The 190280-nt window shown below is 60.0% G+C and carries 189 protein-coding genes, 9 tRNA genes, 2 rRNA genes, 1 other RNA gene, 1 pseudogene and 2 riboswitches (2 of these 204 running past the window's edge); of the genes and pseudogenes, 83 read left to right on the forward strand and 119 right to left on the reverse strand.

Annotation, left to right across the window (positions count from 1 at the left end):
• Positions 1-1560, reverse strand: partial view of a GGDEF domain-containing protein gene (locus C2U40_RS19425; protein WP_103827076.1) — the 5' portion only. The gene continues 81 nt to the left of window position 1, outside the view; the window shows 1560 of its 1641 coding nt (coding positions 1-1560); it begins with the start codon at positions 1558-1560; its stop codon lies off the left edge, out of view.
• A 94-nt stretch (positions 1561-1654) separates the two neighbouring features.
• On the reverse strand, positions 1655-2527 hold the full coding sequence (gene dapA / locus C2U40_RS19430) for a 4-hydroxy-tetrahydrodipicolinate synthase (protein ID WP_011707511.1): 873 nt from the start codon (positions 2525-2527) through the stop codon (positions 1655-1657).
• A 280-nt stretch (positions 2528-2807) separates the two neighbouring features.
• On the opposite strand from dapA, the gene rsmC reads away from it, so the two are divergent.
• From rsmC to C2U40_RS19475, 9 genes are all read left to right on the forward strand, one after another.
• Entirely contained in the window at positions 2808-3836 is a 1029-nt protein-coding gene (gene rsmC, locus C2U40_RS19435; protein WP_103827077.1) for a 16S rRNA (guanine(1207)-N(2))-methyltransferase RsmC, read from the forward strand.
• A gap of 149 nt (positions 3837-3985) precedes the next feature.
• The gene (gene glgC, locus C2U40_RS19440; protein WP_011707513.1) at positions 3986-5203 is read left to right on the forward strand and encodes a glucose-1-phosphate adenylyltransferase; all 1218 of its coding nucleotides are present in this window, start codon (positions 3986-3988) and stop codon (positions 5201-5203) included.
• Positions 5193-6653: a glycogen synthase GlgA gene (gene glgA, locus C2U40_RS19445; protein WP_039214006.1), complete on the forward strand. Its 1461-nt coding sequence runs from the start codon at positions 5193-5195 to the stop codon at positions 6651-6653. The genes glgC and glgA overlap by 11 nt, the downstream gene beginning before the upstream one ends.
• Before the next feature lie 116 nt (positions 6654-6769).
• Positions 6770-6855, forward strand: a tRNA-Leu gene (locus tag C2U40_RS19450).
• 55 nt (positions 6856-6910) lie between these two features.
• A tRNA-Leu gene (locus C2U40_RS19455) sits at positions 6911-6996 on the forward strand.
• Between the two features lie 44 nt (positions 6997-7040).
• Positions 7041-7126, forward strand: a tRNA-Leu gene (locus C2U40_RS19460).
• Positions 7127-7171: 45 nt separating this feature from the next.
• Positions 7172-7257, forward strand: a tRNA-Leu gene (locus C2U40_RS19465).
• 71 nt (positions 7258-7328) lie between these two features.
• Positions 7329-7414, forward strand: a tRNA-Leu gene (locus C2U40_RS19470).
• Between the two features lie 109 nt (positions 7415-7523).
• Positions 7524-7796: a late competence development ComFB family protein gene (locus tag C2U40_RS19475; protein ID WP_181014716.1), complete on the forward strand. Its 273-nt coding sequence runs from the start codon at positions 7524-7526 to the stop codon at positions 7794-7796.
• On the opposite strand, the gene C2U40_RS19480 is transcribed toward C2U40_RS19475, so the two are convergent.
• Entirely contained in the window at positions 7791-8000 is a 210-nt protein-coding gene (locus tag C2U40_RS19480) for a hypothetical protein (protein ID WP_011707516.1), read from the reverse strand. The genes C2U40_RS19475 and C2U40_RS19480 overlap by 6 nt on opposite strands.
• Positions 8001-8299: 299 nt before the next feature.
• On the opposite strand from C2U40_RS19480, the gene nhaC reads away from it, so the two are divergent.
• The 19 genes and pseudogenes from nhaC (at position 8300) to C2U40_RS26260 (ending at position 24852) form a co-directional block, all read left to right on the forward strand.
• Positions 8300-9709 (forward strand): Na+/H+ antiporter NhaC, encoded by a 1410-nt coding sequence (gene nhaC / locus C2U40_RS19485; protein ID WP_103827079.1) that lies wholly within the window; start codon positions 8300-8302, stop codon positions 9707-9709.
• Positions 9710-9815: 106 nt separating this feature from the next.
• A complete protein-coding gene (locus tag C2U40_RS19490) occupies positions 9816-10739 on the forward strand; it encodes a LysR family transcriptional regulator (protein ID WP_029302108.1) in 924 nt (307 codons plus the stop codon).
• 199 nt (positions 10740-10938) lie between these two features.
• A complete protein-coding gene (locus C2U40_RS19495) occupies positions 10939-12084 on the forward strand; it encodes an ABC transporter substrate-binding protein (RefSeq protein WP_060390633.1) in 1146 nt (381 codons plus the stop codon).
• Between the two features lie 72 nt (positions 12085-12156).
• Complete coding sequence (locus C2U40_RS19500) at positions 12157-13170, forward strand: ABC transporter ATP-binding protein (RefSeq protein WP_103827080.1); 1014 nt, start codon at positions 12157-12159, stop codon at positions 13168-13170.
• A complete protein-coding gene (locus tag C2U40_RS19505; RefSeq protein ID WP_024944801.1) occupies positions 13167-14135 on the forward strand; it encodes an ABC transporter permease in 969 nt (322 codons plus the stop codon). The genes C2U40_RS19500 and C2U40_RS19505 overlap by 4 nt, the downstream gene beginning before the upstream one ends.
• A gap of 7 nt (positions 14136-14142) precedes the next feature.
• Positions 14143-14958, forward strand: a complete 816-nt coding sequence (locus C2U40_RS19510) for an ABC transporter permease (RefSeq protein WP_011707522.1) — start codon at positions 14143-14145, stop codon at positions 14956-14958.
• Positions 14959-14987: 29 nt separating this feature from the next.
• Complete coding sequence (locus C2U40_RS19515) at positions 14988-16418, forward strand: gamma-aminobutyraldehyde dehydrogenase (protein ID WP_103827081.1); 1431 nt, start codon at positions 14988-14990, stop codon at positions 16416-16418.
• A gap of 1062 nt (positions 16419-17480) precedes the next feature.
• Positions 17481-18278 carry an enhanced serine sensitivity protein SseB gene (gene sseB, locus C2U40_RS19520; protein WP_103827082.1) on the forward strand — a complete coding sequence of 266 codons (798 nt, stop codon included), beginning with the start codon at positions 17481-17483 and terminating at the stop codon, positions 18276-18278.
• A 646-nt stretch (positions 18279-18924) separates the two neighbouring features.
• The gene (locus tag C2U40_RS19530) at positions 18925-19170 is read left to right on the forward strand and encodes a hypothetical protein (protein ID WP_103827083.1); all 246 of its coding nucleotides are present in this window, start codon (positions 18925-18927) and stop codon (positions 19168-19170) included.
• 448 nt (positions 19171-19618) lie between these two features.
• Positions 19619-19681 carry a hypothetical protein gene (locus tag C2U40_RS27050; RefSeq protein ID WP_442778423.1) on the forward strand — a complete coding sequence of 21 codons (63 nt, stop codon included), beginning with the start codon at positions 19619-19621 and terminating at the stop codon, positions 19679-19681.
• A 98-nt stretch (positions 19682-19779) separates the two neighbouring features.
• Complete coding sequence (locus tag C2U40_RS26590; RefSeq protein ID WP_199773222.1) at positions 19780-20001, forward strand: DUF7822 domain-containing protein; 222 nt, start codon at positions 19780-19782, stop codon at positions 19999-20001.
• 48 nt (positions 20002-20049) lie between these two features.
• On the forward strand, positions 20050-20445 hold the full coding sequence (locus C2U40_RS26595) for a hypothetical protein (protein WP_199773223.1): 396 nt from the start codon (positions 20050-20052) through the stop codon (positions 20443-20445).
• Between the two features lie 126 nt (positions 20446-20571).
• Complete coding sequence (locus C2U40_RS19545) at positions 20572-20826, forward strand: hypothetical protein (protein ID WP_103827084.1); 255 nt, start codon at positions 20572-20574, stop codon at positions 20824-20826.
• Positions 20827-21089: 263 nt separating this feature from the next.
• Positions 21090-22241 (forward strand): annotated as a pseudogene (locus C2U40_RS19550) (IS3 family transposase).
• 40 nt (positions 22242-22281) lie between these two features.
• A complete protein-coding gene (locus C2U40_RS19555) occupies positions 22282-22548 on the forward strand; it encodes a hypothetical protein (RefSeq protein WP_146054342.1) in 267 nt (88 codons plus the stop codon).
• A 76-nt stretch (positions 22549-22624) separates the two neighbouring features.
• Complete coding sequence (locus C2U40_RS19560; RefSeq protein WP_103827086.1) at positions 22625-23017, forward strand: DUF7674 family protein; 393 nt, start codon at positions 22625-22627, stop codon at positions 23015-23017.
• A 369-nt stretch (positions 23018-23386) separates the two neighbouring features.
• Positions 23387-23497 carry a DUF3916 domain-containing protein gene (locus C2U40_RS27055; RefSeq protein ID WP_146054343.1) on the forward strand — a complete coding sequence of 37 codons (111 nt, stop codon included), beginning with the start codon at positions 23387-23389 and terminating at the stop codon, positions 23495-23497.
• A gap of 285 nt (positions 23498-23782) precedes the next feature.
• Complete coding sequence (locus C2U40_RS27060; protein ID WP_442778424.1) at positions 23783-23950, forward strand: barstar family protein; 168 nt, start codon at positions 23783-23785, stop codon at positions 23948-23950.
• A gap of 500 nt (positions 23951-24450) precedes the next feature.
• The gene (locus tag C2U40_RS26260) at positions 24451-24852 is read left to right on the forward strand and encodes a hypothetical protein (RefSeq protein ID WP_146054344.1); all 402 of its coding nucleotides are present in this window, start codon (positions 24451-24453) and stop codon (positions 24850-24852) included.
• 687 nt (positions 24853-25539) lie between these two features.
• On the opposite strand, the gene C2U40_RS19575 is transcribed toward C2U40_RS26260, so the two are convergent.
• Complete coding sequence (locus C2U40_RS19575) at positions 25540-25872, reverse strand: hypothetical protein (RefSeq protein ID WP_016352131.1); 333 nt, start codon at positions 25870-25872, stop codon at positions 25540-25542.
• 335 nt (positions 25873-26207) lie between these two features.
• On the reverse strand, positions 26208-27074 hold the full coding sequence (locus tag C2U40_RS19580) for an EamA family transporter (protein WP_181014718.1): 867 nt from the start codon (positions 27072-27074) through the stop codon (positions 26208-26210).
• Positions 27075-27177: 103 nt separating this feature from the next.
• Between C2U40_RS19580 and C2U40_RS19585 the strand changes: the two genes are divergently transcribed.
• Complete coding sequence (locus tag C2U40_RS19585; protein ID WP_016352133.1) at positions 27178-27636, forward strand: Lrp/AsnC family transcriptional regulator; 459 nt, start codon at positions 27178-27180, stop codon at positions 27634-27636.
• Between the two features lie 118 nt (positions 27637-27754).
• Here C2U40_RS19585 and C2U40_RS19590 read toward each other — a convergent pair whose 3' ends face one another.
• The 4 genes from C2U40_RS19590 to treR all read right to left on the reverse strand — a co-directional run bounded on the left by C2U40_RS19590 (position 27755) and on the right by treR (position 32663).
• Positions 27755-28360, reverse strand: a complete 606-nt coding sequence (locus C2U40_RS19590; protein ID WP_103827088.1) for a sugar O-acetyltransferase — start codon at positions 28358-28360, stop codon at positions 27755-27757.
• A gap of 3 nt (positions 28361-28363) precedes the next feature.
• Positions 28364-30025 carry an alpha,alpha-phosphotrehalase gene (gene treC / locus C2U40_RS19595; protein WP_103827089.1) on the reverse strand — a complete coding sequence of 554 codons (1662 nt, stop codon included), beginning with the start codon at positions 30023-30025 and terminating at the stop codon, positions 28364-28366.
• Positions 30026-30093: 68 nt separating this feature from the next.
• Positions 30094-31524: a PTS trehalose transporter subunit IIBC gene (treB, locus tag C2U40_RS19600; protein ID WP_181014719.1), complete on the reverse strand. Its 1431-nt coding sequence runs from the start codon at positions 31522-31524 to the stop codon at positions 30094-30096.
• Positions 31525-31715: 191 nt separating this feature from the next.
• Positions 31716-32663 carry a trehalose operon repressor TreR gene (gene treR / locus C2U40_RS19605; RefSeq protein WP_011707530.1) on the reverse strand — a complete coding sequence of 316 codons (948 nt, stop codon included), beginning with the start codon at positions 32661-32663 and terminating at the stop codon, positions 31716-31718.
• Positions 32664-32801: 138 nt separating this feature from the next.
• Between treR and C2U40_RS19610 the strand changes: the two genes are divergently transcribed.
• The 3 genes from C2U40_RS19610 (at position 32802) to ansB (ending at position 35357) form a co-directional block, all read left to right on the forward strand.
• A complete protein-coding gene (locus C2U40_RS19610; RefSeq protein WP_077095217.1) occupies positions 32802-33752 on the forward strand; it encodes an AEC family transporter in 951 nt (316 codons plus the stop codon).
• Between the two features lie 219 nt (positions 33753-33971).
• Positions 33972-34166 (forward strand): heavy-metal-associated domain-containing protein, encoded by a 195-nt coding sequence (locus C2U40_RS19615; RefSeq protein ID WP_024944793.1) that lies wholly within the window; start codon positions 33972-33974, stop codon positions 34164-34166.
• Positions 34167-34298: 132 nt separating this feature from the next.
• Entirely contained in the window at positions 34299-35357 is a 1059-nt protein-coding gene (gene ansB, locus C2U40_RS19620; protein ID WP_011707533.1) for an L-asparaginase 2, read from the forward strand.
• A 90-nt stretch (positions 35358-35447) separates the two neighbouring features.
• Here the strand turns inward: ansB and C2U40_RS19625 are convergent, their stop codons facing one another.
• Complete coding sequence (locus C2U40_RS19625; RefSeq protein WP_258040484.1) at positions 35448-36434, reverse strand: sodium:calcium antiporter; 987 nt, start codon at positions 36432-36434, stop codon at positions 35448-35450.
• An 88-nt stretch (positions 36435-36522) separates the two neighbouring features.
• Positions 36523-36630: riboswitch (yybP-ykoY riboswitch) on the reverse strand.
• Between the two features lie 193 nt (positions 36631-36823).
• On the opposite strand from C2U40_RS19625, the gene C2U40_RS19630 reads away from it, so the two are divergent.
• Positions 36824-37411, forward strand: a complete 588-nt coding sequence (locus C2U40_RS19630) for a superinfection exclusion B family protein (protein ID WP_010635988.1) — start codon at positions 36824-36826, stop codon at positions 37409-37411.
• A 60-nt stretch (positions 37412-37471) separates the two neighbouring features.
• Here C2U40_RS19630 and C2U40_RS19635 read toward each other — a convergent pair whose 3' ends face one another.
• From C2U40_RS19635 to C2U40_RS19650, 4 genes are all read right to left on the reverse strand, one after another.
• A complete protein-coding gene (locus tag C2U40_RS19635) occupies positions 37472-37930 on the reverse strand; it encodes a methylglyoxal synthase (RefSeq protein WP_010635987.1) in 459 nt (152 codons plus the stop codon).
• 88 nt (positions 37931-38018) lie between these two features.
• Positions 38019-40124: a DUF885 domain-containing protein gene (locus C2U40_RS19640; protein ID WP_103827092.1), complete on the reverse strand. Its 2106-nt coding sequence runs from the start codon at positions 40122-40124 to the stop codon at positions 38019-38021.
• Between the two features lie 202 nt (positions 40125-40326).
• A complete protein-coding gene (gene bfr, locus C2U40_RS19645) occupies positions 40327-40806 on the reverse strand; it encodes a bacterioferritin (protein ID WP_011707537.1) in 480 nt (159 codons plus the stop codon).
• 142 nt (positions 40807-40948) lie between these two features.
• The gene (locus tag C2U40_RS19650) at positions 40949-41155 is read right to left on the reverse strand and encodes a bacterioferritin-associated ferredoxin (RefSeq protein ID WP_016352142.1); all 207 of its coding nucleotides are present in this window, start codon (positions 41153-41155) and stop codon (positions 40949-40951) included.
• 137 nt (positions 41156-41292) lie between these two features.
• On the opposite strand from C2U40_RS19650, the gene C2U40_RS19655 reads away from it, so the two are divergent.
• Positions 41293-41604 (forward strand): HlyU family transcriptional regulator, encoded by a 312-nt coding sequence (locus C2U40_RS19655; RefSeq protein ID WP_103827093.1) that lies wholly within the window; start codon positions 41293-41295, stop codon positions 41602-41604.
• The gene (locus C2U40_RS19660) at positions 41601-43667 is read left to right on the forward strand and encodes a tRNA(Met) cytidine acetyltransferase TmcA (protein ID WP_103827094.1); all 2067 of its coding nucleotides are present in this window, start codon (positions 41601-41603) and stop codon (positions 43665-43667) included. The genes C2U40_RS19655 and C2U40_RS19660 overlap by 4 nt, the downstream gene beginning before the upstream one ends.
• On the opposite strand, the gene C2U40_RS19665 is transcribed toward C2U40_RS19660, so the two are convergent.
• The gene (locus C2U40_RS19665) at positions 43654-44373 is read right to left on the reverse strand and encodes an SDR family NAD(P)-dependent oxidoreductase (protein WP_103827095.1); all 720 of its coding nucleotides are present in this window, start codon (positions 44371-44373) and stop codon (positions 43654-43656) included. The genes C2U40_RS19660 and C2U40_RS19665 overlap by 14 nt on opposite strands.
• 206 nt (positions 44374-44579) lie before the next feature.
• Here C2U40_RS19665 and C2U40_RS19670 point away from each other — a divergent pair, with 206 nt between their 5' ends.
• Positions 44580-45593, forward strand: a complete 1014-nt coding sequence (locus C2U40_RS19670; protein WP_103827096.1) for a chemotaxis protein — start codon at positions 44580-44582, stop codon at positions 45591-45593.
• Between the two features lie 60 nt (positions 45594-45653).
• Here C2U40_RS19670 and C2U40_RS19675 read toward each other — a convergent pair whose 3' ends face one another.
• Together C2U40_RS19675 and C2U40_RS19680 are read right to left on the reverse strand one after the other, a co-directional pair.
• A complete protein-coding gene (locus tag C2U40_RS19675) occupies positions 45654-46826 on the reverse strand; it encodes a CD0519/CD1768 family membrane protein (protein WP_029302089.1) in 1173 nt (390 codons plus the stop codon).
• Positions 46827-47169: 343 nt separating this feature from the next.
• Positions 47170-47685, reverse strand: coding sequence for a ClbS/DfsB family four-helix bundle protein (locus C2U40_RS19680; RefSeq protein WP_101149997.1), 516 nt, complete (start codon positions 47683-47685; stop codon positions 47170-47172).
• A 112-nt stretch (positions 47686-47797) separates the two neighbouring features.
• Between C2U40_RS19680 and C2U40_RS19685 the strand changes: the two genes are divergently transcribed.
• Positions 47798-48130, forward strand: coding sequence for a hypothetical protein (locus C2U40_RS19685; protein WP_065475406.1), 333 nt, complete (start codon positions 47798-47800; stop codon positions 48128-48130).
• 27 nt (positions 48131-48157) lie between these two features.
• Here the strand turns inward: C2U40_RS19685 and C2U40_RS19690 are convergent, their stop codons facing one another.
• The 6 genes from C2U40_RS19690 to plsY all read right to left on the reverse strand — a co-directional run bounded on the left by C2U40_RS19690 (position 48158) and on the right by plsY (position 50874).
• The gene (locus C2U40_RS19690) at positions 48158-49501 is read right to left on the reverse strand and encodes a potassium channel family protein (protein ID WP_103827098.1); all 1344 of its coding nucleotides are present in this window, start codon (positions 49499-49501) and stop codon (positions 48158-48160) included.
• Between the two features lie 259 nt (positions 49502-49760).
• A tRNA-Asn gene (locus tag C2U40_RS19695) sits at positions 49761-49836 on the reverse strand.
• Between the two features lie 45 nt (positions 49837-49881).
• Positions 49882-49957, reverse strand: a tRNA-Phe gene (locus C2U40_RS19700).
• Positions 49958-49960: 3 nt separating this feature from the next.
• Positions 49961-50036: transfer RNA gene (locus C2U40_RS19705), tRNA-Thr, on the reverse strand.
• A gap of 52 nt (positions 50037-50088) precedes the next feature.
• Positions 50089-50164 (reverse strand) — tRNA-Phe (locus C2U40_RS19710).
• 47 nt (positions 50165-50211) lie between these two features.
• Complete coding sequence (plsY, locus tag C2U40_RS19715; protein WP_016352149.1) at positions 50212-50874, reverse strand: glycerol-3-phosphate 1-O-acyltransferase PlsY; 663 nt, start codon at positions 50872-50874, stop codon at positions 50212-50214.
• Between the two features lie 176 nt (positions 50875-51050).
• On the opposite strand from plsY, the gene folB reads away from it, so the two are divergent.
• From folB to C2U40_RS19730, 3 genes are all read left to right on the forward strand, one after another.
• The gene (folB, locus tag C2U40_RS19720; RefSeq protein WP_103827099.1) at positions 51051-51422 is read left to right on the forward strand and encodes a dihydroneopterin aldolase; all 372 of its coding nucleotides are present in this window, start codon (positions 51051-51053) and stop codon (positions 51420-51422) included.
• Positions 51422-51931 (forward strand): 2-amino-4-hydroxy-6-hydroxymethyldihydropteridine diphosphokinase, encoded by a 510-nt coding sequence (gene folK, locus C2U40_RS19725; protein WP_017409458.1) that lies wholly within the window; start codon positions 51422-51424, stop codon positions 51929-51931. Before folB ends, folK begins: the two co-directional genes overlap by 1 nt.
• A gap of 121 nt (positions 51932-52052) precedes the next feature.
• Positions 52053-52535: a YbaK/EbsC family protein gene (locus C2U40_RS19730; RefSeq protein WP_103827100.1), complete on the forward strand. Its 483-nt coding sequence runs from the start codon at positions 52053-52055 to the stop codon at positions 52533-52535.
• 9 nt (positions 52536-52544) lie between these two features.
• Here the strand turns inward: C2U40_RS19730 and mdtD are convergent, their stop codons facing one another.
• The 4 genes from mdtD to C2U40_RS19750 form a co-directional block, all read right to left on the reverse strand.
• On the reverse strand, positions 52545-53933 hold the full coding sequence (mdtD, locus tag C2U40_RS19735; RefSeq protein WP_029302083.1) for a multidrug transporter subunit MdtD: 1389 nt from the start codon (positions 53931-53933) through the stop codon (positions 52545-52547).
• Positions 53934-53994: 61 nt separating this feature from the next.
• Positions 53995-55122, reverse strand: a complete 1128-nt coding sequence (locus tag C2U40_RS19740) for a CobW family GTP-binding protein (RefSeq protein ID WP_181014720.1) — start codon at positions 55120-55122, stop codon at positions 53995-53997.
• A 71-nt stretch (positions 55123-55193) separates the two neighbouring features.
• Positions 55194-56588: a D-arabinono-1,4-lactone oxidase gene (locus tag C2U40_RS19745; protein ID WP_103827101.1), complete on the reverse strand. Its 1395-nt coding sequence runs from the start codon at positions 56586-56588 to the stop codon at positions 55194-55196.
• Positions 56589-56711: 123 nt separating this feature from the next.
• Positions 56712-57329 (reverse strand): LysE family translocator, encoded by a 618-nt coding sequence (locus C2U40_RS19750; RefSeq protein ID WP_103827102.1) that lies wholly within the window; start codon positions 57327-57329, stop codon positions 56712-56714.
• A 76-nt stretch (positions 57330-57405) separates the two neighbouring features.
• Between C2U40_RS19750 and C2U40_RS19755 the strand changes: the two genes are divergently transcribed.
• Positions 57406-58314: a LysR family transcriptional regulator gene (locus C2U40_RS19755; RefSeq protein WP_103827103.1), complete on the forward strand. Its 909-nt coding sequence runs from the start codon at positions 57406-57408 to the stop codon at positions 58312-58314.
• A gap of 4 nt (positions 58315-58318) precedes the next feature.
• Here C2U40_RS19755 and C2U40_RS19760 read toward each other — a convergent pair whose 3' ends face one another.
• From C2U40_RS19760 to C2U40_RS19770, 3 genes are all read right to left on the reverse strand, one after another.
• Entirely contained in the window at positions 58319-59893 is a 1575-nt protein-coding gene (locus C2U40_RS19760) for an EAL domain-containing protein (RefSeq protein ID WP_103827104.1), read from the reverse strand.
• 163 nt (positions 59894-60056) lie between these two features.
• The gene (gene acnB, locus C2U40_RS19765) at positions 60057-62654 is read right to left on the reverse strand and encodes a bifunctional aconitate hydratase 2/2-methylisocitrate dehydratase (protein ID WP_029302077.1); all 2598 of its coding nucleotides are present in this window, start codon (positions 62652-62654) and stop codon (positions 60057-60059) included.
• A gap of 228 nt (positions 62655-62882) precedes the next feature.
• A complete protein-coding gene (locus tag C2U40_RS19770) occupies positions 62883-65141 on the reverse strand; it encodes a patatin-like phospholipase family protein (RefSeq protein WP_041216959.1) in 2259 nt (752 codons plus the stop codon).
• A gap of 237 nt (positions 65142-65378) precedes the next feature.
• On the opposite strand from C2U40_RS19770, the gene C2U40_RS19775 reads away from it, so the two are divergent.
• The 3 genes from C2U40_RS19775 to C2U40_RS19785 all read left to right on the forward strand — a co-directional run bounded on the left by C2U40_RS19775 (position 65379) and on the right by C2U40_RS19785 (position 69396).
• Positions 65379-67286, forward strand: a complete 1908-nt coding sequence (locus C2U40_RS19775; RefSeq protein ID WP_016352158.1) for a methyl-accepting chemotaxis protein — start codon at positions 65379-65381, stop codon at positions 67284-67286.
• Positions 67287-67420: 134 nt separating this feature from the next.
• A complete protein-coding gene (locus C2U40_RS19780; RefSeq protein ID WP_065475387.1) occupies positions 67421-69067 on the forward strand; it encodes a methyl-accepting chemotaxis protein in 1647 nt (548 codons plus the stop codon).
• 146 nt (positions 69068-69213) lie between these two features.
• The gene (locus C2U40_RS19785; protein ID WP_011707560.1) at positions 69214-69396 is read left to right on the forward strand and encodes a hypothetical protein; all 183 of its coding nucleotides are present in this window, start codon (positions 69214-69216) and stop codon (positions 69394-69396) included.
• A gap of 74 nt (positions 69397-69470) precedes the next feature.
• Here C2U40_RS19785 and lpdA read toward each other — a convergent pair whose 3' ends face one another.
• The 5 genes from lpdA to ampD all read right to left on the reverse strand — a co-directional run bounded on the left by lpdA (position 69471) and on the right by ampD (position 77429).
• The gene (lpdA, locus tag C2U40_RS19790; protein WP_017409445.1) at positions 69471-70898 is read right to left on the reverse strand and encodes a dihydrolipoyl dehydrogenase; all 1428 of its coding nucleotides are present in this window, start codon (positions 70896-70898) and stop codon (positions 69471-69473) included.
• 149 nt (positions 70899-71047) lie between these two features.
• On the reverse strand, positions 71048-72964 hold the full coding sequence (aceF, locus tag C2U40_RS19795) for a pyruvate dehydrogenase complex dihydrolipoyllysine-residue acetyltransferase (RefSeq protein ID WP_103827106.1): 1917 nt from the start codon (positions 72962-72964) through the stop codon (positions 71048-71050).
• 113 nt (positions 72965-73077) lie between these two features.
• Positions 73078-75738 carry a pyruvate dehydrogenase (acetyl-transferring), homodimeric type gene (gene aceE, locus C2U40_RS19800; RefSeq protein ID WP_011707563.1) on the reverse strand — a complete coding sequence of 887 codons (2661 nt, stop codon included), beginning with the start codon at positions 75736-75738 and terminating at the stop codon, positions 73078-73080.
• 79 nt (positions 75739-75817) lie between these two features.
• Positions 75818-76582, reverse strand: a complete 765-nt coding sequence (gene pdhR / locus C2U40_RS19805) for a pyruvate dehydrogenase complex transcriptional repressor PdhR (RefSeq protein ID WP_011707564.1) — start codon at positions 76580-76582, stop codon at positions 75818-75820.
• A gap of 274 nt (positions 76583-76856) precedes the next feature.
• A complete protein-coding gene (gene ampD, locus C2U40_RS19810) occupies positions 76857-77429 on the reverse strand; it encodes a 1,6-anhydro-N-acetylmuramyl-L-alanine amidase AmpD (protein WP_103827107.1) in 573 nt (190 codons plus the stop codon).
• Positions 77430-77575: 146 nt separating this feature from the next.
• On the opposite strand from ampD, the gene C2U40_RS19815 reads away from it, so the two are divergent.
• The 9 genes from C2U40_RS19815 (at position 77576) to yacG (ending at position 85225) form a co-directional block, all read left to right on the forward strand.
• Positions 77576-78046 carry a retropepsin-like aspartic protease family protein gene (locus C2U40_RS19815; protein WP_024944772.1) on the forward strand — a complete coding sequence of 157 codons (471 nt, stop codon included), beginning with the start codon at positions 77576-77578 and terminating at the stop codon, positions 78044-78046.
• Positions 78047-78051: 5 nt separating this feature from the next.
• Complete coding sequence (gene nadC / locus C2U40_RS19820; protein WP_103827108.1) at positions 78052-78909, forward strand: carboxylating nicotinate-nucleotide diphosphorylase; 858 nt, start codon at positions 78052-78054, stop codon at positions 78907-78909.
• 322 nt (positions 78910-79231) lie between these two features.
• Positions 79232-79663, forward strand: a complete 432-nt coding sequence (locus C2U40_RS19830) for a pilin (RefSeq protein WP_041216993.1) — start codon at positions 79232-79234, stop codon at positions 79661-79663.
• A 6-nt stretch (positions 79664-79669) separates the two neighbouring features.
• Entirely contained in the window at positions 79670-81376 is a 1707-nt protein-coding gene (gene tapB, locus C2U40_RS19835) for a PilB family type IVa pilus assembly ATPase TapB (RefSeq protein ID WP_103827109.1), read from the forward strand.
• Between the two features lie 115 nt (positions 81377-81491).
• Positions 81492-82733, forward strand: a complete 1242-nt coding sequence (locus tag C2U40_RS19840; protein WP_017409439.1) for a type II secretion system F family protein — start codon at positions 81492-81494, stop codon at positions 82731-82733.
• A 22-nt stretch (positions 82734-82755) separates the two neighbouring features.
• Positions 82756-83628 carry a prepilin peptidase gene (locus C2U40_RS19845; RefSeq protein ID WP_103827110.1) on the forward strand — a complete coding sequence of 291 codons (873 nt, stop codon included), beginning with the start codon at positions 82756-82758 and terminating at the stop codon, positions 83626-83628.
• 18 nt (positions 83629-83646) lie between these two features.
• On the forward strand, positions 83647-84261 hold the full coding sequence (gene coaE / locus C2U40_RS19850; protein WP_103827111.1) for a dephospho-CoA kinase: 615 nt from the start codon (positions 83647-83649) through the stop codon (positions 84259-84261).
• Between the two features lie 37 nt (positions 84262-84298).
• A complete protein-coding gene (gene zapD / locus C2U40_RS19855; RefSeq protein WP_024945431.1) occupies positions 84299-85021 on the forward strand; it encodes a cell division protein ZapD in 723 nt (240 codons plus the stop codon).
• A gap of 9 nt (positions 85022-85030) precedes the next feature.
• Positions 85031-85225 (forward strand): DNA gyrase inhibitor YacG, encoded by a 195-nt coding sequence (gene yacG / locus C2U40_RS19860; protein ID WP_005305661.1) that lies wholly within the window; start codon positions 85031-85033, stop codon positions 85223-85225.
• Between the two features lie 60 nt (positions 85226-85285).
• On the opposite strand, the gene mutT is transcribed toward yacG, so the two are convergent.
• The 20 genes from mutT to C2U40_RS19960 all read right to left on the reverse strand — a co-directional run bounded on the left by mutT (position 85286) and on the right by C2U40_RS19960 (position 107997).
• On the reverse strand, positions 85286-85699 hold the full coding sequence (gene mutT, locus C2U40_RS19865) for an 8-oxo-dGTP diphosphatase MutT (RefSeq protein ID WP_016352173.1): 414 nt from the start codon (positions 85697-85699) through the stop codon (positions 85286-85288).
• Positions 85700-85707: 8 nt separating this feature from the next.
• Positions 85708-86892: a tetratricopeptide repeat protein gene (locus C2U40_RS19870; RefSeq protein WP_103827112.1), complete on the reverse strand. Its 1185-nt coding sequence runs from the start codon at positions 86890-86892 to the stop codon at positions 85708-85710.
• Positions 86893-86966: 74 nt separating this feature from the next.
• Positions 86967-89687 (reverse strand): preprotein translocase subunit SecA, encoded by a 2721-nt coding sequence (secA, locus tag C2U40_RS19875; RefSeq protein ID WP_011707576.1) that lies wholly within the window; start codon positions 89685-89687, stop codon positions 86967-86969.
• Positions 89688-89746: 59 nt separating this feature from the next.
• A complete protein-coding gene (locus tag C2U40_RS19880; protein WP_103827113.1) occupies positions 89747-90652 on the reverse strand; it encodes a M23 family metallopeptidase in 906 nt (301 codons plus the stop codon).
• Between the two features lie 140 nt (positions 90653-90792).
• Positions 90793-91716 (reverse strand): UDP-3-O-acyl-N-acetylglucosamine deacetylase, encoded by a 924-nt coding sequence (gene lpxC, locus C2U40_RS19885; protein ID WP_011707578.1) that lies wholly within the window; start codon positions 91714-91716, stop codon positions 90793-90795.
• A gap of 101 nt (positions 91717-91817) precedes the next feature.
• Complete coding sequence (ftsZ, locus tag C2U40_RS19890) at positions 91818-92969, reverse strand: cell division protein FtsZ (RefSeq protein ID WP_005305686.1); 1152 nt, start codon at positions 92967-92969, stop codon at positions 91818-91820.
• Between the two features lie 40 nt (positions 92970-93009).
• Positions 93010-94269, reverse strand: coding sequence for a cell division protein FtsA (gene ftsA / locus C2U40_RS19895; RefSeq protein WP_103827114.1), 1260 nt, complete (start codon positions 94267-94269; stop codon positions 93010-93012).
• Positions 94250-95002: a cell division protein FtsQ/DivIB gene (locus tag C2U40_RS19900; protein WP_017409434.1), complete on the reverse strand. Its 753-nt coding sequence runs from the start codon at positions 95000-95002 to the stop codon at positions 94250-94252. Before C2U40_RS19900 ends, ftsA begins: the two co-directional genes overlap by 20 nt.
• 97 nt (positions 95003-95099) lie before the next feature.
• A complete protein-coding gene (gene murC, locus C2U40_RS19905; RefSeq protein ID WP_016352177.1) occupies positions 95100-96554 on the reverse strand; it encodes a UDP-N-acetylmuramate--L-alanine ligase in 1455 nt (484 codons plus the stop codon).
• A complete protein-coding gene (gene murG / locus C2U40_RS19910; protein ID WP_045788901.1) occupies positions 96551-97636 on the reverse strand; it encodes an undecaprenyldiphospho-muramoylpentapeptide beta-N-acetylglucosaminyltransferase in 1086 nt (361 codons plus the stop codon). The genes murC and murG overlap by 4 nt, the downstream gene beginning before the upstream one ends.
• Positions 97636-98817 (reverse strand): cell division protein FtsW, encoded by a 1182-nt coding sequence (gene ftsW, locus C2U40_RS19915; RefSeq protein ID WP_181014721.1) that lies wholly within the window; start codon positions 98815-98817, stop codon positions 97636-97638. The genes murG and ftsW overlap by 1 nt, the downstream gene beginning before the upstream one ends.
• Complete coding sequence (gene murD, locus C2U40_RS19920) at positions 98814-100097, reverse strand: UDP-N-acetylmuramoyl-L-alanine--D-glutamate ligase (protein ID WP_029302059.1); 1284 nt, start codon at positions 100095-100097, stop codon at positions 98814-98816. The genes ftsW and murD overlap by 4 nt, the downstream gene beginning before the upstream one ends.
• Before the next feature lie 3 nt (positions 100098-100100).
• Positions 100101-101183: a phospho-N-acetylmuramoyl-pentapeptide-transferase gene (gene mraY, locus C2U40_RS19925; protein ID WP_011707583.1), complete on the reverse strand. Its 1083-nt coding sequence runs from the start codon at positions 101181-101183 to the stop codon at positions 100101-100103.
• A complete protein-coding gene (murF, locus tag C2U40_RS19930; RefSeq protein ID WP_024945437.1) occupies positions 101177-102532 on the reverse strand; it encodes a UDP-N-acetylmuramoyl-tripeptide--D-alanyl-D-alanine ligase in 1356 nt (451 codons plus the stop codon). Before murF ends, mraY begins: the two co-directional genes overlap by 7 nt.
• Entirely contained in the window at positions 102529-104013 is a 1485-nt protein-coding gene (gene murE, locus C2U40_RS19935) for a UDP-N-acetylmuramoyl-L-alanyl-D-glutamate--2,6-diaminopimelate ligase (protein ID WP_103827115.1), read from the reverse strand. Before murE ends, murF begins: the two co-directional genes overlap by 4 nt.
• A complete protein-coding gene (locus C2U40_RS19940; RefSeq protein ID WP_011707586.1) occupies positions 103994-105748 on the reverse strand; it encodes a peptidoglycan glycosyltransferase FtsI in 1755 nt (584 codons plus the stop codon). The genes murE and C2U40_RS19940 overlap by 20 nt, the downstream gene beginning before the upstream one ends.
• A complete protein-coding gene (gene ftsL / locus C2U40_RS19945) occupies positions 105745-106059 on the reverse strand; it encodes a cell division protein FtsL (protein ID WP_005305726.1) in 315 nt (104 codons plus the stop codon). The genes C2U40_RS19940 and ftsL overlap by 4 nt, the downstream gene beginning before the upstream one ends.
• A gap of 3 nt (positions 106060-106062) precedes the next feature.
• A complete protein-coding gene (gene rsmH / locus C2U40_RS19950; RefSeq protein WP_011707587.1) occupies positions 106063-107001 on the reverse strand; it encodes a 16S rRNA (cytosine(1402)-N(4))-methyltransferase RsmH in 939 nt (312 codons plus the stop codon).
• Complete coding sequence (mraZ, locus tag C2U40_RS19955; RefSeq protein WP_103827116.1) at positions 107002-107460, reverse strand: division/cell wall cluster transcriptional repressor MraZ; 459 nt, start codon at positions 107458-107460, stop codon at positions 107002-107004.
• A gap of 240 nt (positions 107461-107700) precedes the next feature.
• Positions 107701-107997 carry a hypothetical protein gene (locus tag C2U40_RS19960; RefSeq protein WP_017409426.1) on the reverse strand — a complete coding sequence of 99 codons (297 nt, stop codon included), beginning with the start codon at positions 107995-107997 and terminating at the stop codon, positions 107701-107703.
• A gap of 257 nt (positions 107998-108254) precedes the next feature.
• On the opposite strand from C2U40_RS19960, the gene C2U40_RS19965 reads away from it, so the two are divergent.
• The gene (locus C2U40_RS19965) at positions 108255-109109 is read left to right on the forward strand and encodes a lytic transglycosylase domain-containing protein (protein WP_103827117.1); all 855 of its coding nucleotides are present in this window, start codon (positions 108255-108257) and stop codon (positions 109107-109109) included.
• Here the strand turns inward: C2U40_RS19965 and C2U40_RS19970 are convergent.
• The 24 genes from C2U40_RS19970 to lfgB all read right to left on the reverse strand — a co-directional run bounded on the left by C2U40_RS19970 (position 109045) and on the right by lfgB (position 128370).
• Positions 109045-109503: a hypothetical protein gene (locus C2U40_RS19970; protein WP_103827118.1), complete on the reverse strand. Its 459-nt coding sequence runs from the start codon at positions 109501-109503 to the stop codon at positions 109045-109047. The genes C2U40_RS19965 and C2U40_RS19970 overlap by 65 nt on opposite strands.
• Positions 109490-110437, reverse strand: a complete 948-nt coding sequence (gene lafU, locus C2U40_RS19975; RefSeq protein ID WP_017409424.1) for a lateral flagellar motor protein LafU — start codon at positions 110435-110437, stop codon at positions 109490-109492. The genes C2U40_RS19970 and lafU overlap by 14 nt, the downstream gene beginning before the upstream one ends.
• Complete coding sequence (lafT, locus tag C2U40_RS19980; protein WP_103827119.1) at positions 110437-111294, reverse strand: lateral flagellar motor stator protein LafT; 858 nt, start codon at positions 111292-111294, stop codon at positions 110437-110439. Before lafT ends, lafU begins: the two co-directional genes overlap by 1 nt.
• 47 nt (positions 111295-111341) lie before the next feature.
• The gene (lafS, locus tag C2U40_RS19985; RefSeq protein WP_103827120.1) at positions 111342-112055 is read right to left on the reverse strand and encodes a lateral flagellar system RNA polymerase sigma factor LafS; all 714 of its coding nucleotides are present in this window, start codon (positions 112053-112055) and stop codon (positions 111342-111344) included.
• Between the two features lie 7 nt (positions 112056-112062).
• Positions 112063-112521 carry a lateral flagellar basal body-associated protein LafF gene (gene lafF, locus C2U40_RS19990; protein ID WP_039213955.1) on the reverse strand — a complete coding sequence of 153 codons (459 nt, stop codon included), beginning with the start codon at positions 112519-112521 and terminating at the stop codon, positions 112063-112065.
• A gap of 38 nt (positions 112522-112559) precedes the next feature.
• A complete protein-coding gene (gene lafE / locus C2U40_RS19995; RefSeq protein ID WP_181014722.1) occupies positions 112560-113648 on the reverse strand; it encodes a lateral flagellar hook-length control protein LafE in 1089 nt (362 codons plus the stop codon).
• Entirely contained in the window at positions 113639-113791 is a 153-nt protein-coding gene (locus tag C2U40_RS26770; protein WP_227290564.1) for a hypothetical protein, read from the reverse strand. Before C2U40_RS26770 ends, lafE begins: the two co-directional genes overlap by 10 nt.
• Positions 113792-114100: 309 nt before the next feature.
• On the reverse strand, positions 114101-114493 hold the full coding sequence (gene lafC / locus C2U40_RS20005) for a lateral flagellar export chaperone LafC (RefSeq protein WP_044801248.1): 393 nt from the start codon (positions 114491-114493) through the stop codon (positions 114101-114103).
• Positions 114494-114546: 53 nt separating this feature from the next.
• Complete coding sequence (gene lafB, locus C2U40_RS20010) at positions 114547-115830, reverse strand: lateral flagellar capping protein LafB (RefSeq protein ID WP_103827122.1); 1284 nt, start codon at positions 115828-115830, stop codon at positions 114547-114549.
• Between the two features lie 119 nt (positions 115831-115949).
• On the reverse strand, positions 115950-116789 hold the full coding sequence (lafA, locus tag C2U40_RS20015) for a lateral flagellin LafA (RefSeq protein WP_039213951.1): 840 nt from the start codon (positions 116787-116789) through the stop codon (positions 115950-115952).
• A 188-nt stretch (positions 116790-116977) separates the two neighbouring features.
• Positions 116978-117253: a hypothetical protein gene (locus tag C2U40_RS20020; RefSeq protein WP_103827123.1), complete on the reverse strand. Its 276-nt coding sequence runs from the start codon at positions 117251-117253 to the stop codon at positions 116978-116980.
• Positions 117250-118536, reverse strand: a complete 1287-nt coding sequence (locus tag C2U40_RS26600) for a motility associated factor glycosyltransferase family protein (protein ID WP_181014723.1) — start codon at positions 118534-118536, stop codon at positions 117250-117252. The genes C2U40_RS20020 and C2U40_RS26600 overlap by 4 nt, the downstream gene beginning before the upstream one ends.
• 49 nt (positions 118537-118585) lie before the next feature.
• A complete protein-coding gene (locus C2U40_RS26605) occupies positions 118586-119587 on the reverse strand; it encodes a hypothetical protein (protein WP_181014724.1) in 1002 nt (333 codons plus the stop codon).
• Between the two features lie 21 nt (positions 119588-119608).
• Entirely contained in the window at positions 119609-120508 is a 900-nt protein-coding gene (gene lfgL / locus C2U40_RS20030; protein ID WP_103827124.1) for a lateral flagellar hook-associated protein LfgL, read from the reverse strand.
• A 10-nt stretch (positions 120509-120518) separates the two neighbouring features.
• The gene (lfgK, locus tag C2U40_RS20035) at positions 120519-121838 is read right to left on the reverse strand and encodes a lateral flagellar hook-associated protein LfgK (protein ID WP_017409410.1); all 1320 of its coding nucleotides are present in this window, start codon (positions 121836-121838) and stop codon (positions 120519-120521) included.
• A complete protein-coding gene (locus tag C2U40_RS20040) occupies positions 121838-122236 on the reverse strand; it encodes a rod-binding protein (RefSeq protein WP_017409409.1) in 399 nt (132 codons plus the stop codon). Before C2U40_RS20040 ends, lfgK begins: the two co-directional genes overlap by 1 nt.
• Before the next feature lie 8 nt (positions 122237-122244).
• Positions 122245-123348, reverse strand: a complete 1104-nt coding sequence (gene fgIL / locus C2U40_RS20045; RefSeq protein WP_017409408.1) for a lateral flagellar basal body P-ring FlgIL — start codon at positions 123346-123348, stop codon at positions 122245-122247.
• Between the two features lie 8 nt (positions 123349-123356).
• The gene (gene flgH, locus C2U40_RS20050; RefSeq protein WP_039213944.1) at positions 123357-124028 is read right to left on the reverse strand and encodes a flagellar basal body L-ring protein FlgH; all 672 of its coding nucleotides are present in this window, start codon (positions 124026-124028) and stop codon (positions 123357-123359) included.
• Positions 124028-124813, reverse strand: a complete 786-nt coding sequence (gene lfgG / locus C2U40_RS20055) for a lateral flagellar basal-body rod protein LfgG (RefSeq protein ID WP_017409406.1) — start codon at positions 124811-124813, stop codon at positions 124028-124030. Before lfgG ends, flgH begins: the two co-directional genes overlap by 1 nt.
• Positions 124814-124896: 83 nt before the next feature.
• A complete protein-coding gene (gene lfgF, locus C2U40_RS20060) occupies positions 124897-125631 on the reverse strand; it encodes a lateral flagellar basal-body rod protein LfgF (protein ID WP_017409405.1) in 735 nt (244 codons plus the stop codon).
• Positions 125632-125641: 10 nt separating this feature from the next.
• Positions 125642-126835, reverse strand: coding sequence for a lateral flagellar hook protein FlgEL (gene flgEL, locus C2U40_RS20065; protein WP_103827125.1), 1194 nt, complete (start codon positions 126833-126835; stop codon positions 125642-125644).
• 18 nt (positions 126836-126853) lie between these two features.
• Positions 126854-127549: a flagellar hook assembly protein FlgD gene (locus tag C2U40_RS20070; protein WP_029302040.1), complete on the reverse strand. Its 696-nt coding sequence runs from the start codon at positions 127547-127549 to the stop codon at positions 126854-126856.
• A gap of 3 nt (positions 127550-127552) precedes the next feature.
• Entirely contained in the window at positions 127553-127978 is a 426-nt protein-coding gene (gene flgCL, locus C2U40_RS20075) for a lateral flagellar basal body rod protein FlgCL (protein WP_017409402.1), read from the reverse strand.
• A gap of 2 nt (positions 127979-127980) precedes the next feature.
• Entirely contained in the window at positions 127981-128370 is a 390-nt protein-coding gene (gene lfgB, locus C2U40_RS20080; protein ID WP_005305804.1) for a lateral flagellar basal body rod protein LfgB, read from the reverse strand.
• Between the two features lie 51 nt (positions 128371-128421).
• Between lfgB and lfgA the strand changes: the two genes are divergently transcribed.
• The 3 genes from lfgA (at position 128422) to lfgN (ending at position 130014) form a co-directional block, all read left to right on the forward strand.
• Positions 128422-129222: a lateral flagellar basal body P-ring formation protein LfgA gene (lfgA, locus tag C2U40_RS20085; protein ID WP_181014725.1), complete on the forward strand. Its 801-nt coding sequence runs from the start codon at positions 128422-128424 to the stop codon at positions 129220-129222.
• A 76-nt stretch (positions 129223-129298) separates the two neighbouring features.
• Positions 129299-129574, forward strand: a complete 276-nt coding sequence (gene flgM, locus C2U40_RS20090; RefSeq protein ID WP_017782423.1) for a flagellar biosynthesis anti-sigma factor FlgM — start codon at positions 129299-129301, stop codon at positions 129572-129574.
• Positions 129571-130014 carry a lateral flagellar protein LfgN gene (gene lfgN, locus C2U40_RS20095; protein WP_103827127.1) on the forward strand — a complete coding sequence of 148 codons (444 nt, stop codon included), beginning with the start codon at positions 129571-129573 and terminating at the stop codon, positions 130012-130014. Before flgM ends, lfgN begins: the two co-directional genes overlap by 4 nt.
• Positions 130015-130017: 3 nt before the next feature.
• Here lfgN and lfiJ read toward each other — a convergent pair whose 3' ends face one another.
• The 16 genes from lfiJ to rsmI form a co-directional block, all read right to left on the reverse strand.
• Positions 130018-130434, reverse strand: a complete 417-nt coding sequence (gene lfiJ / locus C2U40_RS20100; RefSeq protein ID WP_103827128.1) for a lateral flagellar protein LfiJ — start codon at positions 130432-130434, stop codon at positions 130018-130020.
• Between the two features lie 12 nt (positions 130435-130446).
• Positions 130447-131775: a lateral flagellar FliI-like assembly ATPase LfiI gene (gene lfiI / locus C2U40_RS20105; RefSeq protein WP_103827129.1), complete on the reverse strand. Its 1329-nt coding sequence runs from the start codon at positions 131773-131775 to the stop codon at positions 130447-130449.
• On the reverse strand, positions 131768-132460 hold the full coding sequence (lfiH, locus tag C2U40_RS20110) for a lateral flagellar assembly protein FliH (RefSeq protein ID WP_043163919.1): 693 nt from the start codon (positions 132458-132460) through the stop codon (positions 131768-131770). The genes lfiI and lfiH overlap by 8 nt, the downstream gene beginning before the upstream one ends.
• 12 nt (positions 132461-132472) lie before the next feature.
• Positions 132473-133501 (reverse strand): lateral flagellar motor switch protein FliGL, encoded by a 1029-nt coding sequence (gene fliGL, locus C2U40_RS20115; protein WP_017409395.1) that lies wholly within the window; start codon positions 133499-133501, stop codon positions 132473-132475.
• A complete protein-coding gene (gene fliFL / locus C2U40_RS20120) occupies positions 133488-135230 on the reverse strand; it encodes a lateral flagellar M-ring protein FliFL (protein WP_080708613.1) in 1743 nt (580 codons plus the stop codon). The genes fliGL and fliFL overlap by 14 nt, the downstream gene beginning before the upstream one ends.
• Before the next feature lie 17 nt (positions 135231-135247).
• Positions 135248-135574 (reverse strand): lateral flagellar hook-basal body complex protein LfiE, encoded by a 327-nt coding sequence (gene lfiE, locus C2U40_RS20125; protein ID WP_017409393.1) that lies wholly within the window; start codon positions 135572-135574, stop codon positions 135248-135250.
• Positions 135575-135586: 12 nt separating this feature from the next.
• The gene (gene lafK, locus C2U40_RS20130) at positions 135587-136963 is read right to left on the reverse strand and encodes a lateral flagellar response regulator transcription factor LafK (RefSeq protein ID WP_043163923.1); all 1377 of its coding nucleotides are present in this window, start codon (positions 136961-136963) and stop codon (positions 135587-135589) included.
• A 138-nt stretch (positions 136964-137101) separates the two neighbouring features.
• Positions 137102-137189, reverse strand: a riboswitch (cyclic di-GMP riboswitch).
• A gap of 196 nt (positions 137190-137385) precedes the next feature.
• Positions 137386-139461 (reverse strand): lateral flagellar biosynthesis protein LfhA, encoded by a 2076-nt coding sequence (gene lfhA / locus C2U40_RS20135; protein WP_103827130.1) that lies wholly within the window; start codon positions 139459-139461, stop codon positions 137386-137388.
• 3 nt (positions 139462-139464) lie between these two features.
• Positions 139465-140601 carry a flagellar biosynthesis protein FlhB gene (flhB, locus tag C2U40_RS20140; protein WP_039213938.1) on the reverse strand — a complete coding sequence of 379 codons (1137 nt, stop codon included), beginning with the start codon at positions 140599-140601 and terminating at the stop codon, positions 139465-139467.
• Entirely contained in the window at positions 140598-141380 is a 783-nt protein-coding gene (gene lfiR / locus C2U40_RS20145; protein ID WP_017409389.1) for a lateral flagellar biosynthetic protein LfiR, read from the reverse strand. Before lfiR ends, flhB begins: the two co-directional genes overlap by 4 nt.
• Positions 141377-141646 carry a lateral flagellar biosynthetic protein LfiQ gene (gene lfiQ, locus C2U40_RS20150; RefSeq protein WP_017409388.1) on the reverse strand — a complete coding sequence of 90 codons (270 nt, stop codon included), beginning with the start codon at positions 141644-141646 and terminating at the stop codon, positions 141377-141379. Before lfiQ ends, lfiR begins: the two co-directional genes overlap by 4 nt.
• 1 nt (position 141647) lies before the next feature.
• Positions 141648-142382: a flagellar type III secretion system pore protein FliP gene (gene fliP, locus C2U40_RS20155; protein ID WP_017409387.1), complete on the reverse strand. Its 735-nt coding sequence runs from the start codon at positions 142380-142382 to the stop codon at positions 141648-141650.
• Complete coding sequence (lfiN, locus tag C2U40_RS20160; protein ID WP_103827131.1) at positions 142382-142759, reverse strand: lateral flagellar motor switch protein LfiN; 378 nt, start codon at positions 142757-142759, stop codon at positions 142382-142384. Before lfiN ends, fliP begins: the two co-directional genes overlap by 1 nt.
• A gap of 7 nt (positions 142760-142766) precedes the next feature.
• On the reverse strand, positions 142767-143642 hold the full coding sequence (lfiM, locus tag C2U40_RS20165) for a lateral flagellar motor switch protein LfiM (RefSeq protein WP_181014726.1): 876 nt from the start codon (positions 143640-143642) through the stop codon (positions 142767-142769).
• A gap of 227 nt (positions 143643-143869) precedes the next feature.
• Positions 143870-144256: RNase P RNA component class A (rnpB, locus tag C2U40_RS20170), an RNA gene on the reverse strand.
• A 115-nt stretch (positions 144257-144371) separates the two neighbouring features.
• A complete protein-coding gene (rsmI, locus tag C2U40_RS20175; RefSeq protein WP_016352184.1) occupies positions 144372-145205 on the reverse strand; it encodes a 16S rRNA (cytidine(1402)-2'-O)-methyltransferase in 834 nt (277 codons plus the stop codon).
• 199 nt (positions 145206-145404) lie between these two features.
• Between rsmI and C2U40_RS20180 the strand changes: the two genes are divergently transcribed.
• The 5 genes from C2U40_RS20180 to C2U40_RS20200 all read left to right on the forward strand — a co-directional run bounded on the left by C2U40_RS20180 (position 145405) and on the right by C2U40_RS20200 (position 150016).
• Entirely contained in the window at positions 145405-147192 is a 1788-nt protein-coding gene (locus tag C2U40_RS20180) for a penicillin-binding protein activator (protein ID WP_233768792.1), read from the forward strand.
• Positions 147113-147505 (forward strand): YraN family protein, encoded by a 393-nt coding sequence (locus C2U40_RS20185; RefSeq protein WP_080768849.1) that lies wholly within the window; start codon positions 147113-147115, stop codon positions 147503-147505. The genes C2U40_RS20180 and C2U40_RS20185 overlap by 80 nt, the downstream gene beginning before the upstream one ends.
• A 9-nt stretch (positions 147506-147514) precedes the next feature.
• Positions 147515-148105, forward strand: a complete 591-nt coding sequence (locus tag C2U40_RS20190; protein WP_103827133.1) for a D-sedoheptulose-7-phosphate isomerase — start codon at positions 147515-147517, stop codon at positions 148103-148105.
• Positions 148106-148109: 4 nt separating this feature from the next.
• The gene (gene dolP, locus C2U40_RS20195; protein ID WP_024945441.1) at positions 148110-148688 is read left to right on the forward strand and encodes a division/outer membrane stress-associated lipid-binding lipoprotein; all 579 of its coding nucleotides are present in this window, start codon (positions 148110-148112) and stop codon (positions 148686-148688) included.
• Positions 148689-148816: 128 nt separating this feature from the next.
• A complete protein-coding gene (locus C2U40_RS20200; RefSeq protein WP_158656423.1) occupies positions 148817-150016 on the forward strand; it encodes an ISL3 family transposase in 1200 nt (399 codons plus the stop codon).
• A 33-nt stretch (positions 150017-150049) separates the two neighbouring features.
• Here C2U40_RS20200 and C2U40_RS20205 read toward each other — a convergent pair whose 3' ends face one another.
• The 8 genes from C2U40_RS20205 to zapE form a co-directional block, all read right to left on the reverse strand.
• The gene (locus C2U40_RS20205; RefSeq protein WP_017409380.1) at positions 150050-150475 is read right to left on the reverse strand and encodes a ClpXP protease specificity-enhancing factor; all 426 of its coding nucleotides are present in this window, start codon (positions 150473-150475) and stop codon (positions 150050-150052) included.
• Complete coding sequence (gene sspA / locus C2U40_RS20210; protein ID WP_011707594.1) at positions 150472-151101, reverse strand: stringent starvation protein SspA; 630 nt, start codon at positions 151099-151101, stop codon at positions 150472-150474. Before sspA ends, C2U40_RS20205 begins: the two co-directional genes overlap by 4 nt.
• Before the next feature lie 87 nt (positions 151102-151188).
• Positions 151189-151923, reverse strand: coding sequence for a cytochrome c1 (locus C2U40_RS20215; protein ID WP_085734751.1), 735 nt, complete (start codon positions 151921-151923; stop codon positions 151189-151191).
• Positions 151920-153137, reverse strand: coding sequence for a cytochrome b (locus C2U40_RS20220; RefSeq protein ID WP_011707596.1), 1218 nt, complete (start codon positions 153135-153137; stop codon positions 151920-151922). Before C2U40_RS20220 ends, C2U40_RS20215 begins: the two co-directional genes overlap by 4 nt.
• A gap of 2 nt (positions 153138-153139) precedes the next feature.
• Positions 153140-153730 (reverse strand): ubiquinol-cytochrome c reductase iron-sulfur subunit, encoded by a 591-nt coding sequence (gene petA / locus C2U40_RS20225; RefSeq protein ID WP_011707597.1) that lies wholly within the window; start codon positions 153728-153730, stop codon positions 153140-153142.
• 295 nt (positions 153731-154025) lie between these two features.
• Positions 154026-154418 (reverse strand): 30S ribosomal protein S9, encoded by a 393-nt coding sequence (gene rpsI, locus C2U40_RS20230; RefSeq protein WP_005336286.1) that lies wholly within the window; start codon positions 154416-154418, stop codon positions 154026-154028.
• A 15-nt stretch (positions 154419-154433) separates the two neighbouring features.
• The gene (rplM, locus tag C2U40_RS20235; RefSeq protein WP_005336289.1) at positions 154434-154862 is read right to left on the reverse strand and encodes a 50S ribosomal protein L13; all 429 of its coding nucleotides are present in this window, start codon (positions 154860-154862) and stop codon (positions 154434-154436) included.
• A gap of 266 nt (positions 154863-155128) precedes the next feature.
• Positions 155129-156223: a cell division protein ZapE gene (gene zapE / locus C2U40_RS20240; RefSeq protein WP_103828905.1), complete on the reverse strand. Its 1095-nt coding sequence runs from the start codon at positions 156221-156223 to the stop codon at positions 155129-155131.
• Positions 156224-156363: 140 nt separating this feature from the next.
• Between zapE and C2U40_RS20245 the strand changes: the two genes are divergently transcribed.
• The 12 genes from C2U40_RS20245 (at position 156364) to C2U40_RS20300 (ending at position 167241) form a co-directional block, all read left to right on the forward strand.
• Positions 156364-156744 (forward strand): YhcB family protein, encoded by a 381-nt coding sequence (locus tag C2U40_RS20245; protein ID WP_011707599.1) that lies wholly within the window; start codon positions 156364-156366, stop codon positions 156742-156744.
• Positions 156745-156825: 81 nt separating this feature from the next.
• Positions 156826-158187, forward strand: coding sequence for a Do family serine endopeptidase (locus tag C2U40_RS20250; RefSeq protein WP_011707600.1), 1362 nt, complete (start codon positions 156826-156828; stop codon positions 158185-158187).
• A gap of 89 nt (positions 158188-158276) precedes the next feature.
• Positions 158277-159398, forward strand: coding sequence for an outer membrane-stress sensor serine endopeptidase DegS (gene degS / locus C2U40_RS20255; RefSeq protein WP_011707601.1), 1122 nt, complete (start codon positions 158277-158279; stop codon positions 159396-159398).
• A gap of 308 nt (positions 159399-159706) precedes the next feature.
• Entirely contained in the window at positions 159707-160069 is a 363-nt protein-coding gene (locus C2U40_RS20260) for a transcriptional regulator (RefSeq protein WP_103828904.1), read from the forward strand.
• Entirely contained in the window at positions 160070-160435 is a 366-nt protein-coding gene (locus tag C2U40_RS20265) for a glycine-rich SFCGS family protein (RefSeq protein WP_011707603.1), read from the forward strand.
• A complete protein-coding gene (locus C2U40_RS20270) occupies positions 160435-160731 on the forward strand; it encodes a DUF4312 family protein (RefSeq protein WP_029302025.1) in 297 nt (98 codons plus the stop codon). The genes C2U40_RS20265 and C2U40_RS20270 overlap by 1 nt, the downstream gene beginning before the upstream one ends.
• Before the next feature lie 40 nt (positions 160732-160771).
• Positions 160772-161548 (forward strand): DUF4311 domain-containing protein, encoded by a 777-nt coding sequence (locus C2U40_RS20275; protein ID WP_016352193.1) that lies wholly within the window; start codon positions 160772-160774, stop codon positions 161546-161548.
• 11 nt (positions 161549-161559) lie between these two features.
• Positions 161560-162210 (forward strand): DUF4310 family protein, encoded by a 651-nt coding sequence (locus C2U40_RS20280; protein WP_011707606.1) that lies wholly within the window; start codon positions 161560-161562, stop codon positions 162208-162210.
• Between the two features lie 43 nt (positions 162211-162253).
• The gene (locus tag C2U40_RS20285; protein WP_103828903.1) at positions 162254-163393 is read left to right on the forward strand and encodes an amidohydrolase/deacetylase family metallohydrolase; all 1140 of its coding nucleotides are present in this window, start codon (positions 162254-162256) and stop codon (positions 163391-163393) included.
• Complete coding sequence (locus tag C2U40_RS20290) at positions 163377-164492, forward strand: DgaE family pyridoxal phosphate-dependent ammonia lyase (RefSeq protein WP_103828902.1); 1116 nt, start codon at positions 163377-163379, stop codon at positions 164490-164492. The genes C2U40_RS20285 and C2U40_RS20290 overlap by 17 nt, the downstream gene beginning before the upstream one ends.
• Positions 164492-165232: a 2-dehydro-3-deoxy-phosphogluconate aldolase gene (gene dagF / locus C2U40_RS20295; RefSeq protein ID WP_103828901.1), complete on the forward strand. Its 741-nt coding sequence runs from the start codon at positions 164492-164494 to the stop codon at positions 165230-165232. Before C2U40_RS20290 ends, dagF begins: the two co-directional genes overlap by 1 nt.
• Positions 165233-165336: 104 nt before the next feature.
• Positions 165337-167241, forward strand: coding sequence for a BglG family transcription antiterminator (locus C2U40_RS20300; RefSeq protein WP_103828900.1), 1905 nt, complete (start codon positions 165337-165339; stop codon positions 167239-167241).
• 15 nt (positions 167242-167256) lie between these two features.
• On the opposite strand, the gene npr is transcribed toward C2U40_RS20300, so the two are convergent.
• The 10 genes from npr to C2U40_RS20350 all read right to left on the reverse strand — a co-directional run bounded on the left by npr (position 167257) and on the right by C2U40_RS20350 (position 174071).
• Positions 167257-167529, reverse strand: coding sequence for a PTS phosphocarrier protein NPr (npr, locus tag C2U40_RS20305; RefSeq protein ID WP_005305943.1), 273 nt, complete (start codon positions 167527-167529; stop codon positions 167257-167259).
• Between the two features lie 20 nt (positions 167530-167549).
• Positions 167550-168416: an RNase adapter RapZ gene (gene rapZ, locus C2U40_RS20310; RefSeq protein WP_103828899.1), complete on the reverse strand. Its 867-nt coding sequence runs from the start codon at positions 168414-168416 to the stop codon at positions 167550-167552.
• Positions 168417-168458: 42 nt separating this feature from the next.
• A complete protein-coding gene (gene ptsN, locus C2U40_RS20315; RefSeq protein ID WP_005305951.1) occupies positions 168459-168905 on the reverse strand; it encodes a PTS IIA-like nitrogen regulatory protein PtsN in 447 nt (148 codons plus the stop codon).
• Between the two features lie 2 nt (positions 168906-168907).
• Positions 168908-169195 carry a ribosome hibernation promoting factor gene (gene hpf, locus C2U40_RS20320; RefSeq protein ID WP_005305957.1) on the reverse strand — a complete coding sequence of 96 codons (288 nt, stop codon included), beginning with the start codon at positions 169193-169195 and terminating at the stop codon, positions 168908-168910.
• A gap of 21 nt (positions 169196-169216) precedes the next feature.
• Positions 169217-170656, reverse strand: a complete 1440-nt coding sequence (locus tag C2U40_RS20325) for an RNA polymerase factor sigma-54 (RefSeq protein ID WP_011707612.1) — start codon at positions 170654-170656, stop codon at positions 169217-169219.
• A 65-nt stretch (positions 170657-170721) separates the two neighbouring features.
• On the reverse strand, positions 170722-171447 hold the full coding sequence (gene lptB / locus C2U40_RS20330; RefSeq protein WP_011707613.1) for an LPS export ABC transporter ATP-binding protein: 726 nt from the start codon (positions 171445-171447) through the stop codon (positions 170722-170724).
• Positions 171448-171450: 3 nt separating this feature from the next.
• The gene (lptA, locus tag C2U40_RS20335; protein ID WP_016352198.1) at positions 171451-171978 is read right to left on the reverse strand and encodes a lipopolysaccharide transport periplasmic protein LptA; all 528 of its coding nucleotides are present in this window, start codon (positions 171976-171978) and stop codon (positions 171451-171453) included.
• The gene (gene lptC / locus C2U40_RS20340) at positions 171965-172525 is read right to left on the reverse strand and encodes an LPS export ABC transporter periplasmic protein LptC (protein ID WP_011707615.1); all 561 of its coding nucleotides are present in this window, start codon (positions 172523-172525) and stop codon (positions 171965-171967) included. The genes lptA and lptC overlap by 14 nt, the downstream gene beginning before the upstream one ends.
• The gene (gene kdsC, locus C2U40_RS20345) at positions 172522-173076 is read right to left on the reverse strand and encodes a 3-deoxy-manno-octulosonate-8-phosphatase KdsC (RefSeq protein WP_103828898.1); all 555 of its coding nucleotides are present in this window, start codon (positions 173074-173076) and stop codon (positions 172522-172524) included. The genes lptC and kdsC overlap by 4 nt, the downstream gene beginning before the upstream one ends.
• The gene (locus C2U40_RS20350) at positions 173076-174071 is read right to left on the reverse strand and encodes a KpsF/GutQ family sugar-phosphate isomerase (protein ID WP_017409369.1); all 996 of its coding nucleotides are present in this window, start codon (positions 174069-174071) and stop codon (positions 173076-173078) included. The genes kdsC and C2U40_RS20350 overlap by 1 nt, the downstream gene beginning before the upstream one ends.
• A 207-nt stretch (positions 174072-174278) precedes the next feature.
• Here C2U40_RS20350 and mlaF point away from each other — a divergent pair, with 207 nt between their 5' ends.
• The 7 genes from mlaF to murA are packed head-to-tail and all read left to right on the forward strand — an operon-like array spanning position 174279 to position 178799.
• On the forward strand, positions 174279-175079 hold the full coding sequence (mlaF, locus tag C2U40_RS20355) for a phospholipid ABC transporter ATP-binding protein MlaF (protein WP_011707618.1): 801 nt from the start codon (positions 174279-174281) through the stop codon (positions 175077-175079).
• A complete protein-coding gene (gene mlaE / locus C2U40_RS20360) occupies positions 175079-175858 on the forward strand; it encodes a lipid asymmetry maintenance ABC transporter permease subunit MlaE (RefSeq protein ID WP_011707619.1) in 780 nt (259 codons plus the stop codon). The genes mlaF and mlaE overlap by 1 nt, the downstream gene beginning before the upstream one ends.
• Positions 175859-175865: 7 nt before the next feature.
• Positions 175866-176357 carry an outer membrane lipid asymmetry maintenance protein MlaD gene (gene mlaD / locus C2U40_RS20365; RefSeq protein ID WP_011707620.1) on the forward strand — a complete coding sequence of 164 codons (492 nt, stop codon included), beginning with the start codon at positions 175866-175868 and terminating at the stop codon, positions 176355-176357.
• Between the two features lie 9 nt (positions 176358-176366).
• Positions 176367-176999: a phospholipid-binding protein MlaC gene (gene mlaC, locus C2U40_RS20370; RefSeq protein ID WP_011707621.1), complete on the forward strand. Its 633-nt coding sequence runs from the start codon at positions 176367-176369 to the stop codon at positions 176997-176999.
• Positions 176996-177268, forward strand: a complete 273-nt coding sequence (locus tag C2U40_RS20375; RefSeq protein WP_017409366.1) for an STAS domain-containing protein — start codon at positions 176996-176998, stop codon at positions 177266-177268. The genes mlaC and C2U40_RS20375 overlap by 4 nt, the downstream gene beginning before the upstream one ends.
• Positions 177268-177525 (forward strand): BolA family iron metabolism protein IbaG, encoded by a 258-nt coding sequence (ibaG, locus tag C2U40_RS20380; protein WP_005306001.1) that lies wholly within the window; start codon positions 177268-177270, stop codon positions 177523-177525. Before C2U40_RS20375 ends, ibaG begins: the two co-directional genes overlap by 1 nt.
• 17 nt (positions 177526-177542) lie before the next feature.
• A complete protein-coding gene (murA, locus tag C2U40_RS20385; protein ID WP_011707623.1) occupies positions 177543-178799 on the forward strand; it encodes a UDP-N-acetylglucosamine 1-carboxyvinyltransferase in 1257 nt (418 codons plus the stop codon).
• An 85-nt stretch (positions 178800-178884) separates the two neighbouring features.
• Here the strand turns inward: murA and pmbA are convergent, their stop codons facing one another.
• On the reverse strand, positions 178885-180228 hold the full coding sequence (gene pmbA / locus C2U40_RS20390) for a metalloprotease PmbA (RefSeq protein ID WP_011707624.1): 1344 nt from the start codon (positions 180226-180228) through the stop codon (positions 178885-178887).
• Between the two features lie 113 nt (positions 180229-180341).
• Between pmbA and yjgA the strand changes: the two genes are divergently transcribed.
• Complete coding sequence (gene yjgA, locus C2U40_RS20395) at positions 180342-180866, forward strand: ribosome biogenesis factor YjgA (protein ID WP_010635921.1); 525 nt, start codon at positions 180342-180344, stop codon at positions 180864-180866.
• A gap of 86 nt (positions 180867-180952) precedes the next feature.
• Here the strand turns inward: yjgA and C2U40_RS20400 are convergent, their stop codons facing one another.
• Positions 180953-184036: a transglycosylase domain-containing protein gene (locus C2U40_RS20400; protein ID WP_103828897.1), complete on the reverse strand. Its 3084-nt coding sequence runs from the start codon at positions 184034-184036 to the stop codon at positions 180953-180955.
• A 215-nt stretch (positions 184037-184251) separates the two neighbouring features.
• On the opposite strand from C2U40_RS20400, the gene C2U40_RS20405 reads away from it, so the two are divergent.
• Positions 184252-185454: an ISL3-like element ISAeme19 family transposase gene (locus C2U40_RS20405; protein ID WP_081000878.1), complete on the forward strand. Its 1203-nt coding sequence runs from the start codon at positions 184252-184254 to the stop codon at positions 185452-185454.
• Positions 185455-185564: 110 nt separating this feature from the next.
• Here the strand turns inward: C2U40_RS20405 and tmaR are convergent, their stop codons facing one another.
• The 4 genes from tmaR to C2U40_RS20425 all read right to left on the reverse strand — a co-directional run.
• A complete protein-coding gene (tmaR, locus tag C2U40_RS20410) occupies positions 185565-185882 on the reverse strand; it encodes a PTS system regulator TmaR (protein WP_016352207.1) in 318 nt (105 codons plus the stop codon).
• Between the two features lie 262 nt (positions 185883-186144).
• A complete protein-coding gene (locus tag C2U40_RS20415; protein ID WP_158656423.1) occupies positions 186145-187344 on the reverse strand; it encodes an ISL3 family transposase in 1200 nt (399 codons plus the stop codon).
• 140 nt (positions 187345-187484) lie between these two features.
• Positions 187485-187599, reverse strand: a 5S ribosomal RNA gene (gene rrf, locus C2U40_RS20420).
• Positions 187600-187677: 78 nt separating this feature from the next.
• Positions 187678-190280 (reverse strand): 23S ribosomal RNA (locus C2U40_RS20425); it runs 286 nt beyond the window's last position.

The following is a 190280-nucleotide window of genomic DNA, read 5'->3' on the forward strand; positions in this document are numbered from 1 at the left end:
CCATGTTCCATCCAGCGAGGGAACCAGATAGCTAAAGCCTATGCTAACCGTAATGAAATCAGCAACTCGGGAGGCCGGATGCGGGATCTTTAATTCGCTGAGCCCCTGGTGAATCTGTTCCGCCAATCGCTCCGCTTCGCCGGGTTGCGGACCGCACAACAGGATGACGAACTCCTCACCGCCATAGCGTGCCACCAGGTTGGTGCGCCGCCGCTCCGCCTCCTGCAGCAGACGGGCGACCTGCTGCAGACATTGGTCCCCCTTGGCATGACCGAAGTGGTCGTTGTAGGACTTGAACTCATCCACATCGATCATCAGCACCGCCAGCAGGTTCTGATGGCGGCGCGCCCACTCCCACTCCCGCTGCATGGTGAGATCCCAGTGGCGGCGGTTGGCGATGCCGGTCAGCGGATCCTCCAGCGACAGCAGCGACAGGCGCTTGTTGGCCTCCTCCAGCGCCCGGTTGGTCTCCGCCAGCTGCATGGTGCGCTCGCTGACCCGCTGCTCCAGTTCACGATTGAAACGCTCAAGCGCCTCCTGGGTGCGCTGGCGGATCAGCAACTGGGAGAGCATGGCCGCATACTGCTTGAAGATCTCGCTCTGATAGGCCTTGAGCGGCCGACGCCACAGCAGGTTGTCGGCCGCAATCCAGCCGATCGGGGTGGCGCCGTCCCACAGTGACACCATGGCGTTCCAGCCGCGACCCACCTCCTGCTTTTCGTAGTAGAGCGGCGCATCCTCCAGCACCAGTACATAGTCCTTGCGGCGCAGCGCCTCCTGCACCGTGGGGTGATCGGGAATGGGACTGATGAAGTGATGTTCGTCGATCAGCTCGCCCGCCTCGTTGGTACCCCAGGTGCCGTGCATGGTCTTGAACTCGGCGTCGACCAGGAAGATGGCGATGCGATCGAACTGCAGTTCCTGGCGGGCCAGCACCACGGCCTCGCGCAGCAGTTGATGCTCGCCGTCACAACGGGAGAGCTGAACCCCCACCTGATGCAGCGCCTGCAACATGCTGAGGAAGGAGCCTTGCAGCGCCTGGCTGCGGATGAGGTCGGCCTGGGTATGCAGTCGTTGATCCCGCTCCAGATCGATCTGGCTGGCGAGCAACCGGCTCTCCAGCTCGGCGGCAAGATAGTGCATCAGCAGCTGAATGCTCTGTTGCTGGCGACGGGAGAGACGATCGAGACGACGACGGGTCTCCAGATAGACCACTGCCTCCAGCCCCTTGTGGCGCTTGAGCGGGAAACAGGCGCGCAGGCGTGTCGTCTGCGGCTCAACCGTCTCCCAGATGTCGTGAAGGTGGGCTAGCTGCTCCACCACCAGCTGTCCCTTGTCGAGGGCATGTTCGATGAAAACGATTGGCAGCTGGAGCGTAGCAAGGGCGTCGGCGGTGAGGCAGACCAGCCCCTGTTCGAGCTGAAAGCTGTATAGCTGGGACTCGGGCGCCCGCAGCCACAAGTAGATCTGTTCGGCTTCGGTTTTTTCCCTGACTGCCGCCAGCGTCACTTCACAGAGATGTTCAAAACTGGTGAAGTGCTCTGGATCCCATTCCTGCATGCCTGTCATCCTTGGTTGTATCCAAGCGAGTATATCGACAAACATTGCATTTTAATTGACTAGCCAGTCAAAAGCGCGATCCAGAGCCCACTTTTTATAACAGATTCAACGCCTGCATCGCGTCACGAATGCGGGTGCGCGTCGCCTCGGACAGCGGCATCACCGGCAGGCGGCACTCCTCGCTGCAAAAGCCCAGCAGGGAGACCGCATACTTGGCGCCGGCGGGGCTCGGCTCGGCAAACATCGCCTGATGGAGCGGAATCAGCTTGTCTTGCAGCTCACGCGCGGCTTGCCACTGGCCAGCCAACGTGAGGTTCTGCACTTCGGCCACCAGCTTGGGCGCCACGTTGGCGGTCACCGAGATGCAGCCCTGACCGCCACCGATGTTGTAGGCCACGGCGGTGGCATCTTCACCGGACAGCCAGGCAAACGGCTTCTTGATCAGCTGGCGTTCGGTCCAGGGGCGGGCCAGATCGCCGGTGGCGTCTTTCACCCCGGCAATGCGCGGCAGCTCGGCCAGTCGGGCCAGGGTAGCCGGTTGCACATCGACAATGGCGCGCGGCGGGATGTTGTAGACGATGATCGGCTTGCTGGTGGCGTCGTGCACCGCCTTGAAGTGGTGGTAGAGCCCCTCCTGGTTGGGGCGGTTGTAATAACCGGCCACGTGCAGGGTGGCATCGGCCCCCGCCTGCTCGGCATGACGGGTGTACTCGATCGCCTCGACCGGGTTGTTGGAGCCGGCCCCGGCGATCACCGGAATGCGGCCCGCCACCAGCTTGACCACCAGCTCTACCACCCGGCAGTGTTCGTCATGGGTCAGGGTCGGGCTCTCGCCCGTGGTGCCCACCGGCACTATGCCGTGGGTACCCTGTTCGATATGCCACTCCACCAGACGCGCCAGCGCCTCTTCATCCAGCTTGCCCTGTCGAAAGGGGGTGATCAGGGCGACGATTGAACCTTTGAACATGGAATTTCCTTCTCCGTTGACTCATGAATGTGGCAATAAAAAACCCCGGTACGATGTGCGCAACCGGGGTTTGAATCTGCTCAGGGATGAGAGGTTACGCGCGAACGTCGGCAGGCCCGAATGTCAGGCTTTTTTTATGCTTTCGTTTCAACCCGTTGAACCGCATTGCGTCATCTCTGCTCAAAAAATGGTGTCTGGGCATATTTCGGGAACACGGCATAAATGTCAAGGCGAAAGCGGCTATGTATAATGGCCGCCCAAAATTGCGTGGAGAGACCCGATGAGCAGCCCGATCAGTGCCGTCAGCCAGATGCTGGAACGAAACCAAGCCCTCTTTGTCGGCAAGCGGCTGCTGGTGTGCGGCGCGCTGGAGGATGACTATCCCCGCCAGCTGGCGACCCTGACCCACTCCCTCACCGTTTTTACCACGGATTACTGCTACTACCGCAGCCAGCAGGCCGTGCTGGGGGATGCCATCCTGTTCGACCATCAGCTCGGCGGCACCCCCCGTTTCGATGCCCTGCTGCTGCTGATGCCCAAGGCCAAGGCCGAGGCCCAGTATCTGCTGGCCATGATGACCCCGCTGCTGGAAGCCGGTGCCGAGCTGTTCCTCGCCGGTGAAAACCGCGGTGGCATCAATGGGGCCGACAAGCTGCTGGCCCCCTATGGCGACAAGCCGGTCAAACGCGACTCGGCCCGCCGCTGCTCCCTCTATCACGGCGAGCTGAGCAAACCGGTTGAACCGTTCAAGCTGGATAGCTGGTTCGGCCGCTACCAGTGCCAGGTCGGCGACACCGAACTGACCGTGCTGGCCCTGCCCGGCGTGTTCAGTGCATCCGAACTGGATCTGGGCAGCCAGATGCTGCTGGCCAGCCTGCCGGCCATGCAGGGCTCGCTGCTCGATTTCGGTTGCGGTGCCGGGGTGATTGGCTCAGTGCTGGCCAAGCGCAATCCCGAACTCAAGGTCACCATGGTGGATATCAACGCGCTGGCGCTGGAGTCCAGCCGCCGCACTCTGGCCATCAACGGCCTGCAGGGCGAGGTGCGGGCATCCGACGTCTATTCCGACATTCAGGGGAAATTTGACCGGATCGTCTCCAACCCGCCGTTCCACGCCGGTCTCAAGACCTTCTACGCGGCCACCGAGACCTTCCTGGCCAAGGCGCCGGCTCATCTGCAGTCCCAGGGCTCGCTGACGATAGTTGCCAACGCCTTCCTGCGATATCAGCCTATACTGGAGACGCACTTCAAACGGACTGAAGTGATCAGCAGCGATGCCAAATTCAAGGTCTATCTGAGCAAAGTGTAAATAAGTGTAACCAGTCACCGGAAACAGGTAGAGAGCCCCATACGGGATCTGATAAGGTAATTGTCACACCTCAAACCACCCCTTTAGGGGTGTTTTTTTGCATCAAGCTGAAAACCTTTTCATAGTATGAATTCAGGGAGAGAAATACGATGGCAGGCATACTCACCATGATCCTGGCCGGCGGCGAAGGTACTCGCCTCCAGCCACTCACCACCACCCGCAGCAAGCCCTCGGTTCCCTTCGGTGGCAGCTACCGACTGATCGACTTCGTCCTCAACAACTTCGTCAACGCCGACTTCCTGCGCATCTACGTATTGACCCAATTCAAGTCCCAGTCCCTCTATCTGCACATGAAGAAGGGGTGGAACATCGTCGGCATCACGGATCGCTTCATCGACCCGATTCCGGCCCAGATGCGGATGGGCAAACGCTGGTATGACGGCACCGCCGACGCCATCTACCAGAACCTGCGCTTCATCGAGATCTCCGACCCCGAGCACGTCTGCATCTTCGGCTCCGACCACATCTACAAGATGGACGTGAGCCAGATGGTGACCTTCCACAAGCAGAAGGCCGCCGCCCTGACCGTCGCCGCCCTGCGCATGCCCATCGAGGAGGCGAGCGCCTTCGGGGTGATCGAGGTGGATCAGGAGGGCCGGATGATCGGTTTCGAAGAGAAGCCCAAGCGGCCCAAGCACATCCCCGGCGATCCCACTCAGGCGCTGGTCTCCATGGGCAACTACATCTTCGAGACCGAGGCGCTCTATCGCGAACTCAAGCGCGATGCCGCCGAGGAGAACTCCAGCCACGATTTCGGCAAGGACATCATCCCCAGCCTGTTCCCGCGCGCCCCCGTCTATGTCTATGACTACAGCACCAACGTCATTCCGGGCGAGAAACCCAACGTCTACTGGCGCGATGTGGGGACGCTGGACTCCTACTGGCAGGCGCACATGGACCTGGTGGCCGACGATGCCCCCTTCTCTCTCTACAACCGCAAGTGGCCGCTGCATACCCACTATCCGCCGCTGCCGCCCGCCACCTTCGTCGATACCGACGACTGCAAGGTGAAGATCGCCAACTCGCTGATCTCCGGCGGCTGCTTCATCCAGGGCAGCCAGATCCAGCGCTCCATCCTGGGTTTTCGCTGCAACGTGGGGCCTTGCAGCCACATCAGCGAGTCGGTTCTGCTCGGGGATGTGAAGATCGGCGAGGGCTGCTCCATTCGTCGCGCCATCATCGACAAGAACGTTGAAATTGCGCCCGGCACCGTGATCGGTGAAAATCTGGACCATGACAGAGAACGATTTACCGTGTCCGAAGGCGGTATCGTCGTGGTACCTAAGGGAGCAAGAGTTGGCTATTAACCCACTGAAAATCCTGTTCGTTGCCTCGGAAGTTGAGGGGCTTGTGAAGACCGGGGGCCTGGCGGACGTGGCCAGAGCCCTGCCGCTGTACCTGGCCCAGAAGGGGCATGATGTCAGGATCATGCTGCCCTTCTACAAGACGATAAAGCGACGGGATGAGGCCAAACTGCTGGTCTCGCGCTGGCTGCCAACCCACCCGGGCCTGCCGGATATCGGCTATCGCATCTATCAGATGGATCTGGAGGGAGTCTGCGTCTATCTGCTCGACTGCCCGCAGTACTTCGATCGCCCCCAGCTCTACGCCGAGAACAACCAGGCCTATCCGGACAACGGCGAGCGCTTCGCCTTTCTGGCTGCGGCCGCACTGCACGCCAGCGAGCAGCTCGCCTTTGCCCCCGACATAGTGCACTGCAACGACTGGCACACCGGCCTGCTGCCACTGCTGCTGAAAACCCGTCACGCCCACAACCCCTTCTTCCAGCACACCCGCAGCGTGATCAGCATTCACAACGCGGCCTTTCAGGGGGTATTCGAGCGCCAGCAGTTCTGGGCCGTGCCCGAGATTGCCGACTACGAACAGCGCATCAGCTACGACTACGGCCACGTCAACCTGCTCAAATGCGGCGTGCTCTATGCCGACAAGATCAACGCCGTCAGCCCCAACTATGCCAGCGAATTGCTGACCCACCTGGGCGCCCACGGCATGGCCAGCATCTTCCAGCAGCGGGCGGCGGATCTGCGCGGCATCCTCAACGGCTGTGACTATCAGGACTGGGATCCGGCGTTTGACGACTTCCTGCCGGCTACCTATGACGTCGACAACCTGGCCGGCAAGCGCATCTGCAAGCAGAGCCTGCAACAGGAGACCGGCCTGCCGGTAGCGGATCTGCCCATCTATGGCATGGTGTGCCGGCTGACCGAACAGAAAGGCGTTCACCTGCTGCTGCCGGTGCTGGACAAGTTTCTGCATCACAAGGTGCAGGTGGTGATCGTCGGCTCGGGAGATCCCTCCCTCGCAGCCCAGCTGCAGACCCTGGCGCAACAATTCCCGGACCGGCTCGCCTTCATCAATACCTATGACGACCGGCTCGCTCATCTGGTGGAAGCGGGTGCCGACTTCTTCCTGATGCCCTCCCTGTTCGAACCGTGTGGGCTCAACCAGATGTACAGCCTGGCCTATGGCACCCTGCCGCTGGTGCGGGCCGTCGGCGGCCTGAAAGATACAGTGGTGGACTGGGATGCCGACCCGGAGCACGCCACCGGCTTCTGCTTCAACGATCCGACCGCCAACATCTTGCTCGATGCCATGCGCCGCAGCCTGCTCTACTACCTGCAGGACCCCGAACAGTTTGCCCGGGTGCAGCGCAATGCCATGAACACCCGCTTCAACTGGCCGGATTCGGTCACTCAGTACGAGCAGATGTATCAGGACGCACTGGCCCGCCACTGAGGCAGATTGCTGAAGTTTTGTCCCCTTGATGCTGCTTTGAACGTCAACAGCGAAAAAAGTCCCCTTTGGCTGTTGACGCTCCTTCAAAACTCTATAGAATCCCCCACCGCAGTGATGCGAAGGTGGCGGAATTGGTAGACGCGCTAGCTTCAGGTGTTAGTGTCCCACGGATGTGAGGGTTCGAGTCCCTCTCTTCGCACCATACTGCAACATGCTTTATCAGACAGCATGTCAATCCAGACTGATAACCCGAATGTGCGAAGGTGGCGGAATTGGTAGACGCGCTAGCTTCAGGTGTTAGTGCCCCCCGGGTGTGAGGGTTCGAGTCCCTCTCTTCGCACCATGCTTCTCCAGACAGCATGTAAATCAAAACTGGTAACACAATGTGCGAAGGTGGCGGAATTGGTAGACGCGCTAGCTTCAGGTGTTAGTGTCCCACGGATGTGAGGGTTCGAGTCCCTCTCTTCGCACCATGCTTTATCCAGACAGCATGTAAAACCAGACTGGAAACCCGATGTGCGAAGGTGGCGGAATTGGTAGACGCGCTAGCTTCAGGTGTTAGTGCCCCCCGGGTGTGAGGGTTCGAGTCCCTCTCTTCGCACCATGCTTCTGGCATGTAAAACGCAGAAAATGCGCTCCAACCGCATTTAAAAACCAGCTGGAGAAAATCAGTGTGCGAAGGTGGCGGAATTGGTAGACGCGCTAGCTTCAGGTGTTAGTGTCCCACGGATGTGAGGGTTCGAGTCCCTCTCTTCGCACCATTCATTATGCAAAAGGCCCATCACGAAAGTGATGGGCCTTTTGTTTTTAGCCCTTGTTATGACTATGCTTTTGACGACTCACCGCCCATCGTCATGCCAAGGAACGCATATGATACTGGATACCGACATTCACAACTTCTACGAGCATCTGGTGCTCAAGGAGATTGAGAAACAGGGGCTCAACCAGAAGCTGAGCGCCAACCAGATGGCCGATCTCTGCTGTCTGACCCTGAACCAGCTGCCCTCCCACTACATTCGTCACGACGTCGACATGATCTACTTCCTGACCGATGCCAAGCGTACCGAGATGGAGAAAAACGTCATCGAGTCGCTCAAGCTGGCACAAGAGAAGGTGCAAAGCGCCCCGGCCACCTCGTCATAACCAGGGCTGTTGCCAGATCAGGGCCGCGACTCCCGTCATACCGGCCACCGGCAGCAGGATCAGCGCAGGCCTCAGCCTGGGTTCGAGCATGACCCAGGCGGCCAGCAAGAAGCCCAGGCTCCACATACCGTACGCCTTGTCCTGACCCCAGATCAGGATCGCCAGCAGCCCGATCAGCAGCATGGCTCTCACTATCCATCTCATGACACACTCCCCTCCAACAATTGATAACAATTATCATTTGTATTTTAGGAGTATGCAATCGGACTTTTCTATCGGAGTCGAATGTCCCATCGGGGCAAACAGAGCACTCAAAAACGGGTTATGAGATCAACTAATTTGTAAGTTTTTCAATCAAAACTGCATTTTTGCTAAATCAGTTGGGATTTGCCCCCCTAGGTTTGTGGTAGATTGCGGCCTCTTTTTGGGTGGGCCCCTCGGGATACGTGTATCCACAGGACGAGAGGGACTGACCTTGGCGAGCAAGAGTTTAGGAAGTATCTATGCAAAACCAACAAAACCACATCCGATTGCCGGGCATGTCGCAGGTGTTTGCCTGCCTGGCCATTTTCCTGGCCCTGGCCTTCTCCTTCACCAGCGTGCTCGACCTGCCAATCCAGTTGGCACTGTTCATCGCCTGGTTCGTCATCATGGGGCTCGGCATCAAGCTCGGCCATGCTTACAAATCCCTGGAGCAGGCCGCCGTCGACGGCGTCGCCAAGGGGATGGGGGCCATCTTGATACTGGTTTCCGTGGGAGCCTTGGTCGGCACCTGGATCGCCGGTGGCATCGTCCCCAGCATCATCTACTTCGGCCTCAAGGTGATACACCCGTCCATCTTCCTGCTGGCGACCCTGATTATCTGTTCGCTGACCTCGCTGGCCACCGGCACCTCCTGGGGCTCGGCTGCCACTGCCGGCATCGCCATGATGGGGATCGGCCACAGCCTCGGCGTGCCCGCGCCGCTGGTGGCGGGGGCCGTGCTCTCCGGCGTCTACTTCGGTGACAAGCTCTCCCCTCTCTCAGACTCCGTGGTGCTGGCCTCGACCATGTCCAACGTCGACGTGATGGAACACATCAAGGGGATGCTGCCCATCAGCCTGTTCTCCTATGTCATCACCGCCGCCCTGTTCACCGTGGTCGGCATGCAGTACTCCGGCAACGTCAGCCTGGAGCAAGTCAACCTGGTGATGGAGGCGCTCGACAAGCAGTTCAACATCACCCCGCTGGCCATAGTCCCGGTGGTGCTGGTGCTGGGCCTGTTGGCCAACCGCAAGCCCGCCTTCCCGGTGATCAGCTTCGGTGCCCTGCTGGGCCTGGTCTGGGCCATCCTGTTCCAGGACATGGATCCGGTCAAGGCAATGCACTCCGCCTACAGCCCGTTTGCCATCACCTCCGGCGTCGACTTCATCGACAACATTCTGGGCCGCGGTGGCATGGAGTCCATGCTGGGCTCGGTGGCCGTCATCATCTTCGGCTTGGGGTTTGGCGGTCTGCTGGAGAAGGTCGGCATCCTGGAAGTCATCGCCAGTGCCTTCGAGAAGCGCATCAACGGTGCCGGCAGCCTGACCACCCACACCATAGGCACCGCCTTCCTGGCCAACGTGTTCGGCTCGGCCATGTATGTGTCGCTGATCCTGACCCCCAAGATCATGGCCAAGAACTACGACCGGCTGGGACTGGCACGCAAGAACCTCTCCCGCAACGCCGAGTTCGGCGGCACCCTCACCTGCGGCATGGTGCCCTGGAGCGACAACGGCATCTTCATGGCCGGGGTACTGGGGGTGGCGACCCTCGACTACCTGCCCTACATGTGGCTCAGCTTCACCTGTATCATTGTGACCATCACCCTCGCCTATCTCGGCAAGGCGGTGAACCGGATCCCGGTGATCGAGGCGGCCAGCTCCCGCTAACCACCGGAAAAACCATGACAAAAGGCGCCAGCACGGCGCCTTTTGTCTGGCCGCGATTCGAGGGTAAGCTGGCAGTCACCTTGATCACACGCGGCAGGACGCCCAGATGAACTTCACCTTTCGCCAGATCCGCTATTTCGTGGCGGTGGCCGACAGCTTCTCGGTCAGCCGCGCCGCCGCCGAGCTGCACATCTCCCAGTCGGCGGTCACCAGCGCCATCCGCGAGCTGGAGACCGAGCTCGGCGCCGCCCTGTTCGAGCGCAATCCACGCGGTGTCAGCCTCACCACCCAGGGTCACCAGTTTCTGCTGCACGCCCGTCGCATCCTCGGCGCCATGACCGAAGCCGGCCAGTCCCTCAAGGCGGTGGCCCAGCAGGATCAGGGGCAGCTCACCATAGGCGTGACCACGCTGGTGGCCGGCTACTACCTGTCGGAGGCGCTCGGCCGCTTTCGCCGCGCCTTCCCGGCGGTGCAGATCGAGGTGAAGGAGGATGAGCAGCCCTATCTCGAGCACCAGATCGTCAACGGCGAGGTGGACGTGGGGATCCTGATGACCAACCGCACCATCCGCCAGGAGGCGTTCGATACCGAGCTGCTGACCCGCTCGCCGCTGCGGGTCTGGCTCGCCGCCAACCACCCGCTCTGCGCCGAGTCGACCCTCTCCCTCAAGGCGCTCGGCGAGGAGCCCATGATCTCGCTGACCGCCGATCAACTGGACCAGATCATCGGCGGTGGCCTGCGCCGCTACGGCATAGCGCCGCGCATCGTGCTGCGGACCGCCTCGGTGGAAGCGGTGCGCAGCCTGGTAGCGAGCCAGCTCGGGCTCGCCCTGCTGCCGGATTTTGCCTACCGCCCCTGGTCGCTGGAGCAGGAGCGGGTCGAGGCCCGCGCCATCAAGGAACCCATCCCCGCCATCGACATCGGCCTGGTGTGGCGGCGCGGCTCGCGGCTGGAGTGGACCGCCCGCGAGTTCATCGACATAGTGCGGGATCAGAGCCGGCTGCGGGCCCGTCAGCAGGTTTCTCGCTAACCGTTTCCGGAGACCTGACGACCGTATTGCCATAGAAATTCAGATTCATCTGCACTCGATATCGATTTAGCAGATACCTCTGGCGTTAAAAATTGAAATTCTCATTGCTCACGGCTTCTCCTACGCTCATGACTGGTTAACAGGATGTTAATTGTCAGCGTGGCATCACAACTGTGCCCGCCTCAGCAAGGAGAGCAAGATGAAACTGACCCCCCTCACCCTGGCCCTGGTCCCCGCCCTGCTGGCAGGACAGACCCAGGCTGCCCCCACCACCCTCGGCAAGGGTGAAGGCCAGCTCAACATCGTGGCCTGGGCCGGCTACGTGGAGCGCGGCGAGACCGACAAGAACTACGACTGGGTCACCGGCTTCGAGCAAGAGACCGGCTGCAAGGTCAACGTCAAGACGGCCGCCACCTCGGACGAGATGGTGGCGCTGATGAACGAGGGAGGCTTCGATCTGGTGACCGCCTCCGGCGACGCCAGCCTGCGCCTCATCGCCGGCGGCAAGGTACAGGCGCTCAACCTGGCGCTCATCCCGAGCTACGGCAAGATAGACCCCCGCCTGCAGAATGCCCCTTGGCACACGGTGGACGGCAAGCACTATGGCGTGCCCTACCAGTGGGGCGGCAACATCTTGATGTACAACACCAAGGTGTTCCCCAAGGCGCCCGACTCCTGGAGCGTGGTGTTCGAAGAGCAGACCCTGCCGGACGGCAAATCCAACAAGGGGCGGGTGCAGGCGTTCGACGGCCCCATCCACATCGCCGATGCCGCCCTCTATCTGATGAGCCACCAGCCAGCGCTCGGCATCAAGGACCCTTACGAGCTGAACGAGGATCAGTACAAGGCCGCCCTCGACCTCTTGCGCCAGCAGCGTCAGCTGGTGGGACGCTACTGGCACGACGCCTTCGTCCAGATCGACGACTTCAAGAACGAGGGGGTAGTGGCCTCCGGTTCCTGGCCGTTCCAGGCCAATACCCTGATCGCCGACAAGCAGCCCATCGCCACGACGGTGCCCAAGGAGGGCGTCACCGGCTGGGCCGACACCAGCATGGTGCACAGCGAGGCGAAGAACCTGACCTGTGCCTATAAGTGGCTGGAGCACTCCCTCAACAACAAGCTGCAGGGGGATCTCGCCTCCTGGTTCGGCTCCGTGCCTGTGGTGCCGGCCGCCTGCGAGGGCAATGCCCTGCTCGGGAAAGAGGGGTGCAAGACCAACGGCATCGACAACTTCGATCGGGTGCGCTTCTGGCGTACCCCTGTCACCCAGTGCAAGAGCCAGGGAACCTGCGTGCCTTACTACCGCTGGGTCTCGGACTATATCGCCATCCTGGGTGGTCGCTGAGGTGCCTCAGTAAATGCCGATATGGGGCCGGACAGGAGTCCGGCCCGCTTCCCACACAGACAAGGACGTCCCATGAATGCCGTACAATTTGACCGGGTCAGCCGCCACTATGGCGAGGTGAAGGCGGTTGACGACATCTCCTTCCAGATCCCGGCCGGCGAGTTTTTCACCCTGCTGGGGCCGAGCGGTTCCGGCAAGACCACCTGCCTGCGGATGATCGCGGGCTTCGAATACCCGAGCGAGGGGGAGATCCGGCTGTTCGGCGAGCCCTGTTCCACCGTGCCCCCCTACGATCGCAACCTCAATACCGTGTTTCAGGACTACGCCCTGTTTCCCAACATGGATGTGCGCGACAACATCGGCTACGGCCTGATGCTCAAAGGCGTCCCCAAGGCGGAGCGTTACCGCAAGGTGGACGAAATGCTGGAGCTGGTGCGCCTGCCCGGCGTCGGCAACCGCAAGCCGGGCCAGCTCTCCGGCGGCCAGCGCCAGCGCATCGCCATCGCCCGGGCACTGATCAACCAGCCGCGCATCCTGCTGCTGGACGAACCGCTCGGGGCGCTCGACCTCAAGCTGCGCGAGCAAATGCAGCTCGAACTGAAAGCCTTGCAGCGCCAGCTCGGCATCACCTTCATCTTCGTCACCCACGATCAGCAGGAGGCGCTCTCCATGAGCGACCGCATCTGCATCTTCAATCAGGGCAAGATCGAGCAGATAGCCGCGCCGGATACCATCTACGACGCCCCCGCCACCCCCTTCGTCGCCCGCTTCGTCGGCACCGTCAACCTGTTCGAGGGGGAGCAGGCCCACCGTCTGTGCGGCGATGCTCGCCAGATGATGGTGCGCCCGGAGCGGATCCGGCTCGCCGAGGCCGGCACACCGGGCTGGTCAGGGGAGGTGCGTGAGGTGGAGTACCTCGGCCCCTTCGTGCGCTACCGGGTCGATCTCGGCGAGCAGCTCGAGCTTATCGTCAACCACCCCAACGAGGGCCAGGCCCGCCTGCCCCGTGGCGCCCGGGTCAGCCTCAGCTGGCCGGAGCAGGCGATCCATCGCCTGCACACCGCCCCCCAGGGAGCTCAACCATGAGCGCCCCCCACAGTGCGAGCCTTGCCATGAGCCAACCCACTGCCCCCCTCTCCTACCGGCCGCTGCGACGCCTCTCCACCCTGCTCTACGGGCGGCCGGGTCTGCTGCTGGCCATCCTGCTGGGGCCGCCCCTGCTGTGGCTCGGCATCATCTATGTCGGCTCCCTGCTGATGCTGCTCTCCAACGCCTTCTTCGGGCTGGACGAGTTCAGCGGCCAGATCCGCCACGAGCTGGGGCTGCAGAACTTCGTCGCCCTGCTGCGAGCGGAGAATCTGGACGTGATCCTGCGCACCGTCGGCATGTCGCTGCTGGTGACCCTGGCCTGCGCCCTGCTCGGCTTTCCGGTGGCCTACTACATGGCGCGCTACACCAGCGGCAAGACCCGGGCCCTGTTCTACGTCGGCATCATGCTGCCGCTCTGGTCCAGCTATCTGGTGCGGGTCTACGCCTGGAAGCTGATCCTGGCCAAGGAGGGGGTCATCAGCTGGCTGGCTGATACTCTGGGACTGGACTGGCTACTGGACGCCATCCTCTCGCTGCCGGTGATCGGGGGACCGTCGCTGTCGTTCTCGCGCATCGGCACCTTCATCGTGTTCGTCTACGTCTGGCTGCCCTTCATGATCCTGCCCATCCAGGCGGCGGTGGAGCGGATCCCGCGCTCCTTGCTTGAGGCGAGCGGCGATCTCGGTGCCACTCCGGCCCAGACCTTTCGCACCCTGATCCTGCCGCTGGCCCTGCCCGGCGTGGTGGCAGGCTCCATCTTCACCTTCTCCCTGACGCTGGGGGACTACATCATCCCCGGCATCATAGGCAACTCCACCATGTACATAGGTCAGGTGGTCTACATGCAGCAGGGCACGGCGGGCAACCTGCCCTTCGCCGCCGCCTTCTCTCTGGTGCCGATCCTCATCATCGCCATCTACCTCACCATCGCGAAACGCTTGGGGGCCTTCGATGCGCTCTAATCAGCCCATGAAACGGGACCATGGCAACCAGCCTTCCGGCCTGCTCAAGTACGCGGCCATCGGCGGCCTCTTGTTCCTGCACTTTCCGATCCTGTTCATCTTCCTCTACGCCTTCACCAGCGAGAGCAAGAGCTATCAGTTCCCGCCGCCCGGGCTCACCCTCAAGTGGTTCGAGGTGACCCTCAACCGCCCCGACGTGTGGCGCGCCATCCAGCTGTCGCTGGAGGTAGCGGGGCTGGCGACGCTGGCCGCCATGGTGCTTGGCACTCTGGCGGCGGGGGCCATCGCCCGCAGCCGCTTCTTCGGCCAGGAGGTGGTGTCGCTGTTGCTGGTGCTGCCCATCGCCCTGCCCGGCATCGTCACCGGCATCGCGCTGCGATCCGCCTACGGGGTGATGGAGATCCCCTTCAGCTTCTGGACCATCGTTATTGGTCACGCCACCTTCTGCGTGGTGGTGGTCTACAACAATGCCCTGGCGCGCTTTCGCCGCACCAACCAGAGCCTCATCGAGGCGTCGATGGATCTCGGGGCCGACGGCTTCCAGACCCTGCGCTACGTGATCCTGCCCAACCTCGCCACCGCCCTGCTGGCGGGAGGCATGCTGGCGTTCGCCCTCAGCTTTGACGAGGTGATCGTCACCACCTTCACCGCTGGCCAGCAGACCACGCTGCCGATCTGGATGTATCAGGAGCTGATCCGGCCACGGGACAGGCCGGTCACCAACGTGGTGGCGCTCATCATAGTGGCCTTCACCACCATTCCCATTCTGCTTGCCTACTACCTCACCCGCGACGGCCAGGACGTCGCCGGCAGTGGCAAATAACGACTCAACGCGTGCGCAAGGATGCAACCATGAAACTCTCTACCCAACTCTTGATCGACGGCCAGTTCGTCACCGGTGACGGCCAGGCCGAGCCCATCCTCAACCCCGCCACCGGGGAGCTTCTCGCCTCGGTGCCAGAAGCCTCGTTCGAGCAGGTGAACCGGGCGGTGAACGGCGCCCAGCGCGCCTTCGCCCAGTGGAGCCGCACCACCCCGGCGAGCCGCAGTACCCTGCTGCTGCGCCTGGCCGATGCCATCGAGCGCCACGCCGAGGAGTTTGCGGCGCTCGAATCCCTCAACTGCGGCAAACCCTATCTGGCGGTGCTCAATGACGAGCTGCCGGCGGTGGTGGACTGCTTCCGCTTCTTCGCCGGCGCGGCCCGCTGCCTGCAGGGGCCGCTGGCGGGGGAGTACATCGAGGGGCACACCAGCATGATCCGCCGCGATCCCATCGGGGTGGTGGGCAGTATCGCCCCCTGGAACTATCCGTTGATGATGGCGGCCTGGAAGATGGCCCCCGTGCTCGCCGCCGGCAATACGGTAGTGCTCAAACCCTCCGAGCAGACCCCCCTCACCGCCCTGCGCCTGGCGGAGCTCGCCAGCGAGCTCTTCCCCCGCGGCGTCATCAACATCGTCTGCGGCCGGGGCGAGAGCGTGGGGGCGCCGCTGGTGGAGCACCCGCTGGTGCGCATGGTGTCGCTCACCGGTGACATCGCCACCGGCCAGAAGATCCTGCAGAGCGCCGCCCGCACCATGAAGCGCACCCACCTTGAGCTGGGCGGCAAGGCGCCGGTCATCATCTTCGACGATGCGGATCTGGAGGCCGTGGTGGCGGGCATTCGCACCTTCGGCTTCTACAACGCCGGCCAGGATTGCACCGCAGCCTGCCGCATCTATGCCCAGGGCAAGATCTACGACAAGTTTGTCGCCGCCATGACCGAGGCGGTGGCCTCCATCAAGGTGGGCGGTCAGCGCGAGGAGGGGGTGGAGATGGGGCCGCTCATCTCGGACCGGCAGCGCAACCGGGTGGCCAGCTTCGTGGAGCGCGCCCAGAGCAGCGGCCACGTGGAGGTGACGGCGGGGGGCAAGATCCGCCCCGGCAACGGCTTCTTCTTCGAGCCGACCCTGATCGCCCACGCCCGTCAGGAGGATGAAATCGTGCGCCGCGAGGTGTTCGGCCCGGTGGTGTCGGTGACCCGCTTCAGCGACGCCGAGCAGGTGGTGCAGTGGGCCAACGACTCGGACTACGGCCTCGCCAGCTCGGTCTGGACCCGGGATCTCGGCCTTGCCAGCAAGGTGGCCAGCCACCTGCAGTACGGCTGCACCTGGATCAACACCCACTTCATGCTCACCTCCGAGATGCCCCACGGCGGCATGAAGATGTCCGGCTACGGCAAGGATCTCTCCCTCTACGCCCTCGAAGACTACACAGTGCCGCGGCATATTATGGTGAAGTTGTAGGGGACACCGAGAGGTGCTCGACCAAGCTCCTGGCCTGTGGCAAGCACGAGCCCTCCCGAGCCGGGAGGCTCATTCGTCTTAGGAATAGGGTGCAATCAACGCAGTTCATTGCACCGGGCACGGGGAGCCGCAAAAGGCACGAGGGGTTCCTCCTCGAAGGGGTTCGCCCGCCCTGCGGGCCGGGGTGAGTGACTTTGGAAAGGTCCATAATCACCAAAGGTCTCCTCCCCCGTCAGCCCGACCGCTGTGCGGTTTCCCTCAGGCCGGTCACAATGCCAAACGGACCGCCGCAGATGGAGCATCCATGCCCCGCTAAGGCTGAGCCATCATCCCTGATGGCGCTCCTAACCTTGCCCCTCCCCTCGGCGGCTTGCAGGGGGTCAATAATACCGTACCCCTCTGTTGCTCTTGCTGATACTTGCCACATTCGTAGGTTCGAATAGTGCAGTGTGTATTCGAATATTCGAGAGCACGTCTCTACAGACCCGGAAGGATTAAAAGAAGAATCAATACCCTACCCGCTGATGCTTTATCAATGTTGTGATAGCCCACACTATGCGTTGGTCATTAATTTATTGATCTTGCGCTGGAAACCATCGCGCCCCTCTTCCCTCTACAGCACAACTCGCTAACATAGCCGTTTGGCAAAACGTCTCGTCGGAGTCACCCATGGGCCAAGCCAGCGCAACCTCGCAGGTAAAAAGCAGCAGACTGGAGGCTGTAATTCAGAGGCGGTAGCCATGCCTGATGGCATTGATAAGCGAGAGTTGCCCACAACGACCAACTCAAAATGGTGACGGTTTCATTTCTGAGCTGTCCACTCTGGCGGGGTTTGACGGCGCTTCCCATGAGTAGCCCATTCACTTTTTTTACACAGCGGCAATCGTGGCGCAAAAAGAGGGGGCAAGTGAATACCCTCACCCAATGTGAACTGGCAATGTTATTATTGAATGATAATTTTTACTTGGCGGACATGAAGGTGTTACAGAGTAATATGAAACTATCTGCTAACAGATTAGTACCGCCTTTAGTCTAATCATTGTTATGCCTAGAGGAAGACTCGTGGAAATAACCGAAGAAAATAAACTAGAAGAGATTTTAAGATTGGCTGCTGATGAGCCAGCCCATCGACCACAATTCTGTGAAGTTCTACTAAGCTCGCAAGTATTTTTGCTTGGTACCACTGGAGTGAAAAGCTCGGATGGAGAAGTGAATCTAACAGCTGGTAGTAAAATTAAAATACAGCATTGGGAGAGGACAGATGGCTCATCTGTAATTCCGTTCTTTTCCTCGCTAGAAGTATTGAAAAAATCAATTAATAACCAAGAATCATACCTTATCCTACCAGTACGCTCTTTATTTGAAATGACGCATGGGGCTACGTTATTTCTTAATCCCAAGTCAGACTATGGTAAACAGTTTTCTCCAGAAGAAGTTGCACAGTTGTTATCTATAGGTATCAGTCAGGCACCATCCCAGAGAGTGGTAGAGAAAGAAACTAAGGTGCTGCTGGGGCAGCCTTCTAATTACCCATCAAAAATGGTTGACTCACTTACCCAACTATTGACAAAGCATGGCAATGTTAAAAGAGCTTATCTGGCACTCATGCATGATACATCTGTTGATGAGAAACCACATCTCATAGTTGGCATAGAGGCAGATGGTGATATTGAAAAAGTCATAAGGGAGGCTGGCAATGTAGCTGGCGATACCGCGCCCGAAGGTGAGCCTGTTGATCTCTACATGGTAAATAAAAATGATCCTGGTCTTAGCCAGTATTTTATAAATCAAACTAAACCATTCTACGAGAAAAAATGGGGTTCAAAGCTAAAATCGTGGTTTGGTGTAGGCAAGGCATAACAAAGTGCAGCTAGGGAAAAACCTACGCTGCACTTCGGTCTGTCCTAGAGTACGACGTTACGTGGCATCGCAGAGAAATAAGCATGGATGAATATTTCAATATCGAAAAGTATATTGTAGCGAGTGATATTGGCTCTGGCCGGGATGGGATGGGATGGGATGGGATGGGATGGGATGGGATGGGATGGGATCAGCATAGAGGTTTATTCTGGCAACGACAGGATTCTGGAAGTCTTTCGAGATCACACTAAAAGACCAGAGAGGTAACTTTTTACAAAAATGACCTAGATCTTGAGCTTGTAGAGCAAGCAATTAAAATATTCAAACAGGAAATCCCGTGGGAATTTCATGAATGACATTGGCTTGCAAGTTACTACATAACAAAACCCGGCAGTTTGCAGCCTTCGGCTGCCGGTCTCGCTACGCTCAGCGCTATGGACTGCGTTAGACCCACCAACTGAGTAACCAAGCAATTCCGTGGCTCACTGCTTCTTTAAGAGGCGCACTCTCAACACGAGTTCTTATGGAAAAAATCAAAAAATATCCCTCTGGCTCTCCATTCTTGCGCTCATTACCTCGTTCATCACTGGGTACCTCCAGTACCAGTTAGGACGCTGTCGAAGAATGGTTAACAAACAAACTGAAAATGACCCTTCAAAAATCCCCACTAAATCTAACCGATCTAAGAATGATTAGCGGTGTAGAGGAAAAATCCTCAGGGGAGCAAGCTCTGTTCATTATCCCGGGCATCATAAAGATCGACCGCCAGCTTACAGGCAACATTCTCTTGGGAGAAAATAAAAATGCAAGAATATTTTTCACATCCACCAAGGGAAATCTGTTTGAAGCGCTGGCAATTATTGAGGTGGAAAAACAACCAAATAAATCCTGAATGTGCTGAGCTTGGGCATAACTGGTCGGTCAAGCGGACGCCGACACTAACCATGGGTGTTAACTTTAATAAAAAGGGAAGATCGAGATGAAATTGCAAGTAGATGTAGAACGCCTTAGCTGTAAAAGAAACATGAAAGTTAAAGCCTAAGATATGCATTTAGGCAGAAAAAATTTTCCCAAACTGTAGGGCAGAAATCAGCGTTATAGGTGATGATGGCAATAAAGCCAAAAAGGTTATAAACTACTTCTAGAGATAGTTCAAAAAACTCAATCAGATAAACCATTAACAAAGTCCGCCAGAGGCGGCATACTATTTTTTCGCCCCCTGCTGACAGCGTTATGCATCGGAGTAATCACTGTGACCAACCGTAGCTATCTCTATTCAACCAACGTTATTCCTAGCAAACGGTCGGAAACTGATCGGAGTTTCGGAGTGGAACTACGATATACCAATCATTTTTAATCTTCTTCTCTCTGGCAACCCCAAAACCTGTCCATCTTCGCTTTGAAATAACACGGAAGGAATAACGCTGATAGGTGACTACGCTTCAGGCGTAAAAACCTTGAGGGGTTCTTTTCGCAAGTAGTGCTTCCTGTAGCACAGGACTTGATTGCCGAAGCCATCGAGTTCTTGAGCAAACCAGAGAACCAAAACCAATACTTCGTTTTGGAGTGCGGTGAAATTTTCGACAAGGGGGAAACACCGCTTCTTGAGCAGAACCTAGCGCTCCTAGAGCAAGTAAACAATCTCCAGCGTGAAGTGGAACAGGCGTTGCAGTCTTTAGTTCCGTCCCCTGTTGTTCCACCTAAACCGGTTGGGTTCTTCTAAAAACTGTTTGGCAGTGCTCCCGAACCAACGAGTCCTGCGCACGATTTGATGAAGCCTATCTATGGCCTCGAGCTTGGAAACTGGTCAAACATTTTGTATTTCGACTTCACCAATACACAACAAGTCCGTCAACCGGACTGTCAAAAAGCTGCGCTTTCTTCCGTCCGGTTACATCCAACGTTAGGGTTCTATAGAGCTATGTCTACCAACGATCAAGATCTCTGTCTTATTTTCATTCCTGCCTTGGTGACACTCTTGTATAAAGCGGAGAAGGACAAGGGCTCCCCGCTCACGGAAAATGAAGTCATCAAAATTCGAGATGGCGCTACATGTATGGCTGTTCAGTTCTCCGTAGCCCTTGAGATGGAAGAAAAAAGAGGCTACCCCGATATAGTTGCAGAAGAGTCGTGGTCTGAGTGGCAAGCCGCACGAAAGACGCTTTGATCTGATCCAGGGGTAGATATTAGCCCCCCCCCACCACTTTGAGCGCTCTAGTGTTAAGATCATTATTTTATGCATACGCACCTTTTGTTCCCTTAAATCCTAAATTACTAAATTGGCACTTTAATCATGAAGAAACTGAGACATCAAATTCCTCTATGGGTAGCCCGAGGAAAAACAATAAAGCAACTTATCAAAGAACTAGAAAGCTTTGAGAATCAAGATTTAGAGGTCAGATTATCCCTCGATTATGGGGATACTCATAGCTGCATCAGCCTGGTTGCCAAAGGCTTTGACGATGAAGGAAATCAATACTGTGTTCTTTCCAATTCAGAGACCTACTATGAGAACGAATGGCAAGACTTTATGGATAAGCCTGATTAAAACGCATAACAAGTCAATTATCTGCACGCCTTCGGTGCCGGACACGCTAACTCTCGCCGGTTATTGAGGGATATATTGGAACACCCACCCTTCTGAGTGCCCTCGCCTCAGCCATCAGGCCGACGGCGCGCGCCAACGGTCCATCCTTGGACCGCAGCCCCTCGCTCAACATCCCGGTATTGCGAACTGGCCGATTGTAGTGGTCTAATCATCCCGGACACCGTTTTAGGTGGTACAGTCGCCACCCAGACCTGAGGTGTTCAATGACAAGATTACGTCGCTCATTCACTGCCGAGTTCAAGCTGGAAGCCGCATCCCTGGTGCTCGACCAAGGCTATTCAGTCCCCGAAGCCAGCCGTTCACTGGATGTCGGCGAAACCGTGCTGCGTCGATTGGCTCAGCAACTTCAATCAGAACGAAGTGGCGCTACACCTGCTAACCGGGCGCTGACCCCTGAGCAGCAGAAAATTCAGGAGTTGGAAGCCCGCATCAACCGGCTTGAACGCGAAAAGGCCATTCTAAAAAAGGCCACTGCTCTCTTGATGGCGGACGAACTCGTGATAGACCGATTAAGGGAGCAAGCCCCCACCACCCTGGTCTGTTGCGCTTTCGGTATACCAACCGCCTGTTTTTACGACTATCTGGCTCGCAAGCGCACAATTAACCGTGAACGGGTGCAGCAGAGAAGTGAGTTACGGTGTCTGTTCAAAGAGAGCAGAGACTCAGCTGGCAGCCGGGCCTTGATGTCAATGATGCGGACACTGGGGCATCAGATTGGCCGGTTCAAAGTGCATCGTCTGATGAAGGAGGCCGGGCTGGTCTCCAAGCAACCCGGAGCTCATCTTTATCAGGTCGCGCGGTCTGAATGACCGGATATTCCCAATCTTCTGGCGCGTGAATTTGATGTCCAGCAACCCAATTAGGTGTGTTACGGCGACATCACTTACGTATGGGCAGGTGGCCGCTGGCATTACCTGGCCGCGGTGCTCGACCTCCACACCCGACGGGTCGTGGGCTGGGCGATGTCCGGCAGACCTGATGCTGAATTGGCCGTGAAAGCGCTCGACATAGCGTATCAGCAACGGGGCTGCCCGTCTGGCGTGCTGTTTCACTCCGACCAGGGCAGCCAATACGGCAGCCGGGTATTTCGGCAACGGCTGTGGCGTTATCGCATGACCCAGAGCATGAGTCGGCGTGGCAACTGCTGGGACAATGCGCCGATGGAGCGGTTGTTCAGGAGTTTGAAGACGGAGTGGCTTCCGGCGACGGGTTACATGAGTCTGCGGGAAGCGAAACGGGATATCAGCTACTACCTGATGGATTACTACAACTGGCGGTGACCACATCAACACAATGATGGGATACCGCCAGCAGAGGCCGAGAATCGGCTTAACTGTGTGTCCGGATTTAGTTGACCACTACAACCTTCCATCTAATCACGGTGGGGTATTAGGAATGAAGAGCTTGTCTGTCGCGGACGTTGAAGGACCATGGGTCGACCCAAACTTCGAGTCCAGTCTCATTGAACGATGCCGAGAGAACTGGTCGGTGCCTGTGTCCAAGGTTTCGAACTACGTGCTTGCTACCTTCATTCGGCAGCGCATTGCACTTTGTTTGGTCGTGCCCGAGGCCAAGCAGCGAATCGCCGCAGGCTACATCGACGATACAGAGCTCAACGATGAAGAGCTCATTGTAGCGATTAATGAGGCACCAGATGCCTAACCAGTCGCTCGAGCGACTCGCATCGGCAGGTCGCCGCTAGCGGCTCAGCTTCAACGTTATAGAGCCTAAGTGCATCATGATAGAAAAAGATGAAATGTTAGAACTAGCAGTTAAAGCTTGCCCTAGCTTTAAGCCAGCATGGGCAGAATTCCTGGACGATTGGCAAGATGAAAAGGATTTGCCCATATATTTAGCACTTGGAGACCTTTCCAGGCATATTTCTTCACTTTTAGAAACTGCGCAAGATTCTGAAATTAAGGAATTGTTTGAGGTTGTAGAGCGTTGGCATATTGAGGGAAGCTCCTATGTGAAAAAGGCTGCCACAATTGGTTTGCTTGAGGGACTTCAAGGTCAGAGTAACGTGACATCAATAGAGCCCTATCTACTGCCTGAGAGCAAAAAGTGGTGGGACAAAGTAAACCAATTCTGGGGAAATGGTACATTAATTGACGAACAATCTGCCCTGTAACAAGTTGCATAACTCCCTTCCGGCCATAAACAACGTGGCTACACTACGTTTTGGCTGCCCATTAGCAAAGTGCTATACGGAAAAGGAAAAGTAGTCACAATACGAAGATTAAGTTTCAGTAGGCCCAATGGAAAAATTCGAAACCCTGAAAGGCACCTTAGAGCGTTGAATAGATGGGCAAAGGGATTCCAAGGGTTTTATCCTAAAAGTGATGAAGTCGATATCAGAACTTCAAAAACATGGACTTTAGAGCGGTTGATTCAAGGCCATAAGTCGAATTCCGAGTGGAAAGAGGGAGCGATTTTACAGCTCTTATAAGCAGCACAAAATATAAAAAACTCCCGACATTAAGATTAAGAAGGTGATTCATTGGTAGCTGTTTTACTTTGCTACCCTAACCTTTGGCCTAGCGAGGTTACTGTGTTCTTTGATAAAGAATACCTGAATAGATTTATTCCTTCTGAGCAGGGTGATCAATAAATCTTGAATAAGTATGGTATTTTTTGTCCACAAGAGTTCATCGAAGCTAGTTACATAGTTAAGTGGAGTAACGAAAATGGGGAACTAATCGAGCACAGTGAAGAGCGCTATACGATTTATGAAAAAACCTATAACAAGTCAATTAACTACGTGCCTTTCAGGCGCCGGGCGCGGTAAAGCTGCGCCGATTATTGAGGCGTTAGGCAAAAACTGATGTTTCGTGCACAGCTCATAGATATCGACCTCCTTGCTATCGCAAGCCCAGAAGAGCAGCACTCTTTGCTGATGAGATCGTTAAATTTTCTGGGGTGGTATGGAGCGAACTGGGATACTTTCTGGGACGCAATAACCGGCCTAGTTGAAATGCCATTCGTTATTAAATTTTTAGGCTGGCATGAGTTCTCTCAGCGCTTACCTAGAGAAGCGGACCTAATGAAAGTAGTGTCTTTCTGAAATGCAAGATGAGTACCCACAGCAAGCAAGACTGGTGATTTATGCTTAACAATACGCTTAATGCTGTTCACTTCGTTCGCTGGACGCCAAAAAATTACTCTTTTCTCCGCCCGTTAGCTTAATCGTTAGGCAACTAGGAAAAGCCCAATGCAGCTACATATTATTTATACCGAAAGCAACGTGCTGATCTAAAAGTACCCATACGCATCTTGTAATGAAATTCAGGCTTCGCATAAGACGCATATAGCTTCCCTCGGTCCTTGGGAGCATGAAGAGGCCATAGAGTACTTGGCGGACGAATACCCTGATCTTTCACCGCCTCTGCAAGAGCGGGTCGTAGCCTTTCTAACAGAGGCCTGCATTGTCAAAGTACTTACATTTCGCACGCAGTGGCCAGCAGCCTAACAATGCGCTCAAATGCCGCTCACTTCGTTCGCTGGACATGCAAAAGCTACGCTTTTGCATGTCCGTTAGTTTAATCGTTAGTATTCAAGGAAAGTATGTTCCATTTAATAAGAAATTCTTCGCTTGAAGTAACTCTTGATATTTCTGGCGTAGATGATCATCTTCCATCAGTAGCTTTTAATATAGGTATCACATGGTGCATGCCCTTTCAAAAGGCGAACATTGAAATATTAGAGTGTTGGTTTAAATATTCAGCTATAGATGTCTTTCATTCGGAGCTTAAGGCTTTGGTTAGTCTAGAAAACGGCGCAGCCACTCTGTCAGACTTGAGTAATAACCCTGTCTTTATCTTTACCAAGTATGGAAATGGGGTCGTTACGCAAATATTTACAAAAGACACGTCTGATCTTGGCCAAATATCACTAAAAGTAATAGGCTACTCTACAGAGTTACCTGAAATAGCAGAGAGGTTAGGTGCTTTCGAGAAATGGTGGTAAAAAGGACTAACAAGTCAAAGCTCACGGACTTGGCAAAGCTGCCACTTTTTTGCTCCAAAAAATCGCCAACTTCACTAAGCCGGTGTGTTTAGTTGCTAATGTACAAAATATGCAGGGCGAAATTGGGACACCCACAGTTCTGAGTACCACGTCGCAGCGGCCAACAGAGCCGCAACCTACCCCTTCGCAGTCAGCCACGGTATTGTCTACCTCCTCCAATCCGCCGAGGGGAAGAAACCAGGTCAGGAGCGCCATCAGGGATGATAGCGTAGCCGCAGCGGGACATAGATGCCCCATCTGCGGTGGTCCGTCCGAGCTTGTGACTGACCCAAGGGAGACCGCACAGTGGTCGGATGGGCGGGGGAAGGTCTTCCTGGTCCAGCAAGAAGTCACTCGCCACAGCCTAAAGGGCAGCAGCATGCTACTGCCAACGGATGGATGTCCCGCGCAATGCGTTGAACTGGCAGAGGTGTACAAGGCGCACGGCACCGACGGTATGATCGGACAGGGAAATGAAAGTTGGTGGCGGTATATCGGAAGAGAAGAGCTGTCGTACGGAGGATCAATCCGCAGGCTTGCACCTTTGAGTTCGTTGGCCAGAGCCGGAGCGGGCGTTTGTCAACGACGACAGGGAGGCCTTGGCCTCCCTGTCTTGTCTCACATTGGTGTCCGGTTGCCCTGGCTCCCTTAACGCTGCTTGCCGCTGCCGATACCGAACGGGATGCGGTAGTCGCTGCTCTGATCACCCAGGCTCACGGTCAGGTTGCCCTGGGTGCGGCTCGGGATCTGCACTTGCTGGGTGCCCATCAGGTTGGCATGGACGGAGGCAACCACGTCGCCAGACTCGTCACGCACTTCCAGCATGGGGTTGGCCTTGCCTTCGACGGCGGCGGTCGCGTGCCAGTTCACAAACAGCACACCCGGGGCGGCGTTGAAGTCAGCCGGAACGGAAGCCTGGGCGAAACCTGCGGTCATCAGGCCTGCAACGGCCAGCATCTTGATTACGTTTTTCATGTTCATTCACTCTCTTGGTTTTTATGTCATTGCCTGGGCCGACGGGCCCGAATCAATGCATCCTTGCAAGAGGTTATTCAAATAGTGTGTTGTTCTTTCACCGACATCCGGCACCCTGTTTGAGAGTGCCACAGCCTTGAACGACCAGTTATTTGGCCGCTTGGCGTTCCTGCCTAAGCGTTGAGTGAATATTAAACATCCAGGCCCGCCATTGTTAGCGAGATAAACTGGCCTACATGTTCAAAAAATCTGAAGTGGCTGTACATCCCGGGTTCAGCGAAGAGCAGACCCCCACCGGCGAGGTCATGAGGGTAGTTCGGCTGCCGTACGGGCCCGGCAGATCACGCCGGCTCGGTGCGCCGGCGCCCGCCTTGCCAGGTGGTGCCCATGGAGGCGACGATGATCGCCGCGATCCCCAGCCACTGGGTCGGGGGCAACTGTTCCCCCAGCAACAGCAACCCCATCAGGGCCCCCATGGCGGGTTCACCGCTGGTCAGAATGCCGTAGCTCTTGAGCGGCAGTCGGCGCAGGGCAAACATCTCGAGGGAGTAGGGAATCGCGCTGGAGAGCAGACCTACCCCCGCGATGGTCAGCACCACGGGCAGGGTGAAGGTAGCCTCGCTCGCACCACCGAGGCCGAAGGGCAGTACCAGCAAGGCCCCCACCCACATGCCCAGCGCCGGCGCCTGCGCCCCCAGCAGGGCACCGGCCCGCTTGCCGGTCAGCATATAGAGCCCCCAGAACACCCCGGCCCCGAGCGCCAACGCCGCCCCCAGCGGATCGAGGGTCTGTTCGGCCGCCCGCAGCGGCAGCAACAACAGCAGGCCGACGATGGCCAGCGCCAGCCAGAGGAAGTCTGCCCGATGGCGCGAGCCGAGCAGCGCCACCGTCAAGGGGCCGATGAACTCGATGGCCAGCGCCACGCCGAGGGGGATCCGCTCGATCGCCAGATAGAAGAGCAGATTCATTGCCCCGAGCGACAGCCCATAGGGGATGGCCCCCAGCAGGGTGCGTCGATCGAGGGGCATTCGCCAGATCCGAAACACCAGCGAGAGGAGCAAGGCGGCGCATCCCAGCCGGAACAAGGTGGTACCGGCGGCCCCGATCAGGGGAAACAGGGACTTGGCCAGCGAGGCGCCGAGGGTAATCGACAGCATGGCGAGGATGACCGCCAGCAGGGAGGAGAAAGCAGTGGTGTGCGGTGGCATCTTGTTCAAACCTGAGCAGACAATGAGAAGTAAAATATATCTGGCGACGGCCGTAATTTCGGTCTAAAACTGGCCCTATTCGATAATTTTTATCTCTCTCCCCATGACCGACAAATTCGATCTGCTCATCCTCGCCGAATTGCAGCAGGATGCCCGCCTGCCGATCCCCGAACTGGCCCACCGGGTCGGCCTCTCGGCACCGGCCTGTTACCGCCGCGTGCGGGCGCTGCGGGAGGCGGAACTCATCGAACGGGAAGTGGCACTGGTGGCACCCGCCACCATGGGCTGGCCCATCACCATGCTGGTACTCGTGACGCTGGAGCGGGATCACGGCCGCATCGTCGATGAGATGATCGCCAGCCTGCAAGGGGAGCCGGAGGTCATGGACCTCTGGTACGTCACGGGGGAACAGGACTTCGTGCTGCAGGTCGCCGCGCGGGACATGCAGAGCTACGACCTGTTTACCCGGCGGGTGCTGCATGCCAGGGAGCAGGTGCGCAGCTTCAAGACCCTGGTGGTCATGAAACAGCACAAACGCTGCGGAGCCTTGCTGCCTGCCTGAGGTGAGAACGCACTGCCCGGTCGGGCTGGCACGTCCTTGGGAAGAAATCAGACGAAGGATGGCGCCTTGAACGCGGCGCCAGATCTCAACCGGGGCGGGATTGCCCGCCCCGGCTGGGTCAGACCGCCGCCAGCTCCTCCGCCGTCATCGGCCGCAACACCTTGCAGGGGTTACCGGCCGCCACCACGCCCGCTGGCACATCCTTGGTCACCACCGAGCCCGCGCCGATAACGCTGTTGTCCCCTATGGTGACGCCGGGGCAGATGACTGTACTCCCGCCAATCCAGACGTTGTGGCCGATCCGTACCGGCTTGCCGAACTCCACCCCCTTGATGCGCGGCGCCACCGCCACCGGATGAGCGGCGGTGTAGATCTGCACCCCGGGCGCCAGCAGCACGTTGTCGCCGATGTGCACCTCGCACACGTCGAGGATGGTGCAGCCCACGTTGGCGTAGAAGTTCTCGCCGACGAAGATGTTGGCGCCATAGTCGCAAAAGAACGGCGGGTTGATGGCGCACGCTTGGCCACGGCCGCCCAGCAGTTCATGTAGCAGGGCATCCCGCGCCGGTTTCTCCTGCCAGCTGGTGTTGAAGGTGTGATAGAGCCGGCGGCAGCGCTCGCGCGCCGCCTTGAGCTCAGGGTCGCCTGCATCATAAGGCGCCCCCGCTACCATCTTCTGCCACTCGGCGCCACGCACCGCCGTCTTCGTCATCACCTCGTTCATCGCCTACTCCACCAGCCAGATCAGGGATTCATAAGGGCGCAGCATACAGGACTGCGGCCGGGCCGGGCTATCCGGGTAGTTGCCAAGCAGCAGGCGCCCCTTGCCGGTGGCCAGCTCGTCCGGCAGGGCGAAGGTGGCCGGCTCGCCGTAGAAGTTGCTCACCACCAGCAGGGTCTGGCCGTTGGCGCGGCGGGCATAGGCCCAGATCTGTGGGTGCCCTGCCTGCAGCTCCTGATAATCCCCCTGGGTGAAGATGGGATGAGTCTTGCGCAGGCGGATCAGATCCCGGTAGTGCCAGAACACCGAGTTCTGGTCGGCCAGCGCCGCCTCGGCGTTGATCTCGGGGTAATTGGCGGCGGGCTTGAGCCATGGCGTTCCGCTGGTGAAGCCGGCGTTGGGGGCGGCGCTCCACTGCATCGGGGTGCGCGAGTTGTCGCGGGACTTGGCGCCGAGAATGGCCAGGATCTCGGCCTCGCTCATCCCTTCAGCCTGCTTGATGGCGAAGATGTTGCGGCTCTCCACATCCTGATAGTCATCGATGCGCTGATAACCGGGGTTGGTCATGCCGATCTCCTCCCCCTGATAGATGTAGGGGGTGCCTTGCAAGCCGTGCAATGTGCTGGCCAGCATCTTGGCGGCCACCACCCTATGCTCGCCCTCGTCACCGAAGCGGGAGACGATGCGCGGCTGATCGTGATTGCACCAGAACAGCGCCGACCACCCCTTGCCGTGCATGCCGCTCTGCCAGTGGTTGAAGATGCGCTTGAGTTCGAGGAAATCGAACGGTGCTTTCGTCCACTTGTCGCCGTTAGGGTAATCCACCTTCAGATGGTGGAAGTTGAACACCATGGAGAGCTCGGAGCCATCCAGTGCGCCGTAACGCTGGCAGTGCTCCAGCGAAGTAGAGGACATCTCCCCCACCGTCATGGCGCCGACCGGGGCAAACACCTCGCGGCTCACATCCTGCAAGAACTCGTGGATGCGCGGCCCGTCGGTGTAGAAGCGGCGGCCATCGCCAATCTCGTCATTCGGGAACGCCTGATCCTTGGAGATGAGGTTGATGACATCGAGCCGGAACCCATCCACCCCCTTCTTGGCCCAGAAGTGGATGATGTTTTTCACCTCGGCACGTACCGCCGGGTTCTCCCAATTGAGATCCGCCTGCTCGCGGGCAAACAGGTGCAGGTAGTACTGACCGGTGAGGTCATCTAGCTCCCAGGCACTGCCGCCAAACTTGGATTGCCAGTTGTTGGGCACACCGCCATCCACCGGATCGCGCCAGATGTAGTAGTCGCGGTAGGGACTGTTTTTATCCCCCAGCGCCGACTTGAACCAGGCGTGCTCGGTGGAGGTGTGGTTCACTACGATATCCATCACGATGCGGATGTCGCGCGCGTGGGCGGCAGCCAGCAGCGCCTCGAAGTCCGCCATGGTGCCGTAAGCGGGGTCGATGGCAAGGTAGTCGGCGATGTCGTAGCCGTTGTCCACCTGCGGGGAGACGTACACCGGGGTCAGCCAGAGGGCATCGACACCGAGGGTCTTGAGATAGTCGAGGCGGGCCATGATCCCCTTGAGATCGCCGGTGCCACGGGCAGCGGAATCCTGAAAGCTCTTGGGATAGATCTGGTAAATCACGGCGCTCTGCCACCAGGGTGTTTGGCTCATGGGTCTTGCTCTTGTCTCGAATGAAAAAGGGAGAGGGCGACCCCTGCGGGTCGCCCTGATGCGTGGGATCAGGCGCTGGCCTGGGCCAGCTTGCCGGCCGCCTGCTGGCGCTTGTAGACCAGCAGGGTCAGCACCACCGGCACCACGATGGCGACCAGCATGGCGAGGGAGTAAACGGCCCAGTATTGCGGCTGGATGGAGAGGATGCCCGGCAGGCCGCCTACCCCGATGCCGTTGGCCATCACCCCGGCGAAACCGCAGATGAGGGCGGCAAGGCTGGAGCCCACCATGGCGCACAGCATGGGGAACTTGTACTTGAGGTTGATGCCGTACATGGCCGGCTCGGTCACCCCCAGGTAAGCGGAGATGGCGGCAGGCACCGAGATCTCCCGTTCGTTCTCCTTGCGGCTGATCAGAATGATGCCGACGACTGCAGAAGCCTGAGCGATGTTGGAGAGGGCGATCAGCGGCCAGATCGGGGTGCCACCCATGCTCTGCATCAGCTGCAGATCCACCGCGTTGGTGGTGTGGTGGATGCCGGTGATGACCAGCGGCGCGTAGAGGAAACCGAACAGGGCGGCACCGATGGGAGCGAAGGAGCCTGTCATGGCGGCCTTGGCAGCGAAGCCGACACCGTCACCCAACCAGCGACCGAACGGGCCGATAAAGGCGTGGGCCACGATCACCGCCAGCAGCAGCGAAACGAACGGCACGATCACCAGATAGAGATAGGCCGGAATGATGCGCTTGAGGTTGGTCTCCACCCAGGCCAGGAATACCCCCGCCAGCAGGGCCGGAATGACCTGGGCCTGATAACCCACCTTCTGGATCACGAACAGGCCGAAGTCCCACACCTCGGGGGTCTGCTGACCGATGCCGTAGGCGTTCATCAGTTGCGGGGAGACCAGGGTGATACCGAGCACGATGCCCAGGATCTCGGAGCCGCCCATCTTCTTGACCGCAGACCAGCAGACGCCCACCGGCAGGAAGTGGAAGATCGCCTCGCCCAGCAGCCAGAGGAAGGCATGCACCTGAGCCCAGAACTGGCTGATCTCGGTAAGGGTGTGAGTGCCATCGTCGAACATCTTGATGTCGCCGATGACGTTGCGAAAGCCCAGGATCAGACCGCCGGTGATGATGGCGGGCAGCAGCGGCACGAAGATCTCCGCCAGATGGGAGATGCCCCGCTCCAGCGGATTCATGTTCTGGCGCGCCGCCTGCTTGGCGGCCTCCTTGCTGCCACCGCTAACGCCGATCTCTTCGGTCAGCGCCTTGTACCACTGCTCTACCTCGTTGCCGATGACCACCTGAAACTGGCCACCCTGGGTGAAGCTGCCCTTCACCGCCGGGATGGTTTCGATGGCCTTGCTGTCGGCTTTGGCCGGATCGTTCAGGACGAAGCGCAGCCGGGTCAGGCAGTGGCTGACGGTGGCGATGTTCTCCTTGCCACCGATCTTGTCGATGAGCGTGGCCAGGTGTTGTGCGTTGATCTTGGACATGAGTCTTCCCTCTGTGACTCCATTGATATTGGTCTGCGTCGCCCTTTTGGGCCAGTCAGTGGGCCCGAGCGTTTTTGGTATCGTTCCCATTTAGCATGCCGACAATCTGGCCAGATCAAAATGGGAACGTTCCCATTTCGTGGCCGAGCTCACAAAAAGCACATTTTTTGTGCAGGACTAGGTGATGGCAATCACAGAGGGTGGCTGGGGGCTATGGTCGCCAGCGGAGGCAGATCCTGCTCGATCTGGCCGAGCAGCTGACGGGCCGCCTGCTCGCCCGCCCCCTTGTAGCCCAGATCCAGGCTGAGGGCGTTGGGGAAGAGAAAGCTGAGCATGGGGTTGTTGCCAAGACCGGTCACCAGCACCTCGCTGCGCCCCTGCTCCTGCAGGTATTTCGCCGCGCCGATGGCGAGGGTGTCGCTGGCGCAGACCAGGGCGCCGGTAGTCGGGGTGAGCAGCTCTCCCGCCAGCCTATAGCCGCTCTGCAGGCTGAGATCACCGAGGGCACTGCGCGCCGCCAGCCCCTGCTCGGCGCAGTAACCGAGGTAGGCGTCGAGCCGGCGCTGACCGGTGGTGAGGTCGCTGGTATCCACCCCCAGATAGGCGATGTCGCGAATACCGCGGGCGGCGAGCTGGTCCAGCATGGTGTGCACCGCACCGGCATCGTCAAAACAGACCGAGGAGAAGCCGGGGTGATCGCGGGCGACCAGCACCAGCTTATCCCTTAGCGGCGCCATGGCGGCATAGTCCAGGTCGTTGAAGGCGAACAAAATAATGCCATCCACCCCGCGCCGCTCCAGCACCGCCAGATGCTCCTGCACCTTGGCGGGGGAGAACTTGCTCTCCATCAGCACTGCGTCGTAACCGCGCTGATAGAGGGTCTCCAGCATGCCGCGCACCGCCTGGTTTTCCGAGCTGGAGTCGAGCCGCGAGACGATGATCCCCACCACCTGCTGGCTCTGGCTGCGCATGGCCCGCGCCGACTTGCTCGGCACGAAGCCGTGTTCGGCGATGATCTGCTCCACCCTGTCGCGGGTCGCCTGCTTCACCTTGGGATCCTGATTGAGCACCCGGGAGACGGTCGACTTGCCGACACCACTGAGTCGGGCGATATCGAGGATGGTCAGTTTTTTGTCCATGAAGTGGCTCACAGGGGCTCGGCGGTGGAATTGCCCACATTGTTGTGATTAACCCCTGTGAATACAAGCCCATGGCGTTAGAATGCCCCTTTGGCCCAGCGAACGCCGTGCCATTCGCCATCGCACAGGACGCGTATTATGGATCTGTTGGCAAGTCTGCACTTCTCCCTCTCCATCACGGGCCCCATCTGCGTGGTGCTGCTGCTCGGCATCTGGCTCAAGCAGCTGGGACTGTTGCCCGACAGCTTCGTCGAGTCCGCCTCCCGCCTGGTGTTCCAAGTCACTCTGCCCGCCCTGCTGTTCCTCAGCATGGTGCGCACCGACTTTTCCACCATGCCGAGCCCATGGCTCATCCTCTACGGCCTGCTCGGCACCCTCACCGGCTTTCTGGTGCTGGAGCTGCTGGCAGCCCGCTTCATTCCCGAGCGGCGCCAGCGAGGCATCTTCGTGCAGGGCAGCTTTCGCGGCAACATGGGGATCATGGGGCTGGCCTATGTACAGAACGCCTATGGCGCCGAGGGGATCGGCGCCGCCGCCCTGCTGGTGGGTTCGGTCACCGTGCTCTACAACGTGCTCGCGGTGATCACCCTGACCCGCAGCCTGGGGGGCAGCAAGGGGATCAAGCCGATCCTCAAGGGGATCGCCAAAAATCCGCTGATCATCGCCATTCTGTCCGCCCTGCCCTTCGGCCTGCTCGGCATCGAGCTGCCCCAGCTGGTGATCACCACCGGCAACTACTTCGCCAACATGACCCTGCCGCTGGCCCTGCTCTGCACCGGCGCTAGCCTCAACCTCAAGGCCCTGCGCGGGGGTGCCCTGCTGACCGGCTGGGCCACCGCCAACCGGCTGTTCTGCATCCCGGTGCTGCTGGTGATGGGGGCCTGGGCACTGGGCTTCAGCCCGCAGGCGCTCGGCATCCTGTTTCTCATCAGCTCCACCCCCACCGCCGCCGCCAGCTATGTGATGACCCGCGCCATGGGGGGCGACAGCGTGCTGGCAGCCAACATCATCGCCACCACCACGCTGGGTTCTCTGGTCAGCACCAGCCTGGGCGCCGCCCTGATGAACTACCTGGGGCTGATGGGCTAGCCAGCAGCAAACGTGCTGGCCCTCCATGCAATCATCATCATCGCCACCACCACGCTGGGTTCTCTGGTCAGCACCAGCCTGGGCGCCGCCCTGATGAACTACCTGGGTCTGATGGGCTAGCCAGCAGCAAACGGGCTACCCCTCACTCCCTCATCACCCCTTGACCTTGCCGCGGGCGGCAGCTTTACGCTGACTGCCTATCAACAGAGGAGATATCCCATGACCATCGAACTCACCGTCTCCGGCATGTCCTGCGGTGGCTGCGCCGCCAGCCTGCAAAAAGCCCTGCTGGCCCAGCCTGCCGTCAGCAGCGCCAGCGTCGACTTTGCCAGCAGCAAGGCCGTCATCGAGAGCGAACTGAGCAAGGCCGAGCTGATCGCCCTGATCGAAGCCAAGGGCTTCTCAGCGAGTTAAATTATCTCTATATAGGTATAAAACAGGTTAAAATTCTGTACCCAGCTGTTTTTTGGTGAGAGTCATCACAAACCCCGGCAACAAAAAGCGCAAACTTGCTGCAATTTTTCTCACCTCAGAAGGATTTGCTGCATGACTCTCCCGATCCGCAAGACCCTGCTCGCCGCCGTCCTCGGCCTGACCCTCTCCCCGATGGCCATGGCCCTGCCCAACGTCCATATCCTGGCCACCGGCGGTACCATTGCCGGGGCGGGACAGTCTGCCACCCAGTCCAACTACGAGGCCGGCAAGGTGGCCATCGAGACGCTGATCGCCGCCGTGCCCGAGATGAAGAACGTGGCCGACGTGCAGGGTGAGCAGGTGGTCAAGATCGGCTCCCAGGACATGAACGACGAGGTGTGGCTCAAGCTGGCCAAGCGGGTCAACGAGCTGCTGGCCAAGGATGACGTGGATGGCATCGTCATCACCCACGGCACCGACACCATGGAAGAGACCGCCTACTTCCTCAACCTGACCGTCAAGAGCGACAAGCCGGTGGTGCTGGTCGGCGCCATGCGCCCCTCCACTGCCATGAGCGCCGACGGCCCGATGAACCTCTACAACGCCGTGGTGACCGCCTCTGACCCCGCCTCCAAGGGGCGTGGCGTCATGGTAGCGATGAACGACACCGTGCTCGATGCCCGCGACGTCACCAAGACCAACACCACCGGGGTGCAGACCTTTGCCTCCCCCAACTTCGGCCCGCTCGGCTACATCCACAACGGCAAGATCGACTATCAGCGCAGCCCAGCCCGTCTGCACACCAGCAAGACCCCGTTTGACGTGAGCAAGCTCGACAAGCTGCCGCAGGTCGGCATCGTCTACAGCTACGCCAATGCCACCGATCTGCCGGCCAAGGCGATGGTGGATGCCAAGTTCGACGGCATCGTCAGCGCCGGGGTGGGCAACGGCAACCTCTACCACACCCTGTTCGACACCCTGGCCAAGGCGAGCAAGGACGGCATCCGGGTCGTGCGCTCCGCCCGCGTGCCGACCGGTTCCACCACTCTGGATGCCGAGATCGATGACGCCAAGTACGGCTTCGTCGCCGCCGAGACCCTCAACCCGCAGAAAGCACGGATCCTGTTGATGCTCTCGCTCACCCAGAGCAAGGATCCGGCCCAGATCCAGCGCTGGTTCCAGCAGTTCTGACCGCCCTGCCGGCATCGGCCGGCATGGGGTGATGACAACAACAAGGGCGGGACAAGATCCCGCCCTTTTGCATCTGGTATGGCTGGTGCCTCAGTTCGCCATCAGCCAGCCGCAGAAGCCAAGATAGATCAGCCCCACCCAGGCGAGCCTGCCCGCCGTCATCCGCTCCCGACTGAACCCCCACCACAACAGCACGACCGCCAGCAGGGTCACCAGCGAGGAGACCATCATGGTGCTGTCCAGCAGCCAGGGGGTGAACAACAGGCAGAACGCCTTGGGAATGGTGCCCTGGATCATCATGGCCCCCGAGATATTGGCCAGCGCCAGCCGGTGCTTGCCCTGCCGCACCCAGATCAGCACGTTCATCAGCTCGGGCATCTCGGTCGCCACCGGGCTCAGCAACAGGGCCGCCAGCACCGGCGAGAGGCCGAACAGCTCGCCCATGCTCTCCAGCTGGTGAACGAACAGCTGGGCCGCCAACGCCACCACCACCAGCGCCACCAGGGTTTGCAGCAGCACCTTGCCGAGCGCCGGGATCTCGGCGCCCGGATCCAGCTTGAGGGGCTCTGGCAACTCGACCTCGTGGCTGTCGGTCTGTTTCAGCTCACGCCGCACATAGACCAGATACACCAGTACGAACAGCGGGGCCAGCCAGGTTTTACCGGTGAAGGCCACCATGCCGAGGGCCACCGCCACCAGGAAGATACCAACGAACCAGGTCTGATCGAGGCCTATCTCGCGCTGCACCTCACCATCGATGGCCCTGTGCTCGCGGCTCATGCACAGCAGCAGGGTCACGCCGACGGCGGCATAACCAATGGTGGAGAGTACCAGCGGACCGCCGAGGGCGGCGCCTATCCCGATCTGCTGCTGAGCGGGGGCATCCCCCATCAGCAATGCGGTCAGGGTGACGATGCACTCGGGCAGGGCGGTGCCAAGGGCCGCCAGCAGGGAGCCGGTGGCACTCTGGGAGAACTTGAAGTGGTGGCCGGTCCATTCGATACCGTTGACGAAATATTCGCAGGCCAGATAGATGGTGACGGCAGAGAGCAGAAATAACAGCAGGGTGATCAGCATGATGAGTAACCGCCAGGCGAGCAGAACAACCAATGGACCCGATACGGCTCGCCCGGCTGGCTTGCATATCGAGGCCAAAGGTCTTGCAGAGCGATGGATACCATCGCCGCCCATGCCATGGATCTGAGGATCCAAGAATGTTGACATGAGCCCTGCCCGGATCACGGGCGGGTTGCTACTCCCCTATGACAGTGCGGGCTTTTTACCAAGTTGAGCGCCACCTCACAAGGCAAACTAATGATCATTCGCTCAACAAGTTGTAAGGGAATGTAACCGTCCCCCACCGGCTTTGCCGTCCGGATCCACTCCCCTGCCGGCGAACGCTTCGCCTTGGCACACCGTTTGCTATGAGATGACTACTGTCCACACTGATTTGGGAAGGGTGAACGATGAAACGGTGGATCCAACATTTCTATCAACTGAACCGCCTCAACTGGCTGATGGTCTGGCTGCTGCTCTGCTGCAGCATCATCCTGCTGTTTCCGGCCGGTTTGATGAAGGGGGCCGTCAGCCAGTGGGCCGCCACACACGCCGCCTGGCTAGGCGTCGGCATGCTGATCGCCATCTCCTACTTCTGCAGTCAGGGCTTCCTGATCGCCTGGGAGTGGGCCTGCGACGAGTGGCAGTCCCGCCGCCAGCAGGATCAGCTGGCCCAGATGATCTCCTTTCTCGACTTCAACGAGAAGGCAGTGCTGCGCGAGTTCGTGCTGCAACGTAAAAGCGTCATAAACTTGCCGATCACCGAGCCTGCCGTCAAAAACCTGATGGATGCCGGCGTACTGACCTATGCCTATGGCAAACCGGTGCGCGAGAAAGAGGACGAGAACCAGATCCGCGCCCTGATGATTGCCCTGCCAGCCCGGCCGCTGCTCACCTACAAGGTGCTGGGGTTGTCGCGCGGCAAGATGAGCGACGAGCAGGTAGAACAGATCATGAATGCCAGACCCAAGTTCGCGCAGAAAAGCTTTCAGCGCTGATCTTCGTTCCCGCCAATAAAAAGAGCCGGCCCCTTGGCCGGCTCTGTCGTTTCTGCCCCGTTACTGGGTTCTCGCCTTGAGATAACCGGCGTAGTCCGGGATCTGCACGCTGAACGCCTGGCGCATATGGGGGCTGTCCATGATGAAATCGGCGGTCGCCTCGTTGGTGGCGACCGGGATGTTCCAGACTGCCGCGAGGCGCAACAAGGCCTTCACGTCCGGATCATGGGGCACCGCATTGAGGGGATCCCAGAAGAAGATCAGCACGTCGATCTTGCCCTCGGCGATCAGGGCGCCGAGCTGCTGGTCGCCCCCCATGGGGCCGGAGAAGAGACAGGTGATGGGCAGTTGTGCCTGCTTGCCGAGCATGGTGCCGGTGGTACCGGTGGCGTAGAGATGGTGGAGCTTGAGCTCCTCCTTGCGCCGCATCACCCAGTTCAGCAGGGGGGTCTTCATGTTGTCGTGAGCCACCAGCGCCACTCGCTTGTGGGCCGCCATCTCACGGGCGATCTGTTCCATGGACATCATCCGTAGCAGTGTTGTTTGAATAGAGCCGTATCCTAATCGAAAGCGGCGCCCGTTGCCTTGCCGGGCGCCGTAACTGTGATCACTTCGACTGTTCAATCCACTGCTTGTTCTTCTGCTCCAGCACCGAGATGGGCAGCATGCCGTATTCCAGCACATGGTGGTGGAACGCCTTGAGGTCAAAGCCTGTGCCCAGCGCCTGCTCGGCCGACTCCCGCATCCGGATCAGCGCCAGCTGGCCCGCCTTGTAGGAGGTCGCCTGGCCGGTGTAGGCCATGTAACGCGGTACTTCGGAGCTGATGTCCCCCGCCCCCAGCGCCGAGTTCTCCTTCATGTAGTTGACGGCTTGGTCGTGGCTCCAGCCATACCAGTGGATGCCGGTATCCACCACCAGCCGCATGGCCCTCAGCATCTCCTCGTTGAGGCGGCCGAAGTACTGCAGCTGGTTGTTGAAGGCGGACGATCCCTCGACCTTCACGTCCCCCACCGCCGGATCATAGAGACCGCGCCCCTGATAGAGCCCCATGTCGTGATCCGCCAGGTATTCGGTGTAGAGCGCCCAGCCCTCCGCATAGGCGGTGTAGGAGGCGTTCGCCACGTACTGCGGGAAGTCGGGATCCTTGGCGGCCAGCTCCTGGGCTATGGTGATCTGGAAGTGGTGACCCGGCGCCGCCTCGTGGGCCAGCAGGGTGCTGATGTTCCAGCTCTGCAGACCATAGGGGTAGTAGGTGTTGAGGAAGAACTGCCCCTTGCGGCCCGTCTGCGGGTTGCCGTCCTGATACCAGGCCACCCCGCCGTATGGCGCATCTTCATAGGAGACGGGCACCACCTCGTAATCCAGCTTGGGAATGGTACGCTCGGCATCGAAGAAGTCCAGCAGCACCAGCGCCGCCTTGCTCTTGAAGGCGTTGTACTCCTGCAGTGCACGCTCGTGTTCGGCCAGCGCCTGTTGCTGCGGCCCGCTCAGGGTCGCCCCGGCTGCATTGTCCGGGTTGAGGCCGGCGGACCAGACCGCCAGCGGGTTCTGATAGAAGAAGGCCGGCTCGTTCAGATAGCGGAAGAAGGCGTAGATCTGGCCGCTCTGCTTGCTCTGGGCCACATCGTCGCTGTCACACTTGCCGACGGTATGGCACACCTTGACCATGGCGCCGAAGATCCGCTCCACCTCGCTCAGCCCCAGCGCATGCACCTGCTCCGGCGTCATGTCGGTGGTGGTGTGCTTCTTCAGCAGCCAGCGATACCAGTCGCGCCCGTTGGTCATGCCGCAGAAACCGTCGTCGCACTCGCCGCTGCCAAGGCGCACCGCATAGGCGCCGCCATGCTGGTAATCCAGGTAGTCGCGCAGCGCCAGATAGCGGCCGTTGATGCTGTCCAGCACCCCCTTGTACTCGCTGCGCAGCGCCTCGTCCGCCTCTCCCGGCAGTTGCTGCCAGCCGAGATAGGCGCCGGCGATCGCCTCCCCATCCAGCTTGCTGTTGAGCTGGGCCAGCAGCCGGTCCACCAGCTCGTCCGGCAGAGTGTTGCCCTGGGCGCTGCCCAGTTCGAACTGGTGCTTCACCTCGGCAAGGTAGCCGTCATAGGCCTTGAGCCAGGTGAGGTGCTCCTGATACCAGGCCAGTGGTGCGATCGCGGCCCTCGCCTTGCTCGCCGGAACCGGTGCCGCGGCCGGGCGATCGATATCGCGCCGCCAGGCGGCATCTCCCGGTGCGACCCGCTCGGCCGAACTCTGCTCGAAGTAGTCGAAGCCACCCTCGACGGTGCGGGCGGCCCTGCCACTGGCGGGGGCAGCCCCCACCTCATCGGCCAGATCCACCACCCGGTTGCGGAAGTGATGGATCGGGATCTGGGACTGGGGCAGATCGTAACCCGCCAGGTTGATCTGCAGATCCCAGCGGATCATGTCGTAGAACAACCGGTCCCGTTCGCTCAACACGCTCGAGTCCAGGGCATCCAGCCGTTTGAGCAGGGAACTGTCGAGGGCCTTGCGCTTGGCGATGCTGGCGGCATCGATGGCAAAACCGTAGGGGTCGAGCGCCTGGCCTTCGCGCAGGGCCTCGTCCATGGTCTGCATCAGAGAGGCCTTGGTGGCGGCGGGATCCGCCGGGGCGTTGGAGCTGTTGTCGTTGCAGGCAGCGAGCGAGAGTGCGATGGCGCAAGCCAGCGCCAGCTTGTTGGGCAAGAAGTGCATGGTGTAGTCCTTTAACCGTTGTTATTGTTTGTCCCCAATAAGGGGTTCCAATAGTGCATCTCTCCCGCGGACTTTTTTGCGACCTGATTAACAAAAATAAGCTTATTTTTCATGGTGATAAGCATCATGAAAAGCTATGCAGCCAGACATTAAAAAACCCGCCGCAGCGGGTTTTTTAATCGTTTTTTCATGCCATAACTATTCAGGAGCCGCCGTGATGCAGCTGGGACTGCTGATAGTTCTCCAGTCCGATGCGATCGATGAGATCGAGCTGGGTCTCCAGCCAGTCCACGTGCTCCTCCTCGTCTTCCAGGATCTCCTGGAACAGGTCGCGGCTGATGTAATCCTGCACCGACTCGGCGTAGGCGATGGCGACCTTCAGGTCCGGGATGGCATCCATCTCCAGCGACAAGTCGCAGCGCAGCATCTCCTCCACCGTCTCGCCGATGCGCAGCTTGCCCAGATCCTGCAAGTTGGGCAGTCCTTCCAGAAACAGCACCCGCTTGACCAGCTCGTCGGCGTGTTTCATCTCATCGATGGACTCGTGATACTCCTTGTGACCGAGCGCCTTGAGGCCCCAGTCATCGTAGATGCGGGCGTGCAGGAAGTATTGGTTGATGGCTATCAGCTCATTGGCCAGCACCTTGTTGAGGTGGGCAATGATCTTGGGATCTCCTTTCATCGACAGTGCTCCTTGGTTCGTGCCTGAGGCCGAGATCCTTAGAGCTTAGTCCAGAAAAGTGACAACAAGAGGTCCGGCGAGCCAGCTCGCCTGCGGGAAGGGATTGAAAAGACGGGCCGGTTTTGCCGGCGACAAGCCCTGCTCAGGCCACCTCGTAGTAGAGCGGCGCCTGTTCCAGCTCGGCCTTGTCGAGTTCGGCGGCGATGATCTCCATGGTCATGCGCACGCATTTGCCACACTGGGCACCCACTTCGAGCGACTGCTTGAGCTGGCGAAACTCGGTCTTGCCTGCCTGTACCGCCTTGCGGATCTGGGAATCTGTGATGCCGCGGCACAAACAGACGTACATAGTGTTTACCTCATGCTGGATTGCCATGAAATCTAAATGAGAATGGTTCGTAGTGCAAATAACGATTGGTAATAAGATCCCCCGCTTGCCAGCCATCACCCCCTTGGTGACAATGCCCTGTCACTGAGGGAAACATCATGCTCAAGAAACTGTTCACTGCCCTGTTTGGCGGCCAGCCCGCTCCGGCCACCGAAGTCACGCCCACCGAATACGCCGGCTACCTCATCTATCCCGAGCCCATGGCCGAAGGGGGTCAGTATCGACTGGCTGGCCGCATCACCAAGGAGTTGGATGGCGTGCTGCAGACCCACCGCTTCATCCGCTCCGATCTGTTTGCCAACCCCGCCGATGCGGAGCGCTTCATGGTGCAGAAGGCGCACACCTTCATCGACCAGATGGGGGATCGCATGTTCGAGCCCCGCAAACCGGCCGACAGCACCGCCTCATGATGCCGGCTGCGCTCAACGAGTTGCGCCAGGCGCTGGCTCGCACCGGTGAACGGCGGCTGATCTGGCTGGAAGGTGATGAGGCCGATTGCATCACCCGAGCCGAGGCGAAGCTAAGCGGCGTCAGCTACTGGCTGGGGGACGGCCCGAGCGAGCACAACCCGCAACCGGCGGCCAAGGCGTTGCAGCGGCTCGGTCAGGAGTGCGACACGCTTGTATTTAATACTTTCAGCGGTTTTCATCCCGACGCATTCGGGGCGCTGGCGGGCACCTTGCGGGCAGGCGGTCTGCTGCTGTTGCTGACGCCGCCGCGGGCCCAATGGCCAGCCTGGCCGGATCCAGACCGGGTACGGCTGGTGGCACAACCGGAAGACATGGTGCTGGCGGGTCACGGCTTTCTCGCCCGGCTGGCACGGCTGCTGGCGGGTGATCCTGCCCTCGGTCTGACGCCCCCTGCCACGCCGACCCCATGGCAGCCGGTTGGGCCAGCGCGGCCATTGAGCTGTGATCAGGCCCGCGCCCTGCCCGCCATCCACAAGGTGTTGCACGGTCACCGCCGCCGCCCGCTGGTGTTGAGCGCGGATCGGGGCCGCGGCAAGAGCAGCCTGCTGGGGCTGGCCGCCGCCGAGCTGCTGCGCCAGCAACCCGATCTGCAGATCGTGGTGACGGCGCCCTCCCAGGCCACGGTCGCCACCCTGTTTGCCCACGCCGCCCACGCCCTTGAAGACGTACCACAACTGCTGGCAGGGCTCAGCTACTGCTCGCCGGATCGGCTGGTGCACGAACCGCTGCAACCCGACCTGCTGCTGGTGGACGAAGCGGCCGCCATTCCCACCCCTCTGCTGGAAGCCATGCTGGCCCGGCACGGCCGCATCGTCTTCGCCACCACAGAACACGGCTACGAGGGCACGGGGCGCGGTTTTCACCTGCGCTTCAAGCGGGTACTCGATCGCGAGACGCCCGGCTGGCAGGAGATCCACCTGGCCGAGCCGATCCGCTGGAGCAGCCGGGATCCGCTGGAGCCGCTGGTGTTCCGGCTGCTCGGCCTCAACGCCGAGGTCGAAACACCGCCAGCACCCACCCAGCCTGGCTGGCGCCGGCTCGAGCAGAATGCACTGGCTGCCGACGAGGGGCTGCTCCATCGAGTGTTCGGCCTGCTGGTGCTGGCCCACTACCAGACCACGCCGAGCGATCTGCGCTACCTGCTGGAGAGCCCGGCCCTCGACATCCATCTGCTGGAGCAGGGCCCACATCTGCTCGGGGTGGCACTGGTGGCCAGGGAAGGAGAGATAGCAGACGAGCTGGCCGAGGCGATCTGGGCCGGGCGGCGGCGCCCGCGCGGCCATCTGCTCCCCCAGTCGCTGCTGGCACACGCCGGCTTCAAAACCGCAGGCGCGCGCAGCTACGCCCGGGTGATGCGCATCGCCATCCACCCGGCGCTGCATCGCCACGGGCTGGGATCGCTCCTGCTGGCCCACCTCGAACAGCATTATCAGGCGGCAGGGCTCGACTATCTGGGCTCCGCCTTCTCGGCCAGCGCCGATCTGCTGCCCTTCTGGCGCAAGGCCGGGCTCAGGGTGCTGCGCATCGGCCTGCAGCGAGATGCCGCCAGCGGCAGCCACGCCGCCCTGCTGCTCAAGGCGCTGCAACCAAGCTGCGCCGCCGAGCTGGCCGACTGGCACCAACGCTTCGTGCGCCAGCTGCCCACCCTGCTGGCAGGCGAGCTGAAAAATCTTGAATCCGAGCTGGTGTGGCAATGCCTGCAGGATGGTGAGGCCAGCTCGAGCAGGCTCGATGAGTTTGATCAGGATGAGCTGGCCTGCTTTGCCCACCATCACAAGCCGTTCGAGCTGTGCCAGCCCAGCCTGCAGCGCTGGCTGGCGGGCAACCTGACAACACTGGCAAAGCTTGACCCCGCCGAGCGGCAACTGCTGATCGCCACCATCTGGCAATATGCCGACTGGGGAGCGCTGGCGGCCAGGCTGCAACTGGCAGGCAAACCGGCGGTCATCAAAGCGCTGCGCAGCCTGCTGGCCCGGCTGCTGCCACCCGCTACCACTCGATAGGCTCGCCTCGCCAGTCGAGGTAGCTCAGCTCGCCATCCGGCGTCAGCCGCGCCATCAGCGTCACCAGATGCGCGGCAGCCTGTTGCGGGCTGTGCAGGCTGCCGGCGGCCAGGTTGCCGTGAAATGGGCGCGATAGCGCGGTATCCACTGTGCCCGGATGAAACGCCAGCAACTTGACGCCGGGCGCCCGTCTGGCGAGCTCGATGGCGGCACACTTGAGCAGCATGTTGAGAGCCGCCTTGGCGGCGCGATAGCCATACCAGCCCCCGGCGCGGTTGTCGCCAATGCTGCCAACCCGGGCGCTGAGCACCGCCAGGGTACAGGGGCTCGACCCCAGCAGCGGCAGCAGTTGGCTGATCCAGCGCAGCGGCAGCAGGGCGTTGGTCTGGTAGAGCTGGGTCATGGCCTCGAGGTTGAGCGCCTCGAGCCGCTTCTCCGGCCGGATGCCTCCCTGCTGCAGCAGGCCGTTGCAGATCACCAGCCAGCGCGGCCTCGGCGCCAGCTCGCCGATGCGGGCCACCACCTCTGCCAGCTGTTCATCACTGTAATCGCAGTGCAGCCAGTGCAGCCTGCTGCTGTTGAGCTCCGCCGGTTGCGGCTGGCGACTGACGGCGATGACGGGCGCGGCGCCCGCCGCCAGCCAGTGTTCGACCAGAGCGCTTCCCAGCCCACCGCCGGCGCCGATCACCACGACACTCTCTTCCATGACGAGCCCCCTTGTGGCGAGTGTGATGGCCTTCTCCATCGCCCCGCGCTTTTCCTGATAGGCTGATACGCGCCTTCCTGCCTGCGGGATCAAGCGGTTATGGAGGCGATCTTGTGTGGATCCCGCCGTCGTCGGCGGATCCATTCCTATACTGAGGGAAAACCGCAGCGGGTGCTGCCAGCGCAACCAGAAGCACGAGAGTGACCATGATGTCCAAAGACGGGGAAGAGCGTAAATCCATCCTGACCGAGAGCGGCACCAACGAGCTCGAGATCATCGAATTCCATCTCAAGAAGCAGCTGCCCGATGGCCGCGAGAAAATAGCCTATTACGGCATCAACGTCGCCAAGGTGCGCGAGGTGATCCGGGTGCCGGAAACCACCGACTACCCCAATGCCCAGCGCCACATGGTGGGGGTCTTCTCCCTGCGCGAGCGGCTGATCCCGCTGGTGGATCTGGCCGGCTGGCTCGGCATCCGCACCAACCCGGACAACAGCAACAAAGTGGTCATCGTCACCGACTTCAACAAGATGGCAAACGGCTTCCTCATCGATAGTGTCAGCAGGATCCATCGGGTCTCCTGGGAGGATGTGGAGTCCCCCAGCCAGTTCCTGGAGGCGGGCGAGAATGACTGCGTGGTGGCGGTGGTCAGGCGCGACGGCAACCTCATCATGATCCTCGACTTCGAGAAGATCATCGCCGACATCAACCCTGAACTCAGCATGGAAAAGTACGATGTGACCCAGGATCGCAAGGTCATCATCGACGATCGCATGATGGCCATGCGCCAGGCCAAAACCATCCTGGTGGTGGACGACTCCGCCTTCATCCGCAAGATGATCGAAACCACCCTGCGCACCGCGGGCTACAACGTGGTGACTGCCAAGGATGGGGGTGACGGGCTGGAGATGCTGATGGAGTTCGATCGCCTGTCGCAGGAGGAGAAGATCCCGGTGGCCGAGTTTGTCAGCGGCGTCATCACCGACGTGGAGATGCCCCGCATGGACGGCATGCACCTGCTCAAGCGGCTGCGCGATACCCCCGCCTTCAAGACCACCCCCATCGTCATGTTCTCGTCGCTGATGAGCGATGACAACCGCCACAAGGCGCTGCAGCTGGGCGCCAACGACACCATCACCAAACCGGAGCTGGGCCGCATGGTCGGCATGATGGACAACTTCCTGCTCGGCATCCCCATCCCCAGACCCGGCAACCTGTGAGGCCGCCGAACGGCCACTCAAGCAAAAGGGCGCCGAGGCGCCCTTTTGCTGCTTGATGGCTCAACCCAGCCAGAGATAGAGCTGGTGAGCCGCCACCCCGGCGCACAGGCCGCCGATGGTGTGGGCCACAATGGCGCGGGAGGTGAGATGGCGATAGCCGAGCGCATCCAGCATGGCGGTGTGGGTGCTCAAGAAGCCGCTCCAGCACATGCCCATGGCGGTGAACACTGCCACCTCGTTGCCGGTGATCCAGCCCTTGCCGATGAAGGGGGGCACCAGCGACATGGCAGCACCGACCGCCCCCAGCGAGGTGACCGGGAAGGCCACCAGTTCAGCGTGGGTGAAGCCGAACAGCAACTCGAACAGCCAGCCCACCTTGGCTGCCAGCACGGGCAGCAGCGCCACCCCCTGGAAGGCCTCGCCACTGTAACCCTGCTCGCCAGGCCCGAAGGTCAGCAGCATCACGAAGGTGCTGATGATGAGCACCCCCGGGATCACCGCCATCCCCAGCTCCACCCCGGACTTGCCACCGTCCAGCAGGGCGTTGAGCACCCGCAGCCAGGTCGGGGCGGCTTCCTGGCTCAGACCCGGTTTGGCCCCCACGCTCGCCACCTCGTCGGTGATCGGGGTCTCCCCCACCAGCGGGCGGATCATCCGCTGCATCAGCCGGGTCGATACCACGGAGCCGATGAGGGCGCCGAGCAGACCGATCAGCGCCGCGCTGGCGGTGGACTCGCCGCCCGGCAGTTGCAGGGTGGCCATGAAGGTCACCACGATCAGCCCCATGCCGAAGGCAGTGCCGAAGTTGGTGAGCGACACCAGCTGCCAGGGGGTGAAGCCCTTGCGAAAGCGGCTGTCCTTGGCGAGGCTGATCACCGCCGGGTTGTCGGAGAAGAAGGTCATCAGGGCCGCCAATGCGGTGCGCCCCGGCAACCGGAACACCGGCTTCATCAGCGGTGCCAGCAGCACCTCCAAAAGGCGGATCACCCCGAACTCGCTGAGCAGCTGGCTGAGCGCGCCAGACAGCACGGTAATGCCCATGATGAAGAGCACTGTGTTGAGCAACAGCTGGTGGGCGGTGTTGAACAGGGTGTTGACCAGGGCGGAGAGGCCCATCTGGCTGCCGAGGTAGCCAAACAGGCTGCCGAGGATAACCAGCACCAATACCGGCTCCAGCCAGCGGCGAAGGGAGGCCGCCCCCTGGTGAGAATCTTTAACTGCTTGATTTTCCATACCAATCCTGAAATCTGTCGCTGTGTGGTGAGTATTGTTGTTATGGCCCCCATAAAGCAGGAGCCCTTGTCTTGCGACAAGGGCTCCTTGAATGACTCTTCCTGCCGGCCGCGAACCCGTGCCATACGGATTGACGCTTCGCCGCGCTAGCGGCTGAACCAGGGAGGAAACACGGGTGGCCGGACGATCCTGTCCAGTCTGCCCGTCTCGCGTCAGCGCGCCGGCCCACGGCCAGCCCGGCGACGAAACGGGGCGGCAGTATAACAACTGGGGCCTGTCAGCGAAACAAGGGGGGAGACCTGCACCTTGCCACCCCCTCGCCTGTGCTGGCCGCCAACGAGCCCTACGGCTTCACCCCTTCGCTCTTCAACCACTTGCGCAGCCGGCCGTTGGCATTGTGATAGGGCGAGGCGGTATTGAACTGGATCATCCGCCCCAGCGGCCAGCGTTCATACCAGGGGCGACCGTACAACTCATCGTCGCTGCGCTGCCCGATCAGTTCGACGATGCGGGCCCTGGCCGCCACCAGCCGGGTCAGCAGCTGCGGGTAGGTCAGCCCCTCATAGTCCCGATAGAATTTGTGCGCCAGCCCGCCCAGCTCGTTCCATTTAAAACCGGTCTCGGGAAAATCCACCGGCAGACCCGCCGCATCCCACTCGATCCACTTGATCACCAGCTCATTCCAGCCGATGAGGTAGGCCACCAGATTGGCCACGCTCATGCGGGTGCCCTTGCTGTGCCCCTCCATCACCGGCTCTTGTGTCAGGCCCTCGGGGACGGCCTGCAAGGCCTTGAGCAGCTTGCCGAAGTTCGTCTCGATGGCGAGCAGCAGCTCGGCCTTGTCAGCAGGGATCCCCATCACTTTTCTCCTGAATGCCCGCCACCCGACAAGCGGCGGGCGAGATTGCCGTCCACGGCCGGCGCGGGTAAGCTCGCCCCATCGGCCATCCATCTACTCATCCAGCAGCACCATGAACGACCTCGTGACCTACATCAGGGCCATCCATCGCCAGGCGGGGCCGGCGATCATCGTCCGCCAGCAGAGTGAACAACACAGCGAGCAGGACGAGAGCGGTACCCTGACTCATCACCGGCAGACCCATTACTGGTTTGCCAACGGCGTGGTCATCTGCCACCAGCTGGAGCTGGACGAAGAGCCCTCCCCGCAGCTCTGCCCGGAGTGCTGGATCAGCTACCGGGTAGTCGCCAGCCCCATTCCCATCACACCTGCGCGCAAGCTGTTCCACAACCCCTGCCAGGAAGCCTTCTGGCTCAAGATGCAAGAGATCACGCCAGCCGGCTGACCCGCTCGGCCGGTAACCGACGCTCCATCAATACTGCTTGGTCTTGGAGGCAAACCCCGCCAGGAACAGCCCGGTCAGGAACATGCCGCAGAAGGCCTCGATGGCCGACAGCAGCTGGAGCGGGGAGGAGGTCTGGGAGATGTCGCCATAGCCCAGGGTCACGAAGGTGACGATGCTGAAGTAGAGCGAGCGGCCCAGGTGGTGGTAGGTGACCGAGGCCGGCGCCAGAAAATAGGTCAGGGTCGCCAGCAGGATCACCCCCATCGACAGCAGCAGGCTGCGGATCGGCCGCTCGCCAAAGCCCCAGGTGATGAAGCTGATGAACTTGGCGGCGCATTTCAGGTAGCACAGCAGGGTGAGCCAGCCTTTCTTGAGCCAGCCGCTGCGCAGCCAGCACTCCCTGAACAGCTCCCTCGGGCTCGCCAGCGACTTCATCTCGTGCAGCTTCTCCTTGTAGTAGCACTCGCCGGCATCGACGGTATCACCCACGCTGGAGAAGAGCCGCTTGGCATTGCGGTAGAGCTTGCTGGCCTCGCTGTGATCGACCCTGCCATTCTCGTTGTAGGCCACCTGCACCTTGTCCAGGTTGGTGTGCTCCATGGTGGCGTCGAAGTTCTTGGCCCGCACATTGAAGTTTTTCAGCACTGCCCGGGAGGAGTGAAAGCGGATCTCCTCGCACTCGATGGTGAAGTCCTGGAACACTCCGTCCTCTAGCGCCAGCTCCCGCTTCTTGGCCCAGGCCCTGTGGTCCCACAGCAGGGAGTCGAACAGATCGAGCCCGATCACCCCGCCGTTGACCCTCACCCCCTTGGCCGAGCAGTGCCACAGATAGACCTTGGAGTTGTTGACGGCGCCATCCAGCGAGAGTTCGTCCAGGCAGGTGAAGTCGAGCAGCCGGCCGGAGATGATGGGGCTTTTGAGCTCGACGCCGCCGATGTTGAGCAGCCGGTGCTTGCCCAGCACCTGGGCCTCCCCCTTGTTGTTCTCGGAGACCGACAGCAGGCTCTGCACCCGCTTCACCTCGTCCTTGCCGTGCTTGCCGGCCAGCCACATGCAGTAGGGTTCAAAGCGCGTCTCGGCACGGATCAACCCGCTCTTGCGCAGGGACTCCAGCGCGCTCGAGGCGGTCTCATAGAGTCTGATCTTGTCGTCGCTCATGTAGAGGCACAGGCTCAGCACGCAGCGGGAGCTGATGAAGCGGGCGATGCCGATCTGGAAGATCACCTGCTTGTCGATCTTCTGCTCCGTCATCCAGTCGTCGAAATGGGGCAGCGACGCCACCAGCAGATCCCAGATCAGGGGATAGTCGTTGGCCCGGCGCCACTCGTTGAACTGTTCGGGGGAAAGCTGCCAAAGCTCTGTTGCATTCATGGATGACCTCGCTCAAGAAACGGTTCCGCTTGCCTGCACCGGGCCTGATACCCGACAAGTCTGCATGACCCGAACCGGGCAGGAGACGGACTCAGCAAGCCATCATACTAGGCGAGCCGACGAAGTCACTGATGGGGAGGGGACAGGGTGAGCCATGCGACAACTTGGCGCCGGTTGGCCCATTTATTGTCCGCAGTGAGTGCCAGACAGCGGCAAACGGGCAAAGAAAAAGCCCAGCATTGCTGCTGGGCTTTTGAATTGGCTCCTCCTACTGGACTTGAACCAGTGACATACGGATTAACAGTCCGCCGTTCTACCGACTGAACTAAGGAGGAATTGTACTTTGGAGACCAGATATCGCTATCTCATCGCCTTTATTGTGGTGCCCAGAGACGGAATCGAACCGCCGACACGGGGATTTTCAATCCCCTGCTCTACCGACTGAGCTATCTGGGCAAATGGTGCCGGCTACCGGAATCGAACTGGTGACCTACTGATTACAAGTCAGTTGCTCTACCTACTGAGCTAAGCCGGCACACTTTAAACCATTGTGCATGAACAAGTTTTTATTTCATGGCACCAAAATTTGGTGCCCAGAGACGGAATCGAACCGCCGACACGGGGATTTTCAATCCCCTGCTCTACCGACTGAGCTATCTGGGCGTGGGCGCTATTAAACGGATTTTAAGGCAGGTGGTCAACGGGAAATTTCACTTTTTGTCTCGTTCGTCTCTTTTTTGCTCAGGATCATCCATTTCCAGCACTTCTTCCTGCTCGGCGCGATTCTGGCGGCCCCAGACTCTGGGTTCCTCCCCCTTCAGCAGGCGAGCGATGTTCTCGTGATGGCGGATCAGAATGAGGCAGGAGAGCAGCGACACTGGCAGCGTGTATTCCGGTTTGAGCAGGTAGGTAAAGAGCGGGGTCAGCAACACGGTAATGATGGAGGCCAGCGACGAATAGCCGCTCACCAGCAGCACCAGCAGCCAGGTGCCGATCACCGCGCCCCCCATGGTGAAACCGATGGGCATCATGGTGCCGAGCGCCGTGGCCACGCCTTTGCCGCCACGAAAGTGGAAGAAGATGGGGTACATGTGGCCGAGACAGGCAGCCACCCCGATAAAGCCGAGGTAGACGGGTTTGATCTGCAGATACCAGGCGAGGTAGACGGGAGCCGTGCCCTTGAGCACATCGAGCAGCAACACCACCACGGCCGCCAGCCGACCACCGAGGCGCAGCACATTGGTGGCCCCCGGGTTGTGGGAGCCGTGATCACGGGGATCCGGCAGACCCGTGATGCGGGAAACCAGCACCGCACTGGACAGCGAGCCGCCCAGGTAGGCCAGAATAATCATCAAAATCGTCAGGGCCGTCATCTTGGTCGTTTTTACCACGATATGAATGGGGTATGATGCGGGCCACATTCTCTGGCGCCGACGTGGGGTTGCCCACCGCGTGTCGCCCAAACCGGCCGCCGGCACTCATCCGCTGGCCAGGCCTGCATCCCTGCGCTGTCATCACAGCCCATCAAGAGTAAAGAAGAAGTACTGTCATGGACAAGGTGTTTATTCGCGGACTCGAGGTTTTGACCACTATCGGTGTATACGAGTGGGAGAAAGGCATTCGCCAGAAGCTCTGTTTCGACCTCGAGATGGGGTTCGACAACCGCCCCGCCGCCGCAACCGACGATATCAAGCTGGCACTGGATTACGCCACCCTCTCTCGCAAGATCTGTGATCACGCCTCCAGCAAGGTGGTGGAGCTGGTCGAAACCATGGCCGAACAGGTCGCCATGCTGGTGCTGGCCGACGAACGGGTGCTGTGGGTCAAGGTCACCCTGACCAAGCCGGGCGCCGTCCCCAATGCCGCCGGTGTCGGCGTCGAGATCCTGCGTCACCGCACCCCGGCCGCGAGCGCCAACTGATGACCCGCATCTATATCAGCCTGGGATCCAACATCGAGCGGGAACGCCATATCCGCGCCGGCCTCGATGCCCTGCAGGCCGAGTTTGGCGAGCTGCAGGTCTCCCGGGTGTTCGAGAGCGAGGCGGTGGGCTTCAACGGCCGCCCCTTCTACAACCTGGTGGTGGGCGCCGATACCGAGCTGCCGCTGGCGACCCTGTGCCAGCGACTGCGCGCCATGGAGTTCGCCCACGGCCGCGAGCCAGACGCCAAGAAGTTCGCCCCGCGCACCCTGGATCTCGATCTGCTGCTCTACGGCGAGCTGGTCTGCGAGACGCCGCTGGTGCTGCCGCGCGGCGAGATCCTCAGCAACGCCTTCGTGCTCTGGCCGCTGGCCGAACTGGCCCCCACCCTGCGCCATCCGCTCGATGGGCGCACTCTCGGTGAGCTGTGGGAGCGTTACGACAAGGCCTCCCAACGGCTCTGCCCCATCCCCTTTCACTGGGCAGCGGGCGAATTGCAGCACCACTGAACAACAAGGGCACCTCGCGGTGCCCTTGTTGCTGATGGACGGAGCTGATAACGGATAAGAAACCGTGATTGGGCCTGCGCCGGTGCAAGTGGCAGGATGGCCGCCATCACAGGAGAACCCCATGCCACTCGATACCATTCACGACTTCAACTGCCGGCTGCTGGCCGGGCTGCCCCACCAGCGCTTCGAGCACGAACCCATTCTCGATTACGCCACCGATGAAAAGGTGAGAGCCCGCCTCGGCTGGCAGGCCGAATTCAGCAAGACCCTGTTTCTCAAGTTCAAGGATGGCCGCTTCGCCCTGCTGCTGACCCACAGGGACGGCCGGCTCGACAACAAGGCGGTCAAGGCGGCGCTCGGCGCCAAGCCCTCCATCTGCACCGCCGACGAGATGCAGGCGGAGATCGGTTGCCTGCCGGGCGCGGTCTGCCCCTTCCTGCCCCGCGCCGACATCCCGCTGCTGGTGGATCCCGCTCTCATGACCCACCACGCCTTTACCTGGACCCCGGGCCACCCCGAGCAGACCTTCCTGCTGGAAACCGCCCACCTGGCCGGGCTGCTGACCCAGCTGCCCTGCCAGGTGAGCTACCTGCCAGCCCCCTGAGCCTGCGGCTCAGCGCTTGTCCCGCGCCAGCTGGGCGAAGATCAGCGCCGCCAGCATCGACATCAGGCCAATGCAGAGGTAGGTGAGGTGAAAGCCCCCCAGCCACTGGCCATCCGCCGCCGACGAGCCGGCAGAGAAGAGACCCAGCAGGCTGGCGGCGATGGCCACCCCTAGGCTCATGGAGAGCTGCATCACCACCGACAGCAGGCCGTTGCCGCTGCTGGCAAACTCCGGGCTGAGATCCTGCAGGGTCAGGGTGTTCATGGCGGAGAACTGCAGCGAGTTGATGGCGCCGAACACCATCAGCCAGCCCAGCAGCACCCCATAGGGGAGCTGGTTGTCGATGAGGGAGAAGCTGGCGATCATCACCCCCAGCGCCAGGGTGTTGCCGATCAGGATGCGGCGATACCCGATGCGCGGAATGAGCTTGTTCACCAGCGTCTTGGTCAGCATGGCCCCCAGCACGGTGGGGATCATGGTCATCCCCGCCTTGCTCGGTGAGAAGCCGAGCCCCAGTTGCAGAAACAGCGGGGTGAGAAACGGCATGGCGCCGCTGCCGAGGCGAGCAAACAGGTTGCCCCAGATGCCGATGGCGAAGGTGCTGGTCTTGAACAGTCCCAGCCCGAACAGCGGCTCCTCGGCATTGGCGGCGTAGAGCCAGTAGCTCGCCATGGCGGCCAGCCCGAACAGCAGGGCAAACAGCGCCCAGCCGGTGGAGATGCTGTGCTCTCCCAGCCCCTGCAGGCCCACCGACACCAGCACCATGCCGGCGCTGAACATCACGAACCCCTGCCAGTCGAACTTGGCCGTGCTCTGGCGCAGATCCGGCATGAAGTACCAGCTGGCGATAAAGCCGAGCAACCCCACCGGCAGGTTGATGAGAAACACCCAGTGCCAGCTCGCCACTTCCACCAGCCAGCCCCCCAGTGCCGGGCCGATGAGCGGCCCCACCAGGCCGGGGATGGTGACGAACGACATCACCCGCAGCAGCTCGTGCTTGCTGTAGACCCGCAGTACCGCCAACCTGCCCACCGGCATCAGCAGGGCGCCACCGATCCCCTGCAGCACCCGCGCCGCCACCAGCAGCGGCAGGGAGTTGGCAGCCGCGCAGGCCAAAGACCCCAAGGTAAACAGCAGGATGGCGGCTAGATAGATGCGGCGGGTGCCAAATCGGTCCGCCAGCCAGCCGGAGGCCGGGATGAGCAGCGCCACCGTCAGCATGTAGGCGATGATCACCGACTGCATCTGCAGCGGGCTCTCGCCCAGAGTCTCGGCCATGCTCGGCAGGGCGGTGTTGAGGATGGTGCCATCCAGCGTCTGCATGAAGAAACCGACCGCCGTGAGCGGCGGCAGCCATTTGCGCTGGGCAGGGGTCACCATGTGTGTGCTATCGGGCATCTGCAGCCACCTCCTCTTCAGACAAAAAAAGACCCGCACAAGCGCGGGTCATCTCATTACATCAGGCATCAGGCTGTCCGAGCATGACTCTGAGCTGCTCTTCCAGGCTGGGCTCGGGCGCCTTGAGCGTCTCAAGGAACAACTGCTCTATGCCCGCCTTGTCCTGACTCTTCACGATGAACACCAGCCGGGACTGGGCCTTGCCTTCCGGCCACTCCCCCAGCGCCTGCAGCGGATAGAGCTGGCCATGGACGCCGTGGATCACCACCGGCTGGCTCTCCCCCTCCAGCTGCAATATGCCCTTGAGCCGCAGCAGCGCATCGCCGTATTGCGCCTGTACCGCGTCGATGGCGGCCAGCAGGCGGGACGGCTTGAGCGGCTCGCCGATGCGCAGGGCGAAACTTTCGATATTGCCGTGCTCAAAGTGGGTCGGCGCGGCCGTGCCTACCTTGGCGGCGAACGGCTTCATCTTCGGCTGCATCGGCGAGGCCAGCCCCTGTTTCGGGGATTCGGTGCGCAGCCAGGCCAGCAGCTGGCGCACGTCGCGCCCGGCCGCCTCGTTGTAGGCCCCCAGCTTCTCCAGCACGGCGGGCGAGAGCACCCCGTTGCTGACCCGCTCGATCGGGGCCGCCGGATTGAGGGCCGTCAGCTGGGCTTCTACCCGTGCCAGCGTCTCTTCATCCACCAGGTCGCCCTTGCTCACCACCAGCAGATCCGCCAGCGCCACCTGTTTCACCGCTTCATACTGAGCCGCCAACTGTTGCTCGATATGGCCGGCATCCACCACGGTGACGGTACCATCGAAGCGGTAACGCTGGGCGATAAAGCCCTCCTCCCTCAACGTGAACAGCACGGGGGCCGGATCGGCGAGGCCTGTGGTCTCGATGATGAGCCGTTTGAACGGTTTGATCTTGCGTTGAATGGCCTTCATAAACAGCCCCTGCAGCGCCTCCACCAAAGAGCCCTGCACCGAGCAGCAGATGCAGCCGGAATCGAGCAGCACTACCTGTTCATCCACCTGCTGTACCAGGTGGTGATCCAGCCCCACCGAGCCGAATTCGTTGATCAACACCGCGCACTCGCCAAGCTCGGGCTGCTTGACCCAGTGGTTGAGCAAGGTGGTCTTGCCGCTGCCGAGAAAACCGGTCAGCAGGGTCACGGGGATACGCGTATCTTGCATGTCCGTCATAGGGATGACTCCCCTCTGGTCGGCAGGGTGATGAGTAAGCGAGTATCTTGCATATCGGTCATGTCAGATCCTTACCGGTTGGCAAACAGGTCGGCGAGCCAGCGGTTTTCAAAGCGGCCGTGGGGGTCGAGCTCGCCCTTGAGGGCCAGGAAGTCGTGCCAGCGCGGCAGCAGGGCCGGGAAGTCGTAGAGATCCATCGCCAGGTGCTTGCCAAAGTGCGGGATGCCGCCGAGCGGCACCAGCAGTTGCTGCAGCTCGCGCATCTGCTCCATAGAGCCGTTGACGAAGGTGCCGTCCGCCGCCAGATAGACCAGGAACCCGATCCAGCAGACCGACTGATCATAGGCGGCGCTGAGCCAGGCCTTGGAGGGGCCGGTGCAGCGCAGGATAAAGGGGTAATGCAGCACGCCGGGGTTGGCCTGCTGCCACGCCTGCAGGGTCTCCAGCGCCTCGTTCATGCGATTGAGCGGCACCGCCACTTCGCAGTTGATCTGGGGCGCCGGGATCCCCTTGCAGAGGATCTGGTAGACGTTGCCCACCAGATCGGAGGCATCCTTGAAGCGGCGCACCGTCTCGAAGTGCTCGCCGGCCAGCGCCTCATCCTTAGTGTCCTTGGCCATCTTCTGCAGAGTCGCATCTATGGTGGCATTCATGCGGGCGTCGATGTCGCCCTCCAGCAACAGCGGCTCGCTGCCACCGGCGCGGTAGCGGGCCACCTCCTCTTCGGAGGCGGGATCCACCAGCCAGATGTGGCTCTCGCCGGTCCAGGCGAACCACCAGCTCTTCACGAAGGCGTGCTCGCGGTTGAGCCGCTCGTTGTGCGCCAGCAGGAAGGGATAGTCGGTGGTGAACTTGGTGCAGCGCATGATGCGGTTGGGCACGGTCTGCAAGGTGACGTCGAGCAAAATGCCGAGCATCCCCATGCCCATCACGAAGGCGCCGAAGCGTGGATCGCTGCGATCCACCCGGATGATGTCGCCACTGGCCAGCATGACGGTCAGGGCCGCCACCGCATCGCACAGGGCGGACTGGTGCAACCCCTGGCCGTGAGTGCCGGTGCTGAGCGCACCGCCCAGGGTCTGGATGCCGATGACGCCGGGGGAAGCCGGCAACATCCGCTCCATGGCGATGAGATCGGCGTAGACGGTGTCGAGCGGGGTGCCCGCCTGGTAGGTGACGGTGTCGGCGGTCTGCGCCAACTGGCCACGCAGGTGGTGCAAGTCCACCAGCAGCGCCTGGCTGCCCTCGGCATAGACGCTGTGGATGGGTTCGAAGGAGAGGCCGGAGCCGATGAGGCGCAGCTTGCGCTCGGGGTTTTCCCGCAGCAGTTGCTGCAGTTCGTCGCGATTCTTCGGACGCCACACCTGCTCCAGTGCGCCGAGCGGATTGGTCCTGGACCAGTTGAACAGCACCTCCCGCTGACCGATCGCCTTGATGCTGTGAAATGCCTGGAACCTGACCGTCATACCGCCCCTCATCTTTATTGACGTCAAAATGAGCGCCAATTCTACCGAAAAGCGGACCACAAGGCATGAAAAACAAGCCCCTACAGTCGGGGGTGGATAGGGGAGAGCACCTCTCCCCTCGCCTCAGCGCGTCTGCTGGGTCAGTGCCAGCAGCATGCCGAATCCCACCAGCAACCCACCGAACACCCGATCGATCCAGTGGCGCACCGCCAGCAGCCGACCCCGCACCGAGTCGGTGGAGAAGAAGATCGCCACCGCGCTGAACCAGACGGCGTGGGTCAGCACGATGAAGGCGCCGTAACCGAGCTGAACCGCCAGCGGCGTCTGCGGCTGCACCACCTGCATGAACAGGCTGACGATGAAGATGGTGGTCTTGGGGTTGAGCACATTGGTCAGAAAACCGGTGCGCAGCGCCCCCAGGCTGGAGAGGGCGGGCTGCTCGGCCAGCACCTCGGCGGTCGCCGGCTTGGCCCGCAGCATCTTGATGCCGAGGAAGATAAGGTAGGCGGCCCCCGCCAGCTTGATGAGATTGAACAGCCAGAGCGACTGCTGGATCAGCAATCCCACCCCGAGCAGGGTGTAGGTGACGTGCACACAGACCCCGGCGCCGATGCCGAGCGCCGTCAGCACACCGCTGCGGCGCGAGAGCAGCAGGCTGTTGCGCGACACCATGGCGAAGTCGGGTCCCGGGCTGATGACGGCAAAGAAGGTAATGGCTATTACGGCTAACAGTTCGGTCATGAAAATAGTCCTGATCACATGGAATATCGGCTATTTTATTTGGCCATAGCACCAATAACGAACGATAACTTCTGACATGAACGGTGAGAATGATTCACATAAAAGCCTGTCGCTGCCAGCCCTGACCGCCCTGCGCTGTTTCGAGGTGGCGGCCCGTACCGAGCACTTCAGCCGCGCCGCCGACGAGCTGCACCTCACCCACGGCGCGGTCAGCCGGGCGGTACGCCTGCTGGAAGAGGATCTCGGGGTCATGCTGTTCGAGCGGCGCCAGCGCCGGGTCTTTCTGACCGAAGCGGGCGAGCGGCTCTATCAGGCGGTCAGGGAGGGGCTGGGCGGCATCCGCCAGACGGCGCAGGCGCTGCGCCGGCAGGGACGGCCGACGTCGCTGGTCATCTCCTGCGAGCCAACCCTGCTGATGCGCTGGCTGATCCCGCGCTGGCCCGCCTTCCAGGCCCTGCATCCCGAGCTGGACGTGCACCTGATGGCCGGTGGCGGCGCTCTCAGCTTCGGCAGCGGCATCGATCTCGCCATCCGGCGCAACGACTTCCAGTGGCCCGCCGAGCTCTACAGCCAGCTGCTGTTCGAGGAGCTGACCGGACCGGTCTGCCAGCCGGGCAAGGTGGCGCAGTTCTTCGAAACGGGGGCCAACGGCCCGGTCCTGCGTCCTGCCGCCCCCTGCCTGCACACCAAGACCCGGCCGGGAGCCTGGCAGGAGTGGTTGCAGCACGCCGGCCAGTCCGCCAGCGAGGAGGCGCCGGGGCAGACCTTCGAGCACTTCTACTTCAGCCTGCAGGCGGCAGTCGCCGGGCTGGGGGTCGCCATCGGTCCCTACCGGCAGGTGTGCGACGACATCGAGGCCGGCCTGCTGGTGGCGCCGCTCGGTTTTTGCCCCGACGGCACCGGCTACCATCTGCTCGCCCCCGCCCCGCCCGCTCCCGGCAGCGCCCACGCCAGACTGTCGGAGTGGCTGCAATCCCTCACCTGATGGCTCAGACAGAAGCCAGCTGCGCCGTGCGGTCGACCTGAGGCTGGGCCAATGCAGCCTGAAAGTCGCGCAGCGGCAGCGGACGGCCAAACAGGTAGCCCTGCAGGTAGTCGACGCCTTTGCGTTTCAGGTAGTCGGCCTGCTGGCGCGTCTCCACCCCTTCGGCAACCAGCGCGAGGCCGAGCCGGGTCCCCAGATCGATCACGTTGTCGACTATGTGCTCGGACAGGGATTCGGTGCCGATCCTGCCGATAAATGACTGATCTATCTTGAGATAGTCCACATGGAACTGCTGCAGGTAGTGCAGGCTGGAGTGGCCGGTGCCAAAATCGTCCATGGCCAGCCTGACCCCCATCTGGTCGAGCTGGCGAAACAGCATCAGGGTCTGGGGATCCGCCACCAGAAGCTCCCGCTCGGTCAGCTCCAGCACCAGTACTACCTGGCCCGGCGCGAAGTGATCGAGGAAGCGCCGGCACTCGGCAAGCAGCGCCATGTCGCGACAGTGGGCGGCACTGATGTTGAAGCTGATGTGAAACCCGTCGGGCACCAGGTCGCGCTCCATGCTCAGCTCGCGGGCCACCTCCTCCATCAGCAGGCTGGTCATCGGCACGATCAGACCGCTCGCCTCCGCCTGGGGGATGAAGAAATCCGGGCGGATCAGCCCGGCCGTCGGGTGCTGCCAGCGCATCAACACCTCGGCCCCGATCACCCGCTCGCTCCCCGCCGCCACCAGCGGTTGCAAATAGGGCACAAACTCCCGATTGCGCAGGGCTCGCGCCAGCTCGACCTCCGGTGAACGGGGCCGTCCCAGCAGCCACCAGATGAGCAGGGCGAAGCCGAGGGAGATCCCCAGCAACAGCAAAATGGCCCAGCGCCTGGCCTGCCACAGGGAGTTCCAGAACGAGGGCACCTCGTGCCCGGCATAGATCGAGAGCGGATAGCGGCTGGAGTGGATCTCATGGCTGGCCAGCATCGGCTGCGGCTGTCCCCCTTCGCTCAGCACGCCCCGCTCATCCAGCCACTGCTGCCCCACGTGCAGCAGCAGGGTGCAGGGCCGTCCGCTCAGCACCAGCATGAAGCGCAGGTACTCGCCGTCTATGGTGCTGAAAGCGGCCCCCTTGCCATGGCTGTCGCGCAGGGCCAGCAGGGGGTGGTGGGCCCGCACCTGGTTGCCCGCCAACAGCAGCAGCCGTCCACCGCTGTAGCGCTCGAGCCGATCCGGCCACTGGATGGCACCGAACAGCGAGTTGCAGTAGATCCCGTTCTCCCCCACCAGGTTGACGGTGCGCACGAAGGGCACCAACGCCACCTGCTGGCGCAGGGTGAACAGGGCCTGCTCGCACGGCTGATCGATGAAGGGAAAGAGCGAGCGGTTGGCACTCTCGGCGTGGGCCAGCATGGTTTCCATCAGGGTCACCGCCTGTCTGGCGGAGTGCTCGGACTGACGATCCAGAGCGTGCATATGACTGTTGTAGATGGCCCAGCCGCCGAGCGAGAAAGGCAGGCTGAACAGCAACAGGGTGCAGCCAAGACGGAGCCAGGGACGGGAGAAATCCAGATTGGGCAGCGACATCGACATAGCGGGACCAGACAGCAAACATGGCAGCCCACCTTAACAGCCGATGCTGAACCCAGCCCTAATGTGTGCAAAAAACAACCAAGCATGCCCAGAACAAAAACAAAAGCCCCGGCACGGACCGGGGCTTTGCATCAGCACGGGAGCGCCATGACGGCGCCGACCCTTACACCGCTTGCTGCAGGATCACCGCATCGGCCTTCTTGGTGTAGGAGGCGATCTCGTTGAAGTTGAGGTAGCGATAGGTGTCGGCCGCAGTGGCGTCCAGGGTCTTGGCGTACTGCAGGTACTCGGCCACGGTCGGGATCTTGCCGATGATGGCGGCAACCGCAGCCAGCTCGGCAGAGGCCAGATAGACGTTGGCACCCTTGCCCAGACGGTTCGGGAAGTTGCGGGTGGAGGTGGAGACCACGGAGGCCCCTTCCGCTACCCGCGCCTGGTTGCCCATGCACAGGGAACAGCCCGGGATCTCGATGCGGGCACCAACCCGGCCGAAGATGCCGTAGTAGCCCTCTTCGGTCAGCTGATCCTTGTCCATCTTGGTGGGCGGCGCGATCCACATGCGGGTCGGCAGCTCACCCTGATACTTCTCGAGCAGTTTGCCGGCGGCGCGGAAGTGGCCGATGTTGGTCATGCAGGAACCGATGAACACCTCGTCGATCTGGTCGCCTGCCACGTCGCTCAGCAGACGGGCATCGTCCGGATCGTTCGGCGCGCACAGGATCGGCTCCTTGATGGTGGCCAGATCGATCTCGATGATTTCAGCGTACTCGGCATCCTTGTCCGCTTCCATCAGCACCGGGTTGGCCAGCCACTCTTCCATCCCCTTGATGCGGCGGGTGATGGTGCGCACGTCGCCGTAGCCTTCGGACAGCATCCACTTCAGCATCACGATGTTGGACTTCAGATACTCGATGATCGGCTCTTTATCCAGCTTGATGGTGCAACCGGCAGCGGAACGCTCGGCGCTGGCGTCGGCCAGCTCGAACGCCTGCTCCACCTTCAGGGTCGGCAGACCTTCGATCTCGAGGATGCGGCCGGAGAAGATGTTCTTCTTGCCCGCTTTCTCGACGGTCAGCAGCCCTTTCTGGATGGCGGCGTAGGGGATGGCATGGACCAGGTCACGCAAGGTGATACCCGGCTGCAGCTCGCCCTTGAAGCGCACCAGCACGGATTCCGGCATGTCCAGCGGCATCACGCCGGTGGCGGCGGCGAAGGCCACCAGACCGGAGCCCGCCGGGAAGGAGATGCCGATGGGGAAGCGGGTATGGGAGTCACCACCGGTACCCACGGTATCCGGCAGCAGCATGCGGTTCAGCCAGGAGTGAATGACGCCGTCACCCGGACGCAGAGAGACACCGCCGCGGTTCATGATGAAGTCCGGCAGGGTATGGTGGGTCTGTACGTCGATGGGCTTGGGATAGGCCGCGGTGTGGCAGAAGGACTGCATGGTCAGATCGGCGGAGAAGCCGAGGCAGGCCAGGTCTTTGAGCTCGTCGCGGGTCATCGGGCCCGTGGTGTCCTGGGAGCCGACCGTGGTCATCTTGGGCTCGCAGTAGGTGCCGGGGCGAATGCCCTGCACGCCGCACGCCTTGCCCACCATCTTCTGGGCCAGGGTGAAGCCCTTGCCGGTATCGGCCACCGGCTGCGGACGGCGGAATACGGTGGAAAACGGCAGACCCAGCGCTTCGCGGGCCTTGTCGGTCAGGCCGCGGCCGATGATCAGCGGGATACGGCCACCGGCGCGCACTTCGTCGATCAGCACGTCGGTTTTCAGTTCAAACTGCGCCAGCACCTGGTCGGTGCCGTGCTTGCAGATCTTGCCGGCAAACGGGTAGATGTCGATCACATCGCCCATTTCCAGCTTGGAGACGTCCACTTCGATGGGCAGAGCGCCGGCATCTTCCATGGTGTTGAAGAAGATCGGGGCAATCTTGCCGCCGAGACAGACACCGCCGGCACGCTTGTTCGGCACGTGCGGAATGTCGTCGCCCATGAACCAGAGCACCGAGTTGGTGGCGGATTTGCGGGAAGAGCCGGTACCGACCACGTCACCCACGTAAGCCAGCGGGAAACCTTTCTCTTTCAGCGCATCGATGGTCTTGATGGGGCCGATGACGCCATCCTTGTCCGGGGTGATGCCGGGACGGGCGTTCTTCAGCATGGCCAGCGCGTGCAGCGGAATGTCCGGGCGGGACCAGGCGTCCGGCGCCGGCGACAGATCGTCGGTGTTGGTTTCGCCGGTCACCTTGAACACGGTGACGGTGATCTTCTCGGCCAGTTCAGGGCGGGAGAGGAACCACTCGGCGTCGGCCCAGGATTGCATCACCTGCTTGGCGTGGGCATTGCCCGCCTTGGCCTTCTCTTCCACGTCGTGGAAGGAGTCGAACATCAGCAGAGTGTGGGAGAGGCCCTTGGCGGCAAGAGGAGCCAGGGTCGCGTGGTCCAGCAGGTCGATCAGCGGCTGAATGTTGTAACCACCCTGCATGGTGCCCAGTAGCTCGACGGCTTCGGCAGCGCTCAGGATGGGAGAGTGGGCTTCGCCCTTGGCGACGGCGGTGAGGAAGCCGGCTTTGACATAGGCCGCTTCATCAACACCAGGGGGAATACGGGAGGACAACAGCTCTTTCAGAAAGTCTTGTTCGCCAGCGGGCGGGTTCTTCAGCAGCTCAACCAGGGCGGCGACCTGCTCTGCGTCCAGAGGTTTGGCAACCACGCCTTCGGCGGCACGTTCTGCGACGTGTTTACGGTATGTTTCAAGCACGACTAATTCCTCTTTGGTCTTTTTTTGGGGTTCGCCCACGCTCGCGGCGATCGTCCTTGCGGGACACCCGTAGGGTGCCCCCCACTATATAAGTTTTAACGACTAATTAAAATCCAAAGCCTGTACAGATATTCATCAAAACAACATAACCATCTAAAGTTGCTGATGTTTTACAAACAGATAAATGGCACGCCAGAAATAAGTTAACAAAAAGGCATCATTTGGCCGTTATTCGAATGTGCTGCCCAATTGCAGATAGAACATATCGTTCCCCCCCTCCGCCATGCCGTAGCCGAGGAAGATGGGGCCGAGGAAGCTCTCCACCCCCACGTAGACGGAGCCGGCGGTGAAGGAGCTCTCCATGCTGATGTCTTCCCCCTTGTCCCAGACCCCGCCCTGCTCGAGGGAGCCGCCCAGATAGAGCGGTGCCCGCAGCGCGCCGAAGTCGTTGTCCGCCACCCGGTAGATGTAGCGCAGCCCGCCAAACAGGCTGTAGCGGCCGCTCAGCTGATAGCGCTGGAAGCCGGACATGCGGAACAACCCGCCCAGATCCTGCACGAACAGCGGCAGCTCTTCCTGGGAGGTAGAGCCCCCCCCCTCCAGCAACAGGTTCAGGCTGTGCCTGTCCCAGGACCAGGGCTTGACCATCGCCAGGTGATAGTTGACCCCCTCATAGCGATCATCTATGTCACTGTTATTATCCAGCCGGACGGCGGAGTACCCCCCCTTGATGTCCCAGTAGGCGCCCTGATAGGGGAAGTAGCGGCTGTCGAGGGTATCGTGCTCGAAGCGGACATAGGGGCCCCAGGAGGAGGCATCCACCTTGGCATCCGCCACGTTGCGCACGTCGATGTCGCCTACCTTCCCCTCCAGCCCGAGCGAGAGGCGGCTCCAGGGCTGGCGATTCCAGCCCACCGCCAGATCGACGTTGGTGAAGTTGTACTCGGCGTCGACATAGCTCACCTCATTCGCCGCCCGCGTCTCCTCGGGGATGAAGATGCGACGCTGGGTCTTGTCATAGGCCAGGCTCGCCTCGCCAAAAAAGGTCTGGGAGGGCTCCAGCGGGGTGTAGAAGTCAGTCTTGAAGTGCTTGGCGGTGCCGAGCGATGCCTCGGTCAGCCACTCGGCCCCCCAGTCGTTGACGTTGGTGAGGGTGTAGGACATGCCCACGTTGTAGTTGGAGCTGCTCTCGAAGTCATCGGAGAAGCCGAACTGGAAGTTGAGGTAGCCCGGCCCCCAGTTCTTCTCGCTGGCGTCCACCACCAGCACGTTCTCGCCGCCCCGCTCCTCCACCTCGTAGGTGATGCGATCGAACGACTCCAGCGCATAGAGCCGGCGAATGCCCGCCTCCAGGCTCTCGTTGGTCTGGATCTTGTCAGGCCGCACCTTCAGCATGGCATGCACCGTCTCGTCGGAGAGACGGGACTTGTTGATGATCTCCACCTTGTCGATGTAGTAGGCGGGCTGGCCGCTGCGCTCGGCGCGCCGGCTCAGCTTCTGGTTGCGATAGGCGGCATAGGCGGCGGGCGACAGAGAGAGCGCATCCAGCTGGGCCGAGGCACGGTTGGCCACCTGTTCCCCGAGCTTGATCCCCTCCGGCATCAGGGCGAAGTCGGCGATACCCATGTTGCCGAACTCAGGCGTCAGCAATACGTCTCTGGGCCCCATCAGCGCCTTCTGTTTCTCGGTGCCGACCTGGGTCATGTAGGTGGTGAGCTGATCGATCATGGCCAGCCCCGACTTCAAGGACTCGCGGGTGCGCAGCTTGGCGCTGATGTCCACCGCGATCACCACGTCGGCCCCCATCGCCTTGGCCACATCCACCGGCATGTTGTTGACGGTGCCGCCATCGGCCAGGATGTGGCCCTCCCACTCCACCGGCTTGAGGGCGCCGGGAATGGACATGGACGCCTGCATCGCCTTGGCGAGGCTGCCGTGGTCCAGCACGAAGGGGGTCACCGTCTCCATGTCGGTGGCCATGGCGCGATAGGGAATGGGCAGATCGTCGAAGCTCTTCTGCACCGGCAGGTTGGAGGTGGCGTGGCGCAGCAGGCTGGCCATGGACTGGCCCTGGAAGAAGCCGTCGGGGAACTGGACCGAGTCGCCATTGACGCCGATGTCGGTGCGCAGCTGATACTGCTCGCTCTGCTGCTTCTTGCGCAGGGAGAGCTCGTCACGCCCCACCTTGTCCTGATAGCCCTTGTTCCAGTCGATGGCCAGGGTGGTGCGCTCCACCTCTTCGGCGCTGAGCCCCATGGCGTACATGCCCGCCACGTAGGAGCCCATGCTGGTGCCCACTATGATGTCGACCGGGATGCGCTTCTCTTCCAGCACCTTGAGGATGCCGATGTGGGCTGCCCCCTTGGCACCACCGCCGCTGAGCACCAGGGCAATTTTGGGCCGCTCGGACTGGGCCGCCGCCATCAGCGGCAGACAGGCCAGCAATATCAGGAACAGGGGGTTCCATCCTCGACGAAAGATGCGCATATGATTTTCCATTGAATCCAGGGCGAGCCAGCTAGGCAGTGAAGCCTACTATAAGGGGCGGCCGGCGAACCGCAACAGTTGGCAGGGGATATCGGCACGCATTGCGATGCTGGCCGCCCATGCGGCGATGTGAGCGCAAACGTAATCCGTCAATAAAGTGGGTCGGCCTATCAAGGGTGACGCCGGGCTGCCGCTAATATGTCCTCAATCCCGTGTTCACACACCCGAGTCACTCCTATGCTTGCAAGCCTGACACTCAAACAGAAAATTCTGGCCACGGTCACCCTGGCCGTGGTGCTCTCCTGCCTGCTGGTTGGCTACTTCAGCCAGCGCTCGGCGCAGCAGCTGATCGAAAGCCGCATGTTCGAGCAGGAGCTGCCCAACCTGACCCAGCGCATCGGCAAGGAGATCGAGAAGGATCTCACCTCGGTCGCCGGCGCCGCCAGACAGCTGGCCAACGATCGCTTCGTGCTGGACTGGGTGGCCCGCGGCATGCCCAAGGAGCAGGAGTCGATCCTGATCGACCAGCTCAAGGACATGGCAGCCCAGTACGGGCTGGTCACCGCCTCATTCGCCGATCGCCAGAGCGCCGCCTACTACAACCAGGATGGCTTCCTGCGCAACCTCACCCCGGAGCAGGATGCCTGGTTCTACGGCTACACCAAGAGCCAGCAAGACCTAATGCTCAGCATCTTTCGCGAGAGCAACGGCGAGGTGAAGCTGTTCGTCAACTTCCAGCAGCTCAATGGCCGCGGCCTCGCCGGCCTCGCCAAGTCCCTCGACAGCATGGTCAGCATGCTCGCCAACTTCCGCATCGGCGACAGCGGCTTCGTGTTCATGACCGACGGCAGCGGCAAGGTGAAGCTGCACCCAGACGCCAGCCGCATCGACCGTGACAGCCTGACCCAGCTGGCAAGCGGCAGCGGCAACCTGCTGAACAAGCAGCCCTTTGCTGCCACCCACGCCGAGATCGACGGCCAGCCGGTGGTGCTGGCCAGCAGCTACATTCCGCTGCTCGACTGGTATCTGGTGGCCCAGGTGCCGGAAGCAGAGATCTATGCCGAGCTGGACCGGGCCCGCCTGCACATCCTGCTGGTGAGCCTGGCCATCGCCGCCGGCATGGGACTGCTCGGCATGCTGCTGGCCGGCTCGGTCAGCCGCCCGCTCAACCAGCTGGCCCGCCTGTTCCGCGAACTCGGCAGCGGTGACGGCGATCTGACCCAGCGTCTCAAGGTGGAGGGGCGGGATGAACTGGCCCAGGTAGCCACCGGCTTCAACAACTTCGTCGCCAAGATCCACGGCTCCATCGAGCAGGTGGCGAGCAACTCCCGCCAGCTCGCCGCCACTGCCAACGAAGTGGCCGCCAAGGCCCAGCTGACCCAGCACAACTGCACCGCCCAGCGCGATCGCACCGTGCAGGTGGCCACCGCCATCCACGAGATGGGCGCCACCGTGAGTGAAATCGCCGGCAATGCCTCACTGGCGGCCGATGTGGCCAAGCAGGCCAACGAACAGGCCGACGCCGGCGCCCTGGTGGTGGCCCAGGCCCGTCACGGCATCGTCGGCCTCTCCGGCGAGATTGAACAGGTGGCTGGGGTGATCGAGTCGCTGGCCAGCCAGACCGACTCCATCGGCAGCATCCTCGACACCATCCGCAGCATCTCGGAGCAGACCAATCTGCTGGCGCTCAACGCCGCCATCGAGGCCGCCCGCGCCGGGGAACAGGGCCGCGGCTTCGCGGTGGTGGCCGACGAAGTGCGCAACCTCGCCAGCCGCTCTGCCGCCTCCACCGCCGAGATCCAGGGCATGATCAACCGGCTGCAGGAGCAGAGCGCCCGCGCCGTCAGCGCCATGGCTCAGGGCCGCAACCAGAGTCTGGAAGTGGTGACCCAGGCTGACGAGGCCAACGGCGCCCTCGGCCAGATCACCGCCCACATCACCCAGATCAGCGACATGAACATCCAGGTCGCCACCGCCACCGAGGAACAATCCAGCGTGGTGGGCGAGATCAACCGCAACGTGGAAGACATCAACCAGCTCACCATGGAGACCGCCGACATCGCCCACCAGCTGACCGAGTCGAGCCGCAGCCTGCAGCACCTCTCCGGCGAGCTGGACAAGCTGGTCGGCAACTTCCGGCTCTAAGACTTCTGACATCATAAGGGGGCGCTATGGCGCCCCTTTTTGTTGGCTATTTGTTAACAACAACTCAAGTTGGTGCCAAATCCGTCGATTTATACTCTGATAATTCACATCGTCATGATCAGCGAGGAAAACCCATGCTAGAAGGTAAACTGACGCTCAAATTGCAGCTGATCCTGGCTGTCACCGTGCCCTGTCTCGCCCTGCTGCTGGTGGGCGGTGCCAGCCTCAAGAGCATGGGCACCATCCAGCAACAATCCACCGAGCTTTACCAGAACACCGCCACCCCCATGCGCGCCATGGCGGAGGTGGTGTCGCGCATTCCCCGCATGCGGGTCGGCATCGACATGATGCTGCTGCAGGATACCTCCCTCAAAGATGCGAAGGGGGTGATCACCCGGGTCAAGGAGAGCCGGGAGGAGGATATTCCCGAGATGCGTCAGGCCATGCAACAGGCCGTTACCGCCCAGACCGACCCCGCAGCCAAAGCCAATGCCCAGCAGCTGCTCAGCCAGTTCGAGGGGATGGCGAGCAACGAGCTGGCTCCCATGCTGCAGGCGCTGGAACAAGGCGACATGGAAGCGGCAAGGGGCATCTATCGGGATCGCTATACCGTCACCTACGGCACCATGCGCAAGGATGCCAACGCCCTGCTCGATGGCCTGATCCAGCAGGCCCAGCAGCGCCATCAGCTCGGTGAACAGAGCTATGCCAGCGGGCGGCTGCAGATGATCAGCATCATCACCGGCGCCATCCTCATCTCGCTGCTGGTCTCGGTACTCATCCTGATGAACCTCAAGCGCCGGGTCGGCTTCCTGCAGCAGTACATCGGCTATGCCGCCGAACACCTGGCGCTGGATTCCCGCGCCCAGCTGAACGGCAATGACGAGCTGGCGGAGATCACGGTGAGCTTCAATCACTTCGTCAGCAAGATCCACAGCGCCATCGAGCAGGTGGCCCGCAACTCCCACCAGCTGGCCGCCACGGCCGACGAGGTGGCCGCCAAGGCCCAGCTGACCCAGCAGAACTGTACCGCCCAGCGCGACCGCACCGTGCAGGTGGCCACCGCCATTCACCAGATGGGCGCCACCGTCACCGAGATCGCTGGCAACGCCTCCCTCGCCGCAGAAGTGGCAAGACAGGCCAATGAGCAGGCGGATGCGGGTGCCGGCGTGGTCGCACAGGCGCGCCACGGCATCGTCGGTCTCTCCGACGAGATTGCACAGGTCGCCGGGGTCATCGAGTCGCTGGCGACCCAGACCGACTCCATCGGCAGCATTCTGGAAACCATCCGCAGCATCTCGGAGCAGACCAACCTGCTGGCCCTCAACGCCGCCATCGAGGCGGCCCGCGCCGGGGAGCAGGGTCGCGGCTTCGCCGTAGTGGCCGACGAGGTGCGCAACCTCGCCAACCGCTCCGCCGCCTCCACCGCCGAGATCCAGGGCATGATCAACCGGCTGCAGGAACAGAGCGCCCGCGCCGTCAGTGCCATGACCCAGGGCCGCAGTCAGAGCCTGGCCGTCGTCACCCAGGCTGACGAGGCCAACGGCGCGCTCGGCCAGATCACCGCTCACATCACCCAGATCAACGACATGAACATCCAGGTCGCCACCGCCACCGAAGAGCAATCGAGCGTGGTCGGCGAGCTCAACCGCAACGTGGAGGACATCAACCAGCTCACCATGGAGACCGCCGACATTGCCCACCAGCTGACCGATGCCAGTCGCGGCCTGCAGCAGCTCTCCGGCGAGCTGGACAAGCTGGTCGGCAACTTCCGCCTGTAGATAGCATTGACGGCCTGATCATGATTCCCCAGAGGGCGCTGCGGCGCCCTCTGTCGCCACCACGGCAGGCCGTGACGCAGGGGCTTTGCGCCGCCTCCACCCGCCTCTGAAAATGCCCCATAATCAGGAAAATGAGAGGAGGAGTTATGGGCAAGCTGGTAGTGATGATCTTGCTGAGCGGTCTGCTCAGCGCCTGCAGCAGCGGGCCGGTGCGGGTGCACGGCGCCGACGTGAGCGTGGACGATACCCGGATCCGGGTCAGCGATGGGGATCGAGGGGGCTACGGTACCTTCTGTCCGCCAGGGCAGGCCAAGAAAGGGCGCTGCTAAACCGCCAGCAGACGCTGAAAAACAAAAAGCCGCTCGATTGAGCGGCTTTTTTCATGCTGACAGCGAGAAGAGAATTATTTCTTCTTCTTGGCCTTGGCGTTCGGCAGGTCGGTGATGGAGCCTTCGAACACTTCGGCTGCCAGGCCCACGGACTCGTGCAGAGTCGGGTGAGCGTGGATGGTCAGCGCGATGTCTTCGGCATCGGCACCCATCTCGATGGCCAGACCGATTTCACCCAGCAGTTCACCACCGTTGGTACCGACGATGGCACCACCGATGACGCGGCCGCTCTCCTTGTCGAAGATCAGCTTGGTCATGCCGTCGGAGCAGTCGGACGCGATGGCGCGACCGGAAGCCGCCCACGGGAAGGTGGCCACTTCGAAGTTCAGCCCTTGTTGCTTGGCTTCCTTCTCGGTCAGACCAACCCAGGCCATCTCTGGCTCGGTGTAGGCGATGGACGGGATCACTTTCGGATCGAAGTAGTGCTTCTTGCCGGCGATCACTTCGGCAGCCACGTGGCCTTCGTGCACACCCTTGTGCGCCAGCATCGGCTGACCCACGATGTCACCGATGGCGTGGATGTGCGCCACGTTGGTACGCAGTTGCTTGTCCACCTCGATGAAACCGCGCTCGGTCACGGCAACGCCGGCCTTCTCGGCATCCAGCATCTTGCCGTTCGGCACACGACCTACGGCAACCAGCACGTTGTCGTAACGAACCGGCTCGGCCGGGGCGTGCTTGCCTTCGTAGGAGACGTACAGGCCGTCTTCACGGGCTTCAACTGCGGTGACCTTGGTCTCCAGCATGATGTTGAACTTCTTGGCCACGCGCTTGGTGTAGATCTTGACGATGTCTTTGTCAGCAGCCGGTACCAGCTGGTCGGCAAATTCCACCACGTCGATCTCGGAACCCAGGGAGGAGTACACGGTACCCATCTCCAAGCCGATGATGCCGCCACCGATAACCAGCAGCTTGCCAGGAACGGTTGTCAGCTCCAGCGCATCGGTAGAGTCCCATACGCGCGGATCATCATGCGGGATGAACGGCAGCTTCACCGGACGGGAACCGGCAGCGATGATGGCGTTGTCGAAGGTCACGGTGGTCTTGCCGTCGGCACCTTCCACTTCCAAGGTGTTCGGGCCGGTGAACTTACCGAAGCCGTTAACAACCTGTACTTTACGCATCTTGGCCATGCCAGCCAGACCGCCGGTCAGCTGGTTGATGACTTTCTCTTTCCACAGACGGATCTTGTCGATGTCGGTCTGCGGGGCACCGAAGACGATGCCGTGCTCGGCCAGCGCCTTGGCTTCTTCAATGACTTTGGCGACGTGCAGCAGCGCCTTGGACGGGATGCAACCCACGTTCAGGCAGACGCCACCCAGGGTGGAGTAACGCTCGACGATAATAGTATCCAGACCCAGATCGGCTGCACGGAAGGCAGCGGAATAACCGGCAGGGCCAGCACCCAGTACTACGACCTGGGTTTTGATTTCTTTACTCATCATGACCTCTTTGTCGTTCTTATATCCCCGGACAGCGCAGTCTTAAACCAGAACGAGGCGGCTGCAGCCGTGAAAAAAACGGGGCAAGTTTACAATCCTGTTAACGAAATGAGAAGTAAAAAGGGCAGGCTCTGGGCCCGCCCTCTCACTTACAGGACCAGTCGACGAATGTCGGACAGCACGCCGTTCATGGTGGTGATGAAGCGAGCTCCATCGGCACCATCGATGACGCGGTGGTCGTAGCTCAGGGCCAGCGGCAGCATCAGGCGCGGCGCGAACTCTTTGCCGTTCCACTTCGGCTTCATCTCGGACTTGGAGACGCCCAGGATGGCCACTTCCGGCGCGTTGACGATCGGGGTAAAGCTGGTACCGCCGATGCCACCCAGGCTGGAGATGGTGAAGCAACCGCCCTGCATGTCGGCAGCGGTCAGCTTGCCAGCACGGGCCTTCTTGGAGATCTCGGCCAGATCGCGAGACAGCTCCATGATGCCCTTCTTGTTGACGTCGCGTACCACGGGCACAACCAGACCGTTGGGGGTATCCACCGCCACACCGATGTGGATGTACTTCTTCATGATCAGCTTGCTGCCATCTTCGGACAGGGAGCTGCAGAAGCGCGGGTGAGCTTCCAGCGCCTTGGCGGCGGCTTTCAGGATGAACACCAGCGGGGTGATCTTCACGTCAGCCTTCTGTTTCTCGAGCATCGCGTTCTGCTCTTTGCGGAACGCTTCCAGCTCGGTGGTATCGGCTTCGTCGAACTGGGTGACATGAGGGATCATGACCCAGTTGCGGTGCAGGTTCGGACCAGAGATCTTCTGGATGCGGGTCAGATCGACCTCTTCCACATCACCGAACTTGCTGAAATCGACCTTCGGCCACGCCAGCACACTCATGCCGTTGCCATTGCCAGTGCCTTGACCTGCAGCCGGAGCGGACTCGGCGCGCTTGACCGCATCCTTCACGTAGGCTTGCACGTCTTCTTTGACGATGCGGCCCTTGCGACCGGAGGCTTTCACCTTGGCCAGGTTGACACCGAACTCACGCGCCAGACGGCGCACGGCCGGAGAGGCGTGTACGTAGGCATCGTTGGCAACGAAGTCGGAGGCGGCAGCAGCCTGGGCAACCGGAGCCGGAGCTGCGGCAACAGGGGCAGCAGCGACCGGTGCGGCAGCCTGAGCAACCGGGGCAGCTGCGGCGGCAGGAGCAGCACCAGCCACTTCGAATACCATGATCAGGGAACCGGTGGAGACCTTGTCACCCGCCTTCACCTTGATCTCTTTGACCACACCGGCGAACGGCGCAGGCACTTCCATGGAGGCCTTGTCACCTTCCACGGCGATCAGGGACTGGTCGGCTTCAACCTTGTCACCCACGGCGACCATGATCTCGGTGACTTCGACTTCGTCGCCACCGATATCCGGTACATTGACCTCTTTGGCAGCGGCAGCAACCGGGGCAGCAGCCACGGGAGCGGCAGCCTGGGCCGGTGCAGCAGCAACGGCAGGAGCGGCGCCAGCCACTTCAAAGACCATCACCAGGGAACCGGTAGAGACCTTGGCGCCAGCGGCGACCTTGATCTCGACCACGCGGCCCGCGAACGGTGCCGGCACTTCCATGGAGGCCTTGTCACCTTCCACAGCAATGATGGACTGGTCGGCTTCAACCATGTCGCCCACGGCAACCATGATCTCGGTCACGTCCACTTCGTCGTCACCGATGTCCGGCACGTGCACGTCTTTGCGAGCGGCAGCAGCAGGAGCGGCAGCAGCAGGAGCGGCGGCCGAGGCGGCTGCAGCCGGTGCAGCGGTTTGAACCGGCGCAGGTGCGGCAGCACCTTCGGCTTCGAAGACCATGATCTGGGAACCGGTGGCAACCTTGTCACCCACCTTGATCAGGATCTCTTTGACGATACCGGCGGACGGGGCCGGTACTTCCATGGAGGCCTTGTCGCCTTCTACCGCGATGATGGACTGATCGAGCTCGACCTTGTCACCCACGGCCACCATGATCTCGGTGACTTCAACTTCATCGGCGCCGATATCCGGCACCATAATCTGTTTGGACATTGTGCTTTATCCTCTTGCGTGCATCCGCGTGACCGACTGCTGTCACGCGTCTCTCGCGTTAACCTTTGCAAGGTCGTGCCGGGCAGCGAGTCCCGGCACGACACTTGATCCTCTTACGCGTACAGCGGGTTGACCTTGTCGGCATCGATGCCGTACTTGGCGATGGCGTCAGCCACAACCTGCTTGTCTACCTCGCCGCGCTTGGCCAGTTCGGTCAGGGCAGCAACCACCACGTAGAATTCGTTCACTTCGAAGTGACGACGCAGGTTGGCACGGCTGTCGGAACGGCCGTAACCGTCGGTACCCAGCACGCGGTAGTTCTCGGTCGGTACGAAAGCACGCACCTGATCGGCGAAGGACTTCATGTAGTCGGTCGCGGCGATGGTGGCTTCGGAACCCAGTACCTGAGCGATGTACGGTACGCGAGCATCGGCGTTGGGGTGCAGCATGTTCCAGCGATCCGCGTCCTGACCGTCACGAGCCAGCTCGTTGAAGGAGGTGACGCTGAACACATCGGAGCCGATGCCGTACTCGCTGGCCAGGATCTGGGCGGCGGTGCGCACGTGACCCAGGATGGAGCCACAACCCAGCAGCTGTACCTTGGCCTTGGTGCCGGCCACGGTTTCCAGCTTGTAGATACCCTTGCGGATACCTTCCTCGGCACCTTCCGGCATGGCCGGCATGGCGTAGTTCTCGTTCAGGGTGGTGATGTAGTAGAAGACGTTCTCCGGCTTCTCACCGTACATGCGACGCAGACCATCCTGTACGATCACCGCTACTTCATAGGCGTAGGACGGGTCGTAGGAGACGCAGTTCGGGATGGTGTTGGCCAGGATGTGGCTGTGACCATCTTCGTGCTGCAGACCTTCGCCGTTCAGGGTAGTACGACCGGAGGTCGCACCCAGCAGGAAGCCACGGGCTTGCTGGTCACCGGCTGCCCACGCCATGTCGCCGATCCGCTGGAAGCCGAACATGGAGTAGTAGATGTAGAACGGGATCATCGGGCAGTCGTTGGTGCTGTAAGAGGTCGCAGCAGCCAGCCAGGAGGACATGGCGCCCAGCTCGTTGATGCCGTCTTGCAGAACCTGACCCTGCTTGTCTTCCTTGTAGTAGGAGACGATATCGCGGTCTTGCGGGGTGTACTGCTGACCGTGCGGGCTGTAGATACCGATCTGGCGGAACAGACCTTCCATACCGAAGGTACGGGCTTCGTCAGCCAGGATCGGGACGATGCGCTTGCCGATGGACTTGTCTTTCAGCATCACGTTTAGGGAACGCACGAACGCCATGGTGGTGGAGATTTCGCGCGCCTGTTCACCCAGCAGCGGACCAAAAGCATCCAGCGCCGGGATTTCCAGCTTGGTGGTGCTCTCGCGCAGACGGGTCGGTACATAGCCCTTCAGCGCGGCACGGCGGGCGTGCAGGTATTTGTGCTCTTCGGTACCCTCTTCGATCTTCAGGTACGGCAGGGTTTCCAGCTGCTCGTCGGTGACCGGCAGGTTGAAACGATCGCGCAGGTGACGCACGGAGCCCAGATCCATCTTTTTGACCTGGTGCGCGATGTTCTTGCCTTCGGCCGCTTCGCCCATGCCGTAACCCTTGATGGTCTTGGCCAGGATCACGGTCGGCTTGCCCTTGGTCGCCGCAGCCTTGGAGAAGGCGGCGAACAGTTTGCGAGGATCGTGACCACCGCGGTTCAGGGCGAAGATCTCCTCGTCAGTCATGTCTTTGACCAGCGCGGCGGTTTCCGGGTAACGGTTGAAGAAGTGCTCGCGCACGTAGCCGCCATCACGGGACTTCATGGTCTGGTAGTCACCGTCCACGGTCTCGTTCATCAGCTGGATCAGCTTGCCGGAGGTGTCTTTCTTCAGCAGCTCATCCCACTTGCGACCCCAGATCACCTTGGTCACGTCCCAGCCGGCGCCGGAGAACAGGCCTTCCAGCTCGTTGATGACCTTGCCGTTGCCGACAACCGGACCATCCAGACGCTGCAGGTTGCAGTTGACCACGAACACCAGGTTGTCGAGCTTTTCACGCACGGCAACGGTCAGGGCGCCCTTGGCTTCCGGCTCGTCCATCTCGCCGTCACCCAGGAAGGCATAAACGGTCTGCTCGGAGCAATCCTTGATGCCACGGTCGGTCAGGTACTTCAGGAAGCGAGCCTGATAGATGGCGGCGATGGGGCCCAAACCCATGGAAACGGTCGGGAACTGCCAGAAATCCGGCATCAGTTTCGGGTGCGGGTAGGAAGGGATACCCTTGCCATCCACTTCCTGACGGAAGTTGTCCAGCTGCTCTTCGGTCAGACGACCTTCGGCGAAGGCACGAGCATAGATGCCCGGGGAGATGTGACCCTGGAAGTAGACCAGGTCGCCACCGTCCTTCTCGCTGCGAGCGCGGAAGAAGTGGTTGTAGCAGACTTCGTAGATGGTCGCGGAAGAAGCGAAGGAAGACATGTGACCACCCAGGTCCAGGTCTTTCTTGGAAGCGCGCAGCACGATCATCATGGCGTTCCAGCGGATGATGGCGCGAATGCGGCGCTCCATCTCCAGGTCGCCCGGGTAGTCCGGCTCTTCGCTGGACGGGATGGTGTTGATGTAATCGCGGTTTGCCTTGGCAGCCACGTCCACACCGCTTGCGCGGGCTTTCTCGGCCAACTGTTCAAGGATGAACTGAGCGCGTTGGGGACCCTCTTCACGCAGCAGGGATTCCAGAGAGGCAAGCCACTCCAGCGTTTCTATCGGGTCCACATCGTTCTTCAGGATATCAGACATGGCTGGTTCCTATTTTGTTGTGATTGCACGGCATTGCACGGCGAAGGGCGCAAGCATTCGACAATAAAGCCTTGTGGGATTAGTTTTCCTGCTGACGGATCCGACGCATGGATCGCTGGATCCGGCTGTCTTCCCTCTGCATATCCAACAAGGTGTCCTCGATAAAGGCCAGGTGCTCATGACAAGCTGCCCTGGCCCGCTCCGGAGCCCCCGACAGGATAGCCTCGATCAGATGCGCGCGATGGCGACGGATCTTGGCGACCACTCCCGGACGGCGATTCAGAATTTCGTTATTGCGTAAAATGTTCTGCTCAAGCATGGGGCCCATGGCCCGCAGCAGATGCAGCAGCACCACGTTGTGGGACGCCTCGGCCACCGCCAGATAGAACTGGGTGACGGCAGCGGATTCGCTGACCAGCGAGCCTTGCTGACCGGCCTCCTCGATGGCGGACTGCACCTGACGGATGCGCTCGAAATCGGCGTCCGTACCCCGTAACGCAGCATAGTAGGCGCAGATGCCTTCCAGTGCGTGGCGAAACTCCAGCAGGTCATACTGGGCTTCCGGGTGGGTGCTGAGCAGCTCGAACAGGGGATCGGCGATCCCTTTGCTCAAGGCGTTTTGTACGTAAGTGCCGCCGCCCTGACGACGATACAAGAGTCCTCTTGCCTCGAGGCGCTGGATGGCTTCGCGCAGCGAGGGGCGCGACACCTGAAACTGGATGGCCAGTTCCCGCTCGGGCGGCAACTTCTGGCCCGGCTGCAAACTGCCTTCCAGAATCATCTGTTCCAGCTCGGCGACAATGGCGTCGGCCAACTTGGGTTGAGTAATCTTGAGATAGGGCATGAGGCTGCTTTGTTAAATTGGTATTACCAATTTCATGAATGGGCGAAAATTAGCAGAGGGCATGGGAAAAGTCCACCCAAAAGATGATCTGAATCAAGAATCAACCTTGCCACTTAAGGGGTAAAGAGAGGGATTTATGATTTAGCTCATAGAAATTGGTCAGACCAATATTTTTGACATCGCTCACAGGCAACATTTGATCAACAGCCAGTAAAAATGGCCTGCCATAAAGGCAAGCCATTGTTTTAAAAACACAAACTTATTTTTAGAATAATTACTTAAAGTTGAGTGCCTGACGGTAGCGCGGCCATTCGAAACTGGCACCCGGATCCGTCTTGCGCCCCGGTGCTATGTCGCAATGGCCGACGATGCGATCCGCCGTAATGGCGGGGTAATGGCTGAACAAGGTTCGGCTGAGCCCGACCAATGCCTCGTATTGTGCATCCGTGTAGGGCTGCTCATCGGTCCCTTCCAGCTCGATCCCGATGGAAAAGTCGTTGCACGCCTCTCGCCCCTGCCAGCTCGATACTCCCGCATGCCAGGATCTGGCACCAAACGGAACATATTGCACCAGCTCACCGTCGCGCCGGATCAGGCAGTGCGCCGAGACCCGCAGCTGATGGATTTCGGCAAAATAGGGGTGAGCGTCGGGATCGAGCCGCCCAAGGAAAAGATCATCGATGAAGGGACCGCCAAACTCGCCAGGCGGCAGGCTGATGCCATGCACCACCAGCAGGGAGATATCGCTCGGGGTGGCCCGCTCGTTGTGGTGCGGTGAGGGCACCTTGCGGGCTTGCTCACACCAACCGTCTGAATCAATGGAAAAAACTATTTTAGGCTGAGTCATTGTCTAGTCGCTCTGCAATGGGATGGCGCATCTGGCAACACTGGACGGGCAACAAGGCGATCCACCTCTCAGGCTCATCGCAGTCGCCTCATGACAACGGGCAACTGTGGTAGGCTGAGCCATCTTCCGCTGACTCAGGAAAAGATATGCACCCGATGGCACGCCGCTTCTGGTTGCTGGCCTGGCTCTCCCTGATGGGATTGCTGACCCTCTATTTTCATGCCCGCGAACAACCATCAGTCACTGCCAGCGGCGACCTGCTGCTCAAGGCCGATGCCAGCGGCCACTATCGTCTGGAGGGTGCCATCAACGGTCAGCCGGTGCAACTGCTGCTCGATACCGGAGCAACGCGCATTACCGTGCCACAACAGGTCGCCGAGCGGCTTGGCCTGACCGCCCGCGGCAGCAGTCAGGTGAATACGGCAGCCGGCTTTATCCGGGTCGGCAACGGCACCATCGAAACGCTGGCGATGGGACCACTGACCTTGTACGATCTGGCCATCTTCATCAATCCGGCAGCGGCTGGCGACGAGGTGCTGGTAGGCATGAACGCCCTCGGCCGGCTGGAGCTGGTTCAAAAGGAGCGGCAGTTGCTGCTCAGACCTTTGCAGGAATAAAAGGCATGCTACAACAGGACATCCGCCGCGCCGTGCGCGCCGCACTACTCGAAGACTTGGGTGATGCCCTCACCCCTTTGGATCAACCGGATGCCGGTGCCGACATCACGGCCCAGCTGATCCCGGCGGATCGCCTCGCCAGCGCCAGGGTCATCACCCGCGAGGCTGGCGTATTTTGCGGCCAGCCCTGGGTCGATGAGGTGTTTGTCCAGCTTGGTGGCGAAGTCAGAGTTGAATGGCTGGTACAAGATGGCGAAGTGCTCTCCCCCAATCAGGAACTGTTTCGCCTGCACGGCCCGGCCCGCGTGTTGCTGACCGGTGAGCGCAATGCCCTCAACTTCGTGCAGACCCTCTCCGGAGTGGCCTCTCTTACCGCTCGCTACGTGGCCGAGCTGGCAGATACCGATTGTCGGCTGCTCGATACCCGCAAGACCCTGCCGGGACTGCGCAGCGCCCAGAAGTACGCAGTCACCTGCGGCGGCGGTAAGAACCACAGGATCGGCCTGTTCGACGCTTACCTCATCAAGGAGAACCACATTCTTGCCTGTGGCGGCATCGCTGAAGCCATCAGCGAAGCCCGCCGTCTCAACCCGGGCAAACCGGTAGAGGTAGAAGTAGAATCCCTGGTCGAGCTGGAGCAGGCCTTGGCTGCCGGCGCCGACATAGTGATGCTGGATAACTTCGACATTCCCATGATGCGCGAGGCGGTTGCCCTCAATCAGGGTCGGGCCAAGCTGGAGGTATCTGGCAACGTCACGCTGGATACCTTGGCGGACTACGCCACGACCGGCGTCGATTTTATCTCGGTCGGCGCCCTGACCAAGCATGTCCGTGCCCTGGATCTCTCGATGCGATTCATCTAGCCGCAGAGGCATCATCATGCCCCCATCTTGTCGCTGACATATAACAAGATGAAGGACTTGCAAAAGGCGCCACGGGCGCCTTTTCTTTAAGGCAGGATCCCTCGGCAAAGGAGTGTGAGATGGACCCATCCCCGCCAGTAAAAAAGAGTCGATAGGGACTCTTCATCCATGATTTATATCAAAATTTTCGCAAATGACAGAAAGATTGTTAACAAAGACCCCGGCCTCTGTTGCCAAGTCAAACAGCTCGGATAAGATACTGACGTGTGGATAGTTTTCCACCGGCACTTCCCAGGAACCAAGGACAAAAAGGATATTTGAAATGAAGAAACAATCAGGCTTTACCCTTATCGAATTGATGATCGTGGTCGCGATCGTCGCCATCCTGGCCGCCATCGCGCTGCCGGCGTATCAGACCTATACCAAAAAAGCGAAATTTACAGAAGTAGTTACCGCTACTGGCGCAGCAAAAACAGCAGTAGAGATTTGTAGCCAAGCAGGTAATGCCCCAGCGACATGCGTTACTACCGGGAATAATGCGGTGAGTGGCAGTGTTGCAACTGCCATAGTAAAAAGCGTAACTGTGTCTAGTTCAGGCAACCAAGGCTCTGCTGTATATAAGATCGAGGCTGAAGGAAATGCACCGGTTGATAAAACCTATATCTTACAAGGCACTGAAGAAAGTGGGAGAGTTAAATGGGAGTCAAATCCAAGCGGTTCTGTTGGCACCTGTGTTGCGGATGGAATTTGCTGAGTTAGCATGACCTCCAGCCCCAATAGCGGCCTGGCGTTAAGCCTGGCCGCCTCTTCCCTGCTCAGTGAGTCCGACTCACAACGCTATCTGAGCCAAGCCAAGGCACAGCGCAAACCTTTTGTGACCTTTCTGATCGAAAACGAAATCCTCGACAGCAAAGCATTGGCGGACTTCTGCGAGCTGGAGTATGGGGTACCTCTGCTGGATCTTGCCGCCTTCGACCTGGCCGAGATCCCGCAGAAATACCTCAATCAAAAGCTGATTGAAAAACATCACGTCCTGCCCATCTATACCCAGGGCCACACCCTCTATATCGCCATGTCAGATCCTACCAATGTGTCTGCACTGGAGGATTTTGGCTTCAGCTTCGGGTTGCATACCGAGGCGCTGCTGGTCGAGGAGAACAAACTCACTACAGCCATCGGCAAGCTGATGGAGAGCGATCAAGATGCCCTTGGCATGGAGGACATCGACGAATCCGAGATCTCCGAGCTGGAAGTATCTGACGAGGGATCACGGCTCGACGAAAGCGTCAACACTGCTGACGATGACGCGCCCATCGTCAAATACATCAACAAAATCATGATGGATGCCATCAAGCGCGGAGCCTCCGACCTCCACTTCGAACCCTATGAGACCAAATATCGCATCCGCTTTCGGATAGACGGGATCCTGCATGAGATAGCGACCCCACCGGTCAACCTGGCCAACCGCTTCTCCGCCCGCCTCAAGGTGATGGCACGGCTCGACATCGCTGAGCGGCGACTGCCCCAGGATGGTCGCATCAAACTGAAGCTGTCGCGCAACAAGTCGATGGACATGCGGGTCAATACCCTGCCCACCATGTGGGGCGAAAAGATCGTTATCCGTCTGCTCGACTCCTCCGCTGCACGCCTCAATATCGAGCAGCTCGGTTTCGACGATCGCCAGAAGGTGCAATATCTGCGTGCCCTGTCGAAGCCTCAGGGCATGATCCTGGTGACCGGCCCGACCGGTTCGGGCAAGACGGTTTCGCTCTATACCGGTCTCAATATTCTCAATACCACCGAGGTCAATATCTCCACCGCTGAAGACCCGGTGGAGATCAACCTGCCCGGCGTCAATCAGGTGCAAGTCAATCCCAAGGCAGGACTGACCTTCGCCAGCGCCCTGCGTTCTTTCTTGCGCCAAGACCCCGATGTGGTCATGGTAGGTGAAATCCGGGATCTGGAAACCGCTGAAATTGCCATCAAGGCCGCCCAGACCGGCCACCTGGTGCTATCCACCCTGCACACCAACTCGGCGGCAGAAACGCTGACCCGGATGATGAACATGGGGGTGCCCGCCTTCAATATCGCCTCCTCGGTCACCCTGATCATGGCTCAGCGGCTGGCGCGTAAACTGTGCGATCACTGCAAAGCCCCCGAAGTGGTACCCGAGGCTGAGCTGCTTGAGCTGGGTTTTACCCAGCAGCAGCTGGCCGCTGGCTTGCGGCTGTTCAAACCGGTTGGCTGCAAAGAGTGCTCGGGTGGCTACAAGGGCCGGGTCGGCATCTATGAAATCATGCTAATGTCTGAAAACATCGCAAAATTGATCATGCAGGGGGCCAACTCTCTGCAAATTGCCGCCATCGCCCAGAAGGAAGGCATGCGTACCTTGCGTACCTCTGGCCTCGAGAAGGCTCGCCTGGGTGTGACCAGTCTGGCGGAGATAAACCGGGTAACAACCAACTGACAGAGTCTATCGCTCAGCCGATTCATCCAGGTGCCGCCGGCCCTGGCGATTTCCATCAGGCCGAGGCTGCTTTTCCTCATGACGAGCAACCCGAGCCCCATTGCAGGACGCAGTGATGGCAACGCTAACCCAGAAACAGAATGCCCCCAAGAAAGTCTTCGCCTTTCGCTGGAGCGGGGTGAATCGCAAGGGCCAGAAGGTCTCCGGCGAATTGCAGGCCGACAGCATCAACACGGTCAAGGCAGAGCTGCGCAAACAGGGTGTCAACGTCACCAAGGTGAGCAAGAAGAGCCAGGGGCTCTTCTCCAAGGGCGGCGCCAAGATCAAACCGATGGACATCGCCGTCGTCTCCCGCCAGATCACCACCATGCTGTCAGCCGGCGTACCTCTGGTCCAAAGCCTGCAGATCATCGCTCGCAGCCACGAGAAGGCGGCCATGCGCGAGCTCATGGGCCAGATTGCCGCCGATGTGGAGACCGGCACGCCCATGTCCGAGGCACTGCGCCGCCATCCCCGTCACTTTGACGATCTCTACTGCGATCTGGTGGAGGCTGGCGAGCAGTCCGGCGCTCTGGAGACCATCTACGATCGTATCGCCACCTATCGCGAGAAATCGGAAGCCCTCAAGTCCAAGATCAAGAAAGCCATGTTCTACCCCACCATGGTCATCCTGGTGGCCATTGTCGTTACCTCCATCCTGCTGCTGTTCGTCATTCCCCAGTTCGAAGACATCTTCAAGAGCTTCGGCGCCGAGCTGCCCATCTTCACCCAATTCGTCATCGGCATCTCCCGTTTCATGCAGAACTGGTGGTATGTGATCTTTGGCGGCATAGCGCTAGCCATCTTTCTCTACGTGCGCGCCTGGCGCGCCTCCCAGAAGGTCAAGGACAACACCGACAAGTTCGTACTGACCATCCCCGTGGTCGGCATGATATTGCACAAGGCCGCCATGGCCCGCTTCGCCCGCACCCTCTCCACTACCTTCTCCGCCGGCATCCCGCTGGTGGATGCTCTGGTCTCTGCGGCAGGCGCCTCCGGCAACTATGTCTACCGCACCGCTGTCATGGCCATTCGTAACGAGGTGGTGGCCGGTATGCAGATCAACGTGGCCATGCGCACCGTCGATCTGTTCCCGGACATGGTGATCCAGATGGTAATGATCGGCGAGGAGTCTGGCGCCATCGATGATATGCTCTCCAAGGTCGCCACCATCTTCGAGCAGGAGGTGGACGATCTGGTCGACGGCCTCACCAGCCTGCTGGAACCTCTCATCATGGTGGTGCTGGGGGTGCTGGTCGGCGGCATGGTGGTCGCCATGTATCTACCCATCTTCAAACTAGGATCGGTGATCCACTGATCCCCCATCAATCCGAGACTCAATGTTGCTGATCACTGACGTTTTTCACAGCCTGCCCTGGCTCTATTTCTCGCTGGTATTCCTCTTTTCCCTGATGATCGGCAGTTTTCTCAACGTGGTGATCCATCGCCTGCCCATCATGCTGGAGCGAGAGTGGCAGGCCGAATATCTCGGCTATTTCAATCCAGAGACACAGCCGCAGCAGGAAGAGCGCTACAACCTGATGGTGCCGCGTTCTGCCTGCCCTCATTGCGGCCACGCCATCACGGCCATAGAGAACATCCCCCTGCTCAGCTGGCTCTGGCTCAAGGGGCGCTGCCGTGAATGCCAGGCCCCCATCTCGGCCCGTTATCCTCTGGTGGAACTGCTGACATCCCTGCTCTCGCTGATCGTCGCCGCAACATTCCCACCGGGCTGGGGCTTGCTGGCCGCCCTGCTGCTCACCTGGGTACTGGTGGCACTCACTTTCATCGATCTGGACAAGATGCTGCTGCCAGACCAGCTTACCCTGCCACTGCTGTGGGGCGGCCTGCTGTTCAATTTGGCTGGGGGATTTGCACCGCTGGCCGATGCGGTGATCGGCGCCATGGCTGGCTATCTGGTGCTCTGGAGCCTCTACTGGGCCTTCAAGTTGCTGACCGGCAAGGAAGGGATGGGCTATGGCGACTTCAAGCTGCTGGCGGCGCTGGGTGCCTGGCTCGGCTGGCAGGCGCTGCCCATCGTGCTGCTGCTCTCCTCCCTAGTTGGCGCCCTCATGGGCATAGGCCTGATCCTGCTGCGCAACCATCATCAGAACAAACCCATCCCCTTCGGCCCCTATCTGGCCATCGCCGGCTGGATCGCGCTGCTGTGGGGCGATACCATCACCCGCTGGTACCTCACGACGTTTCTCTGACCAAGGCAGCACTGACCCATGTATGTAGTCGCAATCACCGGCGGAATTGGCAGCGGCAAGACCACGGTTGCCAATCAATTTGCCGAGCTCGGCATCGAAGTAGTGGATGCGGACGTCATCGCCCGCGAGGTAGTCGAGCCCGGTACCCCGGCCCTCACCGCCATCGCCGCCCATTTTGGCTCAGAAATCATCACTCCCGCTGGCCAGCTCGATCGTCGTCGGCTGCGTGAGCGGGTCTTCATTGACCCGCAGGCCAAGGGCTGGCTCAACGCCCTGCTCCACCCCCTCATTCGCACCGAGATGCAGCGCCAGTGTGCGGCTGCTCGCTCCCCCTATTGCTTGCTGGTAGTGCCCTTGCTGGTGGAAAACCGGCTCACTGCCCTGGCCAATCGGGTATTGGTGATCGACGTGGACGAGGCAACCCAGATTGAGCGTACCTGCCGCCGGGACGGCGTGAGCCACGAGCAGGCCCAAGCTATCCTGGCCGCCCAGGCGAGCCGGGCCGAGCGGCTGGCGGCAGCCGACGATGTGCTGGACAACCAGAATGGCACGCCCGAGGCAATAAAGAGCCGAATTTTAGCGCTGCACGAGACATATCTGGCATTTGCCTCTCAACAAGCCCGCCAACTGTGAGTACACTAGGCCGGTTTATGGCTGGCCAGGATTAGGCATGATTTACGATTTTCCCCTCAATGAAAAAAGCCGGACCTATCTTCGTCTGGAGTCCCTGTTTTCCCAGATCCGCGACAATCTGGAGAGCGACCAGTCCTGGGCACATATCGCCTTTTTCAAGGGTCTGTTCGACCTGCAGGAGTTGCTGGAACGCGGCGACCTGCGCGCCGATCTGATCAAGGATCTGGAGCGCCTCGGCCAGCGCCTGAGCCACTGGGCCAGCCTGCCCGATGTCGACCTGGAGCAGATCAGCCAGATGCAACAGGAGAGCGCCCAGCTGTCCCGCAATCTGCTGAGTGCCCCGCGTCCCGGTGCCCGCCTCAAAGAGGATCGGCTGCTCGGCTCCATTCGCCAGCGCTTCTCCATTCCGGGCGGGTTGTGCGCCTTCGACGTGCCGCAACTGCACCACTGGCTCGCTACCCCGGCCATCGCCCGTCATCAGCAGATGCAGCTGTGGCTGAGCGACATCAACCTGTTGATGAACGCCATCTCCCTGCTGCTGCGGCTGTGGCGTGAGTCCGGCAACTTCAGCGAACAGGTTGCCGTCAACGGCTTCTTCCAGGATACCGCCGAGAGCGCCGAGCTGATCCGCATCCGTCTGACCGGCACCCAGCAGTGCTACCCCACCCTGAGCGGCCACAAGAACCGGTTCGCCCTGCGTTTCCTGCCCACCACGGAGCAGCAGATCGGTGACGTCCCCTTCCAGCTTGCCTGCTGCTGAGGAGCATTCATGGTGACCAAAGTAAAGTGCCCGACCTGCCAAACCGAGCTGGAATGGGGCCCGCAAAGCCCGTTTCGCCCGTTCTGCAGCAAGCGCTGCCAGCTGATCGATCTCGGCGAGTGGGCCGACGAGGAGAAGCGGATCCCGGGGGAAATAGACCCGGAGCTGCTGCCCTACCCCGAAGAAGGGGAGCAGTGGCAATAAGCCAGCAAACAAAAAGGGCCGATACGGCCCTTTTTGTTTTGGTATGCACTGCGGCTCACATCAGCCCTGTGCGGCCAGCGATGCCTGCAGGCGCGTCACGATCGGGCCATTGGCATCGGGGAAGTGGTACTCGTGCAGCGAGGCCAGCGGCACCCAGCGACACTCCTGCCCCTCCTTGCCGAACGGCTCGCCGCTGAAGCGGGTCACCTTCCAGATATCCAGCAGCACCTGCTTGTCCGGGTAGTCGTGATGCAGTTCCATGAAGGGGGCGCAATCCTGTACCCGGATCCCGATCTCTTCCCACAGTTCGCGATCCAGCGCGGTAAGCAGATCCTCCCCGGCTTCCACCTTGCCGCCGGGAAACTCCCAGCGATCCCCCTGATGGCGATCGGCGGAGCGTTTGGCGATGAAGATATCGCCCCGTTCGTTCTCGATGACGCCGACCGCCACCCAGATCCGTTTCTTCTGTTCCATCATTGTCCTCAACGTAAACACGGCAAACGGGCAATCCAGGGCGCCAGCCGACGGGCCTGCGGCTCCCTTTGTGCCGTAAAGATATCCTGCCCCACATGCTCGCTCCCGCCAGGGGAGGGCTGCGGCCAGGGAATGGCACCTGGCGGCGTGAAGCAGCGATCGTGCATCAGACAGCTCTGCGAGAGATAACCCCAGAGCTGGTCGCGCAAAAACCATTGGTCGATGTTCGGCGTCTCCATCACGTCGGGCTGATAGCCTTCCAGCAGGGGCGCCAACGGCGGCAATACGCCGGCCACCCCACCCCACATCCCCGCCAGCACCAGATCGGTATGACTCCACCAGTCGCGCATGATATGAAACCAGCGCGTCGATGCAAGCCACTCCTGTACCGCCAGTCGCTCGCGCACACCCGGCACCGAATCCACATCCCGCACCAGAAAGCGCCCCACCAATGGATCATTGGCCACCTGGAAACGCCAGCACAGACGCTGACGCAATGGCTGACCGGCAGGTTGCAACAAGAGCTCGGCCCCCAGTTCGCGCAGCGCAGCGAGCAACTCGGCCGGCACGCTCTCATCCACGTAGAAGCGCACCCGCCAGCCCGGGTAGAGGTAGGCCGCCGCCAGCACATTGTCGATGGCCCCCCGCAGATAGCGAGGCTCGCTACCCCACAGGGAAAAAGCGATGACATCCGGCTTGCGACTGCAATCGGCCAACCAGACGGCCGGTTCTACCGCAGGCAATGACCAGGATGGTGGCGCCTTACCCGCCGACCGGGCCTTCAGGCTCAATGAGCGGGTTCCCGCCAGGGCGGCCTCATCGTGGCGATCCAGCTTGGCCAACGAGGCGCAGAGGGCGTCCAGCGCATGGAAATCGTCGGGGACGCGCTGCAGCAGGGTTTGCAAGCGTGCCACTGCCAGCTCGTACTGACCGGCCCGCGACAGGCAAGCGCAGAGGTTGCGCAACACCTCGTCATTGCCGGGTTCAGCCTTGTGGGCCATCTCCAGCACCTGCGCCGCGGAAGCCGGGTCGTCGCACAGGAAGAGGTAATAGGCAAACTGCAGCTGCAAGGCTACCGGCTTGGCCGTGCTGCCGTTAAGCCGGGCCAGCAGTTGCTGGATGGCCACCTGGCGCTGGCCGGCCAGCCAGCTGTTGTGGGCTGTAGTATCCCATCCTGTCGGCATCTTGCTCATCGCACGGCTCTCCTTCTTTGCCTGCCGGAAATGAATGCACCGCCCGGAGGCGGTGCATCATCGTCATTGCGCTATCAGGTCAACTGACCGTGGCAGTGCTTGTATTTTTTGCCTGAGCCACACGGGCAGGGGTCATTGCGTCCCACCTTCTGCTCGTCCCGCACGAAGGTAACCGGAGCCGCCTCGGCCTGGGCCTCGTCATCAGCCAGCTGGTTGTCGGCTGCCGCATGGGTGTAGGTGCGGGGAGCGGCTTCGGCCTGCTGGCGCTGCTGCTCTTCCATCGCCTCCACATCGCGCTCCTGAACCTGTACACGGCTCAGGATGCTGACCACGTCGCGCTTGAGGGTTTCCAGCATCTGGGTGAACAGATCGAAGGATTCGCGCTTGTACTCCTGCTTGGGGTTCTTCTGGGCGTAACCGCGCAGATGGATGCCCTGACGCAGGTGATCCATGGCCGCCAGGTGCTCTTTCCACAGGCCGTCCAGGGTTTGCAGCATCACCGCCTTCTCGAAGTTGCGCAGCACCTCCTTGCCGACCAGCTCTTCCTTGTGGGCATAGAGCTTGGTGGCTTCATCCAGGATGCGCTCGCGCAGCTTCTCTTCATAGAGCTTGTCGTCTTCCGCCAGCCACTGCTGCAACGGCAGATCCAGCGCGAAGTCGGACTTCAGGCGGGCTTCCAGACCCGGCACGTCCCACATCTCTTCCAGGGACTGCGGCGGGATGTACTCGTCGATGATGGCGCCATAGACATCGTCACGGATGACGTGGATGGTCTCGGAGATATCGCTGGTGTCCAGCAGCTCATTGCGCTGCTCGTAGACCACCTTGCGCTGGTCGTTGGCCACGTCGTCGAACTCCAGCAAGCTCTTGCGGATGTCGAAGTTGCGACCTTCCACCTTGCGCTGGGCATTTTCGATCGCCTTGGTCACCCACGGGTGCTCGATGGCCTCGCCCTCTTCCATCCCCAGCTTCTTCATCATGCCGGTGACGCGATCGGAGGCGAAGATCCGCATCAGGGTATCTTCCATGGAGAGGTAGAAACGGGAGGAACCCGGGTCGCCCTGACGACCGGAACGGCCGCGCAGCTGGTTGTCGATACGACGGGATTCGTGGCGCTCGGTACCTATGATGTGCAGACCACCAGCGGCCAGTACCGCATCGTGACGCACCTGCCAGGCCGCTTTCAGCTCGGCGATCTGTGCCTCGGTCGGGTTCTCCAGCTGGGCAATCTCTGCCTGCCAGTTGCCGCCGAGCACAATGTCGGTACCACGACCGGCCATGTTGGTAGCGATGGTGACGGCGCCGGTCTGGCCTGCCTGGGCGACGATCTCCGCTTCCATGGCGTGGAACTTGGCGTTCAGCACCTTGTGCGGGATGTTCTCCTTGGTCAGGATGCCGGAGAGCAGCTCGGAGTTCTCGATGGAGACGGTACCGACCAGCACCGGCTGGCCGCGCTCGACGCAGCCGCGAATGTCTTCGATGATGGCGGCATACTTCTCGTTGGCGGTCAGGTAGACCAGATCGCCCATGTCCTTGCGCACCATCGGCTTGTTGGTCGGGATAACCACGGTATCCAGGCCATAAATCTGCTGGAATTCAAAAGCTTCGGTATCAGCAGTACCCGTCATGCCCGCCAGCTTGTCGTACAGACGGAAGTAGTTCTGGAAGGTGATGGAGGCCAGGGTCTGGTTTTCGTTCTGGATCTTGACCCCTTCCTTCGCCTCGACCGCCTGATGCAGACCATCGGACCAGCGACGGCCCGGCATGGTACGGCCGGTGTGCTCGTCGACGATGACGATCTCGTCCTTCTGGACGATGTAGTCGACGTTGCGCTCAAACAGGGTGTGAGCGCGCAGGCCGGCGTTGACGTGGTGCAGCAGGCTGATGTTGGTGGCGGAGAACAGGGAGTCATCCTCGGCCAGCAGCCCCTCTTTCTTGAGCAGCTCTTCCACGAAGATCTGGCCGTTTTCGGTCAGCAGCGCCTGACGGTTCTTCTCGTCCACCGTGTAGTGGCCATCGCCGGTGTACTCTTCAGAATCTTCCTTGTCCTGCTTGACCAGCAGCGGGATCAGCTTGTTGACGCGGATATAGAGCTCGGAGCTGTCTTCAGCCGGGCCGGAGATAATCAGCGGGGTACGGGCTTCATCGATGAGTACCGAGTCCACCTCATCCACCAGCGCGTAGTTAAGCGGACGTTGTACACGCTGCTCGGGCGAGAACGCCATGTTGTCGCGCAGGTAGTCGAAACCAAATTCGTTGTTGGTACCGTAGGTGATGTCGGCGGCGTAGGCGTCACGCTTCTGGGACGCGTCCATGCCGGGCACGTTGCAGTCGACGGTCATGCCGAGGAAGGCGAACAGCGGGCGGTTCGCCTCGGCGTCACGCTTGGCCAGATAATCGTTCACGGTCACCACGTGCACACCGCGGCCACTCAGGGCATTCAGGTAGGCCGGCAGGGTCGCGGTGAGGGTCTTACCTTCACCCGTCTTCATCTCGGCGATGCGGTTGGAGTTCAGCACCATGCCACCGATCAGCTGGACGTCGAAGTGACGCATGCCGAACACCCGGCGAGAGGCTTCACGCACGGTGGCAAAGGCCTCCGGCAGCAACTGCTCCAGTGTCTCACCCTGCTCCAGACGCTGACGATACTCGGCCGTCTTGGCCTGCAGCTGTGCATCGGACAGAGCTTCGAACTGAGGCTCCATCGCATTGATCTGTTTTACAATTTTGCGCAGAGCCTTGAGCGTTCTGTCGTTCCGGCTGCCGATAATCTTGGTAAGCAGTGTGCTAATCATGGGTACCAACTATTTCTGGTTATATAAGTGTTCCGTCACTGGAACCTGGAGAAAAAAACCTAACCCCGTCTGGCATTGAGAAAACGCGCGGGGTCCACCTGACGACCATCTTTCAACACTTCGTAATGCAAATGGACCCCGGTCGCGCGACCGGTGCGTCCCATCAAGGCAATTTTCTGGCCCTCATCGACCAGGGTGCCCACTTCGACCAGCAACTTGGAGTTGTGGGCATAGCGGGTCACCAACCCATTGCCGTGGTTGATCTCCACCATGTTGCCAAATTCCGGATGACGGCCCGCCCAGCTCACAACCCCTGGGCCCGTCGCCAGAATGGGGGTGCCGGGCTTGCCACGGAAATCCACCCCTTTGTGCATCTTGGCACGACCGTTGAACGGATCGACCCGGCCACCGAAGCCAGAGGAGACCCAAACCCGCTCCTGCTTGACCGGTGTTCCGGAAATAAAGCCGGCATCGGTTATATGGTGATTCATGATGAAAGATTCAAGTACCGACAGCTGCTCTTCACGACTGCTGAGCTGCTGGCTGAGATGCTTCATGGAGTCCTGCAGCTCGTTGAGGCTGACTTCCAGATCCGCATCATAGGAGGGGCCGCCCATGGGGGGCAGCTCCTTGAAATTGAACTCTTCGGGATCGAGGTCGGCCTTTTCGGTCAGCCGCTCGCCGAGCGCGTTGAGACGACCCAACTGCCCCTGCATGGTGCCCACCTGGGCGGCCAGCATGGCGAGCTGTTCGCGGGCTTCATCTGCCCCTTGCGTGGATTTTTGCTGTTCGGCCATGGCCAGCGCGACTTCCAGCGCCTCCATTTTTTGATGCCAGCTCTGCCAGAGCCAGCCACCACTCAGGGCCAATACAGTGAAGAAGATACCGCCGACCCAAGCCAGACGTCGTTTCGGTAAGTGCAACTTGCGTCGCTGCTTGCCATTGAGGATCAGGGTAATGCTCATAGAAATCAGTCTGCTCGGTCAGGTGTGGCCATTGGCCCGCACGGGAAATAAAACCGGGAGATAATCGGTATTACAGAATGGAGTAAACAAATAACGGAACGTCGGTGCGGAGAGAGGACCGACGTTCCGTTGCACAGCTATCAGGCCAGAACCAGACCGTTATCGTAGTAAGCGATGGGCGCTTTGTCGCCCTCACCCTCGAAGGTCACCAGTTCCCAGGCCTCCTGCTTGGCCAGCAAGGCACGCAGCAGCTTGTTGTTCAGGGCATGGCCGGTCTTGTAGGCACGGAATTCGCCAATGATGCTGCGGTTACACATGTAAAGGTCACCGATCGCATCCAACATCTTGTGTTTGACGAATTCATCTTCATAGCGCAGGCCATCTTCGTTCAGTACCCGATAGTCATCCAGCACCACGGCGTTTTCCAGGCTTCCGCCCAGCGCCAGGTTCTGGGAACGCAGGTACTCGATATCACGCATGAAACCGAACGTACGAGCACGGCTGATCTCTTTCACGAAAGAGGCACCGGAGAAGTCCAGCACGCAACGCTGATTGCGTCCTTCAAATACCGGATGCTGGAAGTCGATCTCGAGATCCATTTTGAAGCCGTTGCGATAGGGGTGGAATTCCGCCCACTTGTCGCCGTCTTCAACCCGGATGCTCTGCTTGATCCGCACAAACTGCTTGGGCGCATTCTGTTCACGGATACCGACCTCTTGCAGCAGGTAGATAAAGGGGTGCGCACTGCCGTCCATCACCGGGATCTCGGGCGCATCAACCTCGACATAGAGGTTGTCGATGCCCATCCCGGCCAGCGCGGCAGAGAGGTGCTCAATGGTAGAGACTCGGACACCGGCTTCATTGACCAGAGCGGTACAAAGCACGGTATCACGCACCTGATCGGCATTGGCTGGCAGCTCTACCACAGGATTCAGATCGGTACGCAAGTAAACGATCCCTGTGTTAACAGGCGCCGGACGGAACGTCATTGTGACTTTCCGGCCCGAATGCAGGCCGACACCGGTGGCCTGGACACTCGTTTTCAAGGTTCTTTGTCTAATCATGGGCGTATCCGCTTAACAGCTCAAATTCCTGACCAGATGGTCGTTGCCGGGCCATCTTAGCACATTCCTTAAGCAACAAACAAACCAGCGTCATTGGAGGCTTAGTCAGCTTGCTTGCGCAGGAACGCAGGAATATCGAGATAATCCGGTTCGCGACGAGCTTGCGGCTCGGCGTTGACCACCTTGGCCGGGGCCTCTTCCATCACGCGAGACTGCAGGGCTTCGCTGATCAGGGGCTGACGGGCCGGACGCTCTTGTACCATGTTGTTCTTCACCAGCGTGATGTCGGGCTTGCGCTCGGCACCGATACCGGTGGCAACCACGGTCACGCGCAGTTCGTCGTGCATTTCCGGGTCGATTACGGTACCCACCACCACGGTGGCGTTCTCGGAGGCGAAGGCCTTGACCGCGTTACCCACGGTTTCGAACTCTTCGATGGTCATGTCCATGCCGGCGGTGATATTGACCAAGATGCCACGGGCACCGGCCAGATCCACGTCTTCCAGCAGCGGACTGGAGATGGCTTTCTCGGCCGCTTCTTCGGCACGGTCATCACCGGAGGCGGAACCGGTACCCATCATGGCGGTACCCATTTCACGCATCACGGTACGCACGTCCGCGAAGTCGACGTTGATCAAGCCCGGACGGGTGATCAGCTCGGCAATGCCCTGTACCGCGCCAAGCAGCACATCGTTGGCAGCCTTGAAGGCGTCCAGCAGGGAGATGCCGCGGCCCAGCACCTTCAGCAACTTGTCGTTGGGGATGGTGATCAGGGAGTCGACGTTCTTGGACAGCTCTTCGATGCCGTGAGCCGCGAAGCCCATCCGCTTCTTCCCCTCAAAGGAGAACGGCTTGGTTACGACAGCAACTGTCAGAATACCCATCTCGCGAGCCACTTCGGCCACGATCGGTGCAGCACCGGTACCGGTACCACCACCCATGCCGGCGGCGATGAACACCATGTCGGAGCCGGTCAGCAGCTCGCGCAGCGCTTCCCGATCTTCCATGGCCGCATCACGACCCACTTCCGGATTGGCTCCGGCACCCAGACCCTTGGTGATGCCACCGCCGATCTGCAGGGTTGTGTTGGCGCTGGAGTTACGCAGAGCCTGGGCGTCGGTGTTGACGGTAATGAATTCAACGCCTTCGATGTTTTGACGAACCATGTGCTCGACCGCGTTGCCGCCGCCGCCACCCACACCAATCACTTTAATGACGGCTTCGTCAGTGTGGCTATCCATAAATTCAAACATGTTGTCTCTCCGCTTTATTTGCCTGACTCAGCAAAATCTTTTAGAACTCGCCACGCAACCAGTTGCTGACCCGTTTGACCAGCCCACCTACGCTTGCCTTGGCGGCATATTCCTTGCTATTGCCGGTGGATTGATGGGTGCGGCCATACTGCAGCAACCCGACCGCGGTCGAGTACACAGGCGCCTGCACATAATCACTCAATCCCCGGATATTCATGGGCTCCCCTACCCGGACCTGGCTCTGGAAGATCTGCTCTGCGCACTCCACAATGCCTTCGATCTGGGCAGCGCCGCCGGTCAAGACCACACCGGCTGCAAGCTGATGCTTGACCCCCTGCGCTTTCAATTCGCTTTGTACCCGCACCAGCTCATCATTCACCATGGAGAGCAACTCGGTGTAACGGGGCTCAATCACTTCAGCCAGTGTCTGCCGTTGCAGGCTGCGCGCCGGACGACCGCCGACACTGGGTACTTCAATATTGTCTTCCTTGCTGACCAGCCGGCCGAGGGCGCAGCCATAGCGCACCTTGATCGCCTCCGCATCCAGCGGCGGGGTGCCGAAGGCATAGGCGATGTCGCTGGTCACCGTGCTGCCGGCGTACGGGATCACCTTGGTGTGACGCAGGGCACCGCCGGTAAACAGCGACATGTCCATGGTGCCGCCACCGATGTCCACCACGCAGACACCCAGCTCCTTCTCGTCTTCGGTCAGCACGGCGTAGCTGGACGCCAGTGCGGAGAAGATCAGCTGATCCACCCGCAGACCCACCTTCTCCACGCATTTCTCGATGTTGCGAGCCATGTCGTTGTGGCAGGTGATCAGGTGCACCTTGGCCGCCATCCGCACGCCGGAGAGGCCGACCGGGTTCTTGATCCCTTCCTGGTAGTCGATGGCGAACTCCTGGGGCAGCACGTGCAGCACCCGGAGCTCATCGGACAACCGTACCGACTTGGCGGTGTGGATGACGTTGTCCACGTCTTCCTGGGTCACCTCTTCATCGGAGATGGGTACCATGCCGGTTTCATTGCGACAGTCGATATGCTTGCCGGACAACCCCAGATAGACGGAGCTGATCTGGCAGTCGGCCATCATTTCAGCCTCTTCCACCGCGCGACGCAGGGACTTGACCACGGAATCAAGATCGTTGACCCCGCCCTTGTCCATGCCGCGAGAGGCGTGACTGCCCATGCCGATGACATTGAGCTCACCGTCTGGCAGCACTTCGCCAACCAGAACCGCCACCTTGGTTGTGCCGATATCCAGCCCGACAATCAGATTTCTATCTGCGGTTTTGGTCATTCACTTTCTCTTCGTTCTTCTTCCAGCCAACTGCCATTCCGGTGTCGTATCGAAGATCCACATAAGCAACCCGCTCACGAGGCTCGATGACCGGAAAGGCATCGATAAACCGCTGCAGTCGAAGCGCGATATCCGAGCGCCCCAAAAACAGCTGAATGTTGCCATCCAGGGTCAGTTCCCAGGCATGGCGAGGGGTCAGATTCACCCCCAGCAGCTTGTACCCTCTGGCCGCCAGCTGCGCCTCGTATTGGCGGCTGGCCTCCAGCACCTTGACGGCCTGATCTTCTGGCCCGGACAGCTGCATCAGGGGGGTCTTCACCCTGTCCGGCGCACTGAACACCTCACCCTTGGTGTTGACGAAGCGGTTGCCATTCCAGCGGGCCGCGACCGCCTGTTCGGTGAGGTAGACCTTGATCTTGTTGGGCCACTTCTTGCGTACCGAGACCTGGGCCACCCAAGGCAAGGCGTTCAACCGCGCCTGCAATTCGTTCACATCCAACTCGAAGAAGTTGCGCAACTCGGCGCCATCCAGCACGGCGCTGCGCAGTTCATCGGTTTGCAAATACTGGTGTTGCCCCTGCAGCAACAGCTCGCTCATGGGCAACCGATTGGCATCCGTCAGCCAATCTTTAACATCCAGCGCGGTCTGGTAGAGGCCCCACATGACCAGGATGAAAAATCCCACCCCGGCGATGAAGCCCCCCTTGGTGCGCCCTTGTGCCCTTGCCTCCACCCGATCGATCCCCGTTTAACGCGCCATGCCGGCCCTTTGCAGACCGGTTCGCCATTATATAGGCCCCGGCTTGGCGGTCAAAATACTCATTGGGCCCTCAGGCGCCGGATTTCATGCTCTCGATGCTCAATTTCATCTCGCCGAGACGGCGAGCCAGTGCGCCGACGTTCCCTGCCCCCTGGGTCAGCACCAGATCGCCCTCGCCGACCAGCCCGGCGAGTACCGCCGGCACATCGTCCGGCGTCGCGACAAAGATGGGCTCCAGGCTGCCGCGGGAGCGGATGGAGCGGCACAGGGCGCGGCCATCGGCGCCCGGAATGGGCTCTTCACCGGCGGCATAAACCTCCAGCATCACCAGCACGTCCACCTTGGAGAGCACGTCCGCGAAGTCTTCGTAGAGATCGCGGGTACGGGTGTAGCGGTGCGGCTGGAACACCATCACCAACCGCTTCTCGGGCCAGCCGGCACGAGCTGCGTTGATGGTGACCTTGACCTCGCTCGGGTGGTGACCGTAGTCGTCCACCAGCATGGCTTTGCCGCGCCCTGTCTCGAACTCGCCATATTGCTGGAAGCGGCGACCCACCCCTTCAAACTTGGCCAGCGCCCGGATGATGGCATCATCGCCGATCCCGTCCTCGGTGGCGACCGCAATCGCCGCGGCGGCATTGAGCGCGTTGTGGATGCCGGGCAGATTGAGGGTCACCTCCAGCTCGCCGGCATCTTTGCGGCGCACCCGGAAGCGACTGCGGTTGCTGGTCTGCACGAAGTCCAGCACCTGCACGTCGGCATCATCACTCAGGCCGTAGGTGATGGTGGGACGGGCGATCTCCGGCAACATGCCGCGGATCACAGGATCATCCACGCACACCACGGCCAGCCCGTAGAATGGCAGGTTGTGCAGGAAGTCGATGAAGGTGGCCTTCAGCCTGGAGAAGTCGCCACCATAGGTGTCCATGTGATCCGCTTCGATGTTGGTCACGATGGAAACCATCGGCTGCAGATGCAGGAAGGAGGCGTCGCTCTCGTCCGCCTCGGCAATCAGATAGCGGCTGCTGCCCAGGCGGGCATTGGTGCCGGCGCTGTTGAGCAGGCCACCGATGACGAAGGTCGGATCCCGGTCCGCTTCGGCATAGATGCTCGCCACCAGACTGGTGGTGGTGGTCTTGCCGTGAGTGCCGGCGATGGCGATGCCGTGGCGGAAGCGCATCAGCTCGGCCAGCATCTCGGCGCGGCGCACCACGGGGATGCGCAGCTCGCGGGCGGCCAGCAGCTCGGGGTTGTCCTGCTTGATGGCGGTGGAGACCACCACCACGCTCGCCTCGTTCACGTGCTCGGCACTGTGGCCGACAAAGATGTGGGCGCCAAGGGACTCGAGTCGCTCGGTCACCGCATTGCGGGCCAGATCCGAGCCGGTTACCTGATACCCTTCGTTGGCAAGCACTTCGGCGATACCGCCCATCCCGGCACCACCGATGCCGATGAAGTGGATGCGACGCACGCGGCGCATTTCAGGGATAACGGTACGCAGTTTTGCCAGTTCAACCTTGGTCATAGTTCTCTCTCAATCTGCCCGGTCGCCAGGCGTTTGCACTCGTCGGCAACCCGCTCGGCGGCATCGGTAATGGCCACGCGACGGGCGGCCTGGGCCATGTTCAATAGGGTTTCCCTGCGCCCGGCAAGCCAGGAGAGACGGGCGGCCAGCGAGGCCGTCGTCAGCTCGGATTGGGGCAGGAATTCAGCCGCACCGCCGTCGACCAGGGTCAGGGCGTTGCGGGTCTGGTGATCATCCACCGCGTGGGGCAGCGGAACAAAAATGGCGGCCACCCCGGCGGCAGCCACTTCGGAGACGGTCAGCGCCCCCGCCCGGCACACCACCAGATCGGCCCAGGCATAGGCACCGGCCATGTCCTTGATAAATTCACTCACTTCGGCCGCAACGCCCTCTTTGGCGTAGGCTTCGGCCACGGCATCCCGATTGCCCTTGCCACACTGGTGACGCACCTCGATGGGCACGCCGGCCGCCGCCACCGCTGGCGGCACCTGCTCGTTGAGTACCCGGGCCCCCAGGCTGCCACCGACGATCAGCAGCCGCAGTGGCTCGGCACCGCTGCGCAACTGGGGATCCGGCAGCGCCACCACTTCGGGGCGTACCGGGTTGCCCACCACGGCGGTGCGACGGCTCGGCGCAAAGGCGCCCGGAAATGCCATCAGCACCCGCTTGGCGAGGCGAGCCAGCAACTTGTTGGTCAGGCCTGCGGCAGCATTCTGCTCGTGCAGCAGCAGCGGGATACCGGACAGCCAGGCCGCCACGCCACCCGGGCCGGAGGCAAAGCCGCCCATGCCGAGCACCACGTCGGGGCGAATGGTTTTGAGCACCCGGCGCGCCTGCAGCACGGATTTGACGATGCGATAGGGCGCCACCAGCAGACGCTTGATGCCGTTGCCACGCACCCCCTGGATATCGATGAAGGAGATGGGGTAACCATGGGCAGGCACCAGCTCGGCCTCCATCCGGTCGGCGGTGCCGAGCCAGTGAATGGTCCAGCCCTGGGCCTTGAGGCGATCAGCCACGGCCAAGCCGGGGAACACATGGCCCCCGGTACCGCCTGCCATCACCAACAGCGTCTTGCTCACTAAACCTCCCGCACGCGCGCCTGGGCACTGGCCTGGCGCAACTCGAAATCGATACGAATCAACATGCTCACCGCCACCATCATGATGATGAGGCTCGAACCACCATAACTGACCAGCGGCAGGGTCAGCCCCTTGGTCGGCATCATGCCGCTGGCTGCCCCCACGTTGACGAAGGTCTGGAAGCTGAACCAGATGCCGATGCCGATGGCCAGATAGCCTTCATACAGTCGCTCGGCCACCAGCGCCTGGTGCCCCAGCTTGAGCGCCTTGATTGCCAGCGCAAAGATGAGAAACAGCGCGCCCAGCACGCCCACATAGCCCAGCTCTTCACCCAGGATGGCGAACACGAAGTCGGTGTGTGCCTCCGGCAGGTACTCCATCTTCTGGATGGAGTTGCCAAGCCCCTCGCCAAACCAGCTACCACGGCCGAAGGCCATCAGCGACTGGGTCAGCTGGTAGCCGCTGCCGAACGGATCGGCCCAAGGATCGAGGAAAGAGGTCACCCGTCGCATCCGGTACGGCTCGGCGATGATCAGGGTCACCACGGCGCTCACCCCCACCAGGATGAGACCGATGAACTGCACCAGGCGGGCGCCGGCCAGGAACAGCATGCCGAGCGAGGTGACGAACATCACCACCACCGAGCCCAGATCGGGCTGGGCCAGCAGCAGGATGGCCACCACGAACAACACCGCCATCGGCTTCATGAAACCGATGAAGCGCTCACGTACCTCGCTCTGACGGCGCACCAGATAACCCGCCAGATAGACGAACAGCGCCAGCTTGCCGAACTCGGCCGGCTGCAGGTTGAACGGGCCAAGCGGCAACCAGCGCACCGAGCCGTTGACGCTGCGGCCCACCAGCAATACCAGCACCAGCATGACGATGGCCAGCAGCAACATGGTGCCGTTGTAGTGCTGCCAGCGCGCCATCGGCACCTGCAGCACAAACCAGGAGATGCCGAGCGCCATCAGCAGAAACAGGCCGTGACGCTTCACGAACATGAAGGGATCGTTGTTGATGGCGATCCCCTCCGGGATCGAGGCGGAGGCCACGATCACCAGACCCACCGCCATCAGCGCCAGCGCCAGCACGACCAGCTGCCGGTCATAGAGACCTGCAGGGCGCGCCGGCAACAGCCAGCGCTGCAAGAAGCCTGCGACTGCGCGAAGGGCGTTCATAACTTCTGTACCAGCTCGGTGAAACGATCACCGCGCGCTTCGAAAGACTTGAATTGGTCCAGGCTGGCGCAGGCCGGCGCCAACAGCACCCAGTCGCCGGGTCTGGCATCGGCAGCCGCCTTGGCGACCGCGGCATCCAGATCCGCCACCCGCTCGGTCTGCTCACCCAGTGCCAGCAGCACCTCGGCATCCTGGCCGAAACAGTACATGTGATCGATCTGGCTGCCGAGCAGCGCCTGCACCGGGCCGAAATCCTGGCCCTTGCCCTGACCACCGGCCAGCAGCAGCAGACGGCCCTTCACCGACTCGCGCACACCGGCAACGGCAGCAAGAGTCGCCCCCACGTTGGTCGCCTTGGAGTCGTTGATCCAGCGCACCCCGTTCACCTCCCGCACGAAGCGGGCACGGTGGGGCAGCCCCTCGAACCGGCGCAGTACTCGCAACTGCGGCTCGCGCGGGATGCCGACCGCATCGCACAGGGCCATGGCGGCCAGCGCGTTGGCCTGGTTGTGGGCGCCGACGATCTTCATCTCGTCCACCGCCAGCAACGGCTCGCCGTGCAGGGTCAGCCAGTGACGGCCATCCAGCTCGCAGCGGCCGTAGCCGTTGCAGTCGAGGCCGAAGCTCTGCCACACCTGGCCCACGTCGGGCAGGGTCTGGGCATCGTCGCGATTGATCAGGATGTGCTGGGAGTGCTGATGGATCTCCATCTTGGCGGCGCGGTAGTCGGCCATGCCCTGATAGCGATCCATATGGTCCTCACTGAGATTCAATACCACGGAGGCGGCGGCGCGCAGGCTGTGGGTGGTCTCCAGCTGGAAGCTGGAGAGCTCCAGCACGCACAGATCCATCGGCTGCTTGAGCAGCTCCAGCGCCGGCGTGCCTATGTTGCCACCCACCCCGACCTTGAGCCCCGCCTCGGCGATCATCTCACCCACCAGGGTGGTGACCGTGCTCTTGCCGTTGGAGCCGGTGATGGCGATCACCGGCACCTGGGTCTCGCGCACGAACAGCTCGATGTCGCCGACGATGCGCACCCCAAACTCGGCAGCCGCTTGCAGTTCGGGCGTTGCCAGGGCAATGCCCGGGCTCGCCACTATCATGTGCGCCTGCTTGAGCAGTTCGCCATCCAGCCCGTGGATGAGTTCCACCTCGGGGGGCAGCTCGTCCTTGCCCGGCGGATTGGCGCGGGTGTCCATCACCAGCGGCGTCACGCCACGGCCGAGGAAGTAGTCGACGCAGGAGAGTCCGGTTTTGCCGAGTCCGATGATGATGACCATGGCTTACCTCACCTTCAGGGTGGCGAGGCCGAGCAGCACCAGCATGAGCGTGATGATCCAGAAGCGCACGATGACGCGCGGCTCCGGCCAGCCCTTCTTCTCATAGTGGTGATGGATCGGTGCCATGCGGAAGATGCGCACGCCGCGCAGCTTGTAGGACCCCACCTGCAGGATCACCGAGACGGTCTCCATCACGAAGACGCCGCCCATGATCACCAGCAGAAACTCCTGACGCACCAGCACGGCGATGGTGCCGAGCGCGCCGCCCAGCGCCAGGGAGCCCACGTCCCCCATGAACACCTGGGCCGGGTAGGTGTTGAACCAGAGGAAACCCAGACCTGCCCCGACGATGGCGGTACAGACGATCACCAGCTCGGAGGTATAGGGCACATAGGGAATATGCAGGTAGTTGGCGAAATTGACGTTGCCGGTGGCCCAGGCGATGAAGGCGAATCCCCCCGCAACCATCACGGTCGGCATGATGGCCAAACCATCCAGGCCATCCGTGAGATTGACCGCGTTGGAAGTACCGACGATGACGAAGTAGGTCAGTACGATGAACATCAGCCCGAGTTGCGGCATCACATCCTTGAGGAAGGGCACCACCAGCTGGGTCTGACCGTCGTGAGTGGCGGTGGCATAAAGGAACACGGCCACCCCCAGCGCAACGGCGGATTGCCAGAAGTACTTCCAGCGAGCGATCAGGCCGTCGGTGTTCTTGCGCACCACCTTGAGGTAGTCATCGGCGAAGCCGATGGCGCCATAGGCCCCCAGCACGAACAGCACCAGCCAGACATAGGGGTTGTCGAGGCGGCACCAGAGCAGCACCGAGATGAAGATGGCGGCGATGATCATCAGTCCGCCCATGGTCGGGGTGCCTTTCTTGCTCAGGTGCGACTCCGGACCGTCATTGCGGATCACCTGGCCGAATTTGAGGATCTGCAGGCGGCGGATGAGGCGCGGCCCCATCCAGAGCGCCACCACCAGGCCGGTGATGATCGACAGGATGGCGCGAAACGTCAGGTAGGAGAAGACGTTGAAGAAGGTGAAGTGCGGGGTGAGCAGTTCCGCCAGCCAGACTAGCATGTGGCTGACTCCTGACGGTCTTTGACCATCTCGACGATATCTTCCATGCGGGAGCCGCGGGCCCCCTTGACCAGGATGGCGATTTCTTGATGTGTATTTATCATTTGCGCAAGCACTTCAAACAACGACGCCTTGTTATCGAAATGTCGGCCAGCCGCGGCATCTGCGGTGTGGCGACTCTGTTCCCCTACGGTCAGCACGGCATCGAGGCCGCGCTCGCTGGCGTGGCGTCCGACCCGGGCGTGCTGCTCGGCGGACTCCTCACCCAACTCCTTCATGTCACCGAACACCAGCACCTTGTAGCCGCTCATCGCGGTCAGGGCATCGATGCCCGCCAGCACGGACTCCACGCTGGCGTTGTAGGTGTCGTCCACCAGGGTGAGACCACCCCAGCGCTGGACGCAGAAACGGCCCTTGACCGGTGCCATCTGCTCGAGCCCGGCCTTGACCGAGGCGAGCGAGGCGCCGAGCGCCAGCGTGCCGGCGGCGGCGGCCAGGGCGTTCGCCACGTTATGGCGGCCCGGAATGGCCAGGGTCAGGCTCACTTCACCCTGCGGGGTCACCATGACGAACTCGGCACAGCCCTGCTGGTTGATCACCACGTTGCTGGCATGGAACGGCTGACGCTGATCCTCGATGGAGAAGGCGCACTGGATCCCGCGGGCCTGCCACTTCGGCCAGAATTCGTTGTCGGCATTGACGATGGCACAGCCACCTTCACCCAGCCCCTCGAAGATTTCGCTCTTGGCGTGGAATACCCCTTCCAGCGAGCCGAAACCCTCCAGGTGGGCCGCCGCCACATTGTTGATGATGGCTGCATCGGGTTTGGCCAGCGAGGTGGTCCAGGCGATCTCGCCCGGGTGGTTGGCCCCCAGCTCCATCACCGCAAACCGGTGTTGCGGCTCGAGGCGCAGCAGGGTCAGCGGCACCCCCACTTCGTTGTTGAAGTTGCCAGCGGTGGCCAGCACTTCCCCTTCCTGACGCAGGATGGCGGTCGCCATCTCCTTCACCGTGGTCTTGCCGCAACTGCCGGTGATGGCCAGCACTTTCGGGTTGATCCGCTCGCGCACCAGCCGGCCGAGGCGACCCAGTCCCTTGAGACTGTCGGTCACCACCAGCTGGGGGATCGCCAACGGCAGTTCACGCTCGACCAGCAGGGCCGATGCCCCGGCGGCCACGGCCTGCTCGCAGAAATCGTGGGCATCGAAACGCTCGCCGCGCAGCGCAACAAACAGCGCGCCTGCGCCCAGGGTACGGGTGTCGGTGCTGACAGCCGTGATCGCTCCGTCTTCACCAATCAGACGGGCATCGAGTACCTGCGCCAGCTCGGCAAGCCTGAGGGTCATCATGCGAATGACTCCAATAATGTGTGCAAGGCGGCCGCGACGGTTTCCCGGTCGCTGTAGTGCCGCTTGTCGGTTCCAATGATCTGATAATCCTCGTGGCCCTTACCGGCCACCAGGATGATGTCCTGTTTGCTCGCCTGGCTCAGTGCCAGCTGGATTGCCTTGGTCCTGTCGTGCTCGATCTGCACGGCGCCAGGATCGCGAAGACCCGCCACCATGTCGGCCATGATCCGGGCCGGCTCCTCGGTACGGGGATTGTCATCGGTCAGGATCACGCGATCCGCATGCAGCTCGGCCATGGCGGCCATCATGGGCCGCTTGCCGCGATCCCTGTCGCCACCACAACCCACCAGGCACCAGAGCCGCCCTTCACAGTGCACCCGCAGGGCCTGCAAGGCCTTCTCCAGCGCATCCGGCGTGTGGGCGTAATCAACCACGGCGAGCGGCGCCTTGCCGCCACCGAAGCACTCCATGCGGCCGGTTACCGGCTGCAGTTGCGGCGCGCTGGCCAGCAACTCGTCAAAGTCATAACCGAGCACCAGCATGGCGCCCATCGCTGCCAGCACGTTGCTGACGTTGAAGCGCCCGAGCAAGGGGGCGGATAATACACCATTCCCCCAGCTGGAGTTAATCTGCGTGCGAAAACCTTGCTGGTGGAAATGGGGATCCTGCGCCGTCAGCTGTCGCCCCGGGTGGCCGGCCACCGGGCCGTGCACGCTGAACGCCACGGCGGCCGGATAGGCAGCCAGCCATTGGCGGCCCAGCCGGTCATCGGCATTGAGCACGGCGCAGGGTTCGTCCACCAGTTTCAGCAGCTCTTCCTTGGCGGCGCCGTAGGCCTCCATGGTGCCGTGATAGTCCAGATGATCCCGGCTCAGGTTGGTGAACACGGCGGCGGCAAACGGCAGGGCCGCGACGCGATGCTGTACCAGGCCGTGGCTGGACACCTCCATCGCCATCAGATCCGCCCCCTGCGCTTGCAGAGCGGCCAGATTCGCCTGCACCTGCACCGCGCTGCCGGTGGTGTTTTCCGCTTCCACCAGCTCGCCGAACAGGCCGTTGCCTATGGTGCCCATCACACCGGCCTTGCCCCCCAGCAGGGTGCGCCAGTTGGCTACCAGCAGCGCCGTGGTGCTCTTGCCGTTGGTGCCGGTGATGCCCACCAGATCCAGCTTGCCGGCCGGCTGGTCGTAGAAATAGCCGGCCAGCTCGGAGAGCCTGGCTGGCAGATCCGGGATCCCGAGACAAGGCACGCTCAGCGCCGGTGCCACGAATTCACCGTCCTCTTCAAACAGTACGGCGGTCGCTCCCTGAGCCACCGCCTGTTCGATAAACCGTCTGCCATCCACCTGATGCCCGCGAATCGCCACGAAGAGACAACCGGGCCCTACCCGCCGACTGTCTAGCTGGATGTCGTTAAGCGCGAGCGCCGGGGCAGTAATGCCAAAGGGGCGCATCAGTTGATCAAGTGCGCGGGACAACATTGGAAGCCTCCGTACGGGCAAGTTTGGTGGGCACCGCAGGCGGCACCGCGTCAGGACGAATATTGAAGAGCTGCAGCACCCCGCCCATGGCTTCGGCAAACGGCGGCGTCGCAACGGCGCCACCGTAGTAGGCGTCGCCCTTGGGCTCGTTGATCACCACTACCATGACGAAACGGGGATTGCTGGCCGGGGCGAAACCGGCGAACCAGGCCATGTAGTCCTTGCCGTAGCCACCTGCGACCGCGACCTTGGCGGTACCACTCTTGCCACCGACCCGGTAACCGGGGATCTGCGCTTTCGGAATGGCATTGCTGACCACGTACTCCAACGCCTGCAACATGGCGGTGGCGTTGTTGTGATCGATGACCTGCTCCCCCTTGGGCGGCTCGGTCACCTTGACGATGGAGAGCGGCACCCGCTTGCCCTTGTTAGCCAGGGTGGCATAGGCAGAGGCCAGCTGCAGCGGGGTGACCCGCAGGCCATAGCCGAACGACAGGGTGGCACGCTCGATGTCGGACCAGCGCCGGCGCTGGGGCAGCATACCGCTGCTCTCACCCATCAGGCCGCTGCCGGTGTCCATCCCGAAGCCCACCATGCTGAGGGTGTTGATCATCTCCTGCGCCGGCATCCGCAGCGCGATGCGCGACATGCCGATGTTGGAGGAGTAGCGCAGGATGTCGTACAGGTTGGTGGCCTTGTGGATACTCACGTCGCGGATCTGCTTGGCCCCGATAAACAGCGGGCCACCCGGAATGGTGTCCTTCCAACTGGTGACGCCGGCCTGCAGCGCGCTGAGCAGGATCAGCGGCTTGACGGTGGAGCCTGGTTCATAGGTATCGGTCACCACCCGGTTGCGTACCCGGAAACTCTGGTACTGACCGCGGTTGTTGGGGTTGTAGGAGGGGGTGTTGACCATGGCGAGCACTTCGCCGGTCTTGACGTCCAGCATCACCATGGAGCCGGAGGTCGCCTTGTTCTCGTCGGTGGCGCGCTTGAGCGCCCGGTAGGCCAGCGCCTGCACCCGTTGATCGATGCTCAGTTGCAAGTCGTTGGCGTTCTTGCCCTCTTTGACCAGACCAAGCCGCTCGATGACTCGGCCCTGCCTGTCCTTGCGCACCCGCATCTCGCCAGGGGTTGCCGTCAGCCACTCGTTGTAGCTGCGCTCGATCCCCTCGATGCCGCTGCCGTCGATGTTGGTTACCCCCACCAGGTGGGCGCTGATCTCGCCGGTCGGGTAGAAACGGCGCGCTTCGGGGCGCAGATAGATGCCACCCAGCTTGAGGCCCTTGATGTATTCCGCCACCGCCGGCGTCACCTGACGCTGCAGGTAGACGAAGCGCTTGCTCGGATTGGAGATGCGGTGCTTGAGGGTATTGATGTCGAGCTTGAGCACGGCGGACAGGGCCAGCCAGGCCCGCTCGTTATGGATGGCGCCAGACTCGTGCACCGTCTTGGGATCGGCCCAAACGGCTTCCACCGGCACCGACACCGCCAGCTGTTCGCCGTTGCGATCGGTGATCATGCCGCGCACCGCCTGAGTGGCGGTGGTACGCAGCGAACGCATGTCCCCTTCCTGGCGCAGCCGATCCGGGTCGATCACCTGGATCCAGGCCAGTCGCAGGATCAAGCCGGCAAACGCAATGCCGATGAAGAACACCAGCGTGCGAAAGCGCCACGGATAGAGTGACGGAGCTTTGACCTTGGGTTGGGCCTTGGCGGAAGCCTTGCGTTTCATGGTTGTGTAATTACCTTCTCGGTGGTCACCAGCGGGCGAGCCATCTGCAACTTGTCCATGGCCAGACTCGCCACCCGGGAGTGCTCGGCCAGCGTGCCCTGTTCCAGCAACAGGTGCCGCCATTCGATGTTGAGGCGATCCTCCTCCGCCATCAGGTCGTTCTGCTTGGCCGTCAGACCGCGGGTCATGTTGGTCACCAGGATCACCGCAAAGGCGGTGATCAGCACGGCGATGGCCAGCACCACCTGCAGCTTGTGCCGCCAGAGATCACCGAGGATCTCCCTGGCCAGATGGACGCGCACCTCGCTCATGGCTTACTCCGCCAACCGCTGGGCGACCCGCAGCACAGAGCTGCGGGATCGGCTGTTTTCATTGACCTCGTGCTCGGAAGGCTTGAGCGCCTTGCCGACCGACTTCAATTTGCGACCGCCGGCCAGTTGGGCCTCGGTCAACGGAATGCCGTGCGGCACTTCCGGGCCTTTCTCATGCTTGCGAATGAAATGCTTCACCAGCCGATCTTCCAGCGAGTGGAAGCTGATGACGGAGAGACGACCTTCCGGTGCCAGCACCTGCAGGGCTCCGTTGAGCGCTGTCTCGATCTCGTCCAGCTCGCTGTTGATGTAGATGCGGATGGCCTGGAAGCTGCGGGTGGCGGCGTGCTTGCCCTTCTCCTTGCTCGGATTGACGCGGGCAATCATCTCCGCCAGTTGACGAGTGCGCACATAGGGCTCGGTGACCCGATCGTGCACGATGGCACGAGCGATCTTCTTGGCGAAACGCTCCTCGCCGAAAGTCTTCAGCACCCAGGCGATGTCGTCCACATCGGCGCGAGCCAGCCATTCGGCGGCGCTCTGACCGGAGGTGGGGTCCATCCGCATGTCGAGCGGACCGTCCTTCATGAAGCTGAAACCGCGCTCGGCATCGTCCAGCTGGGGAGAAGATACCCCCAGATCCAGCAGGAAACCGTCTACCTTGCCCAGCAGACCGCGTTCATCCAGATAGGAGGCAATGCCGGAGAAGGGGCCGTGCACGATTTCGAAACGGGGATCCTGGATCTTGGCCGCTTCGGCAATGGCCTGGGGATCCCGGTCGATGGCGATCAGCCGGCCGTTGGGGCCAAGCTGCTGGAGGATGAGACGAGAGTGACCACCCCGGCCAAACGTACCGTCGACGTAGATGCCGTCCGGCTTGATGGCCAGCCCTTCAACGGCTTCGTGCAGCAGCACTGTGATGTGTTCAGCGGCTTGGGTCATTTATAAAGAGAAATCCTGTAGTCGTGGCGAGCTTGCCCAGTCGTCTTCGGGCAGGCCCTGAATGTCGTCATTGACCTGTTGTTGCCAGCGGGCTTCATCCCACAGCTCAAACTTGTTGAGCTGGCCCACCAGCATGATCTTCTTGTCCAGCCCTGCATGGCTGCGCAGTGGCTGGCTGAGCAGCAGACGGCCACTGCCGTCCAGCTCGCATTCGGTCGCATGCCCGAGCAACAGCCGCTGCAGGCGGCGCTCAAGGGGATTCATGCTGGAGAGCGTCTTGAGCTTGCGCTCGATCTCTTCCCATTCGTTCAGGGGGTAAAGCAGCAGGCAGGGATGGGCAATATCGATGGTGCAGACCAGCTGGCCCTCGCTTTCGTCGCGCAGCCAATCACGGTACTTGGTCGGAATCGCCAATCGCCCCTTGCTGTCGAGGCTGATGGCATGCGCACCACGCAACAAATTGCAGTCCCTGAAAATGAGTTAAAGGGGGCAAACCGCCCGATAAAAACCACTTTGATCCACTTTTCCCCACCTTGAAGTTTAAGGACGTGCTGAGGGCTTTTCAAGCGAGGATCTCGGGCATGGGGAACATATTGACGCAGCGTTTCAGCAGCGAGGATTAAATGAGTTGATTTTCCACAAGTTATTTGAGCAAGAGGTGTAGCGATTAATTAGCTGCCGGCCTGAATGCCGACTCTGTCAGGGGGAAATAATGAAACGGAACAACACCACGGCACACAAGATGATGCTAACACCGACCACGGGATAAATGATGTAGCCATCCCCGGCACGCCGAGCCCGTAGACAGACCAGCTGGCAAAGCAGCAGATTGTAGATAATCAGCAGGAACGTCAGCAGGATATTGGTACCAAATGCCAGCTCTCCGGCATGCACGACATAAAGTCCCATCAATACAAAATTGGCGAGAATCAAATACAGTAGAAATTTCTGGATCGCCTTGCCCGCTTTTGGGGTCTTTTTTACTCGTGCTATCATGCTTATCACATCCTGGATTCCACATGAACAGTCGACAAAAACTATCGAAAACTGTTGAGATACATCATGTTTTTATTTTTTAGCGCTGCTTGTCTTTCCCCCATATCATGACTCGAGCTATCCGCTGGCTAGTTAGCGTACTGCTAATGACTCCGCCTTATTGTTATTCCTATCATAACTATCATTGGCAGGCTGGTTTTCCTACTCCAATACAAGGAAAAGGAGCTGACCTGGTCACTCAGCAAACCCAGTTTCTGTTGAAGCAACGAGATCACCTGCAAAGACGACTGGCGCAATCCCAGCCAATGATCCGCTGGGTGGAACAACAGGTTAGCGCTCGCAAGTTGCCCAGTATGCTGGCCTTTTTGCCACTGATTGAGAGCAGTTATCGGCTGGATGTGGTATCGACAGCGGGAGCCGCAGGTCCCTGGCAGTTGATGCCGGACACAGCCGCACGCTTCTCCATTCCCATGATGCCAAGCTTTGACGGCCGCTACTCCTTGCCCCTTGCGACTGATGCTGCGCTTTCCTATCTCAGCTGGCTTCATCAATTCTTTGGGCAGGACTGGTTACTAGCGCTGGCGGCCTATAACGCGGGGGAGGGCCGAGTACTAAAAGCTGTGCTCAATGCAGGTACGCGCAATGTATGGGAGCTGCAGTTACCCACGGAAACACGCCTCTATGTGGCTCGCTTTATCGCGCTCGCCCAATTGCTTGATCGAGCAGAACAACACCAACTCACCCTGCCCCCCTGGCAAGCAGGGGAAAATATTCAGGTAGCCATGCATCCTGGCAGTTGTTCCCTGTTGCAGTGGGCCATGACAAAGGGGGTAGCGATGAATGAAGCAAGCCGCTGGAATCCGGCGTGGCAGCTTCCCGATGCTCCCGGAATCACCAACTGTCCCATCGTCTACAGCCAAGGAGGCTCTCCTGCCCCGACGCACCAGAACAGCAAATTAGTGTTTCGCAAGGCAGTGTCACTGGAAAGCTTGCATGACCCCTTGTTGCTGCAAGCGGCAAGAGGATTGGATATGAGTCGGGGTAAGATCAAGCTGGATGCGTTACAGGATCCACTGGGGCTGGACACGAGGCGCCCACCCCTGTTGCCATGAAACAGTGACGCCAATGGCTGAGTACCGGTGAGAGATCGACTGACTCAGGTACCGACCAGCGTGCGCCATAGAAACTGAGATATTGCCCGATTGCTCGTCGATGGGTGATACGGCAATCGAGCACAATCCGGGGGGAGAGGGACAGACTAACCGTCTCGGGCAGGATGAAACGGGCAGGAGCCAGAAAACCAACGCCTCCCGGCCCAATATCCTTGATCACTGCCCTGCCGATGCTCTTGTCAAACAGCAAACCAGAGACCATCAGCCGCGCGGCAATGCCGCAGCTTTGTGATTCCAAGGGGGTAGTACCGTCGTGTAGATACCAGCGGGGTACCTTGCGGCGGGGATCATTGAACTCGCTCGGTTCCAACAGCGCTACTTCAAGGTTGTCCATGGGAAGTTTCGTCCTTGGCCTGCTTCACGGCGGCTTGCGTTTGTGCGCTAAACAGTTGTTCCAGATTCTTTTCTGCCTGACTGGTCATCACCAGCAGTTCAATCCGGCGATTCTGGCTGCCCCGTGGGTCAGCCGTATTCTCCAGCATGGTATCCGACATGGCGACGACCTGCCCTACTCGTTCCGGAGGCATGCCACCGGCCAGCAATACCCGCCTTGCCATCATGGCGCGATCGGATGACAGCTCCCAGTTACTGTAATTATCCCCCGCAAAAGGGGTGCTGTCGGTATGACCAGAAATCATGACTCGATTTTCGACGCGTTGAAAAATCGGAGCCAGCGCCATCAGCATGTGCCTGAAGAAGGGGCTGATGCGAGCACTGCCACGGCTGTACATCTCCCGCTCGTCATCATCACGAATGAGGATCCGCAGACCCTGCGGGACCAGCTGTAACTCCAGATTATTTTTGGCCTGCATCTGCTCAGCCAGCGAGCCAATGAAACCGGCCAGCTGCTTCATCTGTGCTTCGCCTTCAATTTTTCCGACCAACAGGCTTTCATAACCACCGCTGGCACCATCAGAAAAAATACTGCGATCCCGCTCCATGTGCCTCGGCATCCTCTGCCCTTGTTCTACGAACTTGGGACTGAGTTCTTCCAATACAGAAGGATTACCACCCAGATCAACCGGATAGGGGCTATTTCTGATATCGAATGGATTGGCCTCGCTGTCCATGATGCTGTAATCACGCAAGCGGCTGGCAACGACCTCACGCTCCTCTTGGCTGGAAACAGCCAGGATCCAGAGCACCATGAAAAATGCCATCATCGCCAGGGTAAAATCAGCAAAGGCGACTTTCCAGGCTCCGCCTCCCTTGGGCGCACTGTTACGCCGTTGCTGGCGTTTGATGATGATCTGTTCGTGATTGCGCATTACATGGCCCTGTTGGTCACCCAATCTTCCAGTTCAAGGAAGCTGGGTTTCACATCGGGCTCCAGCATCTTGCGACCCGAGTCAACCGAGATAAGCGGGGTTTTGCCGCGCAACTGGGCGATCAGAATGGACTTGATGCACATGAGCAGCCCGATCCGCCGTTTCACCATCTCTTCCATGGCATTGCTGATGGGCTCAAGCAGGCAGTAACAGAGGAAGATACCGATGAAGGTGCCGACCAGTGCGGCGGCGACATGTACACCGATATTGCTCAGCGGGCCGTCCAGTTGCTGCATGGTGATGATGATCCCCATCACGGCTGCCAAGATACCGAAACCGGGACAAGCTTCCCCAGTCTTGTGCAGTGCGTGCGCCGGCTTGAGCATGTCTTCCTCAATGGCCATGATCTCCTGTTCCAGCACGGTATCCAGCTCATGCGGCGTGATCTTGCCCATACCCAGCAAACGTAGGTTGTCGATGATGAAACCGAGCAACTGAGGATCCTCCGATATCTGGGGATACATCAGAAACACCGAACTCTGTTGCGGGTTCTCAATGTGCTCATCCAGCGCCTTCATGCCCTTGTTGCACGTCTCCTCCAGCAATTGATGCATCAGGGTCAGCAGCTCGCGATAGATCTCTTTTTCATCCTTGTTGGATTTGAAGCACAACTTCATCTGCCGCCACATCTCATGCATCACTTCCTTTGAATTGCCCAGGAACATGGAGCCCACCGCAGCCCCGATGATGATGATCAGCTCGGCAGGTTGCCACAAGGCAATGGGCTTGCCACCCGCCATCATGAAACCACCCAGCACACATATGAAAATGACGCCAAGGCCTATCTGTTTTTGCATGAACGCTCCCGCAGAATTCAAGGATCCTCACCAGGGATGGTGAAGCGTTAATAAATGGAGTCGACCAAACGCTGCTTGAGCTGAAGGACACACTGCTTGTGCAACTGACAAACCCGAGACTCCGTCAGCCCCAGCACCAGGGCAATCTCTTTCATGTTCAGTTCTTGCTGATAGTAGAGGGAGAGCAGCAGTTGCTCACGCTTGTCCAGCGAGGTCAGCGCCTTGCTGATAGTCATCGCCATATCGACATCATCGGATTCGGTAGCTGGCGCCTTGCCACCGTTCTCCAGCCACTCCTCCAGGCTATGTAGCGCTTCAGCCTGACTGGCGTAGGCCAATTGACGCACTTCCTCGACGGAACACTCCAGTACCGTGGCCAGCTCCTGTTCTGAGGGAGGACGCCCCAATCGGTTGTGCAATTCGCGCTGGGCCTGGTTATGACTGTGTACTTGCTGTCGCAGCTGGCGCGGCCGCCAATCCAGGCGGCGAAGCTCATCCAGCATGGCCCCACGGATCCGCTTGAAGGCATAACTCTCAAACTGGGCATCAGGCTCGCTGTCGTATCGGCGCCAGGCTTCCAGCAGCCCCATCATGCCAACCTGTTCCATATCTTCCTGATCGAAGCAAGCCGACACCTGACTGCGCAAGTGACTGGCCGCTCGCTTCACCAGCGGCAAATATCGGGTCAGTATGGCCTGCTCGCCCGTACGGGGAGGAGAAGCGCTGAACTCATGCGGGCTATCCCAGTCGACATCGATCATATATGCGTTACTGCACCAGCACTTTGGTGATCAACACCTCATCCAGATAGGTCTTGTAACCATAACTCTGCAACGTGGTGACCAGCTTGCCCAATAGAGAGCTTTGCAGTGCAGTGATGTTCTGCAGCTCTTTCTTCACGTCATCGTGGGTACGGTGACTGAAATACTGCACCATGGCATTGCGGATCAATGGTGTCAGCTCATTGAGCGAATTGAGCTGTGCCGGATTGTGGGTCACCAAAGCCAACTCGAGTACGAGATAATGGGACTCAACACCCCCTTCCAGGCTGATGACAAAGCGCTCCATCGGCTTGAACAGCGGAGTGGCACTGAGCTCGGGTTTTGGCTCAGCCAATCCCAGCCATACGGCAACCAGATCTCGCTTCAGATAGGCCCCATAGGCCAGCACGGCCAGCAGGCACAGAGCCATCACGCCCATCATCAACCACTTAACCACTCGCCGCATAATATGAAATCACTCTCGCTATTGCCGGATAATAAAAATCAAACCAGGGTGTTCAACCAGTCACGTCCACTGCTATCGGCAGGCTCGAACTCTTCCTGCCATTGACGTCGTCCGGCCATGATCTGCTGTTGTTGCCATTTACCCTGGCGCTCTTGCTCCCCCCCCTGACCCACGTTGACTTCGACTCCCCCCGCATGATGGGGAGCCAGGCTCATCCGCAAGCGTTCCATCGACTGGATCAATGCCTCGCGCACCGCAGGATTGGTTACGTTGAGCTGAACATTGAGGCGATCCCCCTCAAGACGCACAGTCAACTCGAGTCGACCCAGTTCGGGGGGGTCAAGGCGGATATGGGCCTGCTTGATCTGCTGGTTGACCTGAAGCTCCACCTTGTCTTTCAGCACATCCATCAGCTGCTGTCCCCACTGAGCGGGGTTGTCGGCCAACTTCACAGGAGCCCATTGATACTCGGCCGATTTGAGGGCAGTCACAGGCGCCAGATTGCTGATCACACCTTTCACATCGGCAAAGGTGGATTCACGTTCACCGACACCGTCGATCGCAAGCAGGGGCTGCACACTGGCAATCACCTTGTCACGCAATACCGGGTCCATCGTCTGCCCAGCAGGCTGTGTGCCCATGCGGTTGGATGCATCCGTACTGGAGACGAACACCTGATTTTCACTCCGAGGACCCGCCGTCTCCCCTGCTACCTTGTTGTAATCAGAACGACCATAGGCAGACAGTGAACGCAATACCGCCGAGACGGCTGACGATCCGTCAGGTCGGACAGACTCAACACCTCCACCAGTCGTTGCGGCTACAGGTTGTGCCTGGCGCAGCATCGACAGTCTCGCAGCATCATCGGTCAAGAGGAAAACGGGGGGCAGGTTGCTGAAAGAATCCAACTGCTCTGTGGCATCATCTCGCTGCTCATCAGTCACATCCGACTCTTTTTCGTCGATGGGTTCAACTGGCAAAGGCAATGCCACCAGCTCTTCCATGAATGGCAGGTCCAGCGGCTGGTATGTGTCGCCCTGGCCATCAGGCTGCCGGGAAAGACGACTGAATCCTGAGGAATCAAGCGCAGCCAAGCCATCAAGGCCTGGAAATTGAATCATGCCCATTCCTGTACCTCACCATAGGCTTGCAGCCCTTCCCGCTTCTGGGACAGCTCCTGCCACTCCCGCTTACGCAAGGCCGTCTCTTGCTGGCAAAGCAGCAGGGCCTCCTGCTGCCAGGATCGCACCTGATCCCTGGCAGGTTGCATGGCGGCCCATAATTCTGGCTGCCCTTGCATATGCTGAATGAACTGGGACAATCGGCTATCAGCCAAACGAACTGCATCCCACTGGCCGGCACGGGCCTGCTGCAATATCAGGCGTCCCAACCCCAGCAGCTGGCGCTGGCGAGTCTCATGCTCTGCAGTAAGTTGCTTAGTTCCGGTTACCGACATGGTGATGGCCCCCAATGAAAATGACCTTGCCAGCTAGCAAGGAGCAGGCCAGCTGAGAAATACAGGAATTCAGGAGAATGGTCAGAGATCAGGCCGGGGAAAGAAGGAAGCATCACTTCCGCATCAGCGAGGATGACGCGCCATTGCTTCCCAACCGTCCTTCAGCTCCAGCAGGATACGACGCACTTCGGCGAACCCAGCCACATCGTTCGACACGCTGATTTCAAACAGGCGCTGACCACAGTAGTCATAGAGACGATGCAGGTTGACAGCAAGCTCCCCGCCCTTCTCCATGTCCAGCGCACTGTCCAGTCCACCCAGGATCTGCAGGCATTTGTTGATCGCTTGCCCTTTGCGCTCAAACTGCTTGGCCAGAATATGGCCTTCCGCCCGGGCCATTTCATCGAGCAGCCCATCCATCAACATCAGCACCAGTTGATGTGGGTCCGCACTCGCCGCCTTGGCCTGGGTAGCGGCGAATTGGTAGGCATCGTAGCCATCTTGATCTTCAAACATGTACAACTCGCTTGTTCCGGAAAGATGCCACAGACAGCAGGAAGCGTGCCGGTTTAGAGAGCACCCATGGTCTGCAACATTTGATTCATGGTACTGAATTGATTGAGATAGCGCTTATACGCGGAGTCCATGCGGCGATCCAGCGCATCCATACGTTCTTTGATGCGTTTCTCGCTCGCCTCAAGACCCGTCTTGCGACCCTTGAGTGCACCATCACGCTTGGTATAAGGATCGAGTGAATCACTCATGCGCTTGAGCAGGCCATCATCGCCCAGCAACGCCTTGCCAAGCAGCTCGGGGTCCTTGTCCAACGCCTTGTTGAAATCGGTCTCGCTGAAGGAGAGCTTGCCGGCCTTGTCGGTCTTGATACCCAGACTGCTAAGGCTCAGGCCATTGGGCAGGTCGCGCACACTGTTGGAGAGCACGCTCTTGAGGCTGCGCACCCCGCTGTCGGAAGAGAGAGCACCGGGAGCCTTGGGATCGCTGGACGTCATCTTGGCCAGCTCATCGACCAACTCGTTATAACTCTCAACAAACTTCTTGAGCGAGCCGGTCACCGCCTCCTTGTCTTGCTCGATGTTGACCAACAAGGGGGCATCACCGCTCTTCTGGGCCTTGGTCAGCTGCAGTGTCAGACCATCGACCACGTTTTCGATCTTGTTGCTGGCGGAGGTGATGGTCAACGGGTTGTCCCCCCCCATCCGCAACCTGGCATCCTGGGCTTTGGTAATGTCCGTTTTGCCGCTTATCGCGGCCCCAAGCGAATTGGTCGCATCTCCGCTGTAGTTGACAGAGATGGTATTATCCAGCCCGCTGTCCTTGCTGGTAAGCACCATGTTGACCTTGCCGTCGGTGCGGACCAACGTCGCCTTGACGCCGGGATTATCCTTGGCATCGTTGATTTTGGAGACCAGATCCTTGACGGTTGATCCTGCTGGCAAGGTGGTCAGATCGATGTCGATAGTCTTTCCCTTGACGGTGAGCGAGAAGACTCCATCCGCAGGCAGGGGGGCCGTTTCACTATCCAGACTGAGACCAACCTGATGGGACTGGGCCAGTTGCTCCACAAAGAAGTTGTACTGTCCCGAGCTGGCCTTGCCGTTGCTCGTCACCGTCATGACCCCCTCCTGGGACATGGTTGCCTTCTGTGCCTGTAAATTGGACGCCTTGTTGAGATCCTTGAGCATGGTCTGGAAGGTCGACAGCTTGGTGTTGAGGGTGCTGAGCGCACTCTGCTGACCCTTGATGCCATCCATCTGCTTCTTCAGCAAAGCGTCCATATTTTTTCGCTCGATAGCGACTAGCTGCATCGCCGTAGCGGCCGGATCTATTTGCATCTTAATCCCTCTTCATTTCACTCAACTGGCATGCCTGTTGGAAAAAGCCGCCTCGACTCTTTCCAACCGACAACCCTTGTCAGACAAAGGCCGCCCCACAGGAGCGGCCATGCGATTCATTAACGCAGCAGACCAGTTACCATGCCGGTCATCTGGTTGGAGTTGGACAGAACGGACATACCGGCCTGCATCAACATCTGGTTCTTGGTCATGTTGGTGCTTTCCTGAGCGAAGTCGGCATCCATGATGCGGCCGTTCGCCATGTCGGTGTTCTCTTTCATGTTGGAAAGGTTGTTGACGGTGTGCTCCAGACGGTTGATGTTGGCACCGAAAGTGGAGCGGGCTTCACCGATCTTCTCCAGCATGCTGTCCATCGCAGTGATCTGGGCAGTCGCATTACCTGAGCTCAGGGTCACAGCGGCGGCGCTGGTGATGGCAGTGTTGACCGCTTTCACTTGGGTGGAGGCATTCAAGTCCAGCTTCTCGGTAGCGCTGGCACCAATCTGGAAAGAAACCGCACCGGCCTCGAATTTACCAGAGGATTTCAGCAAAGCAGTGCCGCCGAAAGTGGTGTTGTCACGGATGTTGCCCAGCTCCTTGCCCAGCTCCTTGAATTCGGCGTCCATGGCGGAGATGTCTTTATCGCTGTTGGTGCCGTTGGCTGCCTGGGTAGCCAGATCTTTCATACGCTGGGTGATGTTGGTCATCTCGTCCATGGCGCCTTCAGCGGTCTGGATCATGGAGATGGCATCCTGAGCGTTGCGCATACCCACTTTTTGACCGTTGGACTGAGCCTGCAGACGGGTGGCGATTTGCAGACCGGCCGCATCGTCGGCTGCGGAGTTGATGCGCAGACCGGTACCCAGGCGCTGCATGGCGGTGCCCAGCATCTTGTTGGTGGAGTTCAGCTGGTTCTGGGTGGTCATGGAAGCAAAGTTGGTATGAATGGACAAGCCCATGGTTATTTCCTCGATTTAGGCGCTGCACTGCAGCTTGTTAGGTAGACAAAATAGAAGGACGACCATGGGTTGGAAAAAATTGAACACAAGAGAAGGATTTTTCTTTTTATGCCTAAGAAGGGCATGCTCAGCGGAAAAACATCGGGGCTGACAAAGTGCCAGCCCAGTAGGAATAATCGCAGTGACAATCAGCGCAAGGCGCGATCAATATCATCCAGCAAGACCGGAAGTTCGAACTCCAGGTAGTCAGACAGTCCAACCCAATCATGACGTTCCTGACATTGCAGCAACTGCCTTGCCAGAAGCAGCAACGATGATTGCAGCTCGACCGGTAGATTCGTCATCAGCGGCGTCAGCAATTGCAGCATCCGTCCACATTCGAAGCAGGCCTCTTCATCCTTTCCCTCACGCAACAAGGCGGCCAGTGCATCTGCCCCAGCCTTGAAACTGGCCACATCGATCATCCGGCAAACTCCTCATGGTAACTGGTACCCAGAATACGGGCCACGTCCCGGCTGCTATTCATGAAATTCACCTCGGGATGACGTTGAATATAAACTTCCAAGCCATTCAGATAGATGCAGAAGCTGAGCAGTGTTTTCACCGGTTGACCATGTCCATTGGGTACTGTTCTGCGACCATAGCGGGCATCACTACCCAGTTCACCATCCTGCCATCCGGTGTGAGTCCGGCCTTCAGGAAAGGAGAAATCGGCCCCAAACAGCGTAATGTTGTGGGCCCCCATCCTGACCGCCAGGTCTGTGGCAGGGTGAATAACGCTACCCCCGGTAAAGAGGGATGCCCGCCGCAATTTCTTCTGCAGGCCGGCATAGGTGTCCAACATCTCATAAGCGCCATACCGCGGGCCTTGCCATTGTGACAACACCATGTTGTCCACCATGGGGATATAGACAAGAGCAATATGGGAAGAGTGCAGGGGATCCAGGATACCAAGGTGAATGTGCCGATCTATGGTCACAACAATATCGGGTTTGATTCCTTGGGCCATCAGAGGCCGTAGCGCCGTGTCGACACAGATGAAAAGAGGACGCTCAGGTCGCTCATAAACCGCTTTCAATGCACTCAGATGATGAGCCAGCGTCGGCCCTGTAGCCACGACATAAGCATCCCGCCCTTTGGCTGTGCCAAATAACTGCGCCACATCGGCATCTTCGCGCAATAGGTCCAGATTGTCAGCCAGGCGCTCCGATACCCAGTCCTGTCCGAATTGTTCATTGATTGCCTCAAGCCGACTCTGGATAAGGACTCTATCCCTGATCTTGGCGGCAGATTCATCCGCCAATTCCAATTCCGAAGTGAGGAAAAGAAAAGGGGACATGACCAGCTCATTTTCTTGAGCAAGCAACAGGTTCACCCTGGGGTCAGAAAGCCAGTCCAACTGTTCCGTCAAATGCAAGACCAGAGCAAAGATAGAGGCATTCATGATCTTCACATTCAGCCGGCGCAGACGCTTGCGCCTCAACAGTACCCGCGGTACGTCACCAAGACCGGTTCCATACAAAGTCAGCTCCGGTGCTTTTGCCGAAGACATGGCAGCAATCCGTTCGGCCTCCTGCATCCTGTCATGACGACTGGTCAGTTGAATGCCGTTGATGGCCAGGGTGGAGCTGAGCCCTTCTACCAGTTCGGCAGGCACACTGTTGACGTCCTGTGCTTGCAGGCATGCCAAAACGGCAGGCCAGCGACGAGCAATGAGCTCTGCATGCTGGGGGAAATAGTCGATCATGTGGGTAATGTCACTTGCAGAAGAGGAATGAAAAAAGAGAAGAAGGTATTCAGGTCAGCAACGCGACCACATTCTGGCGGGAGACATTTGCCTGTGCCAGCAGGCCGGCCATGGTGCCCATGAAGCCCCCCTCCTTGAGTTGCTGGCTGAGCTTGCCCTGCAGCTGCTCAAGCTCTTCCTGCTTGAGGTTCTGGCTGCGCGCCTTGACCCGATCAAGCTGCTTGACCATGCGTTGGCGAAACTGTTTCAACTCACGGACAGATTGCTCAATCTCACCCAACAGGCGTTTCAGCCGCTGCTGTTCCTGCTTGAGCTCCCCCTTGTCGATGCCCTCCCCCAGCTGGGTCAACTGCCCAGGTTTGGGTTTGAACTGCACCGGAACAGGATTGCCGGCCGGAATACGGATCCCCTCGCCGCTGAGCAGAACCGGTTCATCCAGTTTGCGTCGATGCAGCTCGGGTACGGTCAGTTCCAGCTTGCCCAGTTCGTTCAAGCGAGCCTGGATGTGCTCTTTGCGCAGAGCCCGATCCAGCCGGGTAACCACCTCCGCCTCATTGGCGCCAGCAGGCAGCATCACCTCGACGGCGCTGCTGGTTTGTGGGAAGGAAAAAACCAGGCGTTCTGCACTCGCTTTGGGGCTCAGCAGGTCGAGCCGCTCCGAGCCATAACTTACCCGGCTCTCCCCTGCTGACGCCAGCAAGCGGGGCTTCAACTCTGTGGTCAGTGGTGCCTGGGGCTGGGTCAGCTTCTCTTCCAGCAACTTGAGGCGTGATACCAGATCACCGCTCGCGGCACGATTTTGGCCAAGCTGCTGTTCGAGACGTTTCAATTCACCCCATACCTGGCTCAGCGCTTGTTCTCCCCCCTGCGCGTGGGCGATCCGCTGCTGCGCCGTACCGATCAGGGCCCAGCGGTCCAGCCGGACAATATTGGGATGGCGCTCAGTTTTGCTGGTTGGCTGGGACGCACTCTGAGCAGTCACACGCCCGCGCAGTCTGGGTTGGGCTGGCGTTTCGGCCACGCCGCCCAAACGGGTTTGTTGAATCTGCATCATGGCTCCCTGAAGCTGAACTTATGGCATGTAATTGAACAGACTCAGCCCATTGACCTTGGCAAAGGCCTGCTGCTGAACTTGCAGAGCCATCAGCACATGGGCCTGCTGAGTGACAGCACTGGCATAGTCGAGGGACTCTATCTGATTACTCACTTCCTTGCTATAGGTCCCCTTCTCGGCATGCCCTTCATCCACCTGTTCGAGCAGATTGATGCGGGCACCAATGGTGCTGACCATCTGGCTGATATCATCCTGCAGTGTCTTGCTCCGCCCCAGCATGTCACGGGCTTGGTCGGCTGCATCCGGCGCACCATTTTCCAGGGCATCCACCACGGCATCGAGTTGCTTGAAGAAGTCACCATTCTGGATGAACAGCTGATCCGCCGTCTGATTGAGCCCAACGGTCACCCCCTTGGCGATGCTGACCTCGCGGATCAAGGCATCCCCCTGATACTGGTAGTCACCGGTCGGGGTTTTGACGATGGCAGTCTTGCCAACCTGGCTGCCCGCAAAGAGGCTGGAGCCACTCTCATTTCTGGCGTTGGCCAGATCGAGCAAACCATCTTTGATAACGGCCGTCTCACTGGCGACCGCCCGGCGATCATCTTCTGACAATGAGCCAGTAGCAGCGGTCTGAGTCAGCTCGCGCAACCGCATCAGCATGTTGGTCATGGTTTCCAGCTGCTGTTCTCCTTGGGAGAGCTGGCTCTTGGCATTGGCAATGTTCTTCTGATACTGCTCCATGGCCACCTGCTCTTTCTTCAATCCGAGCAGACGCACACTCCCTACCGGGTCATCCGAGGGCTGCAGAATACGCTTGTTGGTGGAGATCTGACGATCGAGGCGGGCATATTCACCAAAACCATGCTGCAGGTTGTCGAGCATGCTGAGTTGAATCTGGTTGGTACTGATGCGCATGATCACTCCGTTAGAACATGTTCAGGATGGAGGTAAAAAGTTGCTCTGAAGTGCTGATCACCTTGGCGTTGGCCTGATACGCCTTGGTATAGGCCATGATCTTGACCCCTTCCTCATCCGTGTTGACCCCGCTGACGCTGCTCAGCTTGGTGGCCAGCTGTTTCTCCATATTCGCATCAGCCGTCATGGTGGCCTTGGCCTGGCCACTTTGTACCGCCATCCGGCCAAGCAAGGCGCTGTAGGCATCATATTGATCATCTTTGATGGTCAACAGCTCCTGCAGATTGCGGTTGTCACCACTGCCGCCGCCGGCCTTGGCAAAGGCGAGGTCATCGCCAGTGAAGCCATCGGCAATCTTCAAAGTGCCGGACGGGTTGAGGGGATCGTAGGTGAAGAGCGGCTTGCCCGGATTACCATGCAAGTCGACACCGCCACCCTGCTTGGCATTGAAATCATCCGCCAGTTTTTTCGCGATCTGGTTGAGCTCGTCACGCAGCGGACGCAGAACTGTCGTCCGATATTCCATGACCCCCGCCAGGCTGCCGCCATGCAGCTTGGGAATATCGAACGATTGCGGACCGAAGCTCAAACTGAGCTTGTCGCCCGCCAGCGAGAGTGTACTGCTGCTGCCGGCCAGCACCAGCGGCTGACCCTGAGGTAGACTCAGTGAGAACGAACCGTCACTTTGCCGGTTGACCCGGACTTCCATGAAGGTCGACAGTTCACGTACGATCTGCTCACGACTGTCTTCCAGCACCGAGGTATTGACGCCCTTGGAGGCCTGCTCGCTGATCTGGGTGTTCAGCTCGGCAACCTGTTTCAGATAGCTGTTGACCTGAGAAACGGTACTGTTGAGCTGATCATCGATCTGCTTCTCCTGGGTCAGCATGCTTTCATTCAATTGGCCAAAGCGGTTGGCCAGCGCCCCCGCCGAGCTGACGATCTGGCTACGCTGAGCCGGCGTTTCCGGGCTGTCGAGCGCTGCACTCAGAGAGGCGAAGAAACTGTCCAGTCCCTTGGCGATGTTCATCGACTCGCTGCCCAGCAGTTGTTCGGTGGTATTGATGTATTGATGGAAAGAGTAAGAGGCGCCGGTTGCAGAGCGGCTGCGCCAATGTTGGGAGACCAGATAGTCATCCGTGATCCTGCGAACACCGGTTACCTCTACCCCCTGGCCATTATCCAGCCGGCCAAAACCGGACAGGCTGCCCATCATGGCTTCCTGGCGGCTATAGCCGATGGTATTGACGTTGGCGATATTCTGGGCGGTGATATTTAACGCGATCTGGGCCGAGTTAAGTCCGCTAAAACCGATATTGAGCAGCGACATCAGTCAACTTTCCTCATTTTTGCCGAATTCAGAGGCTGACTGAAGGCAGCCAGGGTCTGCTGTTCTGAAGCGACCACCGACTCGGCATTCTTTAATGTCGGCGCCAATTGGCTGACCATCTGCTCTTTCAACCCGATGCCGCCGCGCTTGACCATGCTCATCGCCAGCTGGCTGTCATACATATCGCGATAGAGCTCCTGGCCCTTGATGAGCTTGTCATCCTCGTCCTGCATGGCATCGGAGGCTGAGCGCATGTGCTTGAGCACAGTTTGCAGAAAGCTCACTTCAAATTGGCCGGCGGCCGCATCCAATGCGGCACGCTGATCCGGGTTGCTCTTTATCTGCTGCAGTTCGTTGAGATCCTGATAAAACCCAGGTTCCGAGGTTATTCTGGTCATAGAGATCCTTAGATGACCACCAGCTCTCCCTCGAGGGCACCAGCCTCATCGAGTGCTTGTAGAATGGCCATGACGTCATCGGGGGTTGCCCCGAGCGAGTTGACTGCCTTGACGATCACCTCCAGTGAGGTGCCATCCGGCCAGACAAACATGTTGTTTCGTTCCCGATCCACCTGGATCTTCGAGTTGGGGGTCGTGGTGGTCTGCCCATTGGAGAAGGCATTGGGCTGACTGACCGTCTGGCTCTCGCCAATGGTCACCGTCAGACTACCATGGCTGACCGCTGCTTTGTGAACCTTGACCCCCTGCCCCATGACCACGGTTCCGGTCCGGCTGTTGAAGACGACCCGGGGGCGCTCCTTGCCCATATCAACCTGAATGTCCTGCAGCAGCGCCATGAACGAGATCCGCTGGCTCTCGTCCTTGGGTGCCGCCACCTGGATCCGCCCCGCACTGACCGCTCTGGCCACCGGCCCCAGCTGACGATTGATCTCCCGCTCCACATTGCGAGCGGTCTTGAAGTTGGGCTGGTGCAGATTGAGCGTCACTTCGGGCTTTTCCGCAAAGTTGCTGGCCACTTCGCGCTCTATGATGGCGCCGTTGGGAATGATCCCTGCGGTCGGCACGTTGATAGTCACCGAGGAACCGGACTGCCCCTCGGCCTTGACCCCAGCCACCACCAGATTGCCCTGGGCGACGGCATACACTTCCCCATCGATACCGCGCAGTGGCGTCAGCAGCAGCGAACCGCCGCGCAGACTCTTGGCATCCCCGATCGAGGTGACCGTTACATCCACCATCTGCCCCTTGCCAGCCAAAGCCGGCAAATTGGCCTGAACCGACACCGCCGCAACGTTCTTGAGCTTGGGATCGATATCATCCGGCAGTTGGACCCCAAACTGCTTGAGCATGTTGGCCATCGACTGGCCGGTGAACTTGACCTGACTCTTGTCACCCGTACCGGACAACCCCACCACCAACCCATAGCCCACCAGCTGGTTGGTCCGCATCCCCTGCACATCGGCGATATCCAGCAAGGCCCGCTTGGCGGGTGCGGCATTGGCCCACCAGGGCAGGCAGAGGCAAAGCAGGGTGATAAACCATCTGTTCATGTAAGACCTCAAAAGGGGGCGAATGCGGAGCTGAAGAAACGCCCCAGCCACCCCATCTGGTTGCTGTCGGCAAGGGCTCCACGCCCGGCATAGGTGATGCGGGCATCGGCGATGCGCTGGGATGAAATACGGTTGCTCTGGTCGATATCCTCAACCCGCACCATGCCACCCAACCGGATATACTCATCGCCCTGATTGAGCCGGATCCACTTCTCGCCGCGGATCCCCAGCACCCCGTTTGGCATCACTTCGGCCACCGTCACCGTGATCGAGCCGGCCAGGGTATTTTGCTGGCTGGAAGTCGCACCACCATCAAAGTCACGATCCGCGCTGAGTGACGCCCCCCAGTCAGAACGCACCTTGCCACCAATGGTCGGCGCCGGCACATTCATGCTGCTGTTTTTGCTCATGCTGGTGTTGGCTTTCTTGCTCGACTGGGTGCGCTCTTCCAGCACCACGGTGAGAATATCGCCAATACGATAGGCTCGACGATCCTGAAACAGGGTCATCATGTAGTCGCCGCGATAGAGGCTGCCGTCTTCTCCCTTGGCCGAGACGGGCAACTTGGGGCGTGAAGGCGCCCACTTTTCCTCACCCGGTTCGGGAGCCTTGAGCTCATAGGTGGCACAACCGCCCAACAGCAGAGCCACCCACAGATAACGCCACATCGTTTTCATCATCACAGCGCTTGGGTAATGAACTTGAGCATCTGGTCGGCCGACGAGACGACCTTGGCGTTCATCTCATAAGCCCGCTGGGTAGTGATCATGTCGACCATCTCCTCCACCACGTTGACGTTGGAGCTCTCCAGCGTAAACTGCTTGATGGCCCCCATGGCCTCTTCACCGGGCACACCTTCAATGGCCTCGCCAGAGGCGCCGGTTGCTCGATAGAGGTTGCCACCGAGCGCTTCCAGGCCGGCAGGGTTGGCAAAGTTGGTCAGGGTGATACGACCCAGCTCCACATTTTCCTGTTGGCCCGGCAAAGTCGCACTCACGGTTCCGTCGGTGCCGATGGACACTTTGGTCGCATTGTCCGGGATCTGGATCTGCGGCAGCATGGGCAAGCCATCGGAGTTGACCAGCAGTCCTTCGGCGTTGCGATGCCACTGACCATTACGGGTATAGGCGGTCTCACCGTCAGGGCGTTCCACCCCGAAGAAACCGGCCCCCACGACTGCCATATCCAGCTCCTGATTGGTGTTCTGGAACTGGCCGGGAGTGAACACTTTCTGGGTGCCGACCACACGAACACCGTTACCCATCTGGATGCCGATGGGAGACAGGTTCTGTTGATCCTGCTGGGCCCCGGGCTGGCGTTGCACCTGATAGAACAGATCTTCAAAAGCAACCCGATCGCGCTTGAACCCGACCGTGTTTACGTTAGCCAAGTTGTTGGAAATACTGGCCATTTTGGCATCTTGCGCCGACAGACCGGTTTTACTTACCCAAAGTGCCGCGTGCATCTTCGTCTCTCCACCTGATTCATGAGGGCGTCAACGCCCCCTCAATGCGAATTGGCCGTGGCGGGCGGCAAGCCCGCCACTCATCAGCCCTGGCCGGAAATCAACCGGGCACCTTGCCGGGCCTGATCGTCCGCCGTTTTCATCAATTTGACCTGCAGTTCGAAATTGCGGGTCAGCGACATGCTGCTGATCAGCTCGTCGACTGCATTCACGTTCGCCCCTTCCAGAAAGCCGGACGCCAGTACCACCTGCTCACTGGCTTCGGCATCCCCGCCCTGACGCAACCGAAAGAGACCATCCGGCCCCTTGACCAGTTCTGCCGGGTCCGGATTCACCAGCTTGAGACGCCCTACATCCAGCCGGGCACCGCCGCCGGGCGGTGTGATACTGAGTGAACCGTCCTTGCCAAAACTCAGATCCCGATAGGCAGGAAGCACCATTTCCCCACCTTCCCCCAGTACCGGACGGCCATTGAGCGTCAGCAGACCATCGGCATCGCTCTCCAGATTGCCGGCCCGGGTATAGGCCTCTTTGCCATCGGCGGTCTGGACCGTGATAAAGCCTTCACCACGGATCGCCACATCCAGCTTGCGGCCCGTCTGCATCAGGGCTCCCGCCTTGAAGTCGGTACCGGCCAGCTCCTCGCGGGCCATTACCCGGCTTGGATAACCATCACCGGCTAGGGCATAGGCCGACACGCGCTCGAAGTCAGCCCGAAAGCCGGCCGTGTTGACGTTGGCCAGGTTGTTTGCCCGGATTTGCTGGGCCATCAGGGTATGCTGCGCCCCCGACATGGCGGTATAGATAAGCTTTTCCACGCATCAAGCCTTAGAAGGAGTTGAAGAGAACCTGGGTCATCTTGTCAGCGGAGCTGATGGTCTTGGCGTTGGCCTGATAGTTGCGCTGAGAAGTCATCAGGCTGACCAGCTCCCCGGTCAGATCCACGTTGGAGCCCTCATAGGCCCCTGCGGTCAATGACCCCATGGTCCCTGTGCCAGGGGCACCCAATACCGGCTGGCCAGAGCTGAACGATTGCTGCCAAGTGGTGTTGTTGGTTTGCAGCAGACCGTTGGGGTTGGTGAAGTTCGCCATCACCACCTGGCCCTGCAACAGGCTCTGACCGTTGGTAAAGGTGGCATAGACACCACCATCGGCATCCACCCGCACCCCGGTCAGATCGCCAGCCGCATAACCATTTGACTGGTTGCGCGTGGCGTTGAAATCGGAGGCGTACTGGCTGACACGGGCGATATCGACCTGCAGAGAGATCTTGTCAGCGCCGGGCGGAGTCAGGTCCAGGACCGGGGAGGTCGTCGGAGATTTCAGGGTACCGTTGGTGTTGAACTCCAGCGTCACCGGTGTGCCTGTCTTGGTGCCATTGAAGGCATAATTGACCTGCCAGGTGTTGTCGGCCGTCTTGACGAAATACTGGGTGACGGTGTGTTCAACCCCCAGCGAGTCATACACCTTGCTGGACTGGGAATAGCTGAAGCTGTCCGACTTGGCTGGGTCGAACGGATGGGCCGTCTGGTCGATCACGCCGGCATCGGCCTTGAGGTTGGCGACGAACTCCAGCTTGTCGGATGGTTTGGCAGGCAGGCTGCCAGCCTTGACCTGAATGTCTCCCACCACGCCGGACTGCAGTTCGCCCGCATCATTGGTGGTGTAGCCTTGCAGCCGGGTACCGCTGGCGGTGGTCAGGTAATTGTTGGGATCCCGCTGGAACATGCCTGCCCGGGTATAGGAGGTCTGACCGTTGCTGTCCTTGAGTACAAAGAAGCCGCTGCCCGAGATCGCCAGATCCAGCCCTCGACCGGTACGGGTCACGTCACCATTGCGGTCGAAATTCTGGGAAACGTTGTTCATCTCTACACCACCAGCCTGGCCACCGCCATAAATGGCGGCAAACTCGGCACGGCTTGACTTGAAACCGGCCGTGCTGGCGTTGGCCACGTTGTTGCTGATGACACTCAATTCCTGGTTTACGGCGCGCAGGCCGCTCAATCCGATACTGAAAGACACAGTTTCGCTCCTATCTGATTACGCCGATTTGCCGAACTGGATGGCGCTGAAGAGAGGGACATCGCCCACTCCGGCCACCTGTAACATGATTTCGCCTGTACCAGGCAGGGTGACCCGCTCTACCGTGCTGGCCACATAATTCTTGGTAGTGGTCGCCACACCGTTGAGCGAGGCTTTGACCTCGAAGCTGTATTCACCGGCAGGCAAAGGCGGCAGTTCATAGTCGAGGCCACCGGCCTTGCTCTCACCCCAGTTCTTGGTTGCAACCAGGGTGCCGTGCTCGTCATACACCTTGAGCTCAACCTGATCGGCGGCACCGGCCAGCTCCACCTGCCCCCGGATCGCTTTTTCATCGCTCTTGGTCAGTGTCTTGCTCGGAACCATCACTTCCTTGTCGATCAGGTCCGTACTCTGCAGTACCTGCTGGGTATCCATCATGTTGATGGACTTCTGCTGCAAGACTTTCAGGCTTTCCACCCCTTCCACCATGCTGAACTGGGCCAGCTGGGTAACATACTGGGCACCATCCAGCGGGTTGGTGGGATCCTGGTTCTGGATCTGGGCAACCATCATCTGCAGGAATTCGTTACGCAACTGCATACCGCTCTGGGCATTCTGGCCGGCAGCCGTGTTATTGGGGGCAATGTCCGGTGTCGTGTTGCGCTGGCTGGTGCTGCGGGCCGTATCCAGACTGCTTACCTGAGGCAGGCTCATGGCTTACACTCCCTGACCCAGGCGCAACAGACCCTGCTGCATGCTGTTGATACGGTTGATCACCTCGACGGAGGTTTCAAAACCACGGGAGGCACTCATCATGTCGGCCATCTCCTCCACCGCGTTGACGTTGGAGTAGTAGACAAAGCCGTCCTGATCAGCCAGGGGGTTGGTGGGCTCAAGACGCTTCTCGACCTGACGATCCGATTGCACTATGCCGGCAATCTGCACCTGGGCCGACCCCAGCGACTCGGCATCCTGCACCCGCTGATAGAGGGTGGAGAACACCGGCTTGATGGCACGGAACGCTGCCTCTTCACTGCCCGCGGCACTGTCCACGTTCGCCAGGTTGGAGGCAACTGTGTCCAGACGAACGGTTTGTGCTCGCATTGCACTACCGGCAATGTCATAGATGCGATTGAACGACATAATCAGCGGCCCTCGATCGCCTTGGCGATCCCGGTAATTTTCATATTCAGAAAGGTGAGACTGGTCTGGAAATCAGTGGCATTGTTGGCAAACTTGCTCTGCTCGACGCTGAGTTCGGCGGTGTTGCCATCCATCGATACCTGATAGGGAATGCGATAGAGAGGATGCTGCATGTCATTGGCCATGCTGCCTTGTGCAATGGCGGCACTCTCGTCTCCCGCTGCAACTTGCTGCGCGACACGCCCCAGAATCGTCTTATAATCGACATCCCGGGCCAGATAACCTGGGGTATCTACATTGGCCAGGTTGCCTGCCAGGATACGCGCCCGATCCGCCCGCACATCGAGGGCATAAGGGTGTACACCCAAAGCGCTGTCAAATGAGATACTCATGCTTCATCCTTCTATGAATCAGTCAGACCGGTGCACTCTTTATCAAGACTCATGCCAACCATGAAGAACCTTTATTTCCGCTGGTTACAGCGTCGACAGTGGCTGATAACACGGATAAAAGGGGAAGCACTGTTTCCCGTATGGAAGCGAATCAACCTGCTGGCCCTGTGGCTGCTGTCATGGTCACTGCTGGCCGAGCCGACCGCCCTGACCCGGCAGCTCGAAGCACTGTTGCAGGAAGATGCCAGCCAGGCCCTGCATGCCTATCTGCAGCAGCAGGGCTGGCCAGCGCCCGAAGCGGAATATCAGGTCTGGATCTCCCCGGCAGTCTCCCATCTGCCGGACTGTTCGCAACCCATCCGCCTGCAGGCCGGCGGTCAGTACCGTCAGCCCTGGGGACGACGACCCTATCTGGCAGAGTGCGTCGACCCGGCCTGGCAGATCAGGGCCAGGGTCGAGGTGACACTGATGCTGCCGGTCTGGGTGACGGCACAAGAGCTGCCGAGAGGTCATGTCATCCGACCGGGCGATCTGATCGAAAAATCACTTGAGGTCAACCGGTTGCAACGTGGCTTTGTGCCCACCTCAGAGTCTCTGGTGGGCAGCAAGAGCAACCGCAACCTGCGGATGGGTCAGTTGATTGGTGAGCTGGATTTGCAGAAAGCCTGGGCCATACGGGAAGGTGAAGGGGTGTTGATCCGGGCTGGCCAAGATGGATTTTCCGCCACAACGCGGGGCCGAGCCCTGGCGAACGGGGCCATCGGCGAGGGAATTCGGGTGAAAAATCTGAGTTCAGGCAAGGAAATCCAGGCCTGGGTGATCGACAAGGGAGAAGTTGAAACCCGTTTTTAACGCAAAGCACGGGTTTGATTTAAGTTACATCGACCTTGGGTCGCTTGTCATAGATAGACCATCAGGAATTGACGTTATGAAGATCACACGCACCGACCCGCTCTATGTTCAGGCCCAGCTGCAACGCAAGCAGGAAGCGCCATCAACCCCGTCGCAGCCACGCGCCAGCCAGGCAGATGCCCAGATCAGCACCACGGCCCAGTTCGTGAATCAGGCGAGGGCCGAACTGGCTACGACTTCCGACGTGGACATGGACAAGGTCAACCGGATCCGCCAGGCCATCAGCGAGGGCAAGCTCGAACTCGACATGGATGCGCTGGGTCAGGCCATTCTGGACATGCATCGTCGATGAGCATGGACGCCAAGCAGAGGGTCAAAGAGCTGATCCTGGGCATTCAGCAAGACGGCACCCGCTATGTCGCCCTGCAACAACTGCTGCTGCGCCAGCACAGTCTGCTGGCAGCTCACGACGTCGACGCGCTGGCTGAACATAATCAGCAGCAAACACAACTGATGATGCAGGTGCAGCAACAGGCGCAGCAACGCTGTCAGCATCTGCTGGGGCTGGGATTGAAGCCTGATGAAAAGGGGATGGCGGCACTCATCGAAAAACTGCCCGCCAACCTGCAACACAAGGTTGCCAAGCAGTGGCTGCAGCTGGAACAGCTGTTGCAGCAATGTCTGCGTCAGAACGAGCTCAACGGCCGCTTGCTGGCGGGCCAGATAGAAACCATCAATACGCTGCTGGGTCAGGAACCCGCTTATGGGCAGCAGGAACGCTTTCCGGATTAATCCCTACTCCACTTTCATCATGCGATGCCGCAGACTGGCCAGCTCATCCAGCTGGCGTTGATCGCGCGACTCCAGCTGCCGCTGCTGTACCTGTTCACGTTTATCCAACAGCAGTTCCAGCCCTTTGACCCGACCAAACTGTTTGAGCACCTCTCCCTCGTGTCGCTCCAGATCGAGTCTGGCAAGAGCAGACTGCTGCATTTGATGGGCCAGCAGTTGCCGCAGCTGACCATCCATCTGATGCTTGTTCTGCCACAACAGGGGGTGAAAAGTTGCCGAACCACTGTGCAATGAGCCAATGACCTCCTGCAACCGCAATGCCCGCTGCTCTTCCCGCATGGCATCTTCCCGCAGTCGTTGGCGCTCCTTGCCCATGTTTTCCAACGCATCCTGCTGCAAACCAAGATAAGACTTCAGCACGGTAGCCCCTTATTACCTTCCTAGCACTTGTCGGAGCCCGGCGGTGACCTGAGCGAGAGGGGTCTCTTCGTGGATGCCTTGCTGCAGAAAAGCAGCAATGGCTGGATAACGCTGCACGGCTTCATCCATCTGGGGATCGGCGCCAGGCTGATAACCACCTAGCGGCAGCAATTCACGCACCTGCTGATAACGGCCCCACAGTTGACGCAACGTGACGGCCAGTTGTTGCCATTCGGCAGGCACCACTTGCGGCATTACCCGGCTGACCGAGGCACCAATGTCGATGGCTGGATAGTGACCTTCCTCCGCCAATCTGCGGGTCAACACTATGTGACCATCCAGAATGGCGCGAGCCGAATCCACGACCGGATCCTGCTGATCATCCCCCTCCGCTAGCACCGTATAGAAGGCGCTCAGGGAACCATCCGGGTGCGTACCATTACCGGCTCGCTCCACCAGCTGGGTCAGCATGCTGAATACCGAGGGTGGATAACCTCGAGTCGCGGGCGGTTCCCCTATTGCCAGGGCTATTTCACGCTGGGCCTGGGCATAGCGGGTCAGAGAGTCCATCAACAGCAACACATCCTGACCCTGCTCACGAAAGTACTCGGCGATACGGTGGCACAGCTGAGCCGCCCGCAGCCGCATCAGTGGTGACTGATCTGCCGGCGCCGCTATCACCACGGCGCGAGCCAGCCCCTCCGCCCCCAAGCTGTGCTCAATGAACTCGCGCACCTCGCGCCCCCGCTCACCAATCAGGCCGACGACGACTATCTGGGCGGTGGTATTGCGGGTCATCATGCCGAGCAACATACTCTTGCCGACCCCTGAGCCCGCAAACAGGCCCAGCCGCTGTCCCTTGCCGACCGTCAGCAAGCCGTTGATGGCGCGGATGCCTACATCCAGCGGCTCACGAACCGGTGTACGCAGTAAAGGGTTCGGGGGGGAAGAGAACAGCGCTACATGCTCCCCCTCATCGCGCAGCGGCCGGCCATCCAGTGGCTGCAGCAGGCCATCGACGACACGACCCAGCAGGTGTTCACCAACCCGAATCGTCTCTTCACCGTCGATGGGCAGCACCCGGGCTCCGGCATAGAGACCGCCCATCGGTTGCAGCGGCATCAGATAGGAGACATCGCGGTTGAAGCCCACCACTTCAGCCAGCAATGGCGTGCCTGTCGCAGTATCGACCCGGCAACGCTGACCCATCACCAGCTGGCAGCCCACCACCTCCAGCGTCAACCCCGTCACCCGCACCAGCCGGCCATAGCGGCGAAAGCCGGGGACATTATCAAAACTGTCCAGCGCCGATGTGAGCGCCTGTTGCAGGGCTTCATGCATCCTGGGGCAATTCCAGTGTGCTGTTGAGCTGCTCCATACAGGCGGCAAGGCGTTCGCTCGTGTTGACCTCAATGACCGCCGCCCGGGTCTCAAGGCGTGCATCGCCTATTCCCAGTGCCGGGTCCACCTGCAATGGCCACCCCTCGCAGCGGGTCACCCCCTGCTCTGCCAGTCGCTGCCGATCCCCTTCGCTGAGATAGATCACCAGTTCTTCCGAGGTGGCTGGCAGGCTCGCCAACGCCTGTTCTACCTGTTTGAGCACCTGTTGCGGATTGAGCGTAAACTCGGCCTGGATCACCCGCTTCGCCACCTGGGCAACCAGCTGGGCAACCAGTTCCTTCTGTTCCTGCATGCGGCTGCGGGTCAGGGACTCCCATTGCGCCTGCAATTTGGCAAACGGCACCATGGCCTGATCGAAAGAGGCTCGCCCTTCCGCCAGTCCCTGGGCAAACCCGCGGGTTTGCCCTTGTTGTAGCCCCTTCGCCTCCCCTTCCACCAGACCGCTGGTCAGGCCCTGCTGGTACCCTGACTGATATCCTTCGTCGTGACCTTGTTCCAGACCCTGCTGATAGCCGAATTCGAATTGTTCCTGCTGGCTCTGTGCCTCTTCTCCACTCTGTCCCAAGGACGGGAAACGATAGAGACGGGTGGCTCCCGCCGCCAGCTTGCGCACACTGTGGCTCATGGACGCCTCCTGTTAATTGACGGTGGGTTCTTCGAATAGCTGGAATTCGACTTCGCCCTGCTCCACCAATTCGCGGACCAGCTGCATCACCTCTTCGCGGGCCTGTTCGACCTTGCGCAGAGAGACACTGCCCTGTCCCTGAATCTGGGCTTCCAACGCCTGTGCCATCCGCTTCGGCATGGCTCCCAGCACCACCTTGCGGAAGCTGGCCTCGGTATTTTTCAGTGCCAACGCCAGCAGATCGCCTGGCAGCTCCTGCACCAGACGCTGCAGGGTTTCGTCGGTCTGACGGCGCAACGCCATGAAATCGAACATGTTTTTCTCGATTTCCAGCGCCATGTCGCCATCGTGTTCGCGCAGCAGAGAGAGCATCTGCTCCTTGTCACCCTGATAGCGGTTCAGAATGTCCGCCACCTGGCGCACCCCGTTGACCTTGGCTCCCGACTGATCGGCAACATAAGCAAGACAACGGTCCAGGGTCAGACGCAATTCTCCCAGCACGTGTTCGCTGACACTGTTGAGACTGGCAACACGAACCAGCAGATCGTCGTGCACCGAACCCGGCAGAGCATCCAGCACGGCGGATGCCGTCTGCGGGGGCAGGAAGGCCAGCAACACGGCCTGCATCTGTGGATGTTCATTGCGGAAGAAACGGGCAAGCACCTCGGCGGGTACCCACTGCAAACGCTGGATGTCCTGGCTCATCACGTCGCCATACAGGCTGTCGAGCAGGCTGCGGGAGAGGCGCTGACCCAGCGCCAGATCCAGCGTCTGTTCCAGATACTCGCGTGAGGCGCTGCCAATGCCGCTCTGTTCACGGTACTGATTGAAGAACTGCTGCAGCGTCCACTTGGCTTCCATCGAACTGACCCCTGACAGGCCAGCCATCTTGGAGATAAGTCGTTGTACCTCATCACGGGACAGCTTTTGCATCACCTTGGCGGCAGCCTCGGTCCCCATGCTCAGCAGCAGAATCGCGGCCTTCTCCAGATTGTCGATGTCGATGTCGACGGCGTTTTGGTTCAGGTTAACGTTGTTCATTGCCACTCACCCATGATCTGACCACTTCCGCGACGCGCGCCGTGTCTTTTTCCACCAGCAGTTGCAGGTGTTTGAGCTGTACTTCAAGTTCGGAGCCCGGCTCTGGCAAAGCCTCCAGATCCAGCGAGGAGAACTGCGGTTCCATCTGGTTGTCAGAGCGGATCAAACCATTGCCCATCGCGGGGGCAGCCAGAGCCGCATCATCATCCCGGCGCATGGAAAGACCCACTGTCGGTTCCAGCGGCTCATCTTGCTCTTCGGTCGCGGTTTCCTCAGGCAACTGCTGGGTACGCACCAGATGTTTGACCAACGGTCTTATGCCGAAGAACACCAGCGTCAGGCCAAGCAGGCCGCCCACCAGATAACGCAGAGAGTCCTGCCAGTACGGGGTTTCCCACCAGCTCGACTCGGGCGGAGCGATCGGCACGGCACCGGTAAAATCGAATACCTGCAGGCTGATCTGATCGCCACGGGTATCGTCAAACCCCACCGAACGTTCCACCATCTGCCGGATCTGCTCCAGCTGCTGTTCATTCCAGCCACCCTTGGGGGCACTCTGCTGATTCAGCAAGATGGAGACATTCATCTTCTCCAGGCGACCTTGCTGGTAGCGGGTGTGCACTATGGTGCGGCTGTTTTCGTACTGCTTGTTGACCTCTTGGCGCTCGGTACGAGAATCGTTCTTCTGGGCTTCTGCACTGGCCGCCCCCTGATTCTGTGCTGGTTGTTCAGTCTTGGGGGTCGTTTCGGGCGGGCGATTGGACAAGGCGCCGGGGATCCCCAATGCCAGCGCATCAATGGTTTTGTCCGACTTGCTGGACTCCTTGGTGACCACGCCCTGTGGATCCAGCTGTTGCTGGGTCTCCTCTACCGCATTGAAGTTCACGTCGGCAGCAATCTGTACCCTGAAGTTGCCGGTGCCCAGCATGGGATAGAGCATGTCGTTGGCGCGCTGACGGATGTACTGCTCTAGCTTTCGTACATACTCCATCTGCTGCACGCTCTGCTTGCCAAAGCCAGCCTTGTCTCCCAGTTCGGCGCTGAGCAGCTGACCCGCCTGATCCACTATGGTCACTGCCCCCGGCTTCATACCGGAGATGCTGCCAGCGACCAGATTGGCGATCGCTTCGACCTGTCCAGGCTCCATGGCCTGACCAGGCTGCAGGTCCAGCATGACGGAGGCACTTGGCTTCTCTTCATCCCGGCCGACGAACAGTGTCCGCTTGGGGATCGCCAGATGCACGCGGGCACTGCGCACCGCATCCAGAGAAATGATGGTTCTCGCCAGCTCTCCTTCCAGCGCATGCCGGTAACGGGCTCCCTCCATGAACTCACTGGTCCCGAGACCAGTCACATTGTCCAGCCCTTCCAGACCGGCGGGCATGGCGGCCCTCACCCCTCTGGCCGCCAGCGCCATGCGCACATGGGCCAGCTGATTTTCTGGCACCAGGATCTGGCCGGAGCTCTTCTCCAGCCTGAATGGCACCTGCTCTTTCTCCAACATCTCCATGATGTTGGCCGTGTCATACAACTCCTGCTTGCCGTAAAGAGGGACGTAGTTCTTGCTGGAGGTCCACAGGATCACCACTATGGTGCCCGCCACGATGGCGGCGAGCAGCGCTATGGTCAGGATGGATTTGTTGTCGCGGGACAGACTGCGCCAATTGCGCAACCCCTCCTGGACGCGTGTTCTGAAGGAATCCGAAGCCCCTTGCGGGGACGTTACCAGTTCAGTCATCACTTACCTCAGAGTGGCATACGCATAATGTCGTCGAAACCGGTCATCAGCTTGTTTCGCACCTGCATGAGGGCGGAGAAACTGAGGCCCGCTTTCTGGCTGGCAACCATGGCACCAACCAGATCATCGCTCTGACCCGCATCCACGGCTGTCATCAGCCGTGAGGCGATATTTTGTTGCTCGTTGACCCGGCCAACCACATCGCGCATGGCGTCACCGAATGATACGTTCGAGACATCATTTGATTCGATAACAGGGGTTTGGCTGGCGACTCGCTGCATCTCCTGCATCTGCTGCAAGAGCGTCACCTGTGATGACATCATTTCAATCTTCACTCGGTTTATCCCTTAGTTTTGAAGCTGCTGCTCAATATCTATGCCCTGCTCACGCATGGCCGCCAGCTTGTATCTCAGTGCCCGGGTCGTCATCCCAAGGGCTTCAGCCGTGCGGGTCCGATGGCCGCGAAAGCGGCGCAAGGTCTCTAGTACAAATTGAAATTCTGCGTAGCGGCGAGTCTCACTCAGCCCTTCCGGGGCGGAAAGCACTTCCGGCAACGCATCGTCGGATTCAATGGTGTAACTGGGCAGCATCAAATCGACGGCCTGAATATGCAATCCGCGAGCCATGATCAATGAACGTTGTATGACATTGTCCAACTCCCTGACATTACCGGGCCAGCCGTATGTAAGCAGTTGCTTGCGCGCATTTTCACTAAGGCGATAGCCCTGCTGCGGGGCATGCAGTTCAATGAAGTATTCTGCCAGCGGCAATATGTCGTCGGGGCGTTCGCGCAATGCAGGCCAGCTCATGGGCAGCACATCGAGGCGGTAAAACAGATCCTCCCGAAACTGACCTGCCGTAACGAGGGTGCGTAGATCCTTGTTGCTGGCGGCGATGATCCGGACATCCAGCGCAATGGTTTGGTGGCTGCCGAGCCGTTCGACTTCTTTCTCCTGCAAGACCCGCAGCAATTTTGCCTGCAGCGTCAACGGCAATTCGGAGATTTCATCGAGCAGCAGCGTGCCTCCCTGGGCCTGCTCGAATTTCCCGGCCTGGGCTCCCGTTGCACCGGTAAACGCGCCCTTATTGTGACCAAACAAAATGGACTCGAGCATGGATTCGGGGATAGCTGCGCAGTTGATGGCAACGAATGGTCGACCGGACCGGCTGGACATATCGTGGATATAACGGGCCAATCGCTCCTTGCCGGTACCGGACTCACCACCAATCAGAATGGTGGCAGGGGTCTTGGCCGCGCGGCGGGCCAGTTGCAGTACCTGCAGGCTCATGGCGGAGACAGCGATCAGATTGGGAATGGATTGACGCAAACGCAGCGCCCCCTTCACCGCATCAACCATCTGCTGGCCACTGAAGGGTTTGATGATATAGTCGATGGCCCCCGCCCGCATCGCTTCCGCCGCAAGATAGGCTTGATGTTCGTTGACCAACACCATGCAATCAGTACCACTGAAATCATGTACCAATTGCGGACCGGCTTCGGTCATGGCATCCATATCGAGCAGGATCAGATTAACTGAATTATCAGCGAGAATTAATTTTGATTTGCTGATGGAATCAACACAGGAAATGTTATAGCCATGGGCCAACAATATTCCTGCAATATCGTTTCCATTTGATAACGAAGAGCCAATCAATAACAAATGGGGAGCACTCTCAATAGCGATTGGCCTTGAGTTTTTTTTAGTAGATAAATCCGAAAGCATAGGAACCCGAACCCGTGATTGTGGACAAACCAATCAACAGAACTGATGTGTCAAAAATAAAAGCGCACCATCCCCAAAAGGCGCCAAAAAAGACGTCATCTATTGGGTGAGAAGTGATATCAAGGCGGTGACAATGGCCTTGGTAACCCCGCTATCATTAGCATTCCTGCTATTAGACCGGAGGCTTTGCGTCCTGACTTTTCAGTTCAGTTTGCCTTTATCATGCGACTGTCCGTATTGGGACAAGGCGGCACCACCTATTCGGTGGGAGCTGCATGGCACATGTGAATTGTTATATTTGTTATTTATTTTTAACATCAAGTGCGTCAAAAACAGTCACATCATAACGGCTTCCAATGACAATTCAAGTAGATATGCGGAATATCATCTTCCTGTCAGTTCATTAACATGGCAGTTCTGCTTCAGCCCAAGGTGCCAATAACTTCCACCCGCAAATCCTCCGGAATTTCATTATAAGAGAGCACTTTGAGGCCTTTTGAAAATGAACGGGCATAGCGTGCCATCAGGGGGCGAAGTTGAGGCATGACCACCAGCACGGGAGCATGTCCCTGCTGTTGCAATTGCTCCTTCACCAGCGGCATGTTTTGCTGCAATTGAGCCAGCAACTGGGGATCAACCGGAAAACTGTCCAACTGGATCTTGCCTTGCTGCTGGGACTGGTTCATGGCCGCCAGCAAGGTTTGCTCCAGCCGATCATCCAGCGTAAAAGTGGCCAGTACATCCCGGTTGCCGATGGCCTGTCTGACAATCTGACGCTTGAGTGCACAACGCACATCGGAGGCCAGCAGAACCGGATCCTTGGTCAACTCACTCGCATCCAGCAGGGTAGTGGCAATGGTGCGGATATCGGTCAGGCTGATCTGCTCCTTGAGCAGTTGACGAAAAACTCGCAATTGCTGCATTTGGGTCAGCGCCAGATTCAGTTCTTCCGCCAGACGAGGAGACTGGGTAGCCAGGTGCTGGCCGAGCTTGCCGACCTCGTCATGACCGAACAACCCATCCAATTGCTCCCTGAGCAGCTTGCTTGCATGGGTGGCGATGACGGTCGCAGAATCGACCACCGAATAGCCCAGGTTCAGAGCCTTGGCCTTGTTCTCAGGCGAGATCCAGACTGCACTCATGCCATAGGCCGGATCCTGTGTCAGCTCACCGTCCAGCGCACCATAGGTTTCACCACTGCTGATCGCCATCAGTCGCTGGCAATCCACGCTACCGGTCGCCAGCCCTACACCTGACAGCTTGATCCGGTATTGATCCGGCTGCAGTTGCAGGTTGTCACGTACCCGGATTTCGGGCAGCAGAAAACCATACTGTTCTGACAAGGTTTTACGAATGCCCCGCACCCGAGCCAGCAATTCAGCCCCCTTGTCGGCCTCAGCCAGTGGTACCAGCCGGTAACCCAGTTCAATGGCAACCGCATCGACCGGCAGCAAATCCTGCCACTCCAACCCCTGCGGTTCCGGTTGAACCAGCTGACGAGTCAATTCTTGCGCGGCATCCAGATCCGGTTCATTGGCCCGACGCTTGCTCACGCTCCAGCCAGCCCAGGCCAGTACGGCCGCGAAGCTGAGGAATGCCAGCATGGGCATACCGGGTACCAGACCCAGGATCAGCATGATGGCAGCCGCAGTGTAGATTACCCGAGGCGATGCCAGGATCTGCTGACCCACCTGATCAGACATCTCTCCTTCATCACTGACCCGGGTCACTATGATGGCCGCTGCAGTCGACATCAACAGGGAGGGGATCTGGGCAACCAGACCATCACCGATAGTGAGCAGTGCATAGCTCTGGAACGCTTCAGCAACAGGCAGAGAGTGCTGGAAAATACCGATGGCCAAACCGCCAACCAGGTTGATGATAAGCACCAGCAGACCGGCAATGGCGTCACCACGCACGAATTTGGACGCGCCGTCCATCGCACCGTAGAAGTCAGCTTCCCTTGCGATCTCATCACGCCTTGCTCGCGCCTGATGCTGATCCATGGTGCCGGCATTGAGATCGGCATCGATCGCCATCTGTTTGCCCGGCATGGCATCCAGGGTGAAACGCGCCGACACCTCGGAGATCCGCTCTCCCCCCTTGGTGATCACCACGAAGTTGATGATCATCAGGATCACGAAGACCACCAGACCGACAACATAGTTGCCGCCAATCACCACCTCACCAAAGGCTTGAATGACCTTGCCCGCGGCCTCATGCCCTTCATGACCATGCAGCAACACAACCCGGGTAGAAGCGACGTTCAGCGACAGTCGCATCAAGGTGGCAACCAGCAAAACGGTCGGAAACACGGAAAAATCGAGCGGTCGACGAGCCGAGACAGAAACCAGCAACACCAGCACTGCCAACACTATGTTGAATGTAAACAGAGCATCCAGCAGCCAACCCGGCAGAGGCAGGATCATCATGGCCAGAATGGCCAGGAGCATCATGGGGATCGCGGTATAGGATTTGGTCAATACACGCCAGTTCACAACTTACCTCTCAGGTTGACGTAACTCGGGCGGCACATGCAAAGGTGCAAGAGGATTGGGTTTTTTCCCCTTGCCAGCCGCATAGGCCCGTAACTGCAATACATGGTTCAGCACATAGGCGACCGCGGTATAGAGGCCTGCCGGCACCTCCTGGTCCACCCGGGTGGAGTAGTAAATGGCCCGGGTCAGCTCAGGCAGACTCATGACCATCTTGTCATGCTGCTTTGCGACCTGGCGGATACGTTCCGCCATGCCGTCGACCCCTTTGGCAATCACATAAGGTGCATTGGCCCGGGCAGGGTCATACTTGATGGCCACCGCATAATGGGTCGGGTTGACGATGATCACATCAGCCTGCGGCACACGCTGTTCAATGCGCGCCCTGGCAAGCATCCCCTGAACCTGGCGGATCTTGGCCTTTATCTCGGGTCGGCCTTCGCTATTCTTGTGCTCATCCTTGACCTCCTGCTTGGTCATGCGCAACTGCTTGTTCAACGACCAGCGCTGATAGGGCACGTCCAACACGGCAATCAGCATCTGCACGGAACCAAGCAAAATAAATGCCTGCGAAAGAATGCGCAGCGCCTGCTCCATCGCAGCCTGGGGAGGCATACGGTTCATCATCATCAGCAAGGGCCACTGGTGCTGCAACATCAAGGCCAGCGTCGAACCAATGAGCAGGATCTTGAGTACCGACTTGAGCAGTTCCATCATGCTGTGAGACGAGAACATCCGTTTAAGCCCTTTGAGCGGATTGATTTTTTCCGCACTGGGCAGGAGTTTCTTCCAGGTCAGTACCATGCCGCCCGGAACAATGCTGAGCATCACCAGCAGCAGGGCCAGAAAACCGAACAGAGGCAGCAATACCCACAACATGCTGAGCAGGGCTTCTGCCGTCCAGTGAAGCATCATCTGGGGATCCCGGGCCCCCTGCCAGTCGAAACGCTGGGGGCGTTTCATCAACTCGGCAAAGAAGTTGCCGAAGCTGGGCACCATCCATTGCATTGCTAGCCCCCCCAGCAACAGCAGCCCGGCCGAGCTCAGCTCCTTTGAGCGCGCAATTTGCCCCTCTTCCCGTGCCTTGCGCAGTTTCTGGGAGGAGGCCTCTTCGGTTTTGTCCTGAGCGCTGTTCTGACTCATGAAGGTGTCAATGCCCTGAGCTGTTCCAGCACATAGGTCACCAGATCAAGGTAACGAGCCGGCACACCGCTGATGGAAATGGCCATGGTCAGCAGGCCCAACATCAGTGTCATGGGAAAGCCCAGCGAGAAGATATTCAGGGAAGGCGCAGTTCTGTTCATCACCCCGAAGGTAAGGTTGACCATCAACATGGCAACCACGGCCGGCAGAGTCAGGATCAGGGCGGCCCCGATACTCCAGCCAAACAGACCGATGACGCCCTTCATATCCAGCAGATCGAGCGAGGAGCCGGGCGGCCAGCTCCGCAGGCTCTGCACCAGCACGTCCAGCGTCACCAGATGCCCATTCAGGCCGAGAAACAGCAATGAGCAGAAGATAAGCATCAGCTGACTGACGATGGGGGCCGTATCTCCGTTGCTGGGATCATTCATCACCGCCATCGCCAGACCCATCTGCATGGAGAGGATCTGACCGGCCATGGTCATGATCATGAACAGCATCTGGACACAAAGCCCGAACAGCAGCCCAAACAATAACTGCTCTATGGTCAGCACCAGTGCGCCCGTGCTGAAAGGATCGACCACGGGCATGCCCTTGAGCATGGGCGCCAGCAGCAGGCTGATGATGAAGGCAAGAAACAGACGAACCTGGGGCGGCAACCTGCCATCACCGAAGATGGGCATCACCCAGAAGGCGGTGGCGATCCGAATAAACGGCCACCACCACTGCCCCAACCAGGCCGTCAGGTCGGCTGCGCTGAGGGACAGCAGAGAATTCATCCGATCAATCCGGGTATCTTCAAAAACAGATCGTGGAACAGGGTAGTGATTTGGGAGAGCAGCCAGTTTCCGGTAAAGATGAGCGTCATCAGGGTTACCAAAAAACGAGGCAGAAAGCTGAGGGTCTGCTCCTGGATCTGCGTTGCGGCCTGGAACACGCTGACGATGAGGCCGATGACGAGGCCGGGAACAATCAGCACCGACACCATCACCACGACCAGGTTGACGGCACCGCCAACCAGCGCAACACTCTGCTCCGGCGTCATGTCAGCCTCCCCCGCCAAAGCTGGCCGCCAGCGTACCGACCGTCATCGACCAGCCGTCTACCAACACGAACACCATCAGCTTGAATGGCAACGAAATGATCAGAGGGGACAACATCATCATCCCCATCGCCATCAGCACGCTGGCCACCACTAGGTCGATCACCAGAAAGGGGATAAACAACATGAATCCGATCTGGAATGCCGTATTCAGCTCGCTCAGCACAAACGCCGGCAACAAGACACCAAACGGGACATCGGCCTTGCTGAGGGTGGTGGGCTCACCGGAGATCCGCAGCATCTGCTCCAGATCCGGCTCCCGGGTCTGGGCCAGCATAAAGTGACGCAGCGGTTTTTCAGCCCGGGCCAGCCCTTCCGACAAGGTAATTTCGTTCTGATCGTAGGGAACAAACGCGTTCTGATACATATCGGTCCAGACCGGACGCATGATCACCAACGTCAGGATCAGGCTGATGCCGATCAACACCCTATTAGGCGGGCTTTGCTGCAATCCCATCGCCTGCCGTAAAATTGCCAACACTATGATAATACGAGTAAAACTCGTCATCATCAGCAACAGAGTCGGCAGCAATCCCAACAGGGTCATGAAGAAAAGGATCTGCAACTTGATGTTGTAGTCCTCACCGCCACCAGCCCCTGGCAGTACTGAGAACAGCGTCATATCCGCCCCCCAGCCGGGCAGCGAAAACAGCAGCAGAGCAAACAGCAGATGGCGCATCAGTCGTCCATGCCACCCAGCAAATTGGTGTCGATCAGATCTACCAGACGCAGGCCATACTTGCCGTTGACCACGACCACTTCCCCCTTGGCAAGCAGTCGGCCGTTGACTCGAACATCCAGCGGTTCACCAGCCAACTTGTCGAGCTCGATCACGGCTCCCTCTTCAACACGCATCAAATCACCAAGAGGTACTTCGGTGCTGGCCACTTCCAATGTCACTTTGACCGGGATCTGGCGAAAAAAGGAGAGATCGCGCTGCTTGCTGCTACTGGTGGGGGACATGTAATCGGCGGCACTCGGCATGCTGATATCATCACCAAACAGTTGATCCAGTCCATCCAGGTCCAGCGGGTCGTTCATATTGTGCTCGTTCATGATGTGATTATTCCTCTACAACTGTCGCGACCTGATAGACCAGGTTGCCTTTATGTTCGGCGACTCGTCCGCTGAAACAGGAACGATTGCCAATCAGGGCCGGAACTACCTCCGGTAGATCCAGCGAGAGCACATCGCCTACCTTGAGGCACTCCAGATCGGCCAGTGTCATGGAGAGTTGCCCCATGACCACGCGCAACCGCACTGGCACATGTGTCAATGCCTGCTCCAATTCTCCATCCTGCAAATCATGTCCCACAGAGCAACCGTTACTCTCGGCAGGTGGTACCAACCAGAGCCGCCAACCGTGGGCAAAACTGCCCACGGTCAGGTTGGCCTCTGCCATCCACAACCGTGATTGCGGTAATGCATCGCGGGTAATCAGGGTCAGCTGCCAATCAAGATCGCCCAGTCCCAGACATGAAGACCAGATGTCGACCTGATATTGGCAAAGACGCAGCATCAGTCGCTGCTCGGTATCGGTCAGCCCTTTACCATGGGAGGGAGCCTCGCTCTGGTCGCGCAATGCACCACCAAAAAAGAGCACGGCCAGGCGATATATGACGGCCGGCAAGATAGAAAAATAGGCAACCCGATGCGCATCGAGTGCACTGCGAGCTTCAACCCAGATCAGACCGTCGTCATGCTCGGGGGATGCCAGCACGGTGAACTCCTGATAATTCAGTTCACAATCCGCGCTATTGAAAAGCTGGGCCATACACCCTGCCGCTTGCAGAGAAAAGGTTCCCAACAGGGCATTGATTTGTTTGAGTCGTTCCTGGTCGGCACGTTCAATACCAAGAAGATCGTAATGGGGAAGAGTTTTGCCCCGCTGTGCACAGAGCAACCGGGAAGGTGTGAGCATTACGCCGCTTGATGACATTCAAAATCCACCTTAGCCATTCTTATTTCACCTTACAGCCACGAAGGCGTCTATCAGGCCAGCCATGTGATCGGTATAGATAGTCCAGCCGACTTAGAGCGACCAGAATGGGCGAGAACTTTATTACAAAACCCTAAAAGGCGCCACGCACCAGGCTCGCAACTCCATAATAAAAATCCCGGCACCAGAAGGTGCCGGGATTGGTTGGTATTTGCATACCTTGAATAGGTCGGAGTCGGCCTGTAAGCCGGGTTCTGTACCGGGTTGCCCCGGGTAGCAATCATTCCTCTAGGCCAGCAATCGCTCGCTGGCTCAAGCAACCTACCCGCCCCCAACGCGGGCCGCGCCAATAGGGGCCTATTTGGTCTTGCTTCGGGTGGAGTTTACCGTGCCACGAACTGTTGCCAGTCGCGCGGTGCGCTCTTACCGCACCCTTTCACCCTTACCTGATCCCTTGCGGGCCATCGGCGGTTTGCTCTCTGTTGCACTGGTCGTAGGCTCACGCCCCCCAGGCGTTACCTGGCACCCTGCCCTATGAAGCCCGGACTTTCCTCCCCTCCGCCCGTCTGTCCCGAGGGACACAACGACGAAGCAGCGATTGCCCAGCCAACTCCGGGCGCGGATTATAGCCTTGTCCGGCACCTCGGGTAAACCTGCAATTGAGTTTTGACCGAGTTAATCGCACTCGAGAGAACGCCAAGGCTGGCCTCCGGCCTGCATCTGCCCGCTTCAGTAATGTTCGAGGCCGTACTTGTAGAGCGCGTTCTTTTTCACCCCGTGGATCTCGGCGGTGAGCGCCGCCGCTTTCTTCAATGGCAATTCGGCCACCAGCAGTCCCAGGGTACGGATCGCCTCGGCCGGCAGTTCCTCTTCCGTTTTATTGGCCCCCGCAACCACCAGCACGATCTCGCCGCGGCAGCGATTTTCGTCCTCACCCAGCCAGACCAGCATTTCGGAGGCTGGCAGACCGTGGATCGACTCGAAGGTCTTGGTCAGCTCGCGGCACACCACGACTTGGCGTTCGCCGAGAATGCGGGCGATTGCTTCCACCGTGTCCTGCACCCGACGCGGGGATTCGTAGAACACCAGTGAGCGGGTGTCTTCGATCACCGCCTGCAAACGGTCGTCACGGCCCTTGGCTTTTGCCGGCAAAAAGCCTTCGAAGGCAAACCGGTCGGTGGGCAGCCCGGCCGCGGAAAGCGCTGTGATGGCAGCACAGGGGCCGGGCAGCGGCACTACCTTGACCCCGGCTTCGCGACAACGGGTGACCAGGTGATAACCGGGGTCGCTGATGAGCGGGGTGCCGGCATCGGAGACCAGGGCCACGCTCTTGCCCTCTTTTATCCGGCCGATCAGCACGTCCGCCTTCTGCTGTTCGTTGTGATCGTGCAGCGCGAAGGTGGGCACCGAGATTTGATAGTGGCTGAGCAGGATGCCGGTATGGCGGGTATCCTCGGCTGCCACCAGATCGACACTGCGTAAAATGTCCAATGCACGCTGGGTAATGTCAGCCAGATTGCCGATCGGGGTGGGGACTATGTACAGGGTTGGGATGTCACTCATGGGAGCTCCGAGTGTCCCGACAATTGTGTCGCCATATTGGCCCGTTTACACTATGGAGAATTTCAACACTGGTCGGGGAATGAACTTGAACCGGGTTACAAAGCAGCTAAGTGTATCACGACTCTTCGGCATCCTACTCGCGGCAGTACTGCTTGCCGCCTGTGCGTCGGAGCCCAATCAATCAACCGGACAATCCGGCATGCCGTCGGCCTTCTCGGATCTGACCAAGAATGCCCAGTGGTATCTAGCACAGGTAGATCCGGCCAAACCAGCCGAAGCCTTCACCTGGCAGGTGATGGCGGCGCGCAGCTATCTGGCGCTCGGCCAGGCCAAGCCGGCCGCGGCCCTGTTCCAGCAACTGCAGAAGCAGGGCCAGAGCGCCGAGCAAAAGGCCCAACTGCAACTGTTGCAGGCTCACCTGCTGCTCGCCCAGGGCAACGCCAACCAGGCGCTGATCCTGCTGGAGGGCAAGCCCGAGGTGGTGCTGGATGCCGATACCCAGAAGGACTGGTATCGCCAGCGGGTGGTGCTGCAGCTGGACATCAACAACAAGTTCGGAGCCGCCAAGTCGCTGATCCTGCTGGAGCCCTATCTGGCCCAGAATGAGCTGGCCACCAATCACCAGCAAATCTGGTCACTGCTCAAAAGCATGACCCCCTCCACCCTGCAGGCACTGGAAGAGGCGCCGGCTCCCGACGTGACTACCGGCTGGCTGCGACTGGCGGCGCTGGTGAACGAGTTCGGCGCCCAGCCCAATCAGCTGGCACGCCAGCTCGCTGGCTGGAAACAGGCCTTCCCGAACCACCCGGCCCAGAAAGACATGCCGGCGGGTCTGGGCGATCTGGCGACCAGCAACATCAATACCCTGCAGCAGATCGCCGTGTTCCTGCCGCTCTCCGGCAATCTGGAGCCTCAGGGCGCCGCCATCCGCAACGGCATGCTGATGTCTTACAAAGAGAATCAGGGTCAGTTCACCCTGAACTTCTACGACACCCAGACCAAGGCGGTGGGCGAGCTCTACAAACAGGCGATTCAGGAAGGGGCCAACATGATCATCGGCCCGCTGCTCAAAGACCGGGTCGAGGAGCTGCTCAAGTCCAATCCGACCGTGCCGGTGCTGGCACTCAACGAGCTGGACAAGCCGATCGTCAATGACAACACCTTCTACTTCTCCCTCTCCGCCGCCGCCGATGCAGCGCAGGCCGCCCAGTACCTCTACGGTCAGGGCTATCGCAAGCCGCTGCTGATCGCCGCCCAGGGGCGGATCGGTTATGGCAGCATCAAGGCGTTTGAACAGGCCTGGGCCACCGTGAGCCAGGACAAGCCGGTCGTCGCCACCTTCGGCGCTCGCAACGAAGTGCAGGGCATGGTCAAGAACGCTCTGAGCGGTCGCTCCACCGCCCGGGCCGGCGAAGTGATGCAGCTTGCTGACACGGCGCCGCGCAGCATCGACGTGGTCTATGTGGTCGCCAACAGCCTGGAGACCCGGATGATCAAGCCGTATGTGGACATCTCGGTCAATCCGATGGGCAGCCTGCCGATCTACAGCAGCTCGCGCAGCTATGACAGCGCCACCACCGAAGTGGCTTCCGAGCTCAACGGCATGCATATCTCCGACATGCCGCTGCTGCTGGGCGGTTACGAGAAGCAGCGCGAACAGATCGCCCTGCTCTGGCCGCAAACCCAGGGTGACCTGCTGCGCCTGTTCGCGCTGGGCTACGATGCCGTGGCGCTGGCGGAAAACCTGCAGCAGATGCGCAAGGTCAATGCCATGCAGCAGCCGGGCATGAGCGGCCAGCTGAGCGTGGATGCCAGCGGCAACATAGTGCGGGTACTGGACTGGGCCACCTACCAGAATGGCAAGCTGGTCAGCGACAGTGCCATGCCTCAGCTCGAGGGAGCTCCCCATGAAGGGTCTATTGGCACGGATGCACCAGCAGTGGCAGAACCTGTTCCCGTCAGCACCGAGCAAGGGACAGCACTTTGAGCAGCTAGCGGAACGTTGGTTGCAGGCCCGCGGCCTGCAACCCGTGAGCCGCAACTACCGCTGCCGGGGCGGCGAGATCGATCTCATCATGCGCCAGGGGGAGACCCTGGTGTTTGTTGAGGTCCGCTACCGCGCCCAGACCAGCCATGGCGGCGCCGCCGCTTCAGTCACCCGTCGCAAGCAGCACAAGATCGTGCTGGCAGCGCGCCACTATTTCAAGCAACATGCCATCAACGAGGCCAGCCAGGCCTGCCGATTCGATGTGATCGCGTTCGAGGGCGACCAGCCAGACTGGATCCAGAACGCATTTTAAGAGGACCCCATGACTGACCGCATCAAAGAAAACTACACCGAGAGCATCCAGACCAAGATAGCCGCCGCCGAGGCGCTGCCGGATGCCATCCATACCGCAGCCCAGATGCTGACCATCTGCCTGCTCAATGGCCACAAGGTGGTGGCATGCGGCAACGGTCCTTCCGCAGCGCTGGCCCAGCTGTTCATCTCGGAATTGGTCAACTGCTACGAAACCGAGCGCCCTTCCCTGCCCGGCATGGCGCTGACCCCTGACATGGCCACCATCAGCGCCATCGCCACCGATCACGGTTTTGAAGAGGTGTATGCCAAGCAGATCCGGGCGCTCGGTCAGCCCGGCGATATCCTGGTAGTCATCACCACCACGGGCAACAGCCGCAGCCTGATCAAGGCCGCCGAGGCAGCCCTCTCCCGCGACATGACCATAGTGGTGCTGGGTGGCGGTGACGGCGGCGAGATCGCCGGTCTGCTCGGCCCCAACGACGTGGAGATCCGGGTGCCGTCGGCTCGTCGACCCCGCATTCTGGAAGTGAACCTGTTGACCCTGCACTGCCTGTGTGATCTCATCGACCAGACTCTTTTCCCGCAACAGGAAGATTGAAACCATGAACAAGCAAATGCTCCTGCTCGGCCTGCTGGCCGGCACCCTGCTGCTGCAAGGCTGCGCGGCCGTAGTGGTAGGCGGTGCCGCTGGCACCGCCAAAGCCTCCGGCGATCGCCGCACCCTGGGCGCCCAGTGGGATGATCAGGCTATCGAGCTGAAAGCGGCCAACCTGCTGGCTGACAACAAGCCGCTGAGCGCGGCCAGCAAGATCAGCGTCTACAGCAACAACGGCCGCGTGCTGCTGGTCGGCCAGACACCTTCTGACGCTTACAAGCTCGAAGCTGGCAAGATAGTGGCCCGCATCGAGGGGGTGCGCCACGTCTACAACGAATTGCGCCTCGGCCAGCCGGTCAGTATAGGGGTTCGTAGCAACGACTCCTGGATCACCTCCAAGGTGCGGGCAGACATGCTGGGTGCCAAGAATTTTGACAGTGCCAAGGTCAAGGTGGTCACCGAGAATGGCGAGGTATTCCTGATTGGCCTGGTGACCCGCCAGGAAGGGGATCATGCCGTCGAGATCGCCCGCCACGTCAGCGGCGTGAAGCGCGTGATCAAGGCCTTCGAGTTCGCCCAGAACTAGCGCTGACTACCGACGCTCGGCATAAAAAAAGGTTCTTCGCGCAAGCGTGGGGAAAGGTAAGTTGACAGACAGGGATCGGGTAAACTGGTAGTCGCCAAACAAACCGGTTCCTTCACCCTGCTGTCACTATGCATGATATTAATTTTGCCTCGTTCTGGCCAGGCTACGACGTTTCTGTCCATAGCCGCTGTGCCACACAAATTACTTTCGCTCTTGAACCTCGTTCTAACCACCTGCCTCTTTGTGGCAAGTGTCATCAGCCCTGCCCATTGGTCCACGATCGTCGCACCCGCCTAGTCCGTGACCGCGATCTGTTTGAACTGCGGGTTCGCCTGCAAGTCCCCATCCGTCGCGTTGACTGCCTGCACTGCGGCCGGGTGTCTGAACATATCGCGTGGTTGCCTCCCAGTTCACGCATCACACAACGATTGCAGAGCTGGGTTGAGGCCTTGCTTGAGTTGATGCCCATCAGTCATGTCAACCTGCTCACCGGACTGCATTGGCATACCATCAAGACCATCGACATACGCCGACTCCAAGCCAGTGTTGGCACCTTTGAACCTGGCGCTGTGCGACGGCTGGTGATGGACGAGTTCGCCCTGCATAAAGGCCATCGTTATGCCACTGTGATCATGGATGCTGAACGGACTCGTGTGTTGTGGGTGGGCCACGGTAATAGCCGGGAGGCCATTCGCCCCTTTTTCAAGCTGTTGGGCGAACAATGCCAACAGATTGAAGCCGTTGCCATGGACATGAACTCCGCCTTCGATCTGGAGGTGAAAGAGCACTGTCCGCAAGCCGAGGTGGTTTATGACTTGTTCCATGTCGTGGCGGGCTACGGTCGGAAGGTGATAGACCGTATCCGGGTGGATCAGGCCAACGCATTGCAGCATGACAAGCCAGCTCGCAAGGTGGTCAAGCAAGCGCGTTGGCTGCTGCTGCGCAATCGGGAGAACCTCAAGGAAGGGCAAGAGGTGCAATTGCAGGAACTACTGGCCGCCAATCAGCCCTTGGCCACAGCCTATGTACTCAAGGATGCCTTGAAGGAAATTTGGTACGCCCCCGACATCCGGGAAGGCTGGCGACGGTGGAGGGGCTGGACGCGGCACGCCAGGGAAAGTGGTCTGGCACCCTTGAAGGATTTTGCCAGAAACCTCCGGCGTTACATCCGAGGCATCTTAGCGAGCGCCCTCTTTCCAATGCACACCAGCCAGTTGGAGGGGGTGAATAATCGAATCAAGGTGATAAAACGCATGGCCTATGGGTTTCGGGACTCAGAATACTTTTTCCTGAAAATCAAGGCCGCCTTCCCCGGAAAGACGCGATGAACCTAAAAAAACGCAGCCAGCTGGCTGCGTTTTTTATTTGATGACCTTCAGGGTCGGACGACCGCTCGGACGCGGCGGTTCCGGCTCGGGTTCCACCGGTGCTTCGGCTTGCTCCAGCCAGAGGTCATAACCCGGCTCAGGCGGGAACAGGGTTCCCACGCCGTTTTCCCGGGCATGGATGGCCAATACGGCCGCCATCGGGATGTAAACCTGCTGGGAGACACCACCAAAACGGGCGCTGAAGCTGATGGCTTCATTGTCCATGTGGAACTGCCCTACCGCACGGGGGGCGATGTTCAGCACTATCTGTCCATCCTGGACAAACTGCATCGGCACCATCACATGAGGGATGTTGACGTTGACCACCAGATGCGGGGTCAGGTCATTGTCCAGCAACCAGTCGAAGAACGCCCGCAGCAGGTACGGGCGACTGGGTGTCATTGTCGGTTCCATGCTCATACGCCGGCACGGATCTCGCGCTCGGCTTCAGTCAGGGAAGCCTGGAAAGACTCGCGCTCGAACAGACGAACCATGTAGGCCTTCAGCTCTTTGGCGCCACGACCGGTGAAGTCGATACCGAGGCTCGGCAGACGCCACAGCAGCGGGGCCATGTAGCAGTCGACCAGGCCAAACTCTTCGCTCATGAAATAGGGCATTTCACCGAAGATCGGCGCGATGGCCAGCAGGTTGTCCCGCAGTTCGGCACGCGCCGCATCCACGTCAGTACCCGCCATGATCTTGTCGGCCAGAGAATACCAGTCCAGCTCGATACGATGCATCATCAGACGGCTGTTGCCGCGGGCCACAGGGTAGACCGGCATCAGGGGCGGGTGCGGGAAGCGCTCGTCCAGATACTCCATGATGATGCGTGAGGTGTACAACGCCAGCTCGCGATCGACCAGGGTCGGTACGGTGTTGTAGGGGTTCAGCTCGGCCAGCTCATCCGGCAGGTTGCTTGGGTCAACCTGGCAGATATCTACGCTAACACCCTTCTCCGCCAGGACAATGCGCACCTGATGGCTGAACATATCGTTGGCACCGGAAAACAGCGTCATTACCGAACGCTTATTGGCAGCTACAGCCATTGAACCCTCCCGTCATTAAAAAGCAGAAACGGCAATGAAGCCTCTTGGTCTTCATTGCCGTGCATTATATTACCCGGATCTGGTCGCTTAGTGAACGTCGCGCCAGAATTCCTTCTTCAACAGCACAGTGAAGATGAAGAAGATCACGATGAAGCCAAGTACCCAGAAGCCCATGCGTTCGCGCTCCTGTTGTACCGGTTCAGCCGAGTAGACCAAGAAGTTTACCAGATCCAGTACCGTCTGATCATACTCTTCGTTATTCATTTCACCGTTGCCGTCAGATTTGACACTGACAACCTGCTGTACTTCCACTCCGTCGACGGTGTGGGTCGCGAACTCGGCGCGGGGCGTGCCTTGCAGCGGCTCCAGTACATGGGGCATGCCCACGGACGGGAATACCACGTTGTTCACGCCAAACGGACGGGTCTCATCCACGTAGAAGGAGCGCAGGTAGGTGTAAATCCAGTCGGCACCACGTACCCGGGCAACCAGCGTCAGATCGGGGGGCGGGGCGCCAAACCATTTGGCCGCATCTTTGTCCGGCACCGAGTTTTCCATCAGATCGCCGATCTTGGCACCATTGACGATCAGGTTGGCCGCCATCAGATCTTCCGGAATACCGATGTCTGCCGCCACCCGGTTGTAACGCTGGTACTGGGTGCTGTGACAGCCAAAGCAGTAGTTCATGAAGGTGGCCGCACCACGCTGCAACGACGCCTTGTCGTTCAGGTCATAGTTGGCCTTGTCCAGGTGCACAACCCCGGTGTTGGCAAACACCAGCGACGGCAGCAGGGTCAGCACTGCAAAAATTATTCTTTTCATTTAAATGTCACCCTCTCCGGCAGCGGCTTGGTGCTTTCATTCTTGCTGTAGAAGAACAACAGGACGAAGAACCCGAAATAACCCAGGGTACAGATCTGGGCGATCAGCGTCAGGGTCGGAGTCGATGGCAAGACGCCGAGCACCCCGAGAATGATGAAGCAGACCACGAACTGGGCGATGTTCAGTTTGTGCAGGGTACTGCGATAGCGCACCGAACGAACCTTGCAGCGATCCAGCCAGGGCAGCAGGAACAGCACCACGATGGAGAGCCCCATCATGATGACGCCCAGCAGCTTGTCAGGCACCGCCCGCAAGATGGCGTAGAAGGGGGTGAAATACCAGACCGGGGCAATGTGCGCCGGGGTCTTCAGACCATTGGCCACTTCAAAGTTCGGCTTCTCGAGGAAATAACCCCACATGTCCGGCTTGAAGAAGATGATGGCGCAGAACAGGAACAGGAAGCCTGCAACGCCGATCATGTCCTTGACCGTGAAGTAAGGATGGAATGCCACCGCATCCAGCGGCCAGCCGTTCTCGTCCTTGTGCTTCTTGATGTCGATACCGTCCGGGTTGTTGGAACCCACTTCGTGCAACGCCAGGATATGCATGGCCACCAGCATCACCAGTACCAGCGGCAGGGCGATGACGTGCAGCGCGAAGAAGCGGTTCAGGGTAGCCCCGGAGATGACGTAGTCACCGCGGATCCACAAGGTCAGATCGTCACCGATGACCGGAATGGCGCCAAACAGCGAGATGATGACCTGGGCCCCCCAGAACGACATCTGGCCCCACGGCAGCAAATAACCCATGAAGGCTTCCGCCATCAGGCAGAGGAAGATCAGCATGCCAAAGATCCACAGCAGCTCGCGCGGCTTCTGGTAGGAGCCGTAGATCATACCGCGGAACATGTGCAGATAGACAACGATGAAGAACGCAGACGCGCCGGTGGAGTGCATGTAGCGCAGCAACCAGCCGTAGTCCACATCCCGCATGATGTACTCCACGGAGGCGAAGGCACCTTCGGCGGAGGGGTTGTAGTTCATGGTCAGCCAGATACCCGTGATGATCTGGTTGACCAGCACCAGCATGGCGAGCGAGCCAAAGAAGTACCAGAAGTTCAGGTTCTTGGGCGCCGGATACTTGGCCATGTGGTCGTTGTACATGGCAGTGAGCGGAAAGCGGTAGTCAATCCAGCCCATCAGTTTGGCAAACATGGTCAGGCCTCCTTGCCATCGGCACCGACCAGGATGGTGGTGTCGCTAAGATATTTGTACGGCGGAATGACCAGGTTCAAGGGTGCGGGCACCCCCTGGAACACTCGACCAGCCATGTCGAACTTGGAGCCATGACAGGGGCAGAAGAAGCCTGAGGTCACGCCCTGCACCTGCTCGCCAAAGCTGTCCGGCAGATAGGAGGGGGAGCAGCCCAGATGAGTGCAGATACCGACTGCCACGAAGATCTCCGGCTTGATGGACCTGTAACCGTTGTGGGCATAGTCGGGTTGCTGGGGCTCGTCGGAAGCCGGATCGCGCAACTTGTCGTCGTGCGCGGCCAGGGCATCCAGCGTCTGCTTGGTGCGTTTCACCACCCAGACCGGCTTGCCTCGCCACTCAACACGGATGAGCTGGCCTGGTTCCAACTTACTGATATCCACTTCGACCGGAGCACCCGCCGCTTTGGCTTTGGCACTCGGGTTCCATGACTTAATAAACGGCACTGCGGTAAAAGCAGCTCCTACCCCACCAACGGCGACCGTTGACCAGGTAAGAAATCTGCGGCGACCGGTATCAACTGGCGCATTGCTCATCCAAAAACTCTCCCATGTGGACTCCGCACATTCTTATTGTGTCCCTGTTCCCCTTTCTTCCGTGACAACAGCGGCGGAAGCGGAGTTACAATTGTCACAGAAAAACCGAGGGAATTTTAAAGAAAAGATAACAACTTGACAAGAAAGAGAAGCGAAGGTCAAAAACAATAAATACACAATTTTTTGTCTTTTGTGACGTGGTGTTAGCAATGCCGTTGGTAATATTACCAATAAAAAAAGCCTGGCACATGGCCAGGCTTTTTTGACACTCGCGAGAGTGCGTACCAAAAGCGAATTAACGCTTGGAGTACTGCGGACGCTTACGAGCTTTGTGCAGACCGACTTTCTTACGCTCAACCTTACGGGCATCGCGAGTAACAAAGCCTGCTTTACGCAGTTCGGAACGCAGGGTTTCATCGTACTGCATCAGAGCACGAGTGATACCGTGGCGGATCGCACCAGCTTGACCGGAAATGCCACCACCGTTAACGGTGATGTACAGGTCCAGTTTCTCGGTCATCTCAACCAGTTCCAGCGGCTGACGAACTACCATGCGGGCAGTCGGACGGCCGAAGTACTGCTCCAGGGAGCGCTGGTTGATTACGATTTTACCGCTACCCGCTTTGATAAATACGCGAGCAGTGGAGCTTTTGCGACGGCCGGTACCGTAGTATTGATTTTCTGCCATTGTTGCCAGTTCCCGTTAGATATCCAGTACTTGAGGTTGCTGAGCAGCATGAGCGTGCTCGGCGCCTGCGTAAACTTTCAGCTTACGGAACATGGCACGGCCCAGCGGACCCTTCGGCAGCATGCCTTTGACGGCAGCTTCGATTACCATTTCCGGTTTACGCTGAATCAGCTTGTCGAAGCTGATGGACTTGATACCACCCGGGAAACCGGAGTGAGCATGGTACATTTTGTCGGTAAATTTCTTACCGGTTACGTGTACCTTCTCAGCGTTTACAACGATGATGTAATCACCGGTGTCAACGTGCGGAGTGTACTCAGCTTTGTGCTTACCACGCAGACGAGCAGCGATCTCGGTTGCGATACGACCCAGAGTTTTACCTTCTGCGTCCACAATGTACCAGTCACGTTTTACGGTTTCTGGCTTGGCAACGAAAGTTTTCATTAAGTTAAACCCAATTACCTGTTACAGACCCAATTGCTTATGGGGGCTCTCCCACAAACAACAAACGATGGCCTACCTGTACCCCTTCGAATACAAGTAAAGCTTAAAGTGTTGCTGTCTTATCGACAGCTGTAACGTGGGCCAGGCGATTATAAGTGAAGTTGCCTTAAATATCACCTGCTAATTTCACTGCCATGAAGCTAGCAAATGTCGCCCGGCCCTACCTGCCGCAGATGCCCATCCGACTGGCAGGCGCGGTATTGTGACTAAGGAAGGTGCACTCTGGCAAGGTATTCGTGCGATTGCATTTCCTGAAGCCGTGAAAGACAACGTTTGAACTCGAAATTCAGCAGCCCGTTGCCATAGAGTTCCTGCATGGGCACCGCCGCCGATATGATCAGCTTGACGTGCCGCTCATAGAACTCGTCCACCATGGCGATGAAGCGGCGCGCCGCGTCATCCGTGCCCGCCCCCATTGGCTGCACATTGGCCAGCAGGACGGTGTGAAACAGCCGGGCCAGCTCGATGTAATCGCCCTGTGAGCGGGGAGTACAGCAAAGTTGCTCAAACTCCATATAGAGCACACCTTCGCCCATCCCCAGCGACGCCAGTTGACGGTGATTGATCTCGACACTGCCCGCCCGAGCCTTTTCCAGCCCGGTTAACTGCCGAAAATAACGATCCAGATTGGATTTTGCCTGCTGATCCAGTGGGAAGTGATAAATCTCCGCCTGCTCCAGCGTGCGCAAGCGATAATCGGTGCCGCCGTCCACGTTAAGTATCTCGCAATGGCGCTCGATGAGTGCAATCGCCGGTAGAAAACGGGCGCGCTGCAACCCATTTCGATACAAGTCCTGCGGCGGTATGTTCGAGGTCGCCACCAGCACCACCCCGTGGCCGAACAACTCCTGGAACAGGGTTCCCAACAGCATGGCGTCGGTGATGTCGGAGACGAAAAATTCGTCGAAGCAGATGATGTCGGTCTCGCCGGCCAGCTTGCTGGCGATCAACTTGAGCGGATCGGCCTGACCGGTCAGCCCCTTGAGCTCATCGTGCACCCGGTGCATGAAACGGTGGAAGTGAAAGCGCAGCTTGCGCTCTCCCGGCAGGCTGTCGAAAAAAGTATCCATCAGCCAGGTCTTGCCTCTGCCCACTCCGCCCCACATATATAGACCCAGGATGGGCGCGCGGGGTTTCGGCTTTTGCAGCCAACCCAGCAGGCCGCGGGATCTGGTCGGAGTCGGGGTTTGGCATAAATCCTGATAGAGTCGCTCCAGACGGGCCACTGCCATCGCCTGGGCGGGGTCGGCCACGAAGCCGGGGCGCTGCAAATCCTGCTGATACTTTTGCTGCGGGGTCATCCTGTCGATTGCCTTCAAGTCCCTGAATGAAGGACAAAATGGTATCACGCTCTCGGGGTGCACGGTATAGTGCCATCAAGGCGTAGCGGCCGCTTTGGCCGCATCAACCCACATTGATTTAGCTGTAACAAGGAGCATCTATGAGTCTGTTAAACGGGATCCTGCTGGCTGTCGCCGCCTTGATTATCGGTGTCATCATCGGCCGCTTCACAGTGCGCAGCCGGGATGCCGGCCGTCTGGAACAAGAACTGAAGAAGGCTCACAAGGAACTGGAAAGCTACCAGGGCCAGATCAATACCCACTTCGCCGACAGCGCCGCCCTGATGGAGCAGCTGGCCGAGCAGTACCAGACCCTTTATCGCCATATGGCGGAGCAGAGCAAGTTCCTGGCCAAGGCTCAGGAGCCGCTGTTCCGTGAAACCCTGCTCGACGAGAGCAGCGATGTCCCGGCCAATGAAGAACCGGGCGTACCACCCCGTGACTATGCAGGGGCCTCCGGTCTGCTCAAGCAGTCCAGTTAGTTCCCTGCGGAACTAATTGCGCGGTAGCGTGGTCAGACCTTGACGATTGCATTGCAACTTTTTCTGGGAGCTGTTTTTCATATGCGTAAACCTCTTTCTGTGCTCAGTGTGTTAGCCCTCAGTGTCGGTATCGCCATGTCTGCGGCCCCTGTACAGGCTGCACTGCCCTCTCTGCTGGCGAACAATCAGGAGATGCCGAGCCTTGCGCCGGTACTCGAACAAGTCACTCCTGCCGTGGTCAACATTTCAGTCTCCGGCAAGAAGATCACCCGCCAGCGTCTGCCGGAACAGTTCCGTTTCTTCTTCGGTCCCAACATGCCCGACGAACAGGTGAGCGAGCAACCCTTCCAGGCGCTCGGCTCCGGCGTCATCATCGATGCCAAGAAGGGCTACGTGATCACCAACGCCCACGTGGTGCACGAGGCGGACGAGATCAAGGTCAACCTGAAGGATGGCCGTGAATACGCCGCCAAGAAGATCGGCGAGGACAAGCAGTCCGACATCGCGCTGCTGCAAATCAAGGCCGAGGATCTGGTACAGATCAAGTTTGCCGACTCCGACGAACTGCGGGTCGGTGACTATGCGCTGGCCATCGGCAACCCGTTCGGCCTCGGCCAGACCGTCACCTCCGGCATCGTCAGTGCGCTTGGCCGCAGCGGCCTCAACATCGAAAATCTGGAAAACTTCATCCAGACCGATGCCGCCATCAACTCCGGCAACTCAGGTGGCGCCCTGCTCAACCTGCGCGGCGAGCTGATCGGCATCAACACCGCCATCCTGGGCCCGAACGGCGGCAATATCGGCATCGGCTTCGCCATTCCGTCCAACATGGTGCGCGACCTGTCCGAGCAGATCGTGAAATACGGTGAAGTACGCCGCGGCCAGCTGGGTATCACCGGCACCGAGCTCACCTCCGAAATCGCCAAGACCTTCGGCTACAACAAGAAGGATGGCGCCTTCGTCAACCAGGTCATGCCTGACTCCGCCGCCGCCAAGGCGGGCATCAAGGCTGGCGACATCATCATCAGCATCGATGGCAAGGCCATCCGCTCGTTTGGTGAACTGCGCGCCAAGATCGCCACCATGGGGGCTGACAAGCAGGTTGCCCTTGGCCTCATCCGCGATGGCAAGGAGCAGACCGTCAAGGTCACGCTGAAGAAGGCGGATGACAGCGAGATCCTGGCCAGCGCCCTGCACCCGGCACTGGAAGGGGCCAAGCTGAGCACCACCGCCGAGCCGGTGACCGGCGTGGCCGTGGCCGACATTGATCCGCGCTCGCCTGCCGCCGCTTCCGGCCTGCAGAAGGGTGACATCATCATCGGGGTCAACCGCCTGCGCATCAACTCGCTGGAAGAGCTGAGCAAGGCGTTGAAGAACAAGCCGGATGTGCTGGCGCTGAACATCCAGCGCGGGGAATCCTCCCTCTATCTGGTGATCCGTTAACTCCCTCTCACCCGCGGCCCTCGCCGCGGGTGATTTTTATCCACCGATAGTGTTATTCTCTGCGCGCTGTATGTACGGATGAGAATGACATGAAAATCCCCCCTCTAGTCAGTTACTTGGGCAAGTCTGTCGGCTTCGGTCTCACCGTGGCGGCTCTTCTGTTGCTGCTGTTTCCCAATTTCCGTGGCGGGGCCCAGCTGCCCGGCCTCATCACCAATGCCCGTGAACTGAGTTTCTCCTACGCCGCCCACCGCGCCGGGCCGGCGGTCGTCAACATCTATACCCGCAGCTTCGCCCGCAATCAGGGCAATCAGGCCGAACTCAGGCCACAGGGGCTCGGCTCCGGCGTCATCATGAGCCAGCGTGGCCACGTGCTGACCAACTATCACGTCATCGCCGATGCGGACCAGATCATCGTCGCGCTGCAGGATGGGCGGGTATTCAGCGCCGAGCTGGTCGGCTCCGATCAGCTGACCGATCTGGCGGTGCTCTACATCGAGTCGGACAATCTGCCGGTGATCCCGCAGGATCCGGAGCGCCTGCCCGACGTGGGCGACGTGGTGCTCGCCATCGGCAACCCCTACAACGTCGGCCAGACCATCACTCAGGGCATCATCAGCGCCACCGGCCGCATCGGCCTCTCCAGCATGGGCCCGGACAGCAACGGCCGGCAGGATCTGCTGCAGACCGACGCCGCCATCAACGAGGGCAACTCGGGGGGCGCCCTGGTCAATGCCCGCGGCGATCTGGTGGGCATCAACACCGCCGCCTACCACCTCAACGGCAACCAGGAGAGCTACGGCATCAGCTTCGCCATCCCCTACAAGCTGGCCAAACGCATCATGGATGAGCTGATCGCCAACGGTCGGGTGATCCGCGGCTACCTCGGCATCTCCAGCGTCGAGATCAACCCCATCGTCGCCCGCATGATGAACCTGGGCGATCTGCGCGGCCTGGTGGTGGAGAGCCTGGATCCCAACGGTCCGGCCACCAGAGGCGGGTTGAAGCGAGGCGACGTGCTGCTCAAGATCAACGGCGAGGCCATCAGCGGCGTACGTACCGCCATGGACAAGATCGTCGAGAGCCGGCCGGGCACCAAGCTCACCATCTCGGTGATCCGTGACGGCAAGCCGCTGGAGGTGGAGGTCACCATCGAAGAGGATCTGCGCTACCAGAACCGGGCCAGCGCGAGCGCCGCCACCGCCAGCTGATCCCGCCAATATCCTTCGACAGGGGCGGTCAACCGCCCCTGTTTGCTTTCCACGCACTCCCCCATCCGTGAGGCGACTCACAGTTTCCAGCAAGCCTTGTCGGCCCGGCCCGACGGGCCAAGTGCGCCCTCGATCACACAAAGTCGGCCCCGATAGCAGCCCTTTGCCCCTCCACTCCACAAAAATCACCGTTTTCAGCCCAGGCGTGCGGGAATTTCCGCTTCGAATCGGAAAAACAGTGCCTCCTCTCTCCTCTACTGCCGTCTTAGGGTAACGCTATCCCTTCTGCCAGCCTTGGAGAGCAGACCTTGCACACAGAGACCCATGACCAGAACCAGACCCCGGACAGCCCGGCGTTGCTGCGCCAGACCGACCACACGCTGGCGCGCATCCACACCCTGCTCGGCGAGCAGGGCATCCGCCCCAACGAGGTACAGCGGCAGATGCTGGCCTCCCACGTCAAAGCCATGGTGTGGCGCTCCTACAGAGGTGAATCGCTGCCGGAGGTCGATCTCAGCCTGTTCGAGGAGATCTCCCCCCTCTCCCTGCGCCTGGCCGAACAGGTCGTCGCCTGGCTGGACAAGCTGGCCTATGAAGAGGCCCATCTGCTGTCCGTCCATTTCGAAGTTGCCAAAGAAAACGAACTCAGCTCAGTGAAAGGAGAAAGCTAAATGACAGCCATCAAACTCGTGATCGGTGATCGACTCGGCAAGGGCCAGAAAGTGGGGGCAGGCGCAGAAACCGCCGGCGCCAGCGTGACCATCATCCCCGGCATGGCCGCCGACATGAAGCTCGGTGACGTGATGAACAAGGAGCAGGCGGATCTCGGCATCTCCTTCTGCGGCAGCGGCGGCGCCGGTGCCATCACGGCCCAGACCAAGTACGGCTACAAGTGCCGCTACGGCATGCGCTCCATCGAAGAGGGCGTGACCGCCATCAACGAAGGCTGCGTGGTGCTGGGCTTCGGCTTCATGGACAAGGAAGAGCTGGGTCAGAAGCTGATCGAAGCCTTCGCCAAGAAACACGGACGCGCCTGATGAAAGAGGACTTCACCACCCAGGTCATGGTCAGCGGCAAGGGGCCGACTCGCCAGCAGGCGTTCGCCGCCGCCCTCAGCCAGGTGCAGCCAACGCTGCTCAAGGACAACCCGCGGGTGATGCTGCGCATTGAGCCGCTTGAGGTGCAGGTGCTCAAGGCCGAAGAGTCGGTCCGGGTGGAGAAGTTCCTGTTCTTCTTCCTGCCGCGCCAGCGCCGCGAATTCCGGGTCCAGCTGGCGATCACGGTCAAGGTCACCAGCCTGGATGCCGAACAAGTGGCGTTCACCCTGGTGTGACGCCGCCCGCGGGTACCACCCCACAAGAAGGATACGTTGGATGTTTCTAATCATATTTATCAAGTCACTCATCATCGGCGGCCTGGTGGGCGTCGGGGTGGGGGCCGGCGCGGCACGGATGTTCCACGCGCCGACCGTGCAGGGCATGGGAGCCTTCCGTACTCTGGGTGAGCTCAACTCCTGCGAAGGGGACCCCGCCTCCCACTTCTCGTTCGGTCTTGGCTTCTTCTTCAACGCCTGGGCTTCCACCGTGGCAGCCGGCGCCTTCACCCAGGATGTGGACCACCGCATCATTCCGCACTGGGCCACGGCGGCACTGCTGTTCAAGAACCGGGATCTCGCCACCACCCTGCACGACCCGAAGAAGATGGCCATTGCCGGCGGCATCATAGGTGCCATCGTGGTCGCCTTCCTCAACAGCACGGCCGCCGCCGTACCGGCCGCATTGCAGGTCACCGCGGTCAAGGTGCTGGTACCGGCTGCCAACCTGCTGGTCAACACCGTCATGCCGGTGATCTTCTGGCTGGCCGCCATTGAGGCGGGCAAGAAGTCCGGTTTCTGGGCCACCATCTTCGGCGGTCTGGCCCAGCTCATCATGGGCAACGCGGTACCGGGCCTGGTGCTTGGCATCCTGATCGGCAAGGGCGTGGAAGAGAGCGGCTGGAACCATGTCACCAAGGTGATGATGGCAGCCATCGTCCTGCTGTTCGTGCTGAGCGGCTTCTTCCGCGGCTTCGACATGAAACTCATCGAGTCCTTCCATCTGGGTGTTCCCCTGTGGCTGGAAAACGTCCATAACCTGCTGAGCGGTAAATAAGGGGTCACACCGTGGATGAGAAACTGAAAAACAACTTCTGGTACGCCGACTGGTCCTTCCCCATCTTTGTCGGCCTGCTCTCGGCCGGGGTCTTTGCCGGTACCCACATGTTCTACCTGTACGGGGTCGGCGCCTTCAACGAGGTGGCCTTCGTCGCCATGCTCAAGGCCGGCATGGACACCGGTGCCTATGGCGCGGTGGCAGCCTTCGGCGCCAGTTTCCTGTTTGCCCGCATCATCGAGGGTTCCCTGGTGGGGATCCTGGATATCGGCGGTGCCATCCAAACCGGGGTAGGCCTCGGCGTGCCTGCCCTGCTGCTGGGGGCCGGCATCGTCTATCCGGTGGAGAACTTCGGTGCCTCGCTGGCGACCGGTATGGGGATTGGTCTGGCCATCGGCTACGTGATCATCCTGGCGCGCAAGTTCACCATCAACCAGAGCAACTCCACCTACGGCGCAGACGTCATGATGGGGGCTGGCAACAGCTCGGGCCGCTTCCTCGGCCCGCTCATCATCCTCTCCGCCATGGGCGCCTCGATCCCGATCGGTATCGGTTCCCTGCTGGGTGCGCTGCTGTTCTACGTGTGGGGCAAGCCCATCACCGGCGGCGCCATCCTGGGGGCCATGCTGCTCGGTACCTTCTTCCCGGTTGCGCTTGCATAACCATCCGCCGCCCGGCGGGGCGGCACTCGAGAGGCCATCTAGCATGTACGACATCATCATCAGAGCGGGGCGCCAGGGAGATGGCCAGCTCGTCGATATCGCCATCAGGGAGGGCAAGATAGCCGCCCTCGGCACCCTGCCGGAGACGGCAACGGCGCAGCAGAGCCTGGATCTCGGCGGCCGGGTGCATGTGAGCGCCGGCTGGATCGACGGCCACACCCACTGCTACCCCGCCTCCCCCCTCTATCACGATGAGCCGGACAAGGTGGGCGTGGAATCCGGCGTCACCACCGTCATCGACGCCGGCAGCACCGGGGCCGACGACGTGGATGACTTCCAGCGTCTCGCCGCTGGCTGCAAGACCCGGGTGCACGCCCTGCTCAACATCTCCCGCATCGGCCTGCTGCGCCAGAACGAGCTGGCCGACAGCCGGGACCTCGACATGGAGCTCGCCTCGGCGGCCATTGCCCGCCACCCCGGCTTCATCGTCGGCATCAAGGCGCGGATGAGCGGCAGCGTGGTGGGTGAGAACGGCCTGCAGCCGCTGCGCATGGCCAAGGCACTGCAACAGGCCCACGGTCGGCTGCCGCTGATGGTACACGTGGGCAACACGCCGCCGGATCTGGACGAGATCGTCACCCTGCTGGGCGATGGCGATCTGCTGACCCACTGCTTCAACGGCAAGCCCAACCGCATCCTGACCCCGGCCGGCGAACTGCGCCAGGCGGTGCGTGAGGCAATGCAACGGGGCCTCTTGCTCGACATCGGCCACGGCGGCGCCAGTTTCAGTTTCGAGGTGGCGGAGCTGGCCATTGCCCAGGGGATCCTGCCCCGCACCATCAGCTCCGACATCTACTGCAAGAATCGCATCAAGGGGCCGGTCTACAGCCTGGCCCACGTGATGTCGAAGTTTCTCGCCATCGGCATGACCCTGGAGCAGGTGCTGGCCTGCGTCACCCACCATGCCGCCGATGCCCTGCGCCTGTCCGGCAAGGGGCGACTCGAGGTGGGCGCCGCTGCCGACCTGACCCTGTTCGAGGTGAGCAGCGGCGCCACCCTCTTTACCGATACCGAAGCCGGCGCCCGCAATGGCGATCGGCAGTTGCTGCCCCTCGCCGCCCTGGTCGGTGGCGAACTGGTTCTGACTCACTATGGGAAATCACACCATGCCTTCTGTGTATGAGAAATATCAGCTCAAACCGGTGATCAACGCCTCCGGGCGCATGACCATTCTCGGCGTCTCCACCCCCGAGCAGGAGGTGGTCGATGCGGTCAACTTCGGCCTCGGCCACTACTTCGAGGTGAAGGATCTGGTCAACAAGACCGGCGCCTACCTGGCCGGCTTGCTGGACGTGGAAGATGCAGTGGTGGTCTCCTGCGCCAGCGCCGGCATCGCCCAGTCGGTGGCCGCGGTGATAGTGCGCGGCGACCCCTACCGCCTCGAGCAGTTGCACGCCCATGCCCACCATGTGCCGAGCGAAATCGTGCTGCCCAAGGGGCACAACGTCAACTTCGGCGCCCCGGTCGGCACCATGGTCAACCTGGGTGGCGGCAAGGTGGTGGAGGCCGGCTACGCCAACGAGTGCTCTGCCGCCCAGCTGGCCGCCGCCATCAATGCCAATACCGCCGCCATCCTCTACATCAAGTCCCACCACTGCGTGCAGAAGAGCATTCTGTCGGTGGCCGAGGCAGCCGAGGTGGCCAAGGCCCACGGGCTCCCGCTCATCGTCGATGCCGCGGCCGAGGAAGATCTGCGTCTCTACTACAACCTGGGGGCGGATCTGGTCATCTACAGCGGCGCCAAGGCCATCGAAGGGCCCACCAGTGGGCTGGTACTCGGCAAGCGCCAGTACGTGGAGTGGGTCAAGCAGCAGGCCAACGGCATCGGCCGTGCCATGAAGGTGGGCAAGGAGGGGATCCTCGGCCTCACCCACGCCATCGAGCGCTACCTGCTCAAAGAGAAGGAGAGCGGCGCCGCCATGGTCGCCAAGATGACCCCCTTCATCGAGCGCCTCAATCAGCTGCCCGGCGTCAGCGCCAAGGTGGTGTGGGACAGCGCGGGGCGCGACATTGCCCGCACCGACATCGCCTTCGACCACCAGCAGATCGGCATGACCACAGTGCAGGTCGTCAGCCGTCTGCAACAGGGCACACCTGCCATCTACTGCCGCGGCTACAAGGCCAATGAGGGGCGCATCGAGATAGACGTGCGCAGCGTCACCCTGCCCCAGCTCGACCAGATCCATGCCGCCATTGCCCACCTCGTTCAGGAGAACAACTGATGTCTTTGACTCCCAATTACTACCGCGCTCGGGTCTGCCTCAACGTGCTGGCCGGCTCCCGACAGAATGCCGTCGACATTTATGAGGCCGCCGAGGGCCATGTGCTGGTCGGCGTGCTCTCCAAAAACTACCCGGATGTGCCCTCCGCCGTCGCTGACATGCAGGCTTACGCCAAGCTTATCGACAACGCCCTCTCCATCGGGCTGGGGGCCGGCGATCCACGCCAGTCCGCCATGGTGGCCGAGCTGGCTCACCAGCTGCAGCCCCAGCACGTCAACCAGGTGTTCACCGGGGTCGGCGCCAGCCGGGCACTGCTCGGCCAGTCTGACACCCTCGTCAATGGCCTTGTCTCTCCCACCGGCACGCCGGGGATGGTGAAGATCTCCACCGGTCCCCTGAGCAGCCAGCAGCCCGATGGCATCGTCCCCATCGACACCGCCATCGCCCTGCTCAAGGACATGGGCGGCAGCTCGGTCAAGTTCTTCCCCATGGGCGGGCTGACCTGCCGCGCCGAGTATCAGGCGGTGGCCGAGGCCTGCGCCCGCCACGGCTTCTGGCTGGAGCCCACCGGCGGCATCGATCTGGACAACTTCGAGGAGATAGTGCGGATTGCGCTGGATGCCGGGGTCGAGAAGGTGATCCCCCACATCTACAGCTCCATCATCGACAGCGCGAGCGGTCAGACCCGTCCCGAGGACGTGCGTACCCTGCTGGCCACGGTAAAGCGGCTGCTGGCCTGACAGCCCTCAGGCACCGGTCCGATTACTGACCGGTGCCTGGCTTGTTAATGACCAGCTTGTTAACATCGATTTTTAATTCCGCGACAGGAGTCCGTTCCCCCCTCATGATCAAGCTGCCCCACCCCAGACTCCATCAACTGCTCACCCTGCTCCACGCCGAACCGCTGCCGCAGGAGGAGCTGGCTCGCCGCCTCAATGTCTCCACCCGCACCGTGCGCACCGACGTGGCGACCCTGAACGAGATCATCGCCACCCGGGGCGCCCACCTGATCCACCAGCGCGGCAGCGGCTACCAGCTCAAGATATACAATCAGGAGCTATTCGAGGCGCTGCTGGCGGCCCAGGAGCAGGAGAGCGGACTGCCCCGCACCAGCCGCGAGCGAGTGCTGCACCTGCAGATCCTGCTGTTGACGGCGGAGCAGGGCATCAAGCTCGACGAGCTGGCGGACACCTGGTATCTGAGCCGGGCGGCACTGCAGGGGGACATGGCGGAGGTGCGGGAGCGGCTCGCCCACTTCGGACTCGCCATCGACAGCAAACCCAGACAGGGGATGCGGATCCAGGGGGGCGAGACGGCCATCCGCGCCTGCCTCACCCAGCTGCTTTACCAGGAGCTGCTGCACAGCAACCCGCTGCAGAGCCTGCTGCCCAACCTCTGTCCCAGCAAGACGCTGGAGGTAGTGGGCAATCACATCCACGAGCAACTCGGCCGTCATCAGCTGCGCCTGGCCGATGAGAGCCTGCAGCAGCTCACCATCTACTGCGCCGTCGCCCTGCTGCGCCAGGCAGCCGGCCACGAGCTTTGCCACTTTGCCAGCGAAGATCTCACGGCGCCTCTGCTGGCGGTTGCCCGCGACATCTATGACGAGCTGCCGACCCTGACCCCGCCGGGGGAGGAAGAGATAGCCTGCCTCGCCATCCAGATCCAGGCCCGCCTCACCGCCGATGCCCCTCAGCTCAGCCCGGCCATGGCGGCCGAGAGTGAGCAGCTGGTGGAGCATCTGCTGGCCTACATTCACCAGTACTATCCCTATGACCTGCGCGGCGATCTGCAACTGCGAGCCGACCTGCAGACCCACATCAGCGCCATGCTGCTGCGGGTCAAATACCAGATCGGCAGCCACAATCCGCTGGCGGACCACATCAAGCAGTACTATCCCCTCGCCTACGACATCACGCTGGCGGCCATCTCGGAGTGGATCAGGCAGACACCCTATCGGCTGACCCACCACGAGATAGGCTATCTGGTGATCCACATCGGGGTCGGACTGGAGCGTCACTACGACATCGGTTACACCCGCCGCCCTCAGGCGCTGCTGCTATGCGATGCGGGCAACGCCACCTTTCGGGTGCTAGAGGCCCGCATCAAGCGGGAGTATCCCCAGTTGCAGCTGACCATGCTGGAGTCGGTGCGGGATTACGAAGGGCTGGCGCGGATCGAGCAGAATTTCGTCATCAGCACCGTCAAGGCCGGCGAGAAGAATGTGCCCGTGGTGCAGGTCGCCCCCTTCCCGACCCAGTACCAGCTGGAGCAGCTCGGCAAGCTGGTGTTGGTCGATCGCACCCGCCCCTACCTGCTCGACAAGTACTTCGATGCCGACCACTTCATGGTGGCTACCGAACCGCTCAGCCAGGCGGCGCTGTTTGATCGCATCTGCAGCCAGTTGGAGAACGAGGATCTGGTGGAGAGCGGCTTTCGGGGATCGTTGCAGGAGCGGGAGCGGATCGTCTCCACCATGCTGGGGGACGGCATCGCCCTGCCCCACTCCCTCGGTCTGCTGGCGCGCCGCACCCTGGTCTATACCGTGCTGGCCCCGCAGGGGATCGACTGGGGCAACGGCGAGAGCGCTACCCTCGTCTTCGTGCTGGCCATCGCCAAGGCCGACTACGAAGAGGCCATGGGGCTCTACGATCTGTTCCTGGCGCTGATGAACGAAAAAGCCAGCAGGAGTCTGCTGGCTTGTCGGGATTTTGCCGCCTTCAAGACGCTGGCACGCAGCGCACCTTGAGCATGCCGAGGTGCGTTACTCCTCGTTGAAGCCCGAGGTGAACAGCGCCACCACGGCGGCCAGGGCCTCCACTTCCTCGGGCCCCTCCACCTGGACTTCCACCTGCTTGCCCTGGGCGGAGTCCAGCATCAACAGGCCGATCACGCTGTCCGCGTCGGCCTCGACCCCCTCTTCGTTGCGCAGCAACACGTGGGCATCGAACCCCTGCACCAGCTCGAACAGCATCATGGCCGGTCTGGCATGCATGCCCAGTTTGTTTTTCACTTCCACCGAGGCTGAGACGGTCATCTGATCTTCCTATTGGTCCATCAAAATTGCGGTGCACTCTTGTCGAGGGTGCGGTGGCGGATCTGGACGTTCTTGCCCTGCAGGCGGAAGGCACCGGCCAGCTGCTCGGCAATGAACACCGATCTGTGCTGGCCACCAGTACAGCCGATGCCGACCGTCACGTAGCTGCGATTGTTGCGCTCCAGATGGGGCAACCAGGTCGCCAGCATGTTCTCGATCTGCAGGATGAACTGCATCACGTCGGGCTGGCTGGAGAGGTAGCGGGCCACCGGCTCATCCTTGCCGGTGAAGGGTTTGAGCTCGGGGATCCAGTGCGGATTGGGCAGGAAGCGGGCGTCGAACACGAAGTCGGCATCCTTGGGAATACCGTACTTGAAGCCGAACGACTCGAACACCAGCACCAGCTCGTTCTCCTTCTTGCCGAGCACCCGGGTCTTGATGAGCTCGCTCAGGTCGTGAATGCTGAGGTTGGTGGTATCGATGCGCAGGTCGGCCGTTGAGGAGAGCGGTGCCAGCAGGTGGGTCTCTTCCCGAATCGCCTCGTCCAGCGACAACTGATTGCGTGACAAGGGGTGCAGCCGGCGGCTCTCGCCGTAGCGCTTGAGCAGGGTGGAGTTTTCCGCATCGAAGAAGAAGCTCGAGAACTCCACCCGCCCCTCGTTGCGAACCTGGGCCAACAGGGTTTCAAGCTTGTCCGGGCTCGCCGGCAAGTTGCGCACGTCGATGCTGACCGCCAGCTTGTCATACTGGCTCTCGACCGAGACGATCAGCTGGGGCAGCAGGTTGACCGGCAGGTTATCCACGCAGTAATAACCGAGATCCTCCAGCACACGCAGGGCAACTGTCTTGCCCGAGCCGGAGCGCCCACTCACCACTATTAATTGCATCTTGTTCCCTCACCGCTTGGCGTCATTGCAAGGGCCTGCATCTCAGGCCGATGTCATGATCTGATAGAGTTCTTCGTCGCTGGTTGCCTGGCGCAACTGGCGGCATACCGCCTTGTCGCCCAGTTTGGATGCCATCAGGGAAAGGGTCTTGAGGTGCTGCTTGCACTCGCTTTCCGGCACCAGCAGGGCGAACAGCAGGTCAACCGGTTGATTGTCGATGGAATCGAAGGGGATCGGCTCTGCGAAGGTCATCAGGATGGCGGTCGGCGGAAACTCGTCGCCGATCCGGCCGTGGGGAATGGCGATACCGGCACCGATCCCGGTACTGCCCATTTTTTCTCGCGCCAGCAGGCACTCAAAGAGCACCTGACGAGAGGTCCCCAGACGCTCAGCGGCTAACTCGCTGATGATCTCCAGGGCGCGTTTCTTGCTGGTACAAGGGACCGCACTTTTGGTGCAGTCCCGACTCAGTATGTGTTCAAGTTGCATGGTTATTTTTGATTTAACTTATCTTTGTGCTTGATGATCTGCCGATCCAGCTTGTCCAGCAGGGTATCAATCGCAGCGTACATGTCGGCATGCTGCGAATTGGCGAACACCTCACCCCCGCTGACATGCAGCTTGGCTTCGGCGATCTGGTTCAGTTTTTCTACGCTCAACACCACATGAACATTGTTGATGTGGTCAAAGTGACGCTCGAGTTTGGCAAATTTGTTGTTCACATAATCACGCAGAGCTTCGGTGATCTCGACATGGTGTCCGGTCAGGTTAATTTGCATAACGTCTTCCTTTTGTTTTGCCTAAACCAGGCGTTTGCGCTGATTGGATGGCGGGATCAACAAGGATTCACGGTACTTTGCGATCGTGCGTCTCGCCACCATAATACCCTGTTCGGCCAGCAAATCCGCGATCTTGCTATCACTTAGCGGCTTGGCGGGATTCTCCGCCGTGACCAGCTTCTTGATGAGCGCGCGAATTGCGGTCGATGAGCACTCTCCTCCTCCCTCCGTGTTGACATGACTGGAGAAAAAAAACTTCAGTTCGAAGATGCCGCGCGGCGTATGCATGTATTTCTGGGTCGTCACTCGCGAGATGGTCGACTCGTGCATCTCCACCGCTTCGGCGATGTCGTTGAGCACCATGGGTTTCATGGCCTCTTCACCGTATTCGAAAAAGCCCTGCTGCTGCTCGACGATACAGCTGGCCACCTTGAGCAGGGTGTCGTTGCGGCTCTCCAGGCTCTTGATGAACCACTTGGCTTCCTGCAGATGGGAGCGGATGAACTGGGTATCCTGGCTGGTGCGAGCCTGACGGGCCATGGCGGCATAGGTCTCGTTGACCCGGATGCGCGGGGCTGAGTCCGGATTGAGCTCGACCACCCACTTGTTGCCCTTCTTGACCACGGAAACATCCGGTATCACGTACTGGGATTCGCTCTGAATGACGCCGTTGCCGGGTCTCGGCTCCAGCTGCTGGATCAAATCCAGCACCTCCTTGAGGTCGCTCTCCTTGAGCCGGGTCTTGCGAGCCAGGGTGCGGTAGTCGCGATTGCCGAGCAAGTCCATGTGCTCGAGGATCACCTCCTTGGCCTCGTTCAGCCAGGGCAGGTCCGGGGAGTATTGGCCCAGCTGGATCAACAGGCACTCCTGCACTGAGCGGGCGGCAATGCCGACCGGATCGAAATGCTGCACTCGCTTGAGCACGGCCTCCACCTCATCGAGCTCCACCTCGACATCCTCGCTGCTCACCGCAGTCTGGATATCTTCCAGCGACACCGTCAGGTAACCGGATTCGTCGATGGCGTCGATGATGGCGAGGGCGATGGCGGCATCCACGTCGCTGAACGGCGTCAGACGCATCTGCCACAGCAGATAATCCTGCAGGTTTTCGGTGGTTTCGCCCTGATAGATGCTGTCTTCACCGTCGTGGATCGGGCCCGCGCTCTGGGCAGTGCCGGCCGAGTAGACCTCTTCCCAGGTGGTATCTACCGGCAGTTCGTCCGGCATGTTGTCCTGGGACATGGCATCGCTGGAGTCGAGTTGGCTGGCATCGACCGGCTCTTCCGGGCTGGTCTCCTGCACATCATTTTCCTCTTGCTCCAGCAAGGGGTTGTTGTCGAGCGCTTGCTGAATTTCCTGCTGGAGTTCCAGAGTGGAGAGCTGGAGCAGACGAATCGCTTGTTGTAATTGCGGCGTCATGGTCAGGGACTGGCCGAGACGCAACTGTAATGTCGGCTTCATCTACGTCGGGATATCCTTATGTTCAGCGAGGCAGTCGTCACAGGAAATGAAGAGATGCCCCCTTACTATAGACTGAATTGATCGCCCAAATAGACGCGCTTGACCTGTTCGTCGGCCAGTATGTCGGCCGGTGCACCTTCGGCAATCATCTTGCCGTGGCTGACGATATAGGCCTTCTCACATACGTCCAGAGTCTCTCTGACGTTGTGGTCGGTGATCAAGACGCCCAGGCCTCTATCTTTGAGATGCTGGATGATCTTCTTGATGTCTATCACAGAAATGGGGTCGACCCCGGCAAAGGGTTCATCCAGCAGGATAAAACGCGGCTCGGCAGCAAGTGCCCGGGCGATCTCGACCCGGCGCCGCTCCCCGCCCGACAGGCTCTGCCCCAGGCTGTCACGGATATGGGTGATGTTGAACTCTTCCAGCAGTTGCTGGACCTTGTCCTCCCGCTCTTCGCGGCTCAACCCCTTGCGGGTCTGCATGACCCCCATCAGGTTGTCGAACACCGACAGGCGACGGAAGATGGAGGCCTCCTGCGGCAGATAGCCGATGCCGTTGCGGGCGCGGATATGCATGGGCTGCAGGCTGATGTCCTGATCATCGATTGTGATGAGGCCGGCATCGCTCTGCACTAGCCCCACGATCATGTAGAAGGAGGTGGTCTTGCCGGCGCCGTTCGGCCCTAACAGCCCGACGATCTGGCCGGTCCCCACTTCCAGGCTCACATCGCTCACTACCATGCGGCGCTTGTAACTTTTTTGCAGGCCGGCTGCTTTCAACACTGCCATGGTTTATTTTCCCTGCTTCTTCTGATCGGCCGGCTTGTCGAAATTCTCTACCTGATCCGGCAGGAACACCGTCTTGACCCGCTGGTTCGGGGTCTTGCTCTCGGCAATCATCTTCTGTTTGACGATGTCGTAACGGATCAGGTCGCCATTGACCTGGCTGTCTTCCTGCTTGAGCTGACCGTTGCCGGTGATGGTCACCAACCGGTTCTTCAGCTCATAGCGGATGCTGTTGCCATGGGCATTGACCGGCTTGCCGTTGTCCAGGATCTGGAAGAAGGTGGCAGGCTTGCCATAGGCCGTCATCACCTCGGCACCTTTCTCGCCGGAGCGGATCACCACCACCTTGTCCGCCTTGATCTTGATGGTGCCCTGAGTGATGGTCACATCCTGCTCGAAGGTGATGCGGTTGTCCTGCATCTCGGCCACCTGCTTGACCGCATCCACATAGACCTTCTCGGCAAAGTCGGACTCTTTGGCGCTCACGGTGCCGCACAGCAGCAGGGCCGCGAGGGCCAGATTAGCGTTTTTCATTGAAATAGATGGCATGGCCCTGATCCAGTAATTCAAAATATTTGCGTTCCAGATGACCCTTCAGGCCGACGCCCTCGGTCTGGAAATCCTTACCCACTATGCTGACCTGCTGATTGCTTCTCACGTTCTGGGTCACCAGATCCAGCTCCAGATAGGGGGTATCCAGCGTGGAGATGAAAGAGGTGGGCAACAAGCCGTCCAGATGCACCTTGTCCCGCAGGATCACGTTGTCATCGGTGTTGAGCACGCCGGTATCGGCAGTGACCTTCCACTCGGCCTCGCCCTGCTTGTCAAACATGTAGACCACCGGCTTGTCAAAGGTGGCCTGCTCGAGGATCTGGTAGTACTCCGCGTAGCGGGACTCCAGCCGCTCGGTGCGACGCCCCTCGACATCGAAGCGGGTCGTCACCAGATTCTTGGCGGTGAAGTCCGGCTGATAATTCTCCACCTTGGTGGTCGGCTCCGGCGCCAGTTCGATGTCGCCGAGCTGCCAGGCGGCCAGCGCAACCAGGAACAGCAGGGCGAACAACAGGGTCTGTCTGCTCATACCGAGGCCTCTGGCTGATAGTCACCCAGCCCCTGGGCCTGCAAAATGAGATCGCACACCTCGCGCACCGCGCCCACACCGCCGGCCAGTCGGGTCACCATGTCAGCCCGCGCCAGCACCAGCGGATGGGCATCGGCCACGGCGATGCCGAGGCCACAGGCCTGCATCACCGGCAGATCGATGGTGTCATCGCCGATATAGGCCGCCTGCTCGGGGGTCAGTGCCAGCTTGGTCAGCAGCGCCTCGAAATGAGGAAGCTTCTGATCCGCCCCCTGCACCAGGTGCTGCACCCCCAGGCTCTTCATCCGATCGCTGACGATGCGGGAGTTGCGCCCGGTGATGATGGCAATCTCGATCCCGGCGTTGAGCAGCGCCCGCATACCGGCACCGTCGCGGGTACAGAAGGTCTTCAGCTCTTCGCCGTCATTTCCCATGTAGATGAGGCCGTTGGAGAGCACCCCGTCCACATCGCACACCAGCAGGCGGATCTGCGCCGCCTTCTCAAACTGGTTGCGCGTCACCGGACCATAGAGGGTCGGTACGTTTTGCATCAAATTACTCCGGCTTTCAGCAGGTCGTGCATGTTGAAGGCACCCAGCGGGCGCTTGTCGCCATCCACAACCAGTAATCCGTTGATCTTTCTGGTTTCCATCAGTTTGACGGCCTCGGCTGCCATCATCTCTGGTCCCACGGTAACACAGTTGACCGTCATCACGCGGCTGATCGGGGTGTGGTGGATATCCACCTGCAGGTCCAGAATGCGGCGCAGGTCGCCGTCGGTGAACAGGCCGGCCAGGCGGCCATCGGCATCGGCCACGGCCGTCATGCCGAGCCCCTTGCGGCTCACCTCCAGCAGTGCCTGGCTGATGGTGGCATCTATCCCCACCTGGGGCAACAGCTCGCCGCTGTGCATCAGATCGCCGACCCGCAGCAGCAGTCGCTTGCCAAGGGAACCGCCCGGATGAGAGAGGGCGAAATCGTCGGCGGTAAAGCCACGGGCTTCCAGCAGGGCCACCGCCAACGCATCGCCCATCACCAGGGTCGCGGTGGTACTGGACGTGGGCGCCAGCCCCAGCGGGCAGGCTTCTTTCTCTACCTTGATGCACAGGTGCACGTTGGCTTCTTTCGCCATGGTGGAGGCCGGGTTGCCGGTCATGCAGATGAGCGGGATGCCGCGGCGCTTGAGCACCGGCAACAGGGCAAGGATCTCGTCGCTCTCACCGGAGTTGGAGATGGCGATGATGAGATCGCCGCCGGAGATCATCCCCAGATCGCCGTGGCTGGCTTCACCCGGATGGAGGAAGAAGGCGGGAGTGCCGGTGCTGGCCAGGGTGGCCGCAATCTTGCTTCCGACATGACCTGACTTGCCCATGCCGGTGACCACTATCTTGCCACTGCAGCGCAGTATCATCTCGCACGCCTGATCGAAGGCATCGTTCAGGTACTGGTAGAGTCCATCAATCGCTTGTTTCTCGATGTCCAGCACGGTACGAGCACTGCGACGAAAATCGAACAGTTCAGACACTTTTTCAGACTTTACAGACATAAAGGCACAGCTCCGGGCTGAAATTTGCTGCGGGATTATAAAAAAGTCTGTCGAGATAAGCGAATCGGATACTTCCCGACCTGAAAAGAGAGACAATTGGTTACAAAAAACTGTCGCGCGTCTGGACAGGCAGGCTGTTCAATAGTTGTTCCTTGCTGTTGCTTAGACCTAGACTAGCCCATAAAATTCGCTCTTCATTTACACCGGATGGACAATTGTTTGAACGATGACCTGATCACCATCTCCGACCTGACCTTCAGTCACGGAGATCGGCTGTTATACGACGGGATAAACCTGACCATTCCCCGTGGCAAGGTCACTGCGGTCATGGGCCCTAGCGGCATCGGCAAGACCACCTTGCTGCGGTTGATCGGCGGCCAGCTCAAGCCCGAATCCGGTCATATCCTGTTTGACGGGGAAGATATCCCCACTCTCTCCCGCTCGCGCCTGTACGAGGTACGCAAGCGGATGAGCATGCTGTTCCAGAGCGGCGCCCTGTTTACCGGCATGACGGTGTACGACAACGTGGCCTTCCCGCTGCGCGAGCACTCCGGCCTGCCGGAAGAGCTGATCCACACCATCGTCATGATGAAGCTGCAGGCGGTGGGCCTGCGCGGCGCGGCAAGACTGATGCCGTCCGAGCTCTCCGGCGGCATGGCCCGGCGCGCGGCGCTGGCCCGCTCCATCGCGCTGGATCCGGACCTCATCATGTATGACGAGCCGTTCGTCGGCCAGGATCCCATCACCATGGCGGTGCTGGTGAAGCTCATCAAGGATATGAACGATGCCCTCGGCATCACCTCCGTCATCGTCACCCACGATGTGAAAGAGGTGCTGAGCATTGCCGACTACGCCTATATCATCGCCAACCGCAAGGTGGTGGCGCATGGCACACCGGCCCAGCTGCGCGAGGAGCACAATCCCGAGGTCGAGCAGTTCCTGAAAGGATTGCCCGACGGTCCTGTTCCGTTTCATTTTCCGGCAGGCGACCTGCTACAGGATCTCTGATGTTGACAAGCCAGGTAAGCAAACTGGGGCGAAGCGGGGTGCGATTCATCAGCGCCATCGGCCGCGCCACCATCATGTTGTTTCACGCGTTGGCGGGCAAACCCGCGCCGCGCAAGCACTTCCCGCTGCTGGTGCAGCAGTTGTATGTGGTCGGGGTACAGTCGGTCGCCATCATTCTGGTGTCGGGCCTGTTCATCGGCATGGTGCTCTCGTTGCAGGGCTACAACGTACTGAAGGACTTCGGTGCCGAGCAGAGTCTGGGGCCGCTGGTCTCCCTCTCCCTGCTGCGGGAGCTGGGCCCCGTGGTGACCGCGCTGCTGTTTGCCGGCCGCGCCGGCTCGGCCCTCACCGCCGAGATCGGCCTGATGAAGGCCACCGAACAGCTCTCCAGCCTGGAAATGATGGCGGTAGACCCGCTGCGTCGGGTCGTCGCGCCGCGCTTCTGGGCCGGGGTCATCAGCATGCCGCTGCTGGCCTTCATGTTCAGCCTGATCGGCATCTTCGGCGGCAAGCTGGTCGGCGTCGACTGGCTGGGGGTGGATGAAGGCAGCTTCTGGTCCGCCATGCAGGCCTCCGTCGACTGGCAGGATGACATCATGCAGGGCGCCATCAAGAGCCTGATCTTTGCCCTGGTGGTCACCTGGATTGCGCTCTTTAACGGTTATGATGCCAAGCCGACCTCGGCCGGGATCAGTCAGGCCACGACCCGTACCGTGGTCCACTCCTCCCTGGCCGTGCTCGGCCTGGATTTTATACTCACCGCAGTCATGTTTGGATAAGGTAAAGATGAAGTTCAGCAAAGTAGAATTCCTGGTTGGCGCTTTCATGCTGGCCGGCATCGGTGCCATTCTGGCGTTGGCACTGCAAGTGGCAGGTTTGAGTTTCAAACCGGAAGGAGAAACCTATACCCTGCGCGCCCATTTCGATAATATCGGCGGCCTGAAAGTGCGCTCACCGGTCAAGGTGGGCGGCGTGGTGGTCGGTCGGGTCAGTGACATCACTCTGGACGCCAAGAGCCAGGTGCCGATCGTCTCTCTGCAGATGCAGAAGAGCGCCGGCGAGTTCTCCGAGACCAGTACCCTCTCCATCCTGACTTCGGGGCTGCTCGGCGAGCAATACATAGGTCTGATGCCCGGCTTTACCGATGAGGAGATGGGCACCAGCATGCTCAAGGATGGCGACATGATTGAAGACACCAAATCCGCCATTGTGCTGGAAGACCTGATTGGCAAGTTCCTCTATAGCCAGTCTTCCGACACAAAATCAGACAGCAAGTAAGGAGTAACCATGTTCAAGAAGATCGCCCTGTTGCTGGGCCTGATGACCAGCATGCTGTTTTCCCTGACCGCGCAAGCCACCGATGCCACCGATCCCTATGCCCTAGTGGACCAGGCGGCCAAGCAGACCTTCGCCCGCCTGAAGGCCGATCAGGCCCAGGTGAAGAGCAATCCGGATCACCTGCGGGTGATCATCCGCGAAGAGCTGCTGCCCTACGTGGACAACCGCTTCGCCGCCTACAAGGTGCTCGGCAACCAGATCAAGCAGACCACCCCGGCCCAGCGTGACGCCTTCGTCGAGGTGTTCACCGAGTACATGGTGAGCTCCTACGCCGACGCCCTGGCCCATTTCGACAAGCAGACCGTCAAGGTCGAGCCGGGCAAGGCCGCCGGTGACAGCAACATCACCGCCGTCAACGTCAGCGTGAAAGAGGCCGGCAAGCCGGACATCTTCCTCGAGTTCAAGCTGCGCAAGAACAACAAGACCGGCGAATGGAAAGCCTTCGACATGGTCGCCGAAGGGATCAGCCTGCTCTCTGCCAAGCAGAACGAGCTGGGCGGCCTCATCCGCCAGAACGGCATCGATGCGGTGATCGCCCAGCTGCGCGCCCACAATGCCAAGCCGCTGGTACTCAAGAAATGAGACTGAGCGGCGAGCTGCAGGCGGCCCAGGTCGTTGAGTTGTGGCAACGGCGAGCCGACTGGTGGCAAGAAGACCAGATCGAGCTTAGCGATGTCAGCACCCTGGATTCGGCAGGGCTTGCCCTGCTGGTCAAATGGGCCAAAGCCGCTCTGGCACGAGGCGCCACACCGCAACTGGTAGGCGCCTCCACTGATTTTTATACCCTGGCCAACCTCTACGGGGTGGCCGGATTGTTTCAGTCAACCCCGCTCACAACTGAGGACGCATAATGCAAGTCTCTGAAATTGAAGCGATACTCCTCGAGGCTCTGCCATTGTCCGAAGTCCATGTCAAAGGGGACGGCAGTCACTACCAAGTGATCGCCGTCGGCGACATGTTTGACGGCATGAGCCGGGTCAAGAAGCAACAGGCCATCTATGCCCCGCTGATGGACAAGATCGCCAGCAACGCCATTCACGCACTCTCCATCAAGGCTTTTACTGATGCCGAGTGGAAACGCGAACGTAAATTCCTACTGCCCTCCTGATTTGGTATCAAACGTAAATGGACAAATTCAAGATCGATGGTCGTTGTACTCTCAACGGCGAAGTGACCATCTCTGGCGCCAAGAACGCCGCTCTGCCGATCCTGTTCGCCACCCTGTTGTGTGATGAGGAGATCCACCTCTCCAACGTACCGCGTCTGAAAGACGTGGGCACCACCATCAAGCTGCTGGAGATGCTGGGCGCCACCACCAAGGTGAACGGCAACGTCACCGTGCTGACCGGTGCAGTGAACAACCATGTCGCCCCCTACGAGCTGGTGAAGACCATGCGCGCCTCCATCCTGGCGCTGGGCCCGCTGGCCGCCCGCTTTGGCGCGGCTGACGTCTCCCTGCCTGGCGGCTGCGCCATCGGTGCCCGTCCGGTCAACCTGCACGTGCACGGTCTGGAGCTGATGGGTGCCAAGATTGCCATCGAGGATGGTTACATCAAGGCTCGTGTCGACGGCCGCTTGAAGGGTGCTCACATCCTGATGGACATGGTCTCCGTCACCGGTACCGAGAACCTGATGATGGCCGCCACCCTGGCTGACGGCCGCACCGTGATCGAAAACGCCGCGCGCGAGCCGGAAGTGGTCGATCTGGCCAACTTCCTCAATGCCCTGGGCGCCAAGATCCAGGGCGCGGGCACCGACACCCTGACCATCGACGGTGTCGAGCGTCTGCATGGCGGCAGCTACAGCGTCCAGCCCGACCGTATCGAAACCGGTACCTTCCTGGTGGGTGCAGCGGTCACCGGCGGCAAGATCACCTGCCGCAAGACAGACCCGACCCTGCTGGAAGCGGTACTGGTCAAGCTGGAAGAGGCTGGCGCCCTGATTGAGAAGGGTGAAGACTGGATCACCCTCGACATGACTGGCCGTACCCTCAAGCCGGTCACCATCAAAACCGCCCCCTACCCGGCCTTCCCGACTGACATGCAGGCCCAGTTCACCGTGCTGAACGCGGTGGCCAAGGGCACCGGCATGGTCACCGAGACCATCTTCGAGAACCGTTTCATGCACGTACCCGAGCTGGTGCGGATGGGCGCCGACATCGAACTGCAGGGCAATGTGGCCATCTGCCGCGACACCCAGCAGCTCAAGGGTGCCCAGGTGATGGCGACCGACCTGCGCGCCTCCGCCAGTCTGGTGCTGGCCGGCTTCGTCGCCGAAGGCTCCACCATCGTCGATCGCATCTACCACATCGACCGTGGCTACGAAGACATCGAGCACAAGCTGCAAGGCCTCGGCGGCCGCATCGAGCGCATCAAGGGCTGATTGCCGCCCCTGCGCACGCCGATACAAAAAGGCCCCTCGCACTGCGAGGGGCCTTTTTCATGGCTGCAATCCGCTGATGCCGGGATCAGTGGCCGGCCAGCTTCATACTCTCGACCAGCACCGAGCCGGTCTTGAGGCTGGAGCGCTCATCTTCGTCGCTGCCCACCGCCACGATATGGCTGAACATCTCGGCCAGATTGCCGGCGATGGTGATCTCTTCGACCGGATAGGCTATCTCGCCGTTCTCCACCCAGAAACCGGCAGCACCGCGGGAGTAGTCCCCATTGACGATATTGACCCCCTGCCCCATCAGTTCGGTCACCAGCAGGCCGGTGCCCATCTCCTTGAGCATGCCATTGAAATCCTGACCGGTGCTGGAAACCTGCCAGTTGTGGATGCCGCCGGCGTGGCCCGTGGTGGTGAGCCCCAGCTTGCGGGCCGAGTAGGAGGTAAGTAGCCAGCTCATCAGCTCGCCATTGCGCACTATGTCCATGTCGCGGGTCAGCACGCCTTCGCCATCGAACGGAGTACTGGCGAGCCCCCCCAACAGGTGGGGGAACTCCTGGATGGTGAGCCACTCGGGCAGGATCTGCTTGCCCAGCTTGTCCAGCAGAAAGCTCGACTTGCGGTAGAGATTGCCACCGCTGATGGCCATCACCAGATGACCCCACAGACCGGCCGCCGTATCGGGATGGAACAGCACGGGAGCGTGGCGAGTGCTGATCTTGCGGGCCCCCAGACGAGAGAGGGTGCGCTCCACCGCCTCGTCGGCGATGCGCTGCGGGCTCCAGAGCCCGTCCAAGGTACGGCTGGAGGAGTAGCCGTAATCGCGCTGCATGTCGCCGTCCTGCTCGCCGATCAGCACGCAGCTCAGGGAGTTGCGCGATGCCGCGTAGCCTTTGACGAAGCCATGGCTGTTGCCATACACCTTGATGCCGAGGTGACTGGAGAAACCGGCGCCGTCGGAGTGCTTGATGCGGGTATCGCGGCCCAGCGCCAGTCGTTCACATTCGATGGCCAGTTCGATGCCGCGCTGCGGATCCAGCTCGATCGGATGACACAGTTGCAGATCCGGGGCGTCCCAGGCCAGCAGCTCGGCATCAGCCAGACCGGCGCAAGCATCTGGCGAGGTGTGCCGGGCAATCTCCATGGCCGCTTCGACGGCGGCACGAATGGCTGACGGGCTCAGATCCGTGGTGGAGGAGGAACCCTTGCAGCCATCGCGATAGACGGCGATGCCGAGCGCCCCGTCCTTGTTGAATTCGATGCTTTCCAGTTCACAACCCCGGGTGTTCACCGACAACCCGGTCTGCTTGCTGATGGAGACTTCGGCAAGCCCGGCGCCCAGTCCCTTGGCAATCTCCAGGGCCTCGGCAACTACGGCTTCAAGATGGGCTTGATCCTGGCGGATTTGGTCTTGCTGATCCATAACTCACATCTGTATGAAGGAAGGAAAGGGGCTAAGCATATCAGACCCCTGCGCCCAGCGGGAGAAGCTGGTAACATATCCACCAAACGTGAATGACAGGAATCAAGAGACCGATGAGTCAATATCAAGACGACAACGAGTGGGAAGACTGGGGCCCCAGCAAAAGCCAGCTCAAGCGCGATGCCGAAGCCTTGCAGAAGATGGGGGAAGAGATCGTCTCCCTCAGCCACAGCGAGCTGGAGAAGATCCCGCTGGATGAAGAGCTGGCCGAAGCGGTCGAGCTGGGCCGCAAGCTCAAGCCGAAGAAGGACGAGTCTTTCCGTCGCCACCTGCAGTTCATCGGCCGGTTGATGCGCAGCCGCGATGTGGAGCCCATCGTCGAGGCGCTCTCCATCATCAAGAATCGCCACTCCACCGTGAACGCCCGCCTGCACCGGCTGGAGCAGTGGCGTGAGCGGCTGATCAATGAAGGCGACAGCGCCCTCAACGAGCTGATGTCCCAATTCCACGAACTGGACCGTCAGAAGCTGCGCCAGCTGATCCGCACCGCCAACAAGGAGCGGGAGCTGAACAAGCCGCCGGTGGCCTATCGCGAGATGTACCAGTATCTGCGCGGCGAGATCGAAGATCTGCTGTAAGTGATGACTCACCTTCGCCGACCGGCGATGAACAGTACGAAATAAAACGGGGCCAATATGGCCCCGTTTTCGTGTCGCTGCAACTGTCAGCTGCCCGCCATGCACTGGGTATGAGTGCCTGGCTGCAGATACGGCATCAGCAGCGGAGCCATCCCCTTGAGCACCTGCACCGGCAGGGCCGAGGTGAAGCGGAACTTGTCAGACTGGCTGCCCGGCACATAGGCCGTCAGGGTGCCGAAGTGATCCTCTCCCAGATAGAAGACGAAGGTGGCGGTCCGGTTGCGAGCCAGCGAGCTGGTCACGTTGCCGTAGCGGCCGACCGTTTCAATCCGGTTGTCGCCCGTCCCCGTCTTGCCTCCCATCTGCAGCACGGTACCGTCCGGCAGGGCGAAGGCACCGGCAATCCGTCTGGCCGTGCCCCCTTCCACCACCTTCGACAGCGCGTTGCGCAGCGCGGTGGCCACCTCGACCGGCAGCACCCGGGTCCCCTCGGTCTGCGCCGGTTGGAACTCGGTTGCGAACGGCGTGCCCTTGGCAAACGACAGATGCTCGATGCGCAGGGTCGGCGCACGAATACCGCCGTTCTGGATGATCCCCATCAGCTCGGCCAACGCAGCAGGGCGGTCGCCCGAGCTGCCCAGGGCCGTTGCCAGCGACGGCACCAAGTGATCGAACGGGTAGCCCAGTCTGGCCCAGCGTTGATGGATGTCGAGGAAGGCCTCGACCTCCAGCATGGTGCGGATCCGGCTGTCGCGGGCGCTGCGGTGGCGGGTCTTGAACAGCCAGCTGTAGACCTCCTGCCGCTCGTCCCGGCTCGCCTCGACGGCATCGGCGAAGGTCGCCTTGTCAAACTCCTTGAGATAGGAGAGCAGCCACAGCTCCAGCGGGTGCACCCGAGCGATATAGCCTTGATCCGGCAGCGAATACTTGCCGGGACCATAGCTGGTATAGAGCTGCTCGATACGACGATCGCTCAGCTTCTCCCGCGGCAGACGCTTCGCCAGGAAGGCAGCGAAGGTCTCCTGCGACGCATCCGGCATCAGGTAGCGGTGTACGGCGGCCAGGCGCACGGCGCTGGGCTTGAGACCATCCAGGAAGGTATCGAGCTGTTCATCCGCAGTCTTGCCACGGTATTTGCGCCAGAAGCGCAGCAGATAGGTCTGCCCCTCTTTATCTGCAAACTTGGCCAGATACTCGGTACGACGCGGATCCTTGTCATCCTTGAGCAGCTGGGCACGGTTGCCCTCCCGGTAGAGGCTGTAGCGAACGATGTCGCGCATCAGACGCACGAAGGGCAGGTTGATGGACTCGCGCAGCGCGTCGCGAATGGCCGGGATGCGGCCATTGTCCTCACGCCGGAAGTTGTTGAAGGTGTGCATGCCACCGCCGGTGAAGAATCCCTCGTTCGGGCTGGCGGAGTATTTGCGATCCAGCGCCGCCTCCAGCATGGGGGGCAGGCTCTTGTCCTTGGCGGTCATCAGGTAGGAGACGGCCCAGCGACTGATGTTGTCCTGCTCCGATACCTCTATCTTGCGCAGGCTCTCGGCCGACATGTCCGCGTAGTTGTCGTGCAGCTCGGAGACGATCTCCAGGTAAGTGGTCAGCACCCGCAGCTTGGCGGTTGATCCCAGTTCCAGCTTGCTGCCCTCGTTGATGTCAAACGGCTGATCCGTGTTGTCGGTCTGCACCCGCACCTTGAAGCCCTGCGGGGATTTTTCGAACAGTGTGAAGCTGTACTTCACGTCTCCCGTCTTCTCCGGCGAGAGCAGGCGCTCACCAAACAACCCGACCTGAGCTGCAAACGTAGGATCGGCCAGCTGCTGCAGGTAGCGAGAAACCTCGTTTTGCAGCGGCATGTTGAGGCTGGTATCGGCCGTCAGATCGAGTCGGTCCAAATCGTAGAGCTGCACCCCGAGCTGACGGCTCAGACGGGTGCGGGCAACTTGCAGGCCCTTGTTGTTGTTGACCTTGGTCACCGCAGGGGACTGCAGGAAATCACGGAACGAGATCTTGGCCTTCAGCGCGGCCTCCATCAGCGGCGGCGTGATCATCCCCTCCTGTACGAACAGCCGCAGATAGCTGTCGGTCAGGGTCGCCAGTGCATCACGCCCCTGCGCCAGATAGTAGGAGGGACGACGGTGAGCGATCATCAGCGAGACCACCTGGCGCAGCGCCAGGCCCTGCTCCGCCAGCGAGGCATCTTGGTTGCGCGCAGGATCCAGCAGCCGGTTTACCTCGTCCACATTGGCGCCAAACCATACCCAGAGACCATCCCCCAGGCCGTGCACCTCCCCATAGCCGGGAGCCGCAGAGAGCGGGACCGAGTTGAGGTAGGCCCAGGCGACCAGCTTGCGCGCCTCCAGCGTCTTGGGGCCCAACCGGTAGGCCCGCACACTGGCGGACGCCATCTGGCGGATCTTCTCGGTGGGGGACAGCGTCAGGCCATCCGGCGAGTGGCGATACTTCTCGACCTGGGTCGCCAGCGTACTGCCGCCGGCCGATTGATCCTGCATATCAAGCGCCTTGCCGACCTGCGACATGGCCGCCTTGGCAAAACGGGGCCAATCCACGGCCGGGTTGGCCAACGGCTGCTCATTGCTGAGCAGGTCGCGGTTCTCGATGAACAAGAGCGACTGGATCACCAGCGGCGGAATGGAGGCAAAATCCGGGTAATAGTGAGTCGGATACTTGAATTGATAGAAGGGCTCCGCCCGACAGTCATGCAGGGTCAGGCCGGCTTGCACCTTCTCGGTATAAGGCACGAAAAAGCCGCGACTGGCGTAGTCATACAAGGCATCGGAAAAATGTACCTGCTCGCTGACCTGATAACCCCGTTGCAGCAAGCGCTCCTGCATCATGGGCAACAGCACATAACCGAGCCGCTTGTCGAAGGGACCGTCTTCGGGGAAGGCAATCTGCTTGCTGGGGCCCGGTTCGACCTGATAGGTCAGCTTGGCCGCATAGCGAGAGATCTCCTGTGACTGCAGGCGGGAAGTCTGCATCTCATAACCGACCAGAGCAATCACCGCAGCCAGGCACAGCAAAAAGAAAAAGCAGAACAACCAGCGCCACCAGGAACGACGCTTGCGCTTGTACTTGCCGTCCGCGCTTGGGACAGATGAATCCTGAGATGCCACTTTGTTCAAATCCGTCTGTTCTGATGCGCCCATATCAGCCCCACCATGGTTGCGCAATTTATTGTGTTTCACTCAAGCTTAGTCGTTTCAAGTCAATGGCTTGAAAACTATTGACCGCTTTGTAGTGATGGTAACAGGGCGATCATAAAAGGTTCTTCGCGGGATCTTGGGGAAGTGGAAGTTGACAGACAGGGTGCTGGTAAACTGGCTGTCTCCAAACACACCACCACCATCACCCTGCTGTCGCCGTGCATCATATTGATATTGCCTCCTTCTGGCCAGGTTATACCGTCATCGCCCAAGCGCTTTCTGCCAACCATCACACCCTGTTTACCCTTGAGCCTCGCGCCGACTTCTTGCCCCGTTGTCGCCGATGCCTGCAACCCACGCCATTGATCCACGACCAACGTATCCGCCGGGTGCGTGAGCGAGACCTATTTGACCGACAAGTCTGGTTACAACTGCCTGTTCGCCGCGTCGACTGTCTGCGCTGTGGTCGCGTCAGTGAACATATCGACTGGCTCCCCTCTGGCTCCCGCCTCACCCGGCGCATGCAGTGCTGGATTGAAGCGCTCGTTCAGTACCTCCCCATCCGCCATGTCAGCCAGCTCACCGGGGTCGGTTGGCACACCATCAAGGAGATCGACAAGCGCCGTTTGCAGACCAGTGTGGGCACCATCGAACTTGGGGAGGTGCGGCGGCTGGTGATGGATGAGTTTGCCCTGCACAAGGGACACCGCTATGCCACCGTGATCATGGATGCCGAGCGAACCCGCGTCCTGTGGGTGGGGCACGGCAACAGCCGGGCCGCTATCCGTCCCTTCTTCGAGCAGCTCGGCGAGCGATGCCAGCAGATTGAAGCGGTGGCGATGGACATGAACACGGCGTTCGACCTGGAGGTGAAGCAACACTGCCCGCAGGCGGAGGTGGTCTACGACCTGTTCCACGTGGTGGCTCGCTATGGCCGAGAGGTGGTGGACCGGGTGCGAGTGGAGCAGGCGAATGCACTGAAAAGCGATAAACCGGCGCGAAAAGTGGTCAAAAGTGCGCGTTGGTTGCTGCTACGTAATCGGGCGAAGTTGAGTGAAAAACAGGATGTGAAGTTGCAGGAGCTGTTGGCGGCGAATCAACCGCTGGCGATGGTGTACGTGCTGAAAGAGGGGTTGAAGGGCATCTGGTATGCGCCGAGCGTGTGGGAAGGATGGCGACGATGGCGGAGCTGGATGCGGCAGGTGAAGGAAAGCGGGCTAGCGCCGCTGCAACGATTTGGTCGAAATTTATCGAAATATATGCGGGGGATCCTGGCGAGTGCAAACTACCCGATGCACACGAGTGTGCTGGAAGGGGTGAACAACAAGATCAAAGTGATAAAGCGTATGGCATATGGATTTAGGGACTCAGAATACTTTTTTCTGAAAATCAAGGCGGCCTTCCCCGGAAAGCCGCGATGAACCACATAAAAAGGGGAGCCGATTGTTGCAGCGCGGTGAGAGATCCGAGCTGATAACAAAAAGCAAAACACCGGCCTATGGCCGGTGTTTTGAGCAGACAGTGAGCAGGCTTATTTGCTGGAACTCATCGCCTTGAGCTTGGTGCTCAGCTCTTTACGCTCTTTGGACAGCTCGGCATTCTTGATGATGTGGTCGTCCACACGCTCTTCATAATCAGCCCGCATGTTGGCGATGATGGCTTGCACCTCATCGATGCTCATGCCCGGTTTGATGTAATCGCTCAGGTTGTCGAGCAGCAGTACCCGCTTCTGGTTGTCACGGACCTTCTTCTCGTTGTCCGCAATTTCACGCTTGAGTTTGTTCTGACGACGGGACATACGCACATATTCCAGTACATCGCTGAAGGTGGACTTGTTTACTTGTTCCATATCGATACCACTGACGTAAGGTTGATAAAAGCAGGCCAAGTTGCATCCGTACTAAAGAAACCAGCATGAGAGAGTACGGGTCAACCCAAGATGCCTTTACTCTACCGAGTTATGAGGCAGATACAACCCTAATTGCAGGGCTAACGCCGGGTTTCGGCACGAGAGAGCCGAGTGAACAACAGGGTGGAAAGCAGTGCAGGCTCTCCATCCAAAAGCGCATATCAGGGGTGAGATAAGACGAATTTCAGGCAATAAAAAAGGTTCATCGCGTCTTTCCGGGGAAGGCGGCCTTGATTTTCAGGAAAAAGTATTCTGAGTCCCGAAACCCATAGGCCATGCGTTTTATCACCTTGATTCGATTATTCACCCCCTCCAACTGGCTGGTGTGCATTGGAAAGAGGGCGCTCGCTAAGATGCCTCGGATGTAACGCCGGAGGTTTCTGGCAAAATCCTTCAAGGGTGCCAGACCACTTTCCCTGGCGTGCCGCGTCCAGCCCCTCCACCGTCGCCAGCCTTCCCGGATGTCGGGGGCGTACCAAATTTCCTTCAAGGCATCCTTGAGTACATAGGCTGTGGCCAAGGGCTGATTGGCGGCCAGTAGTTCCTGCAATTGCACCTCTTGCCCTTCCTTGAGGTTCTCCCGATTGCGCAGCAGCAGCCAACGCGCTTGCTTGACCACCTTGCGAGCTGGCTTGTCATGCTGCAATGCGTTGGCCTGATCCACCCGGATACGGTCTATCACCTTCCGACCGTAGCCCGCCACGACATGGAACAAGTCATAAACCACCTCGGCTTGCGGACAGTGCTCTTTCACCTCCAGATCGAAGGCGGAGTTCATGTCCATGGCAACGGCTTCAATCTGTTGGCATTGTTCGCCCAACAGCTTGAAAAAGGGGCGAATGGCCTCCCGGCTATTACCGTGGCCCACCCACAACACACGAGTCCGTTCAGCATCCATGATCACAGTGGCATAACGATGGCCTTTATGCAGGGCGAACTCGTCCATCACCAGCCGTCGCACAGCGCCAGGTTCAAAGGTGCCAACACTGGCTTGGAGTCGGCGTATGTCGATGGTCTTGATGGTATGCCAATGCAGTCCGGTGAGCAGGTTGACATGACTGATGGGCATCAACTCAAGCAAGGCCTCAACCCAGCTCTGCAATCGTTGTGTGATGCGTGAACTGGGAGGCAACCACGCGATATGTTCAGACACCCGGCCGCAGTGCAGGCAGTCAACGCGACGGATGGGGACTTGCAGGCGAACCCGCAGTTCAAACAGATCGCGGTCACGGACTAGGCGGGTGCGACGATCGTGGACCAATGGGCAGGGCTGATGACACTTGCCACAAAGAGGCAGGTGGTTAGAACGAGGTTCAAGAGCGAAAGTAATTTGTGTGGCACAGCGGCTATGGACAGAAACGTCGTAGCCTGGCCAGAACGAGGCAAAATTAATATCATGCATAGTGACAGCAGGGTGAAGGAACCGGTTTGTTTGGCGACTACCAGTTTACCCGATCCCTGTCTGTCAACTTACCTTTCCCCACGCTTGCGCGAAGAACCATAAAAAACCCCGCTCGATGAGCGGGGTTTCTTGTATTGGGTGCCTGGCAGTGTCCTACTCTCGCATGGCGAATGCCACACTACCATCGGCGCTACCGCGTTTCACTTCTGAGTTCGGCATGGGTTCAGGTGGTTCCACGGCGCTATGGCCGCCAGGCAAATTCTTCAATCTGTGAAAGCTGACATAAGTAGTTTCGTATTTGTCACAAGGCCAGAAACACTTCTTGGGTGTTGTATGGTTAAGCCTCACGGGTAATTAGTATGGGTTAGCTCAACACGTCGCCGCGCTTACACACCCCACCTATCAACGTTGTGGTCTCCAACGGCCCTTTAGGACCCTCAAGGGGTCAGGGATGACTCATCTCAGGGCTCGCTTCCCGCTTAGATGCTTTCAGCGGTTATCGATTCCGAACTTAGCTACCGGGCAGTGCCACTGGCGTGACAACCCGAACACCAGAGGTTCGTTCACTCCGGTCCTCTCGTACTAGGAGCAACTCCCTTCAATCATCCAACGCCCACGGCAGATAGGGACCGAACTGTCTCACGACGTTCTGAACCCAGCTCGCGTACCACTTTAAATGGCGAACAGCCATACCCTTGGGACCGACTTCAGCCCCAGGATGTGATGAGCCGACATCGAGGTGCCAAACACCGCCGTCGATATGAACTCTTGGGCGGTATCAGCCTGTTATCCCCGGAGTACCTTTTATCCGTTGAGCGATGGCCCTTCCATTCAGAACCACCGGATCACTATGACCTACTTTCGTACCTGCTCGACCTGTCCGTCTCGCAGTTAAGCTGGCTTATGCCATTGCACTAACCTCCTGATGTCCGACCAGGATTAGCCAACCTTCGTGCTCCTCCGTTACTCTTTGGGAGGAGACCGCCCCAGTCAAACTACCCACCAGGCACTGTCCGCGACCCAGATTCATGGGCCTGCGTTAGAACATCAAACATACAAGGGTGGTATTTCAAGGACGGCTCCAGCGCAACTGGCGTCACGCCTTCAAAGCCTCCCACCTATCCTACACATGTAGGTTCAATGTTCAGTGCCAAGCTGTAGTAAAGGTTCACGGGGTCTTTCCGTCTAGCCGCGGGTACACCGCATCTTCACGGCGAATTCGATTTCACTGAGTCTCGGGTGGAGACAGCATGGCCATGGTTACACCATTCGTGCAGGTCGGAACTTACCCGACAAGGAATTTCGCTACCTTAGGACCGTTATAGTTACGGCCGCCGTTTACCGGGGCTTCGATCAAGAGCTTCGCTTGCGCTAACCCCATCAATTAACCTTCCGGCACCGGGCAGGTGTCACACCCTATACGTCCACTTTCGTGTTTGCAGAGTGCTGTGTTTTTGATAAACAGTCCCAGCCATCTGGTCACTGCGACTCCCAACTGCTCCATCCGCAAGGGACTTCACTGTCAAGAGCGAACCTTCTCCCGAAGTTACGGTTCTATTTTGCCTAGTTCCTTCACCCGAGTTCTCTCAAGCGCCTTGGTATTCTCTACCCGACCACCTGTGTCGGTTTGGGGTACGATGACTTGTAATCTGAAGCTTAGAGGCTTTTCCTGGAAGCAGGGCATCAATGGCTTCCGCACCGTAGTGCGTTCGTCTCGTGTCTCAGTGTTGTGTCTCCGGATTTGCCTAGAAACACCACCTACGCACTTTCACCAGGACAACCGTCGCCTGGCCCACCTAGCCTTCTCCGTCCCCCCATCGCAATTACAAGTCGTGCAGGAATATTAACCTGCTTCCCATCGACTACGCCTTTCGGCCTCGCCTTAGGGGTCGACTCACCCTGCCCCGATTAACGTTGGACAGGAACCCTTGGTCTTCCGGCGAGGAGGCTTTTCACCCCCTTTATCGTTACTTACGTCAGCATTCGCACTTCTGATATCTCCAGCATGCCTCTCGACACACCTTCGCAGACTTACAGAACGCTCCCCTACCACTTGCACTAAGTGCAAATCCGCGGCTTCGGTGCCTGGTTTGAGCCCCGTTACATCTTCCGCGCAGGCCGACTCGACTAGTGAGCTATTACGCTTTCTTTAAATGATGGCTGCTTCTAAGCCAACATCCTAGCTGTCTGAGCCTTCCCACATCGTTTCCCACTTAACCAGAACTTTGGGACCTTAGCCGGCGGTCTGGGTTGTTTCCCTCTTCACGACGGACGTTAGCACCCGCCGTGTGTCTCCCGGATATTACTTACTGGTATTCGGAGTTTGCATGGGGTTGGTAAGTCGGGATGACCCCCTAGCCCAAACAGTGCTCTACCCCCAGTAGTATTCGTCCGAGGCGCTACCTAAATAGCTTTCGGGGAGAACCAGCTATCTCCGAGTTTGATTGGCCTTTCACCCCCAGCCACAGGTCATCCCCTAACTTTGCAACGTTAGTGGGTTCGGTCCTCCAGTTGATGTTACTCAACCTTCAACCTGCCCATGGCTAGATCACCCGGTTTCGGGTCTACACCTTGCAACTAGACGCCCAGTTAAGACTCGGTTTCCCTACGGCTCCCCTATACGGTTAACCTCGCTACAAAATGTAAGTCGCTGACCCATTATACAAAAGGTACGCAGTCACCCCGAAGGGCTCCCACTGCTTGTACGTACACGGTTTCAGGTTCTATTTCACTCCCCTCACAGGGGTTCTTTTCGCCTTTCCCTCACGGTACTGGTTCACTATCGGTCAGTCAGGAGTATTTAGCCTTGGAGGATGGTCCCCCCATATTCAGACAGGATGTCACGTGTCCCGCCCTACTCGATTTCACATCAAGGTTGTTTTCGTGTACGGGGCTATCACCCTGTATCGCCGGCCTTTCCAGGACCGTTCCACTAA

It is taken from the genome of Aeromonas sp. ASNIH4, from assembly GCF_002934425.1.
Classification (GTDB): Bacteria; Pseudomonadota; Gammaproteobacteria; order Enterobacterales; family Aeromonadaceae; genus Aeromonas; species Aeromonas hydrophila.

What these genes read in the sequence shown, in the direction of transcription:
- C2U40_RS19575 (WP_016352131.1), bottom strand. Translation starts at nt 25,872, where the DNA reads ATGAACATGAAAAACGTAATCAAGATGCTGGCCGTTGCAGGCCTGATG.
- C2U40_RS19730 (WP_103827100.1), top strand. Translation starts at nt 52,053, where the DNA reads ATGCCACTCGATACCATTCACGACTTCAACTGCCGGCTGCTGGCCGGG.
- C2U40_RS20040 (WP_017409409.1), bottom strand. Translation starts at nt 122,236, where the DNA reads ATGACCAGAATAACCTCGGAACCTGGGTTTTATCAGGATCTCAACGAA.
- mdtD (WP_029302083.1), bottom strand. Translation starts at nt 53,933, where the DNA reads ATGCCCGATAGCACACACATGGTGACCCCTGCCCAGCGCAAATGGCTG.
- C2U40_RS19665 (WP_103827095.1), bottom strand. Translation starts at nt 44,373, where the DNA reads ATGGAAGAGAGTGTCGTGGTGATCGGCGCCGGCGGTGGGCTGGGAAGC.
- ampD (WP_103827107.1), bottom strand. Translation starts at nt 77,429, where the DNA reads ATGACTCAGCCTAAAATAGTTTTTTCCATTGATTCAGACGGTTGGTGT.
- lpdA (WP_017409445.1), bottom strand. Translation starts at nt 70,898, where the DNA reads ATGAGTAAAGAAATCAAAACCCAGGTCGTAGTACTGGGTGCTGGCCCT.
- dolP (WP_024945441.1), top strand. Translation starts at nt 148,110, where the DNA reads ATGAACAAGCAAATGCTCCTGCTCGGCCTGCTGGCCGGCACCCTGCTG.
- C2U40_RS19755 (WP_103827103.1), top strand. Translation starts at nt 57,406, where the DNA reads ATGAACGGTGAGAATGATTCACATAAAAGCCTGTCGCTGCCAGCCCTG.
- C2U40_RS20400 (WP_103828897.1), bottom strand. Translation starts at nt 184,036, where the DNA reads ATGGGCGCATCAGAACAGACGGATTTGAACAAAGTGGCATCTCAGGAT.
- lafE (WP_181014722.1), bottom strand. Translation starts at nt 113,648, where the DNA reads ATGGGCATGATTCAATTTCCAGGCCTTGATGGCTTGGCTGCGCTTGAT.
- C2U40_RS20265 (WP_011707603.1), top strand. Translation starts at nt 160,070, where the DNA reads ATGACAGCCATCAAACTCGTGATCGGTGATCGACTCGGCAAGGGCCAG.
- lfgB (WP_005305804.1), bottom strand. Translation starts at nt 128,370, where the DNA reads ATGAGTATCTCATTTGACAGCGCTTTGGGTGTACACCCTTATGCCCTC.
- lfiR (WP_017409389.1), bottom strand. Translation starts at nt 141,380, where the DNA reads ATGAATTCTCTGCTGTCCCTCAGCGCAGCCGACCTGACGGCCTGGTTG.
- lfiN (WP_103827131.1), bottom strand. Translation starts at nt 142,759, where the DNA reads ATGAACGAGCACAATATGAACGACCCGCTGGACCTGGATGGACTGGAT.
- C2U40_RS19640 (WP_103827092.1), bottom strand. Translation starts at nt 40,124, where the DNA reads ATGCACTTCTTGCCCAACAAGCTGGCGCTGGCTTGCGCCATCGCACTC.
- petA (WP_011707597.1), bottom strand. Translation starts at nt 153,730, where the DNA reads ATGAGCAATGCGCCAGTTGATACCGGTCGCCGCAGATTTCTTACCTGG.
- C2U40_RS19880 (WP_103827113.1), bottom strand. Translation starts at nt 90,652, where the DNA reads ATGAGCATTACCCTGATCCTCAATGGCAAGCAGCGACGCAAGTTGCAC.
- C2U40_RS20250 (WP_011707600.1), top strand. Translation starts at nt 156,826, where the DNA reads ATGCGTAAACCTCTTTCTGTGCTCAGTGTGTTAGCCCTCAGTGTCGGT.
- plsY (WP_016352149.1), bottom strand. Translation starts at nt 50,874, where the DNA reads ATGACGGCCCTGACGATTTTGATGATTATTCTGGCCTACCTGGGCGGC.
- ibaG (WP_005306001.1), top strand. Translation starts at nt 177,268, where the DNA reads ATGCAAGTCTCTGAAATTGAAGCGATACTCCTCGAGGCTCTGCCATTG.
- C2U40_RS20285 (WP_103828903.1), top strand. Translation starts at nt 162,254, where the DNA reads ATGTACGACATCATCATCAGAGCGGGGCGCCAGGGAGATGGCCAGCTC.
- C2U40_RS20300 (WP_103828900.1), top strand. Translation starts at nt 165,337, where the DNA reads ATGATCAAGCTGCCCCACCCCAGACTCCATCAACTGCTCACCCTGCTC.
- lfiI (WP_103827129.1), bottom strand. Translation starts at nt 131,775, where the DNA reads ATGCATGAAGCCCTGCAACAGGCGCTCACATCGGCGCTGGACAGTTTT.
- folB (WP_103827099.1), top strand. Translation starts at nt 51,051, where the DNA reads ATGGACAAGGTGTTTATTCGCGGACTCGAGGTTTTGACCACTATCGGT.
- tmaR (WP_016352207.1), bottom strand. Translation starts at nt 185,882, where the DNA reads ATGGAACAAGTAAACAAGTCCACCTTCAGCGATGTACTGGAATATGTG.
- ansB (WP_011707533.1), top strand. Translation starts at nt 34,299, where the DNA reads ATGACTCTCCCGATCCGCAAGACCCTGCTCGCCGCCGTCCTCGGCCTG.
- nhaC (WP_103827079.1), top strand. Translation starts at nt 8,300, where the DNA reads ATGCAAAACCAACAAAACCACATCCGATTGCCGGGCATGTCGCAGGTG.
- C2U40_RS26770 (WP_227290564.1), bottom strand. Translation starts at nt 113,791, where the DNA reads ATGCAACCTGCCAGGGATCAGGTGCGATCCTGGCAGCAGGAGGCCCTG.
- lafU (WP_017409424.1), bottom strand. Translation starts at nt 110,437, where the DNA reads ATGCGCAATCACGAACAGATCATCATCAAACGCCAGCAACGGCGTAAC.
- pdhR (WP_011707564.1), bottom strand. Translation starts at nt 76,582, where the DNA reads ATGCCCTATCTCAAGATTACTCAACCCAAGTTGGCCGACGCCATTGTC.
- rsmI (WP_016352184.1), bottom strand. Translation starts at nt 145,205, where the DNA reads ATGAGTGACATCCCAACCCTGTACATAGTCCCCACCCCGATCGGCAAT.
- C2U40_RS26595 (WP_199773223.1), top strand. Translation starts at nt 20,050, where the DNA reads ATGAAGCCTATCTATGGCCTCGAGCTTGGAAACTGGTCAAACATTTTG.
- mutT (WP_016352173.1), bottom strand. Translation starts at nt 85,699, where the DNA reads ATGGAACAGAAGAAACGGATCTGGGTGGCGGTCGGCGTCATCGAGAAC.
- zapD (WP_024945431.1), top strand. Translation starts at nt 84,299, where the DNA reads ATGATTTACGATTTTCCCCTCAATGAAAAAAGCCGGACCTATCTTCGT.
- secA (WP_011707576.1), bottom strand. Translation starts at nt 89,687, where the DNA reads ATGATTAGCACACTGCTTACCAAGATTATCGGCAGCCGGAACGACAGA.
- mlaF (WP_011707618.1), top strand. Translation starts at nt 174,279, where the DNA reads ATGGACAATTGTTTGAACGATGACCTGATCACCATCTCCGACCTGACC.
- ftsL (WP_005305726.1), bottom strand. Translation starts at nt 106,059, where the DNA reads ATGAGCGAGGTGCGCGTCCATCTGGCCAGGGAGATCCTCGGTGATCTC.
- C2U40_RS19630 (WP_010635988.1), top strand. Translation starts at nt 36,824, where the DNA reads ATGAAACGGTGGATCCAACATTTCTATCAACTGAACCGCCTCAACTGG.
- lfgN (WP_103827127.1), top strand. Translation starts at nt 129,571, where the DNA reads ATGAGCATGGACGCCAAGCAGAGGGTCAAAGAGCTGATCCTGGGCATT.
- C2U40_RS19625 (WP_258040484.1), bottom strand. Translation starts at nt 36,434, where the DNA reads ATGCTGATCACCCTGCTGTTATTTCTGCTCTCTGCCGTCACCATCTAT.
- murF (WP_024945437.1), bottom strand. Translation starts at nt 102,532, where the DNA reads ATGATGACCCTCAGGCTTGCCGAGCTGGCGCAGGTACTCGATGCCCGT.
- C2U40_RS19585 (WP_016352133.1), top strand. Translation starts at nt 27,178, where the DNA reads ATGACCGACAAATTCGATCTGCTCATCCTCGCCGAATTGCAGCAGGAT.
- lptC (WP_011707615.1), bottom strand. Translation starts at nt 172,525, where the DNA reads ATGAGCAGACAGACCCTGTTGTTCGCCCTGCTGTTCCTGGTTGCGCTG.
- lptA (WP_016352198.1), bottom strand. Translation starts at nt 171,978, where the DNA reads ATGAAAAACGCTAATCTGGCCCTCGCGGCCCTGCTGCTGTGCGGCACC.
- C2U40_RS19775 (WP_016352158.1), top strand. Translation starts at nt 65,379, where the DNA reads ATGCTTGCAAGCCTGACACTCAAACAGAAAATTCTGGCCACGGTCACC.
- mraY (WP_011707583.1), bottom strand. Translation starts at nt 101,183, where the DNA reads ATGCTAGTCTGGCTGGCGGAACTGCTCACCCCGCACTTCACCTTCTTC.
- C2U40_RS19840 (WP_017409439.1), top strand. Translation starts at nt 81,492, where the DNA reads ATGGCAACGCTAACCCAGAAACAGAATGCCCCCAAGAAAGTCTTCGCC.
- tapB (WP_103827109.1), top strand. Translation starts at nt 79,670, where the DNA reads ATGACCTCCAGCCCCAATAGCGGCCTGGCGTTAAGCCTGGCCGCCTCT.
- C2U40_RS19480 (WP_011707516.1), bottom strand. Translation starts at nt 8,000, where the DNA reads ATGAGATGGATAGTGAGAGCCATGCTGCTGATCGGGCTGCTGGCGATC.
- nadC (WP_103827108.1), top strand. Translation starts at nt 78,052, where the DNA reads ATGCTACAACAGGACATCCGCCGCGCCGTGCGCGCCGCACTACTCGAA.
- C2U40_RS20415 (WP_158656423.1), bottom strand. Translation starts at nt 187,344, where the DNA reads ATGCATGATATTAATTTTGCCTCGTTCTGGCCAGGCTACGACGTTTCT.
- aceE (WP_011707563.1), bottom strand. Translation starts at nt 75,738, where the DNA reads ATGTCTGATATCCTGAAGAACGATGTGGACCCGATAGAAACGCTGGAG.
- C2U40_RS19870 (WP_103827112.1), bottom strand. Translation starts at nt 86,892, where the DNA reads ATGAGCAAGATGCCGACAGGATGGGATACTACAGCCCACAACAGCTGG.
- C2U40_RS20245 (WP_011707599.1), top strand. Translation starts at nt 156,364, where the DNA reads ATGAGTCTGTTAAACGGGATCCTGCTGGCTGTCGCCGCCTTGATTATC.
- lfiQ (WP_017409388.1), bottom strand. Translation starts at nt 141,646, where the DNA reads ATGACGCCGGAGCAGAGTGTTGCGCTGGTTGGCGGTGCCGTCAACCTG.
- murA (WP_011707623.1), top strand. Translation starts at nt 177,543, where the DNA reads ATGGACAAATTCAAGATCGATGGTCGTTGTACTCTCAACGGCGAAGTG.
- C2U40_RS19615 (WP_024944793.1), top strand. Translation starts at nt 33,972, where the DNA reads ATGACCATCGAACTCACCGTCTCCGGCATGTCCTGCGGTGGCTGCGCC.
- C2U40_RS20200 (WP_158656423.1), top strand. Translation starts at nt 148,817, where the DNA reads ATGCATGATATTAATTTTGCCTCGTTCTGGCCAGGCTACGACGTTTCT.
- C2U40_RS19555 (WP_146054342.1), top strand. Translation starts at nt 22,282, where the DNA reads ATGAAGAGCTTGTCTGTCGCGGACGTTGAAGGACCATGGGTCGACCCA.
- lptB (WP_011707613.1), bottom strand. Translation starts at nt 171,447, where the DNA reads ATGGCAGTGTTGAAAGCAGCCGGCCTGCAAAAAAGTTACAAGCGCCGC.
- treC (WP_103827089.1), bottom strand. Translation starts at nt 30,025, where the DNA reads ATGAGCCAAACACCCTGGTGGCAGAGCGCCGTGATTTACCAGATCTAT.
- C2U40_RS20375 (WP_017409366.1), top strand. Translation starts at nt 176,996, where the DNA reads ATGAGACTGAGCGGCGAGCTGCAGGCGGCCCAGGTCGTTGAGTTGTGG.
- ptsN (WP_005305951.1), bottom strand. Translation starts at nt 168,905, where the DNA reads ATGCAACTTGAACACATACTGAGTCGGGACTGCACCAAAAGTGCGGTC.
- aceF (WP_103827106.1), bottom strand. Translation starts at nt 72,964, where the DNA reads ATGTCCAAACAGATTATGGTGCCGGATATCGGCGCCGATGAAGTTGAA.
- C2U40_RS19670 (WP_103827096.1), top strand. Translation starts at nt 44,580, where the DNA reads ATGATGTCCAAAGACGGGGAAGAGCGTAAATCCATCCTGACCGAGAGC.
- lfgG (WP_017409406.1), bottom strand. Translation starts at nt 124,813, where the DNA reads ATGCACGCGGCACTTTGGGTAAGTAAAACCGGTCTGTCGGCGCAAGAT.
- bfr (WP_011707537.1), bottom strand. Translation starts at nt 40,806, where the DNA reads ATGAAAGGAGATCCCAAGATCATTGCCCACCTCAACAAGGTGCTGGCC.
- C2U40_RS19675 (WP_029302089.1), bottom strand. Translation starts at nt 46,826, where the DNA reads ATGGAAAATCAAGCAGTTAAAGATTCTCACCAGGGGGCGGCCTCCCTT.
- C2U40_RS19815 (WP_024944772.1), top strand. Translation starts at nt 77,576, where the DNA reads ATGCACCCGATGGCACGCCGCTTCTGGTTGCTGGCCTGGCTCTCCCTG.
- degS (WP_011707601.1), top strand. Translation starts at nt 158,277, where the DNA reads ATGAAAATCCCCCCTCTAGTCAGTTACTTGGGCAAGTCTGTCGGCTTC.
- C2U40_RS19475 (WP_181014716.1), top strand. Translation starts at nt 7,524, where the DNA reads ATGATACTGGATACCGACATTCACAACTTCTACGAGCATCTGGTGCTC.
- C2U40_RS20275 (WP_016352193.1), top strand. Translation starts at nt 160,772, where the DNA reads ATGTTTCTAATCATATTTATCAAGTCACTCATCATCGGCGGCCTGGTG.
- C2U40_RS19785 (WP_011707560.1), top strand. Translation starts at nt 69,214, where the DNA reads ATGGGCAAGCTGGTAGTGATGATCTTGCTGAGCGGTCTGCTCAGCGCC.
- lafC (WP_044801248.1), bottom strand. Translation starts at nt 114,493, where the DNA reads ATGTTTGAAGATCAAGATGGCTACGATGCCTACCAATTCGCCGCTACC.
- rsmC (WP_103827077.1), top strand. Translation starts at nt 2,808, where the DNA reads ATGAGCAGCCCGATCAGTGCCGTCAGCCAGATGCTGGAACGAAACCAA.
- C2U40_RS19650 (WP_016352142.1), bottom strand. Translation starts at nt 41,155, where the DNA reads ATGTACGTCTGTTTGTGCCGCGGCATCACAGATTCCCAGATCCGCAAG.
- flgM (WP_017782423.1), top strand. Translation starts at nt 129,299, where the DNA reads ATGAAGATCACACGCACCGACCCGCTCTATGTTCAGGCCCAGCTGCAA.
- C2U40_RS19940 (WP_011707586.1), bottom strand. Translation starts at nt 105,748, where the DNA reads ATGAAACGCAAGGCTTCCGCCAAGGCCCAACCCAAGGTCAAAGCTCCG.
- C2U40_RS19845 (WP_103827110.1), top strand. Translation starts at nt 82,756, where the DNA reads ATGTTGCTGATCACTGACGTTTTTCACAGCCTGCCCTGGCTCTATTTC.
- C2U40_RS20190 (WP_103827133.1), top strand. Translation starts at nt 147,515, where the DNA reads ATGACTGACCGCATCAAAGAAAACTACACCGAGAGCATCCAGACCAAG.
- sspA (WP_011707594.1), bottom strand. Translation starts at nt 151,101, where the DNA reads ATGGCTGTAGCTGCCAATAAGCGTTCGGTAATGACGCTGTTTTCCGGT.
- C2U40_RS20070 (WP_029302040.1), bottom strand. Translation starts at nt 127,549, where the DNA reads ATGAGCCTGCCTCAGGTAAGCAGTCTGGATACGGCCCGCAGCACCAGC.
- C2U40_RS20185 (WP_080768849.1), top strand. Translation starts at nt 147,113, where the DNA reads ATGAAGGGTCTATTGGCACGGATGCACCAGCAGTGGCAGAACCTGTTC.
- C2U40_RS19960 (WP_017409426.1), bottom strand. Translation starts at nt 107,997, where the DNA reads ATGATAGCACGAGTAAAAAAGACCCCAAAAGCGGGCAAGGCGATCCAG.
- C2U40_RS27060 (WP_442778424.1), top strand. Translation starts at nt 23,783, where the DNA reads ATGAGATCGTTAAATTTTCTGGGGTGGTATGGAGCGAACTGGGATACT.
- C2U40_RS19495 (WP_060390633.1), top strand. Translation starts at nt 10,939, where the DNA reads ATGAAACTGACCCCCCTCACCCTGGCCCTGGTCCCCGCCCTGCTGGCA.
- C2U40_RS19610 (WP_077095217.1), top strand. Translation starts at nt 32,802, where the DNA reads ATGGATCTGTTGGCAAGTCTGCACTTCTCCCTCTCCATCACGGGCCCC.
- flgCL (WP_017409402.1), bottom strand. Translation starts at nt 127,978, where the DNA reads ATGTCGTTCAATCGCATCTATGACATTGCCGGTAGTGCAATGCGAGCA.
- C2U40_RS19745 (WP_103827101.1), bottom strand. Translation starts at nt 56,588, where the DNA reads ATGACGGTCAGGTTCCAGGCATTTCACAGCATCAAGGCGATCGGTCAG.
- C2U40_RS26260 (WP_146054344.1), top strand. Translation starts at nt 24,451, where the DNA reads ATGTTCCATTTAATAAGAAATTCTTCGCTTGAAGTAACTCTTGATATT.
- mlaD (WP_011707620.1), top strand. Translation starts at nt 175,866, where the DNA reads ATGAAGTTCAGCAAAGTAGAATTCCTGGTTGGCGCTTTCATGCTGGCC.
- murD (WP_029302059.1), bottom strand. Translation starts at nt 100,097, where the DNA reads ATGGTCATCATCATCGGACTCGGCAAAACCGGACTCTCCTGCGTCGAC.
- C2U40_RS19530 (WP_103827083.1), top strand. Translation starts at nt 18,925, where the DNA reads ATGACCCTTCAAAAATCCCCACTAAATCTAACCGATCTAAGAATGATT.
- C2U40_RS19770 (WP_041216959.1), bottom strand. Translation starts at nt 65,141, where the DNA reads ATGCGCATCTTTCGTCGAGGATGGAACCCCCTGTTCCTGATATTGCTG.
- lfgL (WP_103827124.1), bottom strand. Translation starts at nt 120,508, where the DNA reads ATGCGCATCAGTACCAACCAGATTCAACTCAGCATGCTCGACAACCTG.
- lafB (WP_103827122.1), bottom strand. Translation starts at nt 115,830, where the DNA reads ATGCAAATAGATCCGGCCGCTACGGCGATGCAGCTAGTCGCTATCGAG.
- C2U40_RS19510 (WP_011707522.1), top strand. Translation starts at nt 14,143, where the DNA reads ATGAAACGGGACCATGGCAACCAGCCTTCCGGCCTGCTCAAGTACGCG.
- C2U40_RS19690 (WP_103827098.1), bottom strand. Translation starts at nt 49,501, where the DNA reads ATGAATGCAACAGAGCTTTGGCAGCTTTCCCCCGAACAGTTCAACGAG.
- lafA (WP_039213951.1), bottom strand. Translation starts at nt 116,789, where the DNA reads ATGGGCTTGTCCATTCATACCAACTTTGCTTCCATGACCACCCAGAAC.
- coaE (WP_103827111.1), top strand. Translation starts at nt 83,647, where the DNA reads ATGTATGTAGTCGCAATCACCGGCGGAATTGGCAGCGGCAAGACCACG.
- C2U40_RS19740 (WP_181014720.1), bottom strand. Translation starts at nt 55,122, where the DNA reads ATGACGGACATGCAAGATACGCGTATCCCCGTGACCCTGCTGACCGGT.
- C2U40_RS19760 (WP_103827104.1), bottom strand. Translation starts at nt 59,893, where the DNA reads ATGTCGATGTCGCTGCCCAATCTGGATTTCTCCCGTCCCTGGCTCCGT.
- C2U40_RS20270 (WP_029302025.1), top strand. Translation starts at nt 160,435, where the DNA reads ATGAAAGAGGACTTCACCACCCAGGTCATGGTCAGCGGCAAGGGGCCG.
- rapZ (WP_103828899.1), bottom strand. Translation starts at nt 168,416, where the DNA reads ATGCAATTAATAGTGGTGAGTGGGCGCTCCGGCTCGGGCAAGACAGTT.
- C2U40_RS19750 (WP_103827102.1), bottom strand. Translation starts at nt 57,329, where the DNA reads ATGACCGAACTGTTAGCCGTAATAGCCATTACCTTCTTTGCCGTCATC.
- lfgA (WP_181014725.1), top strand. Translation starts at nt 128,422, where the DNA reads ATGCCAACCATGAAGAACCTTTATTTCCGCTGGTTACAGCGTCGACAG.
- hpf (WP_005305957.1), bottom strand. Translation starts at nt 169,195, where the DNA reads ATGCAAATTAACCTGACCGGACACCATGTCGAGATCACCGAAGCTCTG.
- lpxC (WP_011707578.1), bottom strand. Translation starts at nt 91,716, where the DNA reads ATGATTAGACAAAGAACCTTGAAAACGAGTGTCCAGGCCACCGGTGTC.
- ftsA (WP_103827114.1), bottom strand. Translation starts at nt 94,269, where the DNA reads ATGACCAAAACCGCAGATAGAAATCTGATTGTCGGGCTGGATATCGGC.
- ftsW (WP_181014721.1), bottom strand. Translation starts at nt 98,817, where the DNA reads ATGAACGCCCTTCGCGCAGTCGCAGGCTTCTTGCAGCGCTGGCTGTTG.
- glgC (WP_011707513.1), top strand. Translation starts at nt 3,986, where the DNA reads ATGGCAGGCATACTCACCATGATCCTGGCCGGCGGCGAAGGTACTCGC.
- kdsC (WP_103828898.1), bottom strand. Translation starts at nt 173,076, where the DNA reads ATGCAAAACGTACCGACCCTCTATGGTCCGGTGACGCGCAACCAGTTT.
- C2U40_RS20220 (WP_011707596.1), bottom strand. Translation starts at nt 153,137, where the DNA reads ATGTTTGCCAAACTGATGGGCTGGATTGACTACCGCTTTCCGCTCACT.
- fgIL (WP_017409408.1), bottom strand. Translation starts at nt 123,348, where the DNA reads ATGAACAGATGGTTTATCACCCTGCTTTGCCTCTGCCTGCCCTGGTGG.
- C2U40_RS19515 (WP_103827081.1), top strand. Translation starts at nt 14,988, where the DNA reads ATGAAACTCTCTACCCAACTCTTGATCGACGGCCAGTTCGTCACCGGT.
- C2U40_RS19970 (WP_103827118.1), bottom strand. Translation starts at nt 109,503, where the DNA reads ATGGACAACCTTGAAGTAGCGCTGTTGGAACCGAGCGAGTTCAATGAT.
- C2U40_RS19780 (WP_065475387.1), top strand. Translation starts at nt 67,421, where the DNA reads ATGCTAGAAGGTAAACTGACGCTCAAATTGCAGCTGATCCTGGCTGTC.
- C2U40_RS20180 (WP_233768792.1), top strand. Translation starts at nt 145,405, where the DNA reads ATGCCGTCGGCCTTCTCGGATCTGACCAAGAATGCCCAGTGGTATCTA.
- mlaE (WP_011707619.1), top strand. Translation starts at nt 175,079, where the DNA reads ATGTTGACAAGCCAGGTAAGCAAACTGGGGCGAAGCGGGGTGCGATTC.
- yjgA (WP_010635921.1), top strand. Translation starts at nt 180,342, where the DNA reads ATGAGTCAATATCAAGACGACAACGAGTGGGAAGACTGGGGCCCCAGC.
- lfiM (WP_181014726.1), bottom strand. Translation starts at nt 143,642, where the DNA reads ATGTCATCAAGCGGCGTAATGCTCACACCTTCCCGGTTGCTCTGTGCA.
- C2U40_RS20350 (WP_017409369.1), bottom strand. Translation starts at nt 174,071, where the DNA reads ATGTCTGTAAAGTCTGAAAAAGTGTCTGAACTGTTCGATTTTCGTCGC.
- C2U40_RS19590 (WP_103827088.1), bottom strand. Translation starts at nt 28,360, where the DNA reads ATGAACGAGGTGATGACGAAGACGGCGGTGCGTGGCGCCGAGTGGCAG.
- C2U40_RS20325 (WP_011707612.1), bottom strand. Translation starts at nt 170,656, where the DNA reads ATGAAGCCGACATTACAGTTGCGTCTCGGCCAGTCCCTGACCATGACG.
- murC (WP_016352177.1), bottom strand. Translation starts at nt 96,554, where the DNA reads ATGACCAAGGTTGAACTGGCAAAACTGCGTACCGTTATCCCTGAAATG.
- C2U40_RS19685 (WP_065475406.1), top strand. Translation starts at nt 47,798, where the DNA reads ATGAACGACCTCGTGACCTACATCAGGGCCATCCATCGCCAGGCGGGG.
- C2U40_RS19580 (WP_181014718.1), bottom strand. Translation starts at nt 27,074, where the DNA reads ATGCCACCGCACACCACTGCTTTCTCCTCCCTGCTGGCGGTCATCCTC.
- lafF (WP_039213955.1), bottom strand. Translation starts at nt 112,521, where the DNA reads ATGCGGCGAGTGGTTAAGTGGTTGATGATGGGCGTGATGGCTCTGTGC.
- lafK (WP_043163923.1), bottom strand. Translation starts at nt 136,963, where the DNA reads ATGCTTTCGGATTTATCTACTAAAAAAAACTCAAGGCCAATCGCTATT.
- dapA (WP_011707511.1), bottom strand. Translation starts at nt 2,527, where the DNA reads ATGTTCAAAGGTTCAATCGTCGCCCTGATCACCCCCTTTCGACAGGGC.
- C2U40_RS20205 (WP_017409380.1), bottom strand. Translation starts at nt 150,475, where the DNA reads ATGAGCATGGAACCGACAATGACACCCAGTCGCCCGTACCTGCTGCGG.
- lafS (WP_103827120.1), bottom strand. Translation starts at nt 112,055, where the DNA reads ATGATCGATGTCGACTGGGATAGCCCGCATGAGTTCAGCGCTTCTCCT.
- C2U40_RS26600 (WP_181014723.1), bottom strand. Translation starts at nt 118,536, where the DNA reads ATGATCGACTATTTCCCCCAGCATGCAGAGCTCATTGCTCGTCGCTGG.
- treB (WP_181014719.1), bottom strand. Translation starts at nt 31,524, where the DNA reads ATGTCCAAGATCAACGCACAACACCTGGCCACGCTCATCGACAAGATC.
- C2U40_RS20020 (WP_103827123.1), bottom strand. Translation starts at nt 117,253, where the DNA reads ATGATCGATGTGGCCAGTTTCAAGGCTGGGGCAGATGCACTGGCCGCC.
- C2U40_RS19505 (WP_024944801.1), top strand. Translation starts at nt 13,167, where the DNA reads ATGAGCGCCCCCCACAGTGCGAGCCTTGCCATGAGCCAACCCACTGCC.
- flhB (WP_039213938.1), bottom strand. Translation starts at nt 140,601, where the DNA reads ATGAGTCAGAACAGCGCTCAGGACAAAACCGAAGAGGCCTCCTCCCAG.
- C2U40_RS26605 (WP_181014724.1), bottom strand. Translation starts at nt 119,587, where the DNA reads ATGCAGATTCAACAAACCCGTTTGGGCGGCGTGGCCGAAACGCCAGCC.
- C2U40_RS19490 (WP_029302108.1), top strand. Translation starts at nt 9,816, where the DNA reads ATGAACTTCACCTTTCGCCAGATCCGCTATTTCGTGGCGGTGGCCGAC.
- C2U40_RS19560 (WP_103827086.1), top strand. Translation starts at nt 22,625, where the DNA reads ATGATAGAAAAAGATGAAATGTTAGAACTAGCAGTTAAAGCTTGCCCT.
- C2U40_RS19635 (WP_010635987.1), bottom strand. Translation starts at nt 37,930, where the DNA reads ATGGAACAGATCGCCCGTGAGATGGCGGCCCACAAGCGAGTGGCGCTG.
- C2U40_RS19655 (WP_103827093.1), top strand. Translation starts at nt 41,293, where the DNA reads ATGCTCAAGAAACTGTTCACTGCCCTGTTTGGCGGCCAGCCCGCTCCG.
- C2U40_RS19660 (WP_103827094.1), top strand. Translation starts at nt 41,601, where the DNA reads ATGATGCCGGCTGCGCTCAACGAGTTGCGCCAGGCGCTGGCTCGCACC.
- lfiH (WP_043163919.1), bottom strand. Translation starts at nt 132,460, where the DNA reads ATGAGCCACAGTGTGCGCAAGCTGGCGGCGGGAGCCACCCGTCTCTAT.
- npr (WP_005305943.1), bottom strand. Translation starts at nt 167,529, where the DNA reads ATGACCGTCTCAGCCTCGGTGGAAGTGAAAAACAAACTGGGCATGCAT.
- lafT (WP_103827119.1), bottom strand. Translation starts at nt 111,294, where the DNA reads ATGCAAAAACAGATAGGCCTTGGCGTCATTTTCATATGTGTGCTGGGT.
- pmbA (WP_011707624.1), bottom strand. Translation starts at nt 180,228, where the DNA reads ATGGATCAGCAAGACCAAATCCGCCAGGATCAAGCCCATCTTGAAGCC.
- rpsI (WP_005336286.1), bottom strand. Translation starts at nt 154,418, where the DNA reads ATGGCAGAAAATCAATACTACGGTACCGGCCGTCGCAAAAGCTCCACT.
- rsmH (WP_011707587.1), bottom strand. Translation starts at nt 107,001, where the DNA reads ATGACCCAAGCCGCTGAACACATCACAGTGCTGCTGCACGAAGCCGTT.
- yacG (WP_005305661.1), top strand. Translation starts at nt 85,031, where the DNA reads ATGGTGACCAAAGTAAAGTGCCCGACCTGCCAAACCGAGCTGGAATGG.
- zapE (WP_103828905.1), bottom strand. Translation starts at nt 156,223, where the DNA reads ATGACCCCGCAGCAAAAGTATCAGCAGGATTTGCAGCGCCCCGGCTTC.
- flgH (WP_039213944.1), bottom strand. Translation starts at nt 124,028, where the DNA reads ATGATGAAAACGATGTGGCGTTATCTGTGGGTGGCTCTGCTGTTGGGC.
- folK (WP_017409458.1), top strand. Translation starts at nt 51,422, where the DNA reads ATGACCCGCATCTATATCAGCCTGGGATCCAACATCGAGCGGGAACGC.
- dagF (WP_103828901.1), top strand. Translation starts at nt 164,492, where the DNA reads ATGTCTTTGACTCCCAATTACTACCGCGCTCGGGTCTGCCTCAACGTG.
- C2U40_RS19830 (WP_041216993.1), top strand. Translation starts at nt 79,232, where the DNA reads ATGAAGAAACAATCAGGCTTTACCCTTATCGAATTGATGATCGTGGTC.
- lfgK (WP_017409410.1), bottom strand. Translation starts at nt 121,838, where the DNA reads ATGTCGCTGCTCAATATCGGTTTTAGCGGACTTAACTCGGCCCAGATC.
- C2U40_RS19680 (WP_101149997.1), bottom strand. Translation starts at nt 47,685, where the DNA reads ATGGGGATCCCTGCTGACAAGGCCGAGCTGCTGCTCGCCATCGAGACG.
- C2U40_RS19545 (WP_103827084.1), top strand. Translation starts at nt 20,572, where the DNA reads ATGAAGAAACTGAGACATCAAATTCCTCTATGGGTAGCCCGAGGAAAA.
- fliGL (WP_017409395.1), bottom strand. Translation starts at nt 133,501, where the DNA reads ATGAACAACGTTAACCTGAACCAAAACGCCGTCGACATCGACATCGAC.
- C2U40_RS19500 (WP_103827080.1), top strand. Translation starts at nt 12,157, where the DNA reads ATGAATGCCGTACAATTTGACCGGGTCAGCCGCCACTATGGCGAGGTG.
- ftsZ (WP_005305686.1), bottom strand. Translation starts at nt 92,969, where the DNA reads ATGTTTGAATTTATGGATAGCCACACTGACGAAGCCGTCATTAAAGTG.
- C2U40_RS20290 (WP_103828902.1), top strand. Translation starts at nt 163,377, where the DNA reads ATGCCTTCTGTGTATGAGAAATATCAGCTCAAACCGGTGATCAACGCC.
- mlaC (WP_011707621.1), top strand. Translation starts at nt 176,367, where the DNA reads ATGTTCAAGAAGATCGCCCTGTTGCTGGGCCTGATGACCAGCATGCTG.
- murE (WP_103827115.1), bottom strand. Translation starts at nt 104,013, where the DNA reads ATGTTGTCCCGCGCACTTGATCAACTGATGCGCCCCTTTGGCATTACT.
- rplM (WP_005336289.1), bottom strand. Translation starts at nt 154,862, where the DNA reads ATGAAAACTTTCGTTGCCAAGCCAGAAACCGTAAAACGTGACTGGTAC.
- C2U40_RS20215 (WP_085734751.1), bottom strand. Translation starts at nt 151,923, where the DNA reads ATGAAAAGAATAATTTTTGCAGTGCTGACCCTGCTGCCGTCGCTGGTG.
- fliP (WP_017409387.1), bottom strand. Translation starts at nt 142,382, where the DNA reads ATGCGCCATCTGCTGTTTGCTCTGCTGCTGTTTTCGCTGCCCGGCTGG.
- treR (WP_011707530.1), bottom strand. Translation starts at nt 32,663, where the DNA reads ATGGACAAAAAACTGACCATCCTCGATATCGCCCGACTCAGTGGTGTC.